At 46.4% G+C, this 226,201-nt stretch carries 288 protein-coding genes, 23 pseudogenes and 1 CRISPR repeat array (2 of these 312 only partly in view); of the genes and pseudogenes, 123 read left to right on the top strand and 188 right to left on the bottom strand.

What is annotated here, in order from left to right:
• Positions 1-770 carry the 5' portion of an aldo/keto reductase gene (locus RS881_RS15525; RefSeq protein WP_315821907.1) on the bottom strand. It extends 214 nt beyond the left edge of the window, so the window shows 770 of its 984 coding nt (coding positions 1-770); the start codon lies at positions 768-770; its stop codon lies beyond the left edge, outside the window.
• Positions 771-854: 84 nt separating this feature from the next.
• A pseudogene (locus RS881_RS15520) lies at positions 855-3,241 on the bottom strand (TonB-dependent receptor).
• Positions 3,242-3,454: 213 nt separating this feature from the next.
• Between RS881_RS15520 and RS881_RS15515 the strand changes: the two are divergent.
• On the top strand, positions 3,455-4,198 hold the full coding sequence (locus tag RS881_RS15515; protein ID WP_315821906.1) for an SDR family oxidoreductase: 744 nt from the start codon (positions 3,455-3,457) through the stop codon (positions 4,196-4,198).
• Between the two features lie 97 nt (positions 4,199-4,295).
• Here RS881_RS15515 and RS881_RS15510 read toward each other — a convergent pair.
• The 27 genes and pseudogenes from RS881_RS15510 to RS881_RS15380 all read right to left on the bottom strand — a co-directional run bounded on the left by RS881_RS15510 (position 4,296) and on the right by RS881_RS15380 (position 20,704).
• Positions 4,296-5,416 (bottom strand): annotated as a pseudogene (locus RS881_RS15510) (efflux RND transporter permease subunit).
• Between the two features lie 8 nt (positions 5,417-5,424).
• Positions 5,425-5,964 carry an efflux RND transporter permease subunit gene (locus tag RS881_RS15505; RefSeq protein WP_315821905.1) on the bottom strand — a complete coding sequence of 180 codons (540 nt, stop codon included), beginning with the start codon at positions 5,962-5,964 and terminating at the stop codon, positions 5,425-5,427.
• Between the two features lie 58 nt (positions 5,965-6,022).
• Entirely contained in the window at positions 6,023-7,360 is a 1,338-nt protein-coding gene (locus RS881_RS15500; RefSeq protein ID WP_315821904.1) for an efflux RND transporter permease subunit, read from the bottom strand.
• Positions 7,361-7,418: 58 nt separating this feature from the next.
• Entirely contained in the window at positions 7,419-7,976 is a 558-nt protein-coding gene (locus RS881_RS15495; protein ID WP_484557633.1) for an efflux RND transporter periplasmic adaptor subunit, read from the bottom strand.
• Positions 7,880-8,578 (bottom strand): efflux RND transporter periplasmic adaptor subunit, encoded by a 699-nt coding sequence (locus RS881_RS15490; RefSeq protein WP_315821903.1) that lies wholly within the window; start codon positions 8,576-8,578, stop codon positions 7,880-7,882. The genes RS881_RS15495 and RS881_RS15490 overlap by 97 nt, the downstream gene beginning before the upstream one ends.
• Before the next feature lie 10 nt (positions 8,579-8,588).
• Entirely contained in the window at positions 8,589-8,885 is a 297-nt protein-coding gene (locus tag RS881_RS15485; protein ID WP_484557624.1) for a hypothetical protein, read from the bottom strand.
• Positions 8,886-9,024: 139 nt separating this feature from the next.
• Entirely contained in the window at positions 9,025-9,870 is an 846-nt protein-coding gene (locus RS881_RS15480) for a TolC family protein (protein WP_315821902.1), read from the bottom strand.
• Between the two features lie 280 nt (positions 9,871-10,150).
• Positions 10,151-11,169 (bottom strand): annotated as a pseudogene (locus RS881_RS15475) (ABC transporter permease).
• A 95-nt stretch (positions 11,170-11,264) separates the two neighbouring features.
• Positions 11,265-12,050, bottom strand: coding sequence for an ABC transporter permease (locus RS881_RS15470; protein ID WP_315824493.1), 786 nt, complete (start codon positions 12,048-12,050; stop codon positions 11,265-11,267).
• Positions 11,957-12,280, bottom strand: a complete 324-nt coding sequence (locus RS881_RS15465) for a hypothetical protein (protein ID WP_315821901.1) — start codon at positions 12,278-12,280, stop codon at positions 11,957-11,959. The genes RS881_RS15470 and RS881_RS15465 overlap by 94 nt, the downstream gene beginning before the upstream one ends.
• A 228-nt stretch (positions 12,281-12,508) precedes the next feature.
• On the bottom strand, positions 12,509-12,808 hold the full coding sequence (locus tag RS881_RS15460; RefSeq protein WP_484557623.1) for an ATP-binding cassette domain-containing protein: 300 nt from the start codon (positions 12,806-12,808) through the stop codon (positions 12,509-12,511).
• Positions 12,751-13,254: an ABC transporter ATP-binding protein gene (locus tag RS881_RS15455; protein ID WP_315821899.1), complete on the bottom strand. Its 504-nt coding sequence runs from the start codon at positions 13,252-13,254 to the stop codon at positions 12,751-12,753. Before RS881_RS15455 ends, RS881_RS15460 begins: the two co-directional genes overlap by 58 nt.
• Positions 13,255-13,385: 131 nt before the next feature.
• On the bottom strand, positions 13,386-13,922 hold the full coding sequence (locus RS881_RS15450; RefSeq protein WP_315821898.1) for a hypothetical protein: 537 nt from the start codon (positions 13,920-13,922) through the stop codon (positions 13,386-13,388).
• A complete protein-coding gene (locus tag RS881_RS15445) occupies positions 13,900-14,274 on the bottom strand; it encodes an ATP-binding cassette domain-containing protein (protein WP_315821897.1) in 375 nt (124 codons plus the stop codon). The genes RS881_RS15450 and RS881_RS15445 overlap by 23 nt, the downstream gene beginning before the upstream one ends.
• Before the next feature lie 214 nt (positions 14,275-14,488).
• The gene (locus RS881_RS15440) at positions 14,489-14,983 is read right to left on the bottom strand and encodes an HlyD family secretion protein (RefSeq protein WP_315821896.1); all 495 of its coding nucleotides are present in this window, start codon (positions 14,981-14,983) and stop codon (positions 14,489-14,491) included.
• Positions 14,980-15,132 (bottom strand): hypothetical protein, encoded by a 153-nt coding sequence (locus tag RS881_RS15435; RefSeq protein WP_315821895.1) that lies wholly within the window; start codon positions 15,130-15,132, stop codon positions 14,980-14,982. Before RS881_RS15435 ends, RS881_RS15440 begins: the two co-directional genes overlap by 4 nt.
• Positions 15,133-15,175: 43 nt before the next feature.
• Positions 15,176-15,424 carry a biotin/lipoyl-binding protein gene (locus RS881_RS15430; protein WP_315821894.1) on the bottom strand — a complete coding sequence of 83 codons (249 nt, stop codon included), beginning with the start codon at positions 15,422-15,424 and terminating at the stop codon, positions 15,176-15,178.
• Between the two features lie 34 nt (positions 15,425-15,458).
• Positions 15,459-16,043, bottom strand: coding sequence for a TolC family protein (locus tag RS881_RS15425; RefSeq protein ID WP_315821893.1), 585 nt, complete (start codon positions 16,041-16,043; stop codon positions 15,459-15,461).
• The gene (locus RS881_RS15420) at positions 16,025-16,372 is read right to left on the bottom strand and encodes a TolC family protein (protein ID WP_315821892.1); all 348 of its coding nucleotides are present in this window, start codon (positions 16,370-16,372) and stop codon (positions 16,025-16,027) included. Before RS881_RS15420 ends, RS881_RS15425 begins: the two co-directional genes overlap by 19 nt.
• On the bottom strand, positions 16,332-16,748 hold the full coding sequence (locus tag RS881_RS15415) for a TolC family protein (RefSeq protein ID WP_315821891.1): 417 nt from the start codon (positions 16,746-16,748) through the stop codon (positions 16,332-16,334). The genes RS881_RS15420 and RS881_RS15415 overlap by 41 nt, the downstream gene beginning before the upstream one ends.
• A gap of 18 nt (positions 16,749-16,766) precedes the next feature.
• Positions 16,767-17,318 carry a TetR/AcrR family transcriptional regulator gene (locus tag RS881_RS15410; RefSeq protein ID WP_315821890.1) on the bottom strand — a complete coding sequence of 184 codons (552 nt, stop codon included), beginning with the start codon at positions 17,316-17,318 and terminating at the stop codon, positions 16,767-16,769.
• 264 nt (positions 17,319-17,582) lie between these two features.
• Positions 17,583-18,170, bottom strand: coding sequence for a flotillin domain-containing protein (locus RS881_RS15405; RefSeq protein ID WP_315821889.1), 588 nt, complete (start codon positions 18,168-18,170; stop codon positions 17,583-17,585).
• 200 nt (positions 18,171-18,370) lie between these two features.
• On the bottom strand, positions 18,371-19,096 hold the full coding sequence (locus RS881_RS15400; protein ID WP_315821888.1) for a flotillin family protein: 726 nt from the start codon (positions 19,094-19,096) through the stop codon (positions 18,371-18,373).
• Positions 19,097-19,106: 10 nt separating this feature from the next.
• Positions 19,107-19,280: a hypothetical protein gene (locus RS881_RS15395; protein WP_315821887.1), complete on the bottom strand. Its 174-nt coding sequence runs from the start codon at positions 19,278-19,280 to the stop codon at positions 19,107-19,109.
• Positions 19,281-19,404: 124 nt separating this feature from the next.
• Entirely contained in the window at positions 19,405-19,674 is a 270-nt protein-coding gene (locus RS881_RS15390; RefSeq protein WP_315821886.1) for a hypothetical protein, read from the bottom strand.
• A gap of 264 nt (positions 19,675-19,938) precedes the next feature.
• A complete protein-coding gene (locus RS881_RS15385) occupies positions 19,939-20,289 on the bottom strand; it encodes a GNAT family N-acetyltransferase (RefSeq protein ID WP_315821885.1) in 351 nt (116 codons plus the stop codon).
• Positions 20,276-20,704, bottom strand: a complete 429-nt coding sequence (locus tag RS881_RS15380) for a hypothetical protein (protein ID WP_315821884.1) — start codon at positions 20,702-20,704, stop codon at positions 20,276-20,278. Before RS881_RS15380 ends, RS881_RS15385 begins: the two co-directional genes overlap by 14 nt.
• A 195-nt stretch (positions 20,705-20,899) precedes the next feature.
• On the opposite strand from RS881_RS15380, the gene RS881_RS15375 reads away from it, so the two are divergent.
• From RS881_RS15375 to RS881_RS15360, 4 genes are all read left to right on the top strand, one after another.
• A complete protein-coding gene (locus RS881_RS15375) occupies positions 20,900-21,424 on the top strand; it encodes a glycoside hydrolase family 16 protein (protein ID WP_315821883.1) in 525 nt (174 codons plus the stop codon).
• Positions 21,425-21,518: 94 nt separating this feature from the next.
• The gene (locus RS881_RS15370; protein WP_425476350.1) at positions 21,519-21,713 is read left to right on the top strand and encodes a LamG domain-containing protein; all 195 of its coding nucleotides are present in this window, start codon (positions 21,519-21,521) and stop codon (positions 21,711-21,713) included.
• 30 nt (positions 21,714-21,743) lie between these two features.
• Positions 21,744-22,901: an alpha-L-fucosidase gene (locus RS881_RS15365; RefSeq protein WP_315821882.1), complete on the top strand. Its 1,158-nt coding sequence runs from the start codon at positions 21,744-21,746 to the stop codon at positions 22,899-22,901.
• Positions 22,786-23,208 carry a chitobiase/beta-hexosaminidase C-terminal domain-containing protein gene (locus tag RS881_RS15360; RefSeq protein WP_315821881.1) on the top strand — a complete coding sequence of 141 codons (423 nt, stop codon included), beginning with the start codon at positions 22,786-22,788 and terminating at the stop codon, positions 23,206-23,208. Before RS881_RS15365 ends, RS881_RS15360 begins: the two co-directional genes overlap by 116 nt.
• Before the next feature lie 423 nt (positions 23,209-23,631).
• On the opposite strand, the gene RS881_RS15355 is transcribed toward RS881_RS15360, so the two are convergent.
• The 3 genes from RS881_RS15355 to RS881_RS15345 form a co-directional block, all read right to left on the bottom strand.
• Positions 23,632-24,183 carry a homogentisate 1,2-dioxygenase gene (locus tag RS881_RS15355; RefSeq protein WP_315821880.1) on the bottom strand — a complete coding sequence of 184 codons (552 nt, stop codon included), beginning with the start codon at positions 24,181-24,183 and terminating at the stop codon, positions 23,632-23,634.
• Positions 24,184-24,346: 163 nt separating this feature from the next.
• Positions 24,347-24,508: a hypothetical protein gene (locus RS881_RS15350; protein ID WP_315821879.1), complete on the bottom strand. Its 162-nt coding sequence runs from the start codon at positions 24,506-24,508 to the stop codon at positions 24,347-24,349.
• Between the two features lie 174 nt (positions 24,509-24,682).
• On the bottom strand, positions 24,683-25,897 hold the full coding sequence (locus RS881_RS15345) for an MFS transporter (RefSeq protein ID WP_315821878.1): 1,215 nt from the start codon (positions 25,895-25,897) through the stop codon (positions 24,683-24,685).
• Positions 25,898-25,934: 37 nt separating this feature from the next.
• Here RS881_RS15345 and RS881_RS15340 point away from each other — a divergent pair, with 37 nt between their 5' ends.
• Both RS881_RS15340 and RS881_RS15335 read left to right on the top strand, forming a co-directional pair.
• Positions 25,935-26,210 carry a hypothetical protein gene (locus tag RS881_RS15340; protein WP_315821877.1) on the top strand — a complete coding sequence of 92 codons (276 nt, stop codon included), beginning with the start codon at positions 25,935-25,937 and terminating at the stop codon, positions 26,208-26,210.
• The gene (locus RS881_RS15335) at positions 26,204-26,836 is read left to right on the top strand and encodes a helix-turn-helix domain-containing protein (protein WP_315821876.1); all 633 of its coding nucleotides are present in this window, start codon (positions 26,204-26,206) and stop codon (positions 26,834-26,836) included. Before RS881_RS15340 ends, RS881_RS15335 begins: the two co-directional genes overlap by 7 nt.
• Positions 26,837-27,022: 186 nt before the next feature.
• Here RS881_RS15335 and RS881_RS15330 read toward each other — a convergent pair whose 3' ends face one another.
• Entirely contained in the window at positions 27,023-27,214 is a 192-nt protein-coding gene (locus RS881_RS15330; RefSeq protein WP_315821875.1) for a hypothetical protein, read from the bottom strand.
• Positions 27,205-27,712, bottom strand: a pseudogene (locus RS881_RS15325) (DUF2625 family protein); the annotation flags it as partial. The pseudogene RS881_RS15325 and the gene RS881_RS15330, both read right to left, overlap by 10 nt.
• Positions 27,713-27,858: 146 nt before the next feature.
• Between RS881_RS15325 and RS881_RS15320 the strand changes: the two are divergent.
• The 3 genes from RS881_RS15320 to RS881_RS15310 all read left to right on the top strand — a co-directional run bounded on the left by RS881_RS15320 (position 27,859) and on the right by RS881_RS15310 (position 31,397).
• The gene (locus RS881_RS15320; protein ID WP_315821873.1) at positions 27,859-28,209 is read left to right on the top strand and encodes a metallophosphoesterase family protein; all 351 of its coding nucleotides are present in this window, start codon (positions 27,859-27,861) and stop codon (positions 28,207-28,209) included.
• A gap of 246 nt (positions 28,210-28,455) precedes the next feature.
• Positions 28,456-28,647 carry a DUF5808 domain-containing protein gene (locus RS881_RS15315; protein WP_315821872.1) on the top strand — a complete coding sequence of 64 codons (192 nt, stop codon included), beginning with the start codon at positions 28,456-28,458 and terminating at the stop codon, positions 28,645-28,647.
• 137 nt (positions 28,648-28,784) lie between these two features.
• Positions 28,785-31,397, top strand: a complete 2,613-nt coding sequence (locus RS881_RS15310; RefSeq protein ID WP_315821871.1) for a T9SS type B sorting domain-containing protein — start codon at positions 28,785-28,787, stop codon at positions 31,395-31,397.
• A 59-nt stretch (positions 31,398-31,456) separates the two neighbouring features.
• Here the strand turns inward: RS881_RS15310 and RS881_RS15305 are convergent, their stop codons facing one another.
• Complete coding sequence (locus RS881_RS15305; protein ID WP_315821870.1) at positions 31,457-32,035, bottom strand: hypothetical protein; 579 nt, start codon at positions 32,033-32,035, stop codon at positions 31,457-31,459.
• 1,007 nt (positions 32,036-33,042) lie between these two features.
• On the opposite strand from RS881_RS15305, the gene tnpA (RS881_RS15300) reads away from it, so the two are divergent.
• The 3 genes and pseudogenes from tnpA (RS881_RS15300) to RS881_RS15290 all read left to right on the top strand — a co-directional run bounded on the left by tnpA (RS881_RS15300) (position 33,043) and on the right by RS881_RS15290 (position 34,734).
• Complete coding sequence (gene tnpA / locus RS881_RS15300; RefSeq protein WP_315815413.1) at positions 33,043-33,342, top strand: IS66 family insertion sequence element accessory protein TnpA; 300 nt, start codon at positions 33,043-33,045, stop codon at positions 33,340-33,342.
• Positions 33,343-33,362: 20 nt separating this feature from the next.
• Positions 33,363-33,745, top strand: a pseudogene (tnpB, locus tag RS881_RS15295) (IS66 family insertion sequence element accessory protein TnpB).
• 176 nt (positions 33,746-33,921) lie between these two features.
• Complete coding sequence (locus RS881_RS15290; RefSeq protein WP_315821869.1) at positions 33,922-34,734, top strand: IS66 family transposase; 813 nt, start codon at positions 33,922-33,924, stop codon at positions 34,732-34,734.
• 18 nt (positions 34,735-34,752) lie between these two features.
• On the opposite strand, the gene RS881_RS15285 is transcribed toward RS881_RS15290, so the two are convergent.
• The 4 genes and pseudogenes from RS881_RS15285 to tnpA (RS881_RS15270) form a co-directional block, all read right to left on the bottom strand.
• Positions 34,753-34,917, bottom strand: coding sequence for a transposase domain-containing protein (locus tag RS881_RS15285; RefSeq protein WP_315824491.1), 165 nt, complete (start codon positions 34,915-34,917; stop codon positions 34,753-34,755).
• A pseudogene (gene tnpC / locus RS881_RS15280) lies at positions 34,918-36,299 on the bottom strand (IS66 family transposase); the annotation flags it as partial.
• A gap of 232 nt (positions 36,300-36,531) precedes the next feature.
• Positions 36,532-36,914, bottom strand: a pseudogene (gene tnpB / locus RS881_RS59485) (IS66 family insertion sequence element accessory protein TnpB).
• Between the two features lie 3 nt (positions 36,915-36,917).
• Entirely contained in the window at positions 36,918-37,235 is a 318-nt protein-coding gene (gene tnpA / locus RS881_RS15270) for an IS66 family insertion sequence element accessory protein TnpA (protein WP_315821867.1), read from the bottom strand.
• 44 nt (positions 37,236-37,279) lie between these two features.
• Here tnpA (RS881_RS15270) and RS881_RS59480 point away from each other — a divergent pair, with 44 nt between their 5' ends.
• A complete protein-coding gene (locus RS881_RS59480) occupies positions 37,280-37,483 on the top strand; it encodes an IS66 family transposase (RefSeq protein WP_350340217.1) in 204 nt (67 codons plus the stop codon).
• Entirely contained in the window at positions 37,435-38,106 is a 672-nt protein-coding gene (gene tnpC / locus RS881_RS15265; protein ID WP_315821866.1) for an IS66 family transposase, read from the top strand. The genes RS881_RS59480 and tnpC (RS881_RS15265) overlap by 49 nt, the downstream gene beginning before the upstream one ends.
• A 107-nt stretch (positions 38,107-38,213) precedes the next feature.
• Positions 38,214-41,145: a CRISPR direct-repeat array (repeat unit 30 nt; unit sequence ATTTCAATTCCTACATGGTACAATTAAAAG).
• 466 nt (positions 41,146-41,611) lie between these two features.
• Here tnpC (RS881_RS15265) and RS881_RS15260 read toward each other — a convergent pair.
• Complete coding sequence (locus RS881_RS15260; protein ID WP_315821865.1) at positions 41,612-41,746, bottom strand: hypothetical protein; 135 nt, start codon at positions 41,744-41,746, stop codon at positions 41,612-41,614.
• Positions 41,747-41,818: 72 nt separating this feature from the next.
• Here RS881_RS15260 and RS881_RS15255 point away from each other — a divergent pair, with 72 nt between their 5' ends.
• From RS881_RS15255 to RS881_RS15215, 10 genes and pseudogenes are all read left to right on the top strand, one after another.
• Positions 41,819-42,196, top strand: coding sequence for a DUF8696 domain-containing protein (locus RS881_RS15255; protein WP_315821864.1), 378 nt, complete (start codon positions 41,819-41,821; stop codon positions 42,194-42,196).
• Positions 42,085-42,429: pseudogene (locus RS881_RS62555) on the top strand (DUF8696 domain-containing protein); the annotation flags it as partial. The gene RS881_RS15255 and the pseudogene RS881_RS62555, both read left to right, overlap by 112 nt.
• Positions 42,430-42,438: 9 nt before the next feature.
• Positions 42,439-44,064, top strand: a complete 1,626-nt coding sequence (locus RS881_RS15250; RefSeq protein WP_315821863.1) for a DUF8696 domain-containing protein — start codon at positions 42,439-42,441, stop codon at positions 44,062-44,064.
• The gene (locus tag RS881_RS15245) at positions 44,004-44,780 is read left to right on the top strand and encodes a DUF8696 domain-containing protein (protein WP_315821862.1); all 777 of its coding nucleotides are present in this window, start codon (positions 44,004-44,006) and stop codon (positions 44,778-44,780) included. Before RS881_RS15250 ends, RS881_RS15245 begins: the two co-directional genes overlap by 61 nt.
• A complete protein-coding gene (locus tag RS881_RS15240; RefSeq protein ID WP_315824490.1) occupies positions 44,777-45,148 on the top strand; it encodes a DUF6443 domain-containing protein in 372 nt (123 codons plus the stop codon). The genes RS881_RS15245 and RS881_RS15240 overlap by 4 nt, the downstream gene beginning before the upstream one ends.
• A 14-nt stretch (positions 45,149-45,162) precedes the next feature.
• Positions 45,163-46,410 (top strand): hypothetical protein, encoded by a 1,248-nt coding sequence (locus tag RS881_RS15235; RefSeq protein ID WP_315817190.1) that lies wholly within the window; start codon positions 45,163-45,165, stop codon positions 46,408-46,410.
• A gap of 296 nt (positions 46,411-46,706) precedes the next feature.
• A complete protein-coding gene (locus RS881_RS15230) occupies positions 46,707-46,958 on the top strand; it encodes a hypothetical protein (RefSeq protein ID WP_315821861.1) in 252 nt (83 codons plus the stop codon).
• Positions 46,942-47,250 (top strand): hypothetical protein, encoded by a 309-nt coding sequence (locus RS881_RS15225; RefSeq protein WP_315817192.1) that lies wholly within the window; start codon positions 46,942-46,944, stop codon positions 47,248-47,250. The genes RS881_RS15230 and RS881_RS15225 overlap by 17 nt, the downstream gene beginning before the upstream one ends.
• The gene (locus tag RS881_RS15220; protein WP_315821860.1) at positions 47,190-48,854 is read left to right on the top strand and encodes an RHS repeat-associated core domain-containing protein; all 1,665 of its coding nucleotides are present in this window, start codon (positions 47,190-47,192) and stop codon (positions 48,852-48,854) included. The genes RS881_RS15225 and RS881_RS15220 overlap by 61 nt, the downstream gene beginning before the upstream one ends.
• Before the next feature lie 535 nt (positions 48,855-49,389).
• Positions 49,390-49,635, top strand: coding sequence for a hypothetical protein (locus RS881_RS15215; RefSeq protein WP_315821859.1), 246 nt, complete (start codon positions 49,390-49,392; stop codon positions 49,633-49,635).
• A gap of 922 nt (positions 49,636-50,557) precedes the next feature.
• On the opposite strand, the gene RS881_RS15210 is transcribed toward RS881_RS15215, so the two are convergent.
• On the bottom strand, positions 50,558-50,938 hold the full coding sequence (locus RS881_RS15210) for a helix-turn-helix domain-containing protein (RefSeq protein ID WP_315824489.1): 381 nt from the start codon (positions 50,936-50,938) through the stop codon (positions 50,558-50,560).
• A gap of 2 nt (positions 50,939-50,940) precedes the next feature.
• The gene (locus tag RS881_RS15205; protein ID WP_315821858.1) at positions 50,941-51,249 is read right to left on the bottom strand and encodes a hypothetical protein; all 309 of its coding nucleotides are present in this window, start codon (positions 51,247-51,249) and stop codon (positions 50,941-50,943) included.
• Between the two features lie 363 nt (positions 51,250-51,612).
• Here RS881_RS15205 and RS881_RS15200 point away from each other — a divergent pair, with 363 nt between their 5' ends.
• Together RS881_RS15200 and RS881_RS15195 are read left to right on the top strand one after the other, a co-directional pair.
• On the top strand, positions 51,613-52,545 hold the full coding sequence (locus tag RS881_RS15200; RefSeq protein WP_315821857.1) for an EamA family transporter: 933 nt from the start codon (positions 51,613-51,615) through the stop codon (positions 52,543-52,545).
• A 12-nt stretch (positions 52,546-52,557) separates the two neighbouring features.
• Positions 52,558-52,893, top strand: a complete 336-nt coding sequence (locus RS881_RS15195; protein WP_315821856.1) for an antibiotic biosynthesis monooxygenase — start codon at positions 52,558-52,560, stop codon at positions 52,891-52,893.
• A gap of 51 nt (positions 52,894-52,944) precedes the next feature.
• Here RS881_RS15195 and RS881_RS15190 read toward each other — a convergent pair whose 3' ends face one another.
• From RS881_RS15190 to RS881_RS15175, 4 genes are all read right to left on the bottom strand, one after another.
• On the bottom strand, positions 52,945-53,337 hold the full coding sequence (locus RS881_RS15190) for a nuclear transport factor 2 family protein (RefSeq protein ID WP_315821855.1): 393 nt from the start codon (positions 53,335-53,337) through the stop codon (positions 52,945-52,947).
• A 253-nt stretch (positions 53,338-53,590) separates the two neighbouring features.
• Complete coding sequence (locus RS881_RS15185; RefSeq protein ID WP_315821854.1) at positions 53,591-54,298, bottom strand: LytR/AlgR family response regulator transcription factor; 708 nt, start codon at positions 54,296-54,298, stop codon at positions 53,591-53,593.
• Positions 54,295-54,570: a LytS family sensor histidine kinase gene (locus tag RS881_RS15180; protein ID WP_315821853.1), complete on the bottom strand. Its 276-nt coding sequence runs from the start codon at positions 54,568-54,570 to the stop codon at positions 54,295-54,297. The genes RS881_RS15185 and RS881_RS15180 overlap by 4 nt, the downstream gene beginning before the upstream one ends.
• Positions 54,561-55,325 carry a sensor histidine kinase gene (locus RS881_RS15175; RefSeq protein WP_315821852.1) on the bottom strand — a complete coding sequence of 255 codons (765 nt, stop codon included), beginning with the start codon at positions 55,323-55,325 and terminating at the stop codon, positions 54,561-54,563. The genes RS881_RS15180 and RS881_RS15175 overlap by 10 nt, the downstream gene beginning before the upstream one ends.
• Positions 55,326-55,693: 368 nt before the next feature.
• On the opposite strand from RS881_RS15175, the gene RS881_RS15170 reads away from it, so the two are divergent.
• From RS881_RS15170 to RS881_RS15160, 3 genes are read left to right on the top strand one after another with little or no spacing between them, the layout of a single operon-like run.
• Positions 55,694-55,972 carry a hypothetical protein gene (locus RS881_RS15170; protein ID WP_315821851.1) on the top strand — a complete coding sequence of 93 codons (279 nt, stop codon included), beginning with the start codon at positions 55,694-55,696 and terminating at the stop codon, positions 55,970-55,972.
• Complete coding sequence (locus RS881_RS15165; protein WP_315821850.1) at positions 55,936-56,697, top strand: pyridoxal phosphate-dependent aminotransferase; 762 nt, start codon at positions 55,936-55,938, stop codon at positions 56,695-56,697. The genes RS881_RS15170 and RS881_RS15165 overlap by 37 nt, the downstream gene beginning before the upstream one ends.
• A 10-nt stretch (positions 56,698-56,707) precedes the next feature.
• Positions 56,708-57,133 (top strand): nuclear transport factor 2 family protein, encoded by a 426-nt coding sequence (locus RS881_RS15160; protein WP_315821849.1) that lies wholly within the window; start codon positions 56,708-56,710, stop codon positions 57,131-57,133.
• Positions 57,134-57,319: 186 nt separating this feature from the next.
• On the opposite strand, the gene RS881_RS15155 is transcribed toward RS881_RS15160, so the two are convergent.
• Entirely contained in the window at positions 57,320-57,442 is a 123-nt protein-coding gene (locus RS881_RS15155; protein WP_315821848.1) for a hypothetical protein, read from the bottom strand.
• Positions 57,439-58,971 carry a histidine kinase gene (locus RS881_RS15150; protein ID WP_315821847.1) on the bottom strand — a complete coding sequence of 511 codons (1,533 nt, stop codon included), beginning with the start codon at positions 58,969-58,971 and terminating at the stop codon, positions 57,439-57,441. Before RS881_RS15150 ends, RS881_RS15155 begins: the two co-directional genes overlap by 4 nt.
• A 285-nt stretch (positions 58,972-59,256) precedes the next feature.
• On the opposite strand from RS881_RS15150, the gene RS881_RS15145 reads away from it, so the two are divergent.
• Together RS881_RS15145 and RS881_RS15140 are read left to right on the top strand one after the other, a co-directional pair.
• Positions 59,257-59,691 (top strand): hypothetical protein, encoded by a 435-nt coding sequence (locus RS881_RS15145; RefSeq protein ID WP_315821846.1) that lies wholly within the window; start codon positions 59,257-59,259, stop codon positions 59,689-59,691.
• A 90-nt stretch (positions 59,692-59,781) separates the two neighbouring features.
• Complete coding sequence (locus tag RS881_RS15140; RefSeq protein ID WP_315821845.1) at positions 59,782-59,982, top strand: hypothetical protein; 201 nt, start codon at positions 59,782-59,784, stop codon at positions 59,980-59,982.
• Between the two features lie 113 nt (positions 59,983-60,095).
• Here the strand turns inward: RS881_RS15140 and RS881_RS15135 are convergent, their stop codons facing one another.
• The 4 genes from RS881_RS15135 to RS881_RS15120 all read right to left on the bottom strand — a co-directional run bounded on the left by RS881_RS15135 (position 60,096) and on the right by RS881_RS15120 (position 61,766).
• On the bottom strand, positions 60,096-60,566 hold the full coding sequence (locus RS881_RS15135) for a hypothetical protein (protein WP_315821844.1): 471 nt from the start codon (positions 60,564-60,566) through the stop codon (positions 60,096-60,098).
• A gap of 113 nt (positions 60,567-60,679) precedes the next feature.
• Complete coding sequence (locus RS881_RS15130; RefSeq protein ID WP_315821843.1) at positions 60,680-61,012, bottom strand: TolB family protein; 333 nt, start codon at positions 61,010-61,012, stop codon at positions 60,680-60,682.
• Positions 60,994-61,203 carry a TolB family protein gene (locus RS881_RS15125; RefSeq protein ID WP_315821842.1) on the bottom strand — a complete coding sequence of 70 codons (210 nt, stop codon included), beginning with the start codon at positions 61,201-61,203 and terminating at the stop codon, positions 60,994-60,996. The genes RS881_RS15130 and RS881_RS15125 overlap by 19 nt, the downstream gene beginning before the upstream one ends.
• Positions 61,200-61,766 carry a TolB family protein gene (locus RS881_RS15120; RefSeq protein WP_315821841.1) on the bottom strand — a complete coding sequence of 189 codons (567 nt, stop codon included), beginning with the start codon at positions 61,764-61,766 and terminating at the stop codon, positions 61,200-61,202. The genes RS881_RS15125 and RS881_RS15120 overlap by 4 nt, the downstream gene beginning before the upstream one ends.
• Before the next feature lie 400 nt (positions 61,767-62,166).
• Between RS881_RS15120 and RS881_RS59475 the strand changes: the two are divergent.
• The 4 genes and pseudogenes from RS881_RS59475 to RS881_RS15100 form a co-directional block, all read left to right on the top strand.
• Positions 62,167-62,391, top strand: a pseudogene (locus RS881_RS59475) (tetratricopeptide repeat protein); the annotation flags it as partial.
• A gap of 323 nt (positions 62,392-62,714) precedes the next feature.
• Positions 62,715-62,882: a tetratricopeptide repeat protein gene (locus RS881_RS59470; protein ID WP_350340127.1), complete on the top strand. Its 168-nt coding sequence runs from the start codon at positions 62,715-62,717 to the stop codon at positions 62,880-62,882.
• A 132-nt stretch (positions 62,883-63,014) separates the two neighbouring features.
• A pseudogene (gene rpe / locus RS881_RS59465) lies at positions 63,015-63,664 on the top strand (ribulose-phosphate 3-epimerase).
• Positions 63,665-63,799: 135 nt separating this feature from the next.
• Positions 63,800-64,351 (top strand): class I SAM-dependent methyltransferase, encoded by a 552-nt coding sequence (locus RS881_RS15100; protein WP_315821838.1) that lies wholly within the window; start codon positions 63,800-63,802, stop codon positions 64,349-64,351.
• Positions 64,352-64,498: 147 nt separating this feature from the next.
• Here RS881_RS15100 and RS881_RS15095 read toward each other — a convergent pair whose 3' ends face one another.
• Genes RS881_RS15095 through RS881_RS15080 form a run of 4 tightly spaced genes read right to left on the bottom strand, consistent with a single transcriptional unit; the run spans position 64,499 to position 67,650 of the window.
• Positions 64,499-64,819 carry an efflux RND transporter permease subunit gene (locus RS881_RS15095; protein ID WP_315824487.1) on the bottom strand — a complete coding sequence of 107 codons (321 nt, stop codon included), beginning with the start codon at positions 64,817-64,819 and terminating at the stop codon, positions 64,499-64,501.
• The gene (locus tag RS881_RS15090) at positions 64,819-65,295 is read right to left on the bottom strand and encodes an efflux RND transporter permease subunit (RefSeq protein ID WP_315821837.1); all 477 of its coding nucleotides are present in this window, start codon (positions 65,293-65,295) and stop codon (positions 64,819-64,821) included. Before RS881_RS15090 ends, RS881_RS15095 begins: the two co-directional genes overlap by 1 nt.
• A 38-nt stretch (positions 65,296-65,333) precedes the next feature.
• Positions 65,334-66,071 (bottom strand): hypothetical protein, encoded by a 738-nt coding sequence (locus RS881_RS15085; protein WP_315821836.1) that lies wholly within the window; start codon positions 66,069-66,071, stop codon positions 65,334-65,336.
• A complete protein-coding gene (locus RS881_RS15080; RefSeq protein ID WP_315821835.1) occupies positions 66,061-67,650 on the bottom strand; it encodes an efflux RND transporter permease subunit in 1,590 nt (529 codons plus the stop codon). The genes RS881_RS15085 and RS881_RS15080 overlap by 11 nt, the downstream gene beginning before the upstream one ends.
• Positions 67,651-67,802: 152 nt before the next feature.
• On the opposite strand from RS881_RS15080, the gene RS881_RS15075 reads away from it, so the two are divergent.
• The 16 genes and pseudogenes from RS881_RS15075 (at position 67,803) to RS881_RS14995 (ending at position 76,631) form a co-directional block, all read left to right on the top strand.
• On the top strand, positions 67,803-68,033 hold the full coding sequence (locus tag RS881_RS15075; RefSeq protein WP_315821834.1) for an HTH domain-containing protein: 231 nt from the start codon (positions 67,803-67,805) through the stop codon (positions 68,031-68,033).
• A gap of 204 nt (positions 68,034-68,237) precedes the next feature.
• A complete protein-coding gene (locus tag RS881_RS15070; RefSeq protein WP_315821833.1) occupies positions 68,238-68,495 on the top strand; it encodes a hypothetical protein in 258 nt (85 codons plus the stop codon).
• A gap of 360 nt (positions 68,496-68,855) precedes the next feature.
• Positions 68,856-69,116 (top strand): hypothetical protein, encoded by a 261-nt coding sequence (locus RS881_RS15065; RefSeq protein ID WP_315821832.1) that lies wholly within the window; start codon positions 68,856-68,858, stop codon positions 69,114-69,116.
• A gap of 193 nt (positions 69,117-69,309) precedes the next feature.
• Positions 69,310-69,645, top strand: a complete 336-nt coding sequence (locus RS881_RS15060) for a hypothetical protein (protein ID WP_315821831.1) — start codon at positions 69,310-69,312, stop codon at positions 69,643-69,645.
• The gene (locus RS881_RS15055; protein ID WP_315824486.1) at positions 69,612-70,346 is read left to right on the top strand and encodes a DUF4221 family protein; all 735 of its coding nucleotides are present in this window, start codon (positions 69,612-69,614) and stop codon (positions 70,344-70,346) included. The genes RS881_RS15060 and RS881_RS15055 overlap by 34 nt, the downstream gene beginning before the upstream one ends.
• Positions 70,343-70,516 (top strand): hypothetical protein, encoded by a 174-nt coding sequence (locus tag RS881_RS15050; RefSeq protein WP_315821830.1) that lies wholly within the window; start codon positions 70,343-70,345, stop codon positions 70,514-70,516. The genes RS881_RS15055 and RS881_RS15050 overlap by 4 nt, the downstream gene beginning before the upstream one ends.
• Entirely contained in the window at positions 70,513-70,737 is a 225-nt protein-coding gene (locus tag RS881_RS15045) for a hypothetical protein (protein WP_315821829.1), read from the top strand. Before RS881_RS15050 ends, RS881_RS15045 begins: the two co-directional genes overlap by 4 nt.
• A gap of 35 nt (positions 70,738-70,772) precedes the next feature.
• Positions 70,773-71,042, top strand: coding sequence for a hypothetical protein (locus tag RS881_RS15040; RefSeq protein WP_315821828.1), 270 nt, complete (start codon positions 70,773-70,775; stop codon positions 71,040-71,042).
• A 50-nt stretch (positions 71,043-71,092) separates the two neighbouring features.
• Complete coding sequence (locus tag RS881_RS15035) at positions 71,093-71,260, top strand: hypothetical protein (protein ID WP_315821827.1); 168 nt, start codon at positions 71,093-71,095, stop codon at positions 71,258-71,260.
• The gene (locus RS881_RS15030; protein ID WP_315821826.1) at positions 71,257-71,868 is read left to right on the top strand and encodes an efflux RND transporter periplasmic adaptor subunit; all 612 of its coding nucleotides are present in this window, start codon (positions 71,257-71,259) and stop codon (positions 71,866-71,868) included. Before RS881_RS15035 ends, RS881_RS15030 begins: the two co-directional genes overlap by 4 nt.
• 258 nt (positions 71,869-72,126) lie before the next feature.
• Positions 72,127-74,012: pseudogene (locus RS881_RS59460) on the top strand (efflux RND transporter permease subunit).
• 121 nt (positions 74,013-74,133) lie between these two features.
• On the top strand, positions 74,134-74,595 hold the full coding sequence (locus tag RS881_RS15015) for a hypothetical protein (RefSeq protein WP_315821823.1): 462 nt from the start codon (positions 74,134-74,136) through the stop codon (positions 74,593-74,595).
• On the top strand, positions 74,498-74,932 hold the full coding sequence (locus RS881_RS15010) for an efflux RND transporter permease subunit (RefSeq protein ID WP_315824485.1): 435 nt from the start codon (positions 74,498-74,500) through the stop codon (positions 74,930-74,932). The genes RS881_RS15015 and RS881_RS15010 overlap by 98 nt, the downstream gene beginning before the upstream one ends.
• Positions 74,908-75,165 (top strand): efflux RND transporter permease subunit, encoded by a 258-nt coding sequence (locus RS881_RS15005; RefSeq protein WP_315821822.1) that lies wholly within the window; start codon positions 74,908-74,910, stop codon positions 75,163-75,165. Before RS881_RS15010 ends, RS881_RS15005 begins: the two co-directional genes overlap by 25 nt.
• Positions 75,166-75,255: 90 nt before the next feature.
• Positions 75,256-76,305: a TolC family protein gene (locus RS881_RS15000; RefSeq protein ID WP_315821821.1), complete on the top strand. Its 1,050-nt coding sequence runs from the start codon at positions 75,256-75,258 to the stop codon at positions 76,303-76,305.
• Positions 76,227-76,631, top strand: coding sequence for a TolC family protein (locus RS881_RS14995; RefSeq protein WP_315824484.1), 405 nt, complete (start codon positions 76,227-76,229; stop codon positions 76,629-76,631). The genes RS881_RS15000 and RS881_RS14995 overlap by 79 nt, the downstream gene beginning before the upstream one ends.
• On the opposite strand, the gene RS881_RS14990 is transcribed toward RS881_RS14995, so the two are convergent.
• Complete coding sequence (locus tag RS881_RS14990) at positions 76,632-77,066, bottom strand: TlpA family protein disulfide reductase (RefSeq protein ID WP_315821820.1); 435 nt, start codon at positions 77,064-77,066, stop codon at positions 76,632-76,634.
• A gap of 265 nt (positions 77,067-77,331) precedes the next feature.
• Positions 77,332-77,595 (bottom strand): DUF4369 domain-containing protein, encoded by a 264-nt coding sequence (locus RS881_RS14985; RefSeq protein ID WP_315824483.1) that lies wholly within the window; start codon positions 77,593-77,595, stop codon positions 77,332-77,334.
• A gap of 268 nt (positions 77,596-77,863) precedes the next feature.
• Here RS881_RS14985 and RS881_RS14980 point away from each other — a divergent pair, with 268 nt between their 5' ends.
• The 20 genes and pseudogenes from RS881_RS14980 (at position 77,864) to RS881_RS14885 (ending at position 93,506) form a co-directional block, all read left to right on the top strand.
• The gene (locus RS881_RS14980; protein ID WP_315821819.1) at positions 77,864-79,297 is read left to right on the top strand and encodes a TolC family protein; all 1,434 of its coding nucleotides are present in this window, start codon (positions 77,864-77,866) and stop codon (positions 79,295-79,297) included.
• Between the two features lie 30 nt (positions 79,298-79,327).
• Positions 79,328-80,551 carry an efflux RND transporter periplasmic adaptor subunit gene (locus RS881_RS14975; RefSeq protein ID WP_315821818.1) on the top strand — a complete coding sequence of 408 codons (1,224 nt, stop codon included), beginning with the start codon at positions 79,328-79,330 and terminating at the stop codon, positions 80,549-80,551.
• A 37-nt stretch (positions 80,552-80,588) separates the two neighbouring features.
• Positions 80,589-81,049, top strand: a pseudogene (locus tag RS881_RS14970) (ABC transporter ATP-binding protein); the annotation flags it as partial.
• Between the two features lie 33 nt (positions 81,050-81,082).
• Positions 81,083-81,334, top strand: coding sequence for an ATP-binding cassette domain-containing protein (locus tag RS881_RS14965; RefSeq protein ID WP_315821816.1), 252 nt, complete (start codon positions 81,083-81,085; stop codon positions 81,332-81,334).
• 14 nt (positions 81,335-81,348) lie between these two features.
• Entirely contained in the window at positions 81,349-82,425 is a 1,077-nt protein-coding gene (locus RS881_RS14960; protein WP_315821815.1) for an ABC transporter permease, read from the top strand.
• On the top strand, positions 82,392-82,574 hold the full coding sequence (locus RS881_RS14955) for an ABC transporter permease (RefSeq protein ID WP_315821814.1): 183 nt from the start codon (positions 82,392-82,394) through the stop codon (positions 82,572-82,574). The genes RS881_RS14960 and RS881_RS14955 overlap by 34 nt, the downstream gene beginning before the upstream one ends.
• A 167-nt stretch (positions 82,575-82,741) precedes the next feature.
• Positions 82,742-83,605: a TRAFs-binding domain-containing protein gene (locus tag RS881_RS14950; protein ID WP_315821813.1), complete on the top strand. Its 864-nt coding sequence runs from the start codon at positions 82,742-82,744 to the stop codon at positions 83,603-83,605.
• Between the two features lie 8 nt (positions 83,606-83,613).
• Positions 83,614-84,258, top strand: coding sequence for a trypsin-like serine peptidase (locus RS881_RS14945; RefSeq protein ID WP_315821812.1), 645 nt, complete (start codon positions 83,614-83,616; stop codon positions 84,256-84,258).
• Positions 84,255-84,389 (top strand): hypothetical protein, encoded by a 135-nt coding sequence (locus tag RS881_RS14940; RefSeq protein WP_315821811.1) that lies wholly within the window; start codon positions 84,255-84,257, stop codon positions 84,387-84,389. The genes RS881_RS14945 and RS881_RS14940 overlap by 4 nt, the downstream gene beginning before the upstream one ends.
• A gap of 31 nt (positions 84,390-84,420) precedes the next feature.
• On the top strand, positions 84,421-85,155 hold the full coding sequence (locus tag RS881_RS14935) for a hypothetical protein (protein ID WP_315821810.1): 735 nt from the start codon (positions 84,421-84,423) through the stop codon (positions 85,153-85,155).
• Positions 85,152-85,370 (top strand): hypothetical protein, encoded by a 219-nt coding sequence (locus RS881_RS14930; RefSeq protein ID WP_315821809.1) that lies wholly within the window; start codon positions 85,152-85,154, stop codon positions 85,368-85,370. The genes RS881_RS14935 and RS881_RS14930 overlap by 4 nt, the downstream gene beginning before the upstream one ends.
• Before the next feature lie 124 nt (positions 85,371-85,494).
• Positions 85,495-86,085 (top strand): DUF4062 domain-containing protein, encoded by a 591-nt coding sequence (locus RS881_RS14925; protein WP_315821808.1) that lies wholly within the window; start codon positions 85,495-85,497, stop codon positions 86,083-86,085.
• Complete coding sequence (locus RS881_RS14920; RefSeq protein ID WP_315821807.1) at positions 86,079-86,795, top strand: hypothetical protein; 717 nt, start codon at positions 86,079-86,081, stop codon at positions 86,793-86,795. The genes RS881_RS14925 and RS881_RS14920 overlap by 7 nt, the downstream gene beginning before the upstream one ends.
• Positions 86,796-86,802: 7 nt before the next feature.
• Complete coding sequence (locus RS881_RS14915) at positions 86,803-87,951, top strand: AAA family ATPase (RefSeq protein WP_315821806.1); 1,149 nt, start codon at positions 86,803-86,805, stop codon at positions 87,949-87,951.
• Positions 87,952-87,964: 13 nt separating this feature from the next.
• Positions 87,965-88,330 (top strand): hypothetical protein, encoded by a 366-nt coding sequence (locus RS881_RS14910; RefSeq protein WP_315821805.1) that lies wholly within the window; start codon positions 87,965-87,967, stop codon positions 88,328-88,330.
• 127 nt (positions 88,331-88,457) lie between these two features.
• Positions 88,458-89,756 carry a hypothetical protein gene (locus RS881_RS14905; RefSeq protein ID WP_315821804.1) on the top strand — a complete coding sequence of 433 codons (1,299 nt, stop codon included), beginning with the start codon at positions 88,458-88,460 and terminating at the stop codon, positions 89,754-89,756.
• Positions 89,757-89,767: 11 nt separating this feature from the next.
• Positions 89,768-91,090 (top strand): hypothetical protein, encoded by a 1,323-nt coding sequence (locus RS881_RS14900; RefSeq protein WP_315821803.1) that lies wholly within the window; start codon positions 89,768-89,770, stop codon positions 91,088-91,090.
• On the top strand, positions 91,084-91,899 hold the full coding sequence (locus tag RS881_RS14895) for a hypothetical protein (RefSeq protein ID WP_315821802.1): 816 nt from the start codon (positions 91,084-91,086) through the stop codon (positions 91,897-91,899). The genes RS881_RS14900 and RS881_RS14895 overlap by 7 nt, the downstream gene beginning before the upstream one ends.
• 259 nt (positions 91,900-92,158) lie before the next feature.
• Entirely contained in the window at positions 92,159-92,368 is a 210-nt protein-coding gene (locus tag RS881_RS14890; protein WP_315821801.1) for a hypothetical protein, read from the top strand.
• A gap of 40 nt (positions 92,369-92,408) precedes the next feature.
• Complete coding sequence (locus RS881_RS14885) at positions 92,409-93,506, top strand: Gfo/Idh/MocA family protein (RefSeq protein ID WP_315821800.1); 1,098 nt, start codon at positions 92,409-92,411, stop codon at positions 93,504-93,506.
• Positions 93,507-93,544: 38 nt separating this feature from the next.
• Here the strand turns inward: RS881_RS14885 and RS881_RS14880 are convergent, their stop codons facing one another.
• Positions 93,545-94,312, bottom strand: a complete 768-nt coding sequence (locus RS881_RS14880; protein WP_315821799.1) for a hypothetical protein — start codon at positions 94,310-94,312, stop codon at positions 93,545-93,547.
• A 289-nt stretch (positions 94,313-94,601) separates the two neighbouring features.
• Between RS881_RS14880 and RS881_RS14875 the strand changes: the two genes are divergently transcribed.
• From RS881_RS14875 to RS881_RS14860, 4 genes are all read left to right on the top strand, one after another.
• Positions 94,602-95,720: a TonB-dependent receptor gene (locus RS881_RS14875; RefSeq protein ID WP_315821798.1), complete on the top strand. Its 1,119-nt coding sequence runs from the start codon at positions 94,602-94,604 to the stop codon at positions 95,718-95,720.
• A gap of 94 nt (positions 95,721-95,814) precedes the next feature.
• Positions 95,815-97,083 carry a TonB-dependent receptor gene (locus RS881_RS14870; protein ID WP_315821797.1) on the top strand — a complete coding sequence of 423 codons (1,269 nt, stop codon included), beginning with the start codon at positions 95,815-95,817 and terminating at the stop codon, positions 97,081-97,083.
• A gap of 276 nt (positions 97,084-97,359) precedes the next feature.
• Complete coding sequence (locus tag RS881_RS14865) at positions 97,360-97,779, top strand: T9SS type A sorting domain-containing protein (RefSeq protein WP_315821796.1); 420 nt, start codon at positions 97,360-97,362, stop codon at positions 97,777-97,779.
• Between the two features lie 96 nt (positions 97,780-97,875).
• Entirely contained in the window at positions 97,876-98,592 is a 717-nt protein-coding gene (locus RS881_RS14860; RefSeq protein ID WP_315821795.1) for a pyridoxine 5'-phosphate synthase, read from the top strand.
• 138 nt (positions 98,593-98,730) lie between these two features.
• Here the strand turns inward: RS881_RS14860 and RS881_RS14855 are convergent, their stop codons facing one another.
• From RS881_RS14855 to RS881_RS14825, 7 genes are all read right to left on the bottom strand, one after another.
• A complete protein-coding gene (locus RS881_RS14855) occupies positions 98,731-99,228 on the bottom strand; it encodes an OmpA family protein (RefSeq protein ID WP_315821794.1) in 498 nt (165 codons plus the stop codon).
• Complete coding sequence (locus RS881_RS14850; protein WP_315821793.1) at positions 99,207-99,500, bottom strand: thrombospondin type 3 repeat-containing protein; 294 nt, start codon at positions 99,498-99,500, stop codon at positions 99,207-99,209. The genes RS881_RS14855 and RS881_RS14850 overlap by 22 nt, the downstream gene beginning before the upstream one ends.
• Complete coding sequence (locus RS881_RS14845; protein WP_315821792.1) at positions 99,497-100,069, bottom strand: hypothetical protein; 573 nt, start codon at positions 100,067-100,069, stop codon at positions 99,497-99,499. Before RS881_RS14845 ends, RS881_RS14850 begins: the two co-directional genes overlap by 4 nt.
• Positions 100,070-100,251: 182 nt before the next feature.
• On the bottom strand, positions 100,252-100,395 hold the full coding sequence (locus tag RS881_RS14840) for a hypothetical protein (protein ID WP_315821791.1): 144 nt from the start codon (positions 100,393-100,395) through the stop codon (positions 100,252-100,254).
• On the bottom strand, positions 100,367-101,089 hold the full coding sequence (locus RS881_RS14835; RefSeq protein WP_315821790.1) for a L,D-transpeptidase family protein: 723 nt from the start codon (positions 101,087-101,089) through the stop codon (positions 100,367-100,369). Before RS881_RS14835 ends, RS881_RS14840 begins: the two co-directional genes overlap by 29 nt.
• Positions 101,062-102,036 (bottom strand): L,D-transpeptidase scaffold domain-containing protein, encoded by a 975-nt coding sequence (locus RS881_RS14830; RefSeq protein WP_315821789.1) that lies wholly within the window; start codon positions 102,034-102,036, stop codon positions 101,062-101,064. The genes RS881_RS14835 and RS881_RS14830 overlap by 28 nt, the downstream gene beginning before the upstream one ends.
• Before the next feature lie 41 nt (positions 102,037-102,077).
• Positions 102,078-102,272, bottom strand: a complete 195-nt coding sequence (locus RS881_RS14825) for a hypothetical protein (RefSeq protein WP_315821788.1) — start codon at positions 102,270-102,272, stop codon at positions 102,078-102,080.
• A 400-nt stretch (positions 102,273-102,672) separates the two neighbouring features.
• Between RS881_RS14825 and RS881_RS14820 the strand changes: the two genes are divergently transcribed.
• Positions 102,673-102,816: a M15 family metallopeptidase domain-containing protein gene (locus RS881_RS14820; protein ID WP_315821787.1), complete on the top strand. Its 144-nt coding sequence runs from the start codon at positions 102,673-102,675 to the stop codon at positions 102,814-102,816.
• A 41-nt stretch (positions 102,817-102,857) separates the two neighbouring features.
• Positions 102,858-102,983, top strand: a complete 126-nt coding sequence (locus tag RS881_RS14815) for a M15 family metallopeptidase domain-containing protein (protein ID WP_315821786.1) — start codon at positions 102,858-102,860, stop codon at positions 102,981-102,983.
• A 99-nt stretch (positions 102,984-103,082) separates the two neighbouring features.
• On the opposite strand, the gene RS881_RS14810 is transcribed toward RS881_RS14815, so the two are convergent.
• The 22 genes and pseudogenes from RS881_RS14810 to RS881_RS14705 form a co-directional block, all read right to left on the bottom strand.
• Complete coding sequence (locus RS881_RS14810) at positions 103,083-103,382, bottom strand: DUF952 domain-containing protein (RefSeq protein ID WP_315821785.1); 300 nt, start codon at positions 103,380-103,382, stop codon at positions 103,083-103,085.
• A gap of 5 nt (positions 103,383-103,387) precedes the next feature.
• On the bottom strand, positions 103,388-104,383 hold the full coding sequence (locus tag RS881_RS14805; protein WP_315821784.1) for a chorismate synthase: 996 nt from the start codon (positions 104,381-104,383) through the stop codon (positions 103,388-103,390).
• Between the two features lie 85 nt (positions 104,384-104,468).
• Positions 104,469-105,320 (bottom strand): 3-phosphoshikimate 1-carboxyvinyltransferase, encoded by an 852-nt coding sequence (locus tag RS881_RS14800; RefSeq protein ID WP_315821783.1) that lies wholly within the window; start codon positions 105,318-105,320, stop codon positions 104,469-104,471.
• 14 nt (positions 105,321-105,334) lie between these two features.
• A complete protein-coding gene (locus RS881_RS14795) occupies positions 105,335-105,460 on the bottom strand; it encodes a hypothetical protein (protein ID WP_315821782.1) in 126 nt (41 codons plus the stop codon).
• Between the two features lie 2 nt (positions 105,461-105,462).
• A complete protein-coding gene (locus tag RS881_RS14790) occupies positions 105,463-105,762 on the bottom strand; it encodes a carboxyvinyltransferase (RefSeq protein WP_315821781.1) in 300 nt (99 codons plus the stop codon).
• A 60-nt stretch (positions 105,763-105,822) separates the two neighbouring features.
• Positions 105,823-106,842: a 3-dehydroquinate synthase gene (gene aroB / locus RS881_RS14785; RefSeq protein WP_315821780.1), complete on the bottom strand. Its 1,020-nt coding sequence runs from the start codon at positions 106,840-106,842 to the stop codon at positions 105,823-105,825.
• A 34-nt stretch (positions 106,843-106,876) separates the two neighbouring features.
• A complete protein-coding gene (locus RS881_RS14780; protein WP_315821779.1) occupies positions 106,877-107,236 on the bottom strand; it encodes a transposase in 360 nt (119 codons plus the stop codon).
• Positions 107,237-107,468: 232 nt separating this feature from the next.
• The gene (locus tag RS881_RS14775) at positions 107,469-108,560 is read right to left on the bottom strand and encodes a chorismate mutase (protein WP_315821778.1); all 1,092 of its coding nucleotides are present in this window, start codon (positions 108,558-108,560) and stop codon (positions 107,469-107,471) included.
• Between the two features lie 170 nt (positions 108,561-108,730).
• Entirely contained in the window at positions 108,731-108,970 is a 240-nt protein-coding gene (locus RS881_RS14770) for a DbpA RNA binding domain-containing protein (RefSeq protein WP_315824482.1), read from the bottom strand.
• A gap of 147 nt (positions 108,971-109,117) precedes the next feature.
• Positions 109,118-109,752, bottom strand: a pseudogene (locus RS881_RS62550) (helicase-related protein); the annotation flags it as partial.
• A gap of 8 nt (positions 109,753-109,760) precedes the next feature.
• Complete coding sequence (locus RS881_RS14760) at positions 109,761-110,357, bottom strand: DEAD/DEAH box helicase (RefSeq protein ID WP_315821777.1); 597 nt, start codon at positions 110,355-110,357, stop codon at positions 109,761-109,763.
• 204 nt (positions 110,358-110,561) lie between these two features.
• The gene (locus tag RS881_RS14755) at positions 110,562-110,915 is read right to left on the bottom strand and encodes a prephenate dehydrogenase dimerization domain-containing protein (protein WP_315821776.1); all 354 of its coding nucleotides are present in this window, start codon (positions 110,913-110,915) and stop codon (positions 110,562-110,564) included.
• A 23-nt stretch (positions 110,916-110,938) separates the two neighbouring features.
• Positions 110,939-111,247, bottom strand: a complete 309-nt coding sequence (locus tag RS881_RS14750; RefSeq protein WP_315821775.1) for a prephenate dehydrogenase/arogenate dehydrogenase family protein — start codon at positions 111,245-111,247, stop codon at positions 110,939-110,941.
• Positions 111,248-111,275: 28 nt separating this feature from the next.
• The gene (locus RS881_RS14745) at positions 111,276-111,410 is read right to left on the bottom strand and encodes a hypothetical protein (protein ID WP_315821774.1); all 135 of its coding nucleotides are present in this window, start codon (positions 111,408-111,410) and stop codon (positions 111,276-111,278) included.
• A gap of 165 nt (positions 111,411-111,575) precedes the next feature.
• The gene (locus RS881_RS14740) at positions 111,576-112,448 is read right to left on the bottom strand and encodes a pyridoxal phosphate-dependent aminotransferase (protein ID WP_315821773.1); all 873 of its coding nucleotides are present in this window, start codon (positions 112,446-112,448) and stop codon (positions 111,576-111,578) included.
• Positions 112,449-112,663: 215 nt separating this feature from the next.
• Positions 112,664-113,596 (bottom strand): prephenate dehydratase, encoded by a 933-nt coding sequence (locus RS881_RS14735; protein ID WP_315821772.1) that lies wholly within the window; start codon positions 113,594-113,596, stop codon positions 112,664-112,666.
• Between the two features lie 241 nt (positions 113,597-113,837).
• Positions 113,838-114,401 carry a hypothetical protein gene (locus RS881_RS14730; protein WP_315821771.1) on the bottom strand — a complete coding sequence of 188 codons (564 nt, stop codon included), beginning with the start codon at positions 114,399-114,401 and terminating at the stop codon, positions 113,838-113,840.
• Positions 114,402-114,631: 230 nt separating this feature from the next.
• The gene (locus RS881_RS14725) at positions 114,632-115,876 is read right to left on the bottom strand and encodes a T9SS type A sorting domain-containing protein (protein WP_315821770.1); all 1,245 of its coding nucleotides are present in this window, start codon (positions 115,874-115,876) and stop codon (positions 114,632-114,634) included.
• A 180-nt stretch (positions 115,877-116,056) separates the two neighbouring features.
• Positions 116,057-116,362 (bottom strand): N-acetylmuramic acid 6-phosphate etherase family protein, encoded by a 306-nt coding sequence (locus RS881_RS14720; protein WP_315821769.1) that lies wholly within the window; start codon positions 116,360-116,362, stop codon positions 116,057-116,059.
• A complete protein-coding gene (locus tag RS881_RS14715; protein ID WP_315821768.1) occupies positions 116,308-116,844 on the bottom strand; it encodes an N-acetylmuramic acid 6-phosphate etherase in 537 nt (178 codons plus the stop codon). Before RS881_RS14715 ends, RS881_RS14720 begins: the two co-directional genes overlap by 55 nt.
• Before the next feature lie 20 nt (positions 116,845-116,864).
• Positions 116,865-117,005: a hypothetical protein gene (locus RS881_RS14710; protein ID WP_315821767.1), complete on the bottom strand. Its 141-nt coding sequence runs from the start codon at positions 117,003-117,005 to the stop codon at positions 116,865-116,867.
• A gap of 73 nt (positions 117,006-117,078) precedes the next feature.
• Positions 117,079-117,561 carry a hypothetical protein gene (locus RS881_RS14705; RefSeq protein ID WP_315821766.1) on the bottom strand — a complete coding sequence of 161 codons (483 nt, stop codon included), beginning with the start codon at positions 117,559-117,561 and terminating at the stop codon, positions 117,079-117,081.
• 386 nt (positions 117,562-117,947) lie between these two features.
• On the opposite strand from RS881_RS14705, the pseudogene RS881_RS14700 reads away from it, so the two are divergent.
• Together RS881_RS14700 and RS881_RS62545 are read left to right on the top strand one after the other, a co-directional pair.
• Positions 117,948-118,946, top strand: a pseudogene (locus tag RS881_RS14700) (S41 family peptidase); the annotation flags it as partial.
• Positions 118,947-119,203: 257 nt separating this feature from the next.
• Positions 119,204-119,557 (top strand): DUF8443 domain-containing protein, encoded by a 354-nt coding sequence (locus tag RS881_RS62545; protein ID WP_527250399.1) that lies wholly within the window; start codon positions 119,204-119,206, stop codon positions 119,555-119,557.
• A gap of 247 nt (positions 119,558-119,804) precedes the next feature.
• Here RS881_RS62545 and RS881_RS14695 read toward each other — a convergent pair whose 3' ends face one another.
• Positions 119,805-120,140: a DUF6249 domain-containing protein gene (locus RS881_RS14695; RefSeq protein ID WP_315821764.1), complete on the bottom strand. Its 336-nt coding sequence runs from the start codon at positions 120,138-120,140 to the stop codon at positions 119,805-119,807.
• Between the two features lie 986 nt (positions 120,141-121,126).
• On the opposite strand from RS881_RS14695, the gene RS881_RS14690 reads away from it, so the two are divergent.
• The 3 genes from RS881_RS14690 to RS881_RS14680 are packed head-to-tail and all read left to right on the top strand — an operon-like array spanning position 121,127 to position 122,460.
• The gene (locus RS881_RS14690) at positions 121,127-121,624 is read left to right on the top strand and encodes an RNA polymerase sigma factor (protein WP_315821763.1); all 498 of its coding nucleotides are present in this window, start codon (positions 121,127-121,129) and stop codon (positions 121,622-121,624) included.
• On the top strand, positions 121,600-121,692 hold the full coding sequence (locus tag RS881_RS14685; protein ID WP_315821762.1) for a hypothetical protein: 93 nt from the start codon (positions 121,600-121,602) through the stop codon (positions 121,690-121,692). Before RS881_RS14690 ends, RS881_RS14685 begins: the two co-directional genes overlap by 25 nt.
• Before the next feature lie 33 nt (positions 121,693-121,725).
• Positions 121,726-122,460 carry an anti-sigma factor family protein gene (locus tag RS881_RS14680; protein WP_315821761.1) on the top strand — a complete coding sequence of 245 codons (735 nt, stop codon included), beginning with the start codon at positions 121,726-121,728 and terminating at the stop codon, positions 122,458-122,460.
• A gap of 68 nt (positions 122,461-122,528) precedes the next feature.
• Here RS881_RS14680 and RS881_RS14675 read toward each other — a convergent pair whose 3' ends face one another.
• Positions 122,529-122,879: a hypothetical protein gene (locus RS881_RS14675; RefSeq protein ID WP_315821760.1), complete on the bottom strand. Its 351-nt coding sequence runs from the start codon at positions 122,877-122,879 to the stop codon at positions 122,529-122,531.
• 245 nt (positions 122,880-123,124) lie between these two features.
• Between RS881_RS14675 and RS881_RS14670 the strand changes: the two genes are divergently transcribed.
• From RS881_RS14670 to RS881_RS14640, 7 genes are all read left to right on the top strand, one after another.
• Positions 123,125-123,574, top strand: coding sequence for a hypothetical protein (locus RS881_RS14670; protein WP_315821759.1), 450 nt, complete (start codon positions 123,125-123,127; stop codon positions 123,572-123,574).
• An 86-nt stretch (positions 123,575-123,660) separates the two neighbouring features.
• The gene (locus tag RS881_RS14665; protein WP_315821758.1) at positions 123,661-123,993 is read left to right on the top strand and encodes a hypothetical protein; all 333 of its coding nucleotides are present in this window, start codon (positions 123,661-123,663) and stop codon (positions 123,991-123,993) included.
• 19 nt (positions 123,994-124,012) lie between these two features.
• Positions 124,013-124,405 carry a hypothetical protein gene (locus RS881_RS14660; protein WP_315821757.1) on the top strand — a complete coding sequence of 131 codons (393 nt, stop codon included), beginning with the start codon at positions 124,013-124,015 and terminating at the stop codon, positions 124,403-124,405.
• A 26-nt stretch (positions 124,406-124,431) separates the two neighbouring features.
• On the top strand, positions 124,432-124,872 hold the full coding sequence (locus RS881_RS14655) for a hypothetical protein (RefSeq protein ID WP_315821756.1): 441 nt from the start codon (positions 124,432-124,434) through the stop codon (positions 124,870-124,872).
• A 3-nt stretch (positions 124,873-124,875) separates the two neighbouring features.
• Entirely contained in the window at positions 124,876-125,556 is a 681-nt protein-coding gene (locus RS881_RS14650; protein WP_315821755.1) for a response regulator transcription factor, read from the top strand.
• A complete protein-coding gene (locus RS881_RS14645; protein ID WP_315821754.1) occupies positions 125,553-125,978 on the top strand; it encodes a hypothetical protein in 426 nt (141 codons plus the stop codon). Before RS881_RS14650 ends, RS881_RS14645 begins: the two co-directional genes overlap by 4 nt.
• An 11-nt stretch (positions 125,979-125,989) precedes the next feature.
• Positions 125,990-126,865 (top strand): sensor histidine kinase, encoded by an 876-nt coding sequence (locus tag RS881_RS14640; RefSeq protein WP_315821753.1) that lies wholly within the window; start codon positions 125,990-125,992, stop codon positions 126,863-126,865.
• Positions 126,866-126,959: 94 nt separating this feature from the next.
• On the opposite strand, the gene RS881_RS14635 is transcribed toward RS881_RS14640, so the two are convergent.
• The 9 genes and pseudogenes from RS881_RS14635 to RS881_RS14600 all read right to left on the bottom strand — a co-directional run bounded on the left by RS881_RS14635 (position 126,960) and on the right by RS881_RS14600 (position 130,301).
• The gene (locus RS881_RS14635) at positions 126,960-127,331 is read right to left on the bottom strand and encodes a S1 RNA-binding domain-containing protein (RefSeq protein WP_315824481.1); all 372 of its coding nucleotides are present in this window, start codon (positions 127,329-127,331) and stop codon (positions 126,960-126,962) included.
• A 123-nt stretch (positions 127,332-127,454) separates the two neighbouring features.
• Positions 127,455-127,549 (bottom strand): annotated as a pseudogene (locus RS881_RS14630) (hypothetical protein); the annotation flags it as partial.
• A gap of 110 nt (positions 127,550-127,659) precedes the next feature.
• Positions 127,660-127,863 (bottom strand): helix-hairpin-helix domain-containing protein, encoded by a 204-nt coding sequence (locus RS881_RS14625; RefSeq protein ID WP_315821752.1) that lies wholly within the window; start codon positions 127,861-127,863, stop codon positions 127,660-127,662.
• Between the two features lie 56 nt (positions 127,864-127,919).
• Positions 127,920-128,249, bottom strand: a complete 330-nt coding sequence (locus RS881_RS14620) for a hypothetical protein (protein WP_315821751.1) — start codon at positions 128,247-128,249, stop codon at positions 127,920-127,922.
• A 30-nt stretch (positions 128,250-128,279) separates the two neighbouring features.
• Positions 128,280-128,870 carry a Tex family protein gene (locus RS881_RS61620; RefSeq protein WP_425476349.1) on the bottom strand — a complete coding sequence of 197 codons (591 nt, stop codon included), beginning with the start codon at positions 128,868-128,870 and terminating at the stop codon, positions 128,280-128,282.
• Positions 128,795-129,241 (bottom strand): Tex-like N-terminal domain-containing protein, encoded by a 447-nt coding sequence (locus tag RS881_RS61615; RefSeq protein ID WP_425476348.1) that lies wholly within the window; start codon positions 129,239-129,241, stop codon positions 128,795-128,797. The genes RS881_RS61620 and RS881_RS61615 overlap by 76 nt, the downstream gene beginning before the upstream one ends.
• Positions 129,242-129,363: 122 nt before the next feature.
• Entirely contained in the window at positions 129,364-129,555 is a 192-nt protein-coding gene (locus tag RS881_RS14610) for a hypothetical protein (protein ID WP_315821750.1), read from the bottom strand.
• Between the two features lie 47 nt (positions 129,556-129,602).
• Positions 129,603-130,040 carry an alpha/beta fold hydrolase gene (locus RS881_RS14605; RefSeq protein ID WP_315821749.1) on the bottom strand — a complete coding sequence of 146 codons (438 nt, stop codon included), beginning with the start codon at positions 130,038-130,040 and terminating at the stop codon, positions 129,603-129,605.
• Positions 130,041-130,085: 45 nt separating this feature from the next.
• Positions 130,086-130,301, bottom strand: coding sequence for a hypothetical protein (locus RS881_RS14600; RefSeq protein WP_315821748.1), 216 nt, complete (start codon positions 130,299-130,301; stop codon positions 130,086-130,088).
• Positions 130,302-130,666: 365 nt separating this feature from the next.
• Here RS881_RS14600 and RS881_RS14595 point away from each other — a divergent pair, with 365 nt between their 5' ends.
• Positions 130,667-131,596 carry a PLP-dependent cysteine synthase family protein gene (locus RS881_RS14595; protein WP_315821747.1) on the top strand — a complete coding sequence of 310 codons (930 nt, stop codon included), beginning with the start codon at positions 130,667-130,669 and terminating at the stop codon, positions 131,594-131,596.
• Positions 131,554-132,027: a CBS domain-containing protein gene (locus tag RS881_RS14590; protein WP_315821746.1), complete on the top strand. Its 474-nt coding sequence runs from the start codon at positions 131,554-131,556 to the stop codon at positions 132,025-132,027. The genes RS881_RS14595 and RS881_RS14590 overlap by 43 nt, the downstream gene beginning before the upstream one ends.
• Before the next feature lie 1,095 nt (positions 132,028-133,122).
• On the opposite strand, the gene RS881_RS14585 is transcribed toward RS881_RS14590, so the two are convergent.
• The 4 genes from RS881_RS14585 to RS881_RS14570 form a co-directional block, all read right to left on the bottom strand.
• Positions 133,123-133,503, bottom strand: a complete 381-nt coding sequence (locus RS881_RS14585; RefSeq protein WP_315821745.1) for an ABC transporter permease — start codon at positions 133,501-133,503, stop codon at positions 133,123-133,125.
• A complete protein-coding gene (locus RS881_RS14580) occupies positions 133,491-134,045 on the bottom strand; it encodes a hypothetical protein (RefSeq protein WP_315821744.1) in 555 nt (184 codons plus the stop codon). Before RS881_RS14580 ends, RS881_RS14585 begins: the two co-directional genes overlap by 13 nt.
• Entirely contained in the window at positions 134,033-135,097 is a 1,065-nt protein-coding gene (locus tag RS881_RS14575) for an ABC transporter permease (protein ID WP_315821743.1), read from the bottom strand. Before RS881_RS14575 ends, RS881_RS14580 begins: the two co-directional genes overlap by 13 nt.
• Before the next feature lie 65 nt (positions 135,098-135,162).
• Entirely contained in the window at positions 135,163-135,483 is a 321-nt protein-coding gene (locus tag RS881_RS14570; protein ID WP_315821742.1) for a hypothetical protein, read from the bottom strand.
• Between the two features lie 198 nt (positions 135,484-135,681).
• On the opposite strand from RS881_RS14570, the gene RS881_RS14565 reads away from it, so the two are divergent.
• A complete protein-coding gene (locus RS881_RS14565) occupies positions 135,682-136,473 on the top strand; it encodes a helical backbone metal receptor (RefSeq protein WP_315821741.1) in 792 nt (263 codons plus the stop codon).
• 136 nt (positions 136,474-136,609) lie between these two features.
• Entirely contained in the window at positions 136,610-137,557 is a 948-nt protein-coding gene (locus tag RS881_RS14560) for a hypothetical protein (protein WP_315821740.1), read from the top strand.
• A 214-nt stretch (positions 137,558-137,771) separates the two neighbouring features.
• Here RS881_RS14560 and RS881_RS14555 read toward each other — a convergent pair whose 3' ends face one another.
• The 11 genes from RS881_RS14555 to RS881_RS14505 form a co-directional block, all read right to left on the bottom strand.
• The gene (locus RS881_RS14555) at positions 137,772-138,389 is read right to left on the bottom strand and encodes a hypothetical protein (protein ID WP_315821739.1); all 618 of its coding nucleotides are present in this window, start codon (positions 138,387-138,389) and stop codon (positions 137,772-137,774) included.
• Positions 138,390-138,399: 10 nt separating this feature from the next.
• Positions 138,400-138,690, bottom strand: coding sequence for a hypothetical protein (locus RS881_RS14550; RefSeq protein WP_315821738.1), 291 nt, complete (start codon positions 138,688-138,690; stop codon positions 138,400-138,402).
• A 245-nt stretch (positions 138,691-138,935) separates the two neighbouring features.
• Positions 138,936-139,340: a VOC family protein gene (locus RS881_RS14545; protein ID WP_315821737.1), complete on the bottom strand. Its 405-nt coding sequence runs from the start codon at positions 139,338-139,340 to the stop codon at positions 138,936-138,938.
• 78 nt (positions 139,341-139,418) lie between these two features.
• Positions 139,419-139,766 carry a VOC family protein gene (locus tag RS881_RS14540; protein ID WP_315821736.1) on the bottom strand — a complete coding sequence of 116 codons (348 nt, stop codon included), beginning with the start codon at positions 139,764-139,766 and terminating at the stop codon, positions 139,419-139,421.
• 26 nt (positions 139,767-139,792) lie between these two features.
• Positions 139,793-139,987, bottom strand: coding sequence for a hypothetical protein (locus tag RS881_RS14535; protein ID WP_315821735.1), 195 nt, complete (start codon positions 139,985-139,987; stop codon positions 139,793-139,795).
• Between the two features lie 4 nt (positions 139,988-139,991).
• Positions 139,992-140,276 (bottom strand): hypothetical protein, encoded by a 285-nt coding sequence (locus RS881_RS14530; RefSeq protein ID WP_315821734.1) that lies wholly within the window; start codon positions 140,274-140,276, stop codon positions 139,992-139,994.
• A gap of 45 nt (positions 140,277-140,321) precedes the next feature.
• Complete coding sequence (locus RS881_RS14525) at positions 140,322-140,681, bottom strand: SMI1/KNR4 family protein (RefSeq protein ID WP_315821733.1); 360 nt, start codon at positions 140,679-140,681, stop codon at positions 140,322-140,324.
• A 143-nt stretch (positions 140,682-140,824) separates the two neighbouring features.
• Positions 140,825-141,250, bottom strand: coding sequence for a hypothetical protein (locus RS881_RS14520; RefSeq protein WP_315821732.1), 426 nt, complete (start codon positions 141,248-141,250; stop codon positions 140,825-140,827).
• A gap of 2 nt (positions 141,251-141,252) precedes the next feature.
• Positions 141,253-141,855, bottom strand: coding sequence for a hypothetical protein (locus RS881_RS14515; RefSeq protein ID WP_315821731.1), 603 nt, complete (start codon positions 141,853-141,855; stop codon positions 141,253-141,255).
• Between the two features lie 63 nt (positions 141,856-141,918).
• The gene (locus RS881_RS14510) at positions 141,919-142,494 is read right to left on the bottom strand and encodes a DUF4253 domain-containing protein (RefSeq protein ID WP_315821730.1); all 576 of its coding nucleotides are present in this window, start codon (positions 142,492-142,494) and stop codon (positions 141,919-141,921) included.
• 257 nt (positions 142,495-142,751) lie between these two features.
• Complete coding sequence (locus tag RS881_RS14505; RefSeq protein WP_315821729.1) at positions 142,752-143,345, bottom strand: hypothetical protein; 594 nt, start codon at positions 143,343-143,345, stop codon at positions 142,752-142,754.
• Positions 143,346-143,614: 269 nt separating this feature from the next.
• Here RS881_RS14505 and fbaA point away from each other — a divergent pair, with 269 nt between their 5' ends.
• From fbaA to RS881_RS14475, 5 genes and pseudogenes are all read left to right on the top strand, one after another.
• Positions 143,615-144,643 (top strand): class II fructose-bisphosphate aldolase, encoded by a 1,029-nt coding sequence (gene fbaA, locus RS881_RS14500; RefSeq protein ID WP_315821728.1) that lies wholly within the window; start codon positions 143,615-143,617, stop codon positions 144,641-144,643.
• A 275-nt stretch (positions 144,644-144,918) separates the two neighbouring features.
• Positions 144,919-146,141: pseudogene (locus tag RS881_RS59455) on the top strand (class I fructose-bisphosphate aldolase).
• Positions 146,142-146,282: 141 nt separating this feature from the next.
• On the top strand, positions 146,283-146,600 hold the full coding sequence (locus tag RS881_RS14485) for a hypothetical protein (protein ID WP_315821725.1): 318 nt from the start codon (positions 146,283-146,285) through the stop codon (positions 146,598-146,600).
• 29 nt (positions 146,601-146,629) lie between these two features.
• Positions 146,630-146,938 (top strand): hypothetical protein, encoded by a 309-nt coding sequence (locus RS881_RS14480; protein WP_315821724.1) that lies wholly within the window; start codon positions 146,630-146,632, stop codon positions 146,936-146,938.
• A 315-nt stretch (positions 146,939-147,253) separates the two neighbouring features.
• Positions 147,254-147,757 carry a hypothetical protein gene (locus RS881_RS14475; protein ID WP_315821723.1) on the top strand — a complete coding sequence of 168 codons (504 nt, stop codon included), beginning with the start codon at positions 147,254-147,256 and terminating at the stop codon, positions 147,755-147,757.
• A gap of 59 nt (positions 147,758-147,816) precedes the next feature.
• Here the strand turns inward: RS881_RS14475 and RS881_RS14470 are convergent, their stop codons facing one another.
• The 12 genes from RS881_RS14470 to RS881_RS14415 all read right to left on the bottom strand — a co-directional run bounded on the left by RS881_RS14470 (position 147,817) and on the right by RS881_RS14415 (position 154,934).
• Positions 147,817-148,326, bottom strand: a complete 510-nt coding sequence (locus tag RS881_RS14470; protein WP_315821722.1) for a hypothetical protein — start codon at positions 148,324-148,326, stop codon at positions 147,817-147,819.
• A gap of 164 nt (positions 148,327-148,490) precedes the next feature.
• On the bottom strand, positions 148,491-149,300 hold the full coding sequence (locus RS881_RS14465) for a M57 family metalloprotease (protein WP_315821721.1): 810 nt from the start codon (positions 149,298-149,300) through the stop codon (positions 148,491-148,493).
• 515 nt (positions 149,301-149,815) lie between these two features.
• Entirely contained in the window at positions 149,816-150,046 is a 231-nt protein-coding gene (locus RS881_RS14460; protein ID WP_315821720.1) for a hypothetical protein, read from the bottom strand.
• A 32-nt stretch (positions 150,047-150,078) separates the two neighbouring features.
• Positions 150,079-151,110, bottom strand: a complete 1,032-nt coding sequence (locus tag RS881_RS14455; protein WP_315821719.1) for a M16 family metallopeptidase — start codon at positions 151,108-151,110, stop codon at positions 150,079-150,081.
• Between the two features lie 234 nt (positions 151,111-151,344).
• Positions 151,345-151,596 carry a hypothetical protein gene (locus tag RS881_RS14450; protein WP_315821718.1) on the bottom strand — a complete coding sequence of 84 codons (252 nt, stop codon included), beginning with the start codon at positions 151,594-151,596 and terminating at the stop codon, positions 151,345-151,347.
• 65 nt (positions 151,597-151,661) lie between these two features.
• Positions 151,662-151,853 (bottom strand): hypothetical protein, encoded by a 192-nt coding sequence (locus RS881_RS14445; protein ID WP_315821717.1) that lies wholly within the window; start codon positions 151,851-151,853, stop codon positions 151,662-151,664.
• On the bottom strand, positions 151,847-152,110 hold the full coding sequence (locus tag RS881_RS14440) for an insulinase family protein (protein ID WP_315821716.1): 264 nt from the start codon (positions 152,108-152,110) through the stop codon (positions 151,847-151,849). The genes RS881_RS14445 and RS881_RS14440 overlap by 7 nt, the downstream gene beginning before the upstream one ends.
• On the bottom strand, positions 151,993-152,352 hold the full coding sequence (locus RS881_RS14435) for an insulinase family protein (protein WP_315824480.1): 360 nt from the start codon (positions 152,350-152,352) through the stop codon (positions 151,993-151,995). The genes RS881_RS14440 and RS881_RS14435 overlap by 118 nt, the downstream gene beginning before the upstream one ends.
• Positions 152,343-152,459, bottom strand: a complete 117-nt coding sequence (locus RS881_RS14430) for an insulinase family protein (protein ID WP_315824479.1) — start codon at positions 152,457-152,459, stop codon at positions 152,343-152,345. Before RS881_RS14430 ends, RS881_RS14435 begins: the two co-directional genes overlap by 10 nt.
• On the bottom strand, positions 152,452-152,685 hold the full coding sequence (locus RS881_RS14425) for a hypothetical protein (RefSeq protein WP_315821715.1): 234 nt from the start codon (positions 152,683-152,685) through the stop codon (positions 152,452-152,454). The genes RS881_RS14430 and RS881_RS14425 overlap by 8 nt, the downstream gene beginning before the upstream one ends.
• Before the next feature lie 639 nt (positions 152,686-153,324).
• On the bottom strand, positions 153,325-154,146 hold the full coding sequence (locus tag RS881_RS14420; protein WP_315821714.1) for an alkaline phosphatase family protein: 822 nt from the start codon (positions 154,144-154,146) through the stop codon (positions 153,325-153,327).
• Between the two features lie 44 nt (positions 154,147-154,190).
• Positions 154,191-154,934: an alkaline phosphatase family protein gene (locus RS881_RS14415; protein WP_315821713.1), complete on the bottom strand. Its 744-nt coding sequence runs from the start codon at positions 154,932-154,934 to the stop codon at positions 154,191-154,193.
• Positions 154,935-155,381: 447 nt separating this feature from the next.
• On the opposite strand from RS881_RS14415, the gene RS881_RS14410 reads away from it, so the two are divergent.
• Positions 155,382-156,641 carry an aminotransferase class I/II-fold pyridoxal phosphate-dependent enzyme gene (locus RS881_RS14410; protein WP_315821712.1) on the top strand — a complete coding sequence of 420 codons (1,260 nt, stop codon included), beginning with the start codon at positions 155,382-155,384 and terminating at the stop codon, positions 156,639-156,641.
• Positions 156,642-157,911: 1,270 nt separating this feature from the next.
• On the opposite strand, the pseudogene RS881_RS14405 reads toward RS881_RS14410, so the two are convergent.
• Positions 157,912-158,265, bottom strand: a pseudogene (locus tag RS881_RS14405) (thioredoxin family protein); the annotation flags it as partial.
• Between the two features lie 322 nt (positions 158,266-158,587).
• Between RS881_RS14405 and RS881_RS14400 the strand changes: the two are divergent.
• Positions 158,588-159,265, top strand: coding sequence for a UbiX family flavin prenyltransferase (locus tag RS881_RS14400; RefSeq protein WP_315821711.1), 678 nt, complete (start codon positions 158,588-158,590; stop codon positions 159,263-159,265).
• A gap of 39 nt (positions 159,266-159,304) precedes the next feature.
• Here the strand turns inward: RS881_RS14400 and lolA1 are convergent, their stop codons facing one another.
• The 3 genes from lolA1 to RS881_RS14385 form a co-directional block, all read right to left on the bottom strand.
• Positions 159,305-159,754 carry an outer membrane lipoprotein periplasmic chaperone LolA1 gene (gene lolA1, locus RS881_RS14395; RefSeq protein ID WP_315821710.1) on the bottom strand — a complete coding sequence of 150 codons (450 nt, stop codon included), beginning with the start codon at positions 159,752-159,754 and terminating at the stop codon, positions 159,305-159,307.
• 671 nt (positions 159,755-160,425) lie between these two features.
• Complete coding sequence (locus tag RS881_RS14390; RefSeq protein WP_350340126.1) at positions 160,426-162,468, bottom strand: FtsK/SpoIIIE family DNA translocase; 2,043 nt, start codon at positions 162,466-162,468, stop codon at positions 160,426-160,428.
• Between the two features lie 74 nt (positions 162,469-162,542).
• Positions 162,543-162,899 (bottom strand): DNA translocase FtsK 4TM domain-containing protein, encoded by a 357-nt coding sequence (locus tag RS881_RS14385; RefSeq protein ID WP_315821709.1) that lies wholly within the window; start codon positions 162,897-162,899, stop codon positions 162,543-162,545.
• A 446-nt stretch (positions 162,900-163,345) separates the two neighbouring features.
• Between RS881_RS14385 and RS881_RS14380 the strand changes: the two genes are divergently transcribed.
• The 3 genes from RS881_RS14380 to RS881_RS14370 are packed head-to-tail and all read left to right on the top strand — an operon-like array spanning position 163,346 to position 164,957.
• A complete protein-coding gene (locus tag RS881_RS14380) occupies positions 163,346-163,924 on the top strand; it encodes a 7TM diverse intracellular signaling domain-containing protein (RefSeq protein ID WP_315821708.1) in 579 nt (192 codons plus the stop codon).
• Positions 163,903-164,709 (top strand): sensor histidine kinase, encoded by an 807-nt coding sequence (locus RS881_RS14375; protein ID WP_315821707.1) that lies wholly within the window; start codon positions 163,903-163,905, stop codon positions 164,707-164,709. The genes RS881_RS14380 and RS881_RS14375 overlap by 22 nt, the downstream gene beginning before the upstream one ends.
• Positions 164,710-164,711: 2 nt before the next feature.
• A complete protein-coding gene (locus tag RS881_RS14370) occupies positions 164,712-164,957 on the top strand; it encodes a sensor histidine kinase (protein WP_315821706.1) in 246 nt (81 codons plus the stop codon).
• Between the two features lie 544 nt (positions 164,958-165,501).
• Here the strand turns inward: RS881_RS14370 and RS881_RS14365 are convergent.
• The 5 genes and pseudogenes from RS881_RS14365 to RS881_RS14345 all read right to left on the bottom strand — a co-directional run.
• Positions 165,502-165,888, bottom strand: coding sequence for a DUF423 domain-containing protein (locus tag RS881_RS14365; RefSeq protein WP_315821705.1), 387 nt, complete (start codon positions 165,886-165,888; stop codon positions 165,502-165,504).
• A pseudogene (locus tag RS881_RS14360) lies at positions 165,881-166,365 on the bottom strand (shikimate kinase). The gene RS881_RS14365 and the pseudogene RS881_RS14360 overlap by 8 nt, the downstream one beginning before the upstream one ends.
• 30 nt (positions 166,366-166,395) lie before the next feature.
• On the bottom strand, positions 166,396-166,800 hold the full coding sequence (locus RS881_RS14355; protein WP_315821704.1) for a GNAT family N-acetyltransferase: 405 nt from the start codon (positions 166,798-166,800) through the stop codon (positions 166,396-166,398).
• A gap of 112 nt (positions 166,801-166,912) precedes the next feature.
• Positions 166,913-167,643, bottom strand: a pseudogene (locus tag RS881_RS14350) (acyl-CoA dehydrogenase family protein).
• Between the two features lie 113 nt (positions 167,644-167,756).
• Positions 167,757-167,993: pseudogene (locus tag RS881_RS14345) on the bottom strand (acyl-CoA dehydrogenase family protein); the annotation flags it as partial.
• Positions 167,994-168,329: 336 nt separating this feature from the next.
• Here RS881_RS14345 and RS881_RS14340 point away from each other — a divergent pair.
• Complete coding sequence (locus tag RS881_RS14340) at positions 168,330-168,896, top strand: RNA polymerase sigma factor (protein WP_315821703.1); 567 nt, start codon at positions 168,330-168,332, stop codon at positions 168,894-168,896.
• On the top strand, positions 168,893-170,485 hold the full coding sequence (locus tag RS881_RS14335) for a hypothetical protein (protein ID WP_315821702.1): 1,593 nt from the start codon (positions 168,893-168,895) through the stop codon (positions 170,483-170,485). The genes RS881_RS14340 and RS881_RS14335 overlap by 4 nt, the downstream gene beginning before the upstream one ends.
• Positions 170,486-170,820: 335 nt before the next feature.
• On the opposite strand, the gene RS881_RS14330 is transcribed toward RS881_RS14335, so the two are convergent.
• The 8 genes and pseudogenes from RS881_RS14330 to RS881_RS14295 all read right to left on the bottom strand — a co-directional run bounded on the left by RS881_RS14330 (position 170,821) and on the right by RS881_RS14295 (position 179,385).
• Positions 170,821-171,027 carry a hypothetical protein gene (locus RS881_RS14330; RefSeq protein ID WP_315821701.1) on the bottom strand — a complete coding sequence of 69 codons (207 nt, stop codon included), beginning with the start codon at positions 171,025-171,027 and terminating at the stop codon, positions 170,821-170,823.
• The gene (gene pyrF / locus RS881_RS14325; RefSeq protein WP_315821700.1) at positions 171,015-171,641 is read right to left on the bottom strand and encodes an orotidine-5'-phosphate decarboxylase; all 627 of its coding nucleotides are present in this window, start codon (positions 171,639-171,641) and stop codon (positions 171,015-171,017) included. Before pyrF ends, RS881_RS14330 begins: the two co-directional genes overlap by 13 nt.
• Before the next feature lie 40 nt (positions 171,642-171,681).
• Positions 171,682-172,881: a kynureninase gene (kynU, locus tag RS881_RS14320; RefSeq protein ID WP_315824477.1), complete on the bottom strand. Its 1,200-nt coding sequence runs from the start codon at positions 172,879-172,881 to the stop codon at positions 171,682-171,684.
• Between the two features lie 1,029 nt (positions 172,882-173,910).
• A complete protein-coding gene (locus RS881_RS14315; protein WP_315821699.1) occupies positions 173,911-174,696 on the bottom strand; it encodes an SDR family oxidoreductase in 786 nt (261 codons plus the stop codon).
• A gap of 1,300 nt (positions 174,697-175,996) precedes the next feature.
• Positions 175,997-176,332, bottom strand: coding sequence for a glycerophosphodiester phosphodiesterase family protein (locus tag RS881_RS14310; RefSeq protein ID WP_315821698.1), 336 nt, complete (start codon positions 176,330-176,332; stop codon positions 175,997-175,999).
• An 89-nt stretch (positions 176,333-176,421) separates the two neighbouring features.
• On the bottom strand, positions 176,422-176,907 hold the full coding sequence (locus RS881_RS14305) for a glycerophosphodiester phosphodiesterase family protein (RefSeq protein ID WP_315821697.1): 486 nt from the start codon (positions 176,905-176,907) through the stop codon (positions 176,422-176,424).
• Between the two features lie 48 nt (positions 176,908-176,955).
• Positions 176,956-177,533 (bottom strand): annotated as a pseudogene (locus RS881_RS59450) (FMN-binding negative transcriptional regulator).
• A 753-nt stretch (positions 177,534-178,286) separates the two neighbouring features.
• Positions 178,287-179,385: pseudogene (locus tag RS881_RS14295) on the bottom strand (P-loop NTPase).
• A gap of 103 nt (positions 179,386-179,488) precedes the next feature.
• Between RS881_RS14295 and RS881_RS14290 the strand changes: the two are divergent.
• From RS881_RS14290 to RS881_RS14280, 3 genes are read left to right on the top strand one after another with little or no spacing between them, the layout of a single operon-like run.
• On the top strand, positions 179,489-179,719 hold the full coding sequence (locus RS881_RS14290) for a peptidase associated/transthyretin-like domain-containing protein (RefSeq protein WP_315821695.1): 231 nt from the start codon (positions 179,489-179,491) through the stop codon (positions 179,717-179,719).
• Entirely contained in the window at positions 179,716-179,955 is a 240-nt protein-coding gene (locus RS881_RS14285) for a hypothetical protein (RefSeq protein ID WP_315821694.1), read from the top strand. The genes RS881_RS14290 and RS881_RS14285 overlap by 4 nt, the downstream gene beginning before the upstream one ends.
• The gene (locus RS881_RS14280) at positions 179,952-180,191 is read left to right on the top strand and encodes a hypothetical protein (protein WP_315821693.1); all 240 of its coding nucleotides are present in this window, start codon (positions 179,952-179,954) and stop codon (positions 180,189-180,191) included. Before RS881_RS14285 ends, RS881_RS14280 begins: the two co-directional genes overlap by 4 nt.
• A 293-nt stretch (positions 180,192-180,484) precedes the next feature.
• On the opposite strand, the gene RS881_RS14275 is transcribed toward RS881_RS14280, so the two are convergent.
• Together RS881_RS14275 and RS881_RS14270 are read right to left on the bottom strand one after the other, a co-directional pair.
• On the bottom strand, positions 180,485-181,474 hold the full coding sequence (locus RS881_RS14275) for an IS4 family transposase (RefSeq protein WP_315821692.1): 990 nt from the start codon (positions 181,472-181,474) through the stop codon (positions 180,485-180,487).
• A gap of 29 nt (positions 181,475-181,503) precedes the next feature.
• A complete protein-coding gene (locus RS881_RS14270) occupies positions 181,504-181,806 on the bottom strand; it encodes a transposase DNA-binding-containing protein (protein ID WP_315821691.1) in 303 nt (100 codons plus the stop codon).
• A gap of 1,552 nt (positions 181,807-183,358) precedes the next feature.
• Here RS881_RS14270 and RS881_RS14265 point away from each other — a divergent pair.
• From RS881_RS14265 to RS881_RS14240, 6 genes and pseudogenes are all read left to right on the top strand, one after another.
• Positions 183,359-184,706: pseudogene (locus RS881_RS14265) on the top strand (ISNCY family transposase).
• A gap of 360 nt (positions 184,707-185,066) precedes the next feature.
• Entirely contained in the window at positions 185,067-185,270 is a 204-nt protein-coding gene (locus tag RS881_RS14260) for a hypothetical protein (RefSeq protein ID WP_315821690.1), read from the top strand.
• 1,883 nt (positions 185,271-187,153) lie between these two features.
• On the top strand, positions 187,154-187,747 hold the full coding sequence (locus RS881_RS14255; RefSeq protein ID WP_315821689.1) for a GyrI-like domain-containing protein: 594 nt from the start codon (positions 187,154-187,156) through the stop codon (positions 187,745-187,747).
• A gap of 409 nt (positions 187,748-188,156) precedes the next feature.
• On the top strand, positions 188,157-188,399 hold the full coding sequence (locus RS881_RS14250; protein ID WP_315821688.1) for a hypothetical protein: 243 nt from the start codon (positions 188,157-188,159) through the stop codon (positions 188,397-188,399).
• A gap of 1,220 nt (positions 188,400-189,619) precedes the next feature.
• Entirely contained in the window at positions 189,620-189,799 is a 180-nt protein-coding gene (locus tag RS881_RS14245) for a hypothetical protein (protein ID WP_315821687.1), read from the top strand.
• Between the two features lie 445 nt (positions 189,800-190,244).
• A complete protein-coding gene (locus RS881_RS14240) occupies positions 190,245-190,616 on the top strand; it encodes a hypothetical protein (protein ID WP_315821686.1) in 372 nt (123 codons plus the stop codon).
• Positions 190,617-190,917: 301 nt separating this feature from the next.
• Here the strand turns inward: RS881_RS14240 and RS881_RS14235 are convergent, their stop codons facing one another.
• The 14 genes from RS881_RS14235 to RS881_RS14170 form a co-directional block, all read right to left on the bottom strand.
• Positions 190,918-191,442 carry a type I restriction enzyme endonuclease domain-containing protein gene (locus tag RS881_RS14235; RefSeq protein ID WP_315821685.1) on the bottom strand — a complete coding sequence of 175 codons (525 nt, stop codon included), beginning with the start codon at positions 191,440-191,442 and terminating at the stop codon, positions 190,918-190,920.
• 103 nt (positions 191,443-191,545) lie between these two features.
• The gene (locus RS881_RS14230; RefSeq protein ID WP_315821684.1) at positions 191,546-192,955 is read right to left on the bottom strand and encodes a type I restriction enzyme subunit R domain-containing protein; all 1,410 of its coding nucleotides are present in this window, start codon (positions 192,953-192,955) and stop codon (positions 191,546-191,548) included.
• 2 nt (positions 192,956-192,957) lie between these two features.
• Positions 192,958-193,218 (bottom strand): hypothetical protein, encoded by a 261-nt coding sequence (locus RS881_RS14225; protein ID WP_315821683.1) that lies wholly within the window; start codon positions 193,216-193,218, stop codon positions 192,958-192,960.
• Between the two features lie 41 nt (positions 193,219-193,259).
• Complete coding sequence (locus RS881_RS14220; RefSeq protein WP_315821682.1) at positions 193,260-193,628, bottom strand: type I restriction endonuclease; 369 nt, start codon at positions 193,626-193,628, stop codon at positions 193,260-193,262.
• Positions 193,616-193,957, bottom strand: coding sequence for a type I restriction endonuclease (locus RS881_RS14215; protein WP_315821681.1), 342 nt, complete (start codon positions 193,955-193,957; stop codon positions 193,616-193,618). The genes RS881_RS14220 and RS881_RS14215 overlap by 13 nt, the downstream gene beginning before the upstream one ends.
• Positions 193,958-194,111: 154 nt before the next feature.
• Positions 194,112-194,585, bottom strand: a complete 474-nt coding sequence (locus tag RS881_RS14210) for a restriction endonuclease subunit S domain-containing protein (protein WP_315821680.1) — start codon at positions 194,583-194,585, stop codon at positions 194,112-194,114.
• Complete coding sequence (locus tag RS881_RS14205; RefSeq protein WP_315821679.1) at positions 194,582-195,322, bottom strand: restriction endonuclease subunit S; 741 nt, start codon at positions 195,320-195,322, stop codon at positions 194,582-194,584. Before RS881_RS14205 ends, RS881_RS14210 begins: the two co-directional genes overlap by 4 nt.
• Positions 195,319-195,654 carry an N-6 DNA methylase gene (locus tag RS881_RS14200; RefSeq protein ID WP_315821678.1) on the bottom strand — a complete coding sequence of 112 codons (336 nt, stop codon included), beginning with the start codon at positions 195,652-195,654 and terminating at the stop codon, positions 195,319-195,321. Before RS881_RS14200 ends, RS881_RS14205 begins: the two co-directional genes overlap by 4 nt.
• Positions 195,641-196,171, bottom strand: coding sequence for an N-6 DNA methylase (locus tag RS881_RS14195; protein WP_315821677.1), 531 nt, complete (start codon positions 196,169-196,171; stop codon positions 195,641-195,643). Before RS881_RS14195 ends, RS881_RS14200 begins: the two co-directional genes overlap by 14 nt.
• Positions 196,168-196,947: a class I SAM-dependent DNA methyltransferase gene (locus RS881_RS14190; RefSeq protein WP_315821676.1), complete on the bottom strand. Its 780-nt coding sequence runs from the start codon at positions 196,945-196,947 to the stop codon at positions 196,168-196,170. The genes RS881_RS14195 and RS881_RS14190 overlap by 4 nt, the downstream gene beginning before the upstream one ends.
• On the bottom strand, positions 196,866-197,144 hold the full coding sequence (locus RS881_RS14185; protein ID WP_315821675.1) for a type I restriction-modification system subunit M N-terminal domain-containing protein: 279 nt from the start codon (positions 197,142-197,144) through the stop codon (positions 196,866-196,868). Before RS881_RS14185 ends, RS881_RS14190 begins: the two co-directional genes overlap by 82 nt.
• A 56-nt stretch (positions 197,145-197,200) precedes the next feature.
• Positions 197,201-198,106: an ATP-binding protein gene (locus RS881_RS14180; protein WP_315821674.1), complete on the bottom strand. Its 906-nt coding sequence runs from the start codon at positions 198,104-198,106 to the stop codon at positions 197,201-197,203.
• Complete coding sequence (locus RS881_RS14175) at positions 198,084-198,659, bottom strand: AlbA family DNA-binding domain-containing protein (RefSeq protein WP_315821673.1); 576 nt, start codon at positions 198,657-198,659, stop codon at positions 198,084-198,086. Before RS881_RS14175 ends, RS881_RS14180 begins: the two co-directional genes overlap by 23 nt.
• A gap of 128 nt (positions 198,660-198,787) precedes the next feature.
• On the bottom strand, positions 198,788-199,741 hold the full coding sequence (locus tag RS881_RS14170) for a hypothetical protein (RefSeq protein ID WP_315821672.1): 954 nt from the start codon (positions 199,739-199,741) through the stop codon (positions 198,788-198,790).
• 157 nt (positions 199,742-199,898) lie between these two features.
• Here RS881_RS14170 and rhuM (RS881_RS14165) point away from each other — a divergent pair, with 157 nt between their 5' ends.
• Together rhuM (RS881_RS14165) and rhuM (RS881_RS14160) are read left to right on the top strand one after the other, a co-directional pair.
• Positions 199,899-200,585 (top strand): RhuM family protein, encoded by a 687-nt coding sequence (rhuM, locus tag RS881_RS14165; protein WP_315821671.1) that lies wholly within the window; start codon positions 199,899-199,901, stop codon positions 200,583-200,585.
• Positions 200,586-200,593: 8 nt separating this feature from the next.
• A complete protein-coding gene (gene rhuM / locus RS881_RS14160) occupies positions 200,594-200,851 on the top strand; it encodes a RhuM family protein (protein ID WP_315821670.1) in 258 nt (85 codons plus the stop codon).
• Positions 200,852-200,976: 125 nt separating this feature from the next.
• On the opposite strand, the gene RS881_RS59445 is transcribed toward rhuM (RS881_RS14160), so the two are convergent.
• The 6 genes from RS881_RS59445 to RS881_RS14135 all read right to left on the bottom strand — a co-directional run bounded on the left by RS881_RS59445 (position 200,977) and on the right by RS881_RS14135 (position 205,480).
• Positions 200,977-201,093 (bottom strand): ATP-binding protein, encoded by a 117-nt coding sequence (locus tag RS881_RS59445; protein WP_350339967.1) that lies wholly within the window; start codon positions 201,091-201,093, stop codon positions 200,977-200,979.
• A complete protein-coding gene (locus tag RS881_RS14155) occupies positions 201,045-201,734 on the bottom strand; it encodes an ATP-binding protein (RefSeq protein ID WP_315814079.1) in 690 nt (229 codons plus the stop codon). Before RS881_RS14155 ends, RS881_RS59445 begins: the two co-directional genes overlap by 49 nt.
• Before the next feature lie 19 nt (positions 201,735-201,753).
• Positions 201,754-203,307, bottom strand: a complete 1,554-nt coding sequence (gene istA / locus RS881_RS14150) for an IS21 family transposase (protein WP_315817931.1) — start codon at positions 203,305-203,307, stop codon at positions 201,754-201,756.
• Positions 203,308-203,672: 365 nt separating this feature from the next.
• Positions 203,673-204,443 (bottom strand): metallophosphoesterase, encoded by a 771-nt coding sequence (locus tag RS881_RS14145; RefSeq protein ID WP_315821669.1) that lies wholly within the window; start codon positions 204,441-204,443, stop codon positions 203,673-203,675.
• A gap of 33 nt (positions 204,444-204,476) precedes the next feature.
• Positions 204,477-204,758 carry a helix-turn-helix domain-containing protein gene (locus RS881_RS14140; protein ID WP_315821668.1) on the bottom strand — a complete coding sequence of 94 codons (282 nt, stop codon included), beginning with the start codon at positions 204,756-204,758 and terminating at the stop codon, positions 204,477-204,479.
• 527 nt (positions 204,759-205,285) lie between these two features.
• Entirely contained in the window at positions 205,286-205,480 is a 195-nt protein-coding gene (locus RS881_RS14135) for a hypothetical protein (RefSeq protein WP_315821667.1), read from the bottom strand.
• Positions 205,481-205,715: 235 nt separating this feature from the next.
• On the opposite strand from RS881_RS14135, the gene RS881_RS14130 reads away from it, so the two are divergent.
• Entirely contained in the window at positions 205,716-206,609 is an 894-nt protein-coding gene (locus RS881_RS14130) for a 3-hydroxybutyryl-CoA dehydrogenase (protein WP_315821666.1), read from the top strand.
• Positions 206,610-206,928: 319 nt separating this feature from the next.
• On the opposite strand, the gene RS881_RS14125 is transcribed toward RS881_RS14130, so the two are convergent.
• From RS881_RS14125 to RS881_RS14110, 4 genes are all read right to left on the bottom strand, one after another.
• Positions 206,929-207,354, bottom strand: coding sequence for an IMPACT family protein (locus tag RS881_RS14125; RefSeq protein ID WP_315824476.1), 426 nt, complete (start codon positions 207,352-207,354; stop codon positions 206,929-206,931).
• Between the two features lie 369 nt (positions 207,355-207,723).
• Positions 207,724-207,933 carry a hypothetical protein gene (locus tag RS881_RS14120; protein WP_315821665.1) on the bottom strand — a complete coding sequence of 70 codons (210 nt, stop codon included), beginning with the start codon at positions 207,931-207,933 and terminating at the stop codon, positions 207,724-207,726.
• Positions 207,930-208,427, bottom strand: coding sequence for a bifunctional diaminohydroxyphosphoribosylaminopyrimidine deaminase/5-amino-6-(5-phosphoribosylamino)uracil reductase RibD (locus RS881_RS14115; protein ID WP_315821664.1), 498 nt, complete (start codon positions 208,425-208,427; stop codon positions 207,930-207,932). The genes RS881_RS14120 and RS881_RS14115 overlap by 4 nt, the downstream gene beginning before the upstream one ends.
• 17 nt (positions 208,428-208,444) lie before the next feature.
• Positions 208,445-208,789 (bottom strand): bifunctional diaminohydroxyphosphoribosylaminopyrimidine deaminase/5-amino-6-(5-phosphoribosylamino)uracil reductase RibD, encoded by a 345-nt coding sequence (locus RS881_RS14110; RefSeq protein WP_315821663.1) that lies wholly within the window; start codon positions 208,787-208,789, stop codon positions 208,445-208,447.
• Positions 208,790-208,963: 174 nt separating this feature from the next.
• Between RS881_RS14110 and RS881_RS14105 the strand changes: the two genes are divergently transcribed.
• Both RS881_RS14105 and RS881_RS14100 read left to right on the top strand, forming a co-directional pair.
• Complete coding sequence (locus RS881_RS14105) at positions 208,964-209,419, top strand: class I SAM-dependent methyltransferase (RefSeq protein WP_315821662.1); 456 nt, start codon at positions 208,964-208,966, stop codon at positions 209,417-209,419.
• Between the two features lie 85 nt (positions 209,420-209,504).
• The gene (locus tag RS881_RS14100) at positions 209,505-209,954 is read left to right on the top strand and encodes a N5-glutamine methyltransferase family protein (RefSeq protein ID WP_315821661.1); all 450 of its coding nucleotides are present in this window, start codon (positions 209,505-209,507) and stop codon (positions 209,952-209,954) included.
• Positions 209,955-210,345: 391 nt separating this feature from the next.
• On the opposite strand, the gene RS881_RS14095 is transcribed toward RS881_RS14100, so the two are convergent.
• The 11 genes from RS881_RS14095 to RS881_RS14045 all read right to left on the bottom strand — a co-directional run bounded on the left by RS881_RS14095 (position 210,346) and on the right by RS881_RS14045 (position 218,766).
• Entirely contained in the window at positions 210,346-210,513 is a 168-nt protein-coding gene (locus tag RS881_RS14095; protein ID WP_315821660.1) for a hypothetical protein, read from the bottom strand.
• A complete protein-coding gene (locus RS881_RS14090; RefSeq protein WP_315821659.1) occupies positions 210,492-210,743 on the bottom strand; it encodes a biopolymer transporter ExbD in 252 nt (83 codons plus the stop codon). The genes RS881_RS14095 and RS881_RS14090 overlap by 22 nt, the downstream gene beginning before the upstream one ends.
• Positions 210,744-210,923: 180 nt before the next feature.
• Positions 210,924-211,625 carry a MotA/TolQ/ExbB proton channel family protein gene (locus tag RS881_RS14085; RefSeq protein WP_315821658.1) on the bottom strand — a complete coding sequence of 234 codons (702 nt, stop codon included), beginning with the start codon at positions 211,623-211,625 and terminating at the stop codon, positions 210,924-210,926.
• Positions 211,626-211,842: 217 nt separating this feature from the next.
• Positions 211,843-212,781, bottom strand: coding sequence for an SPFH domain-containing protein (locus RS881_RS14080; RefSeq protein ID WP_315821657.1), 939 nt, complete (start codon positions 212,779-212,781; stop codon positions 211,843-211,845).
• A 577-nt stretch (positions 212,782-213,358) separates the two neighbouring features.
• Positions 213,359-213,652, bottom strand: a complete 294-nt coding sequence (locus RS881_RS14075) for a hypothetical protein (protein WP_315821656.1) — start codon at positions 213,650-213,652, stop codon at positions 213,359-213,361.
• Complete coding sequence (locus RS881_RS14070; protein WP_315821655.1) at positions 213,649-214,044, bottom strand: hypothetical protein; 396 nt, start codon at positions 214,042-214,044, stop codon at positions 213,649-213,651. Before RS881_RS14070 ends, RS881_RS14075 begins: the two co-directional genes overlap by 4 nt.
• Before the next feature lie 197 nt (positions 214,045-214,241).
• The gene (locus tag RS881_RS14065; protein WP_315821654.1) at positions 214,242-215,609 is read right to left on the bottom strand and encodes a RagB/SusD family nutrient uptake outer membrane protein; all 1,368 of its coding nucleotides are present in this window, start codon (positions 215,607-215,609) and stop codon (positions 214,242-214,244) included.
• Between the two features lie 40 nt (positions 215,610-215,649).
• The gene (locus tag RS881_RS14060; protein ID WP_315821653.1) at positions 215,650-215,904 is read right to left on the bottom strand and encodes a hypothetical protein; all 255 of its coding nucleotides are present in this window, start codon (positions 215,902-215,904) and stop codon (positions 215,650-215,652) included.
• 68 nt (positions 215,905-215,972) lie between these two features.
• Positions 215,973-216,647, bottom strand: a complete 675-nt coding sequence (locus tag RS881_RS14055; RefSeq protein WP_315824475.1) for a SusC/RagA family TonB-linked outer membrane protein — start codon at positions 216,645-216,647, stop codon at positions 215,973-215,975.
• The gene (locus RS881_RS14050) at positions 216,548-217,492 is read right to left on the bottom strand and encodes a TonB-dependent receptor domain-containing protein (protein ID WP_315821652.1); all 945 of its coding nucleotides are present in this window, start codon (positions 217,490-217,492) and stop codon (positions 216,548-216,550) included. Before RS881_RS14050 ends, RS881_RS14055 begins: the two co-directional genes overlap by 100 nt.
• A gap of 374 nt (positions 217,493-217,866) precedes the next feature.
• Entirely contained in the window at positions 217,867-218,766 is a 900-nt protein-coding gene (locus RS881_RS14045) for a TonB-dependent receptor plug domain-containing protein (protein ID WP_315821651.1), read from the bottom strand.
• Positions 218,767-219,468: 702 nt separating this feature from the next.
• Between RS881_RS14045 and RS881_RS14040 the strand changes: the two genes are divergently transcribed.
• Entirely contained in the window at positions 219,469-220,380 is a 912-nt protein-coding gene (locus tag RS881_RS14040; RefSeq protein ID WP_315821650.1) for a YpdA family putative bacillithiol disulfide reductase, read from the top strand.
• Between the two features lie 135 nt (positions 220,381-220,515).
• Here the strand turns inward: RS881_RS14040 and RS881_RS14035 are convergent, their stop codons facing one another.
• The 4 genes from RS881_RS14035 to pepT form a co-directional block, all read right to left on the bottom strand.
• Positions 220,516-220,794, bottom strand: a complete 279-nt coding sequence (locus RS881_RS14035; protein WP_315821649.1) for an OmpA family protein — start codon at positions 220,792-220,794, stop codon at positions 220,516-220,518.
• A gap of 7 nt (positions 220,795-220,801) precedes the next feature.
• Positions 220,802-221,647 carry a hypothetical protein gene (locus RS881_RS14030; protein ID WP_315821648.1) on the bottom strand — a complete coding sequence of 282 codons (846 nt, stop codon included), beginning with the start codon at positions 221,645-221,647 and terminating at the stop codon, positions 220,802-220,804.
• A gap of 478 nt (positions 221,648-222,125) precedes the next feature.
• On the bottom strand, positions 222,126-222,698 hold the full coding sequence (locus tag RS881_RS14025; RefSeq protein WP_315824474.1) for a M20/M25/M40 family metallo-hydrolase: 573 nt from the start codon (positions 222,696-222,698) through the stop codon (positions 222,126-222,128).
• Positions 222,659-223,375, bottom strand: coding sequence for a tripeptide aminopeptidase PepT (gene pepT / locus RS881_RS14020; protein ID WP_315821647.1), 717 nt, complete (start codon positions 223,373-223,375; stop codon positions 222,659-222,661). The genes RS881_RS14025 and pepT overlap by 40 nt, the downstream gene beginning before the upstream one ends.
• A 75-nt stretch (positions 223,376-223,450) precedes the next feature.
• Between pepT and RS881_RS14015 the strand changes: the two genes are divergently transcribed.
• Positions 223,451-224,281: a CPBP family intramembrane glutamic endopeptidase gene (locus tag RS881_RS14015; protein WP_315821646.1), complete on the top strand. Its 831-nt coding sequence runs from the start codon at positions 223,451-223,453 to the stop codon at positions 224,279-224,281.
• Between the two features lie 217 nt (positions 224,282-224,498).
• On the opposite strand, the gene RS881_RS14010 is transcribed toward RS881_RS14015, so the two are convergent.
• From RS881_RS14010 to RS881_RS13995, 4 genes are all read right to left on the bottom strand, one after another.
• On the bottom strand, positions 224,499-224,657 hold the full coding sequence (locus RS881_RS14010; protein WP_315821645.1) for a hypothetical protein: 159 nt from the start codon (positions 224,655-224,657) through the stop codon (positions 224,499-224,501).
• A gap of 11 nt (positions 224,658-224,668) precedes the next feature.
• Positions 224,669-225,100 (bottom strand): hypothetical protein, encoded by a 432-nt coding sequence (locus tag RS881_RS14005; protein ID WP_315821644.1) that lies wholly within the window; start codon positions 225,098-225,100, stop codon positions 224,669-224,671.
• Between the two features lie 92 nt (positions 225,101-225,192).
• Positions 225,193-225,486 carry an FKBP-type peptidyl-prolyl cis-trans isomerase gene (locus tag RS881_RS14000; RefSeq protein WP_315821643.1) on the bottom strand — a complete coding sequence of 98 codons (294 nt, stop codon included), beginning with the start codon at positions 225,484-225,486 and terminating at the stop codon, positions 225,193-225,195.
• Positions 225,464-225,649: an FKBP-type peptidyl-prolyl cis-trans isomerase gene (locus RS881_RS13995; RefSeq protein ID WP_315824473.1), complete on the bottom strand. Its 186-nt coding sequence runs from the start codon at positions 225,647-225,649 to the stop codon at positions 225,464-225,466. The genes RS881_RS14000 and RS881_RS13995 overlap by 23 nt, the downstream gene beginning before the upstream one ends.
• Positions 225,650-225,946: 297 nt before the next feature.
• Between RS881_RS13995 and RS881_RS13990 the strand changes: the two genes are divergently transcribed.
• A protein-coding gene (locus RS881_RS13990) for an exo-beta-N-acetylmuramidase NamZ family protein (protein WP_315821642.1) crosses the window boundary here: on the top strand, positions 225,947-226,201 show its 5' end (the start). The gene runs 426 nt beyond the window's last position; the window shows 255 of its 681 coding nt (coding positions 1-255); its start codon is at positions 225,947-225,949; the stop codon falls past the right edge of the window.

Below are 226,201 nucleotides of genomic sequence, written 5' to 3'. Positions count from 1 at the left end.
TTCACCCTTACAATACTTTCTTCTGTATAAAAGCGGTTGCCTTCGCGCGTATCACCTTCACCAAATTGATAACCTGGTTTTATTTTACCCGTCAGCAAACCTCTTTGTAAAGGGCTATAAGCAATAATAGATTTTTTATTTTCCAGGGCATAAGGCACCAGTTCTTGCTCAATATCGCGCAATACCATACTGTAAGGCACCTGGTTGGATGCCAGGCTAATCGTCCGGGCAGCTTCTTTCATTTGATCTGTTGAATAATTGCACACACCGGCAGCCCTGATCTTTCCCTGTTGTTGCAACAAGGCCAATGCTTCCATGGTTTCGGCAATGGGTGTCGACTCATCTGCCCAATGGATCTGGAACAGGTCAATATAATCTGTTTTCAAACGGCGCAGGCAATCTTCACATTCTTTGATCACGCTGGCTTTGGATGCCAGCTTATAAATATCAAGATCATTGCCCGCAGCATCCTGGCTCTTGAAAAAGAAAACACCTTCCTTTACATCCCAGCGCAAACCGAATTTGGTAAGCAGTTGTACTTTATCCCTCGGTATGCCCTGTATGGCTTCTGCCACAATTTCTTCACTCAGTCCCTGCCCATAAGCAGGAGCCGTATCGATAGAAGTAACGCCTTCACCATAAGAAGCCTGGATGGCTTTTACTGCTTCTTTCCTGTCGGACCCGCCCCACATCCATCCGCCAATGGCCCAGGCGCCAAAGGTAATTGCTGATAACTGAAGATCTGTTTCGCCCAATTGTCTGTATTCCATAGTTTGTACTTTGAGCAGCAAATGTACAATGGTAATACATACTAACTACTGTTGCCCGCTGATCGCCAACCAATAGTTGGCAGCTTAATTTTCACTGCCGGCTTCCTGTCTGATCACCGGCGCCTTAACTTCTTTTTTACCCAGTTTCCAGGCAACAGATAGCGCCAGGTACCGGCTTTGATAGCTGGTGGTAGCGTATTGGGTAAATACAGCGGTTTCCAGGGTTTGCCTTAGGGAAAGGAAGGTGGGCGACAAAAAATTATCTGCCCGGAAATTGATGGATAGTTTATCGTCTTTAAATTTTTTGTTTACGGCTAAGCCATAATACTGCCATACCGTCCGCTTACCCTGTAAACTGATATCAGGTGAACCGGCAGCCCCCATCGCATCAATACTATAGCCCTTACCTATATTGCAATTGAGGTAAAAATTACCACTGTACTGGTACGCTTTTCGTACCTGTTGCATGGCTACGCTTTCAAGGGCAATATGCCGCAAATTGGTGGTTACGGTAAGGGTTAATTTCTGCCCCCATTTCCTGGTAAGGCTTAGCAACCAGCCCAACACATCGTTTTTGCCAATGTTTTGGTAAGTACTCCTGAATACCCCACCACCCAGCGGCAGGCGTATCTGTTCTATGCTATTGTGGGTAGTGTTGTAATAAAGGGAAGCCATTACAGTTAGCTGCTTTCCGATTAGTGTATATCCAATTTCATAGCGATGTGTCACTTCGGGTTGGAGGTAGGGATTGCCGGTTTGTATATTAAATGAATCACTGTAATTGGAACCAGGGTTAATGGCCCCAAATAGGGACGGGTGATCCTTTTACCATAGCTTCCTTTAATTACATGCCTGCCCCGGAATGTGCGCGATAGCAGGATATTGGGAACAAAATTTTTATAATCCGGTACATTAAGGGCTGAATCCTTAAAGGCTGTTTGTAATACCGTTTGCTCATACCGGGCCCCTACCCTCCATTGCCATTTCATGAAACGGAAATTCAGGTTACTGTAGGCAGCATAAATATTGCGGTGGTAATTAAACCAGTTCGACCTGCCTTCATCCTTACCAAACAAGCCTGCCGGGAAATTGAATACTTCAAAATTGTTGATGCTGCTGTAATGCCTGAACATGGATTTGAAACCTGCATCCCAGTTTACACTGTCGTTGACCTGGTGGGCATAATCGGCCTGCAACATAAGTTCCCTGTTGGATATGCTGCCACGGAATTGCTCTTTGTAATCAGCAGATTGCCTGTCAACCTGGTCCAGGTCATAGGCATCCTTACCCGATTGAAAGAATTGGGTAACCAACAAACTGTATTGCTGTTTACGGTCGCGCGACTTCCCGTTATAGGCTATATTAAATGTATTCAGGTCATTACCGGAACTACTGTTGGTATTCCTGGTAAATGCAGTAGACAAGGTATCTTTCAGGAAATAATCATTATAAGTGATGGCCTTGGTATGATCGCGGTTAAAGCGAAACCGATAACCGCCACTAATGCTTTGCAGGTCATTGAATACATAAATAATATTGGCACCTGTGTAAAATGATCGTCCATAATTATCCCATTTACTTTGCTGCTGCAGCCGGTCCTTTGGGTTACCGGTCTTGTTTTCCCGGGTAAGGGTTGAACGGTTTTCGTTATCGTAGACATACAACCCTGAATTGATGTTGAATATCCAGTTGCCGTTCCGGATGTTGAGATCGGGCGTTATACCCTGCCTGATATTGCCTCCCTGTGCCCGCAATGTTCCATTCATGGCATTAAACCGGCTTCTGCGGGTAATGATATTGATCACACCATCTGTACCTTCTGCATCGTATTTGGCCGAAGGATAGAGGATCACATCTATGCGCACGATATCTTCAGCAGGTATTTGTTTTAAGGCATCGGCCACCGTTACAGCATATATATCCGAAGGCTTGTCGTCAATATATACCCTGATATTGGTACTTCCTCTTAATACAGGGCCTCCGTTTTGGTCAACGGCCAGCATGGGTATTCTGCGCAGCAGATCGCTGGCCGTTGAACCAGCCGGAATAATATCGTTGGCGGCGTTATAAGCAAATCCATCAGCAGCAGGTGTTATCAACGGTTTGCTGGCTTGCACTAGCACGGCTGCCAACATACCAGTATCGCGGTTGATGGCATATACTGCCGGACCAAGCATGGCAGTATCGGGGAGTCCAATGGGCGGAGAGATAAACTTTCTATACCCCACCACATTCACGGTCAGGTAATACCTGCCTGCCGGTAAGTCGTTAAAAATAAAATGCCCCAGGCTATCGGCAATAAGGCTCTTAAATGTAACCTGTTGCCGGGTGAAGATGGATACAGAGGTATAAGGTACCGGCTGGTTGGTGAGGGAGTCGATCACCCGCCCGGAAAACCGGTAATGTTCCTGCCCTTTTCCCGGTGAGCATAGGAGGAACAATAATACGATAAGGATTACAGGTACTTTCATGATGAATACAAATGAACAGATCTGGCGGGTCTTATTGGCGCAACTTTGACAAGCTGCAGCCAATCCGTGATCAACTGCATAGGCCCGGTAGCTGATCATCCCCACCCTGGTTGCAATGGGAAAGCCGGCCTGTCTAAAAGCTTTTTCAACCCTGTCGGTTTTGTTCTATTTCCGGAGGATGGCCGCCAATAGCTTTGTTGAAAATTATAAATCATGAGCACGCAACACAACGCCAACAGGATACTCGTACTGGGTAGTACGGGAAAAACAGGAAACCGGGTAATGAATCATCTCACCAGTAAGGGCCTAACGCCCAAACCCGGTTCCCGTTCAGCAGCCGTCCCTTTCGATTGGGAAAATAAAGCCACCTGGGCGCCCGTATTGGCCCATGTAGATGCAGTATATATTTCTTATCAGCCCGACCTATGTGTACCCGAAGCGCTGGAAGCCATTACCTCATTTACACAATTAGCCGTAAAACATGGGGTCAAGAAACTGGTATTGCTTTCCGGCCGCGGCGAACCCGAAGCACAGGCTTGTGAGCAGGCTGTGATCAATGCCGGGGTAGACTGGACGATTGTAAGAGCCAGTTGGTTTTGCCAAAATTTTAGTGAAGGGTACCTGGCCGAACCCATTGTTGCAGGCCATGTGGCGTTGCCAGTACCGCTTATTGGGGAACCTTTTATTGATGTAGATGATATTGCGGAAATAGCCGCAGCCGCATTGACGGATGACAAACACAATGGGCAGCTCTATGAAGTGACGGGGCCCCGCCTGCTCTCTTTGAAGAAGGTATTGCCGAAATTGCCCGCGCCACCGGCAAACGCATCGAATACCAGCAAATTTCTATGGATGAATATGCAGGTATGCTTACGGAATACCAGGTACCCAATGAATATGTTTCCCTGCTCACTTATTTGTTTACGGAGGTGCTCGATGGCCGCAATGCGCATGTAGCGGATGGCGTGGAAAGAGCCCTTGGCCGTAAGGCGACTGACTTTTCGGATTACATTAAAAAAGCAATGGCAAGTGGTGTATGGGGATAGGCCTATCGTCAGCTTGGTCTGGTTTTTCTAAGCAATCTTCTCTTAGCCTGCTGGTGAATGAATTTAAAAACAAGAGCATAAATAACCGGCAATATTAAAAGGGTGAGTATGGTGGAGGTTATCAAACCACCTATTACTACAATGGCTAATGGCTTTTGTGTTTCACTACCAATACCGTGACTGATGGCAGCCGGTAATAGTCCGATCATGGCCATTAAAGCAGTCATGACCACCGGGCGTACCCGACTGATCACGCCTTCCATAATAGCTTTATCCAGGAGCATTTTGTTTTCCAGGTTTTTCTGAAAACGCTGATCAGGATCACCCCGTTTTGGATACACACGCCAAACAATGCAATAAAACCGATGCCAGCACTAATGCTAAAGTTCATGCCGGTTACATGAAGCGCCAGTATGCCCCCTATCAAGGCAAAAGGTACATTCATGATGGTGAGCAGGGCATCCTTTGCATCGCCAAAGGTTACAAATAAAATAAGGAAGATCACCAGCAGGCAGGCAGGCACAACCTGGCCCAGCGTTTTAACCGCCCGCTGCTGGTTTTCAAATTCCCCATTCCAGGTAGAGAAATAGCCCTGTGGCAATTGAACGGCGGCATTCACTTTCTGCTGTGCTTCGGCAACTGTGCTGCCCAGGTCACGGCCACGGACTGAAAATTTCACGGTGATATAGCGGGCATTGTTATCACGATAAATAAATGCAGGCCCTGTAAGGGTCACTATATCGGCTATTTCTTTCAGGGGCACTTTTGAGCCGTCGAGGGTAGGCACCATCAGGTTTTTAATGGCTTCTTCCGTAGCTCTGTATGGCTCCTGGTAACGCAGGCGGATATCAAACTTCCTTTCCCCTTCAAACAATTGGGTAGCGGCTTTACCGCCAATAGCCATTTCAATTACAGCATTGGCATCTCCTGTACTTACACCATATATCGACATTTTATGCTGGTTGAGCTCGATCCTGAATTCGGGCTGCCCCAGGTTGCGGATAATGCCCAGGTCTTCCACCCCTTGGATGCCTTTCAATACGTTGTATACCTTATTTGCATTGGTATCCAATACATTAAAGTCAGCACCAAATATTTTTACGGCCAATGCTGCGGGCACCCCTGCCACCGCCTCGGCTACATTGTCCCGGATGGGCTGGGAATAATTAAACACGATGCCGGGATACAACTCCAGTTTTTATCCAACTCATCCACCAGCTCATCGTAAGTCAGTTTTCTTTTCCACTGCCTGGCAGGCAACAGGTCGACAGCGATCTGAACATTAAAAAAGCCTTTGGGGTCTGTGCCGTCATTGGTACGGCCCACCTGTACAATGGTATGATTTACTTCAGGGAATTTGCGTACATCGGCATCGATCCTGGCGGAAATGCTATCGGCCTCTTCCAACGATACACTGCGGGGCAGTTCGGCGGTAATCCACAAAGCCCCCTCATTTAACTGAGGCAGAAACTCCGATCCCAAAAACCTGAAAGAGAAAAAGGACAGCAACATGATCAAAAAAGCTATTAATACACTTTTCTTCTGATTGGCGTAAACAAATCTCAGGCATTTAGCAACACCTTTTTCAAAGAAGGATACAATGGGGTTGTGTTTTTCTCTCACATTCTTTCTCAACAAAATGCTGGACAAGGCAGGCACCAGGGTAAGGGTTAACATCAAAGCTCCTAATAAAGCAAACCCAAGGGTATAAGCAAGGGGGAGAACATTTTCCCTTCTACTTTTGAAACGCAAAAATGGGAATCAGGCAGGTGATGATGATGAGCTTGGAAAAGAAAATGGCCTTCCCCATTTCGGCTCCTTTGTTCTTAAACAGCCCCAGCTTGGCCAGTTTATTGAATTTCTCCATCCCCACTTCCCGGGCTTTTTGATCAAGGGCTACAAATAGCCCTTCTACCATTACAACCGCACCATCTATTATGATACCAAAATCCACGGCCCCCATGCTCAGCAGGTTTGCATTCATACCCTTTATCCGCATACAGATAAAAGCAAACAATAAGGACAAAGGAATAATAATACTTACTATCAATGTAGTTCGCCAATCGGCCATGAATAGAAATACAATAACGGTAACCAGAACGATGCCTTCCAACAAATTGTGGATCACGGTTTCGGTGGCATAACTCATTAGGATCGTACGATCATAAAAAGGAACAATCTTAACATCCGCTGGCAGCACATTATTATTCAGGTCGGCTATTTTTTTGTGCAGGGCATCCAATACCCCGGAGGGGTTCTCCCCTTTCCGCATCACGATGATACCCTCTACCTGATTGGGCACACCATCTTTTGAAACAGTACCCAGCAGGGGTTTGCTACCTTCTATTACGGTGGCCACATTTTTCACCAGCAATGGCACTCCATTGGATTTATTAATAATTACATTATTGATCTCGTCAATATTGTTCAGCACCCCAATGCCCCTTACTATATAAGCCTGTCCATTTCTTTTAATCACATCGCCACCTACATTCACATTGCTTTTCGCAATGGCATTGTATACATCGAGGGAAGAAAGGTTGTATTTTACCAGCAGGTCGGGATTTACGCTTACCTCAAAGGTCTTTTCTTCGCCCCCAAAAGTGTTTACATCGGCCACACCGGGAACGCTTTTAAACTGGCGGTCGAGTACCCAATCCTGGATAGCCGTCAGCTCACGGATACCCACGGTACTGCTTTGCAGGGTATACCGGTAAATTTCGCCTGTGGGGCCATAGGGAGGCTGTATTTGCGGCTGAACCCCTTCGGGCAGATCAGCATTGACTACCCGGCTCATTACCTGCTGGCGGGCAAAGGCGTCATCCACACCATCGTCAAATATGAGGGTGATATAGCTTAAACCAAAGGAAGAGTTGGACCTGAGATTTGTTCTTTTCTGCACGCTGTTCAACTCTGTTTCCAGGGGAATGGTAATAAACTTCTCTATTTCTTCGGCACTTCTGCCCGGCCATTGGGAGATAATGATGATCTGGGTATTGGTAACATCCGGAAATGTTTCAATTGGTGTTTTCTGATAGCTCCAGATACCTACTACAATTAGCACCCCGGTCATAAAAATACAAAATACCGGTGCCGTAAAGAAAAGTGAACAATATTCTTAATAAACTGATTCATACAAACAGGTTGAGAAGGTCTGGATACCAGTTACCGGATACTAACTGAGTTGTTGTTATCCTGTAGTTTTTATAGATCAGGATCTGGTTTTTCGTCAGCACTTTTTCTCCCGGCTGCAATCCTTCCTGGATATAGGTATACCCACCCGATGATTTGTAGATCCTGACCTCCCGGTTTACTACATCGTTGTTGTTTCTATAGACCACTACAAAGCTCTTTTTGTTATCATTGATAATGGCGCTGGCCGGTACCGCCACCATCCTCTTGGCCTCGGTATTTTTGATGGAGATATTGGCAAACATTTCGGGCTTCAAGGCGCCATCGGCATTGGGTAATATGATCTTTATTCTCATCACCTTGGTCACCGGATCCAGCACCTGGCTTACCTTGTCGACCTTACCAATGAAAACCCTATCCGGATAAGCCAGTGTGGTAATGGAGGCGGCAAACCCTTGCTTCACCCGGGCAATATCTGTTTCATACACATTAGCCCATATCCACACATCGCTGATATCGCCAATGGTAAACATATTGCTGCCATTGTCGTTCCTGATAAAACTCCCTGGATTGATCCCTTTTTCCACCACATAGCCACTTCGGGGAGAAGAGACGATATAGGTACCATTGGCAGCAGTATTTCCTCCCCATTGATCAGTAACTGTTCTTTTATCTTAGCCGCATTAGCACGGGCCTTATGGTAATTCTCCTTCGATTCCAGGTATTCCTTCTCACTGGCTATTCCATTCTTAAACAATCGCTCTTTATTTTGCATGTCCTTTTCGGCAATCGCTACATCATTGCCCGCTATGGACAGATCGGCATAGTTACCGGCTATATCGGCACTTTTAATGGTGGCCAGCTTTTGTCCGCTCTTTACATAATCGCCCACACTTACATGAACAGCTGTTATTTGTCCGCTGCTAAAAGGATAGATCTTTACCACCTTATTTTCATCAAAACTTACCTCGCCGCTTAGTTTTAATTCGTCATCAATATTCCTTATCACGGCTGTATCGATGGCAAGCATCCGCATAGCGCTCTCGCTAATAAAATCCTGTTTGCTACCGGTTGCTTTATCCTGGTTTGAACCATTGCAGGAACAGGCCATCGTTAGTACTATGGCCCCATTTAGTAGTAACGCTGAAATAGTTTTCATGGTTTTCATTTTACAGCTTGATGATTTCCTGGTAAATGGAATAGTTAAGCTCGGCTACCGCATTGCGCTGGTTGGCAATCTGCTGGTTTTGCTTTATGCGCGTATCTTTATATGCATCAAAAAAGTCTATGAACTCTACCAGGCTGATCTCGCGTCGCCGGTAGCTGTCAACCATATTTTTCATCAGTAATTCATAATTGTCCTTTAGCTGCGTATTGTCATTATCTAAAAGACCGGTAGCTTGTTTGAGTTTTTGCCAGGCACTATACACCTCTTTGTTTACCTGGTCCTGCATTTGATTGGCCAATACTCCCGCCTGTTTGTAAGAAAATTCCGCCGCCTGAATATTGCCTTTATTCCGGTTAAAAAGGGCAAGGGGACGGAGAATCCCAGCCCTACATAATTGGGTGCATAATTGCTAAGCCGGTCATATTCAGCGCCCACGGTTACATCGGGTACGGCCAGCGCTTTTGGTAAGTTATATTGTGTTGCTGCATCGCTACCTGTGCCTGGGACGATTGGAGATCGGGCCGGTTGCGTAAGGCAAGGTCCTGCAAATCGGCAATGCGCAATCCATTTACCTGGCCCACCGGAATAGGCTGTACCGCATCTGCAACCACCCACACATTGTCTTTTAATTGTAGTAAAAGGGCTATTTCCTTTTGCAGGTCCCATTGCTGGCGTAGATTTTCGGCATAGTCATTTTGCAGAGAGAACACCAGGGCCTTGATACGCAAGTTTTCCTTTTGAGAAATATCTCCGGTTTTCAGCATCTCCTCCATTCCTTTTGCCATTACCTGCAGGGTGACTAGTTCGGTTTGCCCCAGCCTTGCGACCTGCTGCAACTGCGCTAAATTATTCAGGTCGGCGGTAAGCTGGAACCTCAGGTTACGCATGATATCTTTAAACTGAGCTTCATTGGTCAGCACATTGTCTCTGGCCAGTTGTGTTTGTTTCTTTATTTTCCCGGCGGTACGTATCAATTGTTGCAGCTGTATAAATACCTGCCCGTATAGCTGCCCATTTTCCCTGGTATACCGGAAGAACTTGCCATCATAAATATTCTGATCGGTACTCAATACGGGGTTATCCCAAACCTTGGCCTGCTCAACCAATGCTTTGCCGATATCAATATTGTACTGATTGGCAAGCAGGGTTAAGTTGCGTTGTAGAAAAATGGTTTCAGCTTTTGAAATGCTAAGGTGCAAGGTATCAGCACCAGGTTCCTGTGCAGACAATAACAGGGGTATGGCCAGGTAAAAAACAGGCAACTGCTCCGTAAAAGAAGCCATACCGGTAACAAAGGTTTCATAGCGGTTCTATTACATTAAAACAAATTAGCAGGGAGACCAATTCTACAGGTAAAGCACAAACTACAACACACTTATTATCAATAATAAATATATCAATTTATTTAATACATCTACTAAATAAATCGTTTACCTGACACATTTGCTAAATTATCCAGGCATGAAGCAGTGGAAAAGCAGGAATAGTTGAAAGGGAAAAACTATCGCCGGAAGTGATAGTTTAACAGACATCAATTTATTATCGTTGAAGGAGATAAGGTAATCAGGCCCGTTTTTTATAGCTCAGGATGGCCCAGCCATTCAGCAAGAGGGCGAAGCCAAATACCACCAGTAATTGCTGTTTGATATCGGCCAGGCTACTTCCCTTTAGGATCACCATACGCATTACTTCTACAAAATAAGCTACGGGGTTTACCCTGGTTACTGCTTGCGCCCAGGCCGGCATACTGTCAATAGAAGTATACAGTCCGCCCAGCAGGATAAAAACCATCATGATGAAGAAGGAAAGCAACATGGCTTGCTGCTGGTTGGCGGTATAAGTAGATAACAACAACCCCAGGCCCAGCACCGCCAGCAAATACACGGCGGCAAATACATAAATGGTAAGCAGACTGCCCGCAGGGATCACGTTATAAGCAAACCTGGCCAATAGTAAACCCAGGCTTAATACGATCATACCCAGCACCCAAAAGGGTATCAGCTTGCCCAGTATGAAATGGTACTTATGGATGGGGGTAACGTTGATCTGTTCTATGGTACCAATTTCTTTTCCTTTACAATGTTCAGAGAGGTCAGGAAAGCGCCTACCATGGTTACCAATACCACCAATATACCGGGCACCATGAAGAGTTGGTAATTGAGGGTTGGGTTGAACCAGTTGGAAGAGGTTACCTGCAGGTTCAGCTCGGGGTTGAAGCGGGGAAACTGTATCCACTTTAGCCTCACCTCCCGGTTAAAATCCTGGATGATGCTACGCAGGTAGGCGGAACCCAAACCTGCCTTGGCGCCATTGATGGCATTCACGGCCATGAATAAGGTAGATTCATCTTCTTTGACCAGGGTCTTTTCAAAAGAGGCGGGTATTTCCAGGATCAGGTCGGCCCGGTCCTTTCCTACTTCCTCCATGGCTTCCTTATAGGATGCGGTGTAATTGGTCAATTGGAAATAACCCGATGCGGTAACCTTGGATATCAATTGCCGGGAATATTCGGAATGGTCATGATCTATTACACTGAGCTTGATATTCTTCACTTCATAATCGGCCGCCCGGGGCAGGATCATCAATTGCACCAGGGGCATCACAAACAGGATGCGGATGATGGCCGGGTCACGAAAGATCTGCCGGAACTCTTTTTGCAGCAGGAATTTTAATGTTCTCATGCCAGTCGTATTTTAAACTTCTTAATAGCCAATACCAGGAAAAAGGCAGTCATGCCTGCCAGGATCAGGGTTTCTTTCCAGATCGCTGAAAAACCAATGCCTTTGATCATCACGGATTTCACAATATCATAGTACCATTTGGAGGGCACCACATTGGATACGATGCGTAAAGGCAGGGGCATATTTTCAATGGGGAACATAAAACCGCTCAACATCACGGTAGGCAGGAACAATCCCGTGAGGGATATGAACATGGCTGTTTGCTGTGAAGCGGTGGATGAAGAAATGAGCAAACCCAAAGCCAGGGAGGTGAGGATGAAGAGCACGCTTTCGGCCAACAGCAATAATAAGCTGCCATTGATGGGCACATCCAGCACAAAGACGCTCAGCAACAGGATACTTGAAATATTGATCAACGACAACAACAGGTAGGGGACTGCTTTGGCGGTTACGATCTTCATAGGCCGTACGGGTGATACCAGCATGATCTCCATGGTGCCCATTTCTTTTTCACGTACTACGGTAATGGCTGTCATCATGGTACATACCAACATGAGCACCATGGCCATTACACCTGGCACAAAGCTATAGGCCCCTTTCAATTGCGGGTTGTACAACATCCGCAACTCTGTTTTAATGGTATAAGGTAGTTTTCGCCCATGGGTGACCCTGTCCTGGTAGTCCATGATCACGGCTGTAGCATAGTTGGTGAGGGTGGTGCCCACATTGGGATCGGAGGCATCGGCCACCAATTGGATCTGTGCGGTATTAAAATGTTGCAGGTCGGTATTGAACTGTTGGGGAAATACAACGGCCAGTTTGATCTTTCCCTTTTAAAGGCCGCTTCGATTTCTTCATAAGAATGGAGGTCGGCCACTACATCAAAATACCGGCTGGCATCCAATTCACTGCGAATGGCTTTGGAGGCAATATCCTGGGCATTATCGAGGATGGCGATCTTAGAATTCTTGACCTCATTGGTCAGGGCAAACCCGAAAATGATGATCTGCATAATGGGCATTCCCAGGAGGATGAACAGCGTACGCCGGTCGCGCCCGATATGGTAGAACTCTTTTTAACAAACGATAGGAATTGTTTCATATCAGTTTAATCTTTTTTGGCTCGCCAGGGGCGAGAATAACCGTCACCAGCCAGCGGCTGGCGACGGTTCGCGGTCTTTTCGGACTTTCGGTCTTTCGGACTTTCCGACTTTCGGTCTTCCCGACTTTCCGACTATTTTCTAATCTGCATTTCTTTTTGCTTTACGGGCCAGCTTTAAGAACACTTCATCCATGGAGGCGGCCTGCAATGACTTTTTCAGTTCGCCGGGTGTACCCAGGGCATCGATACGGCCATCTACCATGATGGATACGCGGTTACAATACTCGGCTTCATCCATATAATGGGTTGTTACAAACACGGTAATGCCCCTGGCTGCCGCCTGGTAGATCATGTTCCAGAACTCCCGCCGGGTTACGGGATCTACCCCACCGGTGGGTTCATCCAGGAAAACGATCTGTGGCTCATGGAAGATGGCCACTGAAAACGCCAGTTTCTGTTTCCATCCCAATGGCAGTGAACGCACCAGTTTATTGGCTTCGTTTTCCATGTGCAGTTCCTGCAGCAGGTAAGCTGTTTTTCTTTAATGAAAGCATTGCTTTTGCCATAGATACCTGCATAGAAGCGGATATTCTCTTTTACCGTAAGGTCTTCATACAGTGAAAACTTCTGGCTCATGTAGCCAATATTGCGTTTGATCTGTTCGGTTTGTTTATAGACATCGAAGCCTGCCACGGTAGCCGCCCCGCTGGTTGGGATGGATAATCCACAAAGCATACGCATCGCAGTGGTTTTACCGGCCCCATTGGCGCCCAGGAATCCGAAGATCTCTCCCTGCTGCACTTCAAAGGAGATACCGTCCACCGCTGTAAAATCACCGAAATGCTTGGTGAGCTGTGTAGCATTTATTGCAATCTTTTCATTCATGTTTGATGCATTAATTCGTTTTTACTTAAGCTAAGCGTAGCGTCACCTACAGCGCCGAATTGAAAACACAACATGTTGCTACAACGCTGGCGCCCCTAAAGGGGCACAAATGCCTGTCAAAGGTTGGCAGCTTAGGTTAACATCATTAATTGACCATTCACCACTCGCCTCTTAATTTTCATCAGATCCATAAAGCAATCTTCTATATCCGGTTCTTTTTCATTTATCTCAATACCGCTATGTCCTTCTTGCTCCAGGTAGCTGCGCAATTGGGCTGTATCATAACCGGTACGCATAACAGCATGGTGATACTCTCCAAAGGGATAAGCATCCACAATGCTGTCAAAAGCTTTGAGGCGGTTCAGCAACTGCAACATATTACTGGCCTTTACAGCCAGCAAGGGTTTTCCAAAGGCGGCCCTTACACCCGCCGGCGTATTGACAGACAGTAGCTGACCATTCTGGATCAGGGCCACCCGGTCGCACAAACTGGCTTCATCCATATAAGGGGTGGATACCAGGATGGTGATGCCCTGCTGTTTCAACTGACGCAACATTTCCCAAAACTCTTTACGCGATACGGCATCTACGCCCGTAGTAGGTTCATCCAGGAACAATACGGAGGGACGGTGAATAAGGGCACAACTAAGTGCCAGCTTTTGCTTCATCCCCCGAGAGTTTACCGGCCCGCCGGTCTTTAAAAGGTTCTATCTGGGAATAAATATCCTTTACCAGGTCATAATTCTCTTCAATGGAAGTATTGAAAATGGTGGCAAAGAATTCCATGTTCTCGGCCACGGTAAGATCCTGGTACAGGGAAAAGCGACCGGGCATATACCCTACCCGGTTACGGATGGCCTTGTAATCCTTCACCACATCCAATCCATCTACCGTAGCGTGGCCGCCATCGGGCAACAGCAAAGTGGTGAGGATACGGAATAAGGAAGTTTTACCAGCCCCATCGGGACCAATGATCCCAAACAATTCGCCTTTCTCTACCTCAAAAGAAATACCATGCAAGGCCTCTACGATGTCTTTCTTTTGCCGTATCTCTTAATTATGTTTTGTGCTACAACTGATGGCATGTTGATTATTGATTTATTTCGACAACCGGCAATCGGCAACCGGCAATGCCCGATGTTCAATGCTCAATGTTCGATGTTCAATGTTCAAGGCAAATGCTCCACTCACCATTGATCACTGTAATAGCCCGAAGCTCACAGCTTATATTCACTCACAACTTCACCTCCCCATACATCCCGATCTTGATATACCCATCATTCTTTACTTTGATCTTGACGGCATAGACCAGGTTGGCCCGTTCTTCCTTGGTTTGGATGGTCTTGGGTGTAAACTCTGCCTTATCGCTAATCCAGGTGATCACACCATTGTATTCGCGGTATTCTTTGGCTCCGTTGTCGATCAATACTTTTACGGGCTGATTCAATTTTACCTGCGATAATTGCGTGCCCGTGATATAAGCCCGCAGGGTCATAGTAGAGAGGTCAGCAATTTTGTAAAGGGCTTTACCTGTAGCTGTCATTTCGCCTGCCTCGGCATATTTGGTGATCACGGTGCCATTGATGGGATTGGCCACACCTGACCGCTTTAGCTGATCGTCCAGTTGGGCTATCCTCTTCTCCAGGGGTTTACCTTCACTGAGGATGCTGCGGTTTTGTGTACCCACGTTACTGCGTTGTACATTGATCTGCTGTTGGGTTACGGTCATTTGTTTTTTACCACGTCAATCTCTGCATTGAGGTCATCCAGTTGTTTGCCGGTTGCCGCATCCTGTTTCAACAAGTTTTCTGTACGTTGCTTTTCGCGCAACAACCTGTCCAGTTGCGATTGTTGTACGGTGAGCTGGTCTTGCAGCAACTTTACCTGTGGCGCCAGGTCGGCTGTTTTTTCTTTCAGTGCTTCAATACTGGCTTGTACCTGGTCTTTTTTGCAGACTTAGGTTTTCGGCATCGATGGTGCCTATTATTTTCCCTTTGGGAATGGAATCACCTTCTGTTACCTCAAACGATAACAGTTTGCCTGTGAGTTCGGAGGATACAATTACTTCATCTACTTCAAAAGTGCCCGAAGCATCGTGTAGAGCCTTCTTGTTGTTGCAGGCTGTAAGAAAAGCAGCTATTATTACTATCGCTGTAATGATCTTTTTCATAATGCTTTATTTATTCCTGTTGCTTATTGGTAGTTTATTGGTTGCCCGATATGGTTTCGTAGTTGATCTGTGCCTGGAGCCATTGTAGGCGATGGGCTATCAGCGCCAGGCGGGCCTGGTCTTCGGCATTCACTTCCCGTAAAAAATCATTGGCGGTGATCACTCCATTTTCCAGTTGCGCATTGGCCGCTTCTTTTACCCTGGTGCGGATCTCAATGATCTGCTCATCCGAAGCGATCAGTTGCTGCAGCTTATTCAACTCCGATTGTTGCTGTCTCAACTGCGTATTGGTGTTGAGCAGAAACAGGTCTTTCTGTACATCCACCATCCGCTGGTTCACTGTTAACAGCTGTCGTTCTTTCCTGGTGGTGTATAAATTGCCGAGGGACCAATTGAGCCTAACCCCGGCCACATAAAACCAATCAAAACCATTTTTCAACATATTCAATCCCGGCCGGGCATAGCCGCCCTGCACAAATGCACTGGTACGCGGACGGTTCTTAGCGCTTACCAACTGGTTTTGTGTTTTAAACAAACTATCCTGGTAAGTGAATAATCTAAGTTCGGGTCGATTGATGCCCGGCTCTCTGATATAGGTTTTTACAGTTGGCAGCTGCAAAGCGGTTTTTCGGGTAAGGATTGATTCAGGAACAGCGACAATACCTCCAGCCATCCTTTGCGGGTAGCTTTGAGTTCAATGGTGCGTTGCTCTGTTTGGAGCAACTGGGCTTCCAGTACCAGTTGGTTGGAGCGAAAAGCGGTACCGTTGTTTACCTGTGCCGTTACCCGTTTGATGCCCAACTGAATGTCTTTCTTAACCAGCTCCGTTTGTTTCAACTGCTCGTCCAGTAGTAAAATGCCGAGGTAAAACTGGTTGATGCGCTCTTTCACTTTATAAAGGTCCACTTCAGCCCGTTGATCTTCTACGAGGGCATTGACCTGCTGCATATTTTTGTGCAGCAATAGTGCCTCCATCGTACAAGAGCTGGGTGGCTTCGGCCTGGATGCGGTATTGGTCTTTGGCCAATGTAGGAATGTCGATACCGGGCACCTTAATGGGTACGCTGGTTACTGCCGATTGGTAGGTAGCCTGTCCCGATATGGTAACCTGGGGCAGGTACCCCTTGGCCAGGTTGTCAACAGTAAGATCGGCGGTTTGCTTTACCAAACCCTTTTGCCGGATCAGCGGATAGTTTTGCCGGGCCAGGTCGTAGGCTTGCTCCAGGGTGAGCAAGGTGCTATCCTGCGCCAGGGCCGGCGTGATCCACAAAAGCAGGATGGTTGTTTTCCAATATTTAACCATGTTATTTAACCATTTGGTCAACGAATACATAAAAAAATTTTATGGCCTTAATGAATGAATGATAAAATCAGCTACCTCGGTCTTGCGCTCTTCCATCATCAGCATAAACTGCTTATCGTTTGCTTTAAATACGCTTGTTACGATCGACTTGGCCACAAAGGGATACACACACATAGAGATCATGTGCAACATCAGGTGCATGGGATTGACAGGTCTGATCCGGCCTGCCTTCACTTCTTTATCCATCTGTTTAATGAACTCTGCTATGGGCGGCATTTTGCCACCCCAGATCTTGATAATAAACTCCTCGGGATTTTTGTGTACCTCGTTCAATACAAAGAGGGGCAGGAAGGGGTTGTCCATCAGCAAGCCCATATAATTGGTTACAAATGCTCTTATCTTATCGTTAAAGGGTATATCCGAATCAAACAACACGCTCACCCTCGGCAGGAACTTACCAGCTGCTTCCTGGAATATCATGTCGAACAATTTGTCTTTGCTGCGAAAGTAGTAATGCAACAGTGCTTTGTTGATGCCAGCCCGGTCGGCAATATCCTGCATCCGGGCTCCGGCCAGCCCCCTGTTCCACAAATACTGCTTTGGCGGCTGCCAATATCTTTTGCTCTGTACTCAAGTCCTTGTTCATCTCTTCAACCATACAGTTTAACCAAATAGTTAAACCAAAGGTATAAACTAATCCTATGCCAGGCAAGCAATTCTGGAAATAAAAATTCCCAGCCGCCAAAGCAACTGGGAATCAATAACTTTTGTATCCCTCTAAGGGTTTTAGGCTTGCTTATGGCTCATCGATTACTTTTCGTTGAGCGTTATTTCGGCCCATGCATTTATCTATTATTAATCAACTTTTGCTGCATCCTCTTTACCATCTGTCTTACCAGGCTGGTCATTGCCTTTGAGGTAAGAAGGGAGGTTAAGGCCGGCCATGTTGAACAGGTCGTTTAATGGGGGCACTGTCTTCATCATACCTGATACAAAATTGGCGGTAGAGGAATTACCATTTTCGCCATTGCCATTGCCTGAATCCCAAACGGTGATCTTATCGATCTTGATGTTCTTCACGGCTTCTACCTGGGTACGTACCAGTTCGGGCAGTTTCTCGATCAAGAGCAATTGGAAGGCCTTATTGGGATCGCCGCCGGCAGCAGCTACTACTTCCTTATAACCTTCGGCCTGTTTGGTGAGTATTTCAAACAAACCTTTCGCTTCGGCCTGCATTTTGGCAAAGATGGCATCGGCCTCACCTTTCGCATTCTCACGAATGGTTTCCGCAGCCGCCTGGGCTTCAATGATGGCCCTTTGCTTGGCTATTTCGGCCGGTACTACAATATTGGCCATTTGTGTAGAGCGTTCTCTTTCGGCACGGGCAGCTTCGGCTTTCTGTTCAGCCACGTAGGATTCTTCCAATGCTTTGGCCTGTTGCACTTTTCGGCGGAGATGGCAATGCGCAAAGCTTCCGCTTCCTTTTCTCTCCGGGCAGCATCTGAATTGGCAATATTGATCTTCGATTCGTTCTCCCCTTGATGGCGATGGCATTGGCTTCGGCTGTCTTCACCCGGGTATCTCTTTGCGCTTCTGCCTTACCAATGGTCTCATCTTTTACAGCGGTAGCAATGCTGATCTCTTTATCTTTTGGGTGATGGCAATTTTAACATCGCGGTCGCGGTGTGTTTCGGCAATCTGGGTATCTTTTCCCGGTCGGCCAGGGCCTTACCGGTTTCACCAATCTTCTCCTGCTCGGCCACACTGATCTTGGCTTCGTTGATGGCTTTAGCAGCAGCTTCTTTACCCAGGGCAGCGATATAACCCGACTCATCCTTGATATCGGTTACGTTTACGTTGATGAGCTTCAGACCTATTTTCTTCAACTCACTGTCTACGTTCTTGGAAATGTTTTCGAGGAATTTATCACGATCGGAGTTGATCTCTTCAATGGTCATGGTGGCGATCACGAGACGCAACTGACCAAACAGGATATCCTTGGCGAGTTCCTGTATTTGCTCAGCCGATAAACCCAGCAAACGTTCTGCCGCCGTATTCATGCTATCGGCTTCTGTTGAAATGGCAATGGTAAAGCGGCAGGGCACATCCACGCGGATATTTTGCCGGCTCAATGCATTGGTGAGGTTGGCTTCGATACTCAAAGGCTTCAGGTCCAGAAATGCATAATCCTGGATAACGGGCCAGATGAAGGTACCGCCACCATGGATACACTTGGCCGACGTTCCGCCGGTACGGCCATAGACTACTAAGATCTTATCACTCGGGCATCGCTTGTACCGCGATACCAGGGCCATGACGGTAACAAAAAAAACAACTGCAGCAACAACAATAATTAAGATAGGTGACATAGTTAAGGGCTTAAATGACTTCTACAAGTAAGATATTATCGTTTTCTATTTTAACAACTTTAACAACAGCACCGGAAGGTATCCTTTCTTTTTCCGTCATGGCATCCAACTCGCGCATGGAACCATTAATGCTGATCATGATCTTTCCCTTGCCCGATTTATGACCTGGGATGGTTAAATACACTTCAGCTGTTTTGTTCAAGGTGTTGGAGAACTTAAAGGAATTATCCTCTCCCAGTTTCTGTATCTGCCGGATGATCAGAAAAAAATGTATACGAACAGCAATCCTACCGCCAGGGCCACAATGATCAACAGCGCCTGATTGGAAATAGTGTTATAAAGGAAATACCTGTCCAACTAAAGCCCAACAGGAAATTGATGAGGTTACGCAAAGAAAAAAGCTGGAAAGGGGCATCAGTTCCATGCAGGTTACTGTCAAAGTCGGCATCGATACCATCAGTGGCATCAGCACCGGCAAAGGTCATAATAGTTTGGATAAGAAATATCACGCTGGCCGGAATGGCCACAAACCAAAAGATTCTCAGCAGGGGGTCAAGGTTATTAAGTAATTCCATCATGTGCAAAGATTGGGGTTACACAATTAAGAGCATTTACCAGTATATATTCAATGTTGTTAAGCTGTATCTGGCTTATCAAAGCGGGCTCCCGCAATACTGCGGATCCACGCTGCCCTGCAGTATTGCAGGGTGACTCACCTTTGTCTATGAGCAACGGTTGACCTCAAAAGCGCATACTGGCGGCGGGAAGATAATAACTTTTCAGTGCATTATCCTACTGCGTGGTTACCCTTTATTATTTGTCTGCACAGGCGCTATTTTGTTTCAATATTGGCGTACTTTTTTGGCAAAAGAACAATTTACAACAATTCTCCCTGAGTAAATACCCACAAACCCGCATGCCGGCTTTGAGCAAGGTGGCCTTGAAATGGCATTTTGTATATTGCAGCGGGCGGCAGGCACGCGGCCCATTCCATACGCCGCTTTTTTTAGTTCCTGCACGATAAAACTGCCGAGCCCTTTATTGCGGTATTGTTCATGCACTTCATAATAGATATCGGCAAAGGGCAGGTTGTAGTTCAACATCAAGCCGCCGGTAGCCACAATGGTGCGTCCTTGTTTGATGATATAGGCACGGTCATCGCTATAGTCATCGTCGTCCTCATTCTTTTTCAAAATGGGTATCGTCAAGTGAGAAACTGGTTTGGTATTGATCTTCAAAAAGGATGGCTTCTGCATGGATATTCCGGGCATGTTCAAACACCAGTGCCTGTAATTGGGGGTGATTGGTTTGGCATTCGATGAAAGGTATTCCTGAAGCCTGGCGCAAAGCAGCAAAAAAGGCGGCGGCCATTTTCCGGTAAGGAACCAATAGGTAAAACTCAAACATGGCATCGCGGTCTTCCCGCTTATTACTGCCCCAAACCGAGCCATACCCTGCGGGCTGACCATCTGCGGTAAACAGGTAGGTATCAGCCCATCCATACAAGTGGCATTTGTTGTGCACAAACTGCACAGGGTATTCCTGCAGGAATAAGGTGCGTAGTCCTGCTATATGTTGCAGGTCGGTTTTAGTGGCTTGTATATCCATAGGCTCAATTTAGTCCTTTACCACGTAAATAATTGGTTTAATGCTGTTCTTTGGTATACCTGTAATTACTCTCCGGTATTCTATACTTAGTATACTGAACCCTTCAGGTCGGCGGGGAACAGGAATAGGCGTCCTAGTTTCGTGCAATCCATTGCGCATGGGTATCAAAGGGTATTGCTCTAACTTACCGGCACTATGCATAGATGGCTAGTCTTTATACCCCTTGTGCTACTCGTAGCAGCCTGCAACACAAAAGTCTATACGCTTACGGACGGGTACATGCAGGTACAAAAGCCCCAACGAGTGCAAAAAGCCTGGAAACTGGTATGGCAGGATGAATTTGAAGGCAGGGTTATAGACACGACCCGGTGGACAAAAGTACCGGCCGGCAATTCTGACTGGAACCGGCATATGACCAGTGATGACAGGTGCTACGACCTGCACGATGGACAGCTTTACCTGAAAGGGATCCTCAACGCCGACACCACGGTCGATAAACGTCCTTTCCTGACTGGCGGGCTTTACAGCAAAGGTAAAATGGCATTTCAATATGGCATGGTGGAGATCAGGGCCAAACTGGAAAAAGCGCAGGGCGCCTGGCCGGCCATCTGGATGCTGCCAGAAAAAGGAGGCTGGCCCAGGGAGGAGAAATTGATATTATGGAACACCTCAATTATGACACGCTGGTGTACCAAACAATCCATACCTATTATACGCTGACGCTGAAAAAGACAAAGAACCGCCACACTACGCTACAGCACCGATAAAATCGGATGGCTACAATGTTTACGGCATCAAATGGTATCCCGATAAGATGGTGTATGTGCTCAATGGGAAAGAAACCTTTACCTATCCACGGGTGGAAGGGGTTGATCCCTCGCAGTGGCCTTTCAATCAACCCTTTTACCTGCTGATCGACCAACAGCTCGGTGGCAATTGGGTGGGGAAAGTAAAACCGGCAGACTTACCTGTAAACATGATCATAGATTGGGTGAGGGTTTATCAATAACGAGCCAGGCTCATAAAACATATCAGTAACATGAAACAGTTGTATACGCTTTTGATACCCACACTGCTTATCGCTGGCAGCACGCCGGGGCAAACGAAAAACCTTCCTTTTAAGCATACGATGGCTGTATCTGCCGCGGATAGCAAGGAGGACATTATCCGGAAAGCAGCGCAGGTAGTGCCTACAGCCAACCAATATACAGCGCTGCAGCATGAGTTCATTGCTTTCATCCATTTTGGGCCCAATACGTTCACACGGCTGGAATGGGGCAGCGGCAAAGAAGATCCCCGTATTTTCGACCTCCGGGAATTGGATACAGACCAATGGTGCCAGGCGCTGAAAGCGGCGGGCATCAAAATGGTGATCCTCACGGTAAAGCACCATGACGGTTTTGTATTGTGGCAAAGCCGCTATACGAAGCATGGTATCATGGCGACGGGCTTTCAGCAGGGGAAAGGTGATATTTTGAGAGCACTCACCAGCTCCTGCGCCAAATATGGATTGAAGGTAGGGGTGTACCTCTCCCCTGCCGATCTTTACCAGATCGAATCACCGGATGGCTTTTATGGCAACCTGAGTAAGTATACCACACGCACCATTCCCCGCGCTGTACCTGGCAGGCCATTCGCCAATAAAACGAGTTTCCGGGTGGAGGCAGATGACTATAATGAGTATTTCATGAACCAGCTGTCTCATCACCACGCCCCGCCCTGTAACGATCAACCGGTTGGTATTGCAGGAAGCGGTACGCACCCGGGGCGAACGCGTGGAAGTGCATACGGTAGAAGCCTGGATCAATCAACAGTGGCAGCCCATTGCCTCGGCTACCAATATCGGCTACAAACGGATACTGCGTTTTCCGGCTGTGACGGCGGCCAAATTCCGCATCCGGTTTACGCAATGCAGGGCTATACCAGGTGTCAGCCATATCTCGGCTCATTACTATACAAGCCCACCGCCCCCATTGCAGGTAAAGCGCAATCGCCAGGGCATGGTGACGATCGAACCGTTTCAGGCCTCGTTCAACTGGAAACCGCATGGAGAAAATGCGGCAAAAAACCTGCAAAGTGGATTGGCTATTTATTATACGCTGGACGGATCGGAACCTGGTACGCAGAGTCAACTTTATACTGGCCCCTTTCCTGCTGCCCAAGCCACGATCAAAGCCATGGCGGTGATCAAAGATGATCGCGGTGCGGTAGTGTGTTTGTTGCCTATAAGAGATGTATGGCAAGGATCATTCCTGGAGCCGGGTTTGGGTTGGCGTATATTGGTTGTACTCACCAATATACGCCAATCAAACGTACGGCTCTATCCTACTCGGCCCAGCTCATGGTATAATTGGGATTTTCGATGGCCAGGGCATCCACGGTCAATTGCAGGGGATGGAAGGTATCGACCATTACGGCCAGTTCTTTGGTTTCTTTGGCGCCAATGCTTTTTTCCACCGACCCGGGATGTGGGCCATGGGGGATACCGCTTGGGTGCAGGGTGATCATACCCCGTGTTACGTTCTTGCGGCTCATAAAATCACCGTCTACATAATACAGCAGTTCATCGCTGTCGATATTGCTGTGGTTATAAGGCGCCGGGATGGCCTGGGGATGATAATCGAATAAGCGTGGGCAGAAAGAGCAAACGACATAGTTATTGCCTTCAAAAGTTTGGTGTACGGGCGGTGGTTGGTGTACACGGCCTGTAATGGGCTCAAAATCGTGGATGCTGAATGCAAAGGATAACAACAACCATCCCACCCCACCACATCAAAAGGATGGTGGCTGTAATGGATACCATACAACATACCCTTCTTTTTGGTTTTGATGAGGAAATCGCCCTTTGATCGAAAGTGGGCAGGTTTTGGGAGCACGGATATCGCGCTCACAATAGGGTGAATGCTCCAACAACTGACCATATTTACTCAAGTATTTTTTGGGAAACGAATGGGACTGAATGATTCTACAATGAACAAGCGGTTATGGTTATCCTTGAAATGGATCTGATAAATAGTACCGCGGGGTATTACGAGGTAATCGCCATAACCAAAAGGCAGTTCACCGTACATGGTACGCAAAATACCACTGCCTTCATGCACAAAGATCATCTCATCGGCATCGGCATTTTTGTAATAATAGGCATCCATACTGCCTTGCGGCGCTGCCAATACCACATGGCAATCGTTATTCACCAATACCGGTTTACGGCTTTGCAGATAATCCTTTTCGGGTTTAATGCTAAACCCTTCAAAGCTTCGGTGCTTCAACATCTTTTCTTCGGCCACTACGGGCGCCACATGCACTGGTTCATCTGTATGGATGATCTGTGTAGGTGGATGGGTATGGTACAACAGGGAATAGTCGTTGGAAAAACCTTCAGTAGAGAACAATTGTTCTGAATAAAGGCCGCCATCGGGTTTGCGGAACTGGGTATGGCGCTTGTGCGGGATCTGCCCGAGTTTATGATAGTATGGCATGGTAATTCGTTAATTTGAGAATCTGAAAATTTGAGAATTTGAAAATGGAATACAGTTTAATAAGCTACGAGCTGTGAGCTTCGAGCTGCGAGTGAAAAGCAACGAGCTGTGAGCTGCGAGCCGCGAGCTTTAAACTGCTGAAAACCAGGTTTTGAAAATAGAATTAATACGATGAAGCAATGGGCTCGAAGCTCGTAGCTCGATGCTCGAAGCTGTCTTCCAGCGCTACCATCAGGAAATAATATTTCCAGCGGCGTTTATCGATCCAATAGGTGAAATTGCGGTGAAAAGGCATATTTTCAATGGTTACTATAAAGATAAGCAATCCAGTTTTAACATGACGCATTGAGTCCCTGCCCCCTGCATAGGGTTGGCTTATTAATCATCCGCGACCGGCAGCTCTTATTGGCCTTCAGCAAGAACAAACTGTGTTATTGACTGCTGAAAAGAAAAATCCCGGCGATTGCCGGGATCTTAGTTTGCAGAATCGGAACGGTTATTATTTGGCTGACCTGGGACCAGGTTTGAATCCATGTTTCACGGCTTTGAAAACGATCACCAGGGCACTGATCACAATGAGGATGGCGATCCAGGGAAAGGAACCCACACCTACGGTACCCAGCAATATACCACCCAGGATACCACCCAGTGCAATGGCACTATTCCAAACTGTTACTACCATGGCCTGAGCTACATCACCGTGTTCACCGGCTACATCCGCCGAAGCTGTTTGCAATAAGGTAGGCGCCCCTCCGAAAGTGAATCCCCACAAGGCAATGGCTATCAATACCACCACGGGGTTGGAATCACCTAAACCCAATGCCAGAACAGCCAACAGGAAAACGGTAAGGCCAGCCAGGACCAATATCCGCAACATACGATCCACCAACAAACCTGCCACCCAAATACCCAATAAAGCAAACAGTCCGAATACCAGTAACACCAGGTCGATATTGTCGGCAAGTCCTGAATCTGCCAGTAAGGGAACAATAAACGTATAGAGCATGCTGTGGGCAAGTACCCAAACGGCAATGACGCTGAGTACGGAACGGATACCCGGAATGAAGAGTACTTTATTGATGGATATACGCGCTCCCGCTTCCTGTCCGGCATAATCAGGTACACTGATCATTACCCAAATGATGAGGACGAGTGTAATGGCCGACATCACGATAAAAGTGTTTTCCCAACCCATCAGGGTACCCAGCCAGGTACCGGCAGGCATACCAAATGAAAGCGCTAAAGGAGGGCCCACCATGGCCAGGGCCATTGAACGGCCTTTCAAACGGTCGGTCACCATACGGCGGGCATAACCTGCCAGCATACCCCAGATCAGTCCACCCGACATACCGGCGAGGAAACGTACGATGAGGGTCAAAATATAGTGATGAGAAAATGCGGTGATGAGGTTAAAGACCATAAAGCCGATCAGGGCCGTCAATAATAAAGGCCGGCGGTTCCAACCCCTGGTGGCTGCAGTAAGGGGAATAGCAGAAACCAGGGAACCGATGGCATATAAAGTAACCAATTGACCGGCCAGTGATTCAGATACGCCCAGTCCTTGCCCTATTTGGAGTAGCAAGCCAGCTGGGAAGGTTTCGGTCATTAATGCTAAAAATCCTGTCATAGCCAGTGCCAGTAATGCCATTACCGGCAGGCTGTCGGCTTCTCTATCCTGGGCTACCGTTTTCGTTGTGGTGATTATCTTTTCCATGATTTTGTATTTACATAACAAAAATATACCGGTAGAAATGCAACAATCAGTACATTTTAATGAAAAACTGGTACTTTTGGGTATGTCACTTGAAACAGCAGCCAAATCGGTAGCCGTAGTCTATGAAAATACGGCGCGGTGCCCCTTCAGGAATAAGCCGCCTCATTTTTACCATATGGTATATATCATTGCTGGTACGGGCCAGGTAAATTTGAATGACGCTAAAAAGGTCTATCAGCCGGGTTATATGTTCTTTTTACACCAGACGACAATCCCTATTTTGATATCAGTATCCCTACTGAATTTTTGTTGATCCGTTTTACCAGCACGTATATCAAAGATTACCGTTGGAAAAGTATTGACCATGTAGAATGCCTGTTACACCATGTAACGCAATTGTCGGACTGCATTATGAAAGGGGAAACGGAGAAGTTTCTGGCCAAGCGTATTGTAGACTCCCTGTTACACACGATCAATAACCATGTTGAGTACGATGAAGACCTGACGATCCATTTTGTCAATGCACTAATCGTTATTGCAGCCAGTAATATCTTAAAGTTCAAACCCACGGCCATTAAACCCAATGCCGACAAAAAGATACATGATATCATAGCTTATATCCAGGTCAATATTACAGCGCCTGAAAAGCTAAAAGCATCGGTAATAGGTGCCTCTTTTGGTATATCGGAAACTTACCTGAGTAATTATTTCAAGAGTCAGAGCGGAGAAACCATTCAACATTATATAGCCAGTTATAAGCTGCGCATGATAGAGCACCGGCTGAAGTACAGCGGCATGCGCATCAATGAAATTGCCAGTGAATTTGGATTCACGGATGAAAGTCACCTGAATAAATTCTTTAAGAAACACCATACAATAAGTCTGCGGGAATTCAGGAAAGTGAGAACAGTTATTGCAGGAGAATCAACGGCTTCGTAAGAAGTCGGAAAGTCGGGAAAGTCCGGAAGTCGGGAAAGTCAGGAAGTTGGGAAAGTCCGGAAGAAAACCCTTCGGCAAGTTCCTTTAGATCGCAGCGACGTAGGGTATTGCCCTTACAGGGCAAAAGGAATTTGCTGACATGTAGTTCTACAAAGCTGGAGCCCCTAACGGGGCACCAATACCCTTCTACTTATGGTAATTGGTTTCGAGGCCCAGGCGTTTACGGGTTTCGATGGTCACCTTAAATTGTTGGTCTGCTGAACCAGACTCTCTGGTTACGAGGTTGATATCTTTCCAGTCTTTGGACCATAGAAAGGGAAAGAACATAAATACCTGGTCGCCGCGTAAAGCAGCGACGTCTTTTGCCAGTCTTTCCAACGGAAACCTTCATAATACTTTTCGAGGTTGCCCCTAAAGCAAAACTGTAAAAAATCGGCATAGGTCATATTCGTATCTTCCCATTCGAGGTTGTCTGGCGCCAGGTAATAAACTATACCTATTTTCGTTCTGCTGAAGGCGCCCACATTAACTGCAAAAACCGCCCAATACATCATCGGCTATCAACCAATAACCAGGGGCTTCGCCATAAGCCTGGAATGATTTGCCTTTATTCCATTCCGGTAGGGAACGGGTAAGTCGGGCATGGCCCGATCCCAATATCCTGATCCAACCGTTATCAATCAACAGGCCACCAGTATGGTACAGCACAGCTCCCATGGGAGAATGGGTAGTGACCTGTGCTTTATACAAGGCATCTTTTGCTTTTATGGAATCGGCCCGCAATACTTCTACTTTGTTGGTAGCTGAATCTATTCCTTGTTGTATCAATGGCCAGGCAGACTCTGCGGTATTGATCAGTTCTTCCAGGGGACGCATCTTTTGTTGCGCGGTACTGGTTACAGCAATTATCAGCAAACAAAAAAATATGATGAACTTGTACATATTCAATATTAAGCAGTACGGGGTAAAAATCAAAAATTGAATTGACTGGTAACTGGAAAGGCAAAGCAATAAGGGTAAAAATGCCTACAACTTCTTTGGCAGGAGTTAACCTGTTGTGCCTACCTGAGTGGACTTACTATATTTGCGGTATGACGCAGATCGGACTTATTTCAGATACGCATAGTTTTCTCGATCCCGCAGTATTTAAACACTTTGACCATTGTGATGAGATCTGGCATGCCGGTGACTTTGGCACGCTGGCGCTTGCCAATCAACTAAAAGGCTTTAAACCACTCAAAGGGGTGTATGGCAATATTGATGGCAATGATATCAGTAGTGTCTACCCCGAAAACCTGCGCTGGACCTGTGAGGAGGTAGAAGTGTTTATGACGCATATTGGTGGGTACCCGCCACGATACAACCCCGGGTAAAAAAGGAGCTCACCGCCCGTCCACCTCAACTGTTCATTGCGGGCCACTCGCATATCCTGAAAGTGATATATGACGATCAACTAAACTGCCTGCATATGAACCCTGGCGCAGCAGGCCGGGAAGGCTGGCATAAAGTGCGTACACTGATCACATTCGTGATTGATGGAAAAACGATGAAGGACTGTAAAGTGATTGAGTTGGGAAAAAGGTAAGAAACGCCCGATTTTTAAGTACTTTAGGGGACAAGTGAAGGACCCCATTGACGATAATACGCATTATGTTTGGAATGCCTTCTATTTCAACAAAGAAGATAGCAGGATACTGGTTTCTAAGAGGGTCCGGGGAATGGGCTTTACCTTCAATTTTGCACAACCGGCTACCTGGTTCATCCTCCTGGGCGCATTAGCCTGTATTTTCCTCCTTTCCCGTACGGCCTGATCACTAGAAAAGATTATCCTCCGGCCGGCCAACCTTCTCTTCAAATTGTCGTATATTAAAGGTAGAAGAGACACGCAAGGATTTTTACCCACCAAATCTATCATCATTGCTGCCATTGTACATACCAATGGAACCTGTTGTATGAGAAAGACAAGCCTGGTGTTTTTCTTCCTCATCAGCTTTTTTACGCCAGCGCAGATCATATCACGGGCGGTGAAACGTATTATACGCTCCTTAGTTCGAGCAATGGCCAGTTCCGCTATCATGTTACTGTTAAGCTGTTTATGGATTGTTTCAGCAATCGCCAGTTCAGCAATCCCGGCATTATAGGTATCTTTTATAAATCTTCCGGCCTGCGTTATGGCGATGTGTCGGTACCGCTCAACAACCAGGAAACCCTGAACCTTACGGATGCTGGTCCCTGTATTACGAACCCGCCGGCTGTTTGTTACCGGGTAGGCTATTATGAATTTGAAGTAACGCTGCCCAGCTCTGCCGAAGGGTATATATTGTCTACGCAGGTCAACTACCGCGTTAATGGCATCAGTAACCTGGTGAGTGGGTACAGCAATATCGGCGCCACCTATACCAGTGAAATACCGGGTACAGCGGCCCATCCCGATGGGCCTAAAAACCACAGTGCACAGTTTACCGGCAGTGATATGGTGGTGGTATGTGCCAACAATTCCTTTTCTTATAGTTTTGCGGCATCGGATGGGGATAATGACGAATTGCATTATTCCTTTTGTGATGCTTATGCCGGCGGGTCGATCGGTGGCGGGGGTAATGCCTCCCCTCCCAATCCCCCACCCTACCATTCTGTTCCCTATGGCAATGGGTACAATGGTAGTATGCCGCTTGGCAGTTCGGTAAAGATCGATCCCGCTACGGGTATGATCACGGGCATTGCGCCGCCCGATGGTACGTATGTGGTAACGGTTTGTGTGCAGGAGATACGGGACCACAAGGTTATTGCGATACAACGCAAGGACCTGCAGATCAAAATTACTTCCTGCAATGTAGCGGCTGCCTCCATCCCACCCACCTATATGCTTTGTGAGGCTACGCAAACGATCAACCTGTTTAATTTTTCCAATAGTCCACTGATCAATACTTACAACTGGGAAATAACCAATGCTGCAGGCGTTCCTATCTTTAGCAGTGTAACACCTACGGCCTCTTATACTTTTGCCGATACAGGATTGTACCGGGTAAAGCTGGTCATTAACCGCGATGGACAATGTGCGGATTCTTCCATTTCCATTGCCCGCGTATACCCCGGTTTTATACCAGCTTTTACCTTCACGGGGATCTGTATTAATAAACCTACGAAATTCACGGATGTTACTACCACGGTATATGGACAGGTGAATCAATGGTCCTGGAATTTTGGACAACCCGGCGATCCGTCAGCTACTTCAACTAATCAACATCCCACGTATACTTATTCTTCTTTGGGCATCAAAAACGTTCAACTAATTGTGAACAATACCAAGGGCTGCATTGATACGCTGGTAAAAGCGGTAACGATCCTGGACAAGCCGCCTATTACGCTGGCTTTCCGCGATACGTTGATCTGTATTCCCGATAGGGTGCAATTAAAGGCAGCAGGTAGTGGTATCTTCAGTTGGACGCCTGGCATCAATATCATCGATGCCAATACGCCCACTCCCACTGTATGGCCCACCACAACTACCAAATACTATGTAAAGCTGGATGACAATGGTTGCCTTAACAATGATTCTGTACAAATACGCGTGGTAGACCATGTAACGCTGCAGGTAATGGACGATACGATAATTTGCCGGAATGATGCCATACAACTGCACCTTGCCTCTGATGGGCTTCGTTATGAATGGACGCCCGCTCAGCAACTGCTGAACCCGCTGGTAGCATTTCCTACTGCTACCACTCCTTTTAATACGCTGTATAAGGTGACGGCCTATATAGGCAGTTGCTCGGCAGTGGGCGATGTGCAGGTAACTGCCGTTCCTTATCCCCTGGTCGATGCAGGCGCCGATATCATGATCTGCCATGATGCATCTATTCAATTGCATGGAAGTACTGATGGTGATATTGTAAAATGGTCGCCCGCCGGCAGCCTCAACAATGCAGTTATTTTAAACCCGGTCGCTAAGCCTCCCGGCACTACCAATTATATACTAGCAGCTTATGACGACCGAGGCTGCCCCAAGGCGGGATTGGATTCGGTATTGGTTACTGTATTGCCGGATATCCTGGCTTCTGCCGGTCGTGATACAGCGGCCGTGGTGGGGCAACCGCTTCAATTAAATGCCACTGGCGGGGTAAAATACAGCTGGACACCAGGCGAAGGGTTATCCGCTACCAATATTGCCAATCCGATTGTGACGCATTACACGCCCTCTAATGGGGTATTCTATAAGGTGCTGGTATATAATGAGGCTGATTGTGTAGACTCGGCCTTTGTCCAAATAAAAGTATTTAAAACACGACCTTCTATTTTTGTGCCTACGGCTTTCTCACCCAATGGCGACGGCAACAATGATGTATTTCATTTCATAGCTGCCGGTATGCAACGGGTGGAATATTTTAATGTATACAACCGCTGGGGACAACTGGTCTATAGTAGTACTACGGGCGTCAATGGCTGGGATGGCACGCTGGGCGGCAAACCCCAATCGTCGGGCATCTATGTATGGGCGGTGAAAGCGATGGATTATACCGGCGCTGTTTATACGCTGAAAGGAACGGTAACGCTGGTAAGATAAAGAAAGCAGGCAGGATCGCTGATCTCACCGGTTTGAAAGGGTTACACGGATTAAGTGGATCAGGCGGCGGTTTGAATCGCTGATTCATTGGGTTTAGTAATTTGCCTGTGTTGTTCCTGTTCCTTATAATGGCCTATGAGGCTTTGTTTTTCCAGCCACTCCCTTTTCTTTTGACGGGCAATGTGTTTGCGCTCCTTTTCCATGAGTTCAGTGGCATTGTTGTAGTTACTTTTCCAGTGATTAAGGCCCAGGATACGGCTGTAGCGGCGGCGTTTGGGATTGCTGTTGCGGTGTTTAATGCGGGTGGTATAATTCTTTCTACGCCGGGAGGGTTGTTTTTTGGGGCCGGTCTCTAGTTTGATACCAGTGGCTTGCTGGTAAAGTACCCAATATTCCGCATAGGTTTTCCAAAGGTAGTCATCAGTTTGCTGCGGGGTAGCACCTTTAGCGATCATAGAGATGGCAATGCCGGTGAAGTCGCGGTACATCCAGAACTGGCGCCAGTGGATGGGTAAGCTGCGATAAATGGAGGAAGCTATTTTAGAAGCGGTGACGAGCCTTTGGGCATGGAACCTGGTATTGGCAAAGGCAGGGTCTTTCAATACCTTTTCGCGGGTAAGGCGGCTTTTCTTACGCACCTAGTATTTATATCCCGTTTTGTCCTTCATCTTGTAGAAGGTTAAATCGTCCCAGGTGCATTCTAAAAGAGCGGGTCCACATTGTTTGGCCATGGTTTATTGGATTTAGTAATTCAATTTACTGCAAGTTTCCCGGCATTGGGGATATGGATGACCGAAATGGCTAAAATGATCACAAATGGCCAGGTTTGACTAGTGGGAAGGCTGATTGGCCTTACCGAGAAGCGGAGGGCATTGGGATTATGGAGGGTCAGTTGTGGGTTATGCTGTTATGCCGGCAAAGGCGGGTGGGTGTTTGACATGAAAGGGTTGGGGTCGTTCATATTTTAAGAAAATGCGCCTTTACTGCGGAAGCGGTACCCTTCTACTACCCTGGAGCTGCCCTGGGGAGTTACTGATTGCGCAGATGTAGAACCACAGATTACTGGGATTGGAGCGAAGCCGGAGGGCGGAAGGCTGAAGTCCGGAAGATGAATGGCAAATCCAAAAGTCCGGCATCAGAGTATTTTTCTCTATGTACAGGATAAATTCTATAGGGTACAATTAAAAGGGTTTCGGAAATTTCACCAGGTGCGAGGCTCGAAGATTTCAATTCCTCTTGGTACAATTAAAAGGGCACGTCGATTTACAAAATACGCAGTCCTAATTAAATTTCAATTCCTCTATGGTACAATTAAAAGATATCATGCTTATTCAACAAGAACTCCATGCTTCTAAATTTCAATTCCTACATGGTACAATTAAAAGTTTTTCTGCCTAAGGGGTTACTTAGCATTTTACTCTTATTTCAATTCCTACATGGTACAATTAAAAGCACGGTTGGCTACTTTCTCCTCATTTGTCATGGCATTTCAATTCCTACATGGTACAATTAAAAGTCGTGGCCACGGCGACGCCAAGCCCCAACGATTACATATTTCAATTCCTACATGGGTGTACCTCCGAGTAGCTAAAAATTAAGATATTATAAAAAGTTTACTTTTTGGGCTTATCAAAAATGTAAACGTATGGAACAAAAGCAATCAAGTGGCTTATCGAAGGAGCAAAAAATGTTCGCGTTGATAGCTGAACATGAAGCCAGTTCGATGACAGTAAAAGATTTTTGTGAGTTGTATGATCTTTCACCTGGTACATATCACTACTGGCAGAAGAAATATCACGCCCGGTTGGAAGATAAGCCGATGGAGAATCAAAGTAGTTTCACTTTGCTAACAGTGACAGGGCAGCAAGAGGTTTCCATTTCCCAGGATCTCTTTGCGGAATACCGGGGCATCCGTTTTTACCGGGAGCCATCTGTGAGTTTTTAAAAGCTTTAATCAGTTAACTTATGTTACAGATCAACAACGGCACCCATTACTGGTTGTATCATAAGTGGGCGGATGTAAGGAAGAGTTTTGACGGTTTGAGCGGGCTTGTTACCAACGAACTGGGAATGGAAATTCAGACGGGTGATGTATTTATCTTTTGAACAAACGGCAAACGCACCTGAAGGCGTTAGAATGGGAAGGGGATGGTTTTAGCTTATACTATAAGCGATTAGAGGAAGGTACCTTTGAGTTACCGGCAGGTATTATGGAAGGCACTCACAGTAGTATTACGGCTAAACAATTAAGTATGATCTTACAGGGCGTTTCTTTGAAGAAAGCGTTTTTCGAAAGCGGTACATCGGTACGATGTAATCCTTATGGATCATGGGTTGAATATATTTGACGTTGCCATCGAAAAAATGGCAACGTTTTTTATTTTAAGAAAAACAGGCCGGGTTATCCACATTTTTTGGTGCTGTTTTTAAAATCATTTTTGAATGCGGGTTTATCCACGCATCGGCTGTATAACTTTCGGTTATACGATATAGCTTAAATGCATAGCCGGGCTATCTTTGTATAATGTCAGCAGCAGCAGAAAATATAGATTACAAAGCGCTCTATGAGCAACTGCTTCCAATGCTGCAACTACAGCAACAAAATAATGGACAATTACTACAAAACAACCAGGAGCTATTACAAAGCAATAAAGAATTACGCGATCAGGTAACGCAGCTTCAATATCAATTGTATCAACTAACGAAGTTACTGGGTGGTTTTAAGACTGAGAAGTTTGTTCCTTCCCCTTTACAGCAACAGCAGGAATTAGGCCTTTCCTTTGAGCAGGGGTATAAAGCAACCAACCTTGCTGATGTTCAAAAGATAAGTTACGTAAAGCAAAAACAGGTTCAACGGGAAAACGGGTTAGCCAATGCCTTTCCGGATCATCTACGGGTGGAAGAGACCGTGATAGAGCCTCCGGAAGATGTGAGCGGATGCGAGAAGGTGGGAGAAGAAGTAAAGGAACAGCTTGGCTGGAAGCCGGGAGAAATATTTCTCCAACGTACTATTATCCCTCAGTATAAATGCTCTGTAGCAGAACGGCCTGATCAGCATCGTATAGTGCAGGCGCATCTTCCAGAGCAAGCCTTGTCTAAGAGCATTGCCACGCCGGAGTTGTTAGCACAGATCATTATAGATAAGTTTATAGATCATAAACCGCTGAATCGTCAGTTGGACTGCTTCAAGAGAAGTAATGTCACCATTGCTTATTCAACCATTACCGATTGGGTACGGCAGGTTGCGAACGTGGTAGCGCCACTGGGCCATCTGCACCTGCATGAGATGTACCAATATGATTATTGGCATGGTGATGAAACGTGTGTCTCCGAGTAGCCTAAAAAATCGTATTGTTTAGTTGCCTAATTTTGCTTTAAGCCGTAGTGATGGCTTGTGTTTTTTCCACTGGTGGGGTAAGAGTTTCCTGAGTTGCGCGGTAGTCATCTCGTTGATGTTATGACTAAGCACTTCGCGGAGCCACTCATAAGGGTTTACGGTATTAAGTTTGCAGGTAACCAGCAGCGAGTATAAGAGGCCTGCTCTTTTGGCCGCTTCATGCGAGCCACAGAACAGGTAGTTTTTGCGTCCGACAGCCAGGTTTTTCATACAGCGCTCTATGGGATTATTATCAATATGCAAATGATTAGTAGAGGCATAGAGACTTAAGCCGTCCCAGCGTTTGATGCTGTAAGCTATAGCCTGTGCTATAGGGCTTTTCGGTTTTAGCTTTACATACTCCTGCTTCATCCACTCTCCCAGTTCTTTTAAAATAGGCACAGATTGTTCTGTCCGCCGCACTTTGATCTGGTCCGGGTTGAGCTGCTCTTCTCTACATTGCTCCTCGATCTTATAAAGCTTCGCTATCTCGGTCAAAGCATATTCTGCCCGAACTTTATCATTGCCTTTCGCCTCATAAAAATGACGACGGGCATGGGCCATACAAAAGAACACATGTATTCCTTTGATGTCCAACTCTTCATAGACATCATAACCATCTACCTGCAAGTGACCCTTAAAATGTTGTAAGATATGTTTGGCTGCCAATGTATCCCTCCCCGATGATAATCAAAGTAGATCAGTTGCCCGTTATGCGTTAAGTACGTCCAGTAATACCCCTGGTGGGTATCTTTCTTCTTATTCCTGTCCAGAACCTGTATGGTTGTTTCATCACCATGCCAATAATCATATTGGTACATCTCATGCAGGTGCAGATGGCCCAGTGGCGCTACCACGTTCGCAACCTGCCGTACCCAATCGGTAATGGTTGAATAAGCAATGGTGACATTACTTCTCTTGAAGCAGTCCAACTGACGATTCAGCGGTTTATGATCTATAAACTTATCTATAATGATCTGTGCTAACAACTCCGGCGTGGCAATGCTCTTAGACAAGGCTTGCTCTGGAAGATGCGCCTGCACTATACGATGCTGATCAGGCCGTTCTGCTACAGAGCATTTATACTGAGGGATAATAGTACGTTGGAGAAATATTTCTCCCGGCTTCCAGCCAAGCTGTTCCTTTACTTCTTCTCCCACCTTCTCGCATCCGCTCACATCTTCCGGAGGCTCTATCACGGTCTCTTCCACCCGTAGATGATCCGGAAAGGCATTGGCTAACCCGTTTTCCCGTTGAACCTGTTTTTGCTTTACGTAACTTATCTTTTGAACATCAGCAAGGTTGGTTGCTTTATACCCCTGCTCAAAGGAAAGGCCTAATTCCTGCTGTTGCTGTAAAGGGGAAGGAACAAACTTCTCAGTCTTAAAACCACCCAGTAACTTCGTTAGTTGATACAATTGATATTGAAGCTGCGTTACCTGATCGCGTAATTCTTTATTGCTTTGTAATAGCTCCTGGTTGTTTTGTGGTAATTGTCCATTATTTTGTTGCTGTAGTTGCAGCATTGGAAGCAGTTGCTCATAGAGCGCTTTGTAATCTATATTTTCTGCTGCTGCTGACATTATACAAAGATAGCCCGGCTATGCATTTAAGCTATATCGTATAACCGAAAGTTATACAGCCGATGCGTGGATAAACCCGCATTCAAAAATGATTTTAAAAACAGCACCAAAAAATGTGGATAACCCGGCCTGTTTTTCTTAAAATAAAAACGTTGCCATTTTTTCGATGGCAACGTCAAATATATTCAACCCATGATCCATAAGGATTACATCGTACCGATGTACCGCTTTCGAAAAACGCTTTCTTCAAAGAAACGCCCTGTAAGATCATACTTAATTGTTTAGCCGTAATACTACTGTGAGTGCCTTCCATAATACCTGCCGGTAACTCAAAGGTACCTTCCTCTAATCGCTTATAGTATAAGCTAAAACCATCCCCTTCCCATTCTAACGCCTTCAGGTGCGTTTGCCGTTTGTTCAAAAGATAAATACATCACCCGTCTGAATTTCCATTCCCAGTTCGTTGGTAACAAGCCCGCTCAAACCGTCAAAACTCTTCCTTACATCCGCCCAATTATGATACAACCAGTAATGGGTGCCGTTGTTGATCTGTAACATAAGTTAACTGATTAAAGCTTTTAAAAAACTCACAGATGGCTCCCGGTAAAAACGGATGCCCCGGTATTCCGCAAAGAGATCCTGGGAAATGGAAACCTCTTGCTGCCCTGTCACTGTTAGCAAAGTGAAACTACTTTGATTCTCCATCGGCTTATCTTCCAACCGGGCGTGATATTTCTTCTGCCAGTAGTGATATGTACCAGGTGAAAGATCATACAACTCACAAAAATCTTTTACTGTCATCGAACTGGCTTCATGTTCAGCTATCAACGCGAACATTTTTTGCTCCTTCGATAAGACACTTGATTGCTTTTGTTCCATACGTTTACATTTTTGATAAGCCCAAAAAGTAAACTTTTTATAATATCTTAATTTTTAGCTACTCGGAGGTACACGATGAAACAACCATACAGGTTCTGGACAGGAATAAGAAGAAAGATACCCACCAGGGGTATTACTGGACGTACTTAACGCATAACGGGCAACTGATCTACTTTGATTATCATCGGGGAGGGATACATTGGCAGCCAAACATATCTTACAACATTTTAAGGGTTACTTGCAGGTAGATGGTTATGATGTCTATGAAGAGTTGGACATCAAAGGAATACATGTGTTCTTTTGTATGGCCCATGCCCGTCGTCATTTTTATGAGGCGAAAGGCAATGATAAAGTTCGGGCAGAATATGCTTTGACCGAGATAGCGAAGCTTTATAAGATCGAGGAGCAATGTAGAGAAGAGCAGCTCAACCCGGACCAGATCAAAGTGCGGCGGACAGAACAATCTGTGCCTATTTTAAAAGAACTGGGAGAGTGGATGAAGCAGGAGTATGTAAAGCTAAAACCGAAAAGCCCTATAGCACAGGCTATAGCTTACAGCATCAAACGCTGGGACGGCTTAAGTCTCTATGCCTCTACTAATCATTTGCATATTGATAATAATCCCATAGAGCGCTGTATGAAAAACCTGGCTGTCGGACGCAAAAACTACCTGTTCTGTGGCTCGCATGAAGCGGCCAAAAGAGCAGGCCTCTTATACTCGCTGCTGGTTACCTGCAAACTTAATACCGTAAACCCTTATGAGTGGCTCCGCGAAGTGCTTAGTCATAACATCAACGAGATGACTACCGGGCAACTCAGGAAACTCTTACCCCACCAGTGGAAAAAAACACAAGCCATCACTACGGCTTAAAGCAAAATTAGGCAACTAAACAATACGATTTTTAGGCTACTCGGAGACACACCTACATGGTACAATTAAAAGAAGCCGGACGGCACAACAACCGTATTCGTAAACCTATTTCAATTCCTACATGGTACAATTAAAAGATCAGATCGTTGGTAAAAGGTAATCCAGATAGACGATTTCAATTCCTACATGGTACAATTAAAAGAGCCAGGCAGATATACAACAGCGTTGGAATAATCTAATTTCAATTCCTACATGGTACAATTAAAAGGACAGTACGGCATATTCCGGTTGTTCTAATATTTCCATTTCAATTCCTACATGGTACAATTAAAAGCCAAGATCGAGATGCCCATGAACCACAAACGGAACTATTTCAATTCCTACATGGTACAATTAAAAGTTCTCTTCCGGAACAGACAAGGCTGCTGCCTCATTATTTCAATTCCTACATGGTACAATTAAAAGCAGAAAGAATTCTCAAGGTTACAGGAGGGTATCATCCATTTCAATTCCTACATGGTACAATTAAAAGCTTGCGGTGGCTTATGGTGGCGGTGATGCTTTTGGAATTTCAATTCCTACATGGTACAATTAAAAGCCTCGTATATCCAATCCTTGCAGCTTACCAAAAGTAAACATTTCAATTCCTACATGGTACAATTAAAAGATACTCATAATTATTCATATAAATAGATTTAATAAAATTTCAATTCCTACATGGTACAATTAAAAGTAATATTTTTGCCTATACCAACACCCTTATAAATATTTCAATTCCTACATGGTACAATTAAAAGAGGATTTACCGCCACTTATTACACTCTTTGGATAGTATTTCAATTCCTACATGGTACAATTAAAAGAATCGTCTAGGTCTTCTGTTTTATACATAATTATCATTTCAATTCCTACATGGTACAATTAAAAGTTTCTTAATGGCGGCGGGTATGGCGGCAGCTTAGAATATTTCAATTCCTACATGGTACAATTAAAAGGATCCGATAGGCGAAGATATATGTAGAAAAAGGGAATTTCAATTCCTACATGGTACAATTAAAAGTAATAATACCACTTCGGCCTCTGCCGAACCGTTAAAAATTTCAATTCCTACATGGTACAATTAAAAGCGAAGATGAAATTATTAAACTATTCGATGCGTGTGGATTTCAATTCCTACATGGTACAATTAAAAGTGAACCTTTTTCCAATTTACGAATCCGCCACCAATATTTCAATTCCTACATGGTACAATTAAAGGACAGGTACATCTGCGTCCTGTTAGGTTGCGCTAATCATTTCAATTCCTACATGGTACAATTAAAGAGTTGCTCACCAATTTGGTATATTTTGGGAGTTGAAATTTCAATTCCTACATGGTACAATTAAAAGCATTATTGCCAGATTGATAATGCATATCGTATAGTATGATTTCAATTCCTACATGGTACAATTAAAAGTGCCAGTTTCTCGCCAGTATTTACTGCATTAGCCAATTTCAATTCCTACATGGTACAATTAAAAGGTCATAACCGAAATCATAATTGCATACAAAGCAAAAGATTTCAATTCCTACATGGTACAATTAAAAGCTACTTACTTCGCTGTTTCTAACGAGATTGAAACCAATTTCAATTCCTACATGGTACAATTAAAAGATCACTTAGAAGGCGGTACGCATGTGTTCTATAATAATTTCAATTCCTACATGGTACAATTAAAAGTAGTAGTTTTTGTATATGTCCCAATATGCGAGTAATATTTCAATTCCTACATGGTACAATTAAAAGTGCTCTTGTAAGTTCGTTCTGTAATACTGCCCCAATATTTCAATTCCTACATGGTACAATTAAAAGAGTGGTTCATTATTTCCTAGTTCTGCATTGGAAGAATTTCAATTCCTACATGGTACAATTAAAAGAATGATTGAAGCAGGATTAAATCCAGGATTAATATAATTTCAATTCCTACATGGTACAATTAAAAGATCAGATGCCTTCGTGATTAATACAGGCGGACTTAATTTCAATTCCTACATGGTACAATTAAAAGCTAGTCCCTCTTGGCTGCCTAGTGCGTAATTTCGACCCATTTCAATTCCTACATGGTACAATTAAAAGGTATACTTTTCTGGATAGGTTTAGTGTGTCGATTGATTTCAATTCCTACATGGTACAATTAAAAGAATAGCAGTAAAGAAGGAAAATGAATTTACAGAATCTAATTTCAATTCCTACATGGTACAATTAAAAGCTATTGTTAACGATAAAATACCCGACACGACAAATATTTCAATTCCTACATGGTACAATTAAAAGTTTGCATTTCTTGTAATTTTTCTTGTTGTTCAATTATTTCAATTCCTACATGGTACAATTAAAAGGTCTGCTAATCTTAGCATTCTTAACATTGTTAATAATATTTCAATTCCTACATGGTACAATTAAAAGTCTTTTCCTCCTGTAGGTGCTGCTCCTCCTGTTACATTTCAATTCCTACATGGTACAATTAAAAGCGCTTTTGTTAGTTCGTTTTGTAGCACTGCTCCTATATTTCAATTCCTACATGGTACAATTAAAAGAATCAACAGAATTGTAAACAACAAAGAACCAATTAAATTTCAATTCCTACATGGTACAATTAAAAGCCAATTAAAAGGCGGTACGCATGTGTTCATAACTAATTTCAATTCCTACATGGTACAATTAAAAGAAACAAGACAACGACGAAATCAAGCATCAACTTAGATTTCAATTCCTACATGGTACAATTAAAAGTGTTGTTTTGTTTTTCGGAAAGGTAATAGTATGCTATTTCAATTCCTACATGGTACAATTAAAAGTTTACATAACAACCAGCTCGGAATCGGCATGAAAAATTTCAATTCCTACATGGTACAATTAAAAGATTACAGAAAGCTAAATACCCGCCTAGGGTACGGCAAATTTCAATTCCTACATGGTACAATTAAAAGGAAACAGGACAGGCAGTTGCCGATCCAGCTGCCAGCCTATTTCAATTCCTACATGGTACAATTAAAAGTCGTCGGGCTGGCGGCCTAAAAGCCTGATCATCAAGGCTTTTCATAACGAACTTAAGCCTTTTATTTGAGAAATAGTAGTCGACCTCTCCTAATACGATTTGCCCCAGGTATCGACGACCGCCACTGGCAGCTGATAATTACGGGTTTAGCCGCCAGCCATCCTAGGTGTTATAGATCCGCCCACCCTTGCTCCTCCCCTTCGACGACTAAAAACCAGCGTCTCCCTTCTATTCCCAACCTTTATCCTGGTACCTGTTCAGTAGCCTGTCACTGGCAGTGCTGCAACCAGTAGTATTTTCAAAAGTTAAGGGCTGTCAGCTTGTGCGTGCGTATAAATCTCGTTAACCTTGTACCAGCAACTTTCCCAACCTGTTTTTCTCTGCCGCGCCTTTTCTCCGTACAGCATGATCCTAACTGCCAACCGTTCCCATTATAGCTGTAGCGTTTAAAGTATGCGTAAAATGGTTAAATGGGGCCATTCATTTCGGGGTATTGAATGAAGGTATTAATATTGTACACCATACCGGTTGTCGCATAGGTATTCCGGTACACGCTTCCCTTAGTGATAAAAACTGAAGTGCCCATTTTCCCACTGGCCATCCATTGAGATCAACATTCGATGCTGTTTAAAAAAACAGCCAGGTAGTTTTTTATCACTTAAGCCAACTGCTTATGCGTTCTATTTATGCCATCATTGCACCTGTTATTTGCTTATTGTTAGTAAGTGTGCTACCAGCTACCTTGCCGGCCCAGTTTGTAACCCCGGGTGTGGTAAGTCCTTCCAGCCAAACCATTGTATCGGGTACGGCACCTGCATTATCGGCTACAGCACCCAGTGGGGGAAGTGGGTCCTATCCTTATATATATACCTTTCAATGGCAGTCGTCTCCCAATGGCAGCACCTGGACCAATATAACAGGTGCTACTTCCGGTAGCTCCTGTGCAGCAGGCCCCATTACCGCAAACACTTATTTCCGCTTGTTCACCTACGAGAATGGTACCCCTATATTTCCAATACAGCTACCGTTACCGTTGTTGCTGCCCTGGTAGCAGGTACAGTATCACCTGCCAGCGCAGCCATCAACTACAATACTTCTCCGGGTTTACTCACTGGCACAGTCGCTACCGGCGGTAATGGAACCTATGCCTATCAATGGCAGAGTTCGCCCGATAATACCACCTTTACCAATATTGGCGGCGCTACGGCTCAAAACTATACACCGGGCAACCTCACCGCCAATACCTGGTACCGGCGTACAGTTACCAGTAATGGCGTAACCCTCAACAGCAATGTGGTGACAATTACTGTGTACCCCCAACTGGTGGCAGGCAGCGTAACACCTGCGAGTGCAAGCATCAACTACAATACGTCGCCGGGATTACTCACTGGTACCGTGGCCACTGGTGGCAATAGCACCTATGCCTACCAATGGCAATCCTCTCCCGATAATAGTACGTATACCAACATTGGCGGCGCTACGGCTCAAAACTATACACCGGGCAACCTCACCGCCAATATCTGGTACCGGCGTACAGTAACCAGTAATGGCGTAACCCTCAACAGCAATGTGGTGACGGTGACGGTGTATCCCCAACTGGTGGCAGGCAGTGTAACACCTGCGAGTGCAAGCATCAACTACAATACCTCCCCGGGGTTGCTGACTGGCACCGCAGCCACTGGTGGCAATGGAACCTATGCCTATCAATGGCAATCCTCATCCGATAATACCACTTATACCAACATTGGCGGCGCTACGGCTCAAAACTATACACCCGGTAACCTCATAGCCAATACCTGGTACCGGCGTACAGTAACCAGCAATGGCGTAACTGTTAATAGCAATACTGTGGCGGTAACGGTGTATCCGCAACTGGTACCTGGAACTGTATCACCTGCCAGCATCAGCATTAACTACAATACCGCCCCGGGGTTGCTGACTGGCACCGCAGCCACCGGCGGCAATGGAACCTATGCCTATCAGTGGCAGAGTTCGCCCGATAATACCACCTTTACCAATATTGGCGGCGCTATGGCTCAAAACTATACGCCGGGCAACCTCACGGCCAATACCTGGTACCGGCGATCTGTGACCAGCAATGGCGTAACCGTTAACAGCAATACTGTGGCCGTAACAGTATATCCCCAACTGGTGGCAGGTACTTTGTCGCCTGCTGCTCTTTCCATCAACTACAATACTTCACCTGGACTCCTAAGTGGTACCGCCGCTACCGGCGGCAATGGCAGCTATACCTACCAATGGCAAAGCTCTCCCGACAATACCACTTATACCAACATTGGCGGCGCTACGGCTCAAAACTATACACCCGGTAACCTCATAGCCAATACCTGGTACCGACGTACAGTAACCAGCAATGGCGTAACTGTTAATAGCAATACTGTGGCGGTAACGGTGTATCCTCAACTGGTGGCAGGCAGTGTAACACCTGCGAGTGCAAGCATCAACTACAATACCTCCCCGGGGTTGCTGACTGGCACCGCAGCCACTGGTGGCAATGGAACCTATGCCTATCAATGGCAATCCTCATCCGATAATACCACTTATACGAACATTGGCGGCGCTACGGCTCAAAACTATACGCCGGGTAACCTCATAGCCAATACCTGGTACCGGCGATCTGTGACCAGCAATGGCGTAACTGTTAATAGCAATACTGTGGCGGTAACGGTGTATCCGCAACTGGTACCTGGAACTGTAACACCTGCCAGCATCAGCATTAACTACAATACCGCCCCGGGGTTGCTGACTGGCACCGCAGCCACCGGCGGCAATGGCACTTTGCTTATCAATGGCAATCCTCGCCCGATAATACCACCTTTACCAATATTGGCGGCGCTATGGCTCAAAACTATACGCCGGGCAACCTCACCGCCAATACCTGGTTCCGTCGTTCTGTAACCAGTAATGGGATAACCCTAAACAGCAATACTGTGGCCGTAACCGTGTATCCGCAATTAGCGGCAGGTACTTTGTCGCCTGCTGCTCTTTCCATCAACTACAATACCGCCCCGGGGTTGCTGACCGGCACCGCTGCCACTGGTGGCAATGGATCTTATACCTACGAGTGGCAGCAATCATCCGAAAATACCAATTGGACAACTGTCGGTGGTGCCACAAGTCTGAACTATACGCCCGGCAACCTGCCTGTTACTACTTACTTCCGCCGGGCGGTAACCAGCAACGGGGCATCGGTAAACAGCAATGTGGTAACAGTAACGGTGTATGGTCAACTCATAGCCGGCAGCCTGCAACCCGGCAGTAAAACCATTACGGCTGGTACCAGTCCGGGCTCACTGGGCGGCGCTACCGCCACCGGCGGCAACGGCAGCTATACCTGGCAATGGCAAACATCTTTAGACAATAGCAGTTGGACTAATATTGGCGGTGCGACCACCCAAAACTATACACCCGGCAACCTCTCCACCGCCACCTGGTACCGCCGGCAGGTCAGCAGTAATGGCCTTACAGCCTTCAGCGAACCCCTGCTGATCTCTATGACCCAGCCCGTGGCCGCTACACCGGCCGCCTACAATGTCACTACCATCAACTATATCCGTACCTGGGATGCCACGGCTCCCGATACCGATGATGCCAGCCTCATCACCCGCCCCTGAAAGACGTAAAACAAACCACCCAGTATATTGATGGCCTGGGCAGGCCGATACAAACCGTCGTAAAGCAGGGTTCACTGGCTACAGGAAGTTCTCCAATGGACCTGGTCATGCCGGTAGTATATGATGCCATGGGCCGCGAGCAATACCAATACCTGCCTTTTGCGGCCAATACCACTGGTGGCAATGCATCGGTAAATGATGGTGCTTTTAAGCTCAATCCCTTCCAGCAGCAGGCCACTTTTACCGGCACCCGGTATCCCGGTGAAAATTATGGCTATAGCCAAACCATCTTTGAGCCTTCACCACTCAACAGGCCTTTAAAACAACTGGCGCCCGGCAATAGCTGGGCAGGCAGCGACCGGGGATAGAGACCCAATTGTATGTGAATACGATTACCGATAGCGTACGCATCTGGGCTGTCACCAACAGCGGTACCATGGGGGTGTTTGCTACCTACACCTGCGACAGCCTGTACGATGCCGGTACCTTGTTTAAACAGGTAACGCAGGATGAGCACCACAAACAGGTCATTACCTTTACCAACAGCGAAGGCCAGGTGGTGCTGAAGAAAGTACAAAATACTGCCATCGTGGATACCGGCACCGGTAAAGGCCATTACGGCTGGCTCTGCACCTACTACGCTTATGATGTGTATGGGCTATTGCGCTGCGTTGTACAGCCCCGGGGAGTAGAACTGCTGCAGGCCAATAGCTGGAATATCAACTACAGCAGTGGTTTGATCCTGAATGAGCAATGCTTCCGCTATGAGTTTGATGGCAAACGGCGTATGATCATCAAAAAAGTGCCGGGTGCAGGCGAAGTATACATGGTGTACGATACCCGCGACCGGCTGGTGCTTACACAGGATGCCAATATGCGCAGTGGCAGCCCTGTAAAATGGCTGTACAGCCAGTACGATGAGATCAACCGGCCGGTAGCTACCGGCCTGTGGAACAACAGCAGTACCCTGGCTACCCATTACACGGCAGCTTATGGCAGTTCTACCTATCCCGGCCTCGCCGGACAAACCATCGAAGAACTGACCAATACCTTTTATGACAACTACAACTGGCGCAGCAGCTATGGCAACCCATTAAGTGCCACCCGTAGTAATGTGTACGATGCTTACCTGCAAACACCTTCCAATACTACCTGGCCTTATCCGCAAAATGCCACCCTGCAAAGCAGCCTCATCAAAGGACTGGTGACCGGCAGCCGCACCAAAGTATTGGGCACTGGTACTTATTTATACACCATCAACTTTTATGATGACAAAGGCCGCCTGACGCAGGTACAGGCCACCAACGTAAGTGGCGGCACCGATGTACAAACCACCCAATACAGTTTTGCAGGACAGCCCCTGCTACTGATCAGCAAAACCGAGAAAGCGGGCGCCAATGCACAGACCTCCATTGTGGTAACACAAATGAGTTATGATGACCTGGGCAGGGTAGTTAAAACCGAAAAGAAACTAAGCCATACCCTGGTGAACAGCAATGCCATGAGCGCTTACAAAACAATAGCCGAATTGCAGTACGATGCCCTGGGGCAGTTGAAGAAAAAGTACTCGCCCCCACCGGTGGCCCTGGCGGCGGCCCGCTGGACTCCCTGGTCAACGATTACAATATAAGGGGCTGGCTACTCGGTGTAAACCGTACGTATGCCAGGGATACGACACTGGTTGCTCCCGCCGCCGGACGTTATTTTGGTTTTGAACTGGCCTATGACAACAATGCACTTAGTGTTAATGGACTCTCCGATCCCTATGCCGGCAACCTCTTCAATGGCAATATAGCGGGTACGCTGTGGAAGAGTGCCGGCGACAGCCGCGTACGGCGCTATGACTTTACCTATGATGCCATAAACCGGCTGACGGGTGCCCAGTTTAAGCAGTTTACGGGCAGCAACTTCAACCTCAATGCGGGTATGGACTTCAGCACCACGGGGTTAAGTTATGATGCCAATGGCAATATCCTCACCATGAACCAGAAGGGCTGGAAGTCCGGCGGCAGTACCCTGATCGACAACCTGGCCTACAACTATATAGCGGGCAGCAATAAGCTGCTCAATGTGATAGATGGCGTCAGTGAACCATCCACCCCTGGGCGACTTCCGCACATCCAACCAACATCCGTCAGCAGGCAGCAAGAACAGCAGTACGGTGGATTACAGTTATGATGCCAATGGCAATATGGTCAAAGACCTCAATAAGGATATGGTCACTTTTGGTGGTGGCAATGGCGTGGAATACAATTACCTGAATCTGCCGGCTAAGGTGACCATTAAAAAGGATGGCAGCAGCAATAAAGGGACAATAGAATACCTCTATGATGCCACAGGCAATAAACTAAAGAAGACGGTATATGAGCCGGGTGTAGATACCATGGTAACCCTGTACCAGGGGGTGCCGTGTATCAGAATGACACTTTGCAGTTCATCGGTCATGAGGAAGGGCGTATCCGGTTGGTAAGGGTAGACAGTGCGGTATGCACTCCGCAGCCCAACCGGATCGTGTATGATTACTTCCTCAAAGATCACCTGGGTAGTGTACGTATGGTGCTGACGGAACAAAAAGAAGACATTTGTTACCCGGCGGCAACGGTAGAGGATGCAAGACTTCAAAAAGAATCGGCTTTCTTTAATATCGTGAACGGACGCAGGATCGACAAAGCCACCACCGGCGCTACCCAAACCAGTTTCGAGAACAAGCTGTACCGGGTACATGGTGGGCTGGCCAACGAAAAGACCGGGCTGGGCATTGTACTAAAAGTCATGGCGGGAGATAAGGTGAAGATCATGGCCGAATCGTTTTATACATTGCCTGGTGGCGGGGCAGGCAGTCCACTCACCCTGGCCGTGACCGAATTATTGGCGGCATTTACGGGCAGTAGCGCGATAACAGCGAATAAAGGAGTGCTGACCCCGGCGCAGGTAAGTGGCATTGGTACCAACAATGCGGACCTGGGGAATTTTATTTCTAATAATAACCCTGGCGCCAACAATGCCAAAGCCTTCGTGAATTACCTGCTCTTTGATGAACAATTGAAGTATATTAGTGGTGCTGCCGACCCGGTACTGGTAGGTGGAGGCTATAAATTACACAATACCTACATCAACAGTCCGCTTACTATAGCCCGGAATGGTTATATTTATGTGTACGTCAGCAACGAATCCAACCTGCCGGTATACTTCGACAACCTGGCTGTAACCCATACTCCCGGCCCCATCCTGGAAGAAACACACTATTATCCTTTTGGGTTGACGATGGCAGGGATTAGCTCCAAAGCTGTAGGGAAGATGTATAACAAGTATAAATTTAATGGCATTGAACAGAACAATGATTTGAGTTTGAGTATTTATGAAGCTTTCTATCGAAGTCTTGACCCCCAGATTGGTAGATTCTGGCAAATAGACACTAAACCTACTTATTGGGAAAGCCCCTATGCTTCAATGAAAAATAATCCAGTATTGAATTCTGACCCATTGGGGGATACCATTATCATAGTTTACATAAACGAGTTTGTACCTGCTATGGCAAAATATAGTAATGGGAAACTTACACAATCTGATGGAAAACCTTTGAGCAATGATTTAACAGGGTATGGGACTAAGGTCTACAACGATTTAAAGAGAATTGACAACTCGGGTGATAAAGAATTAAGTAAACGAATGGGTGAAATGGCTGACAGTGAAAATAATCATTATATTTCAATGACACCATCTAATGGAAAGGGGAATCGTAACAAACCAGAATCTCAAGAAAAGGATGATAAAAATGTTTCCACTGGATCGACAACGCTTTATGACCCGGACAACAAAGTTAGCCCAATAGGAGAAAAGAGAGACCCCGCTATTGCGTTAACACATGAATTATTGGGGCATGGTTATAATACGGACAAAGGGACGTCGAGTCAGGGAATGACAAATAATGGAATATCCATTAACGAAGTAAGTGGGGTAAATATTGAGAATAGGGCACGAGCTAAATTAAATGCTCCCAAGAAAACTACGTATAGTGGGACACCCATTCCGTCAAACTTGTTGGATGATACTCACAAAAAAAAAAAAAAATGATTAATAAATGTTTGGTATCTATATTATTGTTCTTCTTTCTCTATAGTTGCCGAAAGGAAGAATGGAATAATAAAACACTCCATACGCTTCTAACTGACTTTGATCGTCACAGCTACTTTTGAGTGTAAAAATAGATAAAATGAAGGTTCAAAATAGGTATTTAGTCTCTAATCTTGATCTATATAGATACTTTAAACACAAGCATAATTTCAATCATAAACAATATGAAGATTACATGAGGACAGTACTTTTAAATGACCAAGTAATACTAGTTGATGATTCAAGTATAAATACTTTTCAATTCACCAGAGTTATCGAAGAATGTTCAGAAAAAGAACGAAATCTGAATGAAATCATTGGCAAGTATTTCCATAAAATATTATCCAACTACGTAGTCAACGAAGGTGTTTCTGAGTTAGAGAAAAATTGCTTAATAGATGCTTTGTTTCGTAAGAAGGTTGTCTCACTAACCGATGATGAATCCGGATATTTGCTAATTCCTGAATGGCAATTTGGACACAAATAGAATTAGTTTATGAATAAGGGGCAAAGTATTAAGATTAACGTTGAGGGGAATACAGCACTGTTGGCTTCTAAATATGGAGGTGAAAACACGGGTACAGCAAATTCTTTTGGCATAAACGTTTTACAAGAGGTTCAGAATATACCTTTGAATATGAACCAAGGATTAAAGCCGCATTCTGTCGGTTATTTGTGGTTCAGGATGACGATACCTGGGTTAGGATATTTAGTTCCACCATCAGGCACGCCAAAATATTAATTCCATGAGAGTAAAAAGTTGTTATACCATTTTATTTTTTTCTATGGCTTTTATGGCTTGACCCTCAAACTGGTAAAGTATCATGGAAATAACAGGATGCAAACTTATTGTAATCTTCACAATAACTCTATTCTTGATTGGTTGTGAGCGAAAAGAAAATAAATCTATTATGTTATTTTCTGAGTATCATCAGCATGATACGGTTGTGCCGGATCGGTCGTTAAGGATTAACTATGAAAGAAATCCGAAAGTAGATTTTGTTAAGGCTATGATTATGTCTTCTACAGATAGCAGTATCGCAGTATATTATCAAAAGGTTTCAGATAGTTGAATTTATCGCTCTTTGGATACTTTGGACTTTAAATTATCTCATTCTTTTCTGCTAAAGAAAGAAGTAGAATTGAAAATTAATAAAACTGTTCCCTTTTTTTAAATGTCATGAGCAAAAACACAATACCAAATTTTATACATTAACGGAAAAGGATAGTTCAGAGCTCATCGTTTTTGATGAGGCCATCCCCTGGTACAGCTTTACATGCTCTTACTATTTGAAAAATATAATTTATTTTTAATTCTCTACAACTGTGAAGTGGGGGAAGGAGAAAGGTACAATATGCCCCAGGATGCTTATTATAAACTATCGGGAGCAAAAGGTCTATCTATTGATATGAAGTACTTAAATAAACTGTCTGATAGGATAATTAAGGACACATCATTCTTTGCGAAATACAATAAATTTTCGTACACTACCCCACCTCCTCCAAAGCAATGAACAATTCCCAATATGATAAATAAGCGAATTGGTCTAGTCTGCTAAAACCACAGGAACATTGCTATATGAGGCTTATTATTATCCATTGCCCAAATTCAAGAATATGGCAAAGAATTTTAGATTTTTATAACAATTGTATTACAATCATCCCTACGCCAATTGCCTCCTAAAGGAAGAAGGGCTTACCTCATATCGTTTTCTGAAAGCGGTAGCAAAATGTTCGAGGCTATTGAACCCACATTCAAAAGCAATATCACTCACAGCCTGCTGGCTTTCGGTCAGCAAACGTTTTGCCTGGTGCAGGCGTATGCCCAGCAGGTATTGATGCGGCGCCACTCCCAATACGGCTTTGAAGAGACGACTGAAATGAAAAGGACTGGCATGGCAATGCTGGGCCAACTGCTGCAGGGAGATGTCTTCCCGGAAATGGCGCAACAGGTAATCCTGGGCCTGTTCGATGGTAGGCAAGTGATAAAACTTGAAGGCAGTGGGCGCCGGTGTTACAGCCGCCACATCGCCCAGCATACCCATGGTCACTTCAATACCTGTAATACCAATTCATCAACGTATAGTTTGGCAGGCGCCTGGCCATTGACGATCCCGGCACCCAGGCTCAGGGGCTGTACCTGTTGTAGTAGAATATGGTGCAGGTGATCGAGGGCCGGATTGCTATTGATCAACATGGAATGCATATCGGGGTTTTTCAAAAACCATCCGGCCTCCTGTACATAGTTATCGATGATCTGTTGAAAGAAGGGAAAACTAAACTTAATGGTGGTAGTGATATCGGGCTGGCCGTCGATATGTCGGGTGGTATGGGGAAAGCTGGGTTTGGAGATCAAAACACGCCCGGTATGGGCCTCCTCTTTCCGCTTGAAGGTACGGTACTCAAAAAACCGGTTTGTATAAAGTCAATGCTGAAATGCTCATTGTATTCGGTTTGACTAAGGGAGCAGATATCACAACGGCAATTGAACTGGGTGAGCTGGTAAATATCAGAACAAAATAATATGCGTACATCTGCGAGCATGTATCTAAAGTTAACGAATAAAGCGTTCCAAGGAAGGTATAAAGGAGGGCCACGCTGCTGCGCTGCCAAGCCGGGCTGCAGGGTGACTCACCTTTCTTTTAAAAGTTAGCAAGATTCCGAAGGTGCAATAGTTCTGTATTTCCGAACTTGTGCAAGGATTCCTAAAATGAAAACAATGAATCGTACTCAATGGACTGTATTACTGGCTTTTGCGGGAATTTATATTATCTGGGGTTCTACTTATCTGGCTATCCTGGTAGCGCTTAGGGATATTCCACCTTTTATGATGGCTTCGTTGCGCTTTTTAACGGCAGGCGTATTATTATTCGGTTGGTGTATGGTCAAAAAGCAACCATTGCCCACTGCCCAAAGTATTGGCCGTAATGCGTTTTGTGGTACGCTCATGCTGTTTGGCGGTACGGTTTCTGTTACCTGGGCCGAACAATATTTGCCCAGCAGCCTGGCAGCGATCATCGTTACCTGCCTTCCCTTTTGGTTCATCTTACTGGACAGGAAGCAGTGGGCTTATTACTTCTCCAATAAAGTGATCATCCTGGGATTATTGGTTGGTTTTGCCGGTGTGGCATTGTTATTTGGTTTTGGTTCACAAAGCCATATCACTGGCGGTACCAACAAACTGGTGATCTGTATCCTGGTTATCCTGGCAGGAGAAATAGCCTGGACGGTTGGATCGCTTTATTCTAAATACCGGCCTGCCGATGGTAGTCTGGTGATGAACGCCAGTATCCAGTTATTGGCAACGGGTGTATTCACCAGCCTGGTGAGTTTATTAGCGGGCGAACACGATAAGATGGCATGGACACAGGTATCAATTGATTCCTGGCTGGCCCTGGCTTACCTGGCGACTATGGGCTCGATTGTGGCTTATTTATCGTACTTGTACCTGCTCAAAATGCGGCCCGCCGCCCAGGTTAGTACGTATGTATATGTAAATCCTATTGTAGCCCTATTGCTGGGCGCATTGATAGCCAGCGAACCCATCACCTGGGTGCAGATTGCAGCCCTGGCCATTATCCTGGGCGGTGTGTTGCTGGTGAATATGCCGAAGTATTTGCCAACCCTTAGCAAGAAAGTAAACCCCATTTAATAAATCACTACTATGATCACGCGCATATGGCATGGCCGCACACTGACAGAACATGCTGCCATTTACCGGCAATACGTAATAGATACGGGTATCCCGGATTACCTGGCCACTCCGGGCAACCTGGGCGCCCAGATCTGGCAAAGGACAGAAGGAAATATTACTCATATCTGGACGGTTTCCTGGTGGGCAACGTATGACGATATTAAAGCCTTTGCAGAAGATGAGATTGAAAAAGCCAGGTATTATGAGGAAGATAAGCAATACCTGCTGGAGTTTGAACCACAGGTAATGCATTATGACACGTATGATTTCCGGCCTACTGATTATTATAAACCGTATCAGTCCTGATCTCTACACAATGCTCGGTCAATAGTTTTAAGTGTCCCTGTTGTTTTTGGATCACGAGGCCGCAGCGTTGATTGTCTTTAAAGGTGGTGTCCTTCCATAATCCATTGCCCTGCCAGCGGAGCTTACAATGGCGGTATTGCCATCAATCAGGATATTCAACTCGGAACGATTGGCCTGCAATACCTTGTAATAATCAGCGGCCAGCACTTCGAGGCTCTTGGCACGACTGGTAGTGCTGCCCAATGAACTAAAATAAACATACTCCTTACCCATACTGGAATCAATCACAGCCACTTGTTTGGCATTCCAGGAACTATCGTAATGAGCAATAAAGGCGGTTACTTCTTCTTTGGTAAGGCTTTCAGGTGCAGCAGCCAAGGGCGTTTGTTCGTTGCAGGCCATGAGTGTAGCCATGAAAAACAATACAGCGGAGATTTGTTTCATGAAACAGGTTTTATGGATAATAATGGTTGAAAAATAAAATCAACTTAGATGCCAGGGTGAGCCGCCCTGCTTCACTATATAGCCGCCCGCAGGGCGCCCCCCTAAAGCCTCCTTCGACAGGCTCCTTTGAATCCATCAACAAAGCCAGAGGCTTTGAAATAGGCGTCACCAGCCAGAGGCTGGCGACTGGGGAGAGCCGCCTTCGACAGGCTCAGGCTGCCGGTCGACAATACTTGCTTACCGCCATGATACTTTACAAAAGCCCTTTGTTGATGCGTGATAAGAAAACCTCGCGGTATTTTTCACTGACGGGTATACGCTCGGCACCAATAAATACATGGTTGTCTTCAATGCGCCTTATATGGTGCCGGTTAATAATGTACGACAGGTGCACACGGGAAAAATTGGCCGGCAGGGTTTCTTCCAGGTCCTTCATTCGTTTGTACACCACATGCTTGCCTTCTTTGGTATGAAATACCACATAATCTTTAAGCCCCTCAATAAGCAGCACATCATCATAATCAACCTGTACAATGGCTTTACCTGTTTTGAGGAAAAGCTTTTGGGTACCAGCTGTAGTACCGGAGGATAATGTAGCGGGTGCTGTACTTAGTTTAGCTACTTTATTAACCGCCCTGAGAAAACGCTCAAAGGTGATGGGTTTGAGCAGGTAATCAATGGCATTCTTCTCATAGCTATCTACAGCAAATTCGGCATAGGCGGTGGTAAAGATAAAGGGCTGATCGGCGGGTAGCAAGGTAGCCACTTGCATGCCCGACAAGTGGGGCATATTGATGTCCAGGAAAATAAGATCGGGACGCCCCTGCTTCAGGTAATTCAATGCTTCCAGGGCATTGTAACATTTATGCATCAATTGCAGGTAGGGCACCTGGTGGATGTACTCTTCCAACAGGTTTACCGCATACGGCTCATCATCTATTACCAGGCAGTTGATGGTCATGCTACAGGAAATTTGAGGGTGGCTGTATAGCAATGATCGGTCTTTTCCGTGATCAAAGTAAAATCATTTCCATATAATAATGTTAAACGCTTGCGCAGGTTGGTAAGTCCATTCCCTCCCTTGCCCCCATTTTCCTGGTTGTAATGGCTGTTGCGGGTAATAAAGTGCAGATAACCATCTTGTTGTTCCAAAGTGATCACTACATCGTTTTGCTCAACAGATTTATCAACCCCATGCTTGAAGATATTTTCTACCAGGGGGATTAATAACATGGGGGAATGATGAGTGAATCGTTGATCATGTTGCTGTCAAATTCAATAGCAGCCTGGTGCAACATGCGTATTTGTTCGAGCTCCATATAGTTTTCCAGGAAGTTGATCTCTGTAAGTAAGGGTACTCTTTCCTTGGGTGCTTCATCTACAAAATACCGCATGATATCCGATAAACGGGCTACGACTTCGGCAGTCCTTTCGTTTTTGGTATAGGCCAGGTAATAAATATTATTAAGGGTATTGAACAAAAAATGGGGTTGCACCTGTGCTTTTAGCAGGTTGAGCTCGGAGGCCAGTTGCTGGTTGCGCATTTCTTCCTGCTTGCGCAACAGGTGCACATAGTCGATGGTAATGCGCAACAGGGCACCAAACATAAAAGCCAGGAAATTGGTAATGAATACAAATGAGAAATGCGGCAACCCCATGTTATAAAAAGTGGAGTGCATGGGCAACACAACCTGTTGCTCGGCATACATCCTGATCATGACCAATGCCGCCAGGAAAAGGGTGGCATACAGGAAATACAAGGACCGACGATTGGTTTGATAAAACCTGGGGATCAGCCAGGTGGCATTGCCATACACTGCAATGAGGTAAGTAGTGGTAGCCACGGTTACGGACAGAAAACCATACATTGGGTTCTCCCATTTTTGAATGGCATAGAGGATCAGGAAGAAATAAAACAATACCCACACGATTGCCTGGACGCGCAGCAACTTCTTACGTAAGATGGTATCAATCGACGGCACACTCATAAACACAGATTACACTGATTAATCACAGATTTCACTGATTTAAACGGATTTCGCTGATTAATGCGAATTACGCTAAATAACACGACTTGTGGCGAATTAATAAAAAACAGCCAGGTCATTTTACGGCACTTCGACGGTTACCAGGCAATTTTCGACCCCTGGACCCCGCTCCGTAAAGGTCGAATAAAGCAAGCGGGTTGGCGAACTGCTTTTAAAACCGCCGCCTGGCTGGTTAATATTGTTGCTCCAAAAACTGTCAATATGAAAAATGCCATTGCCCGCCGCGATTGGCTGAAGCAGGTGTCCATGGCGGCAGCAGCCACGGGTTTCATACCTTCCCTGTTTGCCGGGGAAAAAGAAGTGATCCATTGTCAGCCAACCCGATTCGCCTGCATGCCAATGAAAATCCTTATGGTCCCTCTCCCCTGGCCCGTACGGCCATGGTGGCAGCGGTAAACGGTTCCAACCGTTACCCCTGGGACCTGACCACCACCTTGCGCGAAAAGATCGGGCAGCAATACCAACTCACGAAAGACCATGTGATCATGGGGGCAGGATCTTCGGAGATACTGGGTCTCACGGCCGGTTTTGCAGCCTTACAAAAGGCAATATGGTATGTGCTTCGCCCACTTTCAACCTGTGGATGACAACCGCTCAAAAGCAGGGTGTACAGCTGCTGGAAGTGCCTTTAACAGCTGGCAAAGAACATGACCTGCCGGCTATGTTGAACCGGATAACCGCTGATACGCGGCTGGTATACGTTTGCAATCCCAATAACCCCACAGGTACGCTGGTAGACCATGACAATCTGAAAAACTTCGTTTCCGCTGCTTCGCAGCGTACGCTGGTATTGCTGGATGAAGCATACCTGGAATATACAACAGCCCCTTCGCTGGCTTCCCTGCTCAACAACAATAAGCAATTGGTCATCGCTAAAACCTTTTCCAAGATCCATGGCATGGCGGGCGCCCGGATTGGCTATGCCCTTGCGCATCCTGATTTGATTACCAAGCTTAATGGATTGCAACCCTGGGTCAATGCCGGTCCCAGTGCGGTATCGGTAGCAGGCGCACTGGCCTCACTAGACGATACCGGCTTTCTCAACAGGTCTATAAGGGACAATGAAGCGGTGCGTGCTTACACTACTCAGGCACTCCAGGCAGCAGGATTACCGGTGATCTCTTCCCATACCAATTTCCTGTATTACTCCATCCAACGGGACAAAGGAGATTTTCTGAAAACGCTGGCCGACAACCAGATCAGGGTAGGCCGTGTGGTAGAAGAAAATGGCAGGTGGGTAAGGGTCAGCATCGGCACCCGCGATGAGATGGAAAGCTTTGTTAAGGTACTCAAAAGATCTTTCACCATTTAATACCACGATCATGAAATTCATTTACTCCATCCTGCTATGGATAACAGCTTTATTGATTGCCAAACCTATTACGATGTTAGCACAAACCAATACTGAAGAAACTGCGGTAAGGGCCTGCCTGGACAACTACATGAGTGGCGACGGCGACCGGATGGAAAAAGCATTCCACCCATCGGCCTCCATGAAATACATTGATTATCAAAGTGGGGAATTTAAAGATGTACCTATTGCGGAATTCATTGCCCGTGTTAAAGGCAATACCACGAAGGCGGAAAGGAAAATAGGTATCGTGAGCCTGAATATGGAAGGCAATGCCGCCCAGGCCAGGATCAAGATAGAAACGGCGCAGGTATTCATGTATGATTATATGAACCTGCTTAAGATAAACGGGGAATGGAAGATCGTCAGTAAGATCTTCTCCCGTCAGAACAAATAGGGGAAAGTATAGCCATGATTAAGATTTAGGAAGGGCACGGGTACACCTTGTCCTGAGCTGCCTACCCGCAGGGGACAGGGGCCCTTAAGGTGAGCCGCTCTGCATTGCTGCATTTGCCTGGCTGCAGAGCGACCCACCTTTGTGCCTTCCAACAGCTTTCTTAGTTAAATGGCATTGAATTACTGTTCACAACAATCGCTTATTCACTAGTTGCAAAAAGGCATCGCGGTAAGAAGCGCTTACGGGCAGTTTCACCTTGCCAATAACGACCTGGTTATCGGCAATATGTTGTATGTGGTCGATGTTCACAATATAGAATTGTGGATGCGGATAAAATTAGGTGGCAGTTGTTCTTCCAATTCTTTCATCCGTTTATAGATCATCATCTTGCTATCCACCATCACCATGTTCACATATTCTTTCAATGCTTCCAGGTATAAAAGTTTATCGTATGCCACTTTGATCAGTTGTTTGCCTGACTTTACAAATATGTAACCGGTACCGGCAGGTACTTCTTTGATCGCTGTTTCGGGGCGGGGTTGGGCAAACAGGGTTTGCGCTTTGGTAACGGCCTGCATAAAGCGTTTAAAAGTAACTGGCTTTAGCAGGTAATCCACTGCATTGTATTCATACCCCTCCAGAGCATAGTTGGCATAGGCGGTGCTGAAAATAATATGCTGGTCTTTGGGCAATAGGGCCGCCAGGTCCATGCCGGTAAGCTGGGGCATATTGATGTCCATAAAGATCAATTGCACCTTATCGGATTTCAGGAATTCCAACACTTCAAAGGCATCATAACATTTTGCTTTCAATTGCAGGAATGGCACTTTGCGGATATGGTCTTCCAGCAATTGCACCGCATTGGGCTCATCATCTACTATGAGGCAGGTAATGGTACTCACAAGGGTATATTTAGGTGTGCCAAAAACAATCCATCTTTTTTTCTCTGCCTGAAGTTGGTATTGCAGCCCATACAGTAGTTCCAACCTCGACTGCAGGTTGGCCAGCCCATTGCCACCAGGCTGCTTGGGTTCTATCTCTTCAAAAATCCTGTTCCATACTTCCATATCGAGCCGGTCTTGACTGATGGTTAGTTTCACGATCAACAGGTTCTCTTCACTTCGTTTATTAATACCATGCTTGAACACATTCTCCACCAAAGGTATCAATAACATGGGAGGAATGCTTACGCCATTGGGTTCTCCCTGAATATCAAAGTCTACCTGCAGCGGATGCCGCATCCGCATCTTTTCCAGGTGAATATAATCCTTGATAAAGTCGATTTCGTGGGTAAGGAGGATCTTCTCTTTGGGGCCTTCATCTACAAAATAACGCATGATGTTGGACAGGCGTTCCAACAAGCCCGCCGTGGTGGGTGATTCCCGCTGCGCTACAAAGTAGATGTTGTTGAGTGTGTTGAAGAGGAAATGGGGCTGCACCTGTGCTTTCAGTAAGTTGAGTTCGGCTTCGGCGGTACGTTTTTGCAGTTGTTCCTGTTGTTTGCGCATTGTATAGTAATCAAAGGCCAGGCGAAGGGGCAGGCTGAAAAGATAAATCAACAGGTGAAGGAAAAGAAACAGCATATAGACCCTCAGGTGAACACCCCCTTTCATATCGGGAGTTTCATTCATCTTTCCGGAAAAGGTACGTCCAATCCACACCTGCACATTTACCACACACCAGGTACATACTACCAGCAGCGCAATCACCAATAATAAATACAACCATTTCTTCTGGCGCCGGTAGAAATATGGTACCAGCCAACAGGCATTTACATACATGATAGATGCATAGAAAAAGGAATTACAAATGGCGTAGGCGGCTGACCTGGCAAACATCCCCCTTCATGGTAGAACAGCAGGAACATTATGACAGTAATAAATATCCAGACCACCACCTGGATATATACCATGTTAAACTCCTTTTTAAATAGTTTCATACAATATCAAATGTAAGCTTCCCTGATAATTTTAGCTGGCTGCTTTCAACCAATGCCTTGTTTTCTTCAATGGTCCAACCCGTTTAATCAATGACCATACCCATTGAAAATACAGGCCCTATAATTGAATCCATTTGTTGCCCTGCCAGCTGCATTCCAAATTTGTATTCTAAAATTAACCAATATGGACAGGTTTTTATTATTAGCCATGACCTTACTGCTTACCAATATCATCCATGGGCAATCGGTATTGAAAGCAGGCGACCCCACCATCCGGTATGACCTCATCAAACCCGGTGTGAGCTTGTACAAAATTGCCACTACTGATTCGGCTGGCAAGGTTTTGAGTGAATTTACCTGCCGGCATACTGTTTCCGTAAATAGTGCCAAAGGATGGGTCATACTTACCCAAAACTACCAATTGCCCGATGGCCGCAGCCTGCTCGATTCTACGATTGCCAATATCAGTTCCCTGGCGCCTGTACGTATGCGGATGGTGACCACCCCGCATTTTATGAACATGAACCTCGATTTCCAGGCCAGCGCGGTACATGCCATTGCCGATAAGGGAGGCAAAAAAAACGGATACGCTGCACAGCATGGAAGCAGGTTATTTTGATTCCAATCTATTGGAGTACCTGTTTGGCCTGCTGCCTTACAAAAAGGTTTCCAGGCCACGGTAAATGCCTACACTTTTGAACGGAGCGGGATGGACCCCTGGCAGGTGGAATATGTGGGAGAAGATATGATCACGGCCGCCGGAGGCGGGCTGGTTTATTGTTATGTAGCCAAATGCGGCAATGCCGGCAATGCGCCGGATGGACTGATGTGGATTGAAAAATTAACGGGTAAGGTGATCAAACGGGTGGTGCCCATGGGGAAGATGTACTATGTGATCACGAAAGTATAGCCATGAAAAAGTCCGAAAGACCGGAAGTCCGGGAAGTCCGAAAGATTATATTTCTTACGGGCTTCCCGGCTTTACTGACTTTCGGACTTTCCGACTTTACTGACTTTCCGACTTTAAATATGCATACCGGGGAACCAGGGTCTGGCGATGCCTTCACGGAAAGGCCAGGGCACGGAAACCAGGATAATGATAAGGGCTATTAAAAGAACCAGAAAGCTTTTTATGGGCTGTATAATCAACTGCTCTTTTACTTTACCACGGCCAATGGTGATGAGCACAATGGCGATCAGCATACCACTAATGTGTTCTACAGCATAAAAACGGAAAATGCTGTTCTTCATCACGTCTCCCATACCTGCATTTTGGATCAGCTTTAGTCCCCAGGGACCTGCTATCCACTGATACAAGCCGATCACAAAAGTAGTGTGCGCTGAAATCATCAGGAACAGGTCTACCTTTTGGTCACCGGCATTCACCAGCCGCTTTTTATTCATACCAGTGAGGTGACGGAACAAGGCCACGAGTAATAAAATAAAGATTACCCAGCGAAGTAAATTGTGCAGATGTAGCAAACCAGTATACATAATTGACGATTTGAGGTGTAGAATTTCAAAATCCGGCCAAAGCTACAACCCAAATCCCAATTAAAGGGGAAGTGTCGACATCTTTTTGGCGCCTCCCTACTCTACCCAATCAGCTAAAAGATGTTGGTATCGCGGGTGCCTCCATTATTGCGGTTGCTGCAAAAGACAAACTTCTTACCGTTGGGGCTGAACATGGGGAAGGCATCGAAGCCTTTATCGCGACTGATCTTATGCAGGTTGGTGCCATCTTCATTGATGGTATAAAGGTTAAAGGGAAAACCCCTTTTGTATTCGTGGTTGGATGCAAAGATGATTCGTTTGCTATCGGGCATATAAGCAGGCGCCCAATTGGCCTGTCCATAAGCGGTTACCTGGCGGGCATTGCTACCATCGGCATTGGCTACCCACACTTCCATATTGGTAGGTGCTACCAGGTTTTCGGCCAACAGGTCTTTGTATTCTTTAATAGCTGCTTCAGTTTGAGGGCGGGAAGCGCGCCAGATGATCTTTTGCCATCGGGGCTAAACCAGGCGCCACCATCATAACCCAGGGTATGCGTGATCCGCTTTTCTTTACCACTCCTGAGGTCCATAATATAGAGCTCTATATCTCCATCTTTTACACTGGTATAGATCATTTTTTTCCATCGGGCGAAAGGGTGGCTTCTGCATCGTATCCATTGGAATGGGTCAGTTGTTTTACAATTTTACCATCCAGGTCGGCCATGAAAATATCAAAGCTGGCATACAGGGGCCAGATGTATTTATTGCCGTACTTGGAGCGGTCGGGTACAGGCGGGCAATCGGGGCTGCCTAAATGGGTGGAAGCGTATATGATATGTTTACCATCATTGGTAAAGAAACCACAGGTAGTACGTCCTTTGCCGGTACTGACCAGTTTGTACTCAAATTTTTCGCCCTGGGCGGGTACTTTTCCTACAAACATCTGGTCACAAGCCAGGCCTTCTTTGGCATTGGTACGTTGAAAAATAAGGTACTTGTCATCATAGCTGAAATAGGCTTCGGCATTATCGCCCCCAAAAGTTAGTTGCTGAATATTCTTAAAATGTGTTTCTTCGGGGTATAAGAGGGTATCACCGGCAGGTATTACTTCAGCAGGAAGCGAGTTACGGGTCTTGAATGCAGCGATGCCAATAAAAACCAGGATACCTATTACCAAGAAGGAAAGGAGTTTTTGCATTGTATACATTTTTTAATCTGCCTGCCTGAACAGCGGGTGCAAAGGTATAATTGGAGAGGGTCCTTTATTGTCAGAATATTGTCATAAGCGACATCCCTAAAAACGGTTAGTTTTGTTGTATGATACAGAGATGGAAAACCATTGGATATTGTTTTTTGGCTCTCCTCCTAGCAGGTTGCGGGCCAGAGAATAAGAAGGAACCAGCCAATTTATTGTCAAAACCACCCTATGCAGGACTGACGGACAGTATCAAAGCTGCCCCTCAAAATGCCGAGTTGTACCTGGCCCGGGCCACCGTCTGTCGCAGCACAACCAGCATGAACTGGCTACAGCCGATTATGAAAAAGCCTGGACCCTCGCACCAGCCGAAGGTACCGCCCTACAATACATTTCCAATTTAATGTTGGTTGATCAGCCTGCAACTGCGGTTAAACTGTTAAAAGCCTGTATTGAAAAGTACCCTGACAATACGACCTTCCGTCGCCGGCTAAGTGAGGTATTTGCCCAGGTGGGCAATAGTGAGGATGCCCTGGACCAATACAACCAACTGCTGGCCAAGGATTCGCTGGATTTTGAGACCTGGTACGAAAAAGGCAATCTATTGGTGCAGCTACAGGATACAGTGGCTGCCATACAGGCCATGGAGCGGTCGTATAGCTTGCAACCCATTAACTATACGGGCCTGGCATTGGCCAACCTGTATGCATCTACCAAGAATCCCAAAACACTGGTTATATGCGATGCGCTGATAGCCCGGGATACTACCTTTATCAATGAAGCCACCTTCCTGAAAGGTGCTTACTATTCGGATACCAGGCAATATGCAGCTGCGCTGGAGCAGTTTGAAGATTGTATTAAGCGAAACTGGAAGTTTACGGATGCTTATATAGAAAAAGGGATCGTGCAGTATGACCAAAAGCAAGCGCAAAAAGCCCTGAAACCTTCAGGATGGCAGCCACGGTATCTAATACGAGTGCCGATGCCTATTACTGGATGGGTCGTTGTTATGAGGCTTTGCGCCAACCTGAAGAGGCGCTGCAAAACTATCAACGTGCGCTTTCGCTCGACAAAGGATTTGATGAAGCGAGGGAGGGAATCAGAAGGTTAAAAGGTTAATATGTTGAACGGTTTAAAAATTGAAAAGGGAAAACACTTTTGACGCTTCAACGCTTCAACCTGCAAACTCTTCGACCTATCAACTTGTCAACCCGTTAACTTGCCAACCGATCAACAATTCAACTTAACAACATGCCATTAATAGCACCATCTTTATTAGCGTCTAATTTCTTGAAACTGCAGGAAGAATGCGCCATGCTCAATGAAAGCGAGGCCGATTGGTTCCACCTGGATGTGATGGATGGTGTTTTTGTGCCCAATATTAGTTTTGGACTGCCCGTAATAGAACAGATACGGACCACTACTAAGAAGACCTGTGATGTACACCTGATGATCATACAGCCCGAACGGTATGCGGAAGCTTTTAAAAGGCCGGCGCCGACATCCTGACGGTACATATAGAAGCCTGCACGCACCTGCACCGGAATATCCAACAGATCAAATCGCTGGGTATGCAGGCAGGTGTTTCACTCAATCCGCATACGCCGGTTGACAGCCTAAAGGATATACTGGACGATATAGACCTGGTATTGCTAATGAGTGTAAACCCAGGATTTGGTGGACAGTCTTTTATCCTGCATACTTTACAAAAGATAAAGGAATTACGCCGCATGATCGACGAGCGAGCGTTGAATACAAAGATTGAGATCGATGGCGGGGTAACGCTCGAAAATGCAGCGAATATTGTGCACGCCGGAGCCGATGTATTGGTAGCCGGTAGTACTGTATTCAAATCACCCGATCCCAAAGCTACGATCCGACAGCTGAAGCATATTGCATAATAAAGTCGGGAAGTCCGGAAGACCGGAAGTCGGGAAGACCGGAAGTGCTAAAGGTTATATTGCTTGCGGACTTTACTGACTTTCCGACTTTCGGACCCTTCTAAATAGTTTTCCGGCTTTGCAAACTTTCGGACTATGAAAGATCTCTTTTCCCAACAGGCAGCGGCTTATGCCCGTTACCGCCCTGTATATCCACTCGGTTTGTATGATCACCTGGCCGGGTTAATTACCCAACGTGGTATGGCCTGGGATTGCGCTACGGGCAATGGGCAGGCAGCCATTGAGCTGGCCCGTTATTTTGATATGGTATTTGCCAGCGATATCAGCGAAAAGCAATTAGTGCATGCGCCACCCCATGACCACATCACTTATTTCATAGCTCCTGCCAATGCCTCTGGCCTCCCGGATCACAGTATTGACCTGATCACGGTAGCCCAGGCTTATCACTGGTTTGATTTTACAGCCTTCCGGCAGGAAGTAAAGCGGGTGGCAAAACCAGGCGCCCTGTTAGCCATTTGGGGGTATGGCCTTATTCAAACTGGGGATGCCGTATTGCAAACAATTATCCATGATTTTTACCGGTTAAAAACAGGCCCCTATTGGGATGCTGAAAGAAAATACGTAGACGATCAATATACCACTGTTCCTTTTCCTTACGCCGAACTCCCCCCCTGCCTTCTTTATTGAGGTAGAGTGGACCAAAGAAGATCTGATAGGTTACTTCAATACCTGGTCGAGTGTGCAGCATTTTATAAAAGCCAATGGCTATAATCCTGTGGATGCACTGGCCGAAACGGTCCACGCTGTATGGCCCGAACAGGAAGCGAGGTCATTCTACTTCCCCTTATTCCTGCGGATGGGACGTGTTGAATAAAGTAATACGGGCAATACAAGCAATACGCCTAATAAGGAACACAAGAGGCCGCCGATGGTACCTACCCCTAATGCAAACCAGAATACTTCCTGTTGACCTTCCATCAAAAAAGGCACAAAACCACAACAGGTGGCCAGGGTGGTAAGCAAAATTGTCCGCGACCTGTTCATTACCGCTTTTATCAGTAACCTGTTAGATAGTTGTTGGGATTTCCCCCTTCTCAGATTATTAAAATCATTGACAATAAAAATGGAGGCATTGGCCACGAGCCCTCCCAGCATCACAAATGCTGCATACCCACCCTGATCAAAAAAAAGAAACCACCTGCTGCAAAAGCGATAAACAATCCAATAAAGGAAACAGGAATGGTACAGATAATAGCCAGGGGTTGCTTCAGGCTTTCAAACAGTATACTTCCAATAATAAAAATGGCCAATAAAAGCAGTCCGATCAGCAGGTACTTTCTACCAGCCCCATCCGATTCCCCTTTCCACTTTTGCTTTATGGCACTATACCCTACGGGCATCTGCTGCTTCATTTCGGCCAGCACCTGTTTTACATACTGGTTGCCAAATTCCAGTGAACCATGGTACTCAAAACCGACCACCCGCACGTATTGCCTGTCTTCTTTTCTAACGTTGCCTGCAGTGGGCATATAGCTTAGTTGTCCCAACTGACCTATCCGCGTAAGCCGGGCACTATCGAGTTGGAGGTTATTGTATTGCAGATCATGGATGGAATAATCAGCAGCTCCCATTTCTTTCAGGTAAACGGGATAGTAGCGATTGTCCAGTGCTACTTGCGCAAATGCGCCCGCTGGCAGGGCCAGGTAGCTGAGTTTTTGATGACGGCATACTGATTGGTGCCTTGCAACGCCATCTGAAGCGGGTCCAGGGATAAGATATATTCCTGCGCCGGCTTGTCGTCCTCCTCCAACTGATCATTACGGTTTACTTGTTGTATACGGGGGTGCTGTAATAATTTGCTTTCCAACAAACTTACCTGCTTATCCAGGGTTGCGTAGTTGTATCCCTTCATGATCACCCTAAATTGAGGGATCTCAGCTGCACCTGCATTTGAAAATCCATTTCCCACGCCATAAATAGTCCAGTCTATACCGCCCCAATCCAATGACCGGGCAATGAGTTTGGATTTTAAGTTGAATGGGAGGCCAGTTTGTTCAAATTCTTCCTTAAAGGTAATTTCAATAGTTGCATACTGACCACTGTACACGGTGGCCACAAATTTGTCAACCTGGTTTACTGATTTCAGGTATGATTCCACCTCACCAATGATGTAATTCATTTGTTGGGGACTATTACCATAAGGAAGTGCAGTGGATACAAATAACCTGGTTTTACCGGGATCGCGGTAGCCGCTTTTTTCATACACATTGTTTACAAAAGCATACAGAGAACCTCCCAGCCATTTGTTAATACGTGGTTTTATTGTTTCGCGGTATTGCTGGTTGCCCGCAAGGGTATTGTACCAACGGTGGTACCATTTGTCTCCTATCCATTCATCAGGCAGCATAAAAAAAGGTAATCCAAAACAAAGTACTACCCCAGCAAAAAGTCTTCCGGTAAGCAGCCAATCCAGCTACCAGCTTTTGGTAAGCGGCAAATACCAGTTGCCTGCGCCTCATAAAGCTTATACGAAAAATTCTTTTATGGCCCTGCGGCCTGGCCAGGTAAAAATGCACGGCAGGTGTAAACCAGAGCGCGGTTACAACGGATGCTAACAGGGAAAGTATGATAATGACAGCAAAATCGACCAGGTTGGCTTTTTCTTCTTCGGGCAGAAAGGCTACCAGCCCAAGGGCTGCTATGGTAGTAAACGTTGCTCCCAATATAGGCAATACGATCTTCCTGTTCAAATACCTGCTATAATGATCCATCATGACAATACAATTATCCAGCATGATGCCAAAGGAAATGGCAAGACCTGCAATGGTATACAAATGGATATTGACCTTAAAAAGCCAGGCAGCCAACAGGGTTAGGCAAAAGCTCACCAGCAGGCCCAGCAGCAGTGTGGCCAGATACCGCCCATTCCGGTAAACGAGGAAAATAAATAAAATGAGTATAGCTACTGATATAAGAGCCCGTTTCCAGGTCTTTGTGATTTCCTTCTCCAGGAAAACGGTATTATCATATTCCAGCCTGATGGCAATATCTTTGGACAATCCGGCTTGCACCTTCGTTATGACCTGCTTAGCCTGTTGGCTCACGAGCACATTGTTTTCACCTTCCCGAACATATAAACTCAGGTTAATGGAATTGTTGCCATTGATCCGGAAATACCGTTGAACTTCCTGTTCTTCCAGGTATACCTGGGCTATATCCCGTAAATAAACGGGCTGGTTATTGTTGCGTATTATTTGAAAACGACCTATATCATCCAGTGACAGACCGGCACCAGTGATCGTTAACTGGTATTGCTTTCCATCTTCACCTGAAATACCGGTCGAATACCAGGGAGACAGCCGGTTAATCACCTGCTGCATAATAGTACCAGGGTCAATATCCCAGCTATTGCATTTATTCTTATCAAACTGAATGGTTACCTGCAGTCCTTCGGCCCCCGACAACCGCAGGTCGGAAATGGTGTTGATGCCGGCAAAGGATTTACGCAATACATCTTCTACTGCCTGCCTGATATAAAAAGGCTGAAAAGGTGCATTAATAGAATATACCAGCAAGGGCGATTTGCCGGCAGCCTGGTTATTACCATTCGCAATAGCAGGATAGGATGTCTTTGGAGGTAAGGAAGGATATACCTGACGTAAGATAGCCGCCAACTCAAACTGCTTGTATTCTATATCAACACCTTCTTTGAACTGCAATTCTACATAACCGGTATTGTACCCCGAAAAAGAGACAATATGTTCAAGGTCACCCATTTGCGAACAAGCCCCTTCAATAACCGAAGTGACCTGTTGTTCCATTAGCTCAGGGTTGCTGTCGCCTACCGAATACATCACCGAAAGCATGGCAGGCTGCTTATGTGGCAGCAGGTCTACACGTAGCCGGGGAATGATGAACAAACTGATCGTTGACAAGGCAAGGAACAGCAGCATAATCCGAAAAGGGTGCTTTATGTTTACTGACACAAGCGATGGTTTATTGTTTGAGTTGTGTAATGGAAGTCGACTAGGTCAAAAAATTATTGTTCAACAACTTTGACATGATAATTTCATTAAATTAGTTAACTATTTAAACATTCAACCTTATCACCCTAATGGCCAGGCAAATTATATCCCGTTTGAAACGGCTTGACGCCCTCATTGCTGCCAAGAGAACCGGAACGCCTAAACAATTAGCCGAGAAGCTAGGCCTTTCTGAACGCACTGTTCGCAACTATATTACCACGCTTAAAGAACTTGGCGCTCCTATTCATTACGACAGAAAACGTCAAAGCTATTATTATATAGAAGATGGCCACTTCAGGTTTACTTTTGAATCACTTGCGCATCAATTGCCTGTGATGGCGTAACCATCCAGGTGTAACTCGCTTACATTCCTACACGGAAAGTAATCATACCTAACGGTATATGTATATTATAGCTGTAAAAAGTTCGCGGCAAATCACTTTCCGTGAATCATTCTAGTTTTGGATATACATTTCCCCGTAAGCGCTTATGGGGAGTGTTTAACCAATTTCATCAACTTAAAACGCAAAACAATGATTAAGAAAATTATGAGATTTGCAGTATTGCCTGCCCTCGCCATGTCAGCCGTAGTAGGACTGAGCTCCTTCCAGGATGAAGCAGTTGGCGTTATTGCAGAACCAGCACCTGCCAAATATGTTTGTATCGTAAGCTCCGATTCAACCAAGAACACGGGCAAATGCAGGGCTTTGTCCAGCGGCAATGGAGATATGTGCTTCACATTTGGCAGCGGTACTGCCTGCTCAGGCGATGCGCAGACTGCTACACCTGCACCAACCAACCCTTAGTCCATTGACAAAAGTCAACCTGGTATTTCCCTAGCCTCTTTTCAGGTTCATGGAGTACCAGTATCAGAACAAATAAGGGCAAGAGCAGTATGTACAGCAGCTCGTTTGTCCTTGTTTGTTTTAACCGCTTTCGGCGTTTTCTCCCCTCGCAATCGGCCTTCAATCTACCCACTTACCCTCGTTCCTACACGAAAAAGTGATCATACCTAACGGTATCTTACTGATATCGCTGAAAAAAATTCGCGGCAACGCAGTTACCGGGAAGGGTTTTAGTTTTGAACTCCCATCCTCATAAGCGCTTATGAGGAGTACCAAATCAATTTCATCAACATTAAATGCAAAACAATGATTAAGAAATTTATGAGATTTGCCATGTTGCCTGCCTTTGCCCTGACAGCCATTGGAGGTCTCAGTTCATTCCAGGATGAAACAGTGGGTGTTATTGAGGTAGAAGCACCTGCCAAATACGTTTGTACGGTGAGCTCTGATGCAAGTAAAAACACTGGAAAATGCAGGGCCTTATCCAGCGGCAATGGAGATATGTGTTTCACTTCAGGAACCGGAACTGCCTGCTCAGGCGATGCTACGGTTACTCCGGCCCCAGCTCCGACTCAACCTTAATAGCTTGACAAAAGTCAATCCGGCATTTCACTAAACCTGTTTAAAGGCCATCGAAATGTCTATACTAAACAAACAAGGGCAAAGGCAGTCTATACAACAGCTTATTTGTGCTTGTTTGTTTGTATTACCAGTCCCGCCTTTCTTCATATTGAGCAGGAGCCCATTCGCTACCAACACTAAACCTTACCGCAAGATGTTTAAACATTTCACTACTTTCTTTGCATTGTGCTGTGTTGCTTTCATTTTCAATGGCTGTGAAGGCGCTGATCCCCTCACCTCTTATTATGAGCCAAAGAATGCAAAAGAATTTGAAGAAAGCTATACGCTTCAACCTGTCAATACTGCCAGTTTTTACCTGGATAAAGAATCCACCTTTATCAATAATTCGGTAAGTTATTTTTCCACCAGCGACAGTCAATCCTGTTATTCCTTTCTCAATGCCATTAACAACAGTATCTCGATCTTTGACTTTGTCTCCAAAAAGGAAATAAAAAGATACTGCTACAACGTGAAGGACCGGATGGCGTAGGCAAGCTCGAATTCCCATCGGCCCATTTGGTGGTCAATTTAGACAGCATTTATGTATACAATATCATGGAGGGGCGGTTGTACCTGGTAGATCAATATGGCAAGGTTAAAAACAAGATACTGCTGATTGATTATATACACGACAAATACAATGGTTGTCCTGAGCCCAATACGGGCTCGCCCATGGTTAAGATCAACAACGATATTTATTTTCCCTGCAACCTCAATGCTTATCAAAGGTCTTATTCAAGCTATCATTCGGTATTAAAATTAAACCTGCTCACCAATGAGATCAGCTATTTGTTCAAATTGCCCGAAGTATATGACAAAGCTTTTTGGGGTGAGTCGTTCAAATATGTGGTCTCCTTATGTTATAACCCCGAGGAGGATAAACTGGTGCTGAATTACCCGGTCGATCCCTTCCTTTATATCAGTAGCACTGCCGGCGCGATCCAGGGGAAGACGTTTGTGGGATCAAAATTCTTTGAAGGCATTCCTCCCATGACGCAGGATGTTGAATATGGGGTTAAAAAGGACCAAAACGTAAAGGATGTCCGGCAAAAGGAATACAGCCTGAGTACACCTGATTACAACAGGATCATATACGATCAGTTCCGTAAGGTTTATTACCGGGTTGTCTACCTCCGGCCTTCGGTAACTGAGGTGCGGAAAACAATACGGTACCCAGCTTATCGGTATTGATCCTTGATAATAAGTTGTCTAAAATGGGAGAGCTGTTCCTGGATAGTAAACTGTACGATCCCTCTATGATCTTCGTTTCCAGGCAGGGTTTGAATTTTGCCAGGAAGGACCTGTATAAACTGCATGAAGACTCCATACAATTTGATGAATTTAAACTGTCCAAAAAGTGAAAACAATATTATACGGTGGCGTAGCCTTCTTCTTACTCCTGGCAGCCTGCGCTACCAAAAGCAAGTATTATCCCTATCAATCCAGGCTTTTACTGCTGGGAGGCAATAAACTGACGCATAAATATTCGGCTGTGATCCTGATCCCCCAGGAGGGGTGCGGGGGTGCATCAGCAATGCCACTCATTACCTTACGGAACATATTGATTCGCTTGCCCAGGTAGCTGTAATTTTTACCGGGGTAAGAGACAAAAAATTATTGAAGTTAAGGATCGACAACAAGTTCTTTAACCGGGACAATGTATATTTTGATGACAATAACCTATTCATGCACCTGGAGGTGGCCTCCACCTATCCGCAGTTATTGTATATTCAGGATGGTGCGGTAACGCTGGTGGAAACTTACACCCCGAAAAAAAAAGATCAATGTCATCAGCAAGGCAAGTATCAATTGAAATACCCTACTTTATGGGCAATCATTCCCTATATGTCAGACAAACCGGGTTATTGTTATTTCTTTACCTGCTAGGCCTGTCATGTGGCTCATCCAGTATACCCGGGGAAAAAGTGAGCCTGCCGTTGCAAGCCGGTCAAGCCGCTACTGTTACCACCAGCTATGCTGTATTAAAGACGTTTGACTACCTTATCAGCTCCAATGGTAAAATAAAGTCGCAGTATGAACACCAGTTCATCAGTGAAACCGGCGGGCGAATTAAAGCCTGTTATGCTGCGATAGGTAAAGGGTGACAGCGGGAGAAACGCTGCTGCAGTTTGAAACGGAGCCTATACAGTTCAGGTTACAGAAAGCGATGCTGTCTCAATTCAATGCCACCAAAGAATATGAGAGTCAATTATTGGGTTATGAGCAACTGCTAAAGGATAAAAATGTGGAGCAGACTGCCGCCATTCAGCAAAAGCTAAAGATCAGTACAGGCCTTGCAGGCGCGAATCACGAAATAGAAGAAGCCAACTATGAGCTGCAGCATGCAACGATCAAGGCTCCGGCCAATGGTATACTGGCCAACGTGAAAGTACAGCAAAACGAATATGTAACACCCGGCAGTCAATTATTCCTGCTTTATGATCCCTCTCACCTGCTGCTGGAGCTGAAAGTATTGGAAGCGGATGCCTGGCTGCTCAAACCAGGCCATAGCTCGCAAGTGTCGTCTATTGCCAACCCCGGAAAGAAATATGCTGCTGTGATCAATGCCATCAATCCTTATGTGGATGAAAATGGTATGGTAAGCATCAGTCTTAAGATCATTACTTTGAATAATTCAGCTTTGGCTCCATCGCTTTTTCCTGGTATGAATTGTATGGCCCTTATTAAGATACCTACCCAAAAGCGATCGTAGTACCCCGGGAAGCGATTGTTATGAGAAGTGGGAAAGCGGTGGTATTTACTCTGAGGATGGGAAAGCCATCTGGCATTATGTTACTACCGGCAGGGATAACGGGAAAGAAACAGAGATACTAACAGGACTGGAAGCAGGAAAAAAGTGATCACCAGCAACAACCTCCAACTATCGCATGAAGCCCCTGTCAGCGAAAGACCGACCCAAACACCCCACTAAAGAAGGGATCCTTCATTTGCATAAAGAAGCCCAGGCACTATGGTTAAATATCTGATACGAAGGCCGATTGCGGTATTCATGTCGTTTCTTGTTTTATTAATGGCCGGCATCCTGGTTGCCGGGAAAGTGCCCGTATCTCTATTGCCCAATATAGATGTACCCCAAATGGTGATCCGGGTCAACTACCCCAACGCATCGGCCATGGTATTTGAGCAGAACATCGTTCGTCCCATCCGTGAAGGGTTGTTGACTATGGACAAACTGAAACATATTGAAACTCAATCGGCCATTCATACTGCCTTGCTACACCTCCATTTTGATTACAAGGCAAAGATGAACCTGGTGTTTGTAAATGTCAATGAGCAACTGGACCAACTCATGGCAGCCATGCCGCGGGATATGCCCCGCCCCCAGGTAATGCGCGTTAACACATCCGACATTCCGGTGGTACGCATACAGGTAGTACCCAAAGAAAATACCAGCTTCACCGAAGTATCTTCCCTGGTTCAGAAAACCTTAAAGAAAAGATTAGAACAACTGGAAGGTGTATCCCTGGTAGACATTAATGGCCTGCAGCAGGTTATGTTGGCCATCATTCCGGATCAGGAAGCCCTGGAGGCTTTGGGGCTCACTGAAAAGGACCTCCTGCAACCTATCCAATTGACCAATCACAACCTGGGCAGCTTAAGCATAAAGGATGGCCAATACCGCTACCTGGTAAAACTGGTGAACCTGCCCGAAAATGAAACAGCTATCAGCAACCTGCCTATTACCCTAAAGGATGGTACTGCCATTCCGCTGAAGCGGGTGGCCAAGGTGGTGCAGGAACCTGAGACGCAAAGGGGCTATCATTTGTTCAATGGCAAAGAAGCACTGGTGCTTACGGTACAAAAAAGGCCCGGCAGCCGTATGAATGAGCTGGTGCCACAAATTGAAAGGCTGATCAACTTATTCAGGACAGATTATAACCAGGTTGAGTTTTCCATTACGCAGGATCAAACATTTCTCCTGGATGCGGGGATCGATAATTTAAAGCAAGACCTCTTTATGGCGGCCTGTTGACCATACTCCTGTTGTTCCTGTTCCTGGGCAATATCGCCTCTCCCCTGTTGATGAGCATTAGTATCCCACTTTCGTTACTCATCACCTTCCTTTTCTTTTATCTGTTTAATATTTCATTCAATATAATCTCTTTATCGGGCCTGGCCCTGGGCATTGGTATGCTCATCGATAATTCGATCGTTGTTATTGACAATATTACCCGCAAGCGACAAGGAGGTCTTGAAATGGAAGAAAGCAGTATACAGGGTACCAATGAGGTCATTACGCCCGTTATCAGCCAGGTGCTTACTACGGTAGCAGTATATGCACCGCTGGTACTATTAAGTGGTATAGCCGGGGCCCTGGTACTTGATCAGGGTATTGGTCTTACGATCTCCCTGGGGGTATCCTTACTGGTGGCATTCATCTTATCGCCTTTATTGTACAAGCTGTTCCTGAAGACCGACCCAGGTAAACTAAAAAAGGATACGCTGGTATACGAATGGGTTGCCAAAGGATATCACCGAATGATACACCATATCCTGCACCATAAATGGATATACTTCCTGGTGACGCTGCTGATCATGCCAGTAGGCATCTGGCTGGCCAGTCAAATGCCGGTGGCCGCTTTACCGGCATTGGAAAAGAAAGAAAGCCTGTTGTTGATAGATTGGAATGATGCGATTGATGCGCGTGAAAACCTGGAACGGGTAAAACGTTTACAATCGGTTATTCAACCCGGCTGCCTGGCAACGGAAGCAGAGGTAGGTCTTAAACAGTTCTTACTGCAACAAGACAATACTTCCATACAAAAAGCGGAGGTATATTTTAGTTGCGGCAATGAAGCATCCAAACTAGCCACGGATAGGCTGGTGCGCCATTGATAGACCAAAACCACCCTGCGGCCATGGTGCAGATAATGGATGCCCCCAATGCCTTTACCCAATTATTCCAATCGCCGATACCTTATCTGAGGCTCGTTTTAAACCAGCCAATAAAAACAGTTTGGCAGATCCTTTTGCCGATATGCCGGAAATACTTAAGCGTACTACACCCGGCAATTATTTACTGGGCAGCGGTTTTATTGAGGAACCCAGTATAGCGCTTACGCTTGATTTTAATAAAATGGCTATTTATGGGGTGGACAAAGCCGCTGTAGAAGATGTTTTAAAACAGCAATTTGGCATTTATACCATTTCTGAGCTCAAACAGCTGGGCGAAACAAAGGCCATTCGTCTTAAAACGGATAGAACAACTTTAACAGCCCGGCTTGCTGCCACGGTTACCAGCCGCCGGGGGCCGGCTACCCGCTTCATTATTTCCTGTCATACAGCAACGACCGGCAACAAAAGTTTATCACGGCCGATAAATCAGGCGAATACAAGTCCATTTATTACGAGGAAAGTATCAGGGATATTCCCTTATTCAACAACAGCTAACCCGGCTTGCCGTCCATTATGGTTTTAATGTTGAGTTTACAGGCCGGTATTTTGAAAACAAGGAACAACTTAAACAATTGTGGTTCATCTTTCTGTTGGTTTTGCTCTTGCTTTACTTTATCCTGGCTATTCAATACGAAGACCTGTTGCAGCCATTGGTGGTCATGCTTACCATCCCCCTGGGCATAACAGGAGGCATGTTGCTGTTGTGGCTTACGGGTGGCACGCTCAATGTGATGGCAGCTATTGGTTTCATTGTGGTACTCGGATTAATTGTTGATGACCCCATTTTGAAAATAGAGACATTGAATCGTCTGGAGAAAAATACCTCGAAGCGGGAATGGCGCATGATGAGAAGTTGTTAAATCAAATGATCCATGAAGCAGGCTCGATTTGCCTCAAGCCCCTCCTCATGGTCTCGCTGACAACCAGCATAGCCCTGGTGCCTGTATTGTTTGTAGGGGGTATTGGCAATGACCTGCAAAAACCCATGGCCATTGTGATCATAGGAGGGCTTTCTCTTGGCACATTCTTCACTACCTGGTTTATTCCATTGGCTTACTGGTACCTGGCCAAATGGAGAAACCGTATAAAATAATACCACGGCAGCTATGAGAAGATCAATATTAACAGGCTTTACAACCTGCCTCTTTTTTCGGCATTACCACAGGAAAAGCCATCGCGGTCTTTGCAAGACCTTATTGTTACTGCCCAGTCACAATCGCCTGTTTTCCGGCTGGCCGATAACCGGCGGGAGATCAGCTATTACCGGTTCCAGATGTATAAAAGTGATTTTAAGCCACAGGTTTCTTTTTATGGCAATGCGCCTGTATACAGTAAAGCGTATTATGGGGTGCGCCAGCCTGATGGAACGATCATTTATCAGCCTATTAGTCAAACCAATAGCAATGTGGGTATAAGTATCAGTCAGCAGCTGCCTTTTAGTGGAGGGGAAATATCGCTGAACAGCGACCTGTCCCGCTTCGATGACCTGAAGTCAAAGAACAGGCAATACAGTGGTACACCTTTTTACATCCGGCTGTCTCAACCGCTATTTGCCGTGAATGACCTGAAATGGAAAAGAAAGATTGAGCCGCTTAAGTTTGAAGAGTCGCAAAAGGCATATATACAGGAATTGGAAAGCATAGCCCAGCAAGTGGTAAAGCTTTACTTTGACATTTTTGAAGCGCAGAGCAACCGGCAGATCGCATTGGGCAATGCCCAGATAGCAGCAGAAAATTATGAGATCGAAAAGAAAAGGAGTTTCCTGGGCACAACAACTGAAGACAAAGTACTTCAACTTGAATTGCAAACCCTGCGTAGCAGGCAGGATTATGAAAAAGCCAGTTACGAATACCATATTGCGCAGTTAAACCTCAAAACCTATATTGGCATCCAGGATACAGCCGAACTGAACCTGACCGAACCCGGCACGATACCGCACCTGTCGGTTAACCTTACAGCAGCATTGGCGTATACCCAAAAGAACCGGGCTGAATTTGTTGAATTTGAAAGGAAGAAACAGGAAGCCCAACGGGATGTAGCCCTGGCCAAGGCCGAAAAACAACAGGTGCTCCTGGTAGCATCCTATGGGCTCAACAATGTAAATGAGCGGCTGGGGGAGTATATACTCATCCCAATGACCAGCAAAGGTTCAGTATTGGATTCAATATTCCCCTCCTTGACTGGGGCAGGCGAAACGCCAGGTACCATACGGCCAGGTCTTTGGAAAAGTTGACGGAAACCACCAACCAGTTTGATGAGGTTACGATCTACCAGGAGATCGCTACGCTGGTGAGAAATATGGAATTATTGAATTCCAGCATGACCTTATCACAAAAAGCGGATGCGGTAGCCAAACGCCGGTATACGATTGCCAACAATCTATATCAAACGGGTAAACTATCCCTTACGGACCTAAGTGTTGCACAATCGGAGAAAGACAATGCGCGACGTGCCTATATTAATGTGCTGAAAACGTACTGGACTTCCTTTTACCTGCTCAGGCGCCTTACCTTGTACGATTTTGAGCGCCAGGCACCTTTGTTCCAGGCAGGGAATTGACTATTTCAAAAAGCCTGGTAAGGCGGTGCTTTTGATATTGGTAGCCAATATCTTCCCTTCTTTATTGATGAGGATATTAAAGGGAATAAAGGCAATATTATAGTATTTCGCCAGCTCATTCAGAGTAGAGCCCTTTAGATCGGACACCTGAACCCAGGTCAGTTTATCCTTTCTGATGGCCTGGATCCATTCCGATCTGTTATCATCCAGTGAAACACTCATGATCTCCAGCTTGCCTCCTTTATACTTATCGTACAACAGTTTTAGCTTAGGATGTGATTCCCGGCAAGGCTTGCACCAACTGGCCCAAAAATCTACCAAAAGGAAATCATACTTCAATTCCCTTCCGCTGATCATATTGCCCAGGGTGTCGGGCTGTGGAATAAAGGCATAGGACGTACCGGTACTTGTTCTATTGAGGTTGGTAAAGGCCATCTCAATCCATTCTTACCCGCTTTTGCTTGCTGGGATTTCCCAAGCAATTCAAATATCGCCTTGGATTGCTCGTAGTTTAGCTGACCAAGCATAGCTGCCTCGCTCAAAAAAGAAGAAGAGAGATCGTGATCAGGGTATTGCTTTACAAAACCACGCATTGCAATAAAAAGCTGTCGGCCCTTGTTCAAGTCGGTATGGTTGGTTGCCATTATTTCCTGCCATATTTTACTAAAACTTCTTTTCAGGCTATCGCTGAAGGAACCTGTTATTGATACCACTTCCAGTCCAGTGACGGGCTTTCCATTTTGAATGGTAGCAAACTTTTTGCCCTGAGGTTTATAGTACCCGTGTCGAGGTAAACCCACGCGATGGCAGAGCCTGCTCCCAAATGCAGCATGGCCTCCCTGGGGCCATCAATAAGGCCATTGAACCTAAACCCGCCATTTTTAACCTCCAGACTATCTAATACCTCGCTGCTATCATTAGCAACATAGTTCAGGAATACCTTACCGGTATAATCAGCATCCATCACCCCCGGAGATAAAAATTGGACCTGGTTTGAGCTATTGCAACCAGGTTCACCAACAAATAAGGAAGCATTAACAAGCACCTCATGCTATTTTCTTTGAGTTGCCTAAATATAAGCAATAAGTGCAGTGCAGCCAATAGGTCGTAGGGTTCTACAATTTGTTACATCTTTCAAAGTCCAAAGGCAACAATCACCAATCCATAACAATTTGGTTAGAAATGTTTTCGTATATTCAATGAATATATCATATAACCAGGTCTGCCGGAAGATGGGAAAACTCGTTTCCGCCTTTACCGGTTGTGTCATATCCCCTTCCTTAACCGCTTTGCTATTCCCTTGCCCTGCCTACTCAAATATTTCGGGATATGAAAAAGGAATGATCATTATGATGCTCACAGCAGGGTTTGTTATATCTACGCATGCACAGGACACACTGCTACAACGTGTTCCGCCTACCTGGACATTGGAAAACAGCATCGCTTATGCCCGGCAAAACAGCATAACGGTCAATACTCAGAAGCTTAGCAGCCGTTCGGCATCGGAAGACCTGCTGCAATCCAGGGCGGCCCGGCTTCCCAGCTTATCCGGCAGTGTTTCTCAATCATTGGTCAATAGCACGAATACCGACCCGGTAGTAGGCGGCTTTCAAACGCAGGCCAACTTCAGCAGTAATTATTCCCTTAGCTCCTCCCTCATTCTATACAATGGCGGCAGCCTGAAGAATGATATCAAAGCCAAGGAGCTTTCATTGAAAGTCGCCAACCTAAGTATAGCCGAAACGGAAAATGACATCACGCTTAGCATTACGCAGGCTTTCCTGAACATCCTGCTGGCCCGCGAAAACATTGTTTACCTGCAAGAGATACTGGCTACTTCGCGCGCGCAATTGAAACAAGGCCAGCAATTGTTTGATGCAGGTAGCCTATCACGCAAGGATCTCCTGCAGTTTGAATCGCAGGTAGCCTCTGATGAATACAACCTGGTGAATGCTCAAAATACTTTGCGGCAAAATAACCTGGTGCTTAAACAACTGCTGCTGCTGCCGGCTACCTATCAATTTGAAATATCGGTACCCGATTCGGTGGTAGTGGATACGGAAGGACGGGCCTTGATCCAAACGCTGGAAACAGCGCAGCAAACAAGGCCCGAAGTAGAGAACAAGCAGGTAGGCATCCAGTTGGCCGAAGCCAACCTGGCCAGGGTAAAAGCCGGCACGCGTCCTACCATTAGCCTGGGAGGATCATTGTCAACCGGTTATTCAGACAATAAGGCCGACGCTTATTTCAAACAACTTAATACCAATTTCTATCAACAGGTAGGTGTGAATATGAGTATTCCCATCTATAATAAGCGTATCACTAAAACCAATATTGCCAAAAACAATATCCTTATTGAACAGGCCAGGCTTGGGCTGCTGGATACCAAAAACACACTCAATCAGCAGGTAGAGCAGGTGTACATCAGCTGGCAAAATGCCCTTGCCCAATACAAAGCTGCGGAGGTACAACGCAAAGCCAGTGAAGAGACCTATACCATCACCAACGAACAGTTAAAGTATGGCTCTGTCAACCTGGTAGAACTGTTGCAACAAAAAACACGTATGTACAGGCTACGCAGGCTTATATACAAGCTAAATACAGCTGCATCCTATACGGAAAAATATATGAGTTCTATGCGGGTGTACCCATCACCTTCTAACTAACCGGCTAAACGGACATAAAAAGGAACTACAATGAAAAAATTCAAATGGCTTATCTGGATATTGGTGATCGCAGCGATAGGCGCAGGTATCTGGTATTGGAAATTCAGGGAAGAGAAGACCACCATCGTGCTCAACATAGAAAAACCACATCATGGCACGATTGCCAATACCATTACGGCTACCGGCACTTTACAACCGGTAGATACGGTGGCTGTTGGCTCGCAGGTGTCGGGCACTATCATTAAAGTATTGGTCGATTTTAATAGTGTAGTGAAGAAAGGGCAGTTATTGGCACAGTTGGATAAATCGCTGCTGCAGGCACAGGTAGACCAGTTCAGTGCCAACCTGCAGCAAACAAAATCCAACCTGGTATACCAGCAAAGTAATTACACCAGGCAGTCGAACCTATACCATGTGGGGGCCATTGCCAAGGCGGAGCTGGAAACAGCGCTATACCAGTATAATTCCGCCAAAGACAATATGAACAGTGTGGCCGCGCAACTATCATCGGCCAAACGCAACCTGGGGTTCACTGATATTTATTCGCCCATTGATGGCACGGTTCTCTCGCGCAGTATCAGCGAGGGGCAAACGGTGGCTTCCAGCTTCAATACGCCTACGCTGTTCAGCATTGCCAAAGACCTCACCAATATGCAGGTACAGGCTTCGGTAGATGAAGCAGATATCGGGAATGTATCCAAAGACCAGCGTGTTATTTTCACGGTAGATGCATTTCCGGAAGATACTTTCGCCGGCCGGGTAAAGGAGATCAGGTTGCAGCCTTCCACCACCGCCAATGTGGTTTCTTATACCACGCTTATTGATGCACCGAATAATGACAAACGCTTAAAGCCGGGTATGACGGCCAGCATCTTTATCTATACCAAGGAGGTCGATAACGCTTTACTGGTATCGGCCAGCGCCTTCAGCTTTGATCCGGATACAGTACTTAGAAAGATCTATAAAATTGAAAGAGGAGCGGGGCCACCTGCTAACGTTAAGGACACTGGACAAAAAACAACTGGTAAACCCAGTTATGTATGGTTAAAGAAAGACAGCAGCCTGCAACTACGGCACGTAATGACTGGCATGAACAATGAAACGGAACGGGAGATCCTATCCGGACTCAGTACATCAGATGTAGTGGTAACGGGTTACGAACAGGTAAAAGGCAAGCAGGCGGCTAAAACTACCAGTCCCTTTATGCCAGCCAGGCGGCAAGGCGGTGGTGGTGGCGCGCGGCCACCCCGCTAAATGGACCATCAATTGTAAACTTATTATACGGTATGTTATGACCAATAGGATCCTTGATATTAATAACCTGAAGCGTGAATTCAAAATGGGGAGTGAAACGGTACGGGCACTAAAAGGGGTGTCGTTCCAGGTAGAGGTGGGCGAGTTTGTGACCATTATGGGCAAAAGTGGATCGGGCAAAACCACCTTATTGAATATTTTGGGCTGCCTGGACAAGCCATCGGAAGGCGATTTCTTATTAGACAATGTGAACATCAGTGTAATGACCCGCAATGAACTGGCCCGGGTGCGCAACCGGAAGATTGGTTTCGTATTTCAATCGTATAATTTACTGGCGCGTACCTCAGCATTGGAAAATGTAGAACTGCCCTTATTGTACAATAAGGATATAGGCGCGCGGGAAAGGCACCAGCGGGCGCTGCAATCGCTGGAGGCGGTAAAGCTGGCCGACCGGCTGGGGCACCTCCCAATCAATTATCGGGCGGTCAGCAACAAAGGGTAGCCATTGCAAGAGCCCTGGTAAACCAGCCGGTGATGATATTGGCCGATGAGGCAACGGGTAACCTGGATACGCGCACCTCCTATGAGATCATGGCGCTGATGCAGGAACTGAACCAGCAACAAGGAAAAACGATTTTATTTGTGACGCATGAACCGGATATTGCCGCCTTCAGTTCGCGTACGATTACACTCAAAGACGGGCGGGTAATTAAGGATGTAAAAAATGAAAAGGTATTATCGGCCAAAGATGCACTGGCGGCATTGCCGGCACAGGATGATTAATAAAGTATTACTTCATGAACATCATCAATATTTTCAGGATCGCCTTGAAGGCGCTGTTGCGCAATAAGATGCGGGCATTCCTTACCATGCTGGGTATTATCATTGGGGTAGCGTCTGTAATTACGATGGTGGCTATTGGCCAGGGCTCTAAGAAAAGTATCCGCGATCAGTTGACCACCATGGGCTCAAACATGATCACCCTGCGTCCCAGCAGCAATACCACCGTTGGCGGTGGCGCCAGGCTGGGCGCTTCCTCGCTACAAACTTTAACGGTAGATGATGCCAAAGCCATTGAGGCACAGGGGCAGTACATTACGCAAGTTTCACCGGCTGTAAATGCCAGCGGCCAGGTGATCAATGCCGCCCTCAACTGGCCTACCACCATGCAGGGTGTTGGTCCGGGCTATCTCAACATCCGGGAGTGGAAATTGAAAAGCGGCACCAATTTCACCGACGAAGATGTAAGAACGGCCAATAAAGTATGCCTCATCGGACAAACTATTGTAGAGAATATTTTCGGTGCCGGTGAAGATCCCATTGGCAAATACATCCGCTTTAAGAAAATACCCTTTAAAGTAATTGGTGTATTGGAAGAGAAAGGCGAAAATGCTTTTGGCCAGGACCAGGACGATATCATACTGGCGCCCTATACCACAGTTCAAAAAAGATTGCTGGCCATTACTTATGTACAAACCATCTATGCTTCGGCCATTGATGAACAAAGCTCGCCGCTGGCCACGGCAGACATAATGGCTATTTTACGCAAACAGCATAGATTAAAAAGTACCGATGAAGATGATTTCACTGTTCGTACCCAGGCCGAGCTGATCAGTACAATCAGTTCTACGAGTGAACTGTTGACGGTATTATTGACCGCCATTGCCGGCATTTCCCTGCTGGTAGGTGGCATTGGCATCATGAACATCATGTATGTTTCTGTAACTGAGCGTACCAAGGAGATTGGTTTGCGCATGTCGATTGGCGCCAGGGGTATTGATATTCTACTGCAATTCCTGGTAGAAGCTATTTTCATCAGCATTACGGGGGCATTATTGGGGTGCTATCGGGCATCCTGGCAGCCAACCTGGTAACGCTGATCTTTTCCTGGCCTACGCTCATTTCGGAATCATCTATTATCCTGTCTTTCCTGGTATGTGCTATTACCGGGGTATTTTTTGGGTATTATCCGGCCCGTAACGCATCGCGGCTGGACCCTATTGAAGCGCTGCGTTATGAATAGGTACAACAAACGCAATAACCCAATTATAGATTGAACAGGGAATGTGCATTTGCCGGAACAATGAATATTCTCTATATTCAGGCGCTCTTTTGTCCTTTTTCCGTCCTGCAAAAGCCAGCCTACCCTGAATAGTAATATTCCAACGATAAGGAAAAAATCAACTACTTATGACACCTGTGATTGAGCAATTCAATGCCGCCCTGGAAGAAGATGATAAAATACAGATCACTGCTATTTGCGAGGAAGTGATTCAATCGCTGTATCAGCAACGGAATACCATTTCGACCAGGGAAATAGAGGACATGCTGAAAGGACTGAGGAGTAAACGGCAGTATAAACTGATGGACAGGATATGCGATACCTGTATCCAGACAGGGCTAAACAGTTTCAGGATACGCCGGCAATTAGCGCAGGTACTGATTGAAGAAGGGCTATTAACTGCGGCTATGGCAGTTCTTACCGATCTAATAGAAGATACCATGCAGTCATCAAATCCAGGAACCAGTCACGAAAACAATGAAGCGAATGGTTTAATGGGCCGGATATACAAGCAGTTATATGTTATTACAGACAATCCATCCCTTCCACAAAGCATAGCGTATCTCAACAAGGCAGTATCATTCTATCAAAACACTTATGAGAAGGACAAATCGGCCAATATATGGCATGGTATCAATACGGTGGCGCTGGCTGTCCGTGCCAAGGTTGATAAGATCACGCTTTCCAGCAGGATTGACATTAAGCAAACAGCCAGTGAAATTCTCCAGGTTGTAGAAAGCCTGGATGCCCGGGAACTTGCCAATGATTTTGACTATGCCACTGCGCTGGAAGCCAGTATAGCGTTAGACGATATTGACAACGCCATCAGTTGGGCCGAAAAATACATTCAGCACCCCAAGACTGATGCTTTTGAACTGGCCAGTACCTTGCGACAATTGACCGAGGTATGGCAATTGGGAAAAAGGTTCCAACTACAACGGCTGATCCCCTTACTCCGTGGCGCCTTGCTCAAGAAAGAGGGGGGATACTAACCATCGGGGTGGATGAAATTCAAAAAGGCATCTTTGACAAACAACGGTTTGTACCGGAGCCCGAAAAAGTATTTGGTACGGATGATAGTCAAACTTATGAATGGTATATGAAGGGCGCCAGCCGTTGCTTACCAGTAGCTCGAATAGGCAAAGAGGTGTCAAAAGGCATAGGTACCGGTTTTCTGCTGGAAGGAGAGCATTTGCACAAAAGTCTTAAAGGTGAATTGGTACTACTCACCAATGCGCATGTGGTAACGGATGACAAAACTGATCGGAAAGCACTACGGCCTGAAGAGGCCCTCATAACCTTTGAAGTACTGGGTATTCAAGATCCTTTCACTCCTCTTATCGACCTGTTTTATACATCCCCCTTTCAAGAGCTGGATGTAACGGTACTGCGCTTTGCTAAGGAGGATAATGAACGATTGCGCAATAAACTGGCAGAAAAGAAGATTGAACTATTCCCCATTTCCGAAAAAAAGTTCAGTGCAGATGGCAAAGAGCGGCTGTATATTATTGGTCATCCTGCTGGCGGCACACTGCAACTTTCTCTGCAAGACAATGAATTGCTGGATTATGAAAAACAGTTATTGCATTACCGGACGCCCACCACGGGCGGCAGTTCGGGTAGTCCCGTATTTGATAACGATTGAAACTGATCGGCATTCATCATGCCGGCAGTAGTGAAATGCGCAAACTCAATGGAAAAGAAGGCATGTACCAGGCCAATGAAGGCATCAGGATCAGAGCTATTTTAGATATGGTAAGTAATCAATTAATTTAAGGCTAACTTTAGCAAGCAAAGCGGCTATTGGATGGCAGAACAGGAGTATATACAGCAACAAATACAGCAAGAACTTACCCGCATCAATACTTTGTTGAGTGATCCAGGCTTTATGCTCACCCTGGCAGCTGGGCAGGAAGCCGCTTATTATAGGGCCCTGGATAAAACACCACCCGCCTTTCCACACATACCTGAAAAGCTGATCAGTAAAAACACCCACGAAGAAAAGATAGCCAGTTACCTCTCTGTTTTTTATGCAACTGAATGCAGCATTGGCGCCTTCATGGCACTACAAGGATCAACACCAGTATACTGGCTGCAGCAAATTGTGAATGGCCAACTGGAGGCCGATAACAGGCTGCTATTGCATTGCTTTGCCAGGGCTACCCGCAAAGCAGGGCAAGCATTTCTTACGCAAACGACCATTTTGCCTACTGACAACAGCCAGTTAAGCACGGCGGCTGCCACCTTATTGGAGGCCTTGCAAGCATCCAGCCTTAATACAGCCCCCATCCAATTGGAAGCAATAGACAGTTTATTAAGAGATACCCCTTTTGCACTTAGGATGGCGCAATGCCTGGAACAGGCCAATCAGGGCCTGACACCTGCCACCCACTCTCCTGGTCTTATATCCGCCGGAGAAGGACTTACCATCGAAAAAAGGATTCGGAAGAGCAGATTGCCATTAATATGGCCGGCGCATTTGCTTTGGAAGCAGGCCTTACTTATCTGGGGCATTCCCAGAACAAGCTGCCCTCTCAATTGATCAACGCACTCCTGGCCGATCAACTTAGCCCAGCCAATAAAGGACTATTGGAACGTTTTGCCCATGCCACCTGGAAGACGGGACAGCCTTTCCGTGGACTGGAGCGCATTACCCGCCCTATTTTTATGCCCTTCGACCTGTTACCTGCCGAAGAGCGGGCCAAGGACTGGACCCAGGTAAAGGCAGCTGCTGCCACCATTGGCCAATCTTTATAACCTAGTGCGCTCAAAATCAATGCCCATACCACTTTGAGGGTATTGGTGGTATTACTATTTTTTTACCTTTTGACGGTTCGTGCCGCCCGTCCCTCCCGTATACTTACTGACCTAATGAGCCTATATGCTGAAAGTGTATTTATCTTCTCCATTCTTAGCGCTTAAGGAGCCCCGGGCACAATTCCTGGCCTCCATTCAAAGCAGAACCAGCCTGTATGAGGTGAATGCTATGGAATACTATCTGGGAGAGGATGTGAACATACTGGCCAAATGCATACAGGATGTCAATGAATGTCAGGTTTATGTATGCATCATTGGTTCTACCTATGGCAGTATAGCGAAAGATGAAAAGGGAAACCTTACTGATAAGTCCTATACGCATTGGGAATTTGCCACGGCCAATGAGCGCAAGGCAAGGGGCGAGAACATTGAACGGATCATATTGCTTAAAAACGAAGCGCCTACCGACCCTCATTTACAGCAATGGCGCCGGGAAGCAGAGGCCTTACAGATCCTTCCTAACAACTATACCAAAGATGAAGAAATACCGGGTATCATCCTGGATTGCCTTGACAATTACACCAGCAAACTGGTAGAAGAGCGGTTACAGGATAAAGAAATTCCGGAAGAAACTGTATATCTATGCAATAGGAGCGAACAAGAGCAGGCCTTCTATGAAGTAGTTACCCTCGACCCTATACAGTTTTTTTGTTAACCGGCCATGATAAAGACCTGCCCCACTATTTTATCAGAAGGAAGGAAATGCTATTCGAAAAAGACCAATCACAATGGCTGGATATTGTAATTGAACCTACCGCACCCACCGATATGAGTGCTTTTGCTTCGGTAGAAAGAAAGGTCAAGGCGGCTATACAGGCAAAATTAAACTGGAAAAAGTTCAAGGTAGTGGATGAAGTAACGGTCAGCGGTCTCATTGATTATATGGATCTCAACAAATACGAATGCCTTTCCATTTCCTGGCAGGTAGAGCAGGTCTATTGGAAAAATGAGCATTTCCAGGCTTTCATAAGCCACCTGTACAACAAATACAATGAGTTCAATAAAGAGCATGCATTGAAGAAAAGCAAGGAGCCCCCAAATGACGAGAAGGAGGAAAAGGTTAAACGCATCTATTTCTTTGTGATCCTTAGGTATGTAGACGATCCCGAACTAACAGAGGACGCCTTCCATGAATGTATTAAGAAAATCAATCTGGAAAATAACCTGCCTAAATTCGGTAAAATAAAGACAAAGGATATTCAATCCTGGCTGGATGAGAATGATATTGAAAAGATCGAATACAATCGTGATCAGCTCATCAGCCAGTATGTTAAAGATATACTTGACCACGACCTGTATTACAGGGAAGTGGAAGGCCCTCTGTTAAAGATCATCAAACCCCGCAAACAGGATTACTTTAAATAACCACTATATGTTCGACCTCAAAAGCATTAAGACAAAAGTTACCGAAGACCCCAAAGATTATATTTTAAGCGATGAGGGATTAAAATCGGCCATTCAAATGGCCATCTGGCTGGGTAAGCCTTTGCTGCTAACAGGTGCACCCGGTACGGGCAAAACAAGACTGGCCTATAAGCTGGCTGATATGCTGGCTACTGAAACGCCAGGCCAACAAAACACCTGTGTCTCTTTCCTGGATAAGCCATTTATTTTCGATACGAAAACCACGAGTACCGCCACGGACCTGTTTTATACGTATGATGCCATTCAGCATTTTCAAAAAAGATATGTAGAAGAAAGTAAAACCCAGCGTGTAGTCAAGATCGGCAATGAGGAGAATGAGCATCCTGTTGTTAATATCAATACCATGGAAACGGTGAGCAGCCGCAAAAGCTTGTCATCGGCCCATCCCTTTATTAAACTGAATGCATTGGGCAAGGCGTTGATACAGGGGTATGGTACATCGAACATAATATCCAATCCCGACCTGGAGGAGCTGCAATTGCTCCAGGAGTTCGACAAATTTCAAGCCGGGCCCCGCAGTTCGGTAGTACTTATTGATGAAATTGATAAAGCGCCGCGCGACTTTCCCAATGACCTGCTCAATGAAATAGAAAATATGGAGTTTTCCATTAAGGAGCTCATGAATAAAAAGATACCCCGGCCCGAATTTAATGCCCAGGTGGTAGTGATCATGACCAGTAATTTTGAAAAGAACCTGCCGGATGCTTTTTTAAGAAGGTGCTTATTTTATCATATTCCTCCACCCAACCATACTGAATTAACTGCGATTATGAATAAGCGGCTGGAAAGCCACCTGAAAGCATTGTATGCAGGCAAGGATGATACAAGGCTGATTAGTTTAATAAAATTATTGCCTGGCAATGTAGATGCGGCAGTTAGAGAGTTTGACAATATCAAAAAGCTGATCCGGGAAAAACAGCCGGCCACTGCCGAATTGCTGGACTGGATAAAGGCATTGGAACAAAAGGCTTTTGATGAGGCTATTGACTTTACCTCCCTGAAACCGGAGAAGAAGAAAATATTGGCCGAAGTGGTGCCGGCATTGGCTAAGGGAGATACGGACCAGCAAAACCTGAAGGAAAAGTACAGCAATTAGAAAATAAACCGAATTGCCCGAACAACTGACTTATAAAACGGCATTGACCCGCACCATCATTGCTTCCCTGCATGAGGTAGGTTATGATGTAAATGTGCGGCATGCCCTGGATATTGGCAAGATCATTGCCAATACCGACCTCTCAGCCTATCCCACCATTGCTTCCTTAAAATACCTGATCAGCCCGGTGATCAGCCGCAATAAAGAGGAACAGGAGATCATTCACCAATTATTCGACAAGCTTGATCAGCAATTACAATTGGCCTATATAAGTCCTGCTCCTGCACAAGTAGCGCCTAAAGTCGCAGAGAAGGATACCAAGACAGGTAAGGGCTCCGGCTCCTTTGGCCATACCCTTCGTGAAAAATGGAAGCTATAGCCTGGTGGAAAAAAATTTTGTTGGTATTCCTTTTAGCAGCAGCAGTGGTATTGCTGGTATATTGGCTCCCCCAACTTAGGAGCAGCCCCCCTTACCCAACCTGCTTACGATTGGGGTTAAAGAACCCGTGATCCGTGATGAACCCACCGTTTTCAATGCTTCGTATGACACTACCGGACTGACCGGTGTTACGGTGAATTGGCGAATAGGTGATAGTATTATTATCAACAAATGGTCGGTTGAAACCTACTGGCCCGATACAGGCGCTCACCGGGTTATGGCCTATGTGTATGGCAGGGATGGCAGGATACTCGACTCCACTTACGCGCCATTTAATGTGCTTTGTGAAAGACCACCCATTGTTTCAATCCAACGTTTTACTACCTATGCACCAGGCAGTCAGTTACTGGGGAGAAACATAAAATACTCACCCTATTTTACAAATGCCCAGAAGACCCAACTATATAAATATAAGTGGTACAATAATGAGCAGCTTGCCGGCACCGATTCAGTATACCTATTCACCCGGCGATCGATCCAGAATAATAGCATCAGGCTGGTGGTGGACACCAAACCAGCCCACTGCAATACGGATTCGATTACTGCCGATTATGTAGAGAAAGCTGTTTCGACCCTTGTGATCACTGGTGATGGTGATCTTCCAATCAAGAAAACAGCCCGCTGGGATCATATTGCGTTATCACTTTTGTACTTACTGATCCTTCCATTGATTCCTGCTTATTTACTATACCGGTTACTCAAACGGGTACCTGCCGCTTCCAAAGAAACGGTAACTGAGGATGAAGGAACTGAAGGGCCCTTTGCCATTGAATTTGCCGATCAGCAGCATACGATCAACCCCGAGCCTGAATTGAAAATGCTGGCCGACACTTTGCGCAAAAGGCAAATTAGTGATGTATTGAAACTGCATGTACGCAAAACCATCAACGCCACCATCCGGTCGGGCGGTATACCTGAGTTGATCTATAGCCCGTTGACTAAGCCAACCGACTTCCTCATCTTCCTGGATAATGAAAATAATGACAGCCTGTTAACTCATTTATATGAATACCTGATCGCCAAACTGCAAAAAGAACAGGTATTTATTACTGTATATGAATATTACAAAGAGCCGCTTTTCTTAAGCAACCAACGCCTCAATCATTTTAAATTGCCGCTGGAACGGATAACTGCTTTATATCCCAATACCACTTTGTTTATTTTTGGCGATAGCCGCCATTTCATCTCTCCGTTAAAGAGGGTGCTCAAACCCTGGGTGACAGAAAAACTAAAACCATGGAAAACACGGGTGTTCATTACGCCGTATGCCAAAACTGACTGGGACAAAAGGAATGGCTATTATCCGGCGCCGGTTTCATCATTCTTCCACCCGATATTACAGCACAACCGGCCATTGACCTGGTAGTTAATAACCAGGTGGTGGCCAAAGAGCAGCATCTGCTCAAGATACCCCAAGGTTATTCAGCCCGTTATACAGGTTTCCATGAATTCAAAGCCTTACAGGATTACCTGCAAGATGAATCACTGTTACAATGGGTTTGTTCATTGGCTGTGTATCCTTCGATCGACTGGAACCTTACCCTGGCCATTGGCAAGGCATTGGAAGCAAAACTACAGCAAACAGGCAGCCAGGCAGTGCTGGTCAATTATACCAACCTGCTGAAGCTGGGCAGGATCAGTTGGATGCAGGATGGACAGTTAAGTCAATCGCTGCGTGTTGAGATGTTGGAATACCTGGATAATGAAACGGAAGCGCTGGCCAGGAAAACCCTCTTGCAACAGCTAGGGGCATTGAAATCAACGATCACCGATCAATCGATCATTAAAAACAATGTTGACCTGCATGAAGGTGTGAATACCCTATTGTTAAAGTCGTATGCGGGTAAACAGCTATCCGGGGAAGACAAACAGTTGCTGGGTAATTGGATCGACCAGGGATCGCTCAATACGGCCGAAGAAGTATACCTCAACAAAGCGGATAATACGCTGCTAAAACATCCAGCCAATAGAAACAAGAGTGTCAAACCAGGCAAGTACATAACCATTGCCTCCTTGCACCGAAAGTTGTTTATGGGGGCTACCAGCCTGATCGTATTGATAGCCGGTGTTTTTTTAGCTTTTAGCCTGGTAAGAAAAGATACGCAACTATTTCAATGGTGGACAACAAAACCGGTAGACCAACGATTCATCCTTAAAGGAGTAGATTACAAAGCCAGTGATCTTACAGCAAACTTTAGGATTGACAGTATACCCTACAAAACCAGCTACCTGAACGACAGTACCTTAATTGCAACCGGTTTGCCTATTACCGATACAAGCGTTAGTACACCTTTGTCATTAGTAGGCCCGCAAGGATTGACAGTTGCCCAAGGTAACTTTACACCCAATTCCCGGCAATATACCCTTGCAATTACTACAGCAGCCACGGTACCTGTTTACATATATTATAGTGGCGCCAATGACGAAACGATGGCCCGCTCCATCATCCAGTTATTGCCCTCAAACTTTAGTGATTCCATGATCAAGATAAACGGAAAGGCCGACACTGGTATTCACATCTATTATACGAAGGGGTTTGCTCCTGATGCACAACTGTTGATCGAATCTATTAAAATGGCTTCCGGGATATCAGTGGTTGCCATACCCGATTCAAGTGTGGGTGGTGAACCATCGTACCGGGGATCACCCTCTCCATCAGCATTCGCCAGTATTGCATACCCGTACCATTATCTGTGCTGATCCAACCTTTGAATGAAATATGGACAGGAGGAAGCAGCAAGCGTTTGCTGTTTATTGATATCCGTAATCAAAAATTTTACTATTCAGTTGCGGGAGGAACGACTTCAGCATACAAAATAGAAGAGACCTGTTTAACCCGTAATGGCAGTACCCGGTTTATTCTATCCAACGTAAGTAACAATGGCACCAATCTGCAGGTATTTTTCGTACGGAATATCAAAAACTCATCCATTGAATTTTCCTTTTGTGAAAACACTTATCCAACCAAAGAGGAGGCTTACAAGGTAACAGAGAGCAATTGTGATCATTTCAATTTCATGAACCTGTATTATGAGAAAGATCCCAACAAGATCTATCTGCCTGTGAATGGTGGTGATCTTGAAAAAACAGAAGCCAATAAATTAAGTTCGTTGAAAGGCAAAACAACAACGACCGTTACTATATATCAAAACCTTCTATTCCTGCCGATGGTGGATTCTAATACTGCCAATAGGTACATTCGTCAGGCAGGTATCATCAACAAAATACTAGAGCCAGCCAGTCAGGCAATGAGGGCATCTTCGCCTTTCATCCGGAGTTACCTGGCGATAAACGTGGAAGCTGAACCGGGAAAGGACGGTAAGGACCCCGTTAAGGAACCTGTTAAACAGCCACCGGTGGATCAAAGGAGCCTGATCGTGCAGCGCAGCCCGATTGTAATATCCTGTTCCGCTCCATCGATGAGACCCGCAAGCTGCAAAGCCCGGCCATCGTTTGCCGGCTTGATCTGTCGGCTCAGGTATTATCGAGAATACCACCAGAAGTATTAAACTTCATCAACCTGCAGGAACTAAACCTGGGCACTACCAGTATTCCCGAACAAGAGCTGGACGAAGTCAGGAAAAGGCTGCCCAATTGTAAGATCATCTATACGCGCCTATGAGCAAGAACTGGGTTTTGTGACCTTCACCAAAGACAGGATTGATAAAAGAGCGAATTGCTCCTTTTAAAGATAATCGACGAGTTAAAAAGTACCGCACCTCCATAATCAGGATCGAAGGAAAATATTCATCTGACGCACAAAGGGAATTGCTACAGACCAACGTCAATACTATTAAAAACTACTTCTATCAGCGAGGTATTAACCAGCAGTACGGCCAGATTGTGGAAAGCATAGAAAACTATTATGATATTGTGATAGAAAAAGGACAGGAGACGCTCACCACCAAGTATGCTAAAAACCAGATGGATCAGATCCAAATCATCGGTATCAACTTCCCAGGTCCCGCCGCAAAATAAATTCCCTATTTTGCGGGTGTATCTAAACTGAACATTACCGATGACCCAACTTCGCGCTGCCATTATAGGCTGTGGTAAAATGGCCCATGTACATGCCCAGGCATTGATGAATATAGCAGAAACCATACTGGTAGCTGTTCAAAGCCGTAGTATGGACAAAGCCAAAGCCTTTGCCGCCCAATACAAGGCCGAGCCCTATACGGATATTGCCGACATGATCCGCCACGAAAAGATAGACCTGGTGGTTATTTGTACGCCCCACCCTGCCCACAAAGAAGCCACGGTAACAGCCTTTGAAAATGGCGCCCATGTATTGGTAGAAAAACCACTGGCCATTAGCCTGGCCGATTGTGATACCATGATCGCAGCAGGAGCAGCAGCGGGTAAACAATTGGGCATGATCAGCCAGCGCAGGTTCTTCCCTTCGTGCCTACGCATAAAACAAGCGATTGACGCCGGCAAACTGGGAACGCCCATGCTGGGCTTTGTGGTCATGTATGGCTGGCGCGATGAAACCTATTATAAGAGTGATCCCTGGCGCGGTAGCTGGGCCGCAGAAGGCGGCGGGGTACTGGTAAACCAGGCTCCCCACCAGCTCGATTTGCTGCAATGGTTCATGGGCAGTGAATTTGATGAGCTGTATGGTGTTTGGAACAATATCAACCATCCCTATATTGAAGTAGAAGATACGGCAGCCGCCATCATCCGGTTTAAGAATGGCGCCATTGGCAATATTATGGTCAGCAATGCCCAGAAACCCGGCATATATGGCAAAGTGCATATCCATGGCTCCAATGGCGCTACGGCCGGTGTACAAACCGATGGCGGCAGTATGTTCCTGCCCGGCCGGTCCACCATCACCGAACCACCACTCAACGACCTATGGACGGTTGCCGGTGAAGAAGGGCTTTTACAACAATTTCAACAGGAAGATACCCACCTGTTCAACAGTGTAAACCCGGTGGAGTATTTCATCCGCCTGCAACAACGCGATTTTATTGTATCCGTAATACAACAACGCAGGCCCCTTGTCAATGGACAGGATGGAAGAAGAACGGTTGAACTGTTCAATGCTATTTATCGTTCCGCCCAGGAAAGAAAACCGGTTAAATGGCCTTTGTATGGCAACGAGGCATAGAGGCAACAAGGCATCGAGACAATGAGGGCTTATCGGTACTACTTCATTTTATGGTACATCTGTTCCAATACGTTTTCTGTCCTCATGCGCCAATCAGGAAGACCTTTGGGCCAGTCAAATTCATAGTCAACAATTACCTTTCTTAACACATCATATCCTTTACGGGCCTGGGTGCTGTCGTAAAAACAACGGAGCCAGGAACCATGAATGTCTTCCCAATCGGGCATACCAATACCTCCACTGTACCACTCAAAAATATCCGGCAAGCCCGCGAAGTTGATCTTGGTCTTTTGCCGCAGAATATTGTCGCGGTAGAATAAGGCATAAAACTTCACGCATTGTTTAGCCCTATTGGCAATGGCACTGTCGGTCTCCGGTTGTTCTGGTGTTAGACGCCATTGGTTGTTCAACGGATGAAAGGGATCATTCAGCCTGTTCCTATGGATCATGCCATCGGACGATAAATTGAGGTATAAAGTCGTACCTGTTTCATTATTGGCTGTGAGGCGCAGGCTTCCGGAATTCAGTTCATTGATATGCCAGGCCCTTTCCTGCTTATCGGTAGTAAGCACCAACACCCGTTCTTTACCTTCTTGTTTGATACGCCAATGACCAGCGGCAAAATCTCCCCTGGGAGAAGCGACGTAACTACTATCCGTAAAAATATCAAGACCGGGTACCACATGCCCTCCTCTTGCATTTTCCAACAGCTCGGCCGAGGTAGCCCCTTCGGTACTGCCGACTTCCCAATGTTGGCAAAGTATATCCAATTCATTGACCCGTTTAATACCTGCCAACCGCGTCATACCCGTATCACCGGTAGCAATGGTCTCTTTATAGATATAGGGTGCGTTGGCATTGGGCTTGTCGTCGTCTTTGCCACCTGTAGCCCCACCCCCCGCAGGCAGTCAATAGCCCTGCCAGGGGCAATACAGCGATCAGGTATGCATACAGCATGCGCATAATGGTAACTCCTGGGGTTTTAATACCCATAACAGGCCAGGTTTGGCTGCCAAAATAAAATAAATAATGGATTATTCTGTTTTAGAGTGAGCTCAAATTCAACTAATTTCGACAGCATTAAAATCTGACCGGTTGAGATTTATACCCTTCTTACTTTGTGGCTTCCTCTTTTGTGTGCATTTCACTGCTCAAGCCCAGAAGAAACCGGCTTATGTGACGGGCAAAGTAGTGGACGAGAATGAACAACCTATTGGCCGCGTATCGGTCACCATCCTGGGCCGCCGAACGGGCACCTCAACTTCGGACTCCGGCACTTTTCGCTTGCAAGCCCCTGCCGACAAAGCTTTCGCCATCGTATTTTCTTATACAGGCTATAAGACAGAACAACGCAATTTCCTGCTGAACGAACAGGAAGAAGAACGGATCGTGATCCGGCTGGAAAGAGGCGCGCGGCAACTGGATTCGGTAGTCGTAACCGATCAACGGCAAAGACGGGAAGCCGGCCTTATTGTACTCAACCCCAAGAATGCCATCAATATTCCCTCACCCACAGGCGGTATTGAAAGCCTGATCAAAGTATTTGTAGGCTCTAATAATGAACTGACTTCCCAGTATTCGGTCCGCGGAGGTAATTATGACGAGAACCTGATCTATGTAAACGATTTTGAGGTATTCCGCCCCTACCTGGTACGAAGCGGTCAACAGGAAGGATTGAGCTTTATCAATCCCGAGATGGCGCGGAATGTCAACTTTTACAATGGCGGCTTCCAGGCCCGTTATGGCGATAAAATGTCGTCTGTACTGGATATTCAATACAAGAAACCCAAACAGTTTGGCGGATCGGCCTATATCGGCTTGCTGGAACAGGGCCTGCACCTGGAAGGTACCAGCCGCAATAATAAATTCAGCTTCCTGGTAGGCGTGCGTAACCGCAGCAACCGCAACCTGCTGAAGAGCCAGGAAACAAAAGGTAACTATGTGCCTTCTTCTTCCGACCTGCAAGCTTTGCTTACCTACCAGATCAATAGCCGCAATTCCCTGGAGCTTTTGGGCAACCTGTCGCAAACCAAGTTTACCCTGGTACCGGAATTCAGTCAGCTTACCACTTCGGTATTTTCGCCTTTTTCAGTGCCAACCTGGGGCTGGATATTTACTTTGAAGGACGTGAAGAAGATCGCTACCGCACCAATATGCTGGGCCTTTCCTGGATACAACAACCCCGGAAGAACCTGCGTCTTAAATGGATGGTAAGCCGCTTTGAGAATGACGAACGTGAGTCGTTGGATATTACGGGTGCTTACCTGTTTGGTGACCGTTCATTTGATAAAGGCAAGCCCGATTTTGATTGATCGTCAACCCGCTGGGCGCAGGGGTATACCAAACCTTTGCCCGAAATAAGCTGAATATCGGCATCTGGAATGCCTCACATAAGGGTACCCTGGATAAAGGAAAGCATTATTTTCAATGGGGCCAAAGTGTGGAAAGGCAAACGATCAATGACAAACTGAACGAATGGGAATACAGGGATTCGGCCGGCTATAACCTGCCTTATAATCCAAATATGTTTGAGTTGAGCAAAGTGATCAAGTCAAAAGCCGACATCGACATTACGCGCCTCTCCGGATATATACAGGATAATATCATCTTCAATGACTCTACCGGCTTTACCTTACAGGCAGGCTTACGGTATAATTACAATACGCTCAATAAAGAGTTCCTGCTTTCGCCCCGGGCAGGGTTTTCCTGGAAACCGGCCCATTGGAAAAGGGATATGATCTTCCGGGGAGCTGCCGGCATCTATCACCAGCCGCCGTTTTACCGCGAATTAAGGCGTTATGATGGTACGGTGAACAAAGATCTTAAAGCACAGAAAAGCTGGCAAATAACGGCCGGATTGGATTATAATTTCAAATATGGCGCCCGGCCTTTCCGCCTTACTGCCGAAGCCTATTACAAAAACATGTGGGATGTAGTGCCGTATGATATCGACAATGTACGGCTGCGCTATTTTGGCGAAAACCGCGCCAAGGCTTATGCCGCCGGCCTGGAATTGCGCCTGTTTGGGGAACTGGTAAAAGATGCAGAAAGCTGGATCAGTATTGGCTTTATGCGCAGCCGGGAAGACCTGGACAAGGACACCTACTATGATTACAAACTGGATTCTTTGAATAACCCGCTTGACAGCACGCTGAAAGAAGGAGGCTGGTTGCGTCGCCCTACAGACAGGCTGCTCACCTTTGGCATGTTCCTGCAGGATTACCTGTCTACCAACAAGAACTTTAAAGTATACCTCAATTTTCTGTATGGCAGTAACCTGCCTTATAATATTCCCAATAGCGTTAAATACCGCAACGCGCTGGTGATCGAGCCCTATATGCGGATAGATATTGGTTTCAGCGCACTGCTGCTTGACAGCGAAAAAAGCAACCGCCGGAGTCATAGCCCCTTCCGCAATTTTGAAAATATATGGGCTACGCTGGAGGTCTTCAACCTGATAGACCGCGACAATACGATTTCCTACCTGCTGATCAAGGACTTTTCCAATGCCACCTATGCCATGCCCAACCGGCTTACACCACGACTGCTGAACCTGAAGCTGATTGCGAGGTTCTAAAAAGGCAACGGAGGCAACGAGGCATCGAGTGCCTGGTATCAGCTGCCTCATTGACTTTTCCCTGTTGCCTTTGTTTTGACCTCATTGCCTCAATGCCTTTTTGCCTGGTTGCCTCTCTCATATTGTAATCCTGGGGTCTGTTTTATTCCCAAAAGCGCATTTTTAATTCCCATAATGGGAGAATCGACCCTGGTTGGCATCCATTAACTCGATGGCAATCAAGCCTTTCCGAATCCGGCACCGGATTGGTATATGATGGCACAAATCCCTTTTCCAGTGAAACACAATATTAACCCCGGCATTGAGCAACAAAAGACAGCACAGCAATCGGCAATCCAACGACAGTTGAGCCGTCTGTTACCTCAAACACCGGTAGATCCAGCATCCGAGAATGCGCTCAACACAGAAAATAAAAATATTGTGATAACAAAAGTACTGGTACGCCCGAATCCCTTTTTCACGGCCATTACACTGGATGTGGCCAGCGAACACAGCCGGCATACGATTGTGCGGATGTATGATACAGAAGGGCATATTGTAAAGATGTTCAGCTGGTTCCTGGTAAAGGGTACAAATGTTACCAGCATTAATGAGATCAACGCACTTAGCGAAGGAACCTATCACCTGGATATGATCGATAACGAAGGCAAACTTTTATATAGTACAAACGTGACCAAGGAAAACATAACGCATTAGTGATCCCTGCGCCCCCTAAAAGGAAGGCCGTCCCGTGTTGCAGGATGGCTTTTTTGTTTTGGCAAATAGTTAGAATAGAAACTTCTAATTTTGGGTATGACCAAGTTAAGCGTAAACATTAACAAGTTTGCCACCCTGCGCAATAGCCGTGGTGGCAATAATCCGGATGTAGTAAAGGCAGCCATCGATGCCCAACGCTTTGGCGCCGACGGAGTAACAGTTCATCCCCGCCCCGATGAACGGCATATCCGCTACCAGGACGTGCGGGATATTAAAAAGATCATTACCACAGAATTTAATATTGAAGGCAATTGCCGGGAACAGAAATTTATCGACCTGGTTCTGGAAGTGAAACCACACCAGGTAACGCTGGTGCCAGATGCTGAAGGGCAGCTCACCTCCGATCATGGTTGGGATACCATTGCCCATGCCGGTTACCTGCGCGAAACGATTGGTCTATTCCGTTCGGCAGGTATCAGGGTTTCTATTTTCGTAGATCCGGTGGTGGAAATGGTCAATGGGGCAGCGGCTACGGGTACGGACCGTATTGAGCTGTATACTGAGGGTTTTGCCCGTGAATACCTTATCAATAAGGAAACAGCCATTGCACCTTACAGGACAGCCGCCATCCGCGCGAATGAACTGGGACTGGGCATCAATGCCGGTCATGACCTGGACCTTCAAAACCTGGCCTATTTTGCTCAACAGATACCCGGCTTGCTGGAAGTATCCATTGGCCATGCCCTGATTGCCGATGCCTTGTACCTGGGTTTTGAGAATACGATACAGTTGTATAAAAGGCAGCTGCGGTAAAATAGCTGCGAGGTATGAGCTGCGAGCGGCGAGCTAATTAATAAAATACAAAAGCAGCGGGCTTGACCTAAGAGGTTCAAGCCCACTGCTTTTTCAATGCTGTATTTGCTAGAAGCTCATAGCTCGAAGCTTGCGTTTTTAATCGTAGTGAAGCTTCAGCTCTACTCTTCTGTTCTCTGTGCGGCCTTTGGCAGTTTTGTTATCTGCAATGGGTTTATCCTGGCCAAAACCGGCTGACTTCAACCGATCGGCGCCAACACCTTTACCACTAAGGTAATCATAAACGGCTTTAGCCCGCTTTTCGCTGAGTGTTTGGTTCGATGCTGGTTTACCGGTATTATCGGTATGGCCTTCTACGTCCAATTTCAGGTTGGCATCTTCACTCATCAGTTTGGCTACATCATCCAACGATTTATTGGATTTGGCCAATAGTTTGGCGCTACCGGTAGCAAAGAAGATATTCCGGGCGGCCACATCAATGCGCTTCTTCACTTCGGCCGTTACTTCGGGACAGCCATTGTTGGCAACTGTACCAGGCAGATCGGGACATTTGTCTTCCTCATCATTCACGCCATCTTTATCACGGTCGGGCACAGGGCAACCCTGGTAACGGGCTACACCTTTTCCCTGGGGCATTTATCCTCTTCATCATTGATACCATCGCCATCAGTATCAGGAATAGGGCAACCCTGGTAACGTTCCAGTCCTTTTTCGTTGGGACATTTATCGTCCTTATCAGGAATACCATCTCCATCGGTATCGGGGCAACCATTAAACTGGGCCAGGCCCTTCACCTGGGGACAAGCATCGAGGCTATCGATAATGCCATCACCATCCGTATCGGGTGGCGGTGGGGGTAATGGTGGAGGCGGAATTACCTTGGGGGTTGTTTTCCGTTTACCGATCACACCGGCCAGGCCAATGCTATGGAAAAATGATGATTGGTATTCTCGGTTATTCCGATGCGGTACTGGGAATTGATCAACAGGAAGGCTTCATCAAAAAGATTCACCTGTAAGCCTACCCCAGCGGGGATGAATGCGCCCCAATAGCCTTTGTATTTTGAACCGCCGATACCAACCTGAAAATAGGGAGATACCACATATTTATTGCTGAACATTTTACCTCGTATAGAGGCATCCAGTTCCAGCAACAGGTTATCCTTACCACTGTTGGTACCGTCTTTAAACGGATAATCGAGGAAGGAACCTGAAAGGGTACTCGTAAAATCAAAACTAGGTGTTAGTCCCTGGATATAGTTAATAGCTAATCCGGGAGACATTTCCTTGATCTTTCCGAATTGTTTATTACGCAATGCGGAACCAAGGGAAGTAGAGCGAATGGCTTGCGCCGATTTGAAATCATTAAAAATAAAGTGAACGCCGAATGTAGGATTCTGTATATAATCTTCATCCTGGCCAAAAACAACCATGTGCCATAGTAGTAGGGCGAGCACAACGCCTGAGATTTTCTTCATAAAACCAGTTTGGTTCGGTAATGAGCAAATGTAGCGGGTAGGAATTAAATGCAGAAATTATTTATTATCTTCAGTCTCACTTGTCCCGACTGGCTTTTGCCGGCCCAGGTATTCTACCTTTACACGTGTTAACCCTCGCCCAGTATAGCCCAATTTGACAGCCGCGGCACGGCTTAGATCAATCAACCGGGGTTTTTGGGATGCATACGGTCGGTAATTCGCAGGATCACACTTTTCTTATTGCGGCTATTGGTTACCCGTACCCAACAATTGAGGGGTGGGTATTGCTGGCGGCGGTCATACCCTTTGACTGAAGATCTCTCCATTGGCTGTTTTACGGCCTTCAAATTTATTGTGGTAAAAGCTGGCTACGCCATACTGTACCCGGGCAACATTTCTTTTTGGGTCAATACGATGCTGTCTTTCGGCTCGTCCTGGGCCAACAACGCCACTGTTGGCGTTCCGGTAAGCAGTAAAGCATACAGAATACGTTTCTTCATAGAATATTGGGGGATTTTTACAGGATCGATTTGTCGGCGAAATACCGCTCCTCAGCACTTTATCTTCTGCATAGATATCATCATAGATCCTCAGTTTACCGTTCTTCCCTTCGCAGGAGAAATAACGGATATAGATAGGCACCCGGTGAAAACCAGATACAATATGTTTTTCCTGGCGGGCGATCCAATGCCGCAGGGTATCGGGATGGTGCTTTAAGGTATCATCCCGAACTAGGAAATCGGCCAGTTTCAGGAAATCTTTTACGCGCACACAACCATGGCTCAGGGCCCTGTTGGCCCGGCTAAACATCCAACGTACGTTGGTGTCATGTAAGTATACACTGTATTTATTGGCAAAGTTAAATTTCAATACACCCAGTGAATTATCATCGCCCTGCCGCTGTTTGAGCAGGTAGGGGAAATATTTTTTGCTGAGCTGGCTCCAATTAATCGTATGAGGATCAATGATACTATCATTCTTGTCTACCACCATCAGGTTTTCCTTATTGAGGTATTCCACGTTCTTCTGATCTTGGGCAGCATTTCCTTAAAAATGATGCTATAAGGTACTGTCCATTGGGGATAGATGATAAAATTAGATACACTGGAAGTAAGCAGGGGCGTTCTGGTTTTGGGCTGTCCTACAATCACCCTCGATTCCATGACTACTGTATCCATGTTGATCACCTGCAGGTAAAAAGAGGGCAGGTTAACCCAGATATAAGTCAGCGGCAGGGTATCGGGCAGCATCTTGTACCGGTCCATATTAATAGCCACCCGTTTGAATTTTTCCCAGTCGGTATTGTTGAGGCTATTCACTGTATTTTCATTGATCTTACCGGTAGGTTTTAATCCTTTTCCTTCCTGGTAGCGCATGAGGGCCTGGCGCCAGGCTGCCGTATCAACCGGTTCAGTAGCCGAAGCCAGGATATCTTCTTCAAACAGGCGACGCTGCACAACATTGCGCAAGCTGGCAGAGTCTTTATTGGGATAGTTGATATAAGTATAACGCCGGAAAGCCGGGATAGAATCGAGGAAAAATTTAAGGCCTACTTTCAGGGAATCATATCCTGCGTGTTTAGGCTCCAGGTCATGAAAAGTGGCCGTCACATTATTGGTATGCCGCATGAGGTGGAAAACCTGGTTGTAGAAGTCTGTGGTGAGAACAGAATCACTACGCATGGTAATGCTGTCTTTATTCAAGCGACCCAACTTCAGGTGGCGGGTAGATAGAAAGAAGGCATCGGTGAGCATGAGGTCGGCACGAGACCATAAAGCGGCATCCTTGCGTGCCACCGAATCAGTGGCAATCCTTACGCGAACACCCGCCAAAGCCCGCAGGTGATAATCGGAAGGGAATAACCCATATTCTTTGGACCGTTCTATGAAAGCGAAGAGTGAATCGCCCAGGGGCGACCAGCTTTCCTGCGCACACCAGAGTGGTTGGTAATTTTCCTTTTCATACAAGCCGTATACGAGGGAATCATTGGCCAGCAGTACGGTATCATTCAGCCGTCCTTGTTATCAATGATGAAAGTAAGGGCTTTCCGGAGATTATCGCTTACCCGTACTTCAAACTTCTCCGGCACTTCCACAATATCTTTTTCCGGAGGCTTTACGGTAGGCATATCACAAGCCGACAGGAAGAATAAACAGATTAAAACACCACTACCCATCAAACCCGCATACGTACTTTTATTCATTGTTTTTACTTAATTGATCAGTGCAAAAAGTTAGTATCTTTCAACAGAGATGGATTTAAGCATCAACCAGTTGCAATGATATACAAAATAGCACTTCAGCGTAATATTTTACTAATGTTGATGTTAATTTTTTCCACCAGGGAATACTGAATGCACAGGACCAAGGATTAAATCGCTACGGTGCGGCAGTAATTGACAATCTCTCCACGTACCGGGCGCAAGTAAAAGCCGATCCTTCCAAGCAGATGGTGGAGTTACACTCCCTGATGCCTTCCCTGCAATATGAGCTCCGCTATGGCACTACACAAAACTTCATGCACCGCCGGATGTATATCCCTCCTACCCGCCATACCTTTTAAGGGCGCCTGCCGCCCAGGCACTGGCTGCTGTAGAACAGGAATTGGCCAGCAAAGGATATGGATTAAAAATATTTGATGCTTACCGTCCTTATTCTGTTACGGTGAGCTTTTGGGAGTTGGTAAAAGATGAGCGGTATGTGGCCAATCCTTCCAAGGGGTCGGGCCATAACCGGGGCTGGCTGTAGACCTTACCCTGGTTGATCTAAAAACGGGCCAGTCTTTGGATATGGGTACTGATTTTGACAATTTCACGGATACTGCTCACCAAACCTTTACCTTTTTGCCGGAAACGGTGCTTAAAAACCGCCAGTTGTTGAAAGCAACCATGCAAAAACACGGTTTTACCCCTTGAAACGGAATGGTGGCATTATTATTGGCCCAACGACAGAAATTATGAGGTGTTGGACATTGGGTTCAATAAACTCAGGAAGTAAGGATAATTACCGGGCACTCAAATTTGCTCAAACGCCACTACTGCACTGGTAATGATCAGTCCATAAATATGGGGGAATGTATCTGCAATGGAGGGAGACCATTCATAGATGAGCTGGCTGGTTAATTTATCCGTATCAATCACCAGCTTTACCAGGTTGGTTTTGCCTTTGAAGTAGCGATCCAATACGCCAGGGATCTGTTCGGCTTGTGAGCAGTGGATAAAGCCTTCATCTTTCAAAGAAGCGGCTTCATAGAAGCCAAGCGGGGTTGCTGCATCCCATTCGGCCTGGGTGGTGATGTGATAAATGGTTGCCATGGTTACTATATGATTCTTTTGATGTGTTGCTGCAGCATGAACAGGTCGGCTAAAACAAAGGCAGTCACCGCTTCCAATACTACAGGCACCCGCAAAGCAATACAAAGATCATGGCGGCCTTTCACGGAAAAAGTTTCCTGTTCACCCGTTTCCCAATTCAAAGTAACCTGCTCTTTCGGTGTAGAGGAGGTAGGTTTAATAGCAATCCTGAATACCAGTTCATTGCCATTGGTAATACCGCCCACTACCCCACCGGCATGGTTGGTACGTGTTTTACCGCTATTGTCTTCAATGGCATCATTGTGCTCACTGCCAAACATACGTGCAGCTGCGAAACCGGTTCCAAATTCAATACCTCTAACAGCAGGAATGGCAAATACAGCATGGCCCAGTACAGATTCTACTGAATCGAAGAAAGGTTCGCCCAATCCAATAGGCAATCCATTGACCCGGCATTCAACAATACCACCAATGGTATCTTTGGCATCAATGGCTTTCTGCAATCCTTTATCCAGGTCGGCCTCCCCGCCAATTTCGAGGATGGATGCTTTTACTTCACTTTGTTGAAGGGCCAATAGTTTTTGGCAATTACACCGGCAGCTACCAGACAAACGGTAAGCCGTCCACTGAAATGACCGCCCCCTGAAATCTTCAAAACCACCAAATTTTTGATGGGCTACAAAATCGGCATGTCCAGGCCGGGGAACCGCTCTTTGCTTTTCATAATCACCAGAACGGGTATTCTTATTGTCGAACAAAATGGTGATGGGAGCACCAGTGGTTTTATTATTGAAAACACCTGTTTTAAAGATGGGAATATCATCTTCTTTACGTGGCGTAGTACCTTTTTGCATACCACCCTTACGACGTTCTATATCCGTCATAAAATCATCTACCGTCAATGGGAGACCTGCCGGGCAGCCATCGATGTTAACGCCTACACTTTCACCATGTGATTCACCAAAGATGGTAACCCTGAATATTCTGCCAAAACTGTTCATTCCTTAGTTTTATATCGTTAAGTCAACACCACAAAGCCAGCCGCTTTGCAATAGCCGTCACCAGCCAGAGGCTGGCGACTGAGCATTAAGTAAATGATCTTGCTTCTTCAATCTGCACAGCTGCGCCCAATTGCTCAATATGTTTATAAAAATCCGGGTAAGATTTATTGATGGCCTGGGCTTCTTCGATGGTCGTAGCGCCAGCAGCTTTTAAACCTGCTACTGCACAGGCCATAGCAATACGATGATCGTGATGGGAATGGGTTTGAGCTCCTTTCACACCGGTACCGCCATGGATGATCATGAGATCATCCTGCAGGTCGATCTGAATACCCATCTTACCAAATTCCTGTTGAAGGGTCAATGCCCGGTTGCTTTCTTTATGGGTAAGGCGTGAAGCTCCTTCTATCACCGTTTTGCCTTCACAATAAGCAGCCAGGGCTACCAGTGGAGGAAAGAGGTCGGGGCATTCGGTGGCATTGAAATGAAATGCTTTCAGCTTAGCCGGGCCGATCTCAATTTGCTCCGCCTCTACGGAAAGCCTGGCTTCACTGCTCATCAGGGCCTGGAGAATGGCTTTATCGGCCTGGGTAGAAAACACATCCAGCCCTTTTACGGTGATATTGCCTGCAATGGCGCCAGCAACCAGCAGGAAGGCACCACCACTCCAATCGCCTTCTACGGTATAGGTAATGGGCAGGAAAGCAGACTGGTTCACAACGGCTTCACCAAAATAAAACTCCTCGTAATTCCTGTTCTCCACATCCCAGCCAAAATGTTTCATGACCTGCAAGGTCAGGTCGATATATGGTTTGCTCTTCAGGTCTTTCACCGTGAGGGCTACATCACTGGCGCCGGATGCTGCATAAGCAAACAACAAACCAGTGAGGAATTGAGAGCTCAATGACCCATCTACTTCAATGGCCGCAGGCTTCAAGGGGCCTTTTACTTTCAGTGGCAGTTTGCCTGTATTGATTCAATCTCTACACCCAATTGTGGCAACACGGTATCAAAGAAATCCATGGGCCGGGTAAGTAAACTACCCTCTCCATTGATGGTAATGGTCTTATTGCTCAATGCTACCAGGGGGTAAACATACGGATGCCCAAACCACTTTCGCCACAGTTCACCTCACCTGCATCGGGATTTACGCCATTGCTGGTGATCTTTAAGGAACCATCGGGCAACTGTTCTACATAAGCGCCCAGGCCACGGATAACAGTCAGGGCCGCCCTATCGTCGTTGGAGTTGCCGGGATTCTTAATAATGGTCACTCCCTTGCTGAGTAAGGCCGCCGCACAAGCTCTTTGCATGGAGCTTTTAGAAGTAGGCGCCTGGATGACACCCTGTATGCCCGAGGGCTGAATAGTTGCGATCATATCTTACGGTTCATTGTTAGTGGTGACACCTTTTCGGAAAGGTATCACCGCTAACAATATTTAGATTTCTGAAATTAGTTTCTCTAATTGTACCATCGGGATGCTCTTTACTACGCCTTTGCCGATCTTATCGAGCAATACATAATTCATTTCCTTCTTCTCCCGCTTTTTATCCATCTTGAGGATTTCAAACGCCTTTTTCCTATCATAATCTGTATGTACAGGCAATCCATATTGCGCCAGCACCCTGATCACTTTTTCACTGTCTTTGAATTTTACCAATTGTGCCGATAGCTGGCAGGCTACTACCATACCAATGGATATGGCCTGGCCATGCGAAAGCGCATACATGTTTTCAATGGCATGTCCCAGCGTATGGCCAAAATTCAGCAGGCGCCGTTCTCCCTGTTCAAACTCGTCTTTCTCCACCACGGTTGATTTGATCACGGCATTGCGACGGATGAGCTTACCCAATGCGGCTTTATCTTTTTGGTAAAACTTCAGTTTGTTTTTTTCCAGTTCCCTAAACAGGGCTGCATCTTTAATACAGCTGTGTTTGATGATCTCGGCAAAGCCATTGATCCACTCACTATCGGGCAGGGTTTTCAGGAAGCTGTAATCATACAAGAGGAAATCGGGTTGGCGGATGGTGCCTACCAGGTTTTTGTAGATGCCTACATCAATACCATTCTTACCGCCAATAGAAGCGTCCACCATGGCCAGGATGGTAGTGGGCACAAAACCCACCCGCAAGCCACGCATGTATACTGCCGCTACATAACCGGTAAGATCCGTAATAACCCCGCCGCCAATACCAATTAAGACAGTCTTGCGGTCGGCCCCTTTTTCAATCAATTGTTCAATTACACTATTGGCGGTAGCCTGTATCTTATACTGTTCACCTGGTTTCAGCACAATGGTATGCCAGCCTTTGAACTTTTTAGCTTGTGCCCGAAAGATGTTCTCATCCGTGATCAATACAGCATGTTCCTGATCGACGAGCTTAGTGAGATAGGAGAAATCAGCATCGAAATAATAGCTTACCTGCTTAGCGGTGAACTGATAGGTTTTCTTTTGCATTCCATCAACGATTTCAAACCCCGGAGCCCGGTGTTTATAACTGTATTTTATCAAATACTTCCAGTTCGCTTTCCAGCGTCTTCGTCTTATGGTATTCTTCCTGCCTGCCTAAGAACTCAACGACCTGTTTAAGGGTACTTGGGTTGACCGACAGGGCGGCATAAGTTTCTTCCCACTGGAAGGGATTGTTGATCAACTTGGTTTCATTGATCCATTCCATCGCATCGGTGCGGATGCTTTTTACCACCTGCGAGAGGTTTTGGGCCGGGTGCAATTGTATCAGCACATGCACATGATCTTCCACGCCATTTACTGCCAATACATGAATACCTTTTTCCCCGGCACGTTTCTGCATTTGGGAAAACAGGATGGTACGGATAGGCTTGGTAAGCAAGGGCTCACGGTTTTGTACGCTCCAAATAATATGGACAAACAGATAAACTTTATTCTGGTTATTTATCATGCGTGTATTATTTAAGCGCGTACTTAACGCAGCTTTTTTGCCGTTTGCTTCGACAAACCCCGATCAACGGTGGGTCGCCCTGTGGTACAGCACTTGCAGGGCTGCAGGGCGGCTCACCTTAATCTACCGCCAGGCTACAGGATGGCAGCCTAACAAAATCAACCTATGCGTTCATGATCTTGTTCTGGTGGCTGATACTTTCCATGTGCACTGCGTCGAAATACTTAGTAATAAATTCTTTGGAAAGTCCCAGTTTATCGCCTTGCCTGAAAGCCCTTTCGAGGATCTCATTCCAGCGGTTGGTTTGCAGGATGGTGATGTTGTTGTTCTTCTTGTATTCACCGATCTTTTCTGCAATCTTCATACGCTGACCGAGGATCTGCATCAGTTCATCATCGAGGTGATTGATCTGCTGGCGCAGCTTTTCAAGGGCTACGTGGAATTCTTCGGAGTTGCTGTCTTCTTTACGCCATACGATTTCGCTCAGCATTTCGGACAATCTTTCCGGGGTGATCTGCTGTTTGGCATCGCTCCAGGCATTGTCGGGATCGATATGGCTTTCTATGATCAGTCCATCCATATCCAGGTCAATTGCTTTCTGAGCTACATCCTGGAGGATATCGCGGCGGCCGCAGATATGGGAAGGGTCATTGATCATGATCATACCGGGGTTGCGCCTTTTCATTTCAATGGCGAGGTGCCACATGGGGGCATTGCGGTATTCGGTATTGCCGTAAGCACTAAAGCCACGGTGTATCAGTCCAATTTGTTTGATGCCAGCTTTGGCTACTCTTTCCACAGCACCAATCCACAATTCGAGATCGGGGTTGATGGGGTTTTTGATCAATACAGGCACATCGGCACCACGAAGGGCATCGGCCACTTCCTGAACACTGAAAGGGTTTACGGTAGTACGGGCGCCGATCCACAATACATCCACATCAAAATGGAGGGCATCTTCTACTTGCTTGCCGGTAGCTACTTCTACAGTAACAGGCAAGCCAGTCGCACGCTTGGCTTGTTGCATCCAGGCCAGGCCTTTGGTACCAATACCTTCAAAACTACCGGGCCTTGTACGGGGCTTCCAGATGCCTGCACGCAGCAGGTCTACCTTACCGGTAGCGGCCAGTCGTTGCGCCGTTTCCATTACCTGTGTTTCGGTTTCGGCGCTGCAGGGTCCTGATATAATTAAAGGACGTTTATTCCACTTGCTTTGAACAAGTTCTTTCATGGTGTTGGTGTCGATTGCTTGCATATTTTTTGGTTGATATGTTGATAAGTTAATTGGTTGACAGGTGGCTAAAAATCAAGGCTGGTTTTTACTTTTCAACCTGTCAACTTTTCAACCTGTCAACTACCTGCGACTATCCGCATCATTCATCCTGATCCTTCTTCCCTTATAGTTCTTTCCGTCAATGGCAGCTATCATTTGTTTAGCTGCTCTTTATCGATCTCGATCCAGCTATTCATTTCTTTCATGTCGATCCTTCCCAGCACATCTTTGCGCAAATCGCTCATATCAAGGATAAACTGTAAGAAACTCGCTTTGTAAAAACCATCTTTGGTACCCAGGTTCACGAACAGCCTGGCGTAATCTCCGCCGCCGCCGTTACCACCTGCACCGGCACTTCCAAACTGTCTTCCTCTTGTGTCACGCCCTGGCATTCTTTCACGGTCACCTCCCCTCCTGTCTACACTACCGCGCTCAAAGCGTTCTCTGCGTTGTTCATAAACGTTCAGGTCTTCCGCATTCTCATAATACTTCAGGAACCTGTCGAATTCCATGGCAGCCACGCGTTTCAGCACTTCTTCTTTACTCACCTCGGCAAACTTTTCTTCCAGCATGGGCACATAACTTTCATAGTCGCCATGGCTGATATCGGTTTGCAACAATTTCTCCATAAAGTGGAAGAATTGCTTACGACATACATCCTTACCAGCGGGAATATCCATCTTATGGAAAGGCACTTGCACAATTCCCTGGATATGCTTCATTTTCCCCATTTCACGGATATGAATGATGGACATACAAACACCGGTATTACCCGCCCGGCCTGTACGGCCGCTACGGTGGGTGTACACTTCCACATCATCAGGCAATTCATAGTTGATCACATGGGTAATGCCCTGTACGTCGATCCCCTGGCTGCTACATCGGTAGCTATTAAGAGCTGTAATGTTTTCTCTCTGAACTCTCCCATCACTTTATCACGCTGCTGCTGCGTCAGGTCGCCATGCAAAGCATCAATATCGTATCCTTCGCGGGTCAGCTTCTCAGCAATTTCCTGTGCATCGGCCTTGGTACGGGTAAAAATGATCCCATAAATACCCGGGTTAAAATCGATCAGTCTTTTCAGGGTTTGGTACCGGTGTTGAGCACTGGTCACAAAATACTGGTGATCGATATTCTTATTGGCCGTATTGGTTTTACCAACGGTGATCTCCATGGGTTCTTTCAAATACTTCTTGCTGATCCGGCGTATTTCCGGGGCATGGTAGCACTGAATAACCAGGTGCTTTGCCGGTTGGGCGTATTCTGCAGGATGAATTCAATATCATCCTTAAAACCCATGTTCAACATTTCATCCGCCTCGTCAAGAACTACATATTTTATTTGTTCTAAATTGATCGCTTTGCGTTCAATAAGATCAATTAAACGGCCGGGGGTAGCCACCACGATCTGTACACCTCTTTTCAGGTCCCGTATCTGCTGACCGATGGATGTACCGCCATATACGGCTACTACATGCATACCGGTCTGGAATTTCTTAAAGAGCTCCATTTCATTCACAATCTGGAGACACAACTCTCTCGTAGGGCACACCACCAATGCCTGCGGGAACCTTTGTCCCTCATCGATCAGGTGCAACAGGGGCAGGCCAAATGCCGCTGTTTTTCCGGTACCAGTCTGCGCCAGACCTACCAGGTCCTTGGTTCCACTAATAAGAACAGGAATAGCCTTTTCCTGTATAGGTGTTGGGTTTTTATAGCCTAATGCGTCGGTAGCCTGTACCAGTTTCGCATCCAAACCCAACTCAGCGAAAGTCATCATAACAATTAAAATTTGCGCAAAGGTACTACTATTGACCGCCTTAGCCTAATCCATTCATTATGATGATAGAATAACGTATCCTGAATCCCTTTCAGGCCATCCGCAGCAGGGGCCAAGTTCCTGGTTTCCATGTCCCGACCACGGCTCCCTCCAGGAGCTGGTTCTTATCTACTGGTCTTATACTCCCTATTCCTCTGCCACAGTTTATTTAAGGATCCGCTTGATCTTATTGGCATTTTCAATCAATTCAAGCAAATACCCATAATTTTCTTTTTCCAGGCATGCTTTGAACTTCCGGAGCTGGCTGATGTGCTCATTCAACACATCCAACACATTATCACGGTTTTGCATGAAAATAGGCACCCACATGGCCGGATTGCTTTTGGCCAGCCGCACCGTACTTTCAAAACCGCCACCTGCCAGCTCGAAAATGGCATTTTCTTCCTTTTCTTTCTCTAAAACCGTATTGGCAAGGGCGAAAGAGGTAATATGTGAAATATGGCTAATATAGGCTGCGTGCATATCGTGGCTATCCGCATCCATATAGGTCATGTGCATACCCAATTCACGGTATACCTGTTCTATTTTTCTGCTGCAATAGGGTCGCTTTTTTCTTTTTCGCAGATCACACAGGCCCGGCCTGCGAAGGCATCCTTAACGGCGGCTTCGGGCCCGCTGTATTCCGTACCCCACATGGGGTGGGTAGCAACAAAACGGCTACGCATGGGATGGTCGTTCAGGGCTGTACAGAGGGCCTGCTTGGTAGAGCCGGCATCCACTACGATCTGCTTATCCGTTACCAGGTCCATCACCTGTTTCATGACCGGGATGGTCACATCTACCGGGATGGCCACATATACCAGGTCGCTCTGGGCGATGGCCGCTTCCAATGGGAGGGCTTCATCAATTAACCCCAGTTCAAGGGCTTTTTTGTTGACTGGCCAGCGTACGGCTTACACCGATCACTTTTTTGGCCAGGCCTTTTTCCTTGAGGGCGATGCTGAAAGAACCGCTGATCAAACCAACACCAACGATGGTAACTGTATTGAACATTGCTATTTCTCTTTACCTGTATAAATAATTCATTGACCCGTTGGATGCTTTCTGCCAGCTTTTCTTCGGGGCTGCAAAGGCTTACACGGATGTATTGATCACCGGCGCTGCCAAATATGCCACCCGGCGTAATGAATACATTGGCATTGTACAATATTTCATCGCTCAGCGCAAAGCCATTCTTATATCCCGCAGGTATCCTGGCCCATACAAACATGCCGGCCTGGCTTTTATCATATACACAGTTGAGCAGGTCCAACAGTTCAAACACTTTTTGCGCCGGGCAGCATATACTGTATTCACAGCATCATACCAATCTTTGCCCAGGCCCAGCGCTTTGGCTGCTGCCAGTTGTACAGGCAGGAACATGCCGCTGTCCATATTACTTTTGAAACGCAATACTTCATCAATCCTTTCTTTGGCGCCACAGAGGGAACCGATACGCCAGCCAGCCATATTCTGCGACTTGCTTAAGGAGTTTAACTCTATAACCACCTCTTTAGCACCTTCCACACTGTGCAAGCTCATGGGGCTATCATTAAGGATAAAGCTGTAGGGATTATCATGGCAGATCAGGATATTATGCCTTTTCCCAAAAGCCACCAGCTTTTCAAACAATTCCTTGTTGGGCAATTGTCCTGTTGGCATGTGCGGATAATTCACCCACATCAACTTATAGCCCAGGGAAGAACCTACTATAATTTCCAGTTGATCAAAGTCGGGATACCAATTGTTTTCTTCTTTCAGTTCATAATCCACACACTCTCCTCCTGCCAGCTTCACCGCACTTCTATAAGTGGGATAACCTGGATTAGGTACCAACACCTTATCGCCTTTGTTGAGGTAGGTCATACAAATATGCATGATGCCTTCCTTGCTACCGATGAGGGGCAGTATTTCGGTATCGGGATTGAGTGTTACACCATACCATTTGCTGTACCAATCGGCTATAGCATTGCGCAATACAGGCGATCCTTTGTAGGATTGATAGGCATGTACATTGTGTTTGGCACTTTCTTCCTGCAGGGTTTTGATCACGGCAGGATGCGGGGCAGGTCGGGACTGCCAATGCCCAGGTTAATGATCTGTTTGCCTTGCTTGTTCAGTTCATCTATTTCCCGCAGCTTTTGAGAGAAATAGTATTCACCGATACCGTCGAGCCTTTTGAAGTAGCTAAGTTCATATTTTCAATTTATCTGCCTTGCTATCAAAGCAAACGCATAATCAAATTTTCAAATCAGTGCATTATCAAATTACTTCCCATTCCTGTATACGCCATAGATCTTTAACTCGGCGGTAATGGGTTTAATGTTTTTGATCACCTCTTCAAATTGTACCTGTGCATCAAATTCCATATCAGCATGAAAGCTGTAGAGCCAGTCACTGCCAGGTATTGGCATGCTTTGCAGCTTGCTGAGGTTGATGCCACCTTCAGCAATTCTTGATAACACTTTGGCCAGGCTACCCCGGGAGTGATCGGTATGAAAATTAACCGAGGCTTTATTGGCATCCTTTACCGGCTGTGCCACCCCTTCGGGCTGCAATACCAGGAAACGGGTGTAATTGCTTTTCATGGTATGGATATTGGGCGCCAATACTTCCAACTCAAACAGGTCGGCGGCCAGTTTGCTCGCAATAGCAGCCGTATGCTTGCTACGGTGCTGGTGCAGGTGTTTGGCGCTAAGGGCCGTATCTTCTGTTTCCACCAGTTTCCAATCGTATTTGTCCAGAAACTCCAGGCATTGCTGGATAGCCATGTGGTGGGAATGCACTTCACGTATATCTTCCAGTTTTACCCCTGGGTTCACCAAAAGTTGCTGTTTAATGGGCAGGTATATTTCACCAATAATAGTGAGGTTGCTTTTTTGCAGCAGGTTATAGTTGGGCAGGATACTGCCCGCAATGGAATTTTCGATGGCCATTACCCCGCCTTCGCTTTCCTTTTTATTAGCGGCAATTTTTACCACTTCGCGAAAGGTAGCGCAGGGGATAACGGTTACTTCGGCGCCGAAAAACTGCTGGGCTGCCACCTGGTGAAAGCTGCCTTCGTAACCTTGTATTGATACACGCACTCCTTTACCGGTTGCTTTTGGCGTAGAGCTGGAGCTTAAGGGGTCCAATTGTAACTGGTGTTCCATCCGTTTGTTTTTAAAGCCTACTGTACTGATAGACAGTGCAAGAGGCAAAAAAATCCCGGCCTTTTGGCCGGGATCCTTATGTTGATTTTATTTTTTCTATTTAGTTGTCAACAAAAGCATTCCCGGCCTACTGGTAAAGTAGAAGAAAAATAAAAGTAAAAATAACGGTATGCTTTTGCCTTTAACATGGGATCAAAAATAAAGAGTAATCGGGAAAAACAAAATTCTTTTTTGGAGGTGAATTACGATGGCCAAGGAGCCTTTTAACCCTTAACCCCGCTCCCAGCGGTTATTCCAGCCGTTTTTGTATCTCTTCGTCAATCTTTTTAAACAGGTGAAAGGGCTTGTAGGTGCGCCAGTTATCCAGTTGCATCAGTTCCACATAGCGGTTCAGTTTGGCCCTTTTAAAGTCATATTGGGTTTGCTCGGGCATATTGAGGATAACCACCCATCCGTTTTCATCGGTTACCTCTTCAAACCATTCCTGGTAATAATCCCTGTCGCCGCTGTGGAAGTTCAATACATTCTCGCCGATGAAAATGAATTTGGTAATGCCCGCTATGAAAAATACGTCTGTTACTTCACGTTTCAGTTCCATAATATCATTTTCAATGGCATCATTCCACTCGCCTATTAACTCAATAATAACATAATGTTCATCATAATCGGCCATCAGTACTTTCAGGTACAGGGTACGGGAGCCAAAATCATCCCATTGGGGATGGATCAGGTAATTATAGATGGCCTGAGTAAAGGTAAACTCCGAATATACCCGCCCAAAGAAGGGCGACCGCTCGTCCTGCTCACTGGTGTATATATGGCGCCAATTATAAAATGGTTCTATTTCGTGCATTCAATGCTGATTACGATACAATTTACATTTTCCAACTATCGGTTTCCAAATAATTATGCCAGATTTCAGGATTTATTGGGATTGGGTAGCCGATGCATTAAACTTTAGGGAACCAATTTTAATACCTGCCCATAAAAAGGATCGTACTGGTAATAGTACAATCCCTTCTTTTTATTTATGGTTGAAGCCTGCCAGGAAGCAAGCCATCGTTCATCTGTAGTAAAGGCTGGTTAATTGGCTGCCACCAGTAGCTTATCAGCATACACTGTTTTCCTGGTATTGTCCAATACTTTTACGAGGTACATGCCCTTGGTCACTTTGGCCGGCAGGGTCACTTCAGCTACCTGGCCTTCATACCCAATGCTTACTATTTTCTGTGATACCAGGCGCCCTGACAGGTCTACCAGTTGTATATTATAACGACCTGCATTGGTATTGAAGCTAACGCGGAACATATCTTTGGTAACGGGATTGGGATAGAGGGCAATCTTATCATTACTTACTCTTTCCCTGGCAATGAATGCCGGAATGGTGGTGGTACGTTTGCTTTCAAAAGCCAGTTGACTATTGGCCAGGTCAGATGCATTGTATACCGTTCCCTTATTGGGCAACAAACTTGCCTGCCACTTATTCATATCTATTTCATAATACCCGTCCACTGAATTAGCGCTGCTAAGGATCAACTTATCATCGGCCACTACAGCTGCACCATTGGTGGTAAATGCGGCGGGGATGCCATTGATCACCTGAACAAAACTAGCCTGCCTGGTATTGATATCAACTTTAAATACATAATGGCTGGCGCTGATCACATAAAGATTGCCCAGGGCATCAGCTACCATATCGCCTCCCCAACTGGTGGGCTTGGTATGAATAGAAATAGCGCCATTGGCAGGATCATCCTGCAATGCACCCAGGTCGGTAATAACAGCTTTGCGACCGGTCGTAAATTTGATGAGGTGATTGCCATCATTGCTCAATGCATAACCCTGACCATCTACCGCTATGGCCATGCGGGTAATATGGTTGGCTTCATCTTTCAGGTCTTTGGCTACTCCAAACGCTTCTCCTTCAAAATAAGCCAGGGAAGTTGTTTTAGCGCCAAGGTCAATATACTGTAAGCGGTTAAGGCCCATGGGCGTAAAGTAGAGGCGGTTGTGGCTTTTATCAAAAGCGCAAGCCGCAGAAAAAGTAGAAAAAGGCAATTGATTCACATCTGTAATGTTTCCCTTGGCATCTTTCAAAGCAATGGACTTACCTGTTCGGGCATGGGTGATCGTAAAATCAGTTTGTTTATTATCGTAAATGGTTTGCACTACTGCACCTGTGCCCAGGTCGAGCAACTTTACCTCTGTCCATACAAAGGAACCCTGGGTGGCTGCGGTAATAGCATAAGCCTGCCGGGCCGTTTGTTGGGCCGATGTAAGCAGGACGGAAAAAAATGAAACGGTGGTGAGTAAAATTCTATACTTCATAGACAAGTTTTTAATCAATGGTTGAATGATGTACAGAAAGATACGAAATATTCGTAGACGTTTCCAGTAAATGTTACAGAAGGAGACTAAAAATGAAAAAGACCGGGGAAATCGTTCCCACGGTCTTTTATTAATGTATTAAAAAAGCAGGTTATTTATCCCAAAGAATCCACGGCTTTTTTACGCTGCCATATTGGATGAGGAGGGCTTTGGCCTTGTCGTAGTCATTGATGCCGGTTTTTCCATCACCATTTTAGTACCCCGGTCAACCAGCTTGCTATTGGTGAGCTGCATATTGACCATTTTATTGTCTTCTACCCGCCCGATCTGGATCATGACGGAGGTAGAGATCATATTCAGCACCAGTTTTTGGGCGGTACCGCTTTTCATGCGGGTGCTGCCGGTTACAAATTCAGGGCCTACTACTACTTCTACGGGAAACTCGGCGGCTTTGGCCAGGGGGAACCCTGGTTGCAGGTAATGCAACCGGTAATGATACCTTGCTTACGGGCTTCATTGAGAGCGCCGATCACATAGGGAGTGGTACCACTGGCTGCAATACCAATGACCACATCTTTCTTATTAATATTGTGTTGCTGAAGGTCGAGCCAGCCTTGCTCCCAGCTATCTTCGGCTTGTTCTACCGGGCGTTGGATGGCAATTTCGCCTCCGGCAATAAGACCAATAACCAGGCCATAGGGCATGCCATAGGTGGGCGGAATTTCGGAAGCGTCCAGGATACCCAGGCGTCCGCTGGTGCCTGCTCCCATATAAAACAATCTTCCGCCGGCCAGCATTTTATCTGCGATAGCAATTACCAATTGCTCGATCTGGGGAATGGCTTTTTCTACTGCCAGCGGCACGAGTTTATCCTCTTCATTGATATTGATAAGCAACTCGTGAATGCTCATTTTTTCCAAATGCCTGTAATGACTCGACTGCTCAGTTACTTTGTTGAATGCTGACATGTATACTTTTTCTTTCTTTTTTACTTATCGAGGTGGAACTTAATAAGACCTTCCATGGGATTTTTCAGGATCTGCCCCAACTCAAACTCATAGGAATGGCACAAATCGGTGACAGCATCGCGGAATGCATAGGATACTCCACCTGTAAAATGGATGGGCAATTTCCAGCTTTCACCATATTTGCAAAGATGATTAAAGAAAAATCATTTAATCCATCCTCTACAATATTTTCGATCATGAAATGCCCGCGGTTTTCTGCCAGGAAGAGGGTAAAAGTGGCCAGATAACGGTTGGGAAATGGCTTTTATATACATTTTCCAATATCTCTACCGCATTAATTCCCTGATACTTAGCCTCAAATTTAAAGCGCAACTCCTCATCAAAGGTATTGTACAGGTAATATTGGAGTACTTTTTTGCCCAGGTAAGCGCCACTGCCTTCATCGCCCAATACATATCCCAGTCCCGGGCTATTCTTAACAATCTTTTTACCATTGTAGTAGGCTGAGTTACTGCCCGTACCCAGGATGCAGGCGATGCCTTTTTCGCGGCCGCAAAGAGCCCGGGCAGCGCCAAACAAATCATGCGTCACCATCACCTCTACACCTCTAAATACATTGGAAATAGCCTTTTTAACCAGCTTGGCATTGTCGGGATTGCTGCATCCCGTACCATAATAAAATACTGCATCAACAGATGGGTTCTTTAATCCGGGCAATAATTCATTACGGATTATGGTTTCAATCTGGGAGTATTCAAAAAATAGGGACTAATACCCTGGGTAAACACTGTTTTGGTCTTCTTCCTTGTATCTGCCAGGCACCATTCACATTTGGTAGCCCCACTGTCTGCAATCAAAATGGCCATAGAAATATCCGTTTAATCATTCATACTCAGCAGCAACCATTTAACGAAGGTAAAGCGTGGAATTGAGAATTAATTATGAACTTCGCCCCTAAATTTTAAAATTCAGCGACCCCGCATGATGTAACCTGCCAGATAGCTTATTCCACAAAAAAGCAGCAGAAAAACGCAAACCTGCTCTTTTTTTGGCGAAAAAGCCCGCGGTTATAGCATCCGACCTTTAACAAATATTTATTCCAGATGAAGAAACTACAGGTATGGCTACCCTTATTATTTGCATTGGTTTTGATAGCAGGTATGTGGATCGGGTTCCGGTTAAGGGAGAATATTCCTAATTCACGTGGCCCCTTCGCCACGGTGAAGCGCTCTTCGGTACAAGAAGTGATCGACCTGATCAACCACCGTTATGTAGACAAGGTAAATGCGGACTCGCTGACGGACGATGCGATCCAAGCCATGCTGACGCACCTGGACCCGCACTCGATCTTCATTCCCGCCAAATACCTGGATGAGATCAATGAAGACCTGCAAGGTAATTTTGAGGGTATTGGCGTAGAGTTCTTTATTATTAATGATACGGTGAATATTACGAATGTACTGGCCGACGGACCCAGTGACAGAGCAGGCTTACAAGTAGGCGACCAGTTTCTGAAGGTAGGCGACTCAACCGTGGCAGGTAATATTGATGGCGACCGGATCAAGAAGTTATTGCGTGGCACCGGGGGCAGTGAAGTGCAGGTGGCAGTACTAAGGAATAAGCAAACCATTAAGGCCACCATTACGCGTGGCACCATACCCATTTATTCAGTAGATGCGTCTTATATGATCGATGGGACCACGGGGTATATCCACCTCAACAAATTTTCTGGTACTACTTATGAGGAATTCATGGCAGCTACTGAGAAGTTGCAGAAACTGGGTATGAAGCAACTCATTTTTGATGTACGCGATAATGGGGGCGGTATTTTGGGTGAAGCGGTAGACATTGTAGATGAGTTCCTGGACGATAATAAGCTGATCGTTTATACTCAGGGAGATAAACAAAAACGGCAGGATTTCACTTGTAAGCGTCCCGGCCTGTTAGAACAAGGCAAGGTAATATTGCTGGTAGATGAAAATTCGGCTTCGGCCAGTGAGGTAGTGGCAGGCGCCCTGCAAGACTGGGACCGGGCAACGATCATTGGCCGGCGTACTTTTGGCAAGGGGCTGGTGCAAGAGCAGTATGACCTGGCCAATGGAGCAGCCTTGCGCCTAACCATTGCCCGTTATTATACCCCACTGGGTCGTAATATCCAAAAGCCTTATAATAAAGGACGGGCTGCTTATAATGATGAGGTGGCCGAGCGTTTTCACAACGGCGAAATGCTGAAGGGCGATACCAGTACCAACCACAGTGGTGCCGCTTATAAAACCCCCAAGGGCAGGACTGTGTATGGCGGCGGCGGTATTACCCCCGATATTTTTATCCCTTTTGATACCACTGGTTTTCGCGACCAGTGTATGAACTGTTCAATAAGCAAACGTTCAACCGGTTCATTTACACCTATTATATTCAGAACCGTACTTATTTCAGTCAGTTTAAAAACCCGGCAGATTTTGCCCAAAAGTTTAATGGAACCACTGCTGCCTGGAATAGCCTGGTTGAGTATGCCGCCAAAGATTCTATCCACCTTAAAACGCTTGGCGGCCAGGATAAGACGGAAATTGAAGAAAGGATCAAGACCTGGCTGGCCCGCCAGATATGGCGGATGCCTGGTTTCTTTGAAGTGAACAACCTCAATGACACCATGGTGAAGCGGGCACTGGAGGAGTTGAAAAATAGAAGTCAGGGTACAGAATACAGCATATAGAAGACAGAATACAGAAGAAACAGCCCTGGTTCTTCGATACTTTTAAAAAGGCCTCTGTTTTCTGGATGCAGGATATTTACAAAGAGAAAAATGCAGCACTACCTTTCGGCGTGCTGCATTTTTGTTTTTCAGGTGGCTGATACTATACTTTCAATGTTTTCATGGCTTTCAATGCTGTATTCTGTCTCCGGTATCCTGTATTCTCACCTATTCCCCCTTCTTGTCCAGCAATTCCTTTTTCTCAATCCTATAGGAAGCGATCAGCCCTATTCCACCGCCCATGGCTATCAGGGCGAAATAAACAGCGGATTCTCATTATGATCGCCCCACTTATCAGGACGGAATAATACGTATTCAGACAGGAAAAAGCAACGAGTAACCCTGCTCCGGCTCCTACCAGGAGTAATCCCCATTTCAGGTTCATAAAGGGAGCGGGCCGGCGCTGGTTCAGTTTGGGGTCCATGCCTTTTTCGATCATGGCCATGTTTTCGCGGCTCCGCAGGTAGCGAATGCCAAAAATCATTAAAAAGAGCGCTAAACTACTGAGTAACAACCACAGTATCGCTAATTGTCCTTCATCCATGGCTTAAAGTTTTTATTGTTTTAAAAGTTATTTTTGTCTTGTTTCTATATCAGACTACTGCTCTTTTCCCGGGGTTACAGCTTTTAAGAGATTTATTTTTCAGTGCCTGGTACAATTACTAAGACTACAGGTGGGGAAAGGAGGTTACAGGGAATACGGGAAAAAGACCGGAAGTCGGAAAGTCGGGAAAGTCAGGAAGGAAAACGGCAGCACTACTCTAAGGACCGAAAGTCGGAAAGTCGGAAAGCCGGTAAAGTCAGGAAGAAAAACGGCAGCACTACTCTAAGGACCGAAAGCAGGAAAGTCGGAAAGCCGGTAAAGTCAGGAAGAAAAACGGCAGCACTACTCTAAGGACCGAAAGTCGGAAAGCCGGTAAAGTCAGGAAGAAAAACGGCAGCACTACTCTAAGGACCGAAAGTCGGAAAGCCGGTAAAGTCAGGAAGGAAAACGGCAGCACTACTCTAAGGACCGGAAGCCGGAAAGCCGGTAAAGTCAGGAAGAAAAACGGCAGCACTACTCTAAGGACCGGAAGCCGGAAAGCCGGTAAAGTCAGGAAGGAAAACAGCAGCACTACTCTAAGGACCGAAAGCCGGAAAGCCGGTAAAGTCAGGAAGGAAAACAGCAGCACTACTCTAAGGACCGAAAGCCGGAAAGCCGGTAAAGTCAGGAAGAAAAACGGCAGCACTACTCTTATATATAGATGTCCGGACTTCCGGACTTCCGGACTTCGGACTTCCGGACTTCCGGTCTTCCGGTCTTCCGGACTTCCGGACTTCCGGACTTCCGGACTTCCGGTCTTCCAGACTTCCGGTCTTCCGGTCTTCCGGTCTTCCGGTCTTCCGGACTTCCGGACTTCCGGACTTCCGGACTTCCGGACTTCCGGTCTTCCGGTCTTCCGGTCTTCCCGACTTACTGACTTCCCGACTTTAAACTTTCTTACCTTACAGTGTAACCTGCCACCGTCACATGTAGTCTTATCACCAGCAATGAATACCGGAACAAATGATAATGAGATCATTAGCAGAGTGCTGCGTGGTGAGCAATCGCTGTATGCCGACCTGGTAAAACGATACCAAAATTTCGTCTTTACCATCACGCTGCGGTACACCACCAGCCGGGAAGATGCGGAAGAAATAGCCCAGGACGTATTCGTAAAAGCTTATCGCAGCCTGGCCGACTTCAGGGGCGATGCCCGGTTCAGTACCTGGCTCTATACTATTGTAACAACTACCTGTATTACCTTTTTGCGGAAAAAGAAACTGGATACGCATTCGCTGGACAATGAAAAGGTATTTGAAACAGTGGAAAGTACTGATTCGGGCTTCAGGGCCAACCAGGTAGAGCAAAAGTCGAAGGTGCAGATGGTCAATAAAGCCATTCGCCTGTTAAGTGCCGACGATGCCAAACTGATCTCGCTTTTTATCAGGGAGAACAAAGCCTGGAAGAGATCGGGCAGATCATGGGCCTGGAGCCCAATACGGTGAAAGTACGTTTACACCGGGCACGGCAAAGGCTCAAAGAAAAATGGAAACCCATTTTGTACAGGAAGTAAAAGACATTATGAACTGATCTAAAACGAAGTAGTATGAATACGCAACCATCCATTGAAACGCGTTTGTGGGATTATATTGACGGCCATACAGGGCCCGAAGAAAAATCGGCCATTGAGCAACTGATCGATAGCAATATCGAATGGCGCAATAAATACCATGAACTATTGGAGGTACACCAGCTGATGAGCAAGGGCCTGGAGCTGGACGAACCTTCCATGCGCTTTACCCAAAATGTGATGGAAGATATTGCCAAATACCATATTGCTCCTGCTGCACATTCATATATCAACAAACGTATCATTTGGGGCATTTTTGCCTTCTTTATTCTGACCATTGTGGGCTTTTTAATTTATAGCCTGGGACAAATGAATTGGTCCTCATCAGGTAGTGGCAGTGGTTCCCTGCCGTTCAATATCGATACCTCCCGTATTAGCAGCTTTAACTTCAGCAAGGTATTTAACAATAGTTATACTACTGTATTCCTGATGATCAATGCAGTACTGGGGCTGGTATTATTGGATATGTACCTCAATAAGAAGAAAAACAATTACAAGAAAAGCATTGAGGCTGGTAGCTGGTTAACGATCATCAGTCTACGTATTACCAGTTCCCGGGTTGTCGATTGCGGGCCTTCGGGGTCCGATTGCCCGTTGCTGGTTTCGGGTGTCATCTATTCAATTCCTGCAGTAATCCTCAAGGATCTTTTGCTTAAACTTATTTTAATGTACAAAGGTGCACCGCAGTTGGTACACCCTTGTACATGGTGATCATGTTATCACTATGTTCCGGTATGCCCTGCCGATTCTTCGGTGGGGCTTCTTTGATCTATGAAGCGCTATTGACATTCCAATGTATAGGCGCCTCCATTGTAATTCTGCCATGCTTCGCCCGGACATTGATAGTCAAAGTTCACAGCAAAAACATTGGGACCAAAGGTGGGTACAATTGAATGGACATAGAAAGGAACGGCAATACCGCCACTGGTAACCTGTACCAGGTACGCCGTGGTGCCATTACTGGCAATTTTTACTACCAATGGGCCGCCCGAACAACCGGCACTCACGTTACCGCAGTAATCAATCCACACTAGTTTTTGAAATACCTGCTGCTGGTCAGGCGCTTTAGCAGATTGAAGAAAGGGAGCTACAGACAATAGCATAGCGATCAGAAAAATCCTGGTTTTCATGATAAAACTTTTAAATGGTTAACAATAAGGCAGGATCGATCCGTCCAAATGCATCATATATGAGCTACTAAAAATAATACTTAACTTTTTTAATTGTAAATACTACAGTCATTTATCCTTATCCTGGAATGGCCAGTATTTTACTCAAATTACCTTTGGCTCATCGTTTTTCATCTTCGCTTCATCTTCGGCTGATAGTTTTGTTCCTGTTAATCACAATCAAACAAACATCTAAAACAAACATTATGAAAACCAACCTATTATTCGTATCCCTGGTATTATTATCGGGCGCTGCCTTTGCGCAGGATGTCAACGTAAAGAATGATGCTGCTGTAAAAGTTCAGGCAAAAGCAACACCAGCCGAAAAGCCTGTTGCAGCCAGCGGCACAGCCAGTTCGGCCACTGCGGCCAGTGCAAACACCGGTGGTTCCAATATTGGCGGCAAGGTAGCCACCGCCACCAATGCCCAGGTAGCAAGTAATCATCAACCAGTCAGTCAACAGGCCACCGCCAATACCTCTGTACAAGTGCAAACAACCGTTTCACCGGCACCAGCAGTAACCACTGTACAAAAAGTAAAAAGGTCAGCACCGCCACCGTTCACAAAACCACCAACGCCGTCATTGAAACAACTGGAGCAGCAAGAAGCGCCATCAGGCCAGTGTCTGTCAATACCAGTTTGCAAAGCACTTTAAAAGCAGGTATAAGACCTGGTATTCAATAACTAAAAGCGGTAACAGATTTTTGTTTTGATCCAGACAAAAATCTGTTACTTTTAATAATGGCTAAATTGTTCCTACAACGGTTTGTTTTCCTGTTACTGGTTTGCTTCCTGCACCCCTTGTTCAGTGAGGGCAGTGATGGCAGCAACAGTATCAACCGGTTTCGCCATATCCCGGGGGTGTATAGTATGAAAATGGTAACAGACACCATTCCTGTCATCAACCCCGACACCAGGAAACCGGAGGAGAATATACCGGCAACGGTGAAACCCGAAATCATAAAAGAAGTACCCAAATCCCGCAGGCAGGTAAAACCAGTTACCCTGCCTACGATTCCGGTCAAGCCCATCAAATTGATCAAACCCACGATCATCAAACGCGTGATCGGATGATTGGATAAAATTCAGCCACATGATGAAACTAACTTCCCTGCTAATAGCAACCAGCATCCCTGTATTCTGTATGGCCCAGACGGACAGTACAGTTACAACAGATTCCACCAGCAAAGCCACTCTTACGCTTGGCGCTTCCTATTCCAACAATGCAAGTTATTATGGCCAGCGGGCACAGGAAAATATGCCCTATATAGCGGCCAGTGCTACGTACCGTTTACGTTCAGGTATTTATTTTACCGGCATGGGGCTTAAACTCCTGAATGATTCCGGATCGGCTATTTCTGCTACCAGCCTGGGAGCGGGTATATCCTTCCCCTCAGCAAGCACCTCACGGCTGATCTCAGCTATAGCCATACTTTCTATCCGGCCCACTCCCCTTTTCTGCAAGCAGCCAATGCCGACAATGTAAGCGCCTCGTTAACACTTGAAAACTGGTTGAGTACTACAGCCAATGTAGATTATGCCTTTGGGAAAACACAGGATGTATTCGTTACCCTGGGTACCAGCAAATTTATCAACCTGGGCAGCCTGCTGAGCCCCAAAGACTTTGTGTCCTTAACACCAGCCATTGAAGTAACAGGGGGTACGCAACATTACTATGAGACCTATGTTACTGAAAAGAAATTAAGAGACAGTTTGCTGGGGTTGCTTCCTCCCATCCTGGGTGGCCCGGGTAATGGCAGCACCACCATGCATACAACCGTATCTACCAGCTTTGACCTGCTTTCGTATAATTTTAAATTGCCGCTGGCTTACAACCGGGCTCATTATTTGTTAGAGGTAGCCTATCAGTTATCGGTGCTGGGTAAGAAAGCCACTACAGGCACCAGCCAAACAAATTCATTTTTCACCTGTAGCTTTTATTACCAGTTTTAGTCTATGAAGGTATTGATCGTAGAAGATGAAAGATCGTTGGCACTTGAAATGGAGGCTTTTCTCCTAAAGGCTTTTTATTTGTGTGATCTTGCTTTTACTGCTCGGCAGGGGCTGCAGCAAATGGAAGAAAACCAGTATGACTTTATCCTGCTCGACCTGGGGCTTCCCGATAAAGATGGCCTGCAGGTACTGGAAGATGCCAAGCGCAATTGCCCCGGCGCCTCCTATATCATTTTAACTGCACGGGGCGACCTGGAAGATCGTATCAAAGGGCTGGACCTCGGTGCAGACGATTACCTGCCCAAACCTTTCTCCCTGTTGGAACTGCAATCGCGTATGCAGGCCATTACCCGCCGCAAATCGGGACTTAAAGATTCGCTGGTAACACTCGGTGACTTTACAGTTGACCTCAGTAAGCGCAGCATCCTTTTCGACAACCAGGCCATCGAACTTTCGCGCAAGGAGTTTGACCTGCTCAGCTACCTGCTGCTGCATAAGAACAGGCCTCTCACGCGGACACAGCTTAGCGAACATATCTGGGGCAATTTCTCCGACGATGATTATGATTCCAATTATATTGATGTACACATCAAGAATATCCGGAAAAAGCTAAGTGTCTATGCACCTGTGGAATGGCTGCAGACCATTCGCGGGATTGGTTATAAAATAAAAACGGGCGCGTGAAACTGTTTACCAAACTAACCCTGTTCATTACACTTTCCAAGCTGGCCATTGTGGTGCTGTTTGTATTGCTGTTGCCGGTACTGGTAAACCGGGTCGCTTCGGAGTACACCAATTATTACCTGCGCGAGCAAAAGAAAAAAGTACTGAAGGCCATCAATACCAATGGTATTGACTTTTACCTGCAGGGTGAAAACAGTTATGGCAGTTATACCATGCTGAAGGAAGAATATATATCCCTGGAGCCGGACACAGCAAGGCTATGGCACGACACCATCGAAACCGCCCGGCGCCTGGTAGAGGCAGATACCCTCACCTATCGCATTTTAAGACATGCCTTCAGCTATGATAAAAAGAATTACCTGCTGGAAGTAGGTAAGACCACAGCTACCATCAGTCAGTACAACCGCCCCTCCAACGGGTAGCACTCTATGTATTGATAGGCCTGATCATACTCACCATACTGATCGACCTGCTGTATACACGCCTGGTGTTGCGGCCGCTGGGGCTGATTATCCGCACCCGGCTGTTGAACCGGCGCTTTCCATTCAAAGAACACCTGCCGCCGATCAAAACATCCACGGCCGATTTCAGGTACCTCGACAATGCGTTAATAGAATTGATGGGCAAAATAAAGGAAGCATTCGACAAGGAACGTGAATTTACTTCCAATGCTTCGCATGAGCTGATGACGCCCATCAGTATTCTGCAAAACAAATTGGAAAACCTGATGGTAGACAGTGATATGAATGTGGCTTTGCAGGAAAAGACACTGGGTATGATGAAAACGGTGAACAGGTTGAAGAAGATCGTTCACTCGTTGCTACTCATCTCCCGGATAGATAATGACCAGTTTACACGCACAGATACGATCAACATGGATCAGCTGATGAGGGAGGTAATGGAAGAACTGGGACATCGTGCCGAGACGAGAGGAATTGAGGTATCCATCGATTTGCCACCTGGTGTAATTGTCATTCCGCAAATGAACCATGAGCTCATTTTTCAGTTATTTTATAACCTGATCAACAATGCCATCCGGTACAATAAAGAAAATGGACAAATCTTCATCAATGCAAAAATAAGCCCGCTTCATACCTGGACGATCCATATCCGGGACACCGGCATCGGCATCCCTCCGGAAGAACTGGATACGATCTTTGACCGTTTTAAGAAAACGAGACAGGCAAGCAGTGAAGGCTATGGATTGGGACTGTCAATTGTAAAGAGTATCGCCCAATACCACAATATCCGTTTAGCAGTAAACTCAGAACCGGGCATTGGAACCCAATTCAGTGTCGTTTTCCCCTGAGTAGGTATCCCTTCATGTCAATAGTGCAACAAACAAAAGGCGGCTGCCTACCTGGGTAAACAGCCGCCTTTCGTATGCTTAAAATGCCGAAAGATTAATCATTGAACTTCTTCTTCAGCTCCATCAGTTTGGCCTGGAAGGGATTCAGCGGCTCCTGCTTTTTGGGCTGCTGGGGTTTATTGCCGCCGGGCCGGTTGCCGCCGCTGCCTGATTGCTGACGGGGCTGCTGCCTGTCGCCACTACCCTGCCTGCTCTGGTCTTTCATCGTCAGCGCAATCCGTTTCCTGGCTACATCTATTTCAGTCACGGTTACCGTTACTTTCTGATTCAGTTTCACCACCTGGTTGGGATCAGAAACGAAGGTATTGCTCAACTGGGAGATATGCACCAGTCCATCCTGCTTTACGCCAATATCGACAAACACACCAAAATTGGTAATATTGGTTACGATGCCTGGCACCGTCATTCCCTGTTTTACATCCTCAATGGACTTAATGGTATCATCAAAACGGAACTCTTCGATTGGCGCACGCGGGTCACGACCGGGCTTTTCGAGTTCTTTCAGGATATCGGTAATGGTGAACTCACCAATGGTTTCGCTGATGTATTGTTTTTATTGATCTTCTTGCGCAGTTCGGCTTGTTTGATCAGGTCTTCCAGGGAAGCCTGGAGGTCTTTGGCCATTTGTTCTACCACAAAATAGCTTTCGGGGTGAACGGAGGAATTGTCCAATGGATTGGCCGCGCCGGAAATCCGTAAGAAGCCCGCACACTGTTCAAAGGTTTTGGGCCCCATCATGGGCACTTTTTCAGTTCATCCCTGCTTTTGAATGCACCATTCTTCAGGCGGTATTCCACGATGTTTTTGGCAAGCGTATTGTTCAAACCAGAAACGTATAACAGGAGGTGTTTGGAGGCTGTATTTACATCCACGCCTACATAGTTCACGGCGCTTTCCACTACCCTGTCGAGTGCATCTTTCAATTTGGTTTGGTTCACATCATGCTGGTATTGTCCTACACCAATGGATTTGGGATCAATCTTTACCAGTTCACTCAGGGATCGAGCAGCCTGCGGCCAATGCTAACAGCGCCACGAACGGTTACATCCTGGTCGGGAAACTCTTCGCGGGCTACTTCAGAAGCGCTATAGATGGAAGCGCCGCTTTCATTCACCTGGAATACACTTACAGGACGGCCAAAATCAATACCCCGTACCAATTGCTCTGTTTCACGCCCTGCAGTACCATTACCTACACCAATGGCTTCAATTTCATATTTGTCGACCAGGAATTTGATCTCAGCTTCGCTCTTGCTCCATTCATTTTGTGGGGGTGGGGATAGATAACACCATGATACACCATATTGCCCTGAGCATCGAGGCAAACGGTTTTGCAACCGGTACGGAAACCCGGATCAAGGGCCAGTACTTTTTAGATCCCAGGGGGAAGCCAATAGTAACTGGCGCAGGTTTTCAGTAAATACGTTGATGGCTTCTTCATCGGCCTTGTTCTTGCTCACCAGGCGAAACTCATTTTCAATAGAAGATTTAAGCAGGCGCTCAAAGCTATCTTCAATGGCTTTCTTTACTTCGGTGCTGTTGGGATTGGACGCTTTGACAAAGATCCTTTCCAATTCATCAACTGCCTGTTGCTTGTCGATATTGATATCCATTACCAGGTAGCCTTCTTTTTCACCGCGGCGAATGGCCAGGATACGGTGAGAAGGACTTTGTGATAAAGGTTCGTTAAACTCAAAATAGTCGCGGTACTTCTGGGCTTCTTCTTCCTCTTTTTTGCTGGTCAATACTTTGGAAGAGAATAAGGCTGTTTCAGTAAACAATTGACGCACTTTATTCCTGGCTTGTTCATGCTCGGATACCCACTCGGCAATGATATCACGTGCGCCCTGCAAGGCTTCCTTATTATCTTTTACCTGTTCATTGATATACTTGGCAGCTTCGGCATTGGGATCTTCAGCACCTTGTTCAAACAATATTTTGGCCAATGGCTCCAGTCCTTTTCAATAGCCTGTGTAGCCTTGGTTTTGCGTTTGGGTTTATAAGGCAGGTAAAGATCTTCCAACACGGTGGCATCATAGCAATCCTCTATGCGTTGCTTTAATTCAGGGGTTAGTTTACCCAGGCCTTCAATGGTTTTGATCACGGTTTCCTTGCGCTTTTCCAGTTCACTGAAATAAGCGATCTGCTCTACGATGTTGCCAATGGCTACCTCATCCAGGTTATTGGTCGCTTCTTTACGATACCGCGCCATAAAGGGAATGGTAGCGCCTTCGGCCTGCAGATCGTGAACACTGGTTACCTGTTTCAGGGTAAGACTTAATTTTTCTGCAATCTTTTGTGTGTACTTTATTTCCATGATCTATACTTTAATAATTCGGCTTCCCAACTCAAATCGGGGGAGCAAATGTAAGTGAAGGAATCAAAGAAAAACTTTGTTTTATCAACAAGGTTTACTGTTTGCAATATGATCTTTAAAAGCTATATAGCCAGGGCATTGTGGAGGATACTATTTACATCATCGGCCTTTGTCATTACCAGCAGGTGACCTGCTTTGGGAATGATATGGGTAGGCTTGGTATAGCGTGCAGGCAGTACCTCATCGCGGGTGCCATGGATATGTAAAACATCTGTGGGCATTTCTTCATTTTTCCATTGCAGTACGGCTTGCATGGACCAGCGGATAAAAGCAGGATCGCTGCTGCTGATGATCTCCCAGATCAGTTTTTATCGGCTGATTTTTCTTTGGTGATAAATCTTTTTAACCGTGCTGAGGTTTTCACCAGGCCAATGGGAACTATTTTATGCAACCGGAGGGCGCCGGCCACACGGAAATACCCCGGTAATTGGGTGGATAAGGGGATACTGGCAATGAGGATGGTTTTAACGGGCGGGTAACGCTTGGCTATTTCGGTCACCAGCATACCGCCAAAGGAAAGGCCTACCAATACAAAAGGTTCGTTGGTATGTATCCTTTCGGCCATACGAATAGCATAAGAGGCTAAAGATTCATCCTTTTGGGGAGCAATCCAGGTAAGGTGTACGATCTCGTAGCCCTGGGGTAAAGTTACATACTTAAATACCCGTTCGTCGGCCGCCATGCCACTGATAAAATATGCTTTCAAGTCCCGGTAATTAGGGGTGAATAATCTCTGCAAATTTATTGCTTTACCAGTGATGCAGCCCTTATAATTGGCGGCTTTCTATTGGGAGTCGGGAGGAACTTCCCCGCCCGCCTTTGCAATCTTAAAATACTCTTTGATGAGTGCAGTGTATAATTTATTGCTGGTTACATCCAGCCGCACCTGTGCTGCCTGCCTGAGCGCTGGATCCGCCATGATCCTTTTAGTCTGGTAATTGGCTGCTTTCATCAGGGCATTTACCTCCTTTTGTTTGGCGCTGAGCTTTCGGCGGCTCATATCCGGATAAGCGCTAACTACTGTTTTTCGCCATACTGCTTGAATACGATCTGTTTGCCCAGGTGTCCGGACAGTTTTTTGAGTAATACATTTTCGCTGATAGCCATAAAAAGATTTTATTGTTTGCTCATGCTACCTGTCTGAGTGGCCTTTACCTCCTCCTAAGGTACGTTATTTCTAGTATAAACCCAGGGTTATCTTAAGATTATTTTAGGGTTTAAAGCTTATAATAAACCTAAGAATAGCTTAGGAAAACCCTAAGATGACCCTAGGATACAAGGATGATGAGAGAAGGAACAGGCCGGGAAGGCTGGATTTTCACCCACCTCCTATTTCCGTACCTTTACCGCCACAAATACCGGAAAATGGATATTAAGAACAACATATTGGAAACGATTGGCAATACGCCATTGATCAAACTGAATAAGATTACGAAGGAGCTTCCCGGCACGATACTGGCCAAAGTGGACTATTTCAATCCCGGCAACTCCATCAAGGACCGTATGGCGCTGAAAATGGTCGAAGTGGCTGAAAAAGAGGGAAAACTGAAACCCGGCAGTACCATCATCGAATGTACCAGCGGCAATACGGGTATGGGCCTGGCGCTGGTTGGCTGTGTAAAAGGTTACAAGTGTATATTTACGACTACCGATAAGCAATCGAAAGAGAAAATGGACATTCTGAAGGCGGTGGGCGCCGAGGTGATCGTGTGCCCCACCAATGTAGAACCCGATGATCCCCGCTCTTATTACTCTGTGGCCCGCAGGCTGGCCAAAGAAATACCCAACAGTTTTCTGTGTAATCAATATGATAACCTGGCCAACCGGCTGGCGCATTATGAAACCACGGGTCCCGAACTGTGGGAACAAACGGATGGCAAGATCACGCACCTGGTATGCACGGCCGGTACGGGCGGCACGGTTACAGGTACAGCCATGTACCTGAAAGAAAAGAACCCGAATATCCAGATCTGGGCCATTGATGTATATGGCTCTTTGCTGACCAAGTATTTCCGTACCAGGGAAGTAGATATGAATGAGGTGCATCCTTATATATCAGAAGGATTTGGGGAAGATTTTGTACCCGAGAACTATGATATGCGTGTAATTGACCATTTTGAACAGGTAACAGATAAAGATGGGGCTGTAATGGCCAGGCGGATTGCCAAAGAAGAAGGGTTGTTTTGCGGATACAGTGCCGGCAGTTGCCTGCAGGGATTGATGCAATTAAAGGACCGCCTCAAAAAGAGGATGTGGTGGTGTGCATTTTCCATGATCATGGCAGTCGTTATGTAGCCAAGATCTATAATGACCAATGGATGATGGAAAGGGGCTTCCTGGATGTGAAGTCGTTCAGGGATATCGTGAATGGCCGGCCCGCCAAACAAAAACTGGTGACGATTGATCCGAAACGTACGGTAGCTGAGGCCGTGGAGTTGATGAAGAAACACGATATTGAACATATACCGGTTGCCAATGGCAATGGATTGATTGGCGCTATTAGTGAAAGCGGCCTGTTCCAAAAAGTATTCTCCAATCCCGATATCAAAAATGCTTCCATTGAAAGTGTGCTGGAGCCTGCCTACCCGGTGGTGGAATTCAATACACCCATTGAAAAATTACGTACGCTGATCAACAAAGACAATGGTGCTGTATTGAGTAAAGATGAAGCGGGCAATTTCCATATTGTGACCAAGTATGATGTAATACAGGCATTGGGGAATTAAATAATTAGCAGTTTCTGCATAGGCTGACCTTTTTGGTCAGCCTAGTTTTTTAGTAAGGGACTAGCAAAAACAAAAAAGCTGGTTGTTGTCAACCAGCCCAGGGGGAAAATCTTTTAATCAGAGACAAAGTGTTCAGCACCCTTGCGGATACCTTTCCATGAATGTTCGGGATCAAGAGAGGCATCCTGGTTGTTTAGGGGGTAAAAAGGGATCCTCACATAAACCTGGTACAAAGATGATCCATGGAAAATGGAGGAGAAAGTTTATTCGATCAATGCACCTGAATGCCCGTTCAATCGCATTAAAAGTCGGATTAAATTATTTTAATATAGCTGTTAGCATGTGGATAACCTGAAACTTTCCTATCCTCCTTTTGATGAGGATCAATGAAACAGCCCCAATCCATGGGCTTTAGCGTAGTATTACCATCACCTCTACGTTATACTACTAAGTACGTCCTGACACACTTACGATTTTTGCAGTAAATACCGAATATTTTAAATCGAGAATTTCTGCTCTTGTTAACATTTCAATGTGGATATACCTTTGTTATAGAAGTTGATTGATAGCTTATCAATCATTCCAATATCCAGGAAAAACCAGTAACGCATCCAATATCCAAGAAAATCCTAAAATCCAGTATCAATCAACTTCCTTTTTTCTTTTAAAATCCATTTGTCCAAGTCCAATGTCCGTATGAACTGTCCGAGTCCAAAACGATTGCCATCCAGCCTGTGAAAAGAACCAATGTCCAAAGTCCTAAGTCCTAAGTCCAAGTCAAACCGTCCAAAGTCCAAAGTCCGAAAAAAACCAATTTGACCGTATCCCGTGAAAGAACCGTCCAATAAGATCCAACGTCCAAAAGAAACCATTTAGTTCCAATTCCTGTGTGTTAAGAACCGCCTGCAAATTCCAATACCCTCCTGCTAGATGAACCTTATTCAATTTAGCAGGAGGCAGCAGCGGTCTTGCTCACCAACAACAGGGATTCCCGAAACACACAAAAAGGGACCTTTCTTCACCAGCACCTCCATCATTCTTAGTTTGTTGATCATTCCCTGCTTTTATTATTCAGTCTTGTATTATTGCCCATTGTTATTCTGAGTCCAGGCTTTTAGCCGGGTTGGCCAAGGCGGCCTGAATGGCCTGAAAGCTTACTGTGCACAGGGTTAATGCGATCATGGCCAGGCCGGTAACCAGGAAGATGTCTATTCCCAGGTTAATATGCCACGCAAATCCCGATAACCAGTTATGCATCATCCATCCCGCCAGGGGCAGGGCTATAACGAGTGCTATCACGATCGCCCGGAGAAATTCTTTCGACAACATCAGGACCACCTGGCTTACGGTAGCGCCCAGCACTTTGCGATGCCTATTTCTTTGCGTTTTTCCCGGCAGTATAAGATGCCGGCCAAACAATCCCAGGCAGGAAATGATCACGGCCAGTATAGCAAAGTATTTGGCTAATACAGCCACTCTTTTTCGGCTAAGTATTGGGCCTGGTAATCTTCGTCGAGGAATTTAAAGTCAAAGGCAAAACCCGGATTATACGCCGTGTAATAAGATTGCAGGTTGCTTAGCACTTCTTTTGTCTGGGCGGTGTTAATTTTCGCCATCACTGTGTTACCAGGCGCATCGGGTTTAAAGAACAACGGTTTTACGGTTTCATGGAGGGACTGGTAATGAAAATTCTTTGTGACGCCAATGATCTCGCGATTCAGGCCATCAAAACGGATGGTTTTGCCTATAGGATCTTTTATTCCCATTAATTCAATAGCGGCCTCCTTGAATATGATCTTAGCGGTATCCATGCTATAGGCAGTAGAGAAGGTACGTCCTTCTTTCATGGTAATACCCAAGGTTTCGATCATACCGTAATTAGCCAGGAAGGGCATGAACAAAGTAGTATCATCTGCTCCATTGTATTGCCAGCGATTGCCAGCCGATGGGCCACCCAGTACATTGCCTGCCATGCTGGAAGCTGCCAATACACCGGGTATCTGTTTTACGCCGGCCAAAAAACATCCATACTACCAGGCACTTTGCCTTCGGCATCAAAATAAACTACCTGCTCTTTGTCGTATCCTGTTTTATGTGCTTGTATGAAATTGATCTGCCTGTACACTACCCAAACGGCCACGATGAAAATGACGGATATGGTAAATTGAAAAACCAACAGTCCCTTCCGGGCCCATAATGCGCCTGTGGCCTGATGGATCTTTCCTTTTAACACAGCCACGGGCTTGAAGCCCGACAGGTAAAAAGCAGGATAACTGCCAGCCAGCAATCCGGTGACGAATATGATACCCAGCAGGGATAATATCAGACCTGTGTCAGGTACAATGGCGAGGCTTTTGCCGGTAATACCATTGAAAGCAGGTAAGAGGAGGACAAGGAATAGCAAGGCCAGGCAAGTAGACAGGAGTACCAATAACCAGGATTCCATTAAGTACTGAATGATGAGGGAAGGACGGCCAGCGCCAATGGTTTTGCGAATGCCCATTTCTTTCATTCTTCCGGTGGCTTTGGCAGTGGCCAGGTTCATAAAATGGATGCAGGCTATTACCAGGATAAAGAGGGCGATGAGGGCAAACAACCGTACATACCCGATGCGGCCACCGCTTTGAACACCATTTTCATAAGTGCCATAGAGGTAATTGTCGCCATAGGGTTTCAGGAACATGTTGCGGGTATTGCCTTTGCTCTGGCTTTTCATGAAGGCACTGAGCTTATCATTAAAGGCCTGGACCTGTGTGCCTGGTTTTAGGAGCAGGTAGGTATGAAAAGGGCCACCGGTAGTCATCGTGGTGGGCATGTTCATGATCAATTTAAAGGCATCAAAAGGCAATACAAAGTCAAATTGTACAGAAGAGTTGGCCGGGGTTCCCTTAAATACCCCTGTGACCATACTGGTACGGCGGGTTTGGTCGATTTGCCATTGTACGGGTTTTCCAATAATGCCTGTTGTATTGTTGAATAAACGTATGGCCAGTTTTCCGGACAGTACAATACCATTGCGGTCATTCAGCACTGCTTGTTCATTGCCATTGATGAGGGGATAGGAAAACACTTTGAAATAATCCTTGCCGGCAAAAACACCGGCCCCATGTACGTTTTCCTCGCCCGTAGTAAGGGCTACCCGCGGAAACCAGAAGGGAGGGGTGTGGATACGGTGGCCAGTTGCACTTCGGGCATAATGGGTGGCAGGGATTCGGCCAGCAGTCCCGGCATTTCGGCCGAAGTGTTGATGCCGCCACTATTGGACCGGTGTTCCATTACCTGGAACAATTGTTTATCGTGTTGATGAAACTTATCGACACTCATTTCATCCTTTACCCATAACCAGATGAGTAAGACACCAGTGAGGCCGGTAGACAGGCCGATTAGGTTTAACAAGGTAAATTGACGGTTCTTAAGTAGGTAGCGCCAGGCAATCGTCAGGTAGTTTTTGAACATGTACGGGTATTTATGGGGAGTGGGATGCGGATGGGAACATTTTCCATAAGAAGTCGGTATTATTTTTAACAGGGGTTGGTTAGCTTTGGCGGGGGAATAGCTGCGAGCCGCGAGCTACGAGCTGCGAGGAAATACAAGGATGCGTATAGGTGTATAGTGGTGAGTGATGGGTAATGGGTAATTAATTTAATAAATGTCATGTATTCGTACACTGATCAAATAAACAGATCTATTCAACTGCCGGGTATTCCGAAGCGGATCGTTTCGTTGGTGCCTTCACAAACAGAATTACTGGCCGACCTGGGGCTGGCAGATGCGGTGGTGGGTATCACCAAATTCTGTGTGCATCCGGAAAGCTGGTTCCGTAGCAAACAAAGAGTAGGCGGCACCAAGAAGGTGAATATGGATACGGTTCACCGGCTGCAGCCCGACCTGATCATTGCGAACAAAGAAGAGAATGTAAAGGAGCAGGTGGAGGAACTGGCTGTGCATTACCCGGTATGGGTGAGTGATGTAAACGACCTTATTGATGCACTGGCTATGATCCGAAGCCTGGGTGCGCTTACGGGCACAGTTGCCGGGGCAGCCGCCATTGCAGGGAGTATTGAAGCGGGCTTTGCTTCTTTGGCAGGTATCACCCCTGTTATAAGAGCGGCCTACCTGATCTGGCGGGATCCCTGGATGACGGTGGGGCATGATACTTTCATTCATCACCTTTTGCAGCGTTGTGGATTGCAAAATGTTTTTGAGCAGCAGTCGCGGTATCCTGCCATTGATATAGCAGCTTTGCAAGCAGCAGATTGTAAGCTGCTATTGTTATCGTCGGAGCCCTACCCTTTTAAGCAGCAACATATCGATGAACTGCAACAGCATTTACCAGCTACACGCATTCTGTTGGTGGATGGGGAAATGTTCAGTTGGTATGGCAGCCGGTTGTTGCAGGCGCCTGCTTATTTTCAACAGCTGTTGGGTTTAGTGCATTCGAAGTAGATTGTGTAGTTTACCGGGATGGGGAATACAGCTGTGAGCTACGAGCTGCGAGCTGCGAAAGAATACAGTGGGGAATCGGCAGTCGAGAATCGATTGCTTCGGTTTGTGAGGATTTCTTTATTATTGAAAATTTATTATGGTACCTGAATTTACGCCAGAAGAAAATAATAAGCCTTCGCGCAAGAAACCGATGTTTCCGGTGCAGGAGGGCTTGCGTCAATACCTGAAAGTACATGGGCGTGAAGTGAAGCTACCGGTCTCTTATACAGACCTGCTGCGTATTACGTATTCGATACCGCTAAAGGATAAACAGGGCAATGACACGCTTTGGGAGAAGGCGGTATATGATATGCGTGATTGGGAATACATCCGCAGTGGACTGGTAAAGATGTATGCTTTCCTGAAAACGGAAGGTGACCTGACTTTTACGGCACACCTGGATGTAGCGCGGATCGACTATTGCAGTTTTGGTAATTCGCACCCATTCCGCATCCGGATCATCAATAAGTTCAATGACAATTATGATCACTATTATATTAAGATAGCGGATGCTTCACGCATTTATGGGTTGGAGCTGGAGCACTTATTATCGCCCAACCGTATTACCTACCTTACCCATAATAATACGCTGGTGGAAGAGCATATACCCGGTATACCGGGTGATGTGTTCATTCAAACGCATCTTACGAACCAGACCACCAATAAGATCAGGCTGGCCAAGGAGTTTGTCAAGTTCAATGAACGGTCTTTCGTGCGTTTATTAGGCGATATGCGTTCTTACAATTTTGTAGTGGATATTACGCCGGATATTGAGGATTATCAATACCGCATCCGGGCGATCGATTTTGACCAGCAATCGTATGAAGGCAGGAAGAACCTGTACCTGGCCCAGTTCTTCAAAGAGAATGTTGAACTGGTCAATCTGTGCAGTAAGTACCTGAATAAAGAGTCCATTGAACAATACCAGGCGGAGGAAAGGACGATGATGGCGTTCCGGGTAGCCTCTACGCGTTTCAGGCTGATGGAATTGCTCAATATCATGGCGCGGGATAAGATCAGTACCCCGAAAAGTTGTTGCAACTAAAAACGGAGCTGGGGCAGTACTTTCACAATCCGGCTTTCAATAAATGCACTTCGATGGGACAACTGGTAAAGCGGCAGTTGAAGCAAACGCTTCAGAAGAACCTGGCGCTGATACAAAAGAATTTGGGGAAGTTTGAGGATTGAGCAGCGCTAATTCAGGTAGGCTGGTTAGCTTTCCACTTTTACTTGGAACCTGGCCAGGAATCTATTCCATCTTATGGTTGTTCAGCGTACAAATTCATCCCTTTGAGGATTTCTCTTGACACACTATACATAATACCTGCATTCCAGTCATTCAGGTATTCAAATGCTTTATAAATGTTTGGATTAGACTTTGAAAAGACTGCATAATAGGTATTATAGGATCTTGTACCAATATCTTCCCAGTGAATGTAATTGTTTCCATTAAGAATAATACCATCTTGGTTGAAAATGACACCAAGGATACTAAACTCCTGTGAGGTCGTATGCATTTTAAGGTATTTATCTACTAAATTGTCAAAATAGATAATATACAAGGCCTGAATGATTGCTGAATATTTCTTTGAGAGTTGATCCAGGTTAACTCTATAAACAGACTTAAGCCTGAGCTTAATAATTTCTCCAGAAGATGACAAGATATCAATACAATATATCCGACCAATGACAAAACTATATCCGTTGATCCATTTGATACCAAACCGAAAGGCAACTATATCCTGCGTCTTTATTAGAGCTGGGGGTACTCCTATCTTATCTTTATTATCAAAAGTCAGATACTCCTGATCCAAGACCAGTTCTCTCGCCCTATCGAAGATGGACGATTTTATAGAAAATGAAGTGGGCGTACTCATAATTTAATCTTTAAGCCCAGCTCTTTTTAAGCGTGAGCAAAGCTTCGGCATTCCCTTTTGCGTCATCAACGGGGTGATGGGTATGCTTTGTTTTACGCAGGTGTTTAAAGTTTTGGAATGTGTCTTTGACAATTCCTTTGTACAGGCTGCCCAGGTTGTAGGAGCTATGACCAAAGGGGTTGGCGCCGGTAAAGTGGTGGAAATACCAGCAAATAAACATCCAATCGAATCCATTGTTATCGCTGATGAATACGGCTCGGTCTTTTACTACTTCTTTGAGCCAGGTAGCGAATTTCTCCATTACTGTTTTAGGATCCTCAAACTCCCTAGTTTGTTCCCTGGTGAAACCAGAAACAGCCAGGGCTTCGGGAATGAATTGATCGGATATGGGTTTTAGTTGTCCGTAGAAAGTTTTTGTAAGCCTTCTTCTACTACGACGGCTCCGAAACAGATCATGGAGTAATCGCCCGGAATGGGGCCGTCGCTTTCAATATCGACCATTATGTAGGCCATTGTTGGGTTGGTTTTGTGGGTTCTGTGAAATTGTTATTGCGGATAAGGGCAGGTAACCTCTAACCTGTTGTTATCGGGATCGTGGGTTTCAAATTCATAGTAGCCATCGCCCGTTTTGCGAGGGCCACTCAGAATGGGGAAACCCGCTGCCTGGAATTGTTTTGCTTTGGCATCCACTTCTTCAATGGTATTTACGCCAAAAGCGAGGTGTATGATGCCTTTGTATTGGGCATCGATGGTATCATTTTGATTGTTGGGAATACCTGGCCTGGACATGATCTCCAGCCGGGCGCCTGATTGAAAGCTAAGGAAATAGCTTTGAAATTGTTTTTTCTCATTGGTGTACTTCTCATTGGATACGGCCCCAAAATATTTGGTATAATAGGCTTTGAGGGCTTCCAGTTGATCGGTCCAAATGGCTACGTGTTCCAGTGTCATGGTATTGGTTTAAAATTCAGGGCAAAGCTACAGGTTGTGCGGAATGATAAGGGCCAGGAAATGGTTCATATTATCCAATTATTTTTTATACAGTTCAAGCTTTCTTCCATCGGGGTCAATAATGATGGCCAGGTATCCAAACTCGGTTTGGGTAGGTTCAGCAGCAAAGGGCACCTGTTTTTCTTTTAAAGTCTCAATCGTTTTGTCAAAATCTTCCACAGCCAAACCTAACCGTAAATGCTTGTCGGGATCGGTCTGCCCCTTCGCCAGAGGATAGATTTCCAGTACAGTTTCACCGATGGTGGTGCCGTAATGATAAGGGGAATTACCGTGCTTGTGGTAATCAAACTTCAGTCCTAATAAGGAATAGAAGTTGGCCAAGCTTTCCGGGTCGGGTGTGCGGATGACAATGAGTTTTAATTGCATTCTTAAACAACATTAAATTAATAGCTTTATTTAGTCTTAAGGTATTTCTTAAAGGTTGTTGAATACCTGTCTCCAAATTTTAAAGTCGTAATATCCTCATATTTTATGGTAGTGAGCTTATTTTCCAATACCCCGGCAGGATCATAATACTGAATCTGAAAGCTGTTTTTGGCAATACGTTTGATAGGCCCGATCTCAAAAGCGCTTGTTCCATTAATCATGTCGTTATTTTTCAAATGCCCACAGTAATTCGTCATTATGCCTGATGGCATTTTCTATATGGGGACCAAACTTACCCCAGGCAAAACCTGCCCTATCGGGGCTGTGGCGTAAGTCGGCTATTACATAGTTGTCTGGCAATTGGGCGGCAAAGTTTTTAAGGACGGTATCATTAGCCGCTTTGGCTTGTTCTAAAGTAATAAAACTGCCATCAGGCCGGTCCCAAATTTCCATTACTGTTGTTTCATGGATGGTATCGAAGTGAGACTCCCTGGTTTTTACCAAGTTCATGGAGCTGGCTGATGAAAGCGGCAAGGTTCTCTGACTGTTTAACAATTACTGCCGGATCGTGGCAAGCAAAAATACGTTTCCCCATTTACCTTTGTTGTCAATATCCAAAACCCAACAATTTCCCAACCCATCGCCAGCCAATTCTATAGAATGGTGACAGATATTGTCCATTCCAAAGTAATCATACCTATCAAATGTCACCTCCATCATGTTGAATTGAAAGCCACCGGCAAATTGTAGCAATTCTCTTATTTCGGCCGGTAAATGGCCTTCCACCAGTTGACTGGCAAGGCTGTCTATTTCCTGCTCGGATAAGGGAGGTTTTAGCTCTACCTGGTATTCTTCCCCATCTTCTGTAATATACTGTTCGTTTACTATGGCCTGGAGCTGTTCTAATGGTGTCATTAGGAAGTTTGTTTTGAAGGTCTTTGAGGGTCTAGTCCTGCAGCATTGCTGTACATTCTTAGCTCCCTGAAAATTATCATTTTCCACCCTGATCTGCAAATCAGGTTGATGGATTGCTAGTTATCCACTCATTCTGGCAGCCATCAGCAGGATATTCCACAGTGCAAAAGATCTTCTCCCTTCTCAGCATGAAGTACGTAGCGATTACCTCGTTTGTCAAAAACAGTTACCTCATGCCATTCAAACTTACTATGCATTTTGAGGTCAATGCGGCCTTTCATATTTTCCAATACAGTTGGCTTGAAAGTAGCTATATCAGCCAGTGCCAGTCTAAATACAGTCTGGTTATTATTACATATGACCTGACGTGTGCAGAGCAGTGTCCATTCTTTCGAGGGTTTGGTAAAAAACAGGACAGGTATCCCACTGGCATCATTGATATTAGCCACCAGGTACTCTTTTATGTTTCCATCAAGATCGCTGAAGTGGAACGAGGAACTTGTGGGCAGGCGATGTTGTTTTGCTCTCCAAAGCAACCTGCTCTTGATATAGTCATCTGTCTTCTCCATTTTCACTTGTCTTTAAAATGCTTCTTCCAGGTCTCCTTTTTTATTATAGTGCCATCAGGAGCAATATGCATAGAATAATTAATGGAATCGCCTTCCTCTTTTTCATCTTCTGGTATACTCCCTTCCTTTGTGTTGGCTTCTCTGCTTTCCATAATAAATCGATCCTTGTCTGTTTGCCGACCTACGGCCTCAAAGGTCCAACCCGCGTCACCGCAATCTGCTGCCAGATCAAACTGGCTGATGAATTTTCCTTTTCGGTCAAAGATGTAATAACGGAGAATACTACAATAACTACTTTCGTCCTGGGTGAGGATGGTGAACTCAATAAAATTGGTATCCCTGTTTTGCCAGGAATAGTAATAATCACGATCATATCCCTGGCCGATAAATTTCCGGTGGCCTTTTGGGAATATCAATTTGAAAGCACTGCTATCAATCTCTTCATAATGCCCCGGCCGCGTATCGAAACTAAAACTATCGATCTCAAATTCCTGCAGGTCCTGGTACTTGAATTTGCTCTTGAGTTTGTATAAGGCTGCTTTTTCCTGGGGCAGAATTTGTTGATGATTACTTTGGACACACCCTCCGAAAAAAAAATATACCAATTATCCAAACCAATGATGATCGTTGAAAGGTCATACTTGAATATATTATAAATTATCTATTTCCTAATCCCACCAAAGGGAGATAATTCCCTTTTCAGCTCTTAGTGCTTCCGCAACTTGTTCTGGCGTAACCTCATCACTGGGGCAAAGTTTCAGTACTTCCTTACTCATTGCCACCCAATCGTCAGGTTCCCTTTCCAGCCGCAGCAGACACCTGTCAAAATCGGCCTCCAAAATGGTGTAAGGATACTTTTCCCCGAATGCCTTCAATGCAGTGATCAATGAATCGGTTGATATGCCGAAATTAATCCCATTTGTTTGTTGCAGCCTCAAGATGTTGTAAGGGTTTTCACCTCTGACAATGGACAGGGTCACCTTTTTATCCTCCCTGGTGGAGTCATCCGAAATAAATGCATAATGGTTTCTATAATTAAACAAGCGATTGATGGTGTCAACCAGGCCATGACTTATTTTCCTCGGGACAAGAAAGGAAACGCCTGGTATTTCAACGGTTTTGCCTTTGACGTCAGGTTGTCTAATTCTATTAGGTGGCTCGTTTATAAAATGAGACGCCACCAACCAGGTTTTCAACCGGGTAGCTTTTGTCCTGGTTATTTTCTCCGCATCGACAATGACCAATAGTTCTATGCCGGTCTTTTCGGATAGCTCCGACTGCTCTTTAAACTTAATGACTGAATCTGGTTGGGCACAGGCAGCGCATAAGAGCACCAGTGAGGCAGTAATAATTATAGTGCGAGTCATAGTTTTAGTTCTTATCCATGAGCAGTAACCGCCATTTCCGGGCTACCACCTGGTCTAATATAAAAGAAAATTGTCTTTATCGGGTTGCAACCTGGTATCGGCAAAAGCAGTATCTGACTTAATGCAGTCCCTGATCAATTGCACTTTGTCGACGGTGAATTCATTATAGATCTCTTCGCCAAAAACCTTTTTAATATTTTCATCCCAATATATGGACTCCATGACAATGTGGTTTTCAAGCACCTCGCACCTGGTTCTAAGTAAATTGAAAAAGTAACATTGAATTGCAGATCGCCCAGCTGCACCTGGGGCCAATTGGCTTTGAATACATCGGGCAGGCATTTGTAAAAGAAAAGGTAATTCAGGCTTCCTGGAAAATTATCTGCTTGCTGTTGCATGACCGTTGATTGCAATAGCTCCATCGCCAGCTGTTTATCAAAAGAAATGGGCGGGCTAATATGCCTGGTAAAGCGATCATCGCCACGCTTGAAGTTTGTATCTACGCGGAGTAAAGCTTTAAAAGCCTTCTGGAGTTTTTCATTCCGGAAGCTAAGGTCGGGATACTGCAGGAAAAAGGAATCCACGCGTTCCTTATCCAGGACGAGGAAGCCGAACTTGTCCTCATGACCGGGATAATAAGTAGTGCTTACGTGATCGACATAGGTGGTGTGGTTTCCACAGCTGGTAAAAAGGATGGCCAATATCAGGAAAGGGGTTACAATACGCATGGGGCAGTAGGTGAATAGGCCCCAAAATATTGCTTTAAACTGACACCCGCAAGGCCTTCTTCTAAGATAAAGCCCTGTATTTCAATCCTTTTTAATGTGTTGTTTCAACATGAAAGTTGCCATTGACTTTCCTTATCTTCGCCGCGCAATTAAGAAAAGAGGCATTTTTCTTAAATAATTATCAACAACCATGACTACTTATTAATTAAATAAACGAAAAACAGCAGAATCATGAAGAAATATAAAGCCGGTGTGCTTTTGGCGAGGAATTGGAAGCCCTGTATAAAGATGCGAAAGAAAACCAGTTTGCCCTGCCCGCAGTGAATACGATTGGTACGAATACGATCAATGCGACATTGGAAACAGCAGCCAAGGTAAACTCGCCGGTAATCATTCAATTCTCTAACGGAGGCGCTCAGTTCATAGCTGGTAAAGGCATGCCCAATGAACAATTGCAGGCCAATATTTCGGGAGGTATTTCAGGAGCGCTGCATATCCATAATGTAGCCAAGTATTATGGCGTACCAGTGGTGTTGCATACTGATCATGCTGCTAAGAAATGGTTGCCCTGGATCAGTGGCCTGATCGATGCCGGTGAGCAATATTTCAAGGAAAAAGGCCAGCCGCTTTTCAGCTCCCACATGCTGGACCTGAGTGAAGAGCCCATTGAAGAGAATATCCATACTTCGGTAGAGTTCTTCAAAAGAATGCAACCGCTGGGCATGGGTATTGAAATTGAATTGGGGGTAACAGGCGGTGAAGAAGATGGTGTAGACAATAGTGGCATTGAAAACGATAAATTGTACACTCAGCCCCAGCACGTGGCTTATGCTTATACTGAATTGAGCAAGGTAGGCCGGCTGTTCAGCGTAGCTGCGGCCTTTGGTAATGTGCATGGTGTATATAGCCCCGGCAATGTAGAACTGCGTCCGGAGATCTTAAAGAACAGTCAAACATACATAGAGCAGGAACTGAAAACAGGTCCCAAACCAGTTTATTTTGTATTCCATGGCGGCAGTGGCTCACCGCAGCACCAGATCCGGGAAGCGATCAGTTATGGCGCTATCAAGATGAATATTGATACGGACCTGCAATGGAGTTTCTGGGAAGGTGTGCTGAACTATTATAAAAAGAATGAAGGGTTCCTGCAAGGTCAATTGGGTAATCCCGAAGGCAAGGACAAGCCCAATAAGAAATACTACGATCCACGGGTATGGTTGCGTAAAGGGGAAGAGACCTTTATCAAGCGCCTGGAAGTAGCTTTTGATGACCTGAACTGTATCAATAGGAACGCGTAATAGCAGGTTGCGCAGATTTAAATGGATCGCGCTGATTGGCTTTAAGGCGGCTTTAGGGTGAGCCGCTCCTGGAGAGCGACCCACCCTAAAGCCGTCTTCGACAAGGATGGCATTGCCCGGGCGACAACTGTTTAGCCTGAAGAGAATTATAAAACATTCATTAATTGGCGGATATGGTTTGAAGCCCGTCAACAGAATGGCCACATAGTTTAAAAGTCTCCCGGTTTGCGGGAGACTTTCTTGTTTTTTGTATAGCCGGCAGGACTGGCATAAAGATGGCTGTGGTTGCCGGGCAGGGCGCATCCTTCTATCTTTGGGCACCAAATGGGAACCCGGTATGGCAGGCCATAGGCAGCAAATGGGCAGTGAGGATGGAGGGCTCTGCACAAACCGCCACATCAAATTTTCAATTATCAAATCTTCAAATTATCTCATTGTCTATGCCATCAAAGAAAATCACCGACCTGCTGGGCGATAAAGCCGCTTATTTGTTGGATCATCAATGTAAAACAATTGACAAATCAACGATCTCGCTGCCCTCTCCGGACCATGTAGAGAAAAGCTGGATCAATAGTAACCGCAGTAACCAGGTATTGCGCAGTATCCAAACCTTATTGGGGCATGGCCGCCTGGCCAATACAGGTTACTGCAGCATTTTCCCGGTAGACCAAGGTATTGAACACAGCGCCGGATCGGCTTTTGCGCCCAATCCAATCTATTTTGACCCGGAGAATATTGTAAAACTGGCTATGGAAGGAGGTTGTAATGGAGTAGCCTCTACCTATGGGGTACTGGGCATTATGAGCCGTAAATATGCGCACCGCATACCCTTCGTTGTAAAGATCAACCACAATGAGTTCCTGAGCCTGCCCAACCGGTATGACCAAACCATGTTTGGTACGGTGAAGAGTGCCTGGAATATGGGGGCTATAGCGGTAGGCGCCACGATCTATTGGGGTTCGGCGGAAAGCGCGCGTCAATTGAAGGAAGTAGCTGAAGCATTTGAGTTGGCACATGAGCTGGGAATGGCCACTATTCTATGGTGTTATACACGTAATAATGGCTTTAAAGTAGATGGGGTGGACTATCATACTTCGGCGGATCTTACGGGGCAGGCGAATCACCTGGGGTAACGTTGCAAGCTGATATCATCAAACAAAAATTACCTACGAATAATGGCGGTTACCTGGCCACCAAACATGGCAAGACTTCTCCACTGGTGTATGAAAAGCTGACCACAGATCACCCGATAGATCTTTGCCGGTACCAGGTATTGAATTGTTATAGTGGCCGGGTGGGGCTGATCAATAGTGGTGGTGAAAGCAAGGGAGCTAGTGACCTGCAGGATTCGGTATATACGGCGGTGATCAATAAACGAGCCGGTGGTATGGGATTGATATTGGGACGTAAAGCATTTCAGCGCCCATTCAAAGAAGGGGTTGAATTGTTGCAATCGACGCAAGATGTATACCTGGATAAGGATATTACGGTGGCTTAAATAAGGCAACGAGGGAAGCAGGCTGACTTATACATTGTATTGAAGAGGTGACACCTTTCTTTTGCGATGCCAGGGAAAGGTGTCACCTCTTAGGGAAAAAGCTTTTGCCCAGGCAAAGGCTTTTTTGTATTTTTCCACAGCATGGCAAACCGTTTGTTACTATCCAGCTCCAGAACGCTGGGCTTTTATCTGTATGTGCTGGCAACGCTGGTATTATGGGGTTTTGTGTGGATACATGCTTTTAGCATGGATATGACGCATGATGAGGCGTATTCTTTCCGGCTGATCAAAACAAATTACTTTATTGCGCTCTTTGGAACGGCCAATACGCATTGGTTGAATAGTTTCTTCCTGGAAATATTCAATAGGGTGTTTGGTGATGGGCCGGGCTGGTTGCGGCTGCATTCGGTGCTGGCATTTCCTTTTTTTGCCTGGGGCTCTACCGCCTGGCTACGCTGATCAAAAGCTGGGGAGTACAGGTTGTTTTTTTGGCGCTGGTATTGTTCAATCCGTATGTACTGGATTTCTTTTCGCTGGCGCGCGGGTATGGACTGGCGCTAACCTTCCAGGTATGGAGTCTGGTGTATTTTGTAAAAGGTTATGAGCAGGGCCTTCATTACCGCACCTGGTTGATGGTGTGGGTACTGAATGGGCTTACGATAGGTGCTAACCTCTCCTACTTCTATACGGTAATCGGCATGGCCGGTTATTATACCTGGCTGCTGATCCGTTCAAAAATGGCCGGGCAACGGTTGGAAAACCAGCCTACCGGATATTCCTGTTGTATGTACTATTGATATTGGGTACGGTTGCCGACCTGCTGTTCATCAAATATTATGGTAAGGACCTTGGTTATGGGGGAGACAGTAACCTGGTCAATTCGCTGGTAGGTTCGATTTGGGAAGGCAGTTTTTATCAGGACAGTTATAGGCAGTTGGTGAACCTGCTGAGTTGGCTATGCTTCTCCCTATTGATCATTATTTGTGGTTATTATGGGTATGGGCTGTTGAGGACTAAAAAAATAAGTTTGGGATTGGTGCTTTGTCTTCCCGTTATCAGCCTGGTGGTATTGAATATGCTTCTCCATCTTGTTTTTAAAACGCCTTATCTGTATGGGCGTACTGCGTTGCAGGGATATGTACCGGGGTGCTGGTGGTTTGTTTTGGAATTGGTTGCTGGCAGCCAGTTCGTGCCGGACTACGGCAGGCGATATCGGGTTTAGGGGGATTGTAGTAGTGGTGCTGGTAGTTCACTTTTGGCAGCAAGCCAACCGGCAATGGTGTTATGAATGGTCGCTACAGGCCAATAGTAAACAGGCTATTGATGATCTGTATGCATTACGGCCTACCCATCCCGCTTTGGGGTTTTCGGTGGGTGCTGTTTATACAAATTATTATCGCTTATTGGATAGCAGTTTGGTTCCTATTGCTGTTGAACTACCCGACCAAGCTCCGGATCAACCGACTCCTACACTAAGGGCCGTTTTAGAGCGCAGTGATTATGTGATCTCGGCTTATCCTGCTACTGTTGCCTGCCTACGGCAAATGGGCTTGCGGTATGAGGTGGTAAAGCGGTATCCGCCGGGTAACAATCAATTGCTACGGATCTATCACTGAGGGGGCATGAAAAAGCCCTGTGGCGCAGGGCTTGTATTACAAGTATTTATTGAAGTGGATTAATCATCGTCCCAATCGCGGTCACGATCACGTCCATGGCCTCTGCCATGCCCCCGGCCATGACCATGTCCATGCCCACGGCCCCTGCGGCGGTCTCGATCATCATCGTAGTAGCGACGTGGTCCGTGGTAATCGCGAATACATTCCTGACGGCCCCGCCATCCCCTGTACCTTGCATATCGATCGCGGTGGTCGTAAAAATGATCATAGGGCCTTGGATCATTGATCACGACTTTGTATCCGCTGTAGAGGTCGTAACCCCGGTACCTGCCGGGCAGGCTGGCCGCAAAGATCCAGCGGCCTGCATCGAGGTAAATGAATTGCTGGCGGGGTATGTAGTAGTAGGCTTCCACATCGGGCAGGTAGTAATAATCGGCCCGGTCGTATCCTGCGGGGCCCCATTGTGGTTGTGTGCCGATATTAACGCTTACGCTTACCTGGGCAGCTGCCTGATGGGCGGATAAAGCAGCGCCTGTGACGAGTAATAAGGCTAATCCTATTCGTTTCATAATCTATTGATTTGGTTCTATCCAACCTAATCCAAAGGATATGCCTTATTGTATTGAGGATTTGTTAATACAGGAACTGTTAACATAGTATAATCATAAAAAAAGCCGGTAATTAAACTTACCGGCTTTTGTGTAGTCAGCCCGTGCATACGGGGATCAATCAATTAATAAACGTAATTGAGGGCAGTAATATCACTGGCAATGAATGGGCGGTTCACGCCATTACCGATACAAGCCAACATCCAGGAGCCAGCAACGGCATTGGTAGTGGGTGTACCAGGAATGTGGATAGCGCCCACGCCGGCTTGTCCTTCGTTAACAGCGGATCCGCCGCAGCTATAAGCGCGGTTGGCATAGTCGGTATGACGGAAACCAACACAATGGCCTACTTCATGGGCAATGATGGAAGTAACGGTGTTGATATTCCAGGTATCCAGGTAGCTTCTGTTTACCAGTACAGAGCCATAAGGATTACCGGCGGCAGTAGGGAAACCGGCAGATGCGAGGTAACCTGCACCAGCGGGAGCAGGATTGATCACGATATCACCACCGGAAGTAACTCTGGAGAAGGTAATGCGCAATCCCAAATTGTTGTACCTGACGATTGCAGCATCGGTAGCGGTGATGTAACGTGCAGGCAAGGAAGCATTCACACGGATGGTGATATTCCTTGGAAGGCCAGTTACGGTATTGGTGGTGCGGTATTGTTCCTCCTCACCTACACGGATCAGCTTACGATCGGGAGATGAATTGAGGTCTTCGTTGGTAATAACGATATCACCTTCTACCAGGTAACCTTCGGGGTGCCTAACAACGTTCTTGTTGCCAAAACCCAGTTCATAGATCTTGTCCAATACTTGTTGGGAAATAGCGTCCTGTTGTACAGGAGCTTCTTCCTTTCCATCTTTCTTACAGGAAAAAAATACGAGGGCTAATATGGCAAATAAGGCTGCCACTTTTAGAAGACTTCTCATGTGCTTTTGTTTTTGGTTTACAAAAAATAGAATAACAGGTATGCAGAGTAACTACACACAAATTTGATAGAGAGATCGCTAATCAGAGAAGTTGCTAATTGAAAAATGAACGCTTAGGGGGAAGAGTTGTTAATCCGGCTATACTTGAAAGTTAGTGCTAAAATGAAAATGTTAAAATAAATTTATAGCAACGGAGTTGCAAAGGAAAATACTTAGAATATAGACTTCAGCATACAGGATATGGAATACCCCACAACACAGGTGGGGTTCCGGATTGCATCATTTCGAAAGGGAGTCATTGTTTGGGTTTGAAGTTCAGTGGTTTGGGTTTGGACTTCAGGCGTTAAGGGTTCAGCCTACCACTTCAAGAGCAAGGGTTATTGGGTAGTGCCGGTAGTATCAGGGTTTAGCTTCTTGTATCGGGCTTCCGTTCTTTTGCCTATTTATAAAGAAAAAACCCTGACAATTGAATGACAATTATCAGGGTCTTTACACTAAATTAATATTGACTTAACTCAAAAGCCTTTCTTAGCGGGGGCTGTTGCGTCTGTTTTCTTACCATAATTCTCGGGCATCTGGATAGCGAAGAACTGGTTCTTGCCATCGAGGATCAATTTAGCTGCCTGTTGTACATCTTTTACGGTGAGTTTGTTGATGTATTTTTCGGCATGCACAAAGCGGTCAGGGTCATCGCCTTTGAACCTGATGCCCAGGATACCATCGAGCCAGGTGGTGTTCTCTTTCATTTTCACTTTGTTTTGCTCAAGCCATTGGATCTTTACTTTATTGAGGTAGCTGGTATCGGGGCCTTTGGCGGCGATATGGGCAAACTCTTTTTAACGGCTTTGAGGAGGGTATCTACTTTTTCGGGGCCGCAAGGTAATTGAAGTACAAAGCTGTAATTGGAATAAGGATATTTTTCCAGGCCACCATTGGTACCACCCCCATAAATGCCTTGTACTTTCTCTCGCAATTCTTCAATGATGCGGATGTTCAGTACTTCGCTTAAGGCAGATGCTTTCAGGTCCAGGTCTTCAGTATATGGTACTTCGCCGGAATAGAAAGCCAGGATGAGGCTTTTCTCTTCTTTACCCTTGTTAATGATGAGTTCCTGCTTGCCACCAACTGTGCGTACCTTGTTATCGACCAGGGCAAACTTCTTATTGGTAGCGGGGAGGCTGGCTATGTATCTTTCGATATAAGGAATGATGTCTTCTTCTTTGAAGCTACCTACAAAAACAAAGTTCATTCCATTGGCATCGCCAAAGCGTTCTTTGTAAATGGCCAGGGAACGATCAAGATTGATATTGTCGAAATAGCTGCTATTGGGTACGGCTACGGGCGCCAATGGATTGTTGCCATACATGGTTTTGTACATGGTATCAATAAATACAGCCTGAGGATTGGCGCTGATATTGGCGAACTGGGATTTGTTGCGTTGTATATAAGAACTGAAAAGGGCTGTATCCTTGCGAGGTGCTGTAAAATACAGGTAAGTGAGCTGGAACATGGTTTCCAGGTCTTTCACGGTGGAGTTGCCGCGCACACCATCTGAAATGGCGGAGAAGGTAGGATTAACGGTGACTGTTTTACCAGCCAGGGCCTTGCGAAGATCGGTGGGAGAAAATTCGCCTATACCCATGGTACTTACTACCTGGGTAGCGTATTCGGCATTGTACTTATCAGCCAGACCGTAATTGTTCTTACCACCGGGGCGGGTAGCGCCCATGAGTACCTGGTCGTTCTTGAAGTCGGTTGGCTTGAGGGTAACTGTTACACCGTTGGCCAGTTTGAGTTCGGTAGTACCCAATACGGCATTTTTGTTTTGGAAAGGATCTTTCCTGCCTTGGGTGCAGTAGGCAATAAGGTAGTAGCTATTGCTTTTTCTTCGTATGGCTTGATATCGGCTTTCTCTTTGGCATCAATAGCGGCCAGCAGGTCTTTGCCTTCGGGCAGTTTATTGCCTTCTTTGGCTTCGGGACCGGTAACATAGACAAAACGATTCTTTTCGTTCCTGAACTTATTGGATACGGCATTTACTTCCTCAAAGTGTAATGCCGGGTACGAGGGATTTTACATAATCGTATTCTTGGTCGATACCCGGGATAGGCTCCTGTTGGAGGAAGTGGTTGGCATATTCTTCTACAAAATTGTCGGACTCGGTTTTATCTCTGTTGTTCCAGGCACGCTCATAATTGGCCAGGGTGGTTTTTAGCCCGTTCGAGTTCGGCAGCGGTAAAACCAAACTTTTTACTCTTTCAATTTCTTCTACCACGGCATTGAGGGCTTTGTTCACATCGCCGGTACCTGCTGCGGCAAAGGCGCCAAAAGCATCATAACCACGAGCGTAAGAACCAAAGCTTACGGAGCCGAAGAGAAAGGGGGATTTGACTGCTGGGTAAGTTCCTGCAAACGTTGGTTGGTGAGTGATACAAATATTTGCTTTACGAGGTGATCGCGGTAATCACCCACGGTGCCGGCTGGGGCTTCTTTGAATGCAGGATAGTTGATGGATACGGTATAGCTGGTGGCTTCCTTATCGGTTACTACCATGGCATCGGAGGACGCATAGGCGGGTACATCAGCATATTCGCGGGTACGGGGGAGGCTGGGTTGGTCATGCCGGCAAAATGCTTACGGATCATTTCTTCGGCTTTAGCGGGCTCAATATCGCCTACTACGATCACGGCCATCAGGTTGGGCCGGTACCAGTCTTTATAAAAACGGCGGATGACATCGGGTTTGAAATTGCGGATGATGGAGTCGACGCCAATGGGCAAACGCCTGGCATATTTAGAGCCTTCAAACAATTTGGGATAGATCTTTTGAACATGCGGTCGTTGGCACCTTTGCCCAGGCGGCTTTCTTCGAGGATGATGGGCTTCTCGCTCTGGATATCCTCATCGAGGTAGGTAACGTTGTGGGCCCAGTCTTCCAATACCTGGAACCCTTTTTCGAGGTTACCGGGTTTATCGGTAGGGATGGGCAGGATGTATACGGTTTCATCAAAGCTGGTATAGGCGTTGAGGTCATTACCAAAACCTACGCCGATATCCTGCAGGAAGGAAACGATATCGTTCTTTTAAAGTGGGTAGTACCGTTGAAGGCCATGTGCTCGGCCATGTGGGCCAGGCCTTGTTGATCGTCATCTTCATTGATCGCCCCTGCATTCAGTACGAGGCGGAGCTCTACTTTTGCTCGGGCTTTTGTTCTGACGAATGTAATAGGTAAGTCCGTTATCGAGCTTGCCGATCTTTACTTTGGCATCCACGGGAATGGTTGCCCCCAGATCGGGTTTGGTTGTTTGGGCCATCAATTGCCCGGCTGAAAAGATGGCTACCAGCAGTAATAGCCATCGGGAGATAGCAGCGAAGGGTTTGTTCATAATCATGTTTATTTTAATCGGTACAAAAATATCAGTACCTCCCACCAAAATACATCCTTTTATAAAAATGTAGGAAAAATGACGGGATTTACCCAAATACCCGTTGATCAAGGCAATTTGGGGGAATACAGCTGCGAGCTTTGAGCGACGAGCTGCGAGCCAATGACGGGATGGGTCGGCAATCGGCAGCCGGCAGTCTTTTGCTTCGAGGGCACAAGTACGCCGACACACAGTGACCAGGCTGCATACTTGCCAGCTATGGTAAGTGCCTTGCCAGGCAGGGCGACTTTTTCTGTTCTTTGCCTTGATGCAAAAGAACCAAAAAAATCAAGCCAGGCCCGATCGCTCTGCGCGGCCTGGCGAGCTAACTCCTCCCCTGCGTAACTTTGATTACTAATTATTGGCAACCTGCTGGCTTGCGCGAGCGAAAATAAATTTGAATGACAGTTCCTTGCGCCAGGAATGAATCGGCAGTCGGCACACGTGAGTCGGCAGCCGGCAGTCTTTGAGACGCAAGGGCGGGTATTGTATGTGGCAGTATAAAGGAAAACGGGTGAGCCGCCTTTGGAAGGCGACGCACCCGTTGGTTGGTATTTTTATTGATGCCAGTTACCGATTGCCGGTTGGTGGCACCATTTACTATTTCAGCACTTCTTCTACGACCTTACCGGTAGTGCCATTGGGCATTTGGATATGCAGCAAGGCAGCTATGGTAGGGGCGATATCGCTCATATAGGTTTCGCGGTTGGTACGCCCCGGCTTGATACCCCAGCCATAAAACAACATGGGGATATGGGCATCGTAGGGGCTCCAAATACCATGGGTGGTACCGGTAGGACCACCATCGATCCAACCTGGTTGTAATACGATCTGGATATCTCCACTGCGGCGGGGATACCAGCCATTGACCATCATATCTCTTTGTTTGGCAGTGAGGGGAACGGTCATGATCTCATCGATGGCAAATGCACGGGAGATGCCCTCCTGTTTGCCGAGGTAGTCAATAATCCAATTCTTAATAGCTTTCTTGTCGAGCTTGAGGGAATCGAGCAAGCCATGGTTCAGGTGAATCTGGTAGTTATAGGTGCTGGAAACTACCTTTTGGGTGATCCCGAAATTATCCTGGAGTCCTTTGGCGATCTCTTTGCCCCAGCGGTCGTCTTCGATGGTACCTGCAGGGAGTTTGTTCTCTTTCATGAACCCGGGCACATGGGCTACACCATGATCGGCACTCAGGAATACCAGGTATTCTCCCTTCCCTACTTTTTCGTCGAGAAAGCGGAAGAGGTTGCCGAAGGTGGTATCGAGGCGGAGGAAATCATCTTCCTGTTCGATGGAATTGGGACCGAAGGCATGACCGATATAGTCGGGTGAGGAAAAGCTTACGGCCAGGAAATCGGTGATGTCATCAGCGCCGAGTTGTTCGTTGATCACGGCGGCTTTGGCCATATCGGCGGTCATGGCATTGCCGTAAGGGGTGCTGGCAATGGCGCCATAATTTTTGCCTACGAACTTTTTGAGGTCGTAAGGGAATCCTTTTGTTCGGCACCGAGGGGTTTGGCTTCGTACACTTTTTCATCGGCAGTGCTTTGTACATAGGTTTCTTTGGGATACATCAGGTTCCAATCGAGGCCATAGTAATTATCGACTACTTTCTGTGCATTGAAATCTTTTACCCACTGTGGCAGGTCGTTCATGTAGTAGGTAGAGGTGATCCAATCGCCTGTTTTACTGTCGTACCAGTAAGCGGCATTGGCAGAATGGCCAGCGGGCAGGATACCACCACGGTCTTTGATGGCGATACCTACGACCTTGCTTCTGAAATTAGTAGCCAGGCGGAGTTCATCGCAAATGGTATTGGTGAGCATGTTACGGGGGCTCATCTCGCCATTGGTACCGGTAGTGCCAACTGATTTCACGGTTTTATCTTCGGTGCAATATACTGAGCGTTGTAATTCTTTGTCCCACCAGGCGTTGCCGGTGATACCATGTACGGCAGGCACGCTGCCGGTATAAATGCAGGTATGGCCGCAAGCGGTAATGGTGGGGGTATAGGGAATGAGGGTATTTTCGGCAGTAAAGCCCTGTTGCAGGAAACGTTTAAAGCCGCCATCTGATTTGTAGCGGTCGTAATAGCGGTACAAATAATCCCAGCGCATCTGATCAACAACGATCCCAACCACCAGTTTGGGTCGGGCCGGGTTGTTTAGGTTGGTTGTTTTAGAACGGCGTTGGGCTGCGGCAGACAATACAAGGATGGAGAAAAAAAGAATAGGCGTATTTTTCGCATTACCTGAATATTTTCCGGCAAAGATAAAAGGCGGTTGGTATCAGGGAATTAAAATTTGGAGAATAGCATTAGAATATAGAATCCGGCATTCAGCATACAGGATTGGGGGGCGGTGGAGAGGATTGGAGGAAGGATTGTGGTTTGCTACCCGGATCTAATGGATAAAATTATGAATTGGGGTGGTTGGGAGCTGCTCATTGAGGTAGCCTGTCAGGAGCCTTCTGCATTCTGTATTCTATATACTGTATTCGTTTTTTTAACATTCTTTCAACTTATTGGGTCAAAAATGTGTGAAGTCCTGTGTTTTAAGGCATTTTAGCGGGATCAGGCATACCTGGCATTACGGCAAAAACGTTATTTTTGCGGCTTCGGATGATCGACATCTAACCTTTAACAAATCCATAATATGGCAGACATTTTCGAAAGATTGTTGAAAAACTATGGGCCTATTGGCCAGCACCGTGAGCGAGCGCATGGTTATTTTGCTTTCCCCAAGCTGGAAGGTGAGATAGGCAGCCGGATGAAGTTCCGGGGTAAGGATATGGTAGTGTGGAGCTTGAACAATTACCTGGGACTGGCCAATCACCCTGAGGTGCGCAAAGCGGATGCAGATGGTGCGGCGCAGTTTGGCCTGGCAATGCCCATGGGCGCGCGGATGATGAGTGGCAATACGAATTATCATGAGTTGCTTGAACAACAATTGGCCGAATTTGAAAGTAAAGAGGATGCGATCCTGCTCAATTTTGGATACCAGGGTATGGTGAGCATTATTGATGTATTGTGCGGACGGCATGATGTGATCGTATATGATGCGGAGAGTCATGCCTGTATTATTGACGGGCTGCGTTTGCACCCTGGCCACCGGTATGTTTACAAACACAATGACCTGGAAGATTTTGAAAAGCAATTGCAACGTGCCAGTGCGCTGATCGACAAGCAGAAAGCCGGAGGTATCCTGGTGATCACTGAAGGGGTGTTTGGCATGGCGGGAGATCAGGGCAAAATAAAAGAGATTGTTGAGCTGAAGGATAAATATGATTTCAGGTTGCTGGTAGATGATGCGCATGGTTTTGGTACGCTGGGAGAAACAGGCGCTGGCGCCGGTGAAGCACAAGGGGTACAAGATGGAATAGACCTGTATTTTTCAACTTTTGCGAAATCGATGGCTTCCATTGGTGCTTTTGTAGCGGGCCCTAAATCGATCATTGATTATATCCGTTACAATATCCGGAGTCAGATCTTTGCCAAGAGTTTACCGATGCCACTGGTAGTAGGTAACCTGAAAAGGCTGGAGCTGCTGCGCACACGCCCCGAGTTGAAAAACAAGCTTTGGGAGAATGCCTTGAAACTGCAAAAGGGACTTAAGGAAAAGGGCTTTGATATTGGCAAAACTGATTCGGTAGTAACGCCGGTATATATGAAAGGCGGGGTGGAAGAAGCAACTGCGATGGTGATGGACCTGCGTGAAAACTATGGCATTTTCTGTTCAATCGTGGTCTATCCGGTAATCCCCAAGGGGCATATCATTTACCGGCTGATCCCTACGGCGGCTCATAATGATGAAGACATCCGTCTGACATTGACAGCGTTTGAAGAAACGAAGAAGAAGCTGGATGCGGGTGATTATAAGGTAGAGGCTATTCCTGATATGGCCGAAGCGCAATAAGACTTTAATACATTATTAAAGAGGTGACACCTTCTGCCATCGTGGTAGAGAAAGGTGTCACCTCTCTTGTTTTCTGACTGTTGCTGGATAAGTACTTAAAAAAGACTTTAGAGGCGATTGTTTTTGGGCCCCTACTCTACCGGGCTAATTGGGGCATGGATAGGTTAATGGTTTGATCTATTCGACAGAAACGTGTAAAATTGATCGGCATAGTGGGTAAGCTGAACGATATAAACCAACAATTCATCGGTTTTTGATTGTTGTGCCGGTATAAGCAATAGATAATATGTAATTTTTGGCGCAGGTATACGTTATTCCCTGGTAAAAGCTCAGTCTCTAAACCCCGGCATTCATGCGAGCAGTAATGGTGTTAATGGTATTGTGTTTTCTTATGGGCAGTCCTCTTCATGCACAAAGAAAACGCCCCACGGATAGTGTGGATGTAACGATTCGTCTTACGAACCGGGGAAAACTGCTTTTACTGATTCGGTGTTGGTGATCTTTGACCGGTATGACCATAGTGGTGCGGGGATCATCAAAAGGTATATTATCCCATCAACAATGAGATCGTCATTAACAAGGTACCTCCCGCGCGTTATTATATTGAAGTCTCCTGCCTGGGCACTCACCGGGAACAATTCAATGAGTTAACCTACGTCAACAACCGGCGCAGCAATGTTTTTACTTATCGCATTAACAACACAAGTACGTTCACGCCTGGCCTGGTGGTGATACCCGTAGAGCCGGTTAATATTAATAAGCTGGAGGTATTGAAGCAGTGAGGGGAGAATGAGAATACAGGATCCTTTGCTTCTAAGGGGATGGTGAATGATGGTTGACAGGGATAATATAAAGATGGCAATTTGAAGGGGATTGGGATGTGTTAAAGGGTATATAAAGAGTCCCGCCTTGCGGCGGGACTACACTAATCAAATACCATTAACCATTAAACCTTATCCTATGAAAATTCAAATATAAGATGATAGTGGTGAAACAATGGTTGCAATGCTAAGTTTTTTGACTAATTGATCTGCATCAACCAACCTATAGGTGAAAAATCTTCAACAGTTATACGATTAACTTTTATCATGTTTGTGCAAACGTTTGCGTACAAATTATGTGGGCGTACTGGCTGCTAAACCGTTATTCTTATCATGTTTCAGGAGATTCAGTTATATTGACAAAATGTTAACTTATTTTAACATTCCCGGTTACTCACCTCCTGTATTCATGGTACTACCAACTTGGTTTAAAGGATTGCCGGAATGCATTAAAATCTTTTTACCATAATGTCCTTCTCCAAAATACTTAACAAGTAATTCCAATTCGGGGGTGTGAGGTAACCGGGAATAGCCTGGGGCTCTCCATCAACGGGGATGATGACTGTTGTGGGATAAGACAGTTGTCCCCGGGTAAGGTAAACAGCAAAATCGTTGGTCCGGTAGTTTGGGTTGAAGGAATAGGATCTGCCATTCCAGGCAATGGTGGCACGTGTTTCGGCATCGACTTTGGCCGCATAGAATTTTTCCTGGAGGTAGGCACCCACTTTCTTATTGGCATAGGTTTTCTTATCCATCACTTTGCACCAGCCACACCAATCGGTATAGAGGTCGATCAGTACGGGCTTTTTTGTTTTTGGAGGCTATCAGCCACCTGCTGAAGGGTAAGCCATTGGGTTTTGAAGGTTGTCTCTACGGGTCGTTGGCCGCATGAAAAACAATGATCCAGCCAAACAAAACAACGAGTTTCAGGGTTTGCATACTTAATTTTGTTTTTGAATTTGGAGGATCAGGAGTCGGCAATGCGGTTGCTTCCAGGGCACAAATATGCCAACGCAAAGTGGTAACGCTGCATGCCTGCGCCAAGCATGTGACCCCGGCCTTTGACGACCTCCTTGTTTGATCCTTACCGGTATCGTATTCAATATTAAAGTTAACTCAAATCTCATGCATAAAATTGTGTTGGCGATAACAGGGGCCAGTGGTTCGATCTATCCCAAGCTATTACTGGAAAAATTATTGACGATTGGGAAGCAATGGGAAGAACTGGGGGTGGTGATGACGGAGAATGCCAAACAGGTTTGGGAAACGGAGCTCGGGAACGCAGATTATAAGGATTTGATGGATTTCGCAGATAAGGCGGTAACGGGGAATGGGAAGAGGCGGATCAAGTTTTATTCGACGATGGACTTTAATGCGCCATTTGCTTCGGGATCGGGCCGGTACAATACGGTGATCATTGCGCCCTGTTCGATGGGGACGCTGGGCCGGATTGCCACGGGGGTATCGACCGACCTGATCACGCGTGCTGCAGATGTAGTATTGAAAGAACGCCGGAAGCTTATTTGTATGATCCGGGATACGCCCTATAACCTCATACATATCCGCAATATGGAAACGGTAACGCTGGCAGGCGGCATCATCTGTCCTGCCTCTCCTTCTTTTTATAGCAAGCCTACTACGATTGAGGCGGTAGCGGCAACGGTAGCGGACCGGGTACTGGACCTGGCGGGGTTGGATATTTCTACTTACAGATGGGGGAAAAAGAATAGCTGCGAGCTTGGAAATACAAGCTATGAGCCACGAGCTGCGAGCCACGAGCGCTTTTGCTTCGCTAATGACTAAAGGCTAACTAACCAAAGGCCAGCGGCTCTTGGGTATTGGTTACCGAAGGTCTACTTCTTCAACACCAGGGAATTTTGATTTATCGAAGGTGAACATGGGATCGGTAAGGGATGCCTTGCCATTAAGTGTATTGACGGTATAGGTGATCCTGGTGCCGCTTTTATCCAAAATGCGGGTGGAATAGATGGTTTTGGCGGCTTTGTCGACGAGTAGAAAAACCCTGTGGAATGCCTTGGTTTTGTCTACGGGGGTCATCTCAATTTCGATTAATGTCTTTTTGCCTTCTTTCTTTTCTCCATTGAGTTTGTATAAGAAATCCTTGTCGTAAAAATTGGTAAACAGTTTGGTGGGGGTGATCATGCTGGAAGAGCCTTCGAGCTTGGTAATGGTCACCTCATTGGCGGCTTTGTCGAAGGTCCAGATATTGGCGCCATCGCAGAATATTTCGGCACCACCGGCCAGGCTAACGCGGTATTTATTGCCTTTCATGGACACGGTTCCTTTTTGGTATCGAGGACTTTGCCTTTGCTGTCTTCATTTTTAAGGACAAAAGCGGCTTGTACGGCCTTGAAGGTTTTAAACTTAGCACTTACTTCATCGAGTATTTTTTTGGCGGCAGGGTCGCTGGCAACGGATGCTCGCCTGTTTTATTTTGTGTAAACGCAACAGAACCAATTAGTAACGCGCTAAAGAGTAAAAGTGAAGACTTCATTATCGGTATTTATGAGTGATTTCTTTTGTGAAAGCCGCAAATATATTGGATATGCGGCAAACTCTTAGACGCCGATTATCCCCGTTCCGTTTAGTCGTTGGGAATTAATTAACAGATTGGGAAGTCGGGGAAGTCCGAAAGTCGGGAAGTCGGGAAGTCCGAAAGTTGGGAAGTTGGGAAAGTTGGGAAGTCGGGAAGTCGGGAAGTCCGAAAGTTGGGAAAGTTGGGAAGTCGGGAAGTTGGGAAGTCGGGAAAGCCGGGAAGTGGGGAAGTTGGGAAGTCGGGAAGTCGGAGAGACCGGAAGTTGGGGCGATCGAATAGTAAACTGGTTGGCGAAGCCAGTGCCTTACCAATTTATGGTTACCGGTGGCTTTATCCAAAGTTGGCTAAATGTTGGTCGAGGTCCATCTCGGTTTTGATGAGTACATCGCGTGCTTTGGAGCCCTGGCTAGGGGCCTACAATGCCGGCGGCTTCGAGCTGGTCCATGAGGCGACCGGCGCGGTTGTAGCCCAGTTTCATGCGGCGTTGGAGGAGGGAGGTACTCCCAATTTGGCTGGTAACGATCATGCGGGCAGCGTCTTCAAATAGGGAGTCGCGGTCGCTAAGGTCGAAATCCTTGCCTTCGAGTTCTTTTTCATCAACATATTCGGGTAGCATGAAGGCCTGTGGATAGCCATTTTGGGCACCGATGTTGTCGCACACGCTTTCTACCTCGGGGGTATCGACAAAGGCGCACTGCAGGCGGGTGAGTTCGCCATTATAAGAAATGAGCATATCGCCCTTACCGATCAACTGCTCGGCCCCGCCTGTATCGAGGATGGTGCGGGAGTCGATCTTGGAGGATACTTTGAAGGCGATACGGGCCGGGAAGTTGGCCTTGATGGTACCGGTGATGATGTTGACAGAAGGACGCTGGGTGGCAATAATGAGGTGGATACCTACGGCGCGGGCCAGCTGGGCCAGACGGGCAATGGGCATTTCGACTTCTTTGCCGGCGGTCATGATGAGGTCGGCAAACTCATCGACAACTAATACGATGAAGGGCAGGAACTGGTGTCCCTTTTCGGGGTTGAGCCTGCGTTTGACAAATTTCTCGTTGTACTCACGAATATTGCGGGTGCCGGCCTCTTTAAGGAGGTCGTAGCGATTGTCCATCTCAATACAAAGGGCATTGAGGGTATGGATCACTTTCTTGGTATCGGTAATAATGGCTTCTTCTTCGCCCGGCAGTTTGGCCAGGAAATGGTTCTCGATGGTGCGGTAGAGGGTCAACTCTACCTTCTTGGGATCGACGAGGACGAGCTTGAGCTGGGAAGGGTGTTTCTTATACAGTAAAGAAACGAGTATAGCATTGAGACCCACGGACTTACCCTGACCGGTAGCACCGGCCATGAGGAGGTGAGGCATGGTGGTGAGGTCGACGATGAAGTTCTCATTGTCGATCTTTTTACCAATGGCCACGGGCAGGCTGAAGCTGTTGGCCTGGAACTTCTCGGAAGCCAGGAGGGTTTTCATGCTCACGACGGTCTTCTTCACATTGGGTACTTCAATACCAATGGTTCCTTTACCTGGGATGGGGGCAATGATGCGGATACCCAAGGCTGCCAGGCTTAGGGCGATATCATCTTCGAGGTTTTTGATACGGGATATGCGAACACCAGCGGCGGGCACGATCTCGTACAGGGTAACGGTAGGACCTACGGTAGCGCTGATCTTCTGGATATCGATATCGTAGTTCTTGAGGGTAGTGATGATCTGGTTCTTATTGGTTTCGAGTTCGGCCGCATCCTGTACGATCTTTTCGCTGCCATGTTGTTCCAACAGGTCGAGTGAAGGGTATTGGTAATCCTTCAGGTCGAGGGTCGGTTCGTAGGGTGTAGTGATGATGGGCTTTCTTTCTTCTGGCGCTTCGGCTGGCTCCTCCCCTACTTCGGCTTCGGCTTCCAGTTCGGGTTCTTCGGGCATGGACTTGATCTCCAGCTCAAGGGCGGCGGCGGCTTGCCTGGCCTTTTCCTGTTTTTTATTCAGGGGCAGGTTAGGCATAGGCGGCGGAATTTCGACAGGAGGTTGTGGTGTACCGACTGTAAAAGGTGGTTCCTCTTCTTCTTCGGGCAGGTCGCGTTCTACGAGCTGCATGTCGTCCAGGAGTTCTTCGTCTATTTCCAACTTGGGCGCCAGGAGTGGTGAAGGGTTTTCGCCTTTCTTGAGTTTATTGGTCTTTTTAGGTTTGGGAGCGGCTTCCTGTTCTTCTTCATTGACGGGCAATACGGGCTCTTCGGTGGCCGGGGCTTTTTTGGGTATGCCGGGTACTTTGAATACGGGGTTGAAACGCCAGATGAAATAGGCCAGTCCACCCACGAGCAGCAGGGCAGCAGTACCTATTTTACCAATAAGGCTTACGAGCCAATCGCTGATCATGGTGCCTACGGCGCCTCCCCAGGTAAACTGGCTACTGCCGGCAAAGAAGGCGAAGGCTACGCTGAAAAACAAAACGCCTACGATGAGGTAGCGCAGGTTGCGCCATACGGAAAAGATCTTTTTGCCAAACAGGGCATTGGCACCCGTTACAAAAAAAAGAGGGTGCAGAAGAGGAAAGAGGCGAGCCCGAACCCATTGTAAAAAAACTGATGGGATATGAAGGCGCCGATATTGCCCAGGAGGTTGGTGGTTTTGACACCAGCGGAGGGCCATAAGATGGAGGCGCCGCGGAACACTTTGTCCTGGTCTTCGCGCCAGGTGAATAAATAAGAGGTAAAAGCTATGAATAGAAAGAGGCTTGCCAGCAAGGCAATGGTGCCGGCAATTTTGTGGGTACGTTCATCTTTCACCAATTGTTTCACACTCACCTGTTCTTCTTTCTCAGGTTTCAGTTTATCAGTATCAGGAGTTTTGCTTTTGCCCGATTTTAAGCGATTGGCCATGGATACAAAGATAAGTAGTTGAACAAAACTGCGCTATAAACAAATAAAAGCGTTGGAATGGGCGTAATTATTGTACTTTAGAAGGTCAAACAACATGAAATTCCGGGAGCATCTACCACCCAGACTGGTTACCTATTTAACCCGCCTTTTTTGCGTGGCAGTACGGCTATTCACCGGAATAGTGCTTCTTACCTTCTTCCCAGGGATCAGTAGTTATGGTCAAACAGATAGTACTGCGATCGATATTAACAGTATCCGCTTTTTCAGATCGGAAGTTACGCATTTTGAAGTAGCTACGACACCGAAGGGTTCCATTCCAGATGGGGGATCACTCAATTATCGTTCCAACCACTTACGAAGGCGTTGCCAGGGAGTTATATGGAGCAGGATATTTTCCAGCGATTCAAGCTAAGTAATAGTGGAGATTCGGCGAAGCAGGTGTTCTTTTGCCCGGGTTTTATTGCCGGGATATCAAACTGTTCAGTGTATCAGGTGATAATCCGGGCCAGCTGGAGCCGGTGGTGGATACGGTGGAACGCAGTAAAGGCTTCATGGGAGCGATCAGCATCCGGCTGGAGGGGCATGAAACAAAAGTGTTTTATTGCCGCTTCCATTTTGTACGTACGAATGTGAACAATATCATTCCCCGACTTATAGAGAAAGATTATTTCCGGCAATGGCGTTATACGATGCGGGAGCGGGATTACTTGTTGGATGTGGTCAGTTATACGGCCTCGGGTATTTTGCTGATGATGATCTTTTACTCGTTAGCGGTGTACCTGCAAAATAAGAACCGGGAGTTTATCTTTTATGCCTTGTACACGTTATGTACGGCATTTCTCTTATTCCTGAAATCATTCCTTAATTTATCGGGGTCGGCCTTCCATTATTTCTATGAGGAATACCTGGACTTTATGATGATGACAGCCAGTGTATTCACGTACTTGTTCTTTGTGCGGCAGTTTATCAATACGAAGGAGGATCATCCACGGCTGGATACTTTTTGCGCTGGTCGAAGCTGGTGATGATCGTTTTCAGTGGGATATTCACGCTGCTCTACTTCTTTACGGAGAAATATATTGTGCTGAACATTATGGAGAACCTGGTGATGAAGTTGATCTTTTTCATTGTGGGTATAACGTTCATTGTGTACAGTATCAAAAAGAAGGATACGTTGTTGAATTACCTGGCATTGGGTAACTTATCGCTGGTGGTATTTTCGATGATCTCGTTGCTGATCATGATCTTCAAATGGGGTGTGGCAGATAGTGATTCGAACTGGAGTATCTTCAACCGGTCGATCTTTTATTATGAGGTGGGATTGGTATTGGAGCTTTCGTTCTTTTTATCGGGATTGGCCTGGAAGAACCGGCGCGATATTGTGGAAAGGGTAAAAGAACGGGAAAGGCTGAAGCTGGAAAATGAGCGGAAAGAATTTGAAAAGCAGATGGCGGTGGTGACGGCGATGCAGGGAGAAAGGGACCGGATCTCGGCAGACATGCATGATGAGCTGGGATCGGGGGTAACGGCGATCCGGTTGATGAGTGAGATCTTAAAGACAAAGATGAAAAATCAATCGATCCCTGAACTGGACAAAATATCGAGTAATGCGAATGAATTGCTGGGCAAGATGAATACGATCATCTGGACGATGAAGAGCTCGAATGATACGGTGGAGAGCTTGATCGCGTATATCCGGGCACATGCGATCGAATATTTTGATAGTACGCCGATCGATTGTACGGTGAAGCTGCCGGTGGTGATCCCCAGGCAGATATCAGTGGGGAGAAGCGGCGGAATATATTTTTGAGTGTGAAAGAAGCGCTGAACAATGCGATGAAGCATTCTCAGGCTACGCACCTGCAGATCGATATTGGGGCCAAAGAAAACCAGCTGGTCATCCGGGTGACGGATAATGGGGTGGGCATCAATCAGGAGCAATTGCGCCGCTTTGGCAATGGGCTGCACAATATGCGACGCCGGATGGAAAGTATTGGGGGGACGTTTACGATTGCCTGTGATGGGCAGTGTGTGTTGACGTTTGAGGCGCCGCTTTAAATCGGCAATCGGCAATCGTGCATCTTTTGCTTCGTTTTTTTGGGTACAATTGTCCTGGCAGGCAGGGGCTTTTCTGTTCTTTTGCTCTCAATACTCTTTGATTCTTTTGCCTTAATGCATATTTCTTCTGTTCTTTTGCCTTGAATTCTCTTCGTTCTTTTGCCTTGATGCATATTTCTTCTGTTCTTTTGCCTTGATGCAAAAGAACCAAAAGATCAAGGCAGGCCCGATCGCTCCGCGCGGCCTGCCGGGCCGGCTCCTCCCAGGTGTTGCTTTGCTTACTAAACACAGGCTTTTATGCTTTGAAATTTCTTGTCTACCGGTAAATAACTGGTATTTAGAATCTCTCCAATGCGGGGTCGCTGATTATTAATTACTCACTGATTAATTATTACTCCCTACTCCTTTACTGCTCATTTATATTTATTACTCACTGATTAAGTATTGGCCACTGATTATTTGCACAGTCATTTAGGCTGTGAAATCTCTTGTTTACCGGTCTCGATGCCTGGTTGCCTTTTTGCCCAGATGCCTACTTAGGTAATCACTTCTTCAAGAGTGCCACAAACATAGCGATCCAGCCGGCGACGAGGAAGAGGCCACCGATGGGGGTAATGGCGCCGATGCCGCTAAGGCCAACGGTATTGGTGGCTTTGAGGGCAGTCAGGATGTATAAAGAGCCAGAAAAGAGGATGATGCCAATAATGAACAGGATGCCAGCCCAGCGCATCCAATCGCCGGGGAATTTCTCGATCAGGATGGCCAGGGCCAGGAGGGCAAATACATGGTAAAACTGGTATCGTACGCCTGTTTCAAAAGTGCCGATGGTTTCAGGCGGTACTAATTTCTTCAGGCCATGTGCGCCAAATGCGCCGAGTATAACGGACAGGGCGCCCAGGCCCGCAGCGGTCAACAAAAATCCTTTATGCATGTAAGACGGTTTGAATAAAATCGTTCATGGAAATAGCATCTTCTTTATCGAGGATAACATCAGCCTGCTCATAATACATCCTGCGTTCATTGAGTTTGCGGATGATGTAGGAACGCAGTTCATCGTCGTCGATGTCTTTGATGAGGGGGCGTTTGGCCTTTTCTTTCAGGAGGCGTTGGAGTAGTACATCGACATGGGTGTTGAGCCAAACGACGATGCCTACTTTTTCATGTAGTCGATGTTGTTGAAAAAGCAAGGGGTGCCGCCGCCGCAGGAAAGTACGAGGGACTCATGGTCATCGACGAGTTTTTCCATGGTCTCTTTTTCTTTGAGGCGGAAGTACTCTTCGCCCGCTACGGCAAAGATATCGGTGACGGACTTGCCTTCGGCTTTTACGAGTTCTTCATCGAGGTCGAAAAAGGGAAGCTGGAGACGGTGGGCTACCTGCTTTCCCCAGTGTGTTTTTCCAGAGCCCATGAAGCCGATCAGGATAATCCTCATTTGTATTTAATTATGGAACGAAAATGTATAAAATATTTTGTCGAGTGGCATGGCCGGGAAGGAAGTTGGTAGTTCTTGCTTCGGGAGCCGTTTAAAGCCATTCTTTTCATAGAAACGATGTGCAGCTTTGAAAGCTTCGATGGTTCCCAGGAAAATAGTTGTGACGTGCTGCCTGCGGCACCAATCGAATACAGCTTCCATCAATAGCTGAGCGGTTGCTTTTTCTTTACCGCGGTAAGCGGGGTGCACAAACATTTTACGCAAAGCTACCTGGTTATTGGCAATATCGATGAGGGCGATGGTGCCTATTACTTTGTTGTTGTCGATGGCGAGCCAGAAATTGCCGTTGCCTTGCTGGTAGAAGGTATCCACGGTACTGAGGTCGGGTTGATCGGCAGCGGTGATGGCCACTCAAATTCTCCTGCCTGAATGCCTACTATTAATTCAATGGTTTCTTGTTGGTATTGGCTGTTGTGTTGTATGATCTCCATTCGCTTCGTGGTTCTGTGGTTTGGCGGCGGGGCTACTTAAAGGCGTTCAGGCCGGTGACATCCATTCCGGTGATGAGGAGGTGGATATCGTGGGTACCTTCGTAGGTGATGACGCTTTCGATGTTCATCATGTGGCGCATGATGGAATACTCGCCGGTGATGCCCATGCCCCCGAGGATCTGCCTGGCTTCACGGGCTATATTGGCTGTTATTTCGCAACCATTGCGTTTGGCCATGGACACCTGCTGCGGAGTGGCTTTGTGTTGGTTCATCAACACGCCCAGTCGCCAGTTGAGGAGCTGTGCCTTGGTGATCTCGGTAATCATTTCGGCCAGTTTTTCTGCTGGAGCTGGAAGCCGCCAATGGGGCGATCGAACTGTACGCGCTCGAGAGAATACCTGAGAGCGGTATCGTAGCAATCCATAGCAGCACCCACGGATCCCCAGGCAATGCCAAAACGGGCCCTGGTGAGGCAGCTCAATGGACCTTTCAATCCTTTTACATTGGGCAGGATGTTCTCCTTAGGCACCTGCACATTGTCGAACACCAACTCACCGGTGGTGGAAGCACGGAGGCTCCATTTGCCATGGGTGGTGGGGGTACTGAATCCCTTCATACCGCGCTCTACTATAACGCCACGGATATCGCCTTGTTCATCTTTGGCCCAAACAACGGCCACTTGTGAAAAAGGGGCATTGGAAATCCACATTTTGGCGCCGTTGAGAATAACATGGTCGCCGGCCTCTTTGATATTGGTGAGCATACCGGCGGGGTTGGAGCCATGATCAGGCTCGGTGAGGCCAAAGCAGCCAGCCACTCGCCGCTGGCGAGTTTGGGGAGGTATTTGCGGCGTTGTTCTTCGCTGCCGTATTCATAAATGGGGAACATGACGAGGGAGCCCTGTACGGAGGCGGTGGAGCGGACGCCGCTATCGCCTCTTTCGAGTTCCTGCATCATGAGGCCATAGGAGATATAATCGAGGCCACCGCCGCCATATTCAGCGGGGATGGTAGGGCCAAAGCAGCCCAGGTCGCCTAACTGCTTGACAATGTGTTGGGGAAACTCTGCTTTTTGGGCATACTCTTCAATAATGGGAGTTATTTCCTTTTTCACGTAATTGCGTACGGATTCGCGGATGAGTTTTTGTTCTTCGGTCAATAATTCATCGATTGCGAAGTAATCGGGGCTTACAAAAGATCGGATCTGGCGGCCATGGTAACTGGTTTTGACAATATGGCGCTAAAGTAGGAAAAATAGCTAATAGGTGTTAGTATGGCTATTTGCAAATTGGTTAATTAGCTAATTAGCTGATTTTAAATGCAATTGGGTAGTGTGGGATGTACAATAAATTGGATTATGTATTTAATATGCTAAATTCTTTTTAGGTGATATGCAACATCCGTTTTGTGTGTATGTCTCTTATTTTGAACAACAATTAAAACATTCATTTTGGAGCTGACTGCAAACATCATCCGGGATGAATTGGTAGAACGTTGTAAACAAGGGGATGGCCCCAGTTATGAGCTGTTGTACCAACGATATTCCAAAGCCATGTACAATACGAGCCTGCGGATCGTGAATAATTCCGCTGATGCAGAGGACGTGCTGCAGGAAGCATTTATAGATGCGTTCCGCTCGTTGAACGATTTCCACTACCGGTCTACTTTTGGGGCCTGGTTAAAGCGGATCGTGATCAATAAATCGATCAACACGCTGCGTAAACGGCGGGGGCATTTTGTAGAGATCGACGAGAACAATGAAAATGGGGTTCATGCGCTGCCACAGGAGGAGGGGCCGGACGAAGAGGAGTTGCAATACCGGGTGGCGGAGGTGAAGAAGGCGATCCAAAAATTGCCGGATGGCTACCGGTCGGTTTTAAGTCTCTACCTGCTGGAGGGTTATGACCATGAAGAAATAGCAGGGATATTGAGTATTTCGCACAATACGGTGCGGACGCAATATGTACGGGCGAAACAAAAGTTATTGACGATTATAAAACAAGGAGGACTGTCATGAGTACGGGTTTAGAACAATTTATGCGTGATCACCGGGATGAATTTGATAATGAAGAACCGGCACCAGCGATCTGGGACCGGGTGGAAAAGGAATTAATGCCGGCTAAGGCACCCGCTCAACCACAGCAGCCGGGGAAAGTTTTGACGATGAAGATCTTGCGTTGGAGTGCAGCGGCAGCCATTTTGGTACTGGCGGGCCTGGGGGTATTCCATTTATTCGGCCCCAAACAAGGGGCTAACAATGGCCCTGTAGCGCAACAGGAAGAACCTGGCAAGGGCAAGCAGCAGCCCGGAGGTGATGAATTGCTGAAAGATATTGACCCTACGTATGCGAAAGAAGTATATCACTTTACTCAGCTTATTGAACTGAAACAGCATGAGCTGAAGCAAATTGAAAAGGATAATCCAGCCTTATACAAACAGTTCCTGGGTGACATCAGCAAATTGGACAGTTCATACAATGTATTGAAAAATGAATTGCCTACGAATGCGAACCGGGAACAATTACTGGAAGCGATGATACAGAATTTGCGGCTGCAGACCGAATTACTGAATCAACAGCTTCAGATCATTCAACAAATCAAAAAATCTAAATCGGGAAGCGATGAGAGTAATTCAAAAGTGTATAGCCTCACCTTATTAATTACTGCGCTGGCCTTTGGCACGCAGGTAATGGCTGCAGATGATCCAATGGTGGAGAAGAAAAAGACGTATAGCAAATCATATCCTCTAAGCAGTTCGGACAGGGTTTCGTTGCGGAACCAGTTCGGTGAAATGAAGATCAATACCTGGGACAAAAATGAAGTAAAAGTAGATGTAACGATCACGGCGGAAGCGGGTACGGATGAGCGGGCGCAGCAATTGCTGGACATTATTGAAGTGCAGGATGGCAAAAACGGCGGCGACGTTTATTTCAAAACGAAGATCGGTAATAACAACAGCAATAACCGGGGCCGGGGCGAAAAGCAAAGTTTCAATATTGACTATGTTGTTTATCTGCCCTCGGGTAATACGTTGGATGCGCGCAATGAATTTGGCCCCATGTCGATCGGAGATTACAAGGGCAAAGTGACGCTGGAAAGTAAATTCGGGAGCTTAACTACAGGCAAGCTATCCACAAATGTGCGGGTGTCGGTAGAGTTTGGCAAAGCCAATATCGGGGGCATGGATGGTGGTGACATCACGATTAAGTTTGCACGTGGACTGGTGAATAACCTGAGTGGTGATGTATCGGCCAATCTTGAGCACAGTAATGTAAAACTTAATGTAGAGAACAGTGTAAAAGACCTGGATATCAAGAACAGTTTTACGCAGCTTTACCTGGATGTGAGCACGGGGCTATCGGCCAACTTTGATATCAAGACGAGTTTTTGTGAAGTGAAGAATAAAACAGGATTTCCGATCAAGAAGGAAGGGGAAGATGAGGACCGTGGGCCTAAGTTTGACTTCCGTTGGTCGGGCAAATCGGGCAGTGGCGGCGCACCAGTACGTGTGAAGGCCAGTTTTGGAGATGTAACGATCGGTCATAATCTGCCATTTGATGTGAATGCGGATGACAAGAAGAATAAGAAGAAGACGAGGAATATTTGAGGACACAGAATACAGGAGACAGGAGACAGAATAGAATACAGCGTTCAGGAGACAGTAATTGGTTTTGAGTAACAGGATGATTTTGGTCCTGCCTTTAAGGGAACAGGACCACGAAGTAATAGCCAGTAAAACAAAGTGCAAATTTTGCAGTCAGCAGAGTCGAAGACTCTCTACAGGCGGGGTGCCCCAGGAATGGGAGTTGCCCCGTTTTTTATTAATTACTGATTGCTAATTATTGATTATTGCTTTTGCTTCGATTATTGTTCAATGCTGATTACTGATTATTGATTATTGCTTCGATTAATGTTCAATGTTCAATACTAAATGTTCAATAATCAATCATTAATTAATGATTCCCAGATATAGCCGGACATTTCGGATTGGTACTCCTGGGCTACCCGCCTGGCTTGTACTGCAAAATCTTCGCCATTGGAAGCATAGATAATGGCGCGACTGGCATTGACGAGAAGGCCCACATCTTTATTCATAGCTTTTTCGGAAATCTCTTTGAGGCTACCGCCCTGGGCGCCTACACCGGGCACGAGGTAAAAATGATCGGGGTGAGGGCCCGTATATCGGTGAACGAATCGCTTTGGGTAGCGCCGATCACATACATGAGGTTGTCGGGGGTACCCCATTGTGCGGCGGTGGTCAAAACTTTTTGGTAGAGTAAACCCTCGCCTGCCTTTTGAAGTTCAAAGTCGGCCGCCCCGCTATTGGAGGTGAGGCCGAGGAGGATGGTCCACTTGTCTTTGTATTCGAGAAAAGGCTTGACGCTGTCGGCACCCATGTAGGGGGCTACGGTGATGGCATCGAAGTTCATGGTCTCGAAAAATGCCTTGGCATATTGGGAAGAGGTATTGCCAATATCACCGCGTTTGGCATCGGCAATTTTGAAATGGGTGTGGGGGATGTAATCAACGGTACGCTCCATGGCCTCCCACCCTACCAAACCGAGGGCTTCGTAAAAAGCGGTATTGATCTTATAGGATACGCAATAATCTTTGGTGGCATCAATGATCTGTTTATTGAACTCGAAAACGGGTTCGGGATTGGACAGGAGGTGGCGTGGAATTTTGGTAATATCGGTATCGAGGCCTACGCAGAGGTAGGATCTTTTGAGCCGGATCTGTTGTACGAGTTCTTTGCGGGTCATTATTATTGATTACTGATTATTAATTACTGATTATTTGCTCTTATGCTATCAATTGTTTCAGGGTGTGAACAAAGCGCCAAACTTCTTCAAAGGTATTGTATAAGGGGACGGGAGCAAAACGGATGACGTTGGGTTCGCGCCAATCGGTAATAAAACCTTCGACGGTGAGGGCATCGAAGATCTTTTTGCCCTGGCTGTGCATGAGTAGGGATACCTGGCAACCACGTTCGGCCCGGAGACGCGGGGTAATGATCTCCATTTTGCCGGGAGGTATGGACAGTTCAAGTTGCTCCAGGAGGAACCACAACCAATTGTTGAGTAGTATGCGCTTTTGCTGAATGGCCTCCCACCCTGCTTCCTGAACAATTCCCAAGGCGGCTTTGTGAGCGGCATAGAGTAATAAAGAAGGGGTACTCAATTGCCAGCCTTCGGCTGTGGGGGCAGGTACAAATCCTTTTTCCATTTGAAAGCGGGTGGCAGGCTGGTAGCCCCACCAACCGGCAAAGCGGTGGATGACGGGATCGCTGTGGTAACGCTCATGGATATAGGCGCCGCCAATGGCGCCGGGGCCGCTGTTCAAATATTTATAAGTACACCAGCAGGCGAAATCGACATTCCAATGGTGGAGTTGAACGGGTACATTGCCGGCCACATGGGCCAGGTCGAACCCCACTTTAGCACCTGCGGCCTGTGCGGCTTTGGTGATGGCAGGCATATCGAATAATTGTCCGGTGTAATAGTTGATGCCGCCCCAGAGGACAAGGGCTAGTTCTTCCTTATGATCTTCTATTGTTTGTATAATATCTTCCAGACGGATGGTATGTTCACCGGCACGGGGAGCTACTTCTATGATGACGGCTGCGGGATCAAAGCCCAGGTGTTTGAGATGGGTTTCGAACATGTACTGATCGCTGGGGAAGGCTTTGGCTTCGCAGATAATTTTACGGCGGCGGCCTTGGGGGCGGTAGAAACTCACCATCATGAGGTGGAGGTTGACGGTCAGCTGGTTCATGACGACTACTTCCTGTGGCAGGGCGCCCAGGATGGTAGCCAAGGGGCCGGTAAGTGTGTCGTGGTATTGGAGCCAGGGGTTATTGCCCATTAAAAAGGCTTCGACACCATATTGGGCCCAATTGTTCAAGACCTCTTGTAAATAGGCCTGGGTACGCCTGGGCTGGAGGCCCAGGGAATTGCCCAGGAAATAGGTTTGCTGGAGGGCGTTGTGCCCGGAATGAGGAATTCGTTCGGAAAGAAGCTAGTGGATCTTTTGATCGAGGTGGTGGGCGAAGGCTATGTTATTGTCAAATGTCATGTAGTAGATGTGTCGTTAGAATTGATCCTTTCTTTTGTTCTTTTGAAGAGGGTGCCCTGGCACTTCTTTTCTGTTCTTTTGCCTTGATGCAAAAGAACCAAAAAATCAAGCCAGGCCTGATCGCTCCGCGCAGCCTGGCAAGCCTGCTCCTCCCCAGGTGTAACGTTGATCGCTTTTTATTTACTGCCTTTGGTTCGAGCGGTGAGCCTTTCTGGCCGGCCTGCTGCTCCCCAAGTGCAATGTTGATCGCTTTTTATTTACTGCCTTTGGTTTGAGCGGTGAGCCCTTCTCGCGGGCCTGCTGCTCCCCAGGTGCAGTGTTGATCGCTTTTTATTTACTGCCTCTGGTTCGAGCGGTGAGCCCTTCTGGCGGGCCTGCTGCTCCCCGGTGTAGCGTTGATCGCTTTTTATTCACTGCCTCTGGTTTGAGCGGTGAGCCCTTCTGGCGGGCCTGCTGCTCCCCAAGTGCAATGTTGATCGCTTTTTATTTACTGCCTTTGGTTTGAGCGGTGAGCCCTTCTGGCGGGCCTGCTGCTCCCCAGGTGCAGTGTCGATCGCTTTTATTTACTGCCTTTGGTTTGAGCGGTGAGCCTTTCTGGCCGGCCTGCTGCTCCCCAGGTGGAACGTTGATCGCTTTTTATTTACGGCCTTTGGTTCGAGCGGTGAGCCTTTCTGGCCGGCCTGCTGCTCCCCGGGTGTAGCGTTGATCGCTTTTTATTTACTGCCTTTGGTTCGAGCGGTGAGCCTTTCTGGCGGGCCTGCTGCTCCCCAAGTGCAGTGTTGATCGCTTTTTATTTACTGCCTTTGGTTCGAGCGGTGAGCGAAAACCAATGGATAGATAAGTTCTATTGTGATCTACAGCAAAGCCGGAGGCTTTGAAATAACCGTCACCAGCCAGCGGCTGGCGACTGAATACAATCCTAAGCAAAGAACTCACCGCTCATAGCTCGCAGCTATTTTAAATCGACCCGGTTTTGCCGCCGTCGACGGGGATACTGACGCCATTGACATAGGCTGCTGCGGGAGACGCGAGGAAAGCGGCTACAGCAGCGAGTTCGGCAGCATCGCCAAAACGCTTCGCGGGTATTTCCCGCAACATCTCTTCTTCAATAACCGCCGGGGGTACCTGTCGTTTGGCCGCATTGTTTTGAATGAGGCTATCGAGTCGCTGGGTTTTGGTATAGCCGGGCAATAGGTTGTTGACGGTAATACCAAAGGGAGCGAGTTCGTTGGACATGGTCTTGGCCCAGGAAGCAGTAGCTCCACGGATGGTATTGGACACGCCGAGGTTTTTATTGGGAATGCGTACGGAAGTAGAAATGATGTTGATGATACGGCCATAGGCAGCCTGTTTCATGGCAGGTATTACGGCCTGCACGAGGAGCTGGTTGCAAACGATGTGCTGGTTGAAAGCAGCGAGGAAGGCATCAGGCGTAGCATTGGTAATGGGTCCGGGAGGTGGTCCGCCGGTATTGTTGACTAAAATATGTACGGGGGTAGCAGCCACGATGGCGGTAATGACCTGGCTCACCTGATCAGGGTGGGCAAAATCGGCCACGCGATAACTGTGTTGCTGGGCATTGGGAACTGGCAGGGCGGCGACAACGGTTTGCAAAGTCTGTTCATTGCGGGCCAGGAGTATGCAAGTGGCACCATTGGCGGCGAGTTCTTGTGCAATGGCGAGGCCGATGCCCTGGGTGCTGCCGCCGATGACGGCGGTTTTGTCTTGTAAAGAAATGTTCATTGGTGGATGGTTTAAAAGAGGGGCAAAGGTAGGCGGGAAACGGCAGTCGGCAATCGTTTGGGCACAAGGACGCCGGCGCACCGGGATTTTCTGATGAAGGTGAACCGCTCTACAACGCTGCATTTGCCAGTCTGCAGAGCGACCCACCCTTAAGGGACAGCTTGCGCCAGGGGCAGTTTTTCTGTTCTGTTGCCAGGGGTGCCTGGTGGCACTTTTTATATGTTCTTTTGCCTTGACGCAAAAGAACCAAAAGATCAAGTCTGGACCGATCCGCCGGGCGGCCAGACGGGCTCACGCCTCCCCAGGTGTAGGGTTGGTTATTGTTTTAGGCGACCTGCGGGTTTGAATGACTGGTAAACTTACTGTTCGGTTGGGGTACCAGTGCTCCTGGCGGTTTGGGTAGCCCCAAGTGGCTTTTCTGTTCTTTGCACTCTTTCTTCTGTTCTTTTGCCTTGACGCAAAAGAACCAAAGTCAAGTCTGGCCCGATCCCTCCGGGCGGCCAGACGGGCCTGCTCCTCCCCAGGTGTAGGGTTGGTTATTTACTATTGGCAACCTTTTAGCTTGGGATCGTGGATCAACAACGCATTTACTTCGATAGGTCGGGCACGAGTACGCCAACACACTGGCTGAACTGCATACTCGCGCCAGGGGCTAAGAGGTGACACCTTTTCGTTTTCGTGGTAAGGGAAAGGTGTCACCTCTTTCCTGATGAAGGTGAGCCGCTCTATAGCGCTGCATACGCCAAGGCTGCAGAGCGACCCACCCTTAAGGGACAGCTTGCGCCAGGGGCGGCTTTTCTGTTCTTTTGCCAGGGGTGGCTGGTGGCACTTTTTATATTTTCTTTTGCCTTGACGCAAAGAACCAAAAAGTCAAGTCTGGCCCGATCGCTCCGCGCGGCCAGACTGGCTCACGCCTCCCCAGGTGTAGGGTTGATTATTTACTATTGGCAACCTTTTAGCTTGGGATCGTGGATCAACAACGCATTTACTTCGATAGGTCGGGCACGAGTACGCCAACACACTGGCTGAACTGCATACTCGCGCCAGGGGCTAAGAGGTGACACCTTTTCGTTTTCGTGGTAAGGGAAAGGTGTCACCTCTTTCCTGATGAAGGTGAGCCGCTCTACAACGCTGCATTTGCCAGTCTGCAGAGCGACCCACCTTTCGCCAGGGGCAAACAAATAAAATTTGGATGACAGTTCCTTGCGACAGGAATGAGAAGTTATGAGTGTGTCTATAGTTTAAAACAGTCTTTGGAGGAAGTTTCTTATTTATGTTGATTATGCGTTTGTATGGTTTGTCAAAATAAGTTGGGATAGTCGGTGATGATGCCGTCGACGCCCATGGATTTGAGTTTTTCGATGGTGGGTTTGTCGTTGACGGTCCAGGGTAGGACCTTGATCTTTTGCTGGTGGCATTGTTCAATGAGCTCGGGCTTGACGAGGGTATATAAGGGGCTATAGATGGTCGGCGTAAAACCCAATTGTTTCAGGTGTTCGTCGAGGCCACGGGTGTCGGCCACGAGTGCGGCGGTTTTAATGGTGGGATACTTGGTGTGCAATACCTGAAGGGTTCGGAAATCGAAAGATTGGATGATAACGCGGTCCTGGATTGCTTTACTGTGAATGACAGCCATCAGTTTTTCTACAAACTCATCAGGGGCGGGATGGTATTGGTTGTCGGTCTTGGGATTGGACTTGGTTTCGATGTTGTAGAATACGGGTGTCAGGTTCTTCTTTTTTGGTGTAGGCTTCCACGGAATCTATGAGTGCGCCCAGGAGGGGTTTGGTAGCGGGGATTTTTGCTGGTCGCTGAAAGCGGATTGATGGCCAAACCAACGTCGTAGCGCTGGGTTTCGGCAAAGGTCATCTGGAATATATTGAGGCTGCGTTCTTCCTGTGGGGTAACGCGAACGCCATCGGGTTTGGTGGCAATGGCGGCGCTGAAAAAGGGTTCATGGGAAAGGATGACCTGTGCATCTTTGGTGATGACAGCATCCATTTCCAAGGTGGTAATGCCCAGATCGAGGGCATGGAGCATAGCGGGAATGGTGTTTTCGGGCATGAGGCCACGACCACCGCGATGGGCTTCTTTGTCGAAACCGGGACCATCCTCTTTACTAACAACAGGTGCCGACTGCGGACCTTTGCGGGTAGCGTGACAGCTGATGATCAAGGCAACAATAACTATCAGTTGTACAAAATCTTTCATTTGTTTCATCATTCAAGATTAGGGTATCTTGTTAGGACCTGATCTTATCTATTGTTTAAATAATTGTGCTATTCTTTGCTCCATTTCGGCGGCTATGGCCCGGGCATCAGCAGAACCCTGCCTGAGCTCCTGAATAATGCGGTGGTAACTGGCTTCATCGCGGTTTTGGCTCAGTTTAAAGACATTTTCGATATGAGTAAGGGTAATCTCAAAGGCCACGATGGCTTTGATGAGTTTTTGGATGTATTGTTCGGGTAAGGTATCATAGGCGCCAGGGGTATTGGGGCCTTGTTCGAAATGGGTGGTGGTTTGGCGCAGGACGTTGCGCAGGGCGGCTTCGTCGAGGAATGGAGGGTGCCCTGGGCCTGGACGGTCATGTAATTCCAGGTGGCGCCTTGCCGGGGATCGGAATACCAGCTGGCGCTGACATAGGTATGGGGGCCGGTAAACAGGGCCAGCACGTTGGGATTTTGGATAAAGGCCTTGTGGTGGTCGGTTTGGCGCATGAGGTGGCCACGGAGGATGGTCTTTCCCTCCTGCTCTGTGATCATGACGGGAACCTGGGTAGCCACGGGCATGTTGTTGGCATCGACGCCGGTCAATACAATGAAGGGATGTGCTTTCATGAATGCACGAACGGTTTCAAAGTCTTGTTCTTTGAAATACGGTAATTGGTACATGGTGCGAAGGTATTTTTCCTCCTTTTTGTGGATGCAGGTGACTGCGCGAACTGGTGTTTTTCCAGGTGGATCGCGCAAAATTAGTTGATATAAAGCATATTGGTCGGGGAAATGGGGAAAAGGGAAACGCAGATTATGCAGATTTTGAGGGATTTCGCGGATGGGATGGCAGGCGTTTGCCTGGAGGGCACAAAGTGCCCTGGCAGGCAGGGGGCTTTTCTGTTCCATTGCCAGGGGCCTGGTGGCGCTTTTTATATGTTCTTTTGCCTTGATGCAAAAGAACCAAAGATCAAGTCTGGCCCGATCCCTCCGGGCGGCCAGACGGGCCTACTCCTCCCCGGGTGTAACTTTGATTATTTACTTTGAGGAGCATTAGGTTTGAATGGCTTATAGGCTTTCTGTTCTTTTGCCTTGACGCAAAAGAACCAAAAGTCTAGTCTGGCCCGATCCCTCCGGGCGGCCAGACGGGCTCACGCCTCCCGGGTGCAGCTTTGATCACTTACTATTGGCAACTTTTGGGCTTGGGATTGTGAATCGGCCGCCGGGGTTCGGCCGCCGGGGTTCGGCAGTCTGCAATGGTGAATCACCTGCTTTGCATGGGCGCGAGGGGTATATGGTGAATGGCTGGTGGGGAGTAGGTAAATCTGAAAGGTCCCACTAGCCACCAGCCACTTACTATTAGGTGCTATTATTTAGGTATTACTCAATGACTTCGGCTACTTTTTGGCTGTTGAGGTTGGCATTGCGCATGGAAATGGAGCGGATGGTATTGGCGGCAAACTCTTCAAAAGCCTTTTTGGTGATGGCATCATCACCCACCATGGCGGGAATACCCTGGTCGCCGCCTTCGCGGATGGACTGGACGAGGGGTATTTGTCCCAGAAATGGAATTTCATATTCTTCGGCTAGTTTTTTACCGCCTTCCTTTCCAAAGATGTAATACTTATTATCCGGAAGTTCGGCGGGGGTAAAGTAGCTCATGTTCTCTACGAGACCAATGAGGGGTACTTTGATCTGTGCCTGGCCAAACATGGCGATTGCCTTTTGGCATCGGCCAGGGCCACATCCTGTGGTGTGGTAACGACGACGACGCCGGTCACAGGTGCTGTTTGGAGAAGGGTGAGGTGTATATCGCCAGTGCCGGGGGCATGTCGATGAAGAGGTAGTCTAATTCGTCCCAAAATACATCGGTCACGAACTGGCGAATAGCACTGCTGGCCATAGGACCGCGCCAGACGACTGCGTTCTTTTCATCGACGAGGAGGCCAATGGACATGAGTTTGATGCCGTAGCGTTCGAGGGGAACGATCATGCCTTTTTCTTGTCCTTCGACCTGTTTCATCATGGGTCTTTCGCCACGGACACCAAACATAATGGGTACGCTGGGACCATAAATATCGGCATCCATGAGGCCTACGCGGGCACCTTTTTTTGCAAAGGCCAGTGCCAGGTTGGCAGCAATGGTGCTCTTCCCTACGCCCCCTTTTCCGCTAACAACAGCGATGATGTTGTTGACATTGGGGAGTATGGCCCGGGTATCTTTGCGGTTGGAAGTAGTATTGGAAGTAAAGTTGACTACTACGGTAGCTTCCTTATTCAGTATGAGTTTAATGGCATTGACACAAGCCATGCGGATCATGTCTTTCATAGGACAAGCGGGTGTGGTCAATACAACGGTAAAAGAAACATAGTTACCATCGATCAGGATATCCTTCACCATGTTCAATGTCACAATGTCTTTTCCAAGATCCGGTTCCTGCACATTACTCAAAGCCTCTAAAACTTTGCTGGGGGTCATCATCTAAGTGTTTTGTTAAAATGAAACAGTTTACTGCAAAATTAACCAATAACGGGGTGATTTTGTTGAGAGTATTTGGGCATAGTCTGTATATTTGACGCGCATGAAGAGACATTTACTACTCGCCGCTTTGTTTGCAATAGCTTTTCCGTTCCTGGCCGATGCGCAATTTGAAAAGCTAAAGGATTCAGTTATTCAATTGTATGGTGTGGTGATGACGGCAGACAGTTTGAAGGCCATCCCCTCGGTGAGTATTACGATCAAAGGCGAGCGCCGGGGTACTCAGACGAATGAGCAAGGGGTATTCTCGATCGTGGTGCAAAAGGGGATGTGATTGAATTTACTTCTATTGGCTATAAGCCCAAATTAGCAGAAATACCACGTAACCTGGAAGGGAACCAATTCAGCCTGATTCAATTGCTGGTGACGGATGCGGAATACCTGCCAATAACGATCATCAAACCGCGGCCAACGAAGGAGCAGTTTGAGCGGGACTTTGTAGGCCTTCCGGTGGCGGATGATGACCTGGAGACGGCACGAAAAACAATGATGAAACGAAACGCCGGGTGATCGCGCGCAACCTGCCACGCGATGGGGGTGAGAACTCGAACCTGATGTTGAAGAACAATGCACAACGTTATTATTACCAGGGACAGGCGCCACCACAGAATATCTTCAATCCATTTGCGTGGGGTGAGTTTATTAAAGCGTGGAAGCGGGGGATTTTAAGAATAACTAGGGAAAGAATACAGAAGACAGCATACAGGAGACAGAATGAATACAGTGGGTTGGGTTTTAGGAGTTAGCAATTAATACATTTAGCAAGATATTGAGCTGCCGGCGGATGCCGGCAGTTTTTGTTTTTGGGCATTAGCACGCCGACACGCTGGGCTGTATACTTGCCAGGTATGGTAAGTGCCTTGCCAGGCAGGGAGGCTTTTCTGTTCTTTTGCATTCTTCTTCTGTTCTTTTGCCTTGATGCAAAAGAACCAAAAGATCAAGGCAGGCCCGATCGCTCTCCCGCAATAAGCCTATCGTGTGGACACATTTTTCATTATCATCCATGCATCGAAAGCAGCTTTAAAGTATTGTATTCCAATCAAAGGGTCGTAATACCAGGGTGTTTTCTACTTTCATAGCCCTTCCATCCGCCCATTCTTGCAATAACCCATACAAACCTTTTTAAATCCTGAGTTCTGTATGGGTTCTTTTGTTTTTCCGTTTTGCCTTCCAGTCGTATAATCTGGTGTTCCAGAAACAATTGTTCATCCTCACTAAAACAAGCCTCTGCCCCAAGGGCGACTTCAGGTTCTGCATAAGACAACCTCATCAGGAACAGTTTAATGACCACTTCCATAATCAGTAAACACATCTTTCGCACAGAGGAAGCATATTCCAGTTCCGATGCTTCTATGTTATAACCTTCTTTCTTCAGTATCTTAAATACTTCTTCAATCATCCACCGCCAGCTATACCACTCAATGCAACTTTTTGCCATGTCCGCGCTTTCAACAGCCAGGGTGGTTAACAAACGCCAGCATATCTTATCGGATCCCTCATAACCCACTTCCTTTGCTTCTACCAACCAAAGTTTAACCCATGGAACTACTCCTTCGCTGCTACCATACGTTCTCTTAATTTCCACTTCTCTATACCGGACTTCCATTCGGGCAATTCGCTTCTTCCTGCCGTTTTTAGCATCCACAACCAGTTCATAAGTGCCTTGCACCGGATGATCTGACAAACAACTGAATAACTTTGTTTTATCCTTTAATGTCCGGTTGGTCCTTACCCGGATTAGTAAATCGGCCCCTGCTTCCGGAATAACAGCAAATTGCTCATAGATATCACCTTCCCGGTCCTGTACAATGACCATTCCTTTTACTACATCCCCCAACGCCTCTTTGGTGTTTTTAGACACTTCTATCCATCTGTACGACTCTTTTTCCTCTATCGGCAATGAACTATAGTTGCGCTCATGTTTACTTTTAAACTCCAGTGACCGGTTCCAGACCTTGATATCTGCATAGCCATAAGGAATCCCTTCAACAGCATCCAATACCAGGCTGGGGTGCAGCAGGAAACCCAAACCCTTTTTATTATTGGCATTGGTGGTACCTATATACTCATCTTTTTAATCCGCCTGCTATGGCTGCTCAGGTTTATTTCTGTAGTATCCTGAATACACACCACATACTTATCCTGGCAGGCAGCTTTACAGTTAGCGGACAGATTCCGGACAATTTCTTCTTCACTCACACGGTCATTCTGCAAAAAACGATAAAACCCCTTGGCAGAAGACTCATCAGACGATAGCTGCCGGATCGAGTGGACACCTTTGCTAAATAAATCCCCTAAAATCTTATTGCCACGATACAATAAACGCAGGTCGTCTAATTCCGTAAATTCTCTCTTTTGCATAGTTTAAACACGCAAACTATACAAAAAATGTGTCCACACGATAGGCAATAAGCGGGAGCCTGGCGAGCCTGCTCCTCCACAGGTGTAGCTTTGATTATTGTTGTAGGCGACCTCCAGGTTTGAATAGCTGGTAAACTTATCCTTTAGTTGGGGCACAAGTGTGCCGAAACAGTAGGTCAGACTGCCTACCTGCACTCATGCTGCTGATATAAAAAAGCGCCAGGGAGCGCTTTTCTTATATCAGTGATTAAGGCTTTCGCCGGGAGGGGTGCCGCAATATTGGGTATTGGCACTGGTTGAGGTGACCCTCCTCTACTGAATCAGTTATTTTGATGCTCTTGAGATGTATGGTTGAATCCACGATTAACGCTTGTGTATTTATGCTTGCCTTTGTTCAATGACTAATTCGTTGGGTAGGGAATTGCCTTGGCAGACAGGGGCTTTTTCTGTTCTTTTGCACTTTTCCTTCGTTCTTTTGCCTTGATGCAAAAGAACCAGAAAATCAAGTCTGGCCCGATCCCTCCGGGCGGCCAGACGGGCCAACTCCTCCCCAGGTGCAGCTTGGCTTACCAAATACGGGCTTTTATGCTGTACAAGGGATCATTATTGGTATAAGGTTGATATTGGAAATTACTCCTATGCGGGGCTGCTAATTACCAGATACGCACTGATTATTACTATTGACAATATTCACTTTAGCACATGGCCGGTCTGCATAGATAGAACAGGTGCATTCTTAGGCCAGACTTATAAAATGCTTTTGCCTGGATTGTCAAATGTTCAATGCTCAATGTTCAATTTGGGAGTTAAAAATGCTACTAACCAGGTAACCAGTATCAAAATGAAAACCGCAATGAAATAATTTTACAACGAAGTATAAGGTCTTTTAACGGATGCTTCTATACAATGAATGGGAGCCGGAGGTTGCTATTTATTAGGTTGCGTATGCACCATGACGGGGATGGGCTGCCAAGACCGGGATATAGACCAAGGTGCCGGTAATTTTTATGTTGCCAATTGGGTTTGAAATACTGGCCGGCGTATTGCTGCCCCCTGATGTATGCCAGTAATTGAGCCAAAGAGGTAGCCTGGGGCAAGGAGGCTTGTCGTAAGTCGTTGCTGTTTTCTTTATTGCGCTGTGATCTGGTCCAGCGCGCTATGGGATTTGTGTACCTCATAAAATTGGTTTTTACTTGTTAGGTAATGGAGGACAAGGTGGGAAATAAGCGGAGCATTAAAAATTGCTACTAACCAAAGTCTTACCCAAGTAAGAGATAGATGATGTTTTACTACTCATCCAAGCTTAACCAAGAGGAGAGACGAATGAACTGTGAATAAATAGATGCTTCAAAAAAGGAAAGGCTCCATGGCTAATGATGGGATTGTTGCTATTTAAACTGTCTTTTAATTCGGTGGTAACCAGATTGCCTATTGGAGGTTTGGGGGCTTTTTGGGGATCGTTACTAATTAGAGTCTGTCCATAAAGTCATAAAATTTTGATTAGTAATTAGTTGGGTTGATCTTTGAAAAGATATTTTTGCAATTTTGTGTCATGCGCATGAAATTATTTGAACCCTTGCAATTGAAGTTTCAGCAAGCTGACTGGGCCAACAATCCGGAATTTGGATTGATGGATACCATCCTTGATCATCACCCGAGGTTGTTGAATTATGTGGCAGAAGATATTACGGAAGGCAACAAACGCAGTGATTTTGGCAGACAAGACGTTCCCAGTGTAGAACAGATCGTGAGGGCGGCAATTTATAAAGAGTTGAAGCAATTGGATTACCGGGAGTTGGAATACCATCAGGGTGATTCCCGTATTTGCGCCCGGTTTGTAAAAATTGATGATCTGCGTCCATACAGTTTCCAGGTGTACCACAAATACATCTCACGAATCAAAGCAGAAAATCTGGAACGGTTGCTGGTAGAACTAAACAAGATAGCCATTCACGAAGGGCTGGAAGACATCAATCAATTGCGCCAGGACAGTACGGTAGTAGAAACTAATATTCACTACCCTACAAACAATTCCCTGGTGTGGGATTGTATTAAAGATAGTCACCGGTTGCTGGAGCAGTTGCAGGAAGAAGCGAGCCAGCTTGAATGGCAGGATTATCGCAAACGAGCCAAGCGGTTATTTTTAAGATTAATAATACACGAAGCGCAGACAAGCGGGCAGACCTATTCAAAAAGCAATTGAATATTTTCACCAATAGCATTAACCAGGTAGCCAATGCAGTAAAAAAAAGTCAAGCTTTAGTTTTAGAGGAATGTGCATCGAACTATCCCTGGAACAATTGCTGCCCGTAATGGAGCATGTATATAGTATTGCTGAGCGTAAAGAGCTTATGGGCTTGAAAGTACCGAATGAAGAGAAAATATTTTCAATCTATGAGCAGCATACAGATATCATTGTTAAAGGTCAGCGGGAAGCTGCATTTGGTCATAAGATCAATCTGGTGACAGGTAAAAGCAATCTGATTGTAAGCTGCGAAGTGTTAAGGGGCAACCCATCAGATAAATCGCTGTACGCGGGAACCATTGATAAAATTAAGAAGACATATGGGGTCGTTCCCCGTGATATTGTAACCGATGGTGGCTACGCTTCTAAAGATAACCTGAAGTATGCAGAGAAAAAGGGTATTGTGAATATTGTATTCAATAAGATAGTAGGCAGTCTTCAAAATAAAGTAAGCAGTAAGAACCGGGCAACCAGATTAAAGAAATGGAGAAGCGGCATAGAAGCCAATATCTCCAACATAAAAAGAGGGTTTGGATTGTTCCGTTGTAATTGGAAAGGATTTGAACATTTTGAGGCCAAAGTAATGTGGAGCGTTATTGGGTATAACATACGGGTAATGACGGCGGCCATGCTGTCTTTACTAAAAACAGCCTGATACCGCCTACTTATAAAGCAGTACAGGGGAAAGGCATGTCCTGGAGTAAAAGAAAATGGTAAAAAACGCTTATCATGCCTCAAAAAATGCTAAACCCTGAAAATACCTGAAAAAGTCATTTAAAATAATATCCATAATGTCTACATTATTTATAGACTGTTTGGTTAGACAATAGAAATTGAGACTTTATGGACAGACACTAATTAGATGTAGACATTTACTATTTCCATAAATTTTTTTTTTTTTTTTCAGGTTATTTATTGAACCCAGTCCAATAACAAAAGAGCTGATGAAAATGCTATTCCGGATGCGGTGTTGAACGGTTGTTGATCCCGCGTCCTCTATTAAGATGTAGGTCCGATGCAATTCCATACAAACTTTATTTATTTTTTTGAGACGGTGTTTATGGTGATCAGTCTGGGCTACCTGGCCAAGAAATCAGTCGCCGGGCCGGTATTTCTGTACGTTGCCGGTTGGGTCAATGTAATAATCGGAGTGATCCTGTACCTGAACGTATCCGGGTATTTGTTGAAGGTTGAGCAGGTGATCTCTGTATTGTTGTGACAAATTGCATAGGTGGGACAGGTTAATATATCTCACGCTGGGGGCAAATACTTTTTCGCCCAGCACTTTGTATACTGCTGCCTGGGCCAGCGGAACAGCTTTTAGCTTTACCGCTTAGGCCCAATTCCTGCTCTGTGGGTGAGGTCGAATTTGGAATCGACGATGGGACTTATCTGTTTAGACATTGTTGTTTTTAAAAAAGTGAATAATAAGTTCTTTAGTTAATCTGAAACAAAGCCGGAGGCTTTGCAATAGGCGTCACCAGCCAGAGGCTGGCGACTGAACAGAAGTGACCACTTCTCCAAAGAACTGTTTTGTGCAGTCGCCTGTGGTGCAACCTATCTACATCCACTGTTGCTTTGGGTAGGAGGCGCCAGCTTCCTGCCACTTTGTGCAAAAATGGGCTGTTTTTGTGTTTGTCGTTATTAGCATACTCTATCTATACTGAAGGTATACTGAAGCTATAGAGAAGCTATACTGAAGAGATAAGGATTATTAATTATTGATTACTGATTATTGGTCGCTGATTACTCCGTGTTCTGTACATTCTTCACTGTTGTTTTATGTGCTTGTCTTCTTCGTCCTTGTCTTTATTTTGTCTTTCAGTAATTCTTCCTTACAAACGTACGACGCGAGAAAGGCCATCTCAAATGCGTTTTGATAGATATCGCAATTTTTGTAAGAAATGATGCATAATGATTGATTTTTCAATCATTATAACTCAAAACTTACAAACTTTTCGGAATCAATCAATGTGGATTTGGAAACGGGTATCTGTGTATTGTATGTTTGTTGTCGGAACCAGGATTTAATCGCAGATTAACGGATTAAACTGATTTCGCAGATACTGGATTTTGAGGATTTATGAACCTTTGATTCGTTGAATCTTTTTGAGCGGTCTGGATTCTTTTTAAATAACACTACCGCACAAACGTAAGAAGAAGGATATGCCAGTTCCAAATGTGTGCTTGTCGATTCGGTTATTTTTGTCGAAACCGCTATAAATCGACGTCAATTGATGTCGATTTATAGCCGAAACGACATAAATCGGCAAATGGGGTATTGGAAATGGGTATCCTGGTGTTGTATGTTTGTTGTCTGAACCAGATTTTTTGGATTTAATGGATTTTGAGGATTATGAACTTTTTGCTTCGTTGGATCTCTTTTGAGTGGTCTGGGGGGTATACATAAAAAAATGCTGATCGACTGTGTGGACGGGGCCCCTAAGCACGGTTGATGTATGAGGAAGTGTTGTGCAACACGAATCGAGGAATAAGAAACAGCAGTTTGGAGTTAGGAGTTAGCGGTTATCTTTTATCAGTTAGGAATTAGTGATTAGTCAGGAATTGGTTTTTCGCTATTGGCGGTTGGTTTTAGCAGTTTGCTTGTAGGTTTTGGCTGTTTGCTATTTGTTTTTCAGGTAGCTACCGGCTGAGGGCTATTGCCACTGGTTTTCGTTTTGCCGCTGTGATCTATAAAGGCCTTCGGTGAGCCAGCCACCAGGCACTGGACAATGGTCCGCAGGCAACGGGAAATGAAAGGCAGGTTTTGGCTGGGAATAAAAGCAGCGAGCCTTAGGCTTCGGGCTGCGAGTCAATTGCAATTAACTGTGAGGAGTTAGCGGTTAGCTATTAACTTCAGGGCTTTGGTTAAGTAGTCATTTATTAACATTTAAACTGTATCATAGGTGGCCCCGTTCGCAAGAACGGGGCTTTTTTATCGCTGATCTAGGGATGTGTATGGATTTCTCGGATTGGAATGAAGTTTATGGCTAGGGAGTTGATATGGTTAATGGATAATATAGATTTTGCTGATTGGGCTGAGGGGCTGCTGACATAGGGTTGTCAGTCACCTACCCTTTCTTTGGGACATAAAAATATAGTATGGAAAAACTGGACCTTACGAAAAAGTACAAAAGTTATTATACGGCCAAGGGGGCGCCTGGGCTGGTGGAGATCGAGGCTGCGCAATACCTGTCGCTGGAAGGACAGGGTGACCCTTCGGCGCCTGCTTTTGTGGAACGGATAGAGGCGTTGTATTCAACAGCGTACGCGGTAAAATTTGCCTTTAAGGACCAAGGAAAGGATTTTACGGTCGCCAAACTGGAAGGTCAGTGGTGGTATGACGAGGCAACGTATGGCGGGCTGACGATAGAGGAAGCGCCGAAACAGATACCACGCAGTGAGTGGCAGTACCGGTTGCTGATCAGGCTGCCGGACTATGTACAAGAACAGGATGTGCAAGCAGCGATTGATGGGGTATTGCTGAAGAAAGGGATTGGGCTGGCGGCAGCCATTCGCTTCTTTAGGTTGCAGGAAGGTAAATGTGTGCAAATGCTGCATGTGGGGCCTTTTGATAAGGAGCCGGAGAGTTTGCTGGTGATGAAGGAGTATATGGATAAAAAGGGATTGCGGCAAAATGGGCTGCACCATGAGATTTATTTGAGTGATTTCAGGAAGACGGCGCCGGAGGGTTGAAGACGATATTGCGGGAGCCGGTTGTTTAGGAGTCGCGAGCTGCGAGGAAATACAGAGGTCAGTTGTAAGTGGTGGGCAGCAGTCGGCAATGCATTTACTACGATAGGTTGGATTGGGTTGGCCCCAAGGGCTTTTTCTGTTCTTTTGCCATGGGTGGCTCGTGGCATTTTTCTATGTTCTTTTGCCTTGATGCAAAAGAACCAAAAGATCAAGTCTGGCCCGATCCCGCCGGGCGGCCAGACGGGCCTGCGCCTCCCCGGGTGTAGCTTTGTATTGTTGGAAACCTTTTGACCAAGGGTCGTGAGTCGGCAATCTTTTGCTTCGATAGGGATTAGCCAGTGGGAGAATAGAGAGTTGTCAGTTGAAATCACAGATAACGCTGATATAATCGCTGATTACACAGCTATGGATGGATTGCCGGATGAGAAGGGAATGGTTCGTATATGAAAGGGCCGGAGCCCTTTTCATATACGAACACTGGTACCGGCCAGATGAGGGCCTTACGGCCCACCAGAAGGATGCGCCCGGCAAACTCCTTTTCAAAAGCCGCGCACCGGGACCTGCGAACGGAGAAGACGCGGCACTGCTCAATGCCCACCATACAGCAGGTAGTACGGGCAACGAGGTAATACTTCATACTAAAACATTTTAAATTAAAAAATAACAGCAAAAGCTGCACGCAGCGGGCATTGCGGCATGAGCGCCAGGCAAAAAGGAACGCGGAATAAATGCGGGGATGGATGCAGGTGAATTAGTTGGTGAAGCTGGTGCAGGAATGGGGAATGGTTAGTGGCGAGTGGCTAGTGGGGTGGGTTGAGTGCGGGTGAGTGGTAAGGAGTGAGTGGCTGGTGAGGCAAGGCTGGTCTGAGTGAAGGTTTGTGGACGGTGGGGGTGAAGGCCTTGGTGAGCGGGATGTGGCGAGTGCCAGTAGGTCGGGCTTGCAGGGAGAAGCGTTTGGCTGTTGATGGTAGGCACAGGCGCTTTATGCCGAACCTTTTTGCGGCATGGGGGCGAGGGATGTTTCGTGAATCGGCAATCGGCAGTCGGTAATCTTTTGCTTCGATTATTTATGTTAATGAGAAGTAGTGCATGGGGGCAGCCAGGCATGCCGCAATATCTTTGTGTAGCAGTTTTTGATGTTTTAGTAGGAGGGGCCGTTGCTACTGCTAAGGTGGGTCAGGGATCAGGGCCTTTGCGTGGTTGGCAGGTGCGGGCTAGTGAGGGGTTTTGGCGGACCGAGTGGGATGGCGAGAGGGTAAGTGGCGAATGGGAATCGCAGATTACGCTGATATAATATTGGGTTTATCAGATGAAGAAGGTAATGGTTAGTGTAATAGTGTAAGCCTTGGAAATTTGATAGTCGGCTGGTAAAGGGTTCTTCGGGAGGAGTGATTAAGTTGTTTAAAGGATTCCCTTAATTATGGTTTTCCGGAAGGGTTACCTAGCATTTGTCAGGATAGGATCAATCAGGTTGCGTTCGGTCTATACCATTTATTGGTCGAGTAGCTGTGACCAAATCATTTAAAACAAGACATACGGTTTTCCGGATTGTGACTGGTCTCTCATTGGGAACTAAAAACGAATCGCTTGTTTTAAATCAAATTGCCCAGGTTTAAAATGCGTTTATTCAGTTTTTTTAAAAAAGTGGACATCTCTTTTAGTACACTGCGCCATTTTACTTGTTATAATAAAAGGATAAGGTTTAATGGTTAACGAATTTGATTAGTTACGCCCTGCATTTTTATGCGGGGCTTTTTTGTTTTTGGGAAGATGGGGCAATTATTATCGTTTACGGAAAATTTATTATCTTATTCCCCTCTAATGCGCCTATACCAAGGGTGCAGTATTTAGATTATCTCAAAAACTGGTATAATGACGATAAAAGAAGCTATTTTAAAAAGCCTCGACGATTTAAAGGAACCGGCTAATTACGTAGATGTTTACCAGCATATTGTTAAGCACAATTACTATAACTTTGGAGCTACCAAAAACCTACTGCAACAGTTGCTTCACAACTCGGGGATTTTATCCGAAACGGAGATGCGCGGGTAAAACGTATCAAACAGCATGGAGACACCTATGTTTATTATCTGGCAAAGAACGAACCCAGGCTGAGTATTGTCGAGTTAGAAAAAGAAGCAGAGGAGCTATTTCAGGAGCTCTCTCTACTTAATGAAAGTAGTTATGAAGAAAGGGATTTACATAAGCTTTTGAGCAGTTTTTTGAAAAATTCGGGAACTTATTCAAAAACTATTTTCCACGAAAAATCCAACGGTAAGGACAGTAATCAAATCTGGACGCATCCCGACATGGTTGGGATCAAATTTCAAACACTTCAAAGCAAAGCATCCCAAAACCTATTAAAATCTATTAACCGGAATGACATTATCAAGTTAAGTTCTTATGAAATAAAAAGAGAGGTCAATAGTGATAGTGAACTCAAAAAGCCTTTTTCCAGGCAGTATCGAATTCCAGTTGGGCTAACTATGGCTATCTGGTGGCATTTGAGTTCAGTGATAACCTAATGGAGGAAATGGCCAGGCTGAATCAATCATTTGGAATAGGTATTATAATGTTAGATGCCAACCCTTACCGTAGTAAAACGCTTTTTCCATCTACGTATCGAGACCTGGATTTCAGGACTGTGGACAAATTATGCAAGATCAATGGCGCATTTGAAAAATTTATTGAACAGGTTGAAAAATTGATGACCGCAGAAGAACGGTACTACCGGGCAACGGAAAAAGAGCTTGACGAATTTTGTGATGATTATTTCAGCAATGATGAAGAAATGGAAGCTTATTGTAAAGAGAAAGGTATACCGGCAGAGCGTTTCTATCCATCTGCTGAAATTAATGAGCTTGGTTAAAACCAATTCAATACACCCAATCCCAATGGATTAATTGTTATTTTTCAATTTTGCTATAGATTATGACTATGCATATCCCCAGTTATTTCCTTTTCTAGCCTGGATAAGAAAATGGTCAAAAATAATGTCACATTTAGTAGCATATGTAGTCCTATCATAGCTTTCGGGCAAGGTGTCGTCCAATACCTTTTGATGGCGGTTTGTACCTGCATCATGGTTTGGGTATCCTTGTACCAGTCGGTAATCAATAAGGTGGGTTTGCTATTCTTTAACTTATGTAATAGGTCTTTAGCAGATAATTTTATTTTCTGTTCCTCGTCTTTGGTAAGGCCATCTTTTTCAGCAGGTCAAATAGTTCCAGCTCGGCCTCGCTCATGCCCTCGCGCGCTGCCCGCATTTCTTCTTCGCACATCTGCTCTAAAAACTCCATGAGTTCATCAAAGAAGCCTTCATTGGTAGAGCTGCCAGCATTGTACCGGTCAATGATTATTTGCAGTTTTTGGGCAAAGCTGGACCGGGTACTATTCTGGTTCAGCATTTGCTGTAGCTTGCCTGCAATAAAAGCCCGCAAATCGGCAATTTCAATATTCTTGTGGGGAGCTTTTTCGTATTCTTCCCTTAGCTTCTCAATATCCAGCTTGCTGAGGTCAATCTGTTTCCATGACTTAATATAGAATGCCGGAGAGCTAGCTGCTAGATTCTCAATGGCAGGATCGTTGGTACCATTGTTATCTTTATCCTGGGCAATGATGCTTTCATCAAGCAATTGACTAATGCGCCTTTTAGCACTATCCAGGTTACCTCTGTCGGCCCTACCGTCAATCACCTGGCGGAGGTAACGAATGACAGGTACCAGGGGAAATTCCTTTTGCGGGTTCCTATTTCTGGTCTACAGGCTTCGTATAAAGCATCAATCGCGTTTTCGTATACTATGAATTGTTTTTGTTTTCATCCTTAGCAAGGATCGTATCCGCATATTCATCAAAAAGGCTCAACGTGTTGAATACAGCTTCAGAAGCTGTAATACGATTCAGGTCAACTTTCCTGGATGAACACCAGGTTTCGCATTCCTGTATGGCATCCTTCAGCAGGACAAACAATTGTTCATTCTCCTGGGCGGGTGTATCCCCTTCCTTGTTTTTATCATTTTCCATGGAACCTCCGCCATAGGAAGCGAATGCTTTTTTCAGGTTGCGGAAAACATTGTAATAATCTACTATCAGGCCGTTTGTCTTGGGCTTATCATGAATGCGAAAATCGGTTACCCGGTTGGCCCTGGCAATGGTTTGCATCAGGGTATGGTCTTTCATCGGCTTATCGAGGTAGAGGGTGGATACAGTAGGGGCATCAAAACCAGTGAGCCACATGCTGCAAACAAAAACCAGGCGAAGTGGATCTTTGGGATCCTTGAACTTATCTTCTATTTCCTGCCCATTTTCGTCGGCACCCTGCAGGCGCTTCCTGTGAACCTTGATGTCGAGTCCTTCTTTTTCAAATTTCTCGTCCTCTCCTGCTTCTTCACTCACCACCACCGCCATATCGGTCCGACGCATCCATTCCAGCGTCTCTTTTAATTCGTCACGCTCGGCTTTCGTCTTTGCCTCGTTTATCTGACTTTGGAGATTGCGTTTTTCTTCCTCCCACAAGCGCTTCACCTTATTGTACATTCTGACGGCGGTAAACTTATCGAAGGTGACCACCATACCCTTACCTAAATAACCTCTCCTGGGAAAATGATATACAATATCTCTGGCAATGGTTTCCAGCCGGTCGTCAGCCTTCAGGACACTCATTTCTTTCGCAAATTCCTTTTCCAGTTTTACCTGCTGTTCTTCGGTTAAGTTTTCATCGCTCACTATATCGGCCAGGTCGTCGTCTATATCTTTGTTTTGCAAGAGTACTTCAGGCACCCGTTTGTGATAAAACAAAGGGACCGTAGCACCGTCTTCCACGCTTTGTTTAAAATTGTATTCGGAGACGGTATCTCCAAACCATTTGTAGGTCAAATCTTTGCTGCCCAACAAGGGAGTGCCGGTAAAGGCCATGTATTGTGCATTGGGCAGGCCTGTGCGCATGTTATCGGCCAGGTCCTTATATTGTGTCCGGTGGGCCTCATCGACGATGACAATAATATCATTACGGGTTGAAAGTACCGGATAAGCTTTGCCTTTGGGATAGCGGAACTTTTGGATCAGGGTGAAAATGTAGCGTGTATTGGATTGCAGCATATCCCGCAAATCTTCGCTATTCCGTGGTCTGCATTTGGCATCCTTATTGAAAGTGCCTGTGCCCAGGAAATTCCGATAGATCTGATCGTCGAGGTCCTCTCTGTCGGTCACAATCAAAAGGTATAGTTGCCGGTAAATTTGCGGAAAATCTTTTGGGCAAAGAATATCATGCTGTAGCTCTTCCCACTTCCCTGGGTGTGCCAAAACACCCCTAATTTGCCCTTGTTTCCGGTATCCGTTCCATTGGCATCGTGTTGCAACCGGGCCGAAAAACTGTTGATGGCATTATTAACTCCTAAAAATTGGTGGTTTTTGGCGGCAATCTTCACCGCATCATTGTAAAACAGCAGAAAGTTTTCAAAGTAATCGAGCAAGTTTTTCTTTTCGCAAATACCCAGTACGGCATAATCGAGGCTTACGCCATATTGCTGAATGCGCTTTTATCGGGCACTTGCTTTTCATCTTTATCTCTCAGCCAATAAAAGAAATGCTCGTAGCCGGCATTGAAGCTGCCCACCTTCGTCTCCAATCCATTGCTTAATATACACAGCGCATTGTAATGAAAAAGGAGGGGAATATCTTTCCGGTAGTTTAGAACATTGTCGTCGTAAGCTGTCCGCAAAGCGACGATGCTGTTCTTCAATTCAATAAAAACTACCGGGATGCCATTCAAGTATACCAGTAAATCGGGCCTTCTGCGGATAAATTGGCCCTGCACCCATAGCTGTGATACTACCAGGAAATCGTTTTGTGTGGGGGTATCAAAATTGACTACCCGTACCATGAATTGCTCTTTTTGCCCTGGGCATTGTTGACCTCTACCAGCTTGCCATTCCTGATAAGGTTATAAATTTCTTTATTAGCGCTGATATCGGACTTATCTAACCGTGTGTGGCAAATTTGATTATATACATCCTCGATTGCAGCCTCGGGAAGGCCCTTGTTTAATTCCTGCAGTTTTTGTTTGAGCAAGGGTTTTATCACTACATCCTTTTCATCCACCCGACCAGTGGTATCTTTGTCAAAACAATTTAGATGGCGATACCCGAGGTTATTTACAAAAACCTCAATGATCGCTTTTTCGATCTGGTCTTCGGAAATGAAATTGGCCATTCGTAGCTTTTATCACTTAATGAGCTGACCAGCTTTTCCCTTTGCAGGCAAGCTTAACCGAACTGACGGCATTGAGAGTCAGCGTTTAAAGCTTTAAGATAGGGATTATTTGCGAAAAGTTCAACCAGGGCCGCACGTTCAGGCATTGTACCTCTTATTCCGCGTTTTCGGGTAGGGCATCCTTTATGGTCAGCTTGCCACTGATCAGGCGAGGCAAGAGCCGGTCGCGGATTTGGCGGAGTTGGGTATTTTGACTCCCCAAAACTGTTATTTGTTTTTGAATCAGTAATATCTGGTCATGAAAAGACTGCATTTGATTACTTTCAGGTAAGACAATTTGTTGAAACTTTAAGAATGCTTCAAACTGATAGTTACTAATACCAGTTGACTGGATCTGAAAAGTTTCAATCATTCCAGTTTCATATAAATAATCAATAAAATAATAAAGATAAAGAGAAGGTATAGTTGTCGACCTGATCTGCTTGCAAAAACTGGCTGCCATTACCTTATCGCCATACGCATCTAATAGTTCTTGCGTTATATAACAGGTGCGGCCTAAAGGCTGTCCTTCGCTTCCGCCTGCTGTTTCAAATACAATATCTCCCTCCATAAGCTGCCTTGATTTCATATTGGAGGCTTTGTGAAAACGATACACCTCCTTGTTAGCATAACCAATCCTGACTTTTGGAAGATCCGTTCCCGAATCACATACCCAGAGGTATTAAACTCACTATTCTGAATTTCATTTCCCCATCCACCTCCAATGCTATAATCGATTACTTTTCCTATTGGCTTTATTGCCCAATTTTTTGGAATCCCTTTTACAAATTTTGCCTGCTTGTATCCCGGAAACCGCATCCTAACAAACCACTCTTTGTAAAATTCTCGGGCGGTTTCTTCCAAGAGATTTATACGTTGGTTATTTACTTCTATTAATTCATCATAGGTACTTAAAGCAAAGGCGATTTCTTTTTGCTTAGTAATGCTTATAGGGAAAATACAGTGTATTTTGTGCAAAACATTTCTATCTAGCCCAGGAACAGCAGCAGCTCCATTAAATTCTTCCAAATGAAGAGTCTGAAGTAAATAATATATAAACCTAGGATGATTCCCCTTAAAATCCTTTATATATAGAGTAGTATTTAGAGGCCAACATTTACCAGATACGTAATGGATTATTCCTAATGTACCATATCGCCCAGTAACTACACATGACCCATGAACTTTAAAATCATTATGAGAGCCTGATATCCCAGACGATGAAACTATAGGATATTTACCGTCTACTCTTAGCCTTTCGGGAAGATCATACCCCCTTTTAAACGTTAAAATATCGCCGAGCTTACGTGATTGCCAATGTTTCATTTTAGTGATAGAAATTTCAAGTTATTTTCTATAGTATCTTCCAACTTTTTCGACAAACTTCTTAATTCTTCAAACCTTTTGTGCCTCTCCTTCATCTCCATCAAGAACTCAGCCTCCGTCAACCCATCCTCCTCAATTACAACTCCCACATAACGGCCTGGGTTCAGGCTCCAATCCTGTTCTTCTATTTCGGCCAAGGTGGCGGCTTTACAAAGTCCGGTTACATCTTCATAAACACCACTGGGAAACCGATCGTGCCACCATTGGATCTGTGCTTCAAAATAAAGTTGTTTATCATGCAATGATTTGTGCTCCTTTTCAGCATCTTCCACCTGCTTTTCCCAACGCTTTTTTTTTTTCTTCTTTTGGCTGCTCTTTTTTAAGCTTTGCTACTAGCTTTAGTTGTACGGCAACCTGGTCCTTAAAATCAATAGCCTGGGTTTTGTATTTATCCAACAGTTCAGTAAGCCGGTTGGTCTCGCCCCGGAATAATCGCATGATCGTGGCTATGTTCTGCACCTGCTCTTCGGTAAACTCCCGCAGTGCGCGAGTAACTTGACGGAATATATTGCGGGCATCAATAAACAACACCTTGTGTTCAGCTCCGGCCTTGCTTTTGTCGAAAAACCAAAGTGTAGCCGGCAGGGTAACGGTATAAAACATGTTTTTGGGCAGGGTGAGCATACAATCAATCACCCCATCTTTTACCAGGTTCTTTCGAATATCGGCTTCGCTGTTACGGGCGTCGCTGGCACTGTTGGCCATTACCAGGGCAGCCCTTCCCTTGGGTTTTAATGAAGTGGCAAATAGGTTTATCCAGAGGTAATTGGCATTGGGCACCGTATTCACATCCTTGCCTTTTTATTGGCTGCAGACTTTGTTTTGTTTTGTGGAATACCGTATTCATTAAAGCGTAACTGCCCCTTTACTTTGTCCAGATTTACATCATCCACATTAAAGGGCGGATTGGCCATCACAAAATCAAAACGACCATAGCTTTCATAAGGATCTTCATAATAGCTGTTGGCGGGTTTGATCTCTCCCCGCAAGCCATTTACGGCCAGGTTCATGCGGGCCAGTTTCACGGTTTCCGGCGTACGTTCGGCTCCATATACCATCAGGTCCTTGGTATCGGTATCATGCAACTCTTCCCTCCTGCGATCAACAAAATAAGAGCTTTGGACAAACATACCGGCACTGCCACAGGCCGGATCGAAAATGGTTCCTTTGTAGGGCTCTATGATTTCCACCATTAACTTTACTACGCTGGTAGGAGTAAAGAACTCACCTCCACCCTGCCCTTCGGCCAAGGCAAATTCGGCCAGGAAATATTCGTATACTTTACCAAATACATCGCCTGTTACATCATCCGGAATATCGGCAAAAATCTTCAACAAGGTTTTAGGAAGGGTATTGTCATCCGGCTTAATCAGCTTAAAGTATTCATCCTTGGGCAGGCTGTCCTGTAATTCGGATTTGTACAGTTCAATCTTTTCCATTGCCACCTTGATGGCTTTGGCAATATTTTCTTTTTCTGGAAGCTTCAGCAGGTAATCATACTCAGCTTCGGGTGGCAGATAAAAACCACATTTTTCGATAGCAATTTCGTGAGGCTCCCGCTGCATTCGTTTTCCTTTTGCGCTTTCAGTTCATCTGCAATCAGGGGCTTTACCTTATTGTACCGTATGGAGGCAAAACGCAAGAAGATCAGTCCCAGGATAGGCGTGGCATATTCACTTGCTTTTAGCCCGCTATCCACCCGCAACCTATCCGCTGCCTGCCAAAGTCTGTCTTCCAGGGCTTTTAATTGTTCTGCTGTCATTGTGTTGTGGTCTGGTTATTTAGTTTTTGAGCAAATCCTACAATCTGTCAACTGTGTTATTTTCTCTGCTTTTCAAGCAATTGTAATAAAACCCTTCCCTGCTCCGTAATTTGATGTTTTTGGGACGGATGAGTAGGCTTATCGAGTATTTGGTATGCAATTAACCGGTCGGAATGGAGCTTCCGAATCACTTTTCGCAACTGTCCGGAGATTTCCTTTTGACTCAACCGTGTAGCTATTTCTTTGGTATTCATTGGTTTAAATCCTAATAATCGAAGAACAGTCCCATACAATGCGTCTTGCTGTAGCTCTGGCTGCAACTCTGGCCGTAGCTCTGGCTGCAACTCTGGCTGCCTAGTAAAACTCTTCTTTATAAACTGTACCTGAAAAGAAAGCCCTTTTTCGAACCACTTAAATTCAATGTCGGGGTAGGCTTTTAATTCGGCTGCTATCAACTTTAAGCCATTGCCCCATTGATCAATCACCCCGATCTTTTTGAAGATGGGAGCAATTACTTTATTTCGGATATCGGACTGCCGGGCTTCGAGTTCGTTAAAATCAATAGAAGGCATAAGCTTACCGGGGCTGGTAATTTCAACCATGTCATCATAAATGGCCACTTTGATATCCTTGCCGGTCAATGAATAATCACGATGTACGACAGCATTCCGGAGCGCTTCGCGAATAGCCGCCACGGGATATTCCCACCTGCTTTTTGTATAAACGCCGTTGACGGTAGCGCCTTTGTTGATATGACGCAATACAAAATCGTAGGCTAGTTCGGCCTGGATGCCGATATGATCGTCGATTGTCTTCTGATCAATAAAGGTATCGGTGGAGGTACCTTTAAAGCGTGCGCATTCTATTTTTGAGTAGGGGAAGAATTCCTTACGGCTGCTGTAATCGGCAAAGAGTAAGCAGGCATTGGTGGGCAAATGCTCACCATGGTATTCTTTCAGCAACTCTAACTTTCTTAATGCCGTTAGATTCAGCTCTTCGCCGGTTTTTCTTTGAAAAAGCCTTGAAGGGTTGCACGTTGAGATCAGTCTCCTGTTTGTCATGCACCAGCTCGCTGTCGAAAGAAACATTACGCCTATGCCGTTCGAGCTCGGCAATAATCTCCGCATCGGCTTTGCGATTGGAAGATCCGACCCTGATATAGCTGCCCTCTAATTTGCCTTTTGATTTGAGGTAATAGGGGAAATTGCTGCCCCTGAAAATATTCACTCTTATAAACCTGGCACCATCATCACCATGAAAGGAGATATCGGGCACAATGACAGGATAACAATGATCATGAATGAAGTTGCTGATCTGTTCTTCTACTTTGAACAGATCATCCTCCGGAATACCTACGATTTCGCGGGGGTCATTGCGGATACCAATAAAAAGTTCGCCACCAGCATCATTGGCAAAAGCCACGATGGTTTTAGCCAGATCTGCCACCGCCGGCAGTTCCTGCTTAAACTCCAATCTTCTGCCCTCGGGTTGGTATATGAGCTCGTTTATTTTCATTGAAAATCCGGTCTGTCTTTTTCTTGTAGGGTGCAACAATTTAAACCTCTTACAGCGTGATCAAAAACGGGCAAGTATACTAAATATCCTGCACAAACCCTCCCGCAATGTTGTTGAGGAAATATAGCCTAGGAGCCTACCTCCCACCCCAGCACTTCCACCACTCCATTTTGGCGAATGGCCAGCTGTTTTGTGGTTGAGTTATAAGCCATCAAGGGCAGTTCATCAGCGAGGTGTCCGATGAGGGAGGAATCCTGATCACCAGTGTTAATATCTTCTGCCCTGGCTATGATCTCACCGGATTGGAGGTCGATGACCTTGGGGTATTTGTAGAGGTCCCAGCAATAACGTTGATTGATGGGAAAAACATTACCAAATTCGCCCTGGACTTTGATGGGCGTTGACACGGTATTGGCGCTGGTATTCCAGATGGCCAGGTGTAGGGGCGGGACGGAATTGTTGGTATCATCAAACGGTTCGCCTATGGATGATCCTACGAGTACCTGTTCCTGATCGATAAAACCGGCGGTGTTGATCTCTAAACCGAGACCGGGCACTTCGGATCCTTTATCTAACAAAACAGGATTGGCCAGGCAGGCGGCAATATCAAATAGTTCAATAGCACTCCAGGGATGCCAATGCCAGCCCTTACTCAACAAGGATCTATTGCCGGGGCTTACTTCCAGCCGGGAGTGAAAGAAGTCTGCCGGTTTTCTATCGGGATGATGGGTCAATATCTCCGCTGTTTCAACATCTTCAAAATCGAGGCGACAATATTCCTTCGGGCAATGAGCCAGCAAGGTTCGACCACCAGGCAAGCTGATAAAAGCAGCGGGATACTCATATTCTTCAGACTGGTAATAGGGTCTGTTTATCTCCCTCAACTCATGGCCATTTTTCAAAAGCAGTCCTTTTGTCCCTAATCGCTTATACAGGAAGGCATAAACGCCGCAGGAAGAAGTGATGGCGTTATCGAAACCAAAGGCAAAATAATAGGTTCCTAATTCAGCTCTCGAACCATCAAGGGCTATGGCTTTACCCCCAAGGGCCCAATCTATTATTTTATCTACTAACCAAGCCATGGTTTGGAGAGTCTCTACTGGGAATGTTTGTCTTTTAATCATTGGTTTACAGGCTATTAGGAATCAAAATAAATGGTGGAGCTTGCATACAAATAACTAAATATTTTAGTAAATTTAAGAATCAATTCATTCCATTTTACCTAATCCTTTATGCGTTATGGAACAAAATAATCAATCCTTCTCCGACCTTGTTTTTTATCAATTAGCGGGCAGGCAGGCGAAGATAGCGGTTTTGTATGCCCGGGATACTTTTTGGCTTAACCAGCAAAGACTGGCGGAGCTGTTTGGTGTAGACAGCAGCGCAATAACTCAACACCTGCAACACCTCTTCACTAGCTCCGAACTGGATGAACGCTCAACAAGTGCAACATTTGCACGGGTTGGAGCCAATGGTAAGATGTACCAGGTATATTTTTATAACCTGGACGCTATCATTGCAGTGGGCTACCGGATAAACAGCAAAAAAGCTACGCAGTTCCATATTTGGGCGACTACGCTTTTGCGGGCACTGGCCATTAAAAGTGTTGTATGGGGCGACGAAAGTGCCAACCAAAGCATCCGCCTGGGCAAAGGTTATTTTGATGATCTATTGGTCCGCATCAGGGCCATACGGGCCAGTGAGAAACAGTGTTATCAAAAAATCACAGCGATCTACGAGGAGTGCAGCATTGATTATGCGCAGGATGCAGCCATCACGCAAGACTTCTTTAGGACGGTACAGAATAAACTGCATTGGGCGGTGACGGGCAAAACAGCTGCGCAGCTGATAGGCGAAAGAGCCAATGCCATGGTGCCGCATATGGGACTGCAAACCTGGAAAAATGCGCCAGGGGACGGATTGTAAAGTCGGACGTGAACATTGCCAAAAACTACCTAACTGAAAAAGAGATGAAAGCATTAAGAAGGATCGTAACGATGTTCCTGTACTATGCAGAAAACCAGGCTGCACGCCAGGTGCCCATGAAAATGCATGACTGGATTGACAAACTGGACAGCTTTTTACATTTCAATCAATATGCAGTGCTGAAAGATACGGGCGATGTGACTCCGGAAACAGCCAAGCAACTAGCAGAAAACGCCTATCAGCAATTTAAAATGCAATATCATTGAATTAAGACATGAATGTTGTAGTCGGCAACCCAAAGTGCAGAGTTTTTGGCAATCACGAGTGCAGAGATTTCGGCAACAATGAGTACACAAAAATGGCAACAAGAGTGCAGAGCTCAAAAGTAGATTTAGTTGTTCTGTTCTTCAAAAATAGTTTTGCGATTTTTAAGCCTGTAGCTCTTTCCAGTGAGGTTAATCACTTCGCATTGGTATAGTAGCCTATCCAGTAGTGCCGTTGCCAGCACCTCATCATTAAGCATCTGTGCCCATTCCGCCGGTTTTTATTGGTGGTAATAATGAAAGATGTTTTTTCATAAACCTGGTTAATAAAATTGAACAGTAATACCGCCTCTTTCTTTTCTACGGGGAACAGCATGATGTCGTCTATTACAATCAGGTGGGCGTTTAAAAGACGCTTGTATTCAGCCTTTGCGGAGGCTGTAATCTCCTTCATCTTAAGCGTGCCGATAAGTGTGTCCATAGTGCGGAAGTAAGCCTTATAGCCTTTCTTTACCGCTTCATTGCATAGTCCTGCCGAGAGGAATGTTTTTCCTGTACCGGATGGCCCCATCAAGATGATATTAAAAATCTGATCCATCCAGTGTAGCTCCCGTAATTGATGTAGCCGGGTAATACTAAGGCCATTTGTGAAGGCTGGGTCATAAGCTGCCAGATCACAGTATCGGGGCAGGGTGGCCAGTTTTAGCCGCTTTTTGATGTCTCTTTGCCTGCGGTACTCTGCTTCGGTGGTCAGGAAGCCCAGGGTATAATCAATATACCCCAGCGCCCTGGCTTCCGCATCGGTAATAAGTTCGTCTATTACCTTGTTTACGCCAGTCATGTTAAACTGCTGGCAGTACTGCCTGATCATTTGTTTTTGTTCCATGTATTGCTGTTGTGTGTGTTTAAAACATATCGTAATCGTTAATAGAGCTGGTGTCAGGCTGTATTAGTGCCTCTGTGGGTGTTTTGTGGTTTAGTGGATTGAGGTACACTACAGGGGCTTGCTGATCTTCCAGCTCGTTGTTCAGATGCAGCACCACTGATTTAAAGTCGGCAGCTCCTTTTGCTCCAATCTTCAGACAATAGGCTAATGCCTGCGCTGCAATAACCGGTTGGCAATGCTGCGCCACCTGTATCAGCAGCAGTAACTGGTCGCGTATGTAACGAGGTTTATCCTGCCGGATGGCAGAGATGAACCTGCCGGCAGCTTCAGCATCACTGACCAGTGAGCAGAACTGGTCTTCCAGCTCCTGTATAGCAGGACTCTTGTCTCGGCGATGATCATTGTTAATAATTTTCTCTCCGCTGCCAGAGCTGATCAGATGGCGGCAGAGTTCCTGGTGTTCTAAGTTATAGACAACAATGCAGGTGCCTTGCCTTGCCAGCAGCACCTGGCTGCCGCGTCCCTGATAGGTGCTGGAAGGTAAAGAGTAGAAGTTGCCTTTATAGGAGAAGCTGTTGTCTTTACGAACGGCATAAAGCGTTCCTTTAGGCCCTTGCAGTACCAGTGGCGTATAAGGATGAAGCAGGGATTTTTCTATGATCCATTCCTGTATGGGCTGTTTGCGGGTGGTACTATGGGGTAACTCATTGGCTGTTCTGCTTAGCCAGGCCAGTGCTTCTGCATTCAGGGTATCTATATCGCTAAAGGAGCGATTATACAGGAAGTTCTGTTTTACGTATTTTACGACGTTCTCTACCTTTCCCTTGCTTTCCGGATCGGATTTACGGCAGAAGTGCAGCTTGAACTTACGCTGGCTGCTATAGGCCCTGAACTGTTCAGTAAGGATCAGATCTCCCTTATTCTCATCTACAATGAACAACCTGTCCTGATCGTATACCACTGTATCAGGCAGTCCCTCTATAAAGGCAAAGGCATGCTCATGGGCTTCTATAGCGGTGATGGCAGTGAAGGGTTCCTGTGAGAAAAAGACGTACTTATACCGGGATCTTGACAGCACTAGTGTAAAAAAGTATACTTTAACCCTACCACCCTGTGTGTTACGCATATTGTACTGCCCAAAGTCGACCTGTGCCTGCGCTCCATAAGGTGTCTCCGGCACCATCTCATACACCCGTACCCCTTCGGTTTTCACTAACTGGTACCGCTGGCGTACACGGGATACGTAATTAAATACGGTTCTCACAGATACGGAAGGCAGATCAGGGTAATGTTCTTTCAGCCAGTCGTGCATCTGTGCCGATGAGGTGTCGGGATACTGCTCCAGCTTCAACTTTATAAACACTTCGTAGCGATCCAATATACAATCCTTTTCTACCCCACGTTGCAGTATCTCCTCGTAATCACGGTCATCCTCTACCACCAACAGGCGCTTTACAGTACGCCAGTTTAAACCCAGGTGATTGCTGATGTAACTGATGGAAAATCCTTCTCTCGATAATCTGTGTACTTCGTGATACGTCATAAGCTTCGATAAATACGGTGGCAGCGCCATGAATGGGGTATTGATTAACCCACAAAGCTCTGCACTCTTTGTTGCCGATTTCTCTGCACCGTTGTTGCCGAAAACTATGTATCAGTTGTTGCCGATTTCTATGTATTCCTGATTGCCGAAAACTGTGTAGTTGTAGTTGCCGATTACAATGTCGGGCTGGGTCCCACCGAAGCCGTCTTACAATGTGTTTAATATCCTTTGGAAACCCTTCGACAGGCTCCTTTAGATCGCAGCTAGGTAGAGGATTGCCCCTACAGGGCAAATGAAATTTGTTGACACTCATTTCCACAAAGCTGGAGCCCTAACGGGGCCTGAATACCCCTCGACAAGTTGACAATCGACAGAATACAGTGTAACAGCTTAATTCAACGACTATGATTTAAAATGGCCTCGCTGCTGAAGCCATAGTACTCGCGCTTGCGCACATACCCCAATTGATTGGTAAGGAGGCGGGTGCTGCCAATGATAAACTCCGGCGTATTGGTATGGTGATGGCCATAGATCCAGGCGGTGACGGGTGAGGGCTCAATAAATTCAACCATTTCGGTGGCAAAGGCTTCGTTGATGATGGAGCCGCGGAACTGGCTGGGATAATGCTGGAAGGTAGGCACATGGTGGGTAGCGACGATGATGTGGGGCGTGGTGGCTGCGGCAACGGCCGATTCGATGAATGTGCGGCACTCTCGGTGGAGACGGTTGCTGTGCAAGGGGCGGAAGGGTTGACCATTGCGGGTGATGATTCGATAATCGGTGACGGCGCGGGCAATGTTCCACTCTGCTGCCGGACTGATATGTGACCAGAGGGTAGAAAAGATGAGGGTGGTATCTGCCAGTTGCTCGACTTGGTTATTGAGGAGAAACACATTGGGGCGGATGGCTTCGCGAAAGGAGCCGCTGCGTTGCAGGATATCGCTGGCATAATACTCGTGGTTGCCGGGCAACCAATAAGTAGCCTGAAAATGATCGGACAGGTAGGTAAAGAAGTCGTTGCATTGGTCCATTGCAATAAACGGGATGATATCGCCCGCGAGGACGAGGATATCGGCTACGGGCCGGATGGGATGGGCGGCCAGCCATTTTTGTTTTCTGGTAATTCGAGGTGGAGATCGGAGGCGTACTGGATGGTCATAGGGCAAAAGTAAAGTGGTACGGCCACTTGAAGTACAAGGCTACCTGTATAAGAAATTCAACCAGTAAGGATGGAGGATCAGGCTAGACTTCTCCCAGACCCTCAATAATTCGATGATGTCGATTTCCAATCCTTCGCAAATGGACAGCAGGTAGAGGTAACCGGGATTGACACCGCCTTGTTCGAGGCGATGGACAGATTGTGGATCTTTACCAATGGCATGAGCCATTGCCTTGAGGGATAAGTTCCTTTCCAACCGCAGGTCTTTCACTCTTTGGCCGAGTACTTTAAGTTTAAGTTTGTCTTTCTTGCTGAATGGCATAGGCCAATGTTATCCCTATGAATTAAAAATACGTCAACGAATCCGTTGATATATGAATAAGTTTTGTATCTTGCTTGCAGTTACATATGACAGCACCTTCCAGCGTCATTTTCTGGCGCTGACCAACCCAACCAATAAATAGGCAACAAGGCATCGAGCGAGGTTTCGACAGGCTCGGCCCGACAGCCTAAAGGCTCAGTCCTGCGAAGCGGGAAAACTCTGACAGTTGTAGCGCCGGACCGGCCACTGTACGCATGGGATGCTTAACTACAAGGTATTGGTATAACAAATCTTTGCACAGGCGATGAGAACAATGGGAAATCAGCAAGACTTCCTGCGGGTGAGTTTTGGCTAACCGTACAGGGTGCTTTATCCTATTGGGGGATCGTAAAGTGCCCTTTAAGGAAAGCCGGGCGAGCCCGGGGAAGTTTTCTGTTTTAATCCGTATCCCTTTGATCAGTTCTAAGGGGCAAAAGGCCGCACTTGTTGCGGCTTTTTTTATGGGTATGTGGGGGTTGGGGAAGATACTAGTGAATGGCGATAGTGATTGCGGCAGCAATGACCACGAGATCGGCCAGGATGCTCAGGAATAATACGGGAATGGTGATCCTGGTGGGCAAGGCAGCCAGGTTGACGACGAGGGCCATGGCCATGGTAGATGAGGGTGAACCGCCCTTCGAGACCCACCCTACAAGGTGGCTTAGGGAGGCTTCTTTTACCACATTACAAAGCCGGAGGCTTTGAAACAGGCGTCACCAGCCAGAGGCTGGCGACTGAATACAAGAGGCTCATCCCGGCATGCGCCGGGAAGGCTGGCGAGTGAAGGGCGCCGGTAGCCGGAGGCTACAAAATAGCCTCTCTCGCCAGAGGCGAGCGAGTGTAAGACAGCTACAAAGAGGCTAAAATCCCTACATTTGCCCGGCTTAGTCATATTGTATCATTCAAACAAAACGATTCATGTCGATCAAACAAGTAGGGGTTATCGGAGCCGGCACGATGGGCAACGGGATTGCGCATGTATTTGCACAAAGTGGCTTCCGGGTAAACCTCATTGATGTAAGTAGTGCGCAACTGGAAAAAGCTTTGCAAACGATTGGTAAGAACCTGGACCGGCAGGTGGCCAAAGGGAGCCTGACGGAAGAACAGAAAACGCGTACGCTGGCCAATATCACGCCCTTCACGATCATGGCAGAAGGGGTGCAAGAAGCGGAACTGGTAGTAGAAGCGGCCACGGAAAATATTGAGCTGAAACTTAAAATATTCAAGGAACTGGATGTCGTGGCGCCAGCCGGGGCGATCCTGGCGAGTAATACATCGTCGATCTCGATCACTAAAATTGCCGCGGTTACGAAACGGGCCAATAAAGTAATTGGGATGCATTTTATGAACCCGGTGCCGGTGATGAAGCTGGTAGAGATCATTAACGGGTATGGAACTGATAAAGGGGTAACGGAACAAATTGTACAGCTGAGCAAGGATCTGGGTAAGGTGCCTTGCGTGGTAAATGATTACCCAGGATTTATTGCGAACCGGATACTGATGCCAATGATCAATGAAGCGATCTATAGTTTGTATGAAGGGGTATCGAGTGTGGAAGGAATTGATACGGTGATGAAACTGGGGATGGCGCATCCGATGGGACCGTTGCAACTGGCGGACTTTATTGGACTGGATGTGTGTTTTTCAATCCTGCATGTATTGTATGACGGTTTTGGGAATCCGAAATATGCGCCTTGTCCGCTGTTAACGAATATGGTAACAGCAGGTTATCTAGGGGTAAAGAGTGGGGAGGGATTTTATAAATATACGGCGGGGAGCAAGGAGCTCGTTGTGAGTGAAAGATTTGAATAGTCCGGAAGTCGGGAAGTCGGAAAAGTCCGAAAGACGGGAAAACGGAAAGTTGGGAAGGCGAGCGAGTGACAGAAAAATAAATCTACTTTGAAGTCGGTTTGACAGGCTCCTTTAGATTACTGCCGGGTTTGTAGCCGGAGGCCAGGAAATCACCTCACTCGCCAGAGGCGAGCGACTGATAGGCGCATCACCTACGGCGCCGCATTGAACACGCTACCTGTTTCACCTACAAAGCTGTGCACCTAACGGTGCAAAAATGCCCAGGCCTCCAATTTAGGACTTCAGACTTCAAGCTTCTGGTTTCCGGCTTACCTGATACCTACACTTTTTTCACTTCAATGCCGCGGATATCGTTTAAACGATAGAGGGCTTCCTGGAGGCGGGCTTTGGAGATGCCAATACGCAGGTGGCAAAAGAGGCCCAGGTCTTGTTCGAGTACGGTGCAATTGAGTTGTTTGACTACGATCATCACTTCATTCATTTGTGAATAATCGAACTGAACGATATACGGTACTTCAATAAAACGCTGGGTGGCGGGCATGAGCTGGAGGACCATGGACGCGGCGCTCTTGTAGGCATTGATCAGTCCGGGTACGCCCAACAGGGTGCCGCCAAAATAGCGTACCACCACAATGAGTATATTGGTGAGTTCCTTCGAGTCGATCTGACCCAGGATGGGCTTGCCGGCGGTGCCGGAGGGCTCGCCATCGTCGCTGACGCGGTAAATATTCTTATCGGTTCCAATGCGGTAAGCAAAGCAATGGTGGGTGGCTTTGGGATGTTCTTTTTTACTTCTTCGAGACGTTGTTTAAAATCTTCAATGGTATTGATGGGAAAGGCAAAAGCGATGAACTTGCTGCCCCTGTCTTTGAATTCGGCGGTACCTGGCTTCTCTACGGTATAATAAAAATCCTGCTCCTGCATACTGACGGTTGGTTGTAACATCTGGTTGTTTTTGTTTCGGGAAGTCGGGAAGTCGGGAAGACGGAAAGTCCGAAAGACCGAAAGTTCTTTTGCGGACCTCTTACTTCATGACCCTGCATTCACTCTTCCTGTTTGGCTTCGTTTTTCTTTTGACCTCAGCCTTCGTGCTTTTTACTGTTGACTCCCTGTTTCACACTTCTTGTTTTTCACGGTTGATGATGCTGATGGTATCGGTAGCTAATTTTTCGGTGCTCACTAGTGTACCTGTATTCAAGACAGGGGCCGGGATACCGGCCTGGAGGAATAAGGTATCATTGGTAATGATGCGTGCTTCGTCCCAATAGTCTGCATCGATAAAGGATTGCAGTAATTGTGCACCGCCTTCGACCAATACGCTCAATATTTTTGTTGGTAGCAGGCATTGGCGATCTGGTGCACCAAGCTCGCATCATGGGTAACCTGGTAATGCAATAGGTTGGGCTGCTGCTGGTGCTGGCGGGTATTGAATAGGATGGTGGGTATTGTTTGATCGAATAGTTTCAAAGATGTGGGCAAGCGGAGGTGCCTATCGACGACCAATCGCACGGGGTTGGGACCACTCGCCAAACGGGCATCGAGCCGGGGATCATCGTACAAGGCGGTATTGGTGCCTACGAGGATGGCGGCTTCTTCGCTGCGCCACCGGTGCACCAAGCGATTGGTAAGCTCGTGGCTAATATGCAGCCGGGAATGATCTGCATTACCGATGATCTGGTTGGCGGTTTGGGCCCACTTGAGTATGATGTAAGGACGGTGGTGGCGGTGAAAGGTAAAGAAGCGCTTGTTGAGTGCTTCGGCCTCTTTTTGTAATACGCCCAGGGTAACCTGTACACCGGCAGCCTGTAGTTTCTCCATGCCTTTGCCATCGACCTCTACAAATGGATCGCGGCAACCGATGACAACGTGGGGAATGCGGTGACGAATGATGAGATCGGCACAGGGGGTGTTTTACCAAAATGGGCGCAGGGTTCGAGGGACACATACATGGTGGACCCGGGCACCAGGTGGGCATCGGCCTCGGTTACGGACTGGATACAATTCACTTCGGCATGGGGGCCACCATATTGGCGGTGGAAACCTTCTCCAATGATACGGCCCTGGTGGACGAGTACGGCGCCTACCAGGGGGTTGGGTGCTGTGTGGCCAGCGGCCTGGCGGGCCAGCTGTAGACAGCGGTGGAGGTATGGTTCGTGGATCGTCAAATCGGTAAATGCCAATAGTTAATGAGGCGCAAAGATAACGGATTGGGGGAGGAGGAAGTCGGGAAAGTCGGAAAGTCCGTGAGTCGGGAAGTTGGAACAGGCAGCTGTGAGCTACGAGCTTTGGGCTGCGAGCTTCGATACCTTTTGCATCGCTACGGCTGTTTGTTGACAAGTTGGCTTGTTGCCTCGTTGCCATATTCTACCTTTACCGGCATGACGATCCAGCAGGCGCAACAGGAGTTAAGGGTGCAGTTACAGTCGATTTATGATCCGCGGGAGGCGGGCAATATTGCCAATTGGGTGATGGAAAGTGTGACGGGGCTGGAAAGGATGGACCGGCTGCTGGGTCAGTATGATGCGCTTTCGCCACAACAGGAACTTGGGCTGGCTACTTACACGACTGCACTGCTGGAGCATGTGCCGGTGCAATATGTATTGCATGAAGCCTGGTTTTACGGGCTGAAGCTGTATGTGGATGAACAGGTGTTGATACCGAGGCCTGAGACGGAAGAGCTGGTGGAATGGATCGTATCGGACCAGGACCAGGGGTTATCCAAAGCCGGTTTACCAATTTTGATGTTATTCCGCTCACATCTGCGCAGGTTTTGCCTACCTCGGATTTTTTACCGGCGCCCACCCATGTAAAAGATATTCATTTCCCTCGTTGCCGCATCCTGGATATTGGCACGGGCAGTGGCTGTATTCCCATTGCTTTAAAAAAGCACTGCCTATGGCGGAAGTGTATGGCTGTGATGTAAGTCCCGGGGCGCTGGAGGTAGCCAGAAAGAATGGCAGCACGCATGAAGCTGTCATCGAATGGCGCCAGATAGATTTTCTGCGATCCTATGACTGGGACTTGCTGCCAAGGGTAGATATCATTGTGAGCAATCCGCCTTATATCCCGGTGAAGGACAAGGAAACGATGCACGCCAATGTATTGGAGCATGAGCCGCACCTGGCTTTGTTTGTGGAAGACGATGACGCGTTGTTGTTTTACCGGCATATTGCCAGGTTTGCCAACACGCATTTGTTGCCGGGAGGAAAGGTATATGTGGAGATCCATGAAGACCTGGGCCAAGCTACGGTGCAGCTTTTCCGGGATCATGGCTTTGGGGAAGTGGTATTGAAGCAAGACATGCAGGGCAAGGACCGGATGATCCGGGCTATGAAAATCGATTAGCAAGTAATATATTTAAGATAAGGCTGACGGTTTCATTTAAACTCAAATATTGGGATATGTCATTACAAAAGAAGGAAAAGCTGTCGGGATGGGGTAATGACCCGGTTTCGAATCGTATAGGGTACCGGTAATTGGTGTAAGCACCAATCGCCTTATTGGGTTAAACAAAAAAATTATACAGAACAGCCAACAAACTATAAAAGATATTGGTACTGTTCATTGCTATGAAGTAAAAACTACATATTCAATTCACAAAGCACCAATCAATAAGTGTGCGGTTTTGGCTTGTAACGGTGCAGATTTAGGCCATAAGCGTGCAGGCAAGATTGGCTAAAAAATAGAAAAGCCCTCCCGGCAGGTAACCAAAAGGGCTTTTCTATTTACAGAATTGTTACTTCACATTGGCCACGACCTTGGCACCGACGCTTTTGGATACCCGCATAATACGGAAGATCTCGCCCCAATAAGCGGTGGTATCGGCATTGATAACGACCACGGGGGTATCGATCTGTTTTTTGAATTTGGCGATCTCGGCCTTCAGCAAGGTATCGAAGAGCATGGGATCGGCTTTTTGGTGCCGATATAGAATTGCTGGGAATTATCGATGGACACGGTAATATGTTGTTTGGCCTTGGTATCTTTTGTACCCCGGGGATTGTTCACCTTCACAATATTGGGGTTGGCAATGGTGGAAACGATCAGGAAAAAGAACAGGAGGATGAACAGGATGTCATTCAGGGCTCCTGCATGCAATTCCGGGTGTGATCTTAACCTGTTTCTTAAGTTCATTCAATATTCTTTTACGAGGATTGCCCCTACAGGGCAAATGAAATTCTCTATCTTAATTTTTGCTACAAAGCTTTAACCCCTAAAGGGGTTAAAAGCCTTTCGATACGATTCCTTCAAAGTGATATCCTGATTATTGATTACTAATTAATAATTATTAATCAATAATCAGCCATTCAAATCCTACCGGGTTGGTTCCTGGAGGATATCAATGAATTCGGCGCTGGCCACTTCCATCCTGTTCACATTTTTATCGATCTGGGCATTGAGGAAGTTGTAACCTACATAGGCCAAAAGACCAATGATCAACCCGCTGGCGGAGGTGATCATTTTGGTATAGATACCACCCGCAATCTGGGCAGGGGTAAAATCGCCCGAAGCATTGATGTTATAAAACAGTTGAAGCATCCCGAAAATGGTACCCAAAAAGCCAAACATGGGGGCAATACCATACACAAGGGACAACATGGACAGGTTGCGCTCCATTTTATAGATCTCGAGTTTGCCTACGTTTTCCATGCTTTTTTCGATGGCGTCGATGGGTTTGCCAATACGTTGCAAACCTTTGTCGATCATCCGGGCCACTGGATTGGAAGTGTTCTTTGCCAGGGAACGGGCGGCTGATACGTTGCCACTGAATACATTATCGCGGATAATGTTCATGAAATTGGGATCGATATTGCTGGCCTTGCGGATAGCGATCAACCGTTCAAAGAAGAAAAACACGGCTAAAACAAGTAATAAAGCCAACGGAATCATTAAGGGGCCACCATGGGCCAGCATTTCCATAACATTCATAGAAGGCGCTGATCCACTACCTTGTATCACTTGTCTCAACGAATCAGCGGCGGAAGTAGCCGGATTGGTAACCTGCAGAAAAACCAATTCATCCAGTATTGTTTTAGTGGTGTAAAAGTATCAAATGTGTGCCTAAAACGTTTTTTGGGGTACTTATATTTCTTAAAACTTTGTTATATAGAAGTCGGGAAGTTTTTGAGTCGGAAAGTCGGGAAGTCGGGAAGTCGGGAAGACCGGAAGTCGGGAAGACTGAAAGTCCGAAAGAAAACCGTAAAGTTTATGTATTGCTTCCGGGCTTTACTGGCTACCGGACTGCATTAGGTGCCGGCTTTTTCATCATCATGGCTTGAATTTGTTTCATGGTATGTTCCATGCCATCGGGGCTGCCATCGAGAAAGATGACATTCCCTTGCCGTATTCGGCAAAAATTCTTGACAGCTTCGGTCCACATGCTGAAGAGGATGACATTGGTATCGAGGTTTGCCTGTTTCATTTGTTCGGCAGCATGGCTCATCCCTTTGGCCACTTCTTCGCGGAAGAGGGCCACACCTTGTCCACGTAACTGAGCAGCCTGGCGTTCGGCTTCGGCAGCGATCTTGATGGCATTGCCCTCGGCTTCGGCAGATTTGGTTTTGGTGATGAGGAGGGCCTGTCCTTCGTTTTCGGCAGCGGCTTTGAGGTTGTTGGAGGCCACTACCCTACTCATGGAATCCATGATGGCCTGATCGAAAGTAATATCGTTGATCTGGAGATCGAGAAGGTGATAACCCCAGGTTTCGAGGAGCTGGTCGATCTGTTCTTTTACGTATTCCACAAGATCCCTGCGCAGGGCCAGGATCTCGGCCTGCCGCTTGGTGGCCACAAAGGACCGGATGGTGCCTTCGATGGTGCGTGTGAGGGCCTGCATGAGGTCGCGCTCGCTGAGGAATTTAAAGGCCACTTTTTTGATGGTCTCTTCATCGTCGTTCTGCACAGCATACAAGAGCATGCTTTTAAAATAAACATTTGCCTGATCGGCGGTGACGGCCTGGAACTCCATTTCGACGGAGCGGTTTTGTACGCTGACGCGTTTGTGTACCTTTTCAAAGAAAGGTATGAGGAGCCTGAGGCCCGGACGTACCACCCGCTGGTACCTTCCAAACATGGTAATAACACCAACAAAACCCTGGTTGATGGTTTTGAGTCCGGCAAAGAGGATCAAAACTATGAGAATGATCCACCAATAGGATTGCAAAAGGTCCATATGACAAATATTTTGCTGAAAGTAGGACTTTTATCGTGAATGAGAAGGCGGGAATTACCCGGCAGTCGGCAATCTTTTGCTTCGTTGGCACAAGGGCGCCAGCGCACTGAGCTGGTCTGTAGACTTGCGCCAGGGATTTGCCTTGCCAGGCAGGGCGGTTTTTCTGTTCTTTTGCCTTGACTACTCCTTCGTTCTTTTGCCAGGGTGCCTGGCGGCACTTTTCTTCTGTTCTTTTGCCTTGATGCAAAAGAACCAAAAAAATCAAGTCTGGCCCGATCCCTCCGGGCGGCCAGACGGGCTTGCTCCTCCCCAGGTGTGGCTTTGTTTATTTTACATTGAGCAGCCTTTAGATTTGAATGACTAGCAGGCTTTCAGGTGGGCACAAGTACACCAGCACACGAAGCTGAGCTGCCTACTTGCCAGTGATAATAAATTTGGATGTCAGTTCCTTGCGCCAGGGTTGTGGGATGAATCGGCAATCTTGAATTGGCAGTCCTTTTCTTTGCGGCGGTGAGGAGGGTAATAAAAAAGCACTCTGGGGAGTGCTTGGTATTCGATGTATTGGTTTTGGAATGGACTATTTGAAAAGGGTGTTGTAATAGGTGATGACCTTGCGGTAATCTTCGAGTCCGCGACATTTGAGGCGGTTCTTTTCGATAAAGGCGGTTACTTCGGGGTCTTTGTCTTTGAGGAGGCTGCGGATGCCTTCTTTTCCACCGCTGATCTTTTCGACCTGTCCATTGGAGGTGAGGATATGGTAGGTTTCGTTGCGTTGAAAATTGCGGGTGATGCTGGACTGATTGAACTCTTTGGAATCGACATAAGAAACTTTGATCTGCTTGAGTAAGGTAGCATGGCCTGTGTCGATCACTTCGTATACGGGGTGCCCGTGGTGTTGAGGGGCTGTCCGAAGGATTCGAGTATTCTGTCGGCAGCGCCCTGCTCGCTCATAAAACCAATAAAGCGGATGCGCTTGACGGGCATGGTAGTGATCATTTCTTTGCCATCGGCGGACATGTAAAGGACCTCATTGGTTTGTATGTTGATCTTGACATTGACATTGGAATAGACCTTACCGGCTACTGAAGTGATTTCGGCGAGGCTGTATTGTTCGTGGTAGTAGGGGCTGCCTTCGCTGCGGTAGCTTGTTTGCATGTACATGGGGCGGCCATTGGCATCGTTCAAGAAGGGGTTGGAGGTTTGTGCTAAGGCACCAGCAGCCTGGAGGAGGCATAAAAAAGCCGTCAATAATTTTGCATACATAATATAGAATTTTACATACCTGATAGGGGTGGCCGGTCGAAAATAAAAAGATACCCCGGAATGATACATTCCGGGGTATCTTTTTATGGATTCACTTATGGTGATCCTGTTCTAATTGCCGACAAGGGCGTTGAGCCTTGTTTCATCGGATGAGATGGGCCAGATATAGGCCTGGTTGGAAGGAGCAACAGGTGTTACTACATATCCGTTGGTGGCTGTTTTACCGGGGAAATCAATCCCAGGCGGGTAATATCCAGGCCACGGATGCCTTCGCCCAGGAACTCGATGTTCCTTTCTTTGATGATGGCATCAACGAGTGCTGCTGAATTGGCGAAATCGGCGGCCGTGAATGTGGTAGCGGCATCGGAGCGGTTGCGCACTGCATTGAGTAAAGCTACGGCCCTGTTATCTACGCCACCAGCATTGCCACGGGCCAGTGCTTCGGCGAGGCTAAGTAATACTTCGGAATAGCGGAGTACGGGGGCCCAATCGAGCCAGGGTGCACCACTGTTGAATTTCTTCAGGTAGGTTTTACCGGAAACGGTATCCATCAGTTTGCGACGACTATCGGTATTCTTCCAGCTCGCATCTCCTGCAATGGCGGACCGGTTGAGGAAGAAGATACCTGCGCCGCCACTGCTGGCGGGGCGGTAATAATGGCCCAGTTGGTTTTGTGTACCAGGCGCATCATTTAAAGTAAAGGGCATGGAGAAAATATTCTCTAAATCGGTGCTGGTACCAGCGAACAGGGTGGTAATGTTGGTAGCCAATGCATGGGCAACGCCTGAATTTGCTTTGAAGGGGGCCGCATCGGACACGATCTTATTAGCCTCGGTAATTACTTTGGCATAATCGCGCATGGCGAGGTAAGCTCTTACTTTTAATGCAATAGCGGTATTGCGGTGAGCCCTGATGGTGCGTGTGGTTGCATCGGACACGGTAACGTTCATGTTGGTCTCGGCGAAATCGAGGTCGTCAATAATCTGCTTGTACACTTCGGCGACGGTAGAAGAAGCGAGGTTGTTGGAACCAGGTCCTTTGATGCCTTTGAGTCGCAGTGGGAGACCGCGTTTGCTTCCATTACCATCCCAATAAGGACGTGCATATAATTGGAGGAGACTATAATAAGCCATGGCCCTGCCAAACCTGGCTTCGCCGTTGAAGACTTTGGCTTTATCTCCTGCTACTGCATTGCCGGTTGCTTCCATCCCATCGAGGAAGAGGTTGGCGCGGTTGATGGCGGTATAAGCGGCGGCCCAGAGGTTGCGGCACTCATCGTCGCCACTGTTGATGGAAAATTCCCAAGGTGCACGTACGGTCACGCGGTTTCCATCGTCGGAAATGAAGTTTTCGCTTCGGCTGTCATTGTAGAGGAAATATCGGCCACCATACATTTGTCCGGATTTGAGGGCTGAATAAATACCTTTTACCTGGTTGTCGATACGGTCGATTGTTTGGAAGGCGGTTACATCCGACAAGCTAGTAGTGGATGTGGGATTTAAGGTGCTTTTCTGGCAGGAAAACAAGACCATCGTAATTCCTCCCACGATTGCCAGCTTAAACATATATTTTTCATGTTCTATTTTTTGTGTGTTGATCGAATAATTAGAATCCAACATTAAGGCCAACAGTAACTATGAGTGCATTGCCCACTGCATTACGGTCTACGCCCTGGTTACCATTGCTGTTGCCGTTGGTGGCTACTTCGGGATCGGGTCCATTGTACTTGGTGAGGACGGCCAGGTTTTGTCCAGACACATAGAACCTTGCACTGGCGATACCCAGTCTTTGAACGAGCTTGGGATCGATGGTGTAACCCAGCGCTATGTTGCGCAGCTTAACGAAATCGCCTTTTTGCACGTTATCGGAAATGGGGTTAGCTGATCCATTGGATACGTTATCACCAAAAACGAGGCGAGGGATATCGGTTATATCACCTGGTTTTTCCAGCGGTTGAGCACGGCTTTTTCGTTGTTCCAGAAACGTTGGTCGCGAATGGTAGCCTGAGTTCCATTGTATACGTAGAAGCCAGCCTGATAGGTGATCAATACGTTCAGATCAAAATTCTTATAGGTGAATGTATTGTCGAACCCGCCATAGATCCTGGGCAGGGGATTGTACATGGGTTTTTGGTCTTTACCGGGATCGATAGCCGGTGCCACTGTACCATCTTTCATGTAGGTATATTTTTGTCCTGTGGGTCCAGCGTGGTTGTACAATATCTTTTCGCCGGCGTTGTTGATGAATATGCGGCGACCTGTTTGAGGGTCAACGCCAGCAGTTGGGAGCAGGTAAAAGTAACCAAGGGCATAGCCAGGCATGGTGATGTTAGCAGTTTCGAGGCCTGTGACATTTGTAATAAAAGGTACGCCGGGGGCCAGTTTGGTTACCTCGTTCTTATTGGTAGAAAGATTAAAGGAGGTATTCCAGCGGAAATCCTTTTGGGAAACGGGTGTAGCATTGAGGGTTATTTCAATACCCTGGTTGTACATTTCACCGATGTTCATGAGGGGGTTGTTGGGCATACCTGTGGAGGGGGCCTGTGAAACCCGCAGGAGGAGACCGTCGATGTTGTTTTTATAATAGGCGAATACGCCGCTGATCTTGTTGTTGAATAACTCGAAAGTAAATCCAACGTCGGTCTTTTGCTGGTTTCCCAAGTAAGGTTGGGGTTACCAGCCTGTGTAAAGTTCAGTGTGGCAGTTCCGTTATAGGTGCCTGCACCATAAAAGGAATAGGAACCAAAGTTGTCGATACCGGAAATATTACCGGCTGTACCATAAGAACCTCTCAGCTTTAAGCTATTTACAACCTTACCAAGTGGGCTATTGGCAAAGAATTTTTCCTGTGCGATATCCCAACCAGCTGCGAAGCTGTAGAAGTTACCATATTCGAGTCCATCGGCAAAAGCAGAATAGCCATCGCGGCGGAATGATCCGCTCAAGAAGTATTTCTTGTCGAATTCATAGTTGAGGCGGGAGAATCCGCTCCAGAGGTAGTTTTCACCGATGCCCATACCCGTTGCAGTTTGAGCCTGCCAGCCGCCTTGAATGTTGGAGACGAAGGGATCGCTTAGCTGGGTGCGGTTGATACCATAGCTTTCGGTGGTGCTGCGCTGTTGCTCGGTACCAACGAGTAAGGATACGGCATGTTTATCGAAGAAGGTATGGTCATATTGAGCAGTAGTAGTCCACACCCAACGTTTCATTTTGTTGAGTAAGGCAAAGGTTGATCCATTTGGGAATCCATCACCAATGATGGGGGTACTGAAAGCGCGGTTATCAATATTGAGGTAGTCGATACCGTAGTTGGTACGAAGAGTAAGATCGGGAATGGGTTTGAACTGGAGGTATACATTCCCCTGGATATGGTCGTTCTCGTTGTTAGAATAGTTGTTGTCGATAATGGGAACTGGATTCCAGAAGGAAATGGCATCCTTGTTGTTCATTTTACCGATGGCGTTACCAACGACGTTGTAGGTACCATCATTGTTGTAGGGGAGATATTGGGGGCAGGGCCAAAGCAAGACGAGCGAGGCCTGCCGATGCGAAGGCGGCGCCGGGAAGTGAACCAGAGTTAGCAGCAGCCTTATTGAATTCGTTGGAATAGTTTGCATTCAAACCAACAGACAGTCTTTTATTGACGCGGTGGTCGACATTAAATCGGACATTCTTGCGGTTGAAAGAGTTTTTCAGGATGATACCTTGCTGATCGGTATAACCAGCCGAGAAATAAAAGGTAGTAGCATCGCTACCACCGGAGATGGCTACGTTGTGGTTGTGCGAAAATGAGTTGCGGTATGCGTAATCGTACCAATCGGTATCAATATCTTTCCATCGGGCCCTTGAGCAGGCAGGAAACCTGGGGGCTGGGCAGGGGAAGAGTTGGCGAGGCCTTCGTTCTTGACCTCCATATATTCTTTGGCATTGAGCATATCCCAGAGGCGGGTTGGTTTGGACCATGCTGCCCAACCATCGTAGGTAACTTTGGCTTTACCGCGTTTACCTTTTTGGTGGTAATGAGTACCACGCCATTGGCACCCCGGCTACCATAGATAGCGGTAGCGGCCGCGTCTTTGAGGATGTCCATGCTTTCGATATCGGCGGGATTTACGCTGGCCAGTGGGTTGGAAGCGGCGAAACCACTACTTTGGTTGTCGGTAAAGGTGGGGATGCCATCAATTACGATCAATGGGTAAGAGGAGAGGTTGATGGAGTTGGTACCACGGATGCGGAAAACCGGAGGGTTGTTGACGACCCCGTTGGGAATGGTGATCTGTACACCTGCCGCACGACCGCCCAAAGAAGCTTCGAAGCTGGGAGCCGGCTTATCGGCAATGGCCGCTCCTTTCACGGTGGTAATATTCGCAGTAACTGAATTTTTCTTTTGTGTACCATAACCCACTACGACTACTTCCTGGAGTTCTTTATCGAGTGACTTCAGGGTAACGTTGATGGAAGTACGGGTACCGATAGCAATTTCTGAGGAGCTTAAGCCTACAGAAGAAATAACCAGGATCCTGGCTGAGGTTGGAACGGTGATAGAAAAGGCGCCCTCGCTATTGGTGGTAGCACCTGTATTGCTACCCTTGATCATAACAGAAGCGTTGGGGATGGGGCCACCATTTTCGTCTGTAACTTTACCGGTTATTACCCGGGTTTGGGCCAACAGTGAGCCAGTTAGCAGCAACATGCTGACCATAAACGCCAGCGTTTTTCTCATGCTCATTTCGTTTCGTATTTAGGAATGATTAAAAACATAGTTGTCCACTGTACATAGTAATGCCCTAACAATGAGGCATAGGTATAGCCTATGTTGACCATCGGTCAACATTAACCGTTATAACAATTTCATGGCTTAAGCAAACGGGTAATTACCCGCAGATGAGAACGGCGTATGACCGGCTACTGTAAGTCAACCGGCAATACTTCTTATTTTCCATGGCTAAAAAGAGAAACAGGGCCTTCCTGTAGGAGCATACGCAAACCATTACAACGGGTCAGTGACCAGGTGTACACACGTTTGTTTTTTCATGGCTAAAAGGGTAAAGGAACTTCCCTTAAGAAAAGATCATCTGAATGAAACGATGTTGGATTTACCGGCAAAGGGATCGCAAGTGTTCGCATTGAGGTGGAACCTGGCCAGTATTAGTGTTGGTAATTTTCTCATGTGAATTCGTTTTCAAAAAGTCGTTATTGAATTGTTAACCGATACTTGACACCAAATCTAATTGTGGTGCTGCACAAAAAAATTTTTGCAGTTAATATTATATATATAATTGTGTCGCATATATCAACTGAACTGACATTTGCATACGATGAAATTCGTAAAAAGCAGGCTAAACTACATCCATACTATTACATTATGCAGCATCATTATACATTAGTGATCGTCGGCGGTGGCCCAATAGGGTTAGCCTGTGGGTTGGCAGCCAGGCAAGCGGGGCTGGATTATTTGGTGATTGAAAAGGGATGTTTGACGAATTCGTTGTTCAATTATCCTTTGAACATGACGTTTTTCTCGACCTCGGAGCGACTGGAAATTGGCGGAGTGCCTTTTGTATCGAATCATGTAAAGCCTACGCGACCGGAAGCGCTGGAATATTACCGGCGGGTGGCGCTGTCGAACGAGCTTAAGATCCATTTGCAGGAAGAAGTGCAAGGTATTGAAGAGGATGGAGAAGGCTACCGGGTGAGGAGTTCGCGCGGGGCGTATACGGCACGCTATATTATTATTGCCACGGGGTTTTATGATATCCCTAAACTGCTGGATATACCGGGAGAGGAATTGGGCAAGGTGGTACATTATTATAAGGAAGCGCATTTCTATGGGTTGCAAAAGGTGGTGGTAGTAGGGGCCAGTAACAGCTCGGTAGATGCTGCGTTGGAAACCTGGCGTAAGGGTGCGGAAGTAACGATGGTGGTACGGAAGGAAAAGATCGGTGACCGGGTAAAATACTGGGTGAAGCCGGATATTGAAAACCGGATCAAAGAAGGAAGTATCAAGGCGTATTTTAATTCTACGTTATTGGCGATCCGGGACAAGGAAGTAGACCTTCAAACGCCTTATGGGGTGGTAACGATCGAGAATGATTATGTGATTGCCTTAACGGGGTATCAGCCCAATTTTGATTTCCTACGGCGGATGGGCATCCAACTATCGGAGGATGGGCTGCTGCAACCTACTTATAATGCTGATACGATGGAAACGAACCTGCGCAATGTGTACCTGGCGGGGGTGGTATGCGGGGGTATGAATACGCATGTGTGGTTTATTGAAAATTCGAGGATACATGCGGATAAGATTGTGGGGGAGATTGTGCGAAGGCAGTCGTGAATGGTGCACACTGTTGTTTCGAGTGGTGAATGGTGAGTAGCTAGTGGTTGGTGGTAAATTCAAACTTTGGGCTTCAGGCTGCGGTCGTCGTATTCAAACTTCAGATCCCGGGCCTATGAGTTGGTACCTGGAGGTTCATTCTTTTCTATATACATAGATCTCTACTCTCCTATTTTGTTGGCGGCCGGTGGGTGTTTTATTGGAGGCAATGGGTTTCAGGAAGGCAAACCCACGGGTAATGAAATTGGTTTTGGCCGACGGTAATTTTGCCAGGATGTATTGTTTTACTGCTGCTGCGCGGTTGGCGGACAATGTTTCGTTGTAGGTTAATTTTCCCACGCTATCGGTATGGCCTTCGATCACCACGGAGTCGATGTTATAGGTTGCGAGCTTATTGGAAAAGCTGTCGAGCAAGGCGTGGCTATTGGGTGATAAACGGGCGCTGGCGGTGGCAAAAATATATCGGGAATGACGAGGGTGTCGATGTGTTGCCTGGGTATTGGGGAGCGGTTGACGGTGGGAGGCAATGGGATGATGGCTGGGGATTTTTGGTATTGGTATAAACCTGTCTTTTCAGGAATTCATGTCGCTGGCTCTCATTATAAATAGCTGCTTTGACGCTATCGGCCTGGGGGCAAAGGCGCTCGCGGGGATCGAGGGGTACGAGGGATACGGCATCGAGAAAGACCTGGTACTCGCGCTGAAAATCGGGACTGCCTTTGAACCGGTATTCTTTGCGGTTGAAGCTGCCGATGGTGATAAAACCTTCTTCACCCGTAGCGGTATAGATGAGTCTCACTTTTTGCCAATTGTAGGGATCGGCTTCTAAGGTATCCAAGGCATTGGTCGCCCACAATTGTGGTTGGAGTTGTTTAAAATTCTTTTTCTCGAAGAGGAAATCGCCGGCACTAAAGTAAATGGCTATGCTATCGAGTATATCCTGACGCGAGCGTAACCAAAACTGTAACTGGTACTGGTGGCCTGGTTGGAGGGCACATAGTAGCCGGGTGCGAATGAAGTTGTGTACGCCTCGCTGGTATGCATCGCCGGCAGACAAGCCCACAAAATGGGTGCCCTCAAAAGCTTTACCCGGGGTGTAATAGTAATAATTGGCCCATAGGGAATTGGCGATCCAGGCTTCGGGGGCGCAGTTGTGCTTGTATTCCACGCAAATGTTCTCTTCTTCAAAACCGCCATTGGGGATGAGGTTTTGTGATTGGGTGGGGAGGCATGCAAAGCATAATATTGCAATGGTTGTTAATCGCATAACTATACAACTGACGAATACGGATCAACAAAGGTTGGCTTTTTAGTTGAAATGTTGAAAAGGGTAGCCCCGTGGCTTTTTTGTGTTCTTTTGCACTCTCCTTCTGTTCTTTTGCCTTGAATACTCTTTCGTTCTTTTGCCTTGATGCAAAAGAACCAAAAATCAAGTCTGCCCCGATCCCTCCGGGCGGCCAGACGGGCCTACTCCTCCCCAGGTGCAGCTTCGTTTATTTTTTCAGCAGCAATTAGATTTGAATGACCAGTAGGCTCGAATGGGCACAAGTACGCATCTGCACAAACCTACGCTGCAAACTTGCGCCAAAACCTGGCATACTTGCGTCAACAATTGAGCCGCTCTACAGCGCTGCATACGCCAAGGCTACAGAGCGACCCACCCTTAAGCGGCAGCTTGCGCCAGGGGTGTGCCAACAATTAAAATGCTCCATGTTGAATACTCAATGTTCAATGATCAGGGCTGGCTATTCACTCTGCTCTTCCCAGATCATAGCGAGGTGAACGATGGTTTCGACGCTCTTTTGCATGTCTTGTACGCTTACGAATTCGTGTTTGCCATGGAAGGCCATTTCGCCGGTAAATAAATTGGGGCAAGGCAATCCCATAAAGGAAAGTCTAGAGCCATCGGTACCGCCCCGGGCACTCATTTCAATGACAGGGATGCCTGCGCGTTGGATGGCAGCTATGGCATTGGCCGAAACCTGGGGATGGTTGTCCAACACTTCTTTCATGTTGCGGTATTGTTCTTTGACGACAAAATCGGCTTTGGCGCCAGGGAATTTCATTAGAGCTGATTCGAGCTCATCACGCAATGAGTTTTCGTAGGCGGCTAGTTTGTGGGTATAGAAATCGCGGATGATGAATTGGATGGTGACCTTTTCGGCAATGCCTTCTATGTGGACGGGGTGAACAAAACCGTAGCGATCTTCGGTGGTTTCGGGTGACCAGGCATCTTTGGGCAGGAGGTCGAGGAAATAAGCAGCGACCTTGATGGCATTCACGAGTTTGTCTTTGGCATATCCGGGATGGGCGCTGATGCCATGGAAGGTAATGGTGACGGCATCGGCGGAAAAGGTTTCGGCTTCAAAAGAACCACGTTCTCCCCATCGAGTGTATAGGCAAAATCGGCGCCCAGTTTTTGGAGATCGATATTGTCTACACCATGTCCAATTTCTTCGTCGGGGGTAAATAATATTTTAACAGGGCCATGTTGTATGCCGGGATGGGTCAGGAGGTAATGGGCCATGTCAATGATGACAGCAATGCCTGCTTTGTCGTCGGCACCCAGTAAGGTGGTACCGGAAGCGGTGATGATGTCCTCTCCTATTTTTTTGCGGAGGTAGGGATGATCGGCGGGTGAAATAATTTGTGTGGGATCGTCGGGCAATTGGATATCTCCGCCATCATAGTTTTGGTGTATAATGGGTTTTACGCCAGTGCCTGTACAATCGGGTGCGGTATCCATGTGGGCGCAGAAGCAGATGACGGGCACTTGTTTGGGGGTATTGGCTGGGATGGTGGCATATACATAACCAAAAGGATCGAGGTGGGCATCGGCCAGGCCCATTTGTTGTAGTTCTTGTACAAGCAGGCGGCCCAGTGTTTTCTGTTTTTCGGTAGAAGGGAACGTTTTTGATTGGGGATCGCTCTGGGTATCTATCTGCACATAACGTATAAAATTTTCCTTTACGGTAAACTGGTAATTATCGAACATGCCATTGTATTTTTGGCAAGATATACTATTATGGCATTACCTAATAATCGGGCACCTGTAATTAAACAAGGATGGGTGCGGGCGCTCGTTTTTTTGATCGCATACCCCGGTATCTATTTCGTGGTCAGCGCAGGCGCTGGTGTGGCCTGGGCGCTGCAACATCCCGGCAGTCCCACGGAAGTATTGCTTAATGATCCGATGCTGAACATCGTGATATTGGTTTCGAGCAGTATCTTATCGATTGGGATGGTATGTTTGTTCCGGCGGTTGATTGACCGAAAATCGATCTTCAGTATGGGCTTCAGCTGGAAGGGGCAAGGGCGGTATGCGGGGGTAGGAATTGTACTGGCGCTGGTGTTGCTGGGAGCCGGATCGCTGATCTTGTATTGGACGGAGCATATTGACTGGCTGGATACGCGGTTGGATGGGGGCGCTTTGTTGACGGGATTGGTGCTTTTTATGCTCACGGCGCTGAGTGAGGAGATGGTTTTCAGGGGTTATATTTTAAACAACCTGCTTACTTCGTTCAACAAATGGGCAGCACTGGGTGTGGCATCGTTGCTTTTTACGCTTGTGCACCTGGGCAATGCGGCGCTTAACCCGGTAGCCTTGTTGAATTTATTGGCAGGCGGGGTATTGCTGGGTATCAATTATATCTATACGCGTAATCTTTGGTTTTCGATCTGTTTCCATTTTACCTGGAATTTTTTCCAGGGAGCGGTATTGGGTTATGCAGTGAGTGGGCTGGGTATAGAAAGTATCTGGCAAATGGATCGAAAAGGGGATGGGTTGTTGACAGGCGGGGCCTTTGGATTTGAAGGGTCGATGGTGGCTACCGGGTTGTTGGTACTGGCAGTTCTTTTGTGTTGGTGGTGGCAACAGGGGAATGAGAAAATTAGTAAATGAAGCAATGAGAAAACGCCTATTAGCAGGCATTTGTCAGGCATCATCAGGGTGAGCCGCCTTTAAGTCGCCTTCGAGAGGCAGGATGACGGTCAATAAGTATAGGCTGACATAAGCAATAAAAAGTCCCGCCGAAGCGGGACGGACCATCTAACTACTACTATGATCATTAAATCTATGAGCATCGAGCTGTGAGCATACGGATGAAATAAAGAATCGTTTAACGTCCTTTGGCAGTATGTTTCTTTTTGGCTGTGGATTTGGTGGATGCTGGTTCTTCTGCCGGCTGGGCTACGACTTCATCCGGGTAAACTGTTTTACCCAAGGGAATAGCCAGATCGCCAAAAACATTGGGCAGGAGATAAGCGACGCTTTCCATGGAATTATGGCTTACATCGATAAATTTCCAGGTTTCGCCTGCATCGAGTGATTGGCCGACCAGGTAGGAGGTAATGATGGCCTTTTATCGTTGATAAAGGTTTGACGTACCTTTTCGACGACGCATTGCCATTGGTCGATCTCATTACGGATCTCAATAACCCTGATTGATTCGGGTTTTTCTTCGAGTTTGGGTTCATTGCGGAAATAAATGAGTACTACCCGTTCCTTAAATTGTACGGGCCCACCGTAATATTTAATGGCCGAGGGACAACTTAAATCCATGAAGGTTTTCCAATCCTGGTAAAAATTGGCCTTCACGATGCTGTCGGCATATCTGAGAGCATTGCGGGTAGCAATGGCAGTGTCGGACTCCTGGGCATGGGAAGACCGGGCACCCAGCAGGAATAGGGATACAAGGATAGTGGTGTAAAAGACTTTCATAGGGTATAAACTTTGGGGCCAAAATATAAAAAAGCCCGGTAAGTTCATACCGGGCTTTTACTATGGTAAAATGCAGTTTCCTGCACAGTAAATCAAGGCATTATGATGCGGGAAGCACCACCACCGATGGAAACGAGCTCAATATCAAAAATGAGGGCTTCACCGGCCAGGGGATGGTTGGCATCGAGGATCACGGTATCTTCTTTGATATCGGTGATTACCACGGGAATAACCTGCCCAGATCCGTTGGTCATGTTGAGGCGCATGCCGAGTTCGGGCTTCATATCATCGGGGAAGTTGGATTTGGGAAACTCAACGAGCATACCTGGATCTTTGGGGCCATAGGCTTGTTCGACAGGTATTTCAATGGTCCTTTTTTTCACCAATGGCCATCCCTGTAATGCCTGTATCAAATCCGGCAATTACAGCGCCACTGCCTACTTCGAATTCGAGTGGTTCACGGCCTTCCGAAGAATCAAATGTAGTTCCATCCGTTAAACGGCCATGGTAGTGAACTTTAACTGTATCACCAGCTTTTGCTTGTTGCATCACAAATAATTTTATAATAGTTATTTAAAACGGCAGTTACCAACTCGTTTCTAATCGGCCTCGACAAGAAAACAGACCGGCCACCTGGGCAAAGTAACGGGAAAAAACCAGAAGACAATTCAGGATACAGGATTTGAGGCAGGCTTTTGGGCCGGGATAGTAGTTGCCGGATACCTGTTACCAGATGCCGGAAGGTAGTTGGCCGTTTTTCATTTAACAGGTTCGGGCTACTGGAAAGGAGTAAGGGGCTAGTAGCAGGCAGAAAAAACTATCTTTGATGCTCAATTACTTAAAGCTATGCATAGGATTGTTATCATTTTGATAATAAGCGCCCTGGGATTGGGTGCGGGCTCAAGGGGAGGCAGGGATCAGCCGGGGGCGGCGCTGAAAGGCGATGGGGCATATGGCCGGCCTATAAGAGACGATGTGGTGGTGCCTGGCGCCGAGCGATTGGATCAATACTTACCACGGCTGCAAGGAAAACGGGTGGGGATATTTGCCAACCATACTTCGGTAATCGGTCAGCAAAATCTGGTAGATGTATTGAAGGGT

Source organism: Paraflavitalea speifideaquila (genome assembly GCF_032395985.1).
Taxonomy (GTDB): domain Bacteria; phylum Bacteroidota; class Bacteroidia; order Chitinophagales; family Chitinophagaceae; genus Paraflavitalea; species Paraflavitalea speifideaquila.
The sequence above is the reverse complement of the archived record's forward strand: the minus strand, read 5'-3'. Positions and strand labels throughout refer to the sequence as shown.

Coding starts and splice junctions, on each gene's coding strand:
- RS881_RS14960 (WP_315821815.1), top strand. CDS start 81,349: ATGAACATCATCAATATTTTCAGGATCGCCTTGAAGGCGCTGTTGCGC.
- RS881_RS14880 (WP_315821799.1), bottom strand. CDS start 94,312: ATGACGCGGTTGGCAGGTATTAAACGGGTCAATGAATTGGATATACTT.
- RS881_RS14460 (WP_315821720.1), bottom strand. CDS start 150,046: ATGAAAGAGAACACCACCTGGCTCGATGGTATCCTGGGCATCAGGTTC.
- RS881_RS15420 (WP_315821892.1), bottom strand. CDS start 16,372: ATGCAGCAGGTCAATGCCCTCGTAGAAGATCAACGGGCTGAAGTGGAC.
- RS881_RS14220 (WP_315821682.1), bottom strand. CDS start 193,628: ATGGTACGGGTAGTCAATTTTGATACCCCCACACAAAACGATTTCCTG.
- RS881_RS14475 (WP_315821723.1), top strand. CDS start 147,254: ATGGGCGTACTGCGTTGCAGGGATATGTACCGGGGTGCTGGTGGTTTG.
- RS881_RS14790 (WP_315821781.1), bottom strand. CDS start 105,762: ATGATCGCAACTATTCAGCCCTCGGGCATACAGGGTGTCATCCAGGCG.
- istA (WP_315817931.1), bottom strand. CDS start 203,307: ATGGCGCTGCCACCGTATTTATCGAAGCTTATGACGTATCACGAAGTA.
- RS881_RS15505 (WP_315821905.1), bottom strand. CDS start 5,964: ATGTTAACCCTTACCCTGGTGCCTGCCTTGTCCAGCATTTTGTTGAGA.
- RS881_RS15190 (WP_315821855.1), bottom strand. CDS start 53,337: ATGAAACAAATCTCCGCTGTATTGTTTTTCATGGCTACACTCATGGCC.
- tnpA (WP_315815413.1), top strand. CDS start 33,043: ATGGAACAAAAGCAATCAAGTGGCTTATCGAAGGAGCAAAAAATGTTC.
- RS881_RS14215 (WP_315821681.1), bottom strand. CDS start 193,957: ATGGCCAATTTCATTTCCGAAGACCAGATCGAAAAAGCGATCATTGAG.
- RS881_RS14775 (WP_315821778.1), bottom strand. CDS start 108,560: ATGCAAGCAATCGACACCAACACCATGAAAGAACTTGTTCAAAGCAAG.
- RS881_RS15345 (WP_315821878.1), bottom strand. CDS start 25,897: ATGGAAAAGATAATCACCACAACGAAAACGGTAGCCCAGGATAGAGAA.
- RS881_RS14400 (WP_315821711.1), top strand. CDS start 158,588: ATGCATAAAATTGTGTTGGCGATAACAGGGGCCAGTGGTTCGATCTAT.
- RS881_RS15195 (WP_315821856.1), top strand. CDS start 52,558: ATGATCACGCGCATATGGCATGGCCGCACACTGACAGAACATGCTGCC.
- RS881_RS14550 (WP_315821738.1), bottom strand. CDS start 138,690: ATGGAGAAATTCGCTACCTGGCTCAAAGAAGTAGTAAAAGACCGAGCC.
- RS881_RS14070 (WP_315821655.1), bottom strand. CDS start 214,044: ATGTATGCAAAATTATTGACGGCTTTTTTATGCCTCCTCCAGGCTGCT.
- RS881_RS14080 (WP_315821657.1), bottom strand. CDS start 212,781: ATGGACCTTTTGCAATCCTATTGGTGGATCATTCTCATAGTTTTGATC.
- RS881_RS14090 (WP_315821659.1), bottom strand. CDS start 210,743: ATGAACTTAAGAAACAGGTTAAGATCACACCCGGAATTGCATGCAGGA.
- rhuM (WP_315821671.1), top strand. CDS start 199,899: ATGGAACAAAATAATCAATCCTTCTCCGACCTTGTTTTTTATCAATTA.
- RS881_RS14595 (WP_315821747.1), top strand. CDS start 130,667: ATGGATATTAAGAACAACATATTGGAAACGATTGGCAATACGCCATTG.
- RS881_RS14570 (WP_315821742.1), bottom strand. CDS start 135,483: ATGTTCAAAAACTACCTGACGATTGCCTGGCGCTACCTACTTAAGAAC.
- RS881_RS14050 (WP_315821652.1), bottom strand. CDS start 217,492: ATGAACAACAAGGATGCCATTTCCTTCTGGAATCCAGTTCCCATTATC.
- RS881_RS14845 (WP_315821792.1), bottom strand. CDS start 100,069: ATGAAGAAAATCTCAGGCGTTGTGCTCGCCCTACTACTATGGCACATG.
- RS881_RS14540 (WP_315821736.1), bottom strand. CDS start 139,766: ATGCAATTAAAACTCATTGTCATCCGCACACCCGACCCGGAAAGCTTG.
- RS881_RS15160 (WP_315821849.1), top strand. CDS start 56,708: ATGAAATTCATTTACTCCATCCTGCTATGGATAACAGCTTTATTGATT.
- RS881_RS14545 (WP_315821737.1), bottom strand. CDS start 139,340: ATGACACTGGAACACGTAGCCATTTGGACCGATCAACTGGAAGCCCTC.
- RS881_RS14990 (WP_315821820.1), bottom strand. CDS start 77,066: ATGGCCTTTACCAACCTCAATAGAACAAGTACCGGTACGTCCTATGCC.
- RS881_RS14730 (WP_315821771.1), bottom strand. CDS start 114,401: ATGCACGAAATAGAACCATTTTATAATTGGCGCCATATATACACCAGT.
- RS881_RS14335 (WP_315821702.1), top strand. CDS start 168,893: ATGAGTACGGGTTTAGAACAATTTATGCGTGATCACCGGGATGAATTT.
- RS881_RS15085 (WP_315821836.1), bottom strand. CDS start 66,071: ATGCTGCCTGATGAATGGATAGGAGACAAATGGTACCACCGTTGGTAC.
- RS881_RS15125 (WP_315821842.1), bottom strand. CDS start 61,203: ATGATCTATACCAGTGTAAAAGATGGAGATATAGAGCTCTATATTATG.
- RS881_RS14665 (WP_315821758.1), top strand. CDS start 123,661: ATGGCTAAATTGTTCCTACAACGGTTTGTTTTCCTGTTACTGGTTTGC.
- tnpA (WP_315821867.1), bottom strand. CDS start 37,235: ATGGAACAAAAGCAATCAAGTGTCTTATCGAAGGAGCAAAAAATGTTC.
- aroB (WP_315821780.1), bottom strand. CDS start 106,842: ATGCAAAAGAAAACCTATCAGTTCACCGCTAAGCAGGTAAGCTATTAT.
- RS881_RS15450 (WP_315821898.1), bottom strand. CDS start 13,922: ATGAAGCAAAAGCTGGCACTTAGTTGTGCCCTTATTCACCGTCCCTCC.
- lolA1 (WP_315821710.1), bottom strand. CDS start 159,754: ATGAAAGGCAATAAATACCGCGTTAGCCTGGCCGGTGGTGCCGAAATA.
- RS881_RS14190 (WP_315821676.1), bottom strand. CDS start 196,947: ATGCAGCGGGAGCCTCACGAAATTGCTATCGAAAAATGTGGTTTTTAT.
- RS881_RS14770 (WP_315824482.1), bottom strand. CDS start 108,970: ATGCCAGGGCGTGACACAAGAGGAAGACAGTTTGGAAGTGCCGGTGCA.
- RS881_RS14980 (WP_315821819.1), top strand. CDS start 77,864: ATGGGAAAACTCGTTTCCGCCTTTACCGGTTGTGTCATATCCCCTTCC.
- RS881_RS14130 (WP_315821666.1), top strand. CDS start 205,716: ATGTCGATCAAACAAGTAGGGGTTATCGGAGCCGGCACGATGGGCAAC.
- RS881_RS14600 (WP_315821748.1), bottom strand. CDS start 130,301: ATGAGCCGCCGAAAGCTCAGCGCCAAACAAAAGGAGGTAAATGCCCTG.
- RS881_RS14115 (WP_315821664.1), bottom strand. CDS start 208,427: ATGGAGAAACTACAGGCTGCCGGTGTACAGGTTACCCTGGGCGTATTA.
- RS881_RS14255 (WP_315821689.1), top strand. CDS start 187,154: ATGGAAAAACTGGACCTTACGAAAAAGTACAAAAGTTATTATACGGCC.
- RS881_RS14745 (WP_315821774.1), bottom strand. CDS start 111,410: ATGTTCAATACAGTTACCATCGTTGGTGTTGGTTTGATCAGCGGTTCT.
- RS881_RS14560 (WP_315821740.1), top strand. CDS start 136,610: ATGGTACCTGAATTTACGCCAGAAGAAAATAATAAGCCTTCGCGCAAG.
- RS881_RS15255 (WP_315821864.1), top strand. CDS start 41,819: ATGCGTTCTATTTATGCCATCATTGCACCTGTTATTTGCTTATTGTTA.
- RS881_RS15500 (WP_315821904.1), bottom strand. CDS start 7,360: ATGACCGGGGTGCTAATTGTAGTAGGTATCTGGAGCTATCAGAAAACA.
- RS881_RS14245 (WP_315821687.1), top strand. CDS start 189,620: ATGACGATAAAAGAAGCTATTTTAAAAAGCCTCGACGATTTAAAGGAA.
- RS881_RS15465 (WP_315821901.1), bottom strand. CDS start 12,280: ATGCAGATCATCATTTTCGGGTTTGCCCTGACCAATGAGGTCAAGAAT.
- RS881_RS14210 (WP_315821680.1), bottom strand. CDS start 194,585: ATGAAATCAAGGCAGCTTATGGAGGGAGATATTGTATTTGAAACAGCA.
- RS881_RS15320 (WP_315821873.1), top strand. CDS start 27,859: ATGCCTACAACTTCTTTGGCAGGAGTTAACCTGTTGTGCCTACCTGAG.
- RS881_RS15290 (WP_315821869.1), top strand. CDS start 33,922: ATGTCAGCAGCAGCAGAAAATATAGATTACAAAGCGCTCTATGAGCAA.
- RS881_RS14915 (WP_315821806.1), top strand. CDS start 86,803: ATGTTCGACCTCAAAAGCATTAAGACAAAAGTTACCGAAGACCCCAAA.
- RS881_RS14985 (WP_315824483.1), bottom strand. CDS start 77,595: ATGGATGCTGATTATACCGGTAAGGTATTCCTGAACTATGTTGCTAAT.
- RS881_RS14535 (WP_315821735.1), bottom strand. CDS start 139,987: ATGATTAATGGAACAAGCGCTTTTGAGATCGGGCCTATCAAACGTATT.
- RS881_RS14840 (WP_315821791.1), bottom strand. CDS start 100,395: ATGGAGAGATCTTCAGTCAAAGGGTATGACCGCCGCCAGCAATACCCA.
- RS881_RS14555 (WP_315821739.1), bottom strand. CDS start 138,389: ATGAGTACGCCCACTTCATTTTCTATAAAATCGTCCATCTTCGATAGG.
- RS881_RS15245 (WP_315821862.1), top strand. CDS start 44,004: ATGGCTCAAAACTATACGCCGGGCAACCTCACCGCCAATACCTGGTTC.
- RS881_RS14860 (WP_315821795.1), top strand. CDS start 97,876: ATGACCAAGTTAAGCGTAAACATTAACAAGTTTGCCACCCTGCGCAAT.
- pyrF (WP_315821700.1), bottom strand. CDS start 171,641: ATGACCCGCAAAGAACTCGTACAACAGATCCGGCTCAAAAGATCCTAC.
- RS881_RS14565 (WP_315821741.1), top strand. CDS start 135,682: ATGTATTCGTACACTGATCAAATAAACAGATCTATTCAACTGCCGGGT.
- RS881_RS15185 (WP_315821854.1), bottom strand. CDS start 54,298: ATGACCATCAACTGCCTGGTAATAGATGATGAGCCGTATGCGGTAAAC.
- RS881_RS14410 (WP_315821712.1), top strand. CDS start 155,382: ATGGCAGACATTTTCGAAAGATTGTTGAAAAACTATGGGCCTATTGGC.
- RS881_RS14505 (WP_315821729.1), bottom strand. CDS start 143,345: ATGCGTATTGTAACCCCTTTCCTGATATTGGCCATCCTTTTTACCAGC.
- RS881_RS14935 (WP_315821810.1), top strand. CDS start 84,421: ATGGCAGAACAGGAGTATATACAGCAACAAATACAGCAAGAACTTACC.
- RS881_RS14095 (WP_315821660.1), bottom strand. CDS start 210,513: ATGCTCTTCGATACCTTGCTGAAGGCCGAGATCGCCAAATTCAAAAAA.
- RS881_RS14185 (WP_315821675.1), bottom strand. CDS start 197,144: ATGACAGCAGAACAATTAAAAGCCCTGGAAGACAGACTTTGGCAGGCA.
- RS881_RS15060 (WP_315821831.1), top strand. CDS start 69,310: ATGTTTAAACATTTCACTACTTTCTTTGCATTGTGCTGTGTTGCTTTC.
- RS881_RS15380 (WP_315821884.1), bottom strand. CDS start 20,704: ATGGATATACAAGCCACTAAAACCGACCTGCAACATATAGCAGGACTA.
- RS881_RS14385 (WP_315821709.1), bottom strand. CDS start 162,899: ATGGCCAATCGCTTAAAATCGGGCAAAAGCAAAACTCCTGATACTGAT.
- RS881_RS15135 (WP_315821844.1), bottom strand. CDS start 60,566: ATGTATACTGGTTTGCTACATCTGCACAATTTACTTCGCTGGGTAATC.
- RS881_RS14660 (WP_315821757.1), top strand. CDS start 124,013: ATGATGAAACTAACTTCCCTGCTAATAGCAACCAGCATCCCTGTATTC.
- RS881_RS14855 (WP_315821794.1), bottom strand. CDS start 99,228: ATGCCCCAGGGAAAAGGTGTAGCCCGTTACCAGGGTTGCCCTGTGCCC.
- RS881_RS14680 (WP_315821761.1), top strand. CDS start 121,726: ATGAATACGCAACCATCCATTGAAACGCGTTTGTGGGATTATATTGAC.
- RS881_RS14140 (WP_315821668.1), bottom strand. CDS start 204,758: ATGCCATTCAGCAAGAAAGACAAACTTAAACTTAAAGTACTCGGCCAA.
- RS881_RS61615 (WP_425476348.1), bottom strand. CDS start 129,241: ATGGAAATAAAGTACACACAAAAGATTGCAGAAAAATTAAGTCTTACC.
- RS881_RS14365 (WP_315821705.1), bottom strand. CDS start 165,888: ATGCATAAAGGATTTTTGTTGACCGCTGCGGGCCTGGGCGCCCTGTCC.
- RS881_RS14690 (WP_315821763.1), top strand. CDS start 121,127: ATGAATACCGGAACAAATGATAATGAGATCATTAGCAGAGTGCTGCGT.
- RS881_RS14005 (WP_315821644.1), bottom strand. CDS start 225,100: ATGAAAGTCTTTTACACCACTATCCTTGTATCCCTATTCCTGCTGGGT.
- RS881_RS14825 (WP_315821788.1), bottom strand. CDS start 102,272: ATGAATAAAAGTACGTATGCGGGTTTGATGGGTAGTGGTGTTTTAATC.
- RS881_RS14030 (WP_315821648.1), bottom strand. CDS start 221,647: ATGCGATTAACAACCATTGCAATATTATGCTTTGCATGCCTCCCCACC.
- RS881_RS15355 (WP_315821880.1), bottom strand. CDS start 24,183: ATGCCATACTATCATAAACTCGGGCAGATCCCGCACAAGCGCCATACC.
- RS881_RS14155 (WP_315814079.1), bottom strand. CDS start 201,734: ATGGAACAAAAACAAATGATCAGGCAGTACTGCCAGCAGTTTAACATG.
- RS881_RS14610 (WP_315821750.1), bottom strand. CDS start 129,555: ATGCAAGCCGTACTGCAATGGAAAAATGAAGAAATGCCCACAGATGTT.
- RS881_RS14465 (WP_315821721.1), bottom strand. CDS start 149,300: ATGAGAAGTCTTCTAAAAGTGGCAGCCTTATTTGCCATATTAGCCCTC.
- RS881_RS14520 (WP_315821732.1), bottom strand. CDS start 141,250: ATGGAGAAGACAGATGACTATATCAAGAGCAGGTTGCTTTGGAGAGCA.
- RS881_RS15260 (WP_315821865.1), bottom strand. CDS start 41,746: ATGGCCAGTGGGAAAATGGGCACTTCAGTTTTTATCACTAAGGGAAGC.
- RS881_RS15140 (WP_315821845.1), top strand. CDS start 59,782: ATGGACCCCTGGCAGGTGGAATATGTGGGAGAAGATATGATCACGGCC.
- RS881_RS14305 (WP_315821697.1), bottom strand. CDS start 176,907: ATGAAAGATTTTGTACAACTGATAGTTATTGTTGCCTTGATCATCAGC.
- RS881_RS14695 (WP_315821764.1), bottom strand. CDS start 120,140: ATGGATGAAGGACAATTAGCGATACTGTGGTTGTTACTCAGTAGTTTA.
- RS881_RS15340 (WP_315821877.1), top strand. CDS start 25,935: ATGCAACAATCAGTACATTTTAATGAAAAACTGGTACTTTTGGGTATG.
- RS881_RS15165 (WP_315821850.1), top strand. CDS start 55,936: ATGGTATGTGCTTCGCCCACTTTCAACCTGTGGATGACAACCGCTCAA.
- RS881_RS14445 (WP_315821717.1), bottom strand. CDS start 151,853: ATGGTAGTAACCGATAAGGAAGCCACCAGCTATACCGTATCCATCAAC.
- RS881_RS14290 (WP_315821695.1), top strand. CDS start 179,489: ATGAAGAGACATTTACTACTCGCCGCTTTGTTTGCAATAGCTTTTCCG.
- RS881_RS15180 (WP_315821853.1), bottom strand. CDS start 54,570: ATGTTATTAATCCCCCTGGTAGAAAATATCTTCAAGCATGGGGTTGAT.
- RS881_RS14470 (WP_315821722.1), bottom strand. CDS start 148,326: ATGAAACGAATAGGATTAGCCTTATTACTCGTCACAGGCGCTGCTTTA.
- RS881_RS15440 (WP_315821896.1), bottom strand. CDS start 14,983: ATGACCGTAACCCAACAGCAGATCAATGTACAACGCAGTAACGTGGGT.
- RS881_RS15480 (WP_315821902.1), bottom strand. CDS start 9,870: ATGGCTTCTTTTACGGAGCAGTTGCCTGTTTTTTACCTGGCCATACCC.
- RS881_RS15065 (WP_315821832.1), top strand. CDS start 68,856: ATGAGATTTGCCATGTTGCCTGCCTTTGCCCTGACAGCCATTGGAGGT.
- RS881_RS14675 (WP_315821760.1), bottom strand. CDS start 122,879: ATGAAAACCAGGATTTTTCTGATCGCTATGCTATTGTCTGTAGCTCCC.
- RS881_RS14815 (WP_315821786.1), top strand. CDS start 102,858: ATGGGTACTGATTTTGACAATTTCACGGATACTGCTCACCAAACCTTT.
- RS881_RS14650 (WP_315821755.1), top strand. CDS start 124,876: ATGAAGGTATTGATCGTAGAAGATGAAAGATCGTTGGCACTTGAAATG.
- RS881_RS14260 (WP_315821690.1), top strand. CDS start 185,067: ATGCAATTCCATACAAACTTTATTTATTTTTTTGAGACGGTGTTTATG.
- RS881_RS15515 (WP_315821906.1), top strand. CDS start 3,455: ATGAGCACGCAACACAACGCCAACAGGATACTCGTACTGGGTAGTACG.
- RS881_RS14755 (WP_315821776.1), bottom strand. CDS start 110,915: ATGCACATGACCTATATGGATGCGGATAGCCACGATATGCACGCAGCC.
- RS881_RS14670 (WP_315821759.1), top strand. CDS start 123,125: ATGAAAACCAACCTATTATTCGTATCCCTGGTATTATTATCGGGCGCT.
- RS881_RS14315 (WP_315821699.1), bottom strand. CDS start 174,696: ATGAACATTTCTTTACAAGACAAAACCGCCGTCATCGGCGGCAGCACC.
- RS881_RS14250 (WP_315821688.1), top strand. CDS start 188,157: ATGGATTGCCGGATGAGAAGGGAATGGTTCGTATATGAAAGGGCCGGA.
- RS881_RS14525 (WP_315821733.1), bottom strand. CDS start 140,681: ATGACACCATTAGAACAGCTCCAGGCCATAGTAAACGAACAGTATATT.
- RS881_RS14205 (WP_315821679.1), bottom strand. CDS start 195,322: ATGAAACATTGGCAATCACGTAAGCTCGGCGATATTTTAACGTTTAAA.
- RS881_RS15375 (WP_315821883.1), top strand. CDS start 20,900: ATGCATAGATGGCTAGTCTTTATACCCCTTGTGCTACTCGTAGCAGCC.
- RS881_RS15005 (WP_315821822.1), top strand. CDS start 74,908: ATGGCGCATGATGAGAAGTTGTTAAATCAAATGATCCATGAAGCAGGC.
- RS881_RS15120 (WP_315821841.1), bottom strand. CDS start 61,766: ATGCAAAAACTCCTTTCCTTCTTGGTAATAGGTATCCTGGTTTTTATT.
- RS881_RS15090 (WP_315821837.1), bottom strand. CDS start 65,295: ATGGGAGCTGCTGATTATTCCATCCATGATCTGCAATACAATAACCTC.
- RS881_RS15215 (WP_315821859.1), top strand. CDS start 49,390: ATGAATAAGGGGCAAAGTATTAAGATTAACGTTGAGGGGAATACAGCA.
- RS881_RS14805 (WP_315821784.1), bottom strand. CDS start 104,383: ATGAACAGTTTTGGCAGAATATTCAGGGTTACCATCTTTGGTGAATCA.
- RS881_RS13995 (WP_315824473.1), bottom strand. CDS start 225,649: ATGCAACAAGCAAAAGCTGGTGATACAGTTAAAGTTCACTACCATGGC.
- RS881_RS14685 (WP_315821762.1), top strand. CDS start 121,600: ATGGGCCTGGAGCCCAATACGGTGAAAGTACGTTTACACCGGGCACGG.
- RS881_RS14760 (WP_315821777.1), bottom strand. CDS start 110,357: ATGATGACTTTCGCTGAGTTGGGTTTGGATGCGAAACTGGTACAGGCT.
- RS881_RS14170 (WP_315821672.1), bottom strand. CDS start 199,741: ATGGCTTGGTTAGTAGATAAAATAATAGATTGGGCCCTTGGGGGTAAA.
- RS881_RS14950 (WP_315821813.1), top strand. CDS start 82,742: ATGACACCTGTGATTGAGCAATTCAATGCCGCCCTGGAAGAAGATGAT.
- RS881_RS14715 (WP_315821768.1), bottom strand. CDS start 116,844: ATGTCAGCATTCAACAAAGTAACTGAGCAGTCGAGTCATTACAGGCAT.
- RS881_RS14635 (WP_315824481.1), bottom strand. CDS start 127,331: ATGACGGTGCCAGGCATCGTAACCAATATTACCAATTTTGGTGTGTTT.
- RS881_RS15070 (WP_315821833.1), top strand. CDS start 68,238: ATGAGATTTGCAGTATTGCCTGCCCTCGCCATGTCAGCCGTAGTAGGA.
- RS881_RS15150 (WP_315821847.1), bottom strand. CDS start 58,971: ATGTTTGCCAGGTCAGCCGCCTACGCCATTTGTAATTCCTTTTTCTAT.
- RS881_RS14425 (WP_315821715.1), bottom strand. CDS start 152,685: ATGAACAAACCCTTCGCTGCTATCTCCCGATGGCTATTACTGCTGGTA.
- RS881_RS14485 (WP_315821725.1), top strand. CDS start 146,283: ATGGCAAACCGTTTGTTACTATCCAGCTCCAGAACGCTGGGCTTTTAT.
- RS881_RS15455 (WP_315821899.1), bottom strand. CDS start 13,254: ATGAATGAAAAGATTGCAATAAATGCTACACAGCTCACCAAGCATTTC.
- RS881_RS14725 (WP_315821770.1), bottom strand. CDS start 115,876: ATGAAGTATAGAATTTTACTCACCACCGTTTCATTTTTTTCCGTCCTG.
- RS881_RS15400 (WP_315821888.1), bottom strand. CDS start 19,096: ATGTCACCTATCTTAATTATTGTTGTTGCTGCAGTTGTTTTTTTTGTT.
- RS881_RS14045 (WP_315821651.1), bottom strand. CDS start 218,766: ATGAGAAAAACGCTGGCGTTTATGGTCAGCATGTTGCTGCTAACTGGC.
- RS881_RS14810 (WP_315821785.1), bottom strand. CDS start 103,382: ATGGCAACCATTTATCACATCACCACCCAGGCCGAATGGGATGCAGCA.
- RS881_RS14530 (WP_315821734.1), bottom strand. CDS start 140,276: ATGAACTTGGTAAAAACCAGGGAGTCTCACTTCGATACCATCCATGAA.
- RS881_RS14010 (WP_315821645.1), bottom strand. CDS start 224,657: ATGGAAAGCGTCGCTTATCTCCTGCCCAATGTTTTTGGCGATCTGGCT.
- RS881_RS15100 (WP_315821838.1), top strand. CDS start 63,800: ATGAAAGATCTCTTTTCCCAACAGGCAGCGGCTTATGCCCGTTACCGC.
- RS881_RS15370 (WP_425476350.1), top strand. CDS start 21,519: ATGGTGTATGTGCTCAATGGGAAAGAAACCTTTACCTATCCACGGGTG.
- RS881_RS15175 (WP_315821852.1), bottom strand. CDS start 55,325: ATGAGTGTGCCGTCGATTGATACCATCTTACGTAAGAAGTTGCTGCGC.
- RS881_RS59470 (WP_350340127.1), top strand. CDS start 62,715: ATGGCAGCCACGGTATCTAATACGAGTGCCGATGCCTATTACTGGATG.
- RS881_RS15095 (WP_315824487.1), bottom strand. CDS start 64,819: ATGCTGGGAGGGCTCGTGGCCAATGCCTCCATTTTTATTGTCAATGAT.
- RS881_RS14100 (WP_315821661.1), top strand. CDS start 209,505: ATGGCGGAAGTGTATGGCTGTGATGTAAGTCCCGGGGCGCTGGAGGTA.
- RS881_RS15230 (WP_315821861.1), top strand. CDS start 46,707: ATGGACTTCAGCACCACGGGGTTAAGTTATGATGCCAATGGCAATATC.
- RS881_RS14885 (WP_315821800.1), top strand. CDS start 92,409: ATGACCCAACTTCGCGCTGCCATTATAGGCTGTGGTAAAATGGCCCAT.
- pepT (WP_315821647.1), bottom strand. CDS start 223,375: ATGTTCGATAATTACCAGTTTACCGTAAAGGAAAATTTTATACGTTAT.
- RS881_RS15365 (WP_315821882.1), top strand. CDS start 21,744: ATGAAACAGTTGTATACGCTTTTGATACCCACACTGCTTATCGCTGGC.
- RS881_RS14175 (WP_315821673.1), bottom strand. CDS start 198,659: ATGAAAATAAACGAGCTCATATACCAACCCGAGGGCAGAAGATTGGAG.
- RS881_RS15200 (WP_315821857.1), top strand. CDS start 51,613: ATGAATCGTACTCAATGGACTGTATTACTGGCTTTTGCGGGAATTTAT.
- RS881_RS15430 (WP_315821894.1), bottom strand. CDS start 15,424: ATGAAAAAGATCATTACAGCGATAGTAATAATAGCTGCTTTTCTTACA.
- RS881_RS14420 (WP_315821714.1), bottom strand. CDS start 154,146: ATGACCGCCGATATGGCCAAAGCCGCCGTGATCAACGAACAACTCGGC.
- RS881_RS14310 (WP_315821698.1), bottom strand. CDS start 176,332: ATGGCTGTCATTCACAGTAAAGCAATCCAGGACCGCGTTATCATCCAA.
- RS881_RS14925 (WP_315821808.1), top strand. CDS start 85,495: ATGCTGAAAGTGTATTTATCTTCTCCATTCTTAGCGCTTAAGGAGCCC.
- RS881_RS15210 (WP_315824489.1), bottom strand. CDS start 50,938: ATGGGTATGCTGGGCGATGTGGCGGCTGTAACACCGGCGCCCACTGCC.
- RS881_RS14975 (WP_315821818.1), top strand. CDS start 79,328: ATGAAAAAATTCAAATGGCTTATCTGGATATTGGTGATCGCAGCGATA.
- RS881_RS15145 (WP_315821846.1), top strand. CDS start 59,257: ATGGACAGGTTTTTATTATTAGCCATGACCTTACTGCTTACCAATATC.
- RS881_RS15490 (WP_315821903.1), bottom strand. CDS start 8,578: ATGAAAACTATTTCAGCGTTACTACTAAATGGGGCCATAGTACTAACG.
- RS881_RS14270 (WP_315821691.1), bottom strand. CDS start 181,806: ATGCAAAAGAGAGAATTTACGGAATTAGACGACCTGCGTTTATTGTAT.
- RS881_RS14065 (WP_315821654.1), bottom strand. CDS start 215,609: ATGTTTAAGCTGGCAATCGTGGGAGGAATTACGATGGTCTTGTTTTCC.
- RS881_RS15390 (WP_315821886.1), bottom strand. CDS start 19,674: ATGATGGAATTACTTAATAACCTTGACCCCCTGCTGAGAATCTTTTGG.